This is a genomic window from Enterococcus malodoratus ATCC 43197, assembly GCF_000407185.1.
GTDB lineage: Bacteria > Bacillota > Bacilli > Lactobacillales > Enterococcaceae > Enterococcus_A > Enterococcus_A malodoratus.
Genome location: NZ_KE136482.1, coordinates 1 through 230,686, shown reverse-complemented (window position 1 = coordinate 230,686; position 230,686 = coordinate 1). Strand labels below are relative to the sequence as shown.

Genomic DNA, 230,686 nt, shown 5'->3' with positions numbered 1-230,686 from the left:
GATTTTTTTCGCGTCTTCTGGTGTAACTTCGCGCTTGTTGTTAACTAATAAACGAGTGACTTCCATACCGGCAGCTACTAAACCGTCTAAATCTTCTGCCGGAACATTGAATTCTTTTAAGCTTGTTGGAATTTCTAAAACTTTAACGATCTCTTCCAATTGATTAATCATATACTCTGATTTTTCATCAACGGATAACGCTTTATCGCCATCTTTTACTACGCGATCGTAAGCGATCGCCAATAATTCTTTGATTGCCGGCTGATTGAACGTCATCACTGGTGTTAGCAGCATCGCATTAGAAACACCATGAGCAATATGATATTTTCCGCCTAGCGGATACGAAAGCGCATGGACCGCAGTTGTTCCAGAGGAAGTGATGGCTACTCCGGCGTAAAATGAGCCTAGGAGCATGTTGCTTTTTGCTTCCAATGCGTCTGGATTCGTACACGCTTCAACCAGGTTGTTCATGATCAAATCAAGGGCTTCTAATGAAAAAGTATTACTGATCGGGTTCGCCTTAGCCGATGTAAAGCATTCAATCGCATGGCATAAAGCATCAACTCCAGTTGCGGCAGCGATTGGTTTTGGTAAGTTTTTGATCATGCGACTATCTAAAATCACGTAGTCCGCGATCATTTCAGGGTTTACGATCCCGATTTTCAATTCTTTTTCTGGTACGCCAACGATACTGTTCGGCGTTGCTTCAGAACCTGTACCCGCTGTAGTCGGAATCATTAAACTAGCGACTTGTTTTTTTGCTAACAATGGATCATCCAACAAATCTTTGACCTTATAGTCGTCCGTTGCTAGAATCGATGCAAGCTTGGCTACATCCATCACACTGCCGCCGCCGATAGCGATGATGAAATCAGCCTGCTCTTTTTTGAACTCGTCAACCATCGCTTGCGCTTCATGATAATTAGGTTCTGCGGGAATTTCCGAAATAATCGTATATTCCACACCGGCCTTTTCGATTACCGCTTCAGGTGCATCTACTAGTCCGGCACCTAAAATCCCTTTATCGGTAAAAATCACGATCTTTTGGATATCCTTCGAAATGATTTCTGCTAATTGTTCAATCGCATGTTCGCCAGCGATAATATTTTTCGGCATCTTTAAACTGTAATCTACAAGCATCTTTCTTCCTCCAGCTTTTTTCTATTTTGTCAGGCGGCTAATTTCTTCAAAAAGTTTTTCATTACCAAAGCCGCCTGATTTAGTAATGACTTGAATTTCCTGATTGTTCCATTCAATTGAAGATAGGACTACACCTGCGCTGATTTCAGCGATTGGTTTGATCTGATTGATTTCCAATACACTCATTGACTGAAACAAAGTATCTCCTCCAGTGAACAGGAACGTATTCTCCGTTTTTTTTGACCAAATCGCCTGGGTCAACTCACCTAATGATCGGCCGATCCTGAAACGGAAATCTGAAAGAGCGACTCCCTGTTCTTGACCGTGCTGTTCGATTCCCAGACTAGTCTCTTCACTCAATGTTTCAAAAATGACTAAAGGATGTTCTTTCATTAAAGATAGATACTGAGCGACATCCTTTTCCCCAGCGTCATCTGACCAATAATTAGAATGCAGCAACTGCTGCGGTCTCAATGAAACTCTAGGATAATTTTGCTGCTCAACGTAATCCACTTGTTTTCTTGTGATCGGATTAATACTTCCACAAATCACTACGAGTGGTTTCTTTAAAGCATATTTTTTTGTTTCTTTTTTAGGAAACAATTTTGCGGCCAATACTTGCGCAAATCCTGCACAGCCGATCGAGAGTGACAATAATTCCGCCTGCTCTAAAAGGGCTGCTTGCTGCTCTAAATCCTCATTCGTTTCAGCATCAAAGACTAAGACACCTTCAAGCTTTTCAGGCAATTTGTCTTTCAATAATTGACCATCGATATCCGCTTCTTTTTTCAATCGCCGCAGCACATTGCTTTCGATTACTGGTTCATAGGGATCTTTTGCAAAGATACTTTCGGAAACCAGTACTTGATCAATATATAAATCGCCATCGATCAACACGCGCTTCATTTCAGGATACGCCGGTAAAAATGGTATCGCTGATTTTTCGCTGGCGTCAAGAAGGCCTTTGATTTCGGCACTAATATTTCCCCGTAAAGCAGAGTCGACCTTTTTATAAATAAAAGGTACTCCTTCTTTTTTAGCGCTTACAATTATTGTATGAATCAATTGATAGGCTTCTTCAAAGCTTAAGTAACGACTTTCCGTATCGATGACTAAAACATCAATATCTTCATCTACTTCACCAAACGTTATATTTGTATCGGTTGAAACTACTGTAGATATCCCTTGTTTAGAGAATTGAACGCCCGTATCAAGGGCTCCCGTAAAATCATCTGCGATAACTAGCAGCTTTATCATCCGTTCACCACCTTAGATTTCATGGTTTCATTCTAGCTTGCTTGCCCTGTCTTGGATATTCATTAAAGAAAAAAATCGTTTAATTTTGAAACGTTTTCAAAAAATCGATATTTATATACAAAAATCCGAGGTATAATCGTTCCTATATGAAACGCAAGGAGGTACAACATGTCAGCGAAAATCAAAATTTTAGGCATTGCCCCTTATGAAGAGCTGAATAATTCAATGAGTATTGTCAGCAAACAATTCAAAGAAGTAGAGTCCGATATTTACACAGCCGACTTGGAAGAAGGCCAACAAATTGCGGCCGAGCTTTTCGGTAATAACTACGATGCGATTATCTCTCGCGGCGGAACAGCTGATTTGATTCGCCAAGTCGTCTCTATTCCTGTGATTGACGTATCGATTTCCATTTATGATATTCTCGGGACGATTCGGCTGGCCAGAAATTACACAGAGAACTTCGCGATTGTCGGCTATGCCAGTATCACCGAAACGGCGCACCTGCTTTGTGATATTTTGGGCTACAACATCAAGATCATCACCTTGGATGAGTTGACCGATGCGAGTATGACTCTGGATATTTTGGCTGATGAAAACTATGAAATGATTCTATGTGATGCGATCACGAATCGGTTGGCATTAACCAAATCAATCAATACGATTTTGATCACCTCTGGCTTTGAAAGTGTCAAACATGCCTATCAAGAAGCATTAACTATCGCCAGACAATTGAAAAGAGTGATTCATGAAAAATTAGTTTTGGAAGAAAGTCTCAAGCAGCAAAAGCAGGATTTTGTCATTTTTGACGAGTCCTTTGATGTTCATGCCGCAAATGTCTCGCATGATCTATCCAGCTCGATGGCCAAATTCTTAAGCACAAAAAAAGATATGACAGATGAAAATCAATACTATCATACCTTTAGAAACAGGGTCTACATGATTTTGGTCAAAAAAATAGTTGTGGACGATCGGATTTATTTTAGCTGCAACTTGAAGATTTCAACACCGCCGATCATCAACAATCGCTTTGGTATTTTTTATCAAAAACGATCAGAAGTCGAAGAGATTTTTACAACGAAACTTCTATTCACCCAATTTATCCAAGAGGAAACGAAACGCGAATTGCAGCGGGTCAATAATTTTTACAGCGCCCTCATTATCGTTGGCGAAACCGGAACAGCGAAGTCCAGTATCGCTTATCAAGCTTTTTTGAATCAGGAGATGCATAACAATCAATTGATCTCGATCGATGCCAAATTGATGAACGATAAAATGTGGAAATTTTTAGTTAATCCCACGAACGGACCGTTAGTTGACGAACACAACACTCTGCTGTTTCAAAATGTTGAACAGCTTTCTGTACGAGACGCTGAACAGCTGATTACGATCGTCAAAAATACGAAGCTGTTACAGCGAAACAACTTATTATTTACCTATAATACCAATAACGTCAGTGAAGAAAAAATCTATAATCGTCTTCTTTTCGAGTTAAACTGCGCCAGTATCTATGCACCGCCGCTCAAGGAACGCAAACACGAGCTCAGCGTTATCACAACACTTCTGTTAAATAAAATGAACATTGAATGCAACAAAGAGGTGATCGGTTTTGATCCCAACGCGCTGAAAGAATTTTTGGCCTTCGAATGGCCGGGAAATTTCAATCAATTGCAGGCGGCGATCAAAGAGTTGGTAATAAATTCACTACTCATTACATTTCCGAGCATCAGGTCATCCAGTTACTCAGGAAAGAACGCTTGATCCAAAATTTTTCGGACTCACATCTGGGAAGCTTCACCTTACAAACAAAGGTAGAGAAACCTACCCTTTTCGATTATTCAAAGGAAATCATTTTGAATGTGTTGGAGCAAAACAATGGCAATCAAACCAAAACCGCTGAACAGTTAGGAATCAGCCGGACAACGCTTTGGCGCTATCTAAAAGAAGATTAAAAAAATCAGCTATTTTTGCTGAGCTTTTCCCTAGATTTTTACAATGTGTTAAAAATTGGAATGGTCGATTCGTTTGAACGCGGCGCATGTTCCTTTGGATTGCTTATAATATAAAAGAAGCAGCAAGCTAAAGGAGTGAAGTGATCTTTGGAAAAATATATCTATCTTTTTTTGATCGCCCTTTGTGTTTTTCTAGAGCAAACGTCAATTATCTGTCTCCCTTTATTTCTATTTTTAGTCGGTATTATCTGTGCAATCGCCGCTATTCGAGTATTCATTTTCCGCAAATATAATTTATTTCTGCTCTTTTACAAGGGAAGTTCCGAGAATGGAAGCGTAGAAATCATTGTTCAATTTGCTAGCATGCTTGTCTATCTCATCGCTTTATCCTTCATCGCCATCGGTTCATGGTTATATTTGCACTAATCAACCTATTTTGAGAGACCAAAAAGAGGAGAACTATTCCAAAGTCCTCCTCTTTTTGACGGTCGTAGTTTACGTTTTTGACTTGATAAAACTGTCTGTCGCATCCACTACAATAATATTTTCTTCAGTTAAGCATAATTCCTTTTTCAGCAGTGCCTTCATTTCATCCTTTTTTAATACCGACTTTCCCCTAAAAACACCTTTACCATAAACTTCCCAAGTAGCCGCCTCTTTTATTTTTGCATGCTGAATAATATTGGGCGCGGGTTCCACTTTTATCGAGACAATCAAATCATACTCAACGATTTCAGCCTCTGTCTTTTTCGATTGCTTCACAATCAATAAAATCAACCCTATCACCAGAATTGGTCCAAGAATTCGAAATACATTCGCCACTTCGCCCACCCCCGTTTTTATAAATCCATTCGCTAAAAACTAAATCAGCTAAAATTAACGATTAACATTTTATTTCATTGAGACTCATAGGATGTCTCTCACCTTAATTATACCAAAGTATTAAATAAAGGAATAAAATTCGTTAAATTAATACTTCCATTTGTAAGGTTACTTTAAGGTTAAGACCAGTTCTATGCAAGTTTCCCTCCTTATACTGTATTTAACAGGAACAGGAGGAAAAAACATGCCAACAACAATTTTAGAAATTAACGATCTTGAAAAAAATTATGGGTCAAATGAAATTCTCAAAGGAATCGACCTGCAGCTACTACCAGGAAAAATCACTGGACTGCTCGGCCGTAATGGTGCTGGAAAGACAACTTTAATGAAATGTGTATTAGGTCTCACCGCTAACTATCGCGGACAAATGACATTTAAGGGGCGGAACTTAGATTCTGCGGACAAAAGAACCAAAATGAAGATCGGCTCATTGGTGGATGTGCAATTTTATGAAGATTTGAATGCTTACGATAATTTGATGCTCTCCGTTCGTTTAATTGACTCGATTCCTAAGAGAAACCGTAAGCAGGTCATTCAAGAAAGTTTGGAATTCGTTGAATTGAGCAATGCTGCACGTAAAAAGGTTAAAAACTTTTCTTTTGGAATGAAGCAGCGGCTTGCTTTAGCTCTGGCGCTGATCACTAAACCAGAATTATTGATTTTGGATGAGCCGTTTGTTGGTTTGGACCCGATTGGTGTAGAGGAAGTCAAAGATTTGCTGCGAAAACTTTGCCGCGAACGCAAGACGGCGATTCTCTTTTCCAGCCATCAGATGCAGGAAGTCTGTGACTTGACCGATAATATTTTAGTCTTGAGTAACGGAGTCATCAGCTACTCGGACCAGAATACGCACTACGAAAATCAGCAAGCCCAATTGATTGAATTGATGAAATAGGAGGAGAAAAAAATGGAAATATGGACAATTTATAAAATGGAGATTCTTAAAACGCTCAAAAGAAAAAATAGTTTGATTCTGCTGATCCCTTCGATTTTAGTAGTGATTATGTCGTTTGCCCTTTCAACTGGCGGCTTGACTTTGACTGGCGATGGCTTGACTGAAAATAGTCAGTTTGCCTGTCTCGACTTTATTAATACGCTTTGGGCCTTTTTCAGCATGCTTGGTATCTGGGGAATCCTGCTTATCTTAGTCGCTGCGTTTCAATTTTCAGGTGAAGTTTCCAGCGGGCAAATAAAAATGACGTTGCTGCGGGTCGGCAAAAGAGGCCGTGTCATTGTCGCTAAGTTTTTAGCTTTGATGACGGTTACTGCTTGTGCATTTATCCTGTTTACATTAGTTATTGCCGGAAGTTATTATCTGTTTATTGCCGAATCGAGTATCGGAAATGGGCATTTTCAATCGGGAATGATCGAACTGCCGGAAGTTTTGGCAAGTATTCTATTTATTTTTCTTCATCTATCATTATTTATGGCGGTTACTTTTTTGGCTGGATTATATTTGTCGCCGTTTACTACCTTTGTGACCGCACTGATCGGCATGTTTATAGTCAATTATTTGATCGGTGCCAATACTTTTTCCTTTTTAAAATACTCAGCTCTCTCCGTCAGCAACAATCTGATTGCTGGCAAGGCCGAGCATTTACTCCCTGCCCTGCTCTCCACACTCGCAATTATCAGTCTCTTTTTGGCACTAGCCTCGCTGCTTTTTAAAAGAGTGGATATAAAATAGCCCTTTGAAACGGTATAATAAAAGGAAATGATTGAACTAGCACGGAGGTGTAAAATGGGGTTCTCAATTTTAGTGGCGGATGATGAACAAGGGATCATCGATTTTGTCACCTTGTATTTAGAAAAAGACGGCTACCAAGTATTTACAGCGTCGGATGGCGCGCAAGCTTGGGCTTGTATCCAACAGGAAAAAATTGATCTGGCTATTTTAGACATTATGATGCCAAAAATGAATGGTTATCAATTAATCAAGCGAATTCGAGCAGAAAAAAATATGCCGATCATCTTTTTGACGGCCAAAGATGCCAGTGCTGATAAAGTATTGGGATTGGACATCGGCGCGGACGATTATGTGACTAAACCATTTGATCCTTTGGAACTAGTTGCGCGTGTCAGCGCACAGCTTCGCCGCTTCTACTCACTGGGAGCACAAGAAATCGTGGAGCCAGCGGAACTTGTCCTCCATGATTTGATCCTTGATCTTGATCAATGCTTGCTCCTTAAAGGAGAGCGACAGATTTCACTGACCTCGATTGAATTCAAAATCCTGCGTCTATTAATGAGCTCCCCTGGACGGGTTTTTACTAAGAAACAGATCTATGAAGCGGTTTGGGAGGATAGCTATATCGTCGATGATAATAATATCATGGTCTATATCAGCCGCCTCAGAGAAAAACTCGGAACCAGAGAGGAGGAATCTTATATCCAAACGATTCGCGGGTTAGGCTATAAGATGGTGCCATGAAAAAGAAACCCAAGACACTCGGACGATTTTTAACCAAAAAATACCTTACAACTTCTCTGTTGCTGTTGTTTTTGATTTCTTTATTCATAGCGATCGCTCAATTTTTTGTCTCTGGAACGAATGAAATGGTGGAAGAACTATGCGCCCAGACAATTGTTCGCCCGGATTATAAAAAAATTGATATTGCTACTTTGAAAGATGTTGGCGGCTGGGTTGAGATTCTTGATGAAAAAAATGACGTGATTTATACCAAAGGAAAAGTGGCAAAAAAGAGTGCACATTATACTCAAAATCAGTTACTAGAAATGGATGCTCTTCAATCAATGATCAGTCATAAAACCTATCTATTCGGCCCGATCACCTTTAAATTCAACGATCCAGAAGCACAATATATGGCAACCTTCGCGCCTTTTACGGGATCTGATGGACGAAATTATATTTGTCTTGCTAAAGTACCACGAAAAAGTATTCGCGGAAATTTCAATCTCGTTTTTGACAGTTTCAGCTCACCTACCTTCCTTTCAAATTTAAAAAAGATCGTGCTGTTGCTGATTCCTTTGTTTTTGATCTTCATTTTCTGTCTGAAACGCTATTCCAAATCCGTCAAGGAGCATATTGTTGCACCGAATACGGTGCTGATTGATGGCTTGCGAACGATCAAAAATGGTGATTACGCTAAAAAAATCCATCTGAATGCGGAATACGAGTATGTTGAGATTGAGGATTCTTTTAACCATATGGCGAACCAGCTAGACCAGGCGGAACAGCAACGTGCTTTTTATGAAAAGGAGCGTCAGCTATTATTTGCCAATATGGCTCATGACCTGCGCACGCCGATCACCACTATTCAAGGCACCGCCAAAGCAGTAGCTGATGGCTTAGTCAGTGATGATAAACTAACACAAACGATGGAAACCATCATTTCAAAATCTGAGCACATGAATGAACTGGTGAATCGCTTGCTGATCTTTTCGAAACTAGAAAGCCCCGATTATCAGCTTCACCGGCAAAATTTGGACCTGTCTGAGTTGATTCGCGAAGTCTTATTGGAGCACCTTGAATCCGCCGAAAAAAATGGGATTGATCTAACCTTTGAATTACCGGAGACTGCTTTAGAATTTGCTGGAGACCCGGTCGAGCTACGTCGTGTTTTTGATAATTTGATTGGCAATAGTATCCAGCACAATCCAGCGGGCACCGGCGTTCACATTCGTCTTTATTCCCATGATAATCAGATTCTTTTTGAGATTAAGGATAACGGCGATTCGATTCCTAAAGAATTGCAGGAGCAATTATTTGAGCCCTTCGTCAGCGGCGACAGCTCCCGCTCTTCCCAAAACGGCAGCGGACTTGGTTTAGCCATCAGTAAAAAAATCGTTGAAAAACATGGTGGAAAAATATCCTTTATCGTGTTGAATGAACACGATAAAATGTTTCAGGTACTTTTTTGGAACAGGACTGATTAATAAGATAATGCTGTCGAATAAGCCCTATATTTCGACTTCATTTCTGCACGTCATCTACTCACTAAGAAAATAAAGAGTGACTAACTAATTTATTAGAATATTTACTTAGAAAAGTATCTCTGATAATCTAAGTTTACCTTAGCGCGAAGGAAAAACTTTGATAGTAGGAGGAAAACATATGACGGTGAAGGCTTATTTAGAAATTACGCTATACATTGAGGAAGAAAAACGAGCGGCCGCAGTAACTGTTTTTACAGATTATTGAGAACCTTTTTTGACGCAGATTGAGGGCGCTCTTACCAAGGATTTACTTGTTAGAGACGAGGATGTTCAAGTATTACACGGTTTTGCTGATCTTGAGGCTGCTCAGGCCTATCTTGAAACAGAGTTGTTTACCAAGGATGTGGTCACTGGTCTGCAGCCATTGTGGTTCAAGGACCCAGAAATCAAAATTTACTCCGTTGCTTAACGGTCAATCAAAAAGCTAGAGTCCCTTTTCCAACATATGAAAAGGGCTCTAGCTTTTTTTTCGTCTAATTAAGAAACTCGATGGTAATCACATTTTTGGCATTGCATCAATGATTTTTCGCTATCTACTTTATGATACGCCCCCGACCATTCGCAAATATGCTGCAGAATCGGCACGACCGACTTCCCTTTTTCGGTAAGTGAATATTCCACTCTTGGAGGGATCTCGTTGTATTGTTTGCGGGCAATAATCTCATTTGAAAGCAGCTCTTTTAGTGCAGAAGCCAAAACAGCATCAGTAATATCTGTCATTTCCTTTTTCAATGAATTGTATCTTAGTACCTGTTTCTCTGCTAAAACACAGATAATGCGTGATTTCCATCTTCCGCCAAAAATATCCAGACCATATTCCAAAGGGCAGCGAATCTCTTTTTCCAACTTAGGTTCGTACATAGTAAAACCTCCCGTATCCTGCTTGAAATTAGCCACAGTATAACAACCATTACTCTCATTCGCAATGTTACTATGGAATTTATTAGTGGCTATTCTTTTTGTTAGCAAGGTAACTATCCCTGGCGGAAAGTACTCTTTTAACACGTCAACACAAAATCAAAAAAGAAGCCGATCATAGGGGCGACCGACTTCTTTAAATAGGGGGCTGATTGATTTTTTAAGCATTCACACTGATCGACTGCTTTTCAACATTCACGGATTCCTCTGGTTCTTCCAGTTCCTTTTCGTCCGCCAAATATTGCCGATCTAATGTGGTGATAAATGGATAATAGATACAGCCTGATAGGATCGAGACGATGATTTGCAGCATCCCGCCCTTCCAGCTGCTGGTCATCAGCCAGCCGCCGATAAATACTGGGGTTGTCCAAGAAATCGTGACACCGGTTGGATAAGGAACGAGGCCGCTGGACATCGCCAGCCACGAAACCAAGATCGAAATCAACGGTGCCAATACGAAAGGAATCAGCATCATTGGATTTAGTACGATCGGCAAACCGAAAATAACGGGCTCATTCACATTGAAAAATCCAGGCAGCATCGACAATTTCCCTAAATCCTTGAGCCGCTGCGAGCGGCATTTGAACGCCATGAGTAAAGTCAATGGAAATGTCAGACCTGTTCCACCCAGATAGATGAAGAAATTCGCATAATCCATCGTTCCGATGAAGGGTCTGATAAGACTTTCGCCTTGTTTAAAAATTTCTAGATTTTCAAATTGAGCCGCGTACCACAACGGGTCCATCACGGCTCCGACTACTGCTGTTCCATGAATACCGAAAAACCAAAAGAAGGTATTAAAGAACGAAGCAACAGTCGTTCCAACTAAGGTCGACCCAATTCCCACTAAAGGTTTCTGAACAATATCGATCAAGAAATTAGTAAAGGTGCCATAAGAAGTAGCCTCAAAGCCTAAACGAACGATCAAAAAGATTGGAATAATGATCGCCGCTGGTATGATCGCCGAGAATTGATTTGAAACAAAATCAGGTACACCCTTCGGCATTTTGATCCGAATATCATGCTTGATCAAAAAGGCATACAGCTCCGCACAAATCACCGCTGTAATGATCGCCATAAAAAGGCCGCGCGCTTCAAAATCTGAGGCACTGAACCCGCCATCTTTTGTCTGCACGAGTAAAACGAAGAAGGAGCAGATTGAAATCACGATCGCTGGTGTCGCATTCACATGATTCTGCTCGCAAAGCGAATTCGTCACCCCGACAATAGCTAGTAACGACATCAGTCCGATAGTTGAAGGAACGACGATTTCCCAGGCCCATTCAGTCCAAATGTTCCCCAGTGTTTTGAGCATAAACTCTTGAAAAATCGGTACCGGAAAATCGGCGATAATAATGCAGACTGAGCCAAAAATCAGAATCGGCAGTGTCGCCATTAGACCATGGCTCAAGGCGGTCAAGTACTTATTTCCGGCTAGTTTATTCGCGAAGGGTGTTAAGGATTTATCAATTAAATTCGTGAAAGCTTCCATCGTAATCCTCCTAACTGAATGTTGGGAAATACTGTCCGTTTGCCTCGATGTATTCGTCTAAGATCGTCTTTGCTAAGTCCGTATCAACGACTGTTCGATTCACAGCCAACGCTTGCAGGCATTTCTGATAAGAACCTTCCAAGGTCGCTTCAACGGTTAATTTTTCATACGCGTATTGAGATTCCAATAAGCCTTTTTCAAAGGTCCCGATTGGACCATAAGCCAATGGCTGCGCGCCGTAAGAACCTACTCGACAAGCCACTTCCAGCATCATGCCTTCTTCTACATTGGGAATAACTCCATCATTTTTGACCATCAATAAGAAAATGTCGTGTTTGTTGTACGCCAGACTTTCAGCTAGTTCAATGATGTAGGTAGCGTGGGCATCATTATTAGCGACCGAGGCTTTTTCCGTTTCATTGTCCGCATTTTCGCCGTAGCGCAAGTCCAAATCGTGCTTCGTCCCCTTCATTTTGCCTAATTTTACAATTTCGCGGCAGTAAGCAAAGACGTTCTTTTCACGATTATCCATTACGTAATTAGCACGGGTATAGTTGGGATCGCTGTGCTCCACCATTTCCTGCGGATATAAGTAATATTGCATATAGGTATTTGGCAATGAGTAAGGATAATCCTTGACCATTTTTTCTAAATGATTGAAGGTAAAATTCCAATAGTCGTCATTTTTCGCGGTAAAACCTAATTTATCGCTGGCATTTCCTGACAATAATTCCTGCAAAATCGTCGGCAGTACATCTTCTCCCGTTTCCTTATCATACAGTGCCGTAAACCAGCCGAAGTGGTTCAAACCAAAGTAGCGTGGTTCAACATCCTGGCGTTTTTTATCCGCCAACGGACAGAAAACATCCATAATATCGATGGCCACATCGCAAATGTTAATGATTCGATGATCGTCTGGGAACAATAATTTGCATGCTTCTGCCACGATCGCCGCCGGATTAGAATAATTTAAGATCCACGTATCCGGTGAATACCGGCGAATGTCTTCGATTAAATCCTTCATCGCCAGAACACTGCGAATTCCGTATGCAAACCCGCCAGGTCCGCAAGTTTCTTGTCCGATCACACCATATTTCAATGGAATCTTTTCGTCCTGTTCACGCATCGGCAAACCGCCAGCTCGAATCTGAACAAACGCAAAGTCCATGTCTTTAAAAGCTGTCGCTTTATCGGTTGTATATACGTATTCCTCTAACTCAGGATAATACTCGCGGAACAACACCTCACCATATTGCCCAATCGGTTCTTGCCGTTCTTCATCATTATCGTAAAGCACGATTTTCTTCACCGGAAAGGTTTCCTTTACCAAACACATCAATTCCATCATGTCGGGCGTATAGGTACTTCCGCCTCCCACAAATACTACGTTAAACTTTTTCATCTAGCCTCATCCTTCCTGTCTGTCTAAGTCGTTTCTTGTATCTGAACTCACTATACAACAGCCGGAAGGATTAAATTTTTTTAGACCAGTTACAATTGTAACTACTGATTAAGCTCCAATAAAATGTATTCGAAAAGTGCTAGACACTTGCTGTCAAAGAGATCTGGCGCATTTGGTTCGCGTTCTGTCTCTACAACCTGAGTGTGCGTAACATGTCGACCAATCGTGCTGTCTGATGCGGCCGTTAAAAGAATCGAGGCTGAAACAGTCGATTTTATTTTCTTGGCAATCTCTAAAACATCATCCGTCTCCCCGCTTTTGCTAATGAAGATCACCAAATATTCTTGATAAGGAATCGTCATGTCGATCGGCGAACTGCTATTCACAAATAGCCCTAACTTCGAGAGCTTCTTTTGCAGGTAATCTGCGATGATCGCCGAATAGCCGATCCCAAAAACAAAAATAATTTTATCCGAGAACTGCGAAATCAACGCGGCCAATTTATGGACATCCTCTTGATCAAAAAGCGCGATCTCCGAATTGCTGGCGGTATTTCCTAGGCGCTGTTTATATTTATTGACATAGATCATTTCACTGAAGCCCGAATACCCTAATTTTTTAGCGAACTTAACAATATAGGTCGTTGACACATAGTTCTCTTCAGCGACTTTGGTCAATTTAGGCAGTTCGCCTTTTGCGATCGCTTTCATTATTTTCTGATAAATCTTATGTTCTGTATGATTTAGTTGATAGACCATCGTGCCACCTCCAGCTCTTTTTAGTTTTATTATAGCATTGGATAATTTTGAAGATTATCTATCAGATAAAAAAAGCTGATGAGCTCTTCCTCACCAGCTAACTAACGGATGTTAATTTCAAAAGATAAGATGGATGTTCCAGACCTGTGGGTTCATAGTAAGTGTTTGCTTGAAATTGAAAGCCCAGCTTTTCCAATAATTTTTTTGATGCGCGATTGTCTGGATGATGTCCCGCGAATAGGAACACGAGATCGGTTTTGCTTTCCGCAAAATTTATTACGCCGCGAGCAGCTTCTTCAGCGAATCCTCTTCCCCAAGCAGAAGGCAATAAATGAAAGCCTAATTCGGCCGTTTGGTATTTAAGTCATACGCATGTAATCCGCAACAGCCAATAAACGTTTCGGTTTGCTTTAAAAATAGCGGCCAATATTGATAGCCAAAATCCTTTTGACTCTGAATTTCTGTATGCAAGCGCTGGAGTACTTGATCCTTTGAGAAGCGTCCATTTTTGGCAATAAACTGAGTGACGTGTTCATCGCCCCATAATTCATCCGCTAATGCACTGTCCGACTCCAACCAATAAGAAAAAAAGAGCCGTTCTGTCTCGAATTGTCGTTTTCGCATAGATTCTCCCTCGCTTTGCTAAAAATGATCTTTGTTAATTGTAGCGGCAATTAATTCCATAAAGCAACAAAAAATATCCAAAAAGACGAAATGTTCTTAAGTCTTCTTGGATATTTTTTTAAGTTACTTTTAGTATACGCGAACACCGAAGTCTGGTGTGTAGTATTGAGTTGAACCGTATTTCACGTTTTCGCCTGGTTGAGGTGCGTGAATATATTGGTCGCCCCCAGCGGAGATTGCTACGTGATAAGTTGATCCTTGGTCACCCCAGAATAATAGATCGCCTTGTTGCGCTTGATCTACGGCAATTTGCGTACCAGATGATTCTTGTGCAACTGTCCAAACGCCGATATCTTTACCGGTTACTTGCTTGTAAACGTATTGAGTAAGACCAGAACAGTCGAAACCGCTCGTATCTTTTCCGCCCCAAACATATGGTGTACCGATATATTTTTCAGCCTCATTAACAACTTGTTGTCCACGAGTAGCATCCGTTGATTGTTGTTGATCTTGCTGCTGATTTTGTTGTTGCTGTTGATCTTGCTGTTGTTGTTGTTGATTTTGTTGATTTTGTTGTTCTTGTTGTTGCTGTTGTTGATTTTGCTGCGTTTGATCTGGCGCAGTTTGTTGTTCTTGCTGTGTTTGTTCTGGTTGTTTTTCCGGCGTTTGCGTTTCAGCAGGCGCTGGTGTTTGTGTTGTTTGCTCTTGTTGAGCCGGAGCTTCTTCTTTTTGAACCGGTGCTGCTGGTTCTTGTTTCAAAGCATCCGTAGTTGATGTTGGTACTTCAGCAGGTGCTGCTGGCGTTACTTCCGGTGTTGGTGTAACATTAGCAACTGGCTGTTGTTCAACGACTGGAGTCGTATTTTCAACTGGCGCTGCTGTTTCTACCGGTGCAGTTTGAGCAACTGGTGCTGCTTCGCTAGCTGTACCGTTGCCAACAACGACTTTTTGTCCTTCATAAATATTCCCGCTGTCGTCGATATTGTTCCAATCAGTGAACTCTTGAACACCAATCCCGAATTGATTCGTGATAGAATTGACCGTGTCACCAGATTGAACAGTGTATTCTTTTGATTGTTCTGGTGCTGCAGCAGCTGGTTGCGCTACTGGCGGAGTCACTGGTTCTGTTGCATCATAGCTAGTCAAATCATGTTCTTGAATAGTAGAAACTAATTTTTGAACATATCCCTTGTCATCATTGAAGCGGCCTTCTAATGCTGCGGCAGCTGTTTTGTAATCATTCGCATTGCTGCGCCAAGAACCGCTGAAGTAATTTTCATTACCGTCACGAGAAGTTGTTTTTATGATTTCAATATAGTCTTGAATGGCTTCTTTATAAGAACCATATTGTTTCATTTCTTTCTTTTCAGTTTGACCAGTTTCTGCGTCTTTTTTATCCAGCATTGCCGATTTGCCTTGATATTGACCTTCTAAACCGAAGAGATTGTAATAAGGGGCTTGCGCATAATCCGTTTGTCCCCAGTCACTTTCAACGATGGCTTGAGCGATCATAATCGAAGCATAAAGGTCATGCTTTTCGGCTAACGGTTTGATCTCATTTGAAACTTCATTGATAAATGCTTTCTTATCAACATTTGAGGTGGTTGCTGTCGTTTTTCCTTCAACTGCTTCTACTTCATGTGTGTTTAGTAATGGTGCCGCTACTGAAACCGTCACTAACGCCGTACCTACTACAGCAGACCCTTTCTTAAGGTAGCGATAATTACTGGTCTTCTGTCGTTTCTGTTGACGCAGCTCGCGCCTGGTTAAAACTTTATTTGACATTTAACATCTCTCCATTCTCTCTCTCATTGCTTTCTTAACATAATTAATTATAACACAATAGAAATGGTTGGTCATTGGTTACGATCTGCATTTCTTGATATTTTAGATTATTTTTTCAGAGAATAGACCAAAAAGGCCTATTTTTCAATTATTTTCATTTTCCTTAAAAAATTGATTCCCAAACCGACCTTTTAAAAGATGTTTAAAAATCTTTTTTGTTAATTTGAACAAATGGGGTGCGCATATGCTAAAAGAAAAAATCAGAAATCTGCCAAAAACACCTGGTATTTACAAAATGAAAAACGCCAATGGGGATATTATTTACGTTGGAAAAGCCAAAAATTTGAAGCAGCGAGTCAGCTCCTATTTTGTCCAAAATAAGCAGCATTCTCGAAAAACTCAGGAGCTGGTCCGCTGGATTACCGACTTTGATTACGAAGAAGTAGACACAGAATTTGATGCGCTCTTATTAGAATGCCATTTGATTCATCAAATTCGGCCGCAATACAACCGCATGATGAATTATTATGAAGGATACGGCTACTTTCAGTTCATAGACAAGGCTCCTTACCTGAAGGTCCTGAGTGAATGGTCTGAGGAGGGGTTAGTCATCGGCCCCTTCTTCAAGCAAAGCAAGATCCAAGAATTAAAGCAGATCATTAACAGTACTTACCGCCTGGACGGCCCTTTGAAATATGTCGCCGGAATCGTTAAAAGCTACGAGGAGCTTTCACCTGAGGAAGAATTTGAGCTGCGGATTCAAGAAATCAAGGAGACTCTATTAGGCCAGTCAACTGCCCTGCTTACCCGAATTGACCAGCGTGTTCAAGCTGCTAACGCGCGGCATGATTATGAAGGCTCCGCGCAATGGTGGGATAATTACTTGACTGTTCAGCGCTTTTTACGACGCAATAAGCAGTTGATCCAGATCATGCAAAATCAGACGTTTGTCGGGATCTTACCCGGGGAAGGCGCCTATTATTGTTACCTTTACGCTAAAGGCGAACTGTTGGCTCGCATTGTTTATCAGCGTAAACCGACCTTTCAGCAGGCCAAAAAAAGATTGGAAAAAGGAATCTCTCCCGCCACTTGGCAGCGGCTCGCAGCGAAAGAACGTCTAGCAAAAGCTGACGTAGACTTATTTCCGATCTTCTTCAATTACTTGAATCAGCATGGACAAGTCCTAGGCTTCCCTTCACAGGAAGAATAGTTCCTATTTGTATTCGATTTCATTCCTTGTTACAATCACCGTAGGAGTTTTAGAAACGGGGGATGAGTATGCAAATTGAGAAGATTACTAAACCAGCACAGACAATCGTTTCGATGTCCACTCATATTTCACATGAGCACATACCTAATTACATCGGAACTTCATTTGTCGATCTGCTAGAATATATTCAAAAAAATGGAGCTGAACTTGTAGGAACACCCTTTATTTCCTACTTGAACCTGGATGAAACGGGCAATGCTAAGGATGAACTGTTAGCGGTCGAGATCGGCTTCCCGATCAATCAGGAAATCCCATCAACAGAAAAATTCCAAAGCTATGTGCTGCCAGGCTATCAAGCTGTACGAACACTTTATGTCGGCGATTACGAGGAACTGACAGATTCATATAAAGAATTGGTTGATGCCATCAAGCAAGAAAATGGGATCTTCACCTTCCGCAGTTACGAGTACTTTTTAACAGATGCTTCCGTTCCTTTAGACGATCAAGAGACAATGATTGAATTAACCTATCGTCCCAAAAGAAAAGATTTATTAACTACCTGATTTTTATTTTCACATTAAAATAGAATGAGGAGCCCTTCAAAATATAAATTTTGAAGGGCTCCTTTTTGTCTAACTATCTTTAGAAAGTCTTCTAGCAAATAAAAAGACCGTTTTTTTATCTCTTACGCGAGAATTCATTTGATCTATTAAAAAACACTTTAGCAAAAAACGCCAAAGAGTTTTTTAAAAGTTATTTGTAGTTCGTTTTTTAATTGATTGAGAAAATTGAGGAATTTAAACTCTTACTTATCTCATAATGAATCATTTGTAAGCAAAAATTAAGTGATTCACTCAAGTTTCGCCCTGTTCTCTTATGTTAATTTTTATTATTTTAAATCACATAAGAAAACCAACAAATAACCTAAACAATTACATAGTGGTTTTGTCGAGATCATTTCTTAAATTTGCAAAGTTCTTTTTGACCGTCTAAAAAATCTCTAATCGCTAGCTAAATTGACTATTCTAATATAATTTTCGTGACATTTTTTCATTAGTTTCCACTTGATTATTTTAGAAGGTTTGTCCCCATGTTTCAAATACCGTCTGCTCTTTTGAATGATTTAAAATCGTCAGGCTGGAATTGTCAACAATTCCGCTCTCACGAATTTTGGCCAATGGAATTCCTTTTAACGTATTTAGCAATGCCATCAAAAGGATGCCGTGACTGACGACTAAAACTTTCTCCTTCGGATGCGCGGCCGTGACTTCCTCAATTACTTTAGTACTCCGCGTGATCAGACTATTGTAAGATTCCGCGTGGATCTTTTCTGCATCGAACAAATCAGGTCGTGTGCGATAATTTTTTATTTCTTCAGGATAGGCTGCGGTGATTTGATCGATTTTTTTGCCATCCCAATCTCCTAAGCGCAATTCCCGTAATTCTTCAACGATCGTCAACTCTGGTGCTTTGATATTTTCTGCTAGAATGATTTTCGCTGTCGTTTGCGCGCGCATTTGCGGAGAGGTTAATACGCGATCGAAAGGAACATCCTTCAAATGTTGAGCCATTCGCTTGGTGGCTTCCACGCCTGATTCGATTAATGGAGAATCTACGGTCCCGCCATTGAAGCGCCCTTTTGCATTGATTTCTGTTTTCCCGTGTCGGACAAAATAAAACTGTGTCACACCCTCACTCCTTAGTCATTATTAAAGCGTCATCTTTCAACATACGAAAAATGATCGTTATCGTGTTCCCTTCCGCTTGTCCAGCTGAGCTGAAAAAGTCGGTTCGGCAACTTTCACCCACCAAGTATACACTACTAATCAGTGATTTATACCAAAAAGAGCGACCGAATTCCTTAAAAGCCCAAAAAATAACTATTTTATAAAATAGTAAGTTCTTAAAGACGTGACATTGCAACCGGATTCATTTATAATAAAAACAACAATGTACATGATATCGTTCTGATTTTACTTAATTTGCAGGAGAACCACCCTTATAACTCGGAATTATTAACGCAAAATTAACGAAGAAATTAGCTTGACGTATTCATAGAATGGAGGGCAACGCATGGAAAAGGAACGGAAACAGACCAGTACGGATTTGGCTCTGGCTACCGCGGGTATTTTTAGTTTGATCCTTTTTAGTATCCTGATGCTGGCACGTGTTGTCGAACATCGAGAAATTATGGATCTGTTTAGTCTTCTTACCGGAGCTGCGGCCGCCTTTTGTTACGGAAAATTCCTGTGGATCAAACAAAAAGCTTGGCTAACCATATCCGTTTTGCTTTTTGCCTCATGTATTTTCTTTTTTATCAAATACCTATTTTAACAAATTGCTGTCAGTAGATATTTACTGGCAGTTTTTTTCTGTCTGAATTTTTGCTACTATTATATAGGAGATTCTATTGACTAAATTTTTAAGGAGGCAGCCATGTCTGATTTTGCTACCCTCGTCGATTATCTGACGACGATTCCCGAAAACGAACATTTTCAATCCGATACATTAGTGATTGCCGGCAACAGCTTACCAAGCTTGATTGTTTCCGCCGCAGAATTTTGTGAAAGTGAAGCGAGCATTCAGCAGGTGCTTTTTGTTGGCGGGATCGGTCACGGCACCGCCCCGTTGATCGCGAATTGTAAAAAGATGTATCCTGAGTTGGTTCGCTCTGAGTGGTCAGACCTTTCAGAAGCGGAAATCACGCAGGAAGTCTTCTTGCATTACTGTTCTCGCGAGCTCACTTTACGCTTAGAAAAGAAATCAACGAATACTGGAGAAAACGCTCGCTTCTCTTATGAACTTTTTGACCAAGCTGCGCCGCAAAATTTTTGGCTCGTCCAAGATCCGTTAGTTCAAAAACGATCGCATGTTACCTTCAGTAAAGAATGGGGATTGCCTTTAGCCGCGATCCAACCACTCTTTTTCGAACAGCCGAAATTAATTGATTTTGATACTCGCCCCCATTTTGAAAATCCGCAAATGGATACTTGGTGGGCGCCGGAGTATTTCTTATCGTTAGTGATTGGCGAGATTCGCCGACTCAATGATGACAAAGAAGGCTATGGACCAAATGGCGCAAACTTTATCCCGCATGTCGATGTTCCAGAAAAAGTGTTGATGAGTTATCGCCGCTGCCAGAAATATTTGGCCGGAAATGTGCGGAAATAAAGCCAGAAATTTTAAAATGATCCTGATTTCTTCTATTAAAGAAGTGCAGGATCATTTTTCTATTGCTAATTGAAAAGTCCACTCGCTTTGACACCAAGTAAGGACTTCATTTTCAGTGTCACTACGCTCGCGACAAAGACCAGCAGAATATCACAGGAAAGATCGATCAGTGTCGTAACTGTCAAAATACTGGAAAGTGCGGCAAAATTTTGCGTTGCCAGTCGTAAAATCACCAGCTTATAGCCGATTCCGATTAGATGAATATAAAGCAGACTTGAATAATTGATTATCAGCATTCTTGTTAGCGGCGACCACTTTTGTTGTCGAACAAGTTGAGTCAGCAACGCCTGAATCAGTGGCAGCGTTGCGAAGGCCAGCAAAAAGCCAAAGGTCGGCTTAAAAACATAAGCGAAACCTCCGCCGCTGGCAAAAATTGGCAAACCGATAACACCCAAAACTAGATAGCTGATCATTATGATTGATCCGTCTTTTTTTCCTAGAAATGGATAGATCAGAAAAACGGTGATGATCTGTAACGATAAATAGTCTAACAAGGGCAATGAAATCACCAATTTTGCGGTTACGATCAATAAGGCGAAAAACAGCGCCATCCGTGTCATTTCATTAGTTCGCTTGCGATACATTTAATTGCCACTCCTTTACCAACTCGCTTTTTTTATCGGGTTCTGTTAGTTGACCCTCAATTTTTGTTAAATAGGGCACCCTTCCAATCACCGATAAACCGTTATAGCTCGCTATAATTTCAAGAGAAGTCTGATCATAAGCGTTCTCTTTCTTGGAGGTATTATTAATCAATCCAGCAATCGGAATCCCTCGATTTTTCAGAGCCTCGGTCGTCAACAGCGCGTGGTTGATCGCCCCAAGGTAATTATCAACCACCACAATCACCGGCAGTTGAAGTGCTTCGACAAAATCAATCATCAACGTAGTTTCATTGAGCGGCGACATTAATCCCCCGGCCATTTCAAGCAGTAGCGGCCGGTTTTTCGTTTGTAATAAGACCGTCTCATGTACCATTTGATCCACATCAATTGTTTTTTCAGCTAAGTGGCTGGCTGTGTGAATCGATGTCTCTGAGGTCATCGTGTAAAAATTGAAGATATTCTGCCGATTGATTTGACAGGCTTGATAAAAATCGGTGTCTAAAGCAGCGCCTGTTTGAACAGGTTTAACCAGTATTGGCTCTAGTTTTTTCCGCTTCTTCAAATAGTCATAGAGCAGAACGCTCACGACGGATTTTCCACAATCCGTACCAATCCCGCAAATGATGTACTGATTACTCATCGGCCGCTCCTTCAACAGCTAAACCCAGTAGATCCAGCATTTTTTGATCCGTTGAGATCGCCGCCCCTTTTTCCGTCAAATAATCCCCCAGAAAGATCGAATCAACGATTAAAACGGCTAGTTGCTGCAATTCGCTCAAATGGAATTCTCTTCCGGCACTCACCCTCAATTCGGTCTCCGGAAAAACCATTCTCAGCATGGTTAAAATTTTCAAACATTTTAGAGGCGTTAATGGCTGCTGCTTTTCAAGGGCTGTCCCCTCGATCGGCAATAAAAAATTGATTGGAACCGAGTATGGCTGCTGTTCCTTCAATTCAAAGGCCAAGTCTACCAATTGTTCATTCGATTCGCCCATGCCGCAAATAAAACCAGAACAGATATTTAACTCATGTTCGCGCAGTTTTTTCAGCGTATTCAACCGATCATCATAGCTGTGGGTCGTTGCGATCGAAGAATAGTTTTCTCGACTGGTGTTTAAATTGTGATTGAAGCGGTCGGTGCCGCAGCTTTTCAAATAAACGATCTGTTCATCCGTCACCAACCCGATCGACAAGCAAATTTCGATCGCCATCATTTTTTTGATTGCCTGGATCGTCTCGCCTAAAACCAGCACCTCTTGTCGTGACGGACGTTTCCCACTCAATGCAATACAAAAAACGCTGGAATGATTTTTCTTGGCGATCAAAGCCTTGCGCAAAATTTCCTCTTTTGGCAGCAAATCGTATTCGTCGATCGCCGCGGTACTTTTCTTTGATTGCGAGCAGTAGCCGCAATCCTCGCTGCATAATCCGCTTTTGGCGTTCAGCAGTGAATTCAAGCGAATCCGGTTCCCAGATTTAGTTGCCTTGATTTTCAGGGCGGCCGCATAATACTGCCACCAATTATTATCGGAATACAAAATTTCTAAACAATCTGCCTTAGAAATCGCCGCCTTCGTTTCAGCTGTTACTGTCAAAAAAAGCCCTCCTTATTTTCGTTAACCAATTATAATTCAAAGGTTAACGAAAATAAAGAGGATTCAGCAAAAAAGTTTACAGAAAAAGTCAGTTCATAAAAAAATAGTATTGAGAGAAACGCTGAAGGTTCCTCTCAATACTATAATTACGCCTAAAATGGATACTGGCCTTTGCCTGATTTGGTGGTTACCCATTGTGTTCGAGTGAATTCTTCTAATACCCATTCACCGTTGAAACGTCCGATACCGGAATTCTTTTCTCCGCCGAAAGGTGCGTTTGGTTGATCATCGACGGTCAAGCCGTTGATGTGGCACATTCCAGCCTCGATTTTATTCGCTAATGCTCGCCCTTTAGTTAAATCTTTTGTAAATAGTGCGCTGGACAAGCCATATTCGGTATCATTAGCTGCTTGGATAGCTGCTTCCGTATCCTTTACCTTCAAAATTGGCAGAACGGGTCCGAAAATTTCCTGATGGAAAATCTCCAACGCAGCATCTTCCGAAACCAATACCACTGGTTCCACTACTTGCCCTTTGATTGATCCTTCTACTAGGAACTGCGCGTTTGAATCTTTTGCCTGTTGGATGATTTCTTGGATTTGATCCGTTTGTTTTTGATTAATGATCGGACCAACAACGGTTCCCTCTTTTGCGGGATCTCCAACAGTTAGTTTTTTCACTCGTTCAACGACTTTAGCAACAAATTCGTCAAAGACTGATTCCACCACGATTGCACGATTAGCGGCCATGCAGATTTGTCCTGAGTGCATGAATTTGCTGACGATCAATGATTGCGCCGCTTCTTCAATATCTGCATCGTCCAATACGATAAAGGGTGAATTGCCGCCGAGTTCTAAAGCGACTTGTTTGATCTTCTTCCCGCTCATCGCATGACTGGCAATGTTTTTGCCAACAGCTGTAGAGCCCGTAAAGGAAATAAAGCTTGGGATCGGATGTCCAACAAAATAATCACCGATTTCACTCCCGCTGCCGACAGTCACATTGACTAAGCCCGCTGGGACACCTGCTTCTTCAAAAATTGCGGCTGGCAGAAGTCCACCAGTTACTGGACTATCACTCGCCGGCTTGATCACGACGCCATTCCCTGTCGCAAGCGCCGGAGCCAATGAACGCATCGTCAAATGGAACGGGAAATTCCAAGGACTGATGATCCCGATCACACCAACTGGACGATGGGTCGCAAAGCTCTCTTCACCCAGTGTATTGGTAGGAAGAATTTTCCCTTCCATCCGCATCGGGAAGCTCGCTGCTTCTTCGGTGATTCCTTTGGCCAGACTGACTTCAAGTCCAGCCTTGATTTGTGTCGCACCGCCTTCTTTGATCAGCCATTCGACGATCTCCGCCTTTTTTTCTTCCATCAATTCAGCCGCTTTGCTGATAACGGCACTGCGCTCTTGAGGCGTTTGCTTCATCCATTCTTTCTGTGCTTTTTGAGCGGCTTGATAGGCCTCATCGACATCTTCTGTATTCGCTCCTTGGATCTTCAGGAACGTCTCTTGCGTGTAGGGATTCTTATCCTCATTCACATGCTCTGAATCATTACCTTGCTTCCATTTTCCGCCAATAAATTGTTTGTCGAATTGTTTTTCCATATTCTCCACCTCTCCTATTATCTATCCATCATAGAATACGTTTTCAATAAAAAGCAAAAATCCGGCTCAAAAAGACAGATCGGATCGATCTGCCTTGATAAAACTTTTATACTTATTCATGAATCAATTTTTCGACTGGTTGAAGTGTTTGGTGGTTAGAAAGACTGATATTATAGTCTTTTTTTATTTTAATGTAAAAAAAAGGATAAAATCAATCACTGATTTTATCCTACTCAAGCTATTCAATTACCGCGCCGACAAAGCTGACGACTTTATCAAACAAATTTCCAAAGAAACTTGAAACACTCTGCCATAATCCGCCAAAGTCTGGATTGGCAATAAAGTTTTGGACCTGTGAAATGACCTGATCCTTATATACATAAATGATAAATAGCAAGAACAATACGCCGGCAATGCGCCATAAGACTGACCCGACCTTTACAACAAAGAAAACCAGCAACGCGATAAATGCAATAGCTATCAACTGATCCATCTTGAATTCCCCCTCTTTCGTGGATACCTCTTTATATACTGCAATGTCCATCCAATTGCACATCAATTAACTTATAGGAATAGTATGCCTCTTTTTTTACTCGCTGACATGGGTCGAAAGTCTGATATCTATTCGGGAAATTTATAAAAAATAAACGTTCAGGTTTATGTAAGCGCTGTTTATATCGGTGTAATCAGACTTTTAACAAACAATAAAAGAAAACAGACTTTATTTCTTTGTATTTTAACAGAAATTTTCTCACAAACTCTAAGCGTATTTACGCTGTATTAAAAATTATTCTCGTTACTATAGAATTAAAATAAAGCGTTGAAGGAGTCGTATTTGTGTCAACAATTACAGAACAAGCCTTAGAAGAACTAAGTCCCTTTGAATTGAGTCTCTTTTTGGAACAAAAGATCCATGAGAATAAGAATGTTACCAACCTTTTGAATGCCGGACGGGGAAATCCAAACTGGACCGCCCCTACGCCGCGGGAAGCCTATTTCTTACTAGGTCAATTCGCCACGCAAGAAACCTTATTCGGGCCGGGCGAACTAACCGCCGGAATGATCCAAGCCAATAGCGGCCGCAGTGAACGTTTCGTTGAATTTTTAGCTGCGCACCCTGGTAAAGGCGCCGACTTTTTAAAGAAAATCTGGTTTTCTGACAATAACTATTTAGGTATGCCCAAAGAAGCTTGGCTAACAGACATGCTGGATCATATTATTGGCGACAATTACCCAAATCCAGTGCGTTGTTTAACTGCCTGCGAAGGACCAATCAAAGCTTATTTGAATCAAGAACTTTTCTCTGACAGCAAAACGCCTTTTGACATTTTTGCCGTGGAAGGCGGAACAGCAGGTATCTGCTACATTTTTGACACGCTGTTGAATAATTTTCTATTGAATCGCGGAGATAAAATTGCTTTGATGCTGCCAACCTTTGCGCCTTATTTGGAAATTCCTGAATTGCCAAAATATGCCTTTGACATCGTCAAGGTTCAAGCAAAACAAACCATGGTCGACGGCAAAATGACCTATCAATACCCAGATTCAGAAATCAACAAACTGCGGGATTCTGAGATCAAAGCGGTCTTTGTGGTCAACCCAAGCAATCCGACAGCCAATGCGCTTGCCCAACCAACGATCGATCTGTTGAAGGACATCGTAGCGACGGACAATCCTGAATTGATGATTTTGACCGACGATGTGTACGGCACGTTCGTCCCTGTCTTCACTTCTCTGTTTTCAGAGATTCCATACAACACCGCCTGCATTTATTCGTACTCAAAATATTTTGGTGCTACCGGCTGGCGTGTAGGTACGATCGCTGTAGCCAAACACAATCTGTTTGACGAGTTGATCGCTAATCTGTCGCAAGAAAAAATCGAACAATTGAACGAACGTTACGCTTCGTTGACCGCTGATCCAACAACGATCACCTTCATTGATCGGATCGTTGCCGACAGCCGTGACGTTGCCTTGAACCACGCTGCTGGACTTTCAGCTCCGCAACAGGTGATGATGGTAATGTTCAGCTTGTACAGCCTGTTGGATGAAGGCCAAGCCTACAAAGCCGAAGTCATGGATATTTGCCGCCAACGGGAAAAATTATTATTTAGTACATTAGGCTTGCAAGAACCGTTGGAAGATTTAGATACCGCCTACTATTGCGAAATCAATTACGAAGACTGGACCCGTAAACGTTACGGCAACGCCTTTGCTGATTATTTGAAGAATAAATGGACCGTAACGAAAGTCCTAACTTCCCTAGCGGAAAAAGAACAATTGATGCTTTTGAAAGCTAACGCCTTTGGCAGCAGTGAATGGGCCGTTCGCGTTTCCTTAGCCAACCTTGCCACCAATCAATATCCGGAAGTTGGCAAACGCATCATTCGTTTGACCGATGATATCCGCGATCAATGGATGAAAACGAAATAGCGTAAAAGGCTTGAGATGCTTGGGTATCTCAAGCCTTTTCTTATGCCCGCTCATTGACTGAAACACCTTGTATTTTCCTACAATCCTTTTTTAACCAAGAAAAAAACCTTCCACAAACGTGAAAGGTCAGATATGAAAACGAGTATTTATTGTAAAACTTCTATCATAACATCGTAGTCTTCTTCCGTTACATTTCCAGCATAGTTTGGTGTGAGCAGTGATAGCGTACCTGCCTGATTGACGATCAAGTAAAGATTTCTGCCCACACCATAATCACGATCATCTGGATTCGTTAGACGTCCCGTCAAAGTGATCATGGTATTTGCGTTAACACTGCGAATGGGGTTGCCTCCTGCACCAAATACCCGAATCGTTTTTGTTTCGACATTGCTGACAGTCATACTATAGACCGTTTCAACAAGAAAATAATCATCTTCCGATTCAATAATAGTCTTGCCGCCAGATGATTGGTCGACAAAAGTTACTGTTCCTTCATTGAAATTCACGCGAGCCGAAACTGGCACATTTGCCCCAGTAAACGTAAATGTCAGCGGATTGCTTAAGGTATTAACCCTCACTGCATAGGGATACGCAGAAAGATCTTCCGTTTCAGGCGCAGCAGGCTGCTCTTTGACTTCTGGTAAAGCCGGTTGTTCTGCGACTGATTCGCCAACTGCTTTTGTATCATCAATTTTTTGTTCTGGTGTAATAACGGATTGAGAATAGATTGAACCATCTTTTTCTTTTATCGTCACTACGTTTCCATCGATACTGATAATCCGACCAACAGGCAAGCGATACTCCTCACCCGAGCTTAAGTCAATGCCGTTGATTTCAGCAAGACGTTCATAGCGAATATTGATCTTTTGACCAATCGCCCAAAGAGTGTCCCCTCGTTTTAACGTATATTCTTTTTGACCACTGGTGATTTCAATTTCACTGACTAAATTCGCCCGCCACTTCGCAGCATTAGCCACATTGGGGAGAACCATTCCGCCTAACAACATTCCAGTAAGAACAAGACCCTTAATCCTTTTTTTCACATTGATTCCTCCTACCCTTTTTAAAATAATTATTGAATAGTATTCTATTCGCATATTATTATTTATATTATTCAATAATAACAGATTGATTAACGTTTGTGTTCTTTTTTATCGATAAAGATAATATTAATGATCATTTTACAGACGTTTTTCAATAAATATTCTTACACACATCTTTGACAGTAACTAACTTTATCCGTGAAAATATCCCCAACAAACTAAACTTGGTCTTGGATTAGTAAATTTTCAGCCGATTCTTACACCACCTGATCAAAGTTCATTAATTGGATGAGGAAAACAAGAGCCAATTGGCTGTTTTAAAATGAAGAATGAATGTATTATAGTAAATAAATGATTAAGCGTGAATCGGAGGGATTTTTAATGAAAAAAGTAGCAACAATCGCCGGCTCAGATGCCACTGGCGGAGGCGGATTAGAAGCAGACTTGAAGACCTTTCAAGAATTTGGGACATTTGGCTTGGCGGCGATCACCTCGATCGTCACCCTTGATCCGGAAAACGGGGCCCATCATTTACGAAGTCTCCCATCTAACCTGATTCAAGAACAAATCGCTTCAGTCTTCGCGGGACCGATCGACGCGATCAAAACTGGACTGCTTCCCTCGCAGGAAATTATCGGGTTGGTCAGTGATCTGATTCCTAAAAATATCCCGCTGATCGTTGATCCGGTCATCGGCGGCAAAGGCACGCAAGACTTTATTAAAAACGAACAGGTGCAAGCTTTGCGGGAAAAACTACTGCCGATGGCATTGGTTACCACGCCAAATTTGCGTGAAGCCGGCATTTTATCGGAAATGGGCGAACTGACTTCCGAGAAGCAAATGGAACAGGCCGCAATAAAGATCGCCCTGCTTGGCGCGAAGCATATCGTAATCAAGGGCGGCGCTCGGCTCGATTCCAAACAAACTTTGGATCTGTATTACGATGGCTTGAATGTTCACCGTTATCCGCATCCCGTTATCGACACCCCCTACAATCATGGCGCGGGGTGTACTTTTGCGGCGGCGATTACCGCAGCGATTGCCAAAGGCTACCCAATTGAACGGGCTATCAAACTGGCGATTGATTTTGTTCAGGCCGCGATTGCGATGGGGGAACAAATCAATCCTTATGTAGGTCATGTTTGGCATGGTGCCTACACTCACGGAGAAAAACGATTGGAGTATTCAGATGAACAGTGATAAACGAATTCAAAACTTAGTATTGATTGCCTTATTTGCCGCATTGACTTTTATTGGCACGATGATCAAGATTCCTTTACCGACGGGAGCCTTTATTCATTTCGGGAACTCGGTGGTTCTTTTAGCAGTTTTATTGATTGGCTATTGGCAAGGATCGCTGGCTGGCGGGATCGGCTTTTTCATTTTTGATATCATGAACGGCTTTGCTAGCGAGGCCCCCTATTTTCTAATTGAGAGTTTTGTGGTCGGCGCGGCCGCTTATGCTGCCTTTGCTATTTTCAAACGCAAACCCAGCCGTGTTTACCAAATTATCGTGATCGGAATCTTTGCCGGCATCGCCAAATTTATCATGTCCGTGATCAAAGTGACCGTCATGGGAATGATCGCCGGTGCTCAACTGAAACCGGCCTTCTTCGCGGCGATCGCAACCATGCCTGCGACTGTGATCAATATCTTTTCGACCATTTTGATCGTCAGCCTCGTGTTCTTCCCATTAAGACGCGCGATGCAATTGATCTTTCACAATCAGCCCGTTTAATGCTATACTAAGCTTCCTTGGCAGGGGCGAAAGCTTATACGAAAGACCGCAGCAATCACGCTGCGGTCTTTTTGTATTTAGCTAAATTTTATACCGTTCATAGTAACTTTTGGCCTTTTCTTGATGAATCTGAAAAATAATCGTATAGAAATGAGTTTCCGAGGTCGGTGTCTCACTCAATTGCGCCAATAAAGCCTTCATTTTTGGCTGATATTCTGGAAAAGCTAGATACAATTGAACCAAATTTTCGATAAATTTCAGTTGGATCAGCAAATACAGATCGTCGGACGCTTGGACGATTTCTTTATAGGTAGTTAAGGCGGCTTGTGCCGCTTCAATGTCATTGATGATCAATAAACTTTGGACACGATTGAAATGCAGATCCCCTATTTCTTCATAATAAATTTTTAGATTTAAGTCCGCGTATTTTTCCAATTCATGCATGATTCGTTTGTAGATTTCCGCCGCTTTGTCTCGCTCCTTTTCAGAAAGTGACAACAGCACCAATTTGCTCAATTTGATTTCTTTTAAGGTCCACATTTTGGCATTTTCAAGTTCAGAGACGATTTCACTAAACGGTGCTCGTGAAAATTTATAAAAATTTGTGTTGGTAATCAGCACTAAAAGATAGGCCTGAATAGCTAAATATCGTAACTCTTTGTTTGAGTCACGGCAGTATTCTTCATAGAGATCGTACAGTTCCTCAAACTTCCCATTTTTATAAAGTTGATCGATTGTATTTTGCGAAAATGCCGCATCGTTCGTTTGGCTTTGATTTTTGAAATACTCAAACTCTTCATATGTGATTCCCAGATTAGTGAGAAACGCTTCAAATTTAGTGATTTCCACTGAATATTTTCCTGCTTCGAAATCACTGTAAAAGGTTTTTGATACAATCCCCGTATAGACCTCTTTTTGGGTAAAACCTTTGGCCTTTCGAATTTGTTTAATTATTTCGCTGTACATTGCATCCTCCGATTCGTAAATTCCTGTATACAGGAATTATAACGGTATTTTGCTGGCCTGCCCATGCTATATTTTAAAAAACGAACTCTTGGAGGAATAAACTATGTTTAAAACAGCACTTAAATTAATCGGTTTGGCAATCAGCCTAACCCTCATCATCAGTCTTTTTTCAGCAGCAAGCGTCATCCTTGGCGTAAGTGAAAATGGCACAATTCTGTTTCAAATCGCGGCCTTCCTGCTTTTTGCGCTTTTCCTGATTTTCTATATGAAGAAAAAAGATCCAACCTTAAAACAATTCGGCTTCACTAACGGAAACGCAACTAAAAAATTGATCGCCTTCATCGCTTTGATCGTTCTGATTCAACCGCTTTTTTGCGGTATTAATTTCTCATTGTCCGTTTCGACACTTTTACTGATTGTTCTGCAAATGATTTTAGTGGGCTTTGTTGAAGAAACTCTTTTTCGCAGCATCTTTTTCTACTATTTAAAGGGACGCGATCCGAAGGTTTACATCTGCTTTTCCAGTATCGTATTTGGTATTCTGCATATCGCCAGCGGTTTGAATCCTGAGGCTGCTCCAGCCCTAGTTGTTCTGCAAATCATTAACGCGTTATTGCTGGGCGGCGTCTTCTCGCTTTTGTATTATTCAACAAAATCCATTTATACCGTCATCACTTTTCACGCTTTGTTTAATATTTTCGCCTCACTATCAGCGCCCGGATCGTTGGCGCAAAATTTGTGGGCCGTTTCTCTTCTATCGATCAGCTATCTTGCTTTTTTGATCATCTATCCAAAGTTTCGAGTACCTGCGGCAACCTCTTTATAAAAAGAAATCAGGAACGAAGAGTGGATTCCTTTCGTTCCTGATTTTATTCACTTCATTGAATCCAATTGTTTTTTTGAGTCGCAAAAGACCTGCCAGATTTTTATTTGCTGATCTGCTGCAACTACTTTCCAAGCAGCGGGAAGTGCCCACTGTTTTTCTGCTTGTCCTAAATAAGAGCCGCTCGCCCTCCCAATCAGTACCGCACATGACTCATTAGCCAGGTATTCTTCAATCTCGATTTGATAATCCGGGAACCATTCAAAATAACCTGGCCACCCGCTCTTCATCGCTTCTTTATTTTCGCTCTTCCCATACGTATCAATAAATTGAAAATCCTCTGCCATCATTTCAATCAGCTGCGGAACATTCTGCTGATTGATCGCTTCAACGAATTGTTCAATTATTTTACGCCGCATGTATTTTACCTCCCCAAAAACACTTTTCTTCTATAGTATAGCAGGATTAAAATAGGTATATCCTCTAGTAAGTGGTTACCGTAAATGAATTTCGTCAAATCGCAAAAAAATAGTTCCTTAAAAAGAATATTTATGCCGTTTGAAGTAGTGTATCATTGTAAGTGTCACGTTTACCCGTTAAGAAAGCGAGCCGATTATGATACCTATTCACATCTGCGAAGATGATCAAGGGATGTTGGACTTTTTACGAAAAAAAATCACGGACATCTGTATGTTTGAAGAATACGATTTTGAAGTCACCCTAGCAGCCACTCAGCCGGAAAAATTGCTGAACAAGCTTTCGGCTAATCCGACACAAGGAATTTATTTTCTTGATGTGGAATTGCAGGATGAAAAATTGAATGGCTTTGAGTTGGGAAAACAGATCCGCCAGCTCGATACCCGAGGCTTTATCGTTTATATCACGACACATACCGAGCTATTAAGCGAAACCTTCAAGTACCGAGTAGAAGCGATGGACTATATCGCAAAGGACGACAGCCAGCACCTGCTGGAACGGATAGCTCTGAGTTTAGCGGAGATCAACAATCGCTGTAAACAGGATCGACGCGCGGAAAAAGAATTTTTCTCTGTCCAGCGCATGAACGATAGTTCCTATGTTCCGCTGGCGGAGATCATTTACTTTGAGACTTCTGCTAAGAAACATGTGTTGAACCTGGTTACTGAGGAAGCCTTTATTGAATTTTATGGTAAACTGGCGGATATTCAGGAACAGCTGGGGGAGAAATTTATTCGGACCCATCGTTCTTATCTCGTCAATTGCGACTATATTGCCGGTATTGTTAAAAAGGAAAAGCTGGTGCAATTGACCAATGGCAATACTGTTTTACTCTCTAGAAACAAGATAAATGATGTCAACATACGTCTGAGTGAACAAAAAGGAGGTGCCTGATGGTTGAACTGATTGATTATCTTAAATCGTTTCCTTTTCTCGCCCTGCCCTTGCTGTTAAACGATATCATTGCTCTATTTTTTATTTTTAAAGTACTCACCGGTCACGTGAAGATGAAACGTTTGCTGCCGGCCAGTTTCATCCTGTTGGGTCTGCTAATTGTTCTACAAGTCTTTATTCAATTTAAACTCAGAGAATCAAGCCTGTTGCTCACGCATCGCGTCCTTTTCTTTGCGGCCGAGGGTTTTCTTTTTATCGTTGTCCTGTCTCTAGTTATTCGATTGTACGTAAAAAATATTGCGCTCTATAAAACCATGGTGCTTGCGATGCTGATAATGCACATTAGTATTGTCGTTGAAGTGGTTGTTTCCTTAGTAATCGTCTTTATTATTCTAGCAATGGGGCACGGCGATCTGATCCCGTTCTCCAGTCTCTGGATTTCTTTATTGATTTATCTGACCAATAATGTCTTTCTTTTTGCCCTGCTTTTTTTCATGCTTCGGACCCGCTTTCTCGCTGGCTTGAATGATATCCTTGAAAACCGCTCACTCAGTCTAAAAATATTTTGGCTGGCTGCAATGATTGACTTATCTTTCTATTTCCTGCTTCATCATGAAAGAGGATCGAATAATTGGAATATGATGCTGCTGGTCATTGTTACTGCCGGTTTTTTATTGTGCCTGCTGCTTTTTGTGTTCTATTCAAGATACCTGAGTAAAACACTGGAACTAGAACAATCCCAACTGTTGCTTCTTCAGCAGCAATCCTATATGAAGCAGCTTGAAAAAATTCAGTTTGAGCTGCGAGGAGTTCAGCACGATTATAAAAATTTGATCACAGGTCTCTACCTGCATGCCAAAGATGGAGACAACGAAAAAATTCAGACATACATTGAAAAGTCCCTTTTGAATTTGGATGAAGGGATTCAAGAAGAAATGAAATGGAGCAGCCAATTGGCCAGCATTTCTTCCCCTGAGCTTAAAGGGCTCTTGCTTTCAAAAATGATCTTAGCCAAACAGCATGATATTCTCTTCAACTTGGAAGTCGCCGAATCGGTGGATGAAATAAAAATGTCGATTTCTGATTTTCTCCGCTGCATTGGTATTCTTTTAGATAATGCTGTCGAGGCGGTCGAAAAAGAAGCAGTGAACCGCCGAATCGATATTCTTTTAATAAAAGAAACGGACAAGCTTACCTTAGTTGTCAAAAATCCTTGTACCGAAAAGGTCAATCTCGCCAAAATCAGAAATCGCGGTTTTTCCACCAAAGGACCCTATCGCGGGCTAGGGTTATCGATCTATCAAGAAGTTGTTCAGAAATACAACAATATTTTAAGCGAAACCAAACAGCAAAATGGCGAATTTATTCAGGAGCTGGCCATTTTCGAATCCGTATAAGTTTCTTTAGGATGATAAACCGACCATTTAGGACGACCTGTCCCAATGGTCGGTTTTTTCTTGTAAACTTTTTTATACAAGACCGAAACTATTTTATTGAGGAGTGAAACAATGTATATGAAGGAACGAAATGAAAAAAAGCAGCTGGCAATCTTTTCTATGATCGCCTTTGGTCTGCCTGTTATTATGGGGTTGTTTATGTGGTATGGGTACAGCAATAATAAAAATCTGGATCTTTTTTCAATGGCTCACATGTACTATCCCGCTGCTGGTGCGATGATCGCCCTGCTGCTCAGCAACAGCAATCATAAGCTGATCCCTAAACCTTTTTTTATCTGCTATCTTCTGCAAACGGCCATGATGATCGGCATCAGTCTTTTCAGTCTATTTTCTAATAGCGAAGCCCTTCCGCAACTGTCAGGATTATTGATGATCGTTGGCGGACTGCTATTATGGCTCTGCCTGCTCATTGCCAAAAAAGATCGGCGCGCAGCCTATGGCCTGAGCCGTAAAAATTGGAAGGCCACGATTTGGATGGTCGCCCTTTACGTGATTTTGTATACCGCTCGGATGGTCGTCGCGTATGCTGCTGAGGGGAACTTTTCGGGGATGTTGGAGATATTCACTAAATCAGCGGTTTGGATCGCCCTATTGTCCACCTTAGTTTCCTACATTCCGCTCTTCGTCCCATACTTTGGGGAGGAATATGGCTGGCGCTACTTTTTCCAGCCAATTTTGCAAAAGCGCTACGGATCACTTAAAGGTGTTTTGATTCTCGGCGTATTGTGGGGCCTTTGGCACTTGCCGCTGAACTTTTTCTTTTATACTTCTCCGGCGGATGGCCTTATCTCAGTGACTAATCAAGTCGTTGTTTGTCTGACTTTAGGGATTTTTTATGCTTACGCCTATATGAAAACCGACAACATTTGGACAGTCGTCGCCATGCACTTTTTAAATAATAATCTCGTTCCGATTTTCTCTGGCGATTTAACGGGGGAATCAGCGAAGGGCTACAGCATCACGTGGAGTATGGTCGGCATGATGGCGATTCTTATGACCATTTGTTACGCTTGGCCGGCCTTAACCAAATTCTTCAAGGATCGCGGCAACCTTAACCCAACCCCTGAGCATCGCGCGGATACGGTAGCTTACAACTTAGAGAATGAAAATGAACAAAAAACAGCAACTCTGAATCAATCACCCGCGAAATAATAAGAAAGATTACAGCAAAATCTGCTGTAGTCTTTTTTTTCGGCATAATTGCATTACTTATTGTGGTCCAAATTTTAAATAATTAAAATATTTTATGAATGGAAATTTGTTTTATTATTTCATTTTAATGTGTTATAATTTTATTTGTAAGTCTGTTATTAAATGAAAGGAGGATTACTGATGACTTTTTTTGAACAAGAAAAACCATACCGCGTAACATTTGACTTAGAAGAAAACATCTTTATCGTTTACTCTACTGTTACCGGCCAACAAGGAACTGGAATCACCATTGAACAAGCGATCTATGATTTAAAAAAACCTGCCTAAGGAGCGCACATCTCAATGAATGAAGCCTATAATTAAAAGCCTCTGCTGACGAATCGAAAGCAGGGGCTTTTTTGTGTGCTCAACTTACATATTTGTTCGTTGCCTATAAGCTAAATCAATGTTTCTTCCCTCTCCTTTCAAGTTATACTAAAGCAACGAAAAATACGGAGGTTGAAAAATCATGAAAAAATTGTTATTTCCATTCTTCGCAGTAAGTTATTTGTTGGCTCACATAACATTACATATGTCACTTTATCCGATTGATTGGTTATCTAATCTATTCAATAAGTAAGTCTTCCAGTTTTGGCAAAACAAAAGAGAAAAAGGAGCGGGAAAAATGGTTGAAATGATGATGCAATTTTTTGGCGGTCTGATCCAGTGGGCAGTCGAATTCTTTGGGCAAATGATCGATGTTGTTTCTGATATCCTCATCTATTTATTTTCTGCCCAGCTATAAAATTCACGGAGTCCTTAAAAAGGGCTCTTTTTTGCTTGACTATCCCCTGCTTTTATTAGATGATGAGAAATTGAGTAAGAAAGTAGGAGAAACATGAGTATCTTAGATTTAACAGGTATCGCTCAACAATTTGGCGATAAGATTTTGTATGAAGATTTAGAATTGCATTTGAATAAAGGGGAACATCTAGGGCTGATTGGACAGAACGGGGCCGGAAAAAGTACCTTGATCAAAATCATTACGGGGGAACAATTACCTGATGAAGGCACCATCGCATGGCAAAAAAATATCCATGTCGGTTATTTGGATCAATATGTTGAAGTCGATCCAACCTTATCCATCAAGGATTTTTTGAAAACCGCTTATGCAGCGGATTTTGCCAAAGAGGCGCAAATCGGTGAACTTTACATGGAATACAGCGAATCTATGAACGATAAACTGCTGGAAAAAGCCGGTCGCTTGCAAACCGAGTTGGACCAAGGCGATTTTTATCAGATCGATACCTTGATTGCTGAAATGAGCAGCGGCTTAGGCTTAGATGTCTTAGGGATGGACACACCATTGGAAGATTTGAGCGGCGGACAACGCTCAAAACTGATTCTGGCAAAATTATTGCTGGAAAAACCAGACGTCTTGATTCTTGACGAACCGACCAACCACTTAGATGACGAGCATGTCGCTTGGTTAAGCCAGTTTTTACAAGATTTTAACGGCACCTTTGTAGTAATTTCCCATGATCGCGATTTTTTAAATCAGATCACGACCCATATTGCCGATATTGAATTTGGTAAATTAACCAAATACACTGGGAATTTAACAAAAGCCTTAAAACAAAAAGAACAATTCCAAGAAACGTACATGAAACAGTACGCGTCACAAAAAAAGCAGATCGAAAAAACCGAAGCATATATCCGCAAATACAAAGCTGGTTCTCGTTCAACCATGGCAAAAAGCCGGCAAAAACAATTAGACAAAGTCGAACGTTTGACGCCGCCTTCTTCTAACGCGATCGCACACTTTGAGTTTCCTTATGCACCGATCGTGACAACTTTGGCGCTTGAAACGACCGATCTCGAGATCGGCTATCAAAGACCCTTATTGCCGCCCATCAATATGACGCTGCGTTATGGCGAAAAAGTCGCGATTCGCGGATTCAACGGTATCGGTAAATCAACGCTGCTGAAAACATTGATCGAAGCAATTCCGAAAATTGACGGGGAATTTCATTTTCCGGCCAATACTAAGATCAATTATTTCGAGCAAGATCTGCAATGGGAAAATCCTTACCAAACCCCATTACAATATCTAAGCGAGCATTTTCCGAAAGAAACGGTCAAAGAATTGCGCAAGCATTTGGCGAAAGCTGGCCTGCCGAATCAGTTAGCTCAAGAACCCTTGAGTACCCTAAGCGGTGGCGAGCAAACCAAAGTCAAGCTTTGCCAATTGACGATGCAAAAAGGCAACTTCCTGATTCTCGATGAACCGACCAACCATATTGATCAAGCCACAAAAGATAGTTTGCGTGAAAGCCTAGCGAATTTCGCTGGTACGGTTATCGTGGTTTCCCATGAAGAGGGCTTCTATCAAGATTGGACCGATCGTGTTATTGAGATCAGCCAATAATCAAATAAATTAACTCGAATGAACCATGCCTAATCGCTCCAACAGTCGCCAGCGCCTTTTTTTCGGCGGCTCTGTTGGAGCTTTTATTTGATTTGGCGGAGATTCAAGCAATTGATTTCCAGCAAAAAACTGTTCACCGATCACAGCTCCTTCTGACGTTTGAACTGCGCTGTTAAAGATTTGTGCAGTCATTCCAGTGATTTTCGTTCCTAATTTGGCTAATTTTTCTGCCAACCAGTTCTTCGAAGAAAGCAAACGAGCAACCATCTTCCGCCATTCCTGAGCAGTAAAATAATCCTTGAAATAGTTAAAATAGCGGCGCAGCGTCCGTGTAGCCTTGGTCTTCAAAAATACATGGCGCGCCAAATCCTTCAGCATCCAGCGAAAGTCCTCCGTCCCTAACTCATCCCGAACTTGCAGCGCTATCAAATACTTGATGGCCATGTCCCCATTTTCTGTTTCCTGATAAAAATTGGTGATTCTTTTTTCCAACGTTTTTCTTTTCAAGTGAAATAATTGCTGTGGCGTGAATAATTGCTTTTTCATCTTGCTTCCTCCTCTCTAGCTTTACGCCTACACTGTAAATCATTTGCAAACATTTTACAAATCACCCGAAATAGCGCTTTCACAAATGAGCATGCTACGTATTATCCCATCGACAGGAAGAATTTATTTTTATTTAAATCTATAATTAAAAAATAAAAAAACTTTCGTTGTTTGATTAATAAAATTTTTTGAATAAAATGAAGGTTTTTTTACTCGCTCTATCACTAATAAATGGGCTTATGATAGTATTTAATTAGTCAATCACGGACTCAACTGTTGGTTGAGTGGCTTTTTCGCCCTTTCAATCAACAGTTTATTGCTTATCAAATGACTCGGAGGGTAAACTTATGGTAGAGATCGGAACCAGATTAAAAGAATTGAGACAAGCAAAGGAAATGTCGCAAAAGCAATTGGCGGACCACCTGCATGTCACTCCCCAAACTGTTTCTAAGTGGGAGCTTAATAAAAGTTATCCCGATTTGGATACGCTGCTGCAGCTAAGTGAATTTTTCCAGATCTCAACAGATAAGCTGCTGGGAAATTCCAAGCCGTCATTTCTTCACGCACTCTTTTCTAAAAAAGGAGAAAATACCATGAAAAAGAAAGAGACCGATTCTAAACCAAGTTATCCAGAAGGAGACGTTCCAAAAGCGGTGAAAGTCGAAAATGCCGCCAATATTCTGATCATCACCTTTGACAATGGCGATATACGTTACTTGAAATCACATTATCTGAATGATTACCTAGATGCCTATTCATTAACCAAAGGCCGAGGCAAACGCCGCTTATTAATTGGCGGTGGTCCGACAATAATGTGGCTAGGCACTGACATCGAGATTCTGGAGGATGGTACGGTTCTGCTATTCGGTAAAGACAGCTACTCACCACAAGAGCTTTGGTACGAAAGTCAGTCTAGAGCTACAGGCTTATAAGAACAAACGAAAAAGGCTTCTCATTCGAGAGGCCTTTTTGCTTTAGCTCCATTGAAGCTCGTTTCTTTCTTGTAAAGTCAGTCCAAAACTTTTGTAATGTTCCTGTATTCGCTGCTGTAAATTTGGGATCACCGCACCTTTTTTGACTAATACGTCCACTCCGGCCGGTGTCACCAACGATTTTTCAAAACGAATCACTAATACATCGCCCTTCACCGTCACGACCTTCCAGCGGCTGCTTAAAAGCTTCAAAATTCCTAAACCGCGCCAAACAAATTGCTCCGCAACTAAGCGATCGATGCCTTTGATTTGTTTTGTTTTGCCATTCGCTTCGTATTCAACTAAATCAAGTAATTCCACCGCATTTTTCTCGGTTCGTTTATACGTGATTCGGGGATTTTTTCTTTTATCGGTCAGCCACATTGGAAAGTTCGTCCCTTTTATTTCCCAGGTGCCATCTAATTGAGTATGCCAATCTGTCATATTCTCACCTCATATTCTTCTTTTAAGTGTAAATTAGAACTGATTTATGCCAAAGAAATATGCTTTTAATTAATTTTAGGCATACCGAATCTTTTTCTTTTCTTTTCCTGATTTTGGGTGTATTATTGCATCGTAGAAAAGTTTAGAGAAAGGTGGGAGCGTCTTGAGTACAAAAAATCATCCCCTTTTAGAACATACAAACGGACTTTCATTAGAGGAAGTCAACGGTACGATCAAAGTACCGAAAGGAAAAAGTTTCTGGCGAACACTCCTCGCCTATTCAGGACCGGGAGCGTTAGTCGCTGTCGGCTATATGGACCCAGGTAACTGGTCAACTTCTATCACTGGTGGTCAAAATTTCCAATATCTATTGATGTCGGTCATTTTGCTTTCTAGTTTGGTAGCGATGCTGCTGCAATACATGGCTGCTAAACTAGGAATCGTCACTCGAATGGACTTGGCCCAAGCAATCCGTGCGAGAACCAGCCGATCATTAGGAATCGTCCTTTGGATCTTGACCGAATTGGCTATCATGGCAACCGATATTGCGGAAGTTATCGGGGCAGCCATCGCGCTGTATTTATTGTTTAACATTCCACTAGTCATCGCCGTTTTCATCACGGTCTTTGACGTATTCTTACTGCTGCTGTTAACAAAAGTCGGGTTTCGAAAAATCGAAGCCATCGTGGTATGTTTGATTTTCGTGATTCTCTTCGTCTTTATTTATCAAGTAGCCCTGTCCAATCCCGATTGGGGCAATGTGTTGAAAGGTTTCGTTCCAACTCATGAAACCTTCGCCGACTCTCCTGCGATTGGCGGACAAACACCATTGACTGGAGCTCTTGGTATTATCGGAGCAACCGTAATGCCCCATAACCTTTACTTGCATTCAGCCGTTTCACAAACACGTGCCATCGATCATGACGATGAAGAAGAAGTCGCAAGTGCGGTTCGTTTCACAACTTGGGATTCAAACATCCAATTGTCATTAGCCTTTCTAGTCAATGCTTTGCTTTTGATCATGGGTGTGGCGGTCTTCAAAACAGGAACCGTCAAAGATCCGTCATTCTTCGGATTGTATGAAGCATTATCTAATCCTGATACTTTGAGTAACGGTATTTTAGGAAGTGTCGCTAAGACTGGCGCGTTATCAACCTTATTCGCAGTCGCACTTCTAGCTTCTGGTCAAAATTCAACAATCACTGGTACCTTGACTGGACAAGTTATTATGGAAGGCTTCGTTCATATGCGGATGCCAATCTGGTTGCGTCGTTTAGTCACTCGGCTGATCTCAGTCGTTCCCGTATTAATCTGTGTGCTGTTAACTCGCGGCAGTACCGTGGTTGAAGAACATGAAGCATTGAACAATTTAATGAACAATTCGCAAGTTTTCCTAGCTTTCGCCTTACCGTTCTCTATGCTGCCGCTATTGATGATGACGAACAGCTCGGCGGAAATGGGGGAACGCTTTAAGAACAAATGGTTCGTTCAACTCCTAGGTTGGGTATCCGTTATCGGATTGACTTATCTGAACTTGATCGGATTACCTAGTCAAGTCGAAGGATTCTTCGGTGACACCCCTTCCGCTGCGGAAATCATCACGGCAGATACGATTGCTTATGTATTAATCGCCGCTGTTCTTGCTTTGCTCGTTTGGACGATTGTCGAACTCTACAAAGGTAATAAACGCGTCGCACTTGCTACTAAGGAAATGGAAGAAGATTTATCGGAATAACTCTTCCTTCTGTAAATGATGCGTTTTAAATCACTAAAGAAAAAACCTTTTGATCAATTAAGCTCGTGATTCGCAGCCTATTCGATCGAAAGGTTTTTTTATTCGATTCTCTCGCAAACGGTTCGTTTTTCGCCTCACAAAGCGGCCATAAAATCATAGGCTTGTTGGGCGATAAGCTCAGGCTTTTCAGACATCAATAAATGACCGGCATCTATGTGAATCAATGGGACATTATGTTCAAGTGCGAATTGCTTTTTATGCTTTAGCCAAGATCCCGGCTTGCTTCCCATCATTTCGAATTTACCTGAATAGAATAAAATCATCGGTTTATTTAAAATACCTTGTTCCTCTATAAGCTGAGCAGCCTTGAGATATTCCGGTGTTTCTTTGTCGACATTTTTATACATTGTTGTGTTAAACAACAGCTTCATTTGTTCCTTGTCATGAACAGACAGATCTTTTTCAATGGCCGATAAGTCCACTATCCCATTCATCATGGCGACACCCGATAATCGGTGCACTCCAATAAATGCTAAAAGCTTTACCAGTTTAAGTACGAATGGATTGATTTTGCTAGCTGAAACGGCTTGGGGAACAGCCATATCTAATCCTAGAATACCGGCGATTTCATCGGGGTATCTGTGTGCCCAATAAAGAGCCTCCAATCCTGCTGCCGAATGAGGAAGCAGAATATATTGCCGATCACCTTCCCCGACAAGACTTAACGCTGTACGAGTTTCCGAAAGAATCCTATCAACATCTCGCGGTTGATCGGTTTCCTCAGAATAGCCAAACCCAGGCCTCTCTACTAACGCGATTCTGTGGGTTTTCGAAAGCTTTGAATACAATGGACGGAAAGTAAAAACCGGAAATGGATCGCTGCTTCCCACTAGAAAGACTAACAATGGCGCGTTTTCATTTGCGTGTTCGCCTTCTAAATAGACATGCATCTTGTGCCCAGCCACTTCCACAACTTCGCCAGGTGCTTCCAATCGCTCATACTCCGACGATGAGCGCGTTTGATGAACAACCGTCAATACAGCTAAAAATAAAACTACGACAGCAATGACTCCGGCAATTATTAATAGAATCAACATGATAGAATCCCTCCTTAAGATAATGGTTCAATGTATCTATTCTTCAAAAGCTGAGTAAAAAACTTAGTCAATTTCAGCTTTATTGAACCTGAATCAGTCTACTACATAGAGCCCTTTTGATAAAAACTTGCAACTGCTTCAATGATTTCATCTTCTACGATATCAACACCCAATTGTTTCATCATGTGCTGTAAAAAGCGAAAACGTTTTACAACTACCTCACTATCACCGGGAAATACGTCCGTATCACACCAGAAATTGAGCATCAGTAAAAATACATCCGCACATTCATCCGGAAACTCTGTGGTAATACTTCCATCTTCTATCCCTTCACGTATAACAGCTGCAATTATGGGTGCTAATTTTTCTAGGCTGTTTTGAATAGATCCTAGTATGACTTGGGGACTGCCTGCAACACTGGCAATCATCGTGCTGGACTCATTAACTGTTTCATCAGTTAAATTTAGTTTGAGTAAACGGCTAAGTTTTTCTTTAGCTGTTAGTCCCTGCATGTCCATCAGCCATCCGCTGACTGTTTCTGCCACACGCTCAAATTCCTTCTCCATCACTGCATTAAAAATCGCTTCTTTAGAATCAAAGTGATAAAAAATGGCCCCTTTTGACATCCCCAAAGCATTCACAATATCTTGCATACTGGTCTTATCGTATCCTTTTTCGATAAATAGTTTTGAAGAAACAGAAACAATATTTTCGATTGTTTGTTTCGGATTATTTTTTCTCGGCATTTCTATACCTCCTAAATAAAAAACCAACGGTCGGTTTTTTATAAGTTTAGCAATCGTTTTTGGTCTTGTCAATTGAGAAATTGACTTTCATCCGCCATATCTCAATAATTGGAATCATTTTTACCAGCCGAAACAAAAAAACAGAAATCCCTGATGATAGGATTTCTGCTTTTTATTTGTCCGGATACCAATTGATTCCCGCCTTTTTGGCTTGCGAAAACAATTGCCGATAGCTCAGTTGATATTCTTGGTCGTCCTTAATAAAATGGGTGCCGCATTGACGAAATTCAAAGGCCACACCTTTAGAAATTGCTTCTTCGCGTAATTTCAACATCCAATCGTAGTTTAATGGCCGAGCATTTTTATGATATTCCCCGCCGGCTACGACCACTTCAATATCCGTCAGATAATCACGGATCGTTATTTCTTCAAGCAAAGGCTGGCAAGCAATCGTTTTATGCTTAATCGGCAATTTTTGTAGTAAGGATAACCGCTGATCCGCTCTGGCTTGATTTTCTACCGAGACACCGATCGTGACATTCTCATAGCCATCGCCCCAATCCTCCGGCACACAATCCATCAATCGTTCGATTCGCTTAGTCAAAAACATAAAGTTCAAATCGCTGCGCTCTTTAATCATTTGCCAGCACTCATCCCGCCACGAGTCTGCCTCTTCGACTAAGAAATCACTAGAAAAGCAAACGAAAACTCTTTGGCCGCCCTTCATTTTATAGCCATTTTTCGTTTTTCTGATCGGTGCATCAAACTGGGCTGTTTTTTCGATCTTACTTGTATCGACAGCGCGCTTTTTATCCCCTTCATGAATAAAACAATATTTGCATCCTTCGCTGACGCGGCGGCAGCCCCGCCATGGATTCCAAGCTCCCATGCGCTCTCACCTGCTTTTTTCTTTTATCATATCAAATTTCGTGAGCGATTTCTTTATTCGCCCAAAAATACACCTCTTTTACTGCGTTTATCCTAAAGATATTTTGCTCTGGTATAATCAAGGAAAATCAAGAACAGGAGCATCAAACTATGGAATTTAGAAAAATTGAGGATCTAACTGATTGGAATCGCAAGCAAGCCTATGAGCATTTCACTCACAATGTCAAAAATACCATCACATTGACTGCGGATATTGATGTCACAAATGTCGTCGTCCAATGCAAAGAAAAACAGCTTCGTTTTTATGCGTCATTTATTCATTTAGTATCCGCTGCTGTAAATAAATTTGACGAATTTAAGATGGGCTATGACGAACAGGGAAATGCTGGAATCTGGCAAAATGTGTCACCGTCATACACGATGTTTCACGACGAAGATCATTCTTTTCACAATCTTTATACGGCCTATGATCCCTCTTTCGCCACATTTTATAAAAATGCCGTTGGTGACATTGAAGCAAACCGCGACACTGCCGGAATTGATTGGAGCAACACCCCCCGCAATTTATTTTATATTTCCTGCATTCCTTGGATGTACTATAAAGATTTTAGTCTGCAAATGTACAATGAGCGCCCCAATTTGGAGCCAATTATTACTTGGGGAAAATATCAGTCCATTAATGGACGACTCATGCTGCCATTTACCATTCAAATCAGTCATGCGGCAGCTGTCGGCTATCATATTTCACAACTTTATGCAGAGCTTCAGCAGCTTTCCAATGATTTTTGTCCAATGTAGAGCATGTCAAAAGCCATCAGACCGATTTCTGATGGCTTTTGACTCGCGTATTCTTAATAAACTGTACGTATTTCAGTTAAATAAGCCTTTAAACTAGCTATTCCGCCCTGATTAAAGCGTTTTATAAACTCAGATCCGATTATCGCGCCATCTGCCCCGTTCGCTAAAATGCTGGCGATATCTTCAGGATCTTTAACACCAAACCCGACAAATACTGGCAGGTCGGTATTCTTTTTGACATATGGCAGCAATTCAATATAGTCATTCGGCAGCTGATCAAACTCGCCGGTCTTCCCTTCACCAGAAACTAGATAAATGAATTGGGAGCTTTGCGATAATTGTGAGGCTACCGCCGTCTTATCCAACTGTTTACTAAACGTATGGACCAGTCCCGGATATTTCTCCGTATCTAATTTTTTATCTACACATAAAATTGCATCATAAGTACTTTGAGAAAGCTGCTCCAATTTGAAAGATTCCACCCCTTCGTTATAAGTCATCAAGATTATTTTGAATGAATAGTGTTCGCGTATTTCAGCTAACACCGATGTGATTTCTTCCATAGTTAAATCTGGAAAAACTTTCTCTTGCGATTCTCTAACGATAGCGCCATCTAAATAAGGATCAGCAACCGGAATTCCAATCTCAACATAGCCGATTTTAAATTCTTCAACGAGATCTAATATTTCAAAAAAAGTTTGGCGCGTCGGATAATTGATGGTTAAATATAAGACTAAATTTTTCATTACGCACCTCCAAGTAATTGCAGAATCCATCCTAGAATTGGCCCATAGACGGTGTAATCTGTCTCACTTAAGATTCGCATAATCGGTGCATAACTGCCGACCATCGGAAGCAAGAATGCTTGACCAAAAATCAAAATGAATCCATTTGCTAAAGAACCTAAAATTGCTCCTCTGCGTCCTCCATGAGCATTGCCGAAAATCGCTGTCGCAGCTCCTGTAAAGAAAGTAGGAATTAACGCCGGAAAGACAACCACTGGATAATTTATCGCTCCTAAAATCAACATTCCGGTTAAACCAGCGACTAAACTGCATAAAAAGCCGACGATCACTGAAGTAGGATAACTAGGAAACAGCAAGGGAATATCCAGCCCCGGCTTAGAGTTAGGAATAATCTTATTGGCGATTCCGTGGAAAGCTGGAATAATTTCAGAAAGCATCATACGTACACCTGTGATGATGACGGTAATCCACATCCCGAATTCAACACCTCGTAATAAAGAAAAGACAATAATATCTTGGCCACCCGTAATGTTTTCCATCGTCCAGCTAGGCGTTGCAAAGAGACTGACGATCAAGAATAGAACAGTCATAACTAAGGTCAAAGCAATCGTCATCTCTCTTAGAAAATTCAGCTTCTTAGGAATTTCCATTTCTTCCAGATCATTTTCTTTATTTCCGAATAGCTTAGCCAATAAAGTAGCTACTAATAAACCAGAAGAACTAGAATGCGCTAAGGTAAATCCTTCCCCGCCTTTGACCCCTTTCATGCAAACAGCCACATACGCACAACTAAAGGTCATGTACAGCCCTAACATAATCGCTCCGACAGCAACAATACCAGTAAACGGTAACGTCGTATTAAATTTTAATAAGGCCGCAATCAATCCCGCAAAGAAGAAAGAGACATGCGCAGATAAATGTACATACTTAAAGCGGGTAAACCGGGCCAGCAAAAGATTGATCAGAAAGCCGAAAGCAAAAATCAACGCCATTTCTGTTCCGATATCCGCAAAACTTTCAGCTTGAGCGACACCAATATTTGAAGAGAAAGCTTTCATATCAAAAATTTTCGAGATCATTTGTTGCAGCGGCAGCAAGGCCCCGCCCAATGTTTGCCCTCCGACATTGATCATAGTAAAGCCGATCATTGTTTTGAGTGTGCTAGGTAAAATTTGATCCCAGCTCTTCTTTTGAGCGACCATCCCGACGATCACTACCATCCCAATAATAAACACTGCTTGACTCAGTACATTATTTACAATATATAAAAAGACCGACATTTTTTAAGCCCCCCTATTCATTTATCGTCCTCAACAGTTGCTCCCTCAGATACTCTTTATCCATCATGTTATCGATTCGGATGATTTTAGCCGTTGAGTCCCGTAAAGTATCGGCAAAATCCGAAGTGGTAATCAAAATATCATAACTATTAGGATCCACCGAACCAATATCGGCTGCATCAACCGTGGCCTCGACACTCTCGGCATCCAAAATTTGCTGGGTAAACAAACGCATCATCATACTGCTGCCGACACCGGCGCCACAAACGGTTACAATTTTTATCATGATTCATTTCCTCCTTTAACCATCGCTAAGATTTCTTTTGCTTCTTTAGCCTTCAAGAAACGTTCGACATTTTCTTCATGGGATAATATCTCCACTAGTTCCGCTAAGGCCTTCAGATGGGTCTGATGATCCACCGCACATAAACCAATCACGATCTTCACCGGATCGTTCTTAGGGTGCCCGAATACTACAGGTTCTGCCAAAGTGACGACGCTAAAACCGATAGCCAAAGCGCCTTCTTCTGGACGCGCGTGCGGCATGGCGATCCCAGGCGCAATCACAATATAAGTGCCATTAACTTCAACATTCTTTATCATGCCCTCAATATAAGCGTCTGTTGCTAAATTATTTTTTACTAGCAATTCTCCGCTTCTTCTAACTGCTTCATCACGATTCTCAGCACGATAATGCAGGTCAATTAATTCCTCTGTCAATACTTCTTTAAGCATAGGCTGATACTCCCTTGTTATATTTTCACTTGATTTGAGATTAAGATAATTCGTAAATTCCTTCGAGAGACTTTGTACCTGCTGCGGACTCAGCACCGCATACTGCTTGACTATTTCCAACAATTTTCCAACCTCAACCTCATGGAAAACGGGTTTAATAAAACCGCTGATAATGCTGATGTCTTCCTCAGATAAATAAGGATTCACTTGAACAAACGGGACACTTTTGATCTCTAAAGAAATCGTAGTAATCACTAAATCAACTTTGTGATCCGTCAGCCATTTGACTCCTTCCTTAGCCCCAAAAGTTCCAATGACGTCAACGTTAAAAATATTTTTGATTTTGCTTTTTAATATTTCCGACGTGCTGATTCCGGCATGACAAATGATGACTATTTTGGTTTTATGAGGTACATAAAACTTTTTGCGTTCCAACGAAGCGGCGAAAAATAGCGTAAAGAAACTAATCTCATGATCCGAAAACGTGATCTCCAACATTTTTTCAATCGACGAAATCTGTTTACGAATAATCAAATGCAAGTCACAGTAATGATCTAACACATAATCGTACATTGGATTTTCTAACGATTCTTTCGCCAACGTTCGTTTATAAGCTGGCCGCAAATGATTGATCAGTCCCTCATACAATTTCTGATCCCCTTTGAAAACTAACTCAGGCAACTCACTATTCACTGCGGTAATAAACGTTTCAACTAGCAGATTGAAGGTTACCCACTTATCAGAAATCAACTCCTGGTATTTTGTGATCGAGGCTTCGGACAATTTATTGGCTAAATAAATCTGTTCTGTTGAACTGACAGGTTGGCCAAAAAGTTCAGCCAACTCCCTTCGATAGTCAAATAAAGTCTGTTCTTCTTTACTCAAAAAGTCCTTTTCACTAATTGTCGAAAGCGTCTCTCCCAATTCGATTCGTTTCTTCGTAATCCAGAAATGGATAAGTACCTTTTGAAAAGCTTCATCACTTAATTGAATACCCAATCGATCACAAATTTTTTCGATAAATGCTTCAATATCACGCAATAACTCTTTTTCATGCTCAAAGTGCTCCGTTTCAAATAGTAACGGATCTTGTTCAAGTGTTGCGGCCAGCAGATTGCGAATAAGGATTTCATCGCCAATCACTCGATACCCCCGGAATGGGAGTGTTTCAAGTTCGATTCCGTTTTCCTCAAGTTTCCTTTTAATCTTCTGCAAATCACTCAATAAGGTATTTTTAGAAACCAATGTCCGTTGCAGCAAATCTTCAGAACTAAAAATACCCGCTGAAAGTAAGATAGACTCTAAAACGCGAATCCGCCTGATTTGCTTATCACTGCTGACAAAATCACTATTATTGAGCAATAGTTTCTCGATATCTACCGGACTGTCAACGCTGTACTCAACACGCGCTTTATCAATGATGATTGTCTTCTCGGAAACAGAACTTAGCGTTTCATTTAATTTATTGATGTCGTTATAAATCGTTCGAGTACTCACGTGAAATCGTTTGGCCAACTGATTGATTTCAACGATTTTTCCTTGTTTTGCTAGCAAAGTATATAAATTTGATAATCGATTATCCATAAGCTTTCCTCCTGAATTTAGTATAAGTCATCACAATCGCCATGAAAAAGAACAGTTCCTTTCAAAAAATTTGAAAGGAACTGTTCCAGCTAGCAACCATTGATAATAATTAGTTTTTTGCATTTTTAAACCATAATTAAAAGTAACAGATTTAAGCGCGATTTCTTTATCAGAGCATTAATTGCTTAAAAATGCTAAAATTGACCTATAGATTTTTAAAAGGATGTGATTTTTTGGAAGAATATCGCGGCTTACTAGAAAAAACGATTTTACTGCAAGAAAAGCCGATCATGATGTCTTTACTGATTATGAGCGATGGCGAAACGAAGACCGAAGTTTTGATCAAAGATCGTTATCTTTCCGGTTATGTTTTTCGCTTACCGGAAAACAAATATATGATTCATATTGAAGGTCGCCGCAACAAGCGCAATCAATTAGTTGCGAAACATTTTGAAATTATGAATCCTGATGAATACATCAAGATCATCGGCGCGCCCGAATAACTTGAAAGAATAGGAGCAATTCCCCTTGTCAAAAAAAACTAAACTAGTTGCTGCAATCGTGATTGTGGCAGCTAGTTTCGCTGTCTACGGCGTAAAAGATCATCTTCAAGAACCAAAAACGACCACACCAGCAACGACGCAAACACAATCGCAAGTCGTTTCAGCACAGCAGGATTTGGCTCAGCTTAACTATGAAGGCACTCAGACGATCGAGATCAATCAAAATAACCCGACCTTCACTAAAGAGGATCTTTCTACTGCGAATGGTCCTTGGGAAAAATTCGGCGACTTGGATCATTTGAATCGAGCGACTGATGCGGAAGCTTTACTAAATAAAAAATTGATGCCCACTGAGAAACGCGGCGAGATTTCCAGCGTCACGCCGACAGGTTGGCACAATAAAAAAATCAACGGCCAATACCTTTTCAATCGTTCTCATCTGATTGGGTATCAATTAACCGGACAAAATGCCAATTGGAAAAACTTGATCACTGGAACTCGGCAATTGAACAGTCCGGAGATGCTGCGGTTTGAAATGGATATCAAATACTATTTAGAAAAAAGTAATAAAAATTACGTTCGCTATTCTGTCGTTCCTGTTTTTCGCGGCGATGAACTGTTAGCTCGTGGCGTCCACATGATGGCTCAATCTATCGGCAACGACGATATTCATTTCAATGTCTACATTTTTAATGTGCAAGAAGGCGTCAACTTAAATTATGCGGACGGCACTAGTACGATCGGCACTAAGTCGCAATCATCAACTTCATTAACGTCCTCGACTGCTTCTCCCGAGAAAGAATACGTTGATAGCTCCGGCAAAGGATTGATCAAGGGTTCAAAAAGCGGTGTCTACCACTTGCCCGGCAGCAAATATTACGACAATACTACGAATCCAAGAGCGTGGTTCAAGACAATTGATGAAGCAAAAAAAGCCGGATATCGCGCCGCAAAATAAATTTGAAAAAAAATTCACATTAATACTTTACAGATACATTTCTTATGTTACAATAATGTTACGAAAAGATTAAATTGCCTGTTTAACTCATTGCAGCTTGAAATAATTGGAGGTATAAAAAGTTCTTATCGACAAATTGTTTGAAAGATCTCGTTGGATGAGACACGGCATGAAGGACATTCACAACATTGACTAAGGAGTGAGATTTTTGAAAAAATTACTATTTGCTTTATCGCTATTCATTCTATTCCCCATCAGCGCGAATGCTGAAACTGAGAATTCGGCTCCAGCAGAGAATTCCCCTGTAGCCGCAACCGAACAGACGACTCCCGTTGAAGCAAGCAGTGACAACGGAACTGTTGACTCTAGTGTGACTACTGAATCAACCTCAGCCGCGCCTGCTGATAACAGCGAAGTTAAAGATATTCAGAAAGCCAAAGATAAAACGGTTGAGCAAATTGAAAAAGAGACTGGCGTGAAAAAGAGTAACGATCCTGTCGGCAACGAGCAAGATCCTGAAAAAATTCGCGAAATGTTGAAAGACGAATCAATGAAAAGTTTAATTTCATCAAGCGAAGTTGACGGTTATTCTGACCAGCAATTATTGAATGCAATGAATTTGTGCCAACGAATCAGCGCAGATACCTACGGCTTGGATGTCGGCGGTTATGCTCGAATCTTACAGGCACTTTATAAAGACAACACGCTATCTTGGAGTAAAATCGAAAATATTTTAAATTACAATCCAAATAATTACACCAATGCTCTTGAAATGATTGATCAACTTGACAGCTTGCAGGCATACTTAGCGGCACTGTACCCTAGCAATAGCTCCTTTATGCCGATTCGTCAAATGAGCAATCAGGAGTTAACAAATGTCCTAAAACACATTTCACCGCTTCAAGAACAAATGATTGGAACGCAAGGAAACTTTTTCCCTGGGATTATTGCTTGGATCGCGCGGTATGCGAAAGATGATGCTGTTCGGGCTGGAACGACAAGTTCAAGTACAACAGATACTTCGACAACCGAAGAATCAACAGCCTCAACGACAAAAAGCGCTGAGAACAACGCCCCGGCTAAAAACGATAAAAAAGACAACAGCGGTTCTAGCTTCCTACCAAAAACCGGTGAACAAAGAAGAACCTGGTTAACGGTGGCTGGCGTCATTATCTTAGCTCTAATTGCCTTTATCATGGTTCGTCGAAATCGTAAAAAATAAAAAAAATCAGTGAGCAAAAATCTGCTCACTGATTTTTTATTGTTTTGCTTGGTAGGCATGCCAATCGGCTTCGAATTGGGCGATCCCATTCGTCGTCAATGGATGGCTCCATAATTTCTCGAATAGATTTCCTGGGATCGTAGCGATATCTGAACCCGCTAATGCAGAGGCTTCGACATGCCCAAGATTGCGAACACTTGCCGCAATGATTTCAGTTTTAAAGTCATAGATATCAAAAATTTCTCTTAGATCACTCACCAATTGAATCCCGTCAGAGGCAATATCATCCAGCCGCCCTAAGAACGGACTGACATACGTCGCCCCAGCTTTTGCGGCCATCAACCCTTGAGCTACCGAAAAAATCAAGGTGACATTGGTTTTGATTCCTTCTTTAGAAATTGTGTGAACGGCTTTTAGTCCGGCCTCTGTCATCGGGATCTTCACCACGATATTGGCGGCCCATTGATTGATCTCCCGCGCTTCACGAATCATCCCATCACTATCTAACGAGGTGACTTCTGCACTGACCGGCCCATCTACCAACGCACAAATTTCTTTGATAACGGATTCAAAATCTTTGCCCTCTTTTGCGATAATCGTGGGATTTGTCGTTACACCATCCACTAAGCCAAGCTGATTGATTCGTTCGATTTCTTCAATATTCGCTGTGTCTAGAAAAAATTTCATAATTTCCTCCTATAATCACTTGTTCCATCGCCTGCAACACCGATTGCACCTGTCTGACTTGTCTGCCTATAAATGACTTTCCTACTATTGTATAAGTATACTCACTCCCGGCAGTTTCTTCAATCTCCGCCGCCGACTGTGTGACAGTTTTGTTAGTCGCAGATAGGTCCCTCGCCCGATTTTTGATACCTTCATCATTGGTAAGCTAAAGGTATCAAAGGTGAAAGGAAGAAAAAGAGTTATGATCAAAAAAATACTTGGTGTCCTTATCGGAGCCCTCATTTTATTATTCGGTACCATGCTTTATTCTAAACATTCAACCAGTGAGGTCGCCGGGGTTTTGGATCAACTTAATCCTTTAGTTCCGAAAAGCGAAATCTATGTGAAAACAACGAAGCCCCAATCGGTGGATATCCATGGGGCTGCCAGCTATCAGCAAATTGCGGCAAACAAGGACGGCAAAACACGAACCGTGCAATTTGACGGGATGTCCGAACTCCAGACTAATCGTTACTTGAAGCTCATTAATAAAGGGGCTCACATTGAAACCTATGAAGAAATCCGGCGTGACCAAGTCCCAGAGAAAGCATTAAAAGTAATTGATCCGCGTTAATAGAAACGAAAAAGATTCGCCCGTCAGCTCTGACAGGCGAATCTTTTTTAAAAATCAGCGGATAATAATCGTCGATATTTTGGCGTATCTCGCCATATAAGCAGCTTGGCTTCCGAAAAAATCTCTTATTCTGCTCGTCGATTTCGCTCCGATGACCAGCAGATCTGGCTGGTTTATCGGAATAAATTTATTGACAATCAATTCCCCCGGATTGCCTTCATTGACGATTGTGGTAACACGAACGACCCCAGAGGCGAGCGCTTCCTGTTTGTACTTCTCGCTTCGCTCTCTCAACTCATTCATTTCCTTTTCCCAATAATTCTTATCCAAGGATTGATACACATTGATATTTTTTTCCTCTAATATAGAAACAATAATCAATTCAGCCATCGCCTGACGCGCCTCTTGGATGGCATAACGAAATGCCTTTAGTGCATCTGGACTATCGTCTACACCAACCATAATTTTCTTAAAATTCATCTTCACTCTTCCCTTCTGCTCTAGTTGTTTTCAGTTGCTGGGCATAGCGTTTGTCTCCCTTGTACAGCTCAATAATGGTCCAAATTAGAACGAGCAGAACCAGGACAATGATTCCATACGACAGATTATCAGCGAATTGAAGCTGGCTCGTCGTCGCTGCATCGCCAAAGAATCCTTCAATTTGATTCGGCAAGCCCTTCATATTCAAAAAGATCAGGCCTAAAACTGAGAGCCAGCCCAAGAGTTTTATCAGCCAAGAGTTTTTGAAACGCTCGCCCATCTCAATCCGACTATCGGTAAACATCAGCAGCGGCAGCATCGAGAATGGCAAGGCAAAAGCCAGAAAGACTTGCGAGTTGTTCATCAAATTATTGATCGCGATATGCTCCTCTACGTCGCTTTTCCCACTGGTCATCAACACACAGATCAATACAGGGATAACTGACAGGAGTCGGGTGACCAACCGCCGCAACCAGATTGGCACCCGCATATGAACGAAGCCTTCCATAATGATTTGCCCCGTAAGTGTCCCGGTAATCGTTGAATTTTGTCCCGAAGCCAATAAAGCAATCGCGAAAAGAATCGACAAAATACCTGAACTTGCTACGTGGGCCAAGATGGAGTTGTTCATTACAGTAGGATCTGATAAAGCCTTGAACAGACCGAAAAATGACGGGTCTGCGACACTGCCTGTTTTGAAAACCGCCACTCCCATAATTAAGAGCAGAGAATTGACAAAAAAGGCCATTGTCAACTGAATATTCGAATCCCATTTTGAAAAGCGCAAGGTCCGCGCAATATCTTCCGGATCGTTGTGATTGATTTTTCGACTTTGTACTATCGAAGAATGCAAGTAAAGATTGTGCGGCATCACGGTTGCTCCGATAATTCCCAATGCGCCGGTCAAGGGTGTTTGTCCAGCGACGGGGTGACTCGTTGAAAATGCCTCAGCACTTGGCACCAGTCCTTTGATAACCTCGTTCCAAGCCGGTTTTGACAGTGCTACTTGATAGGCGAAAATAATAAAAATGACGACAATCAATGCTACGACGATTGCTTCGATTTTTCTAAATCCGATTTTAGTCAATAAAAGCAGCAGCAGGACATCAAAAACGGTAATGAACACCGCGATGAATAAGGGAATATGGAACAAAAGGTAAAGAGCGATGGCTCCCCCGATTACTTCAGCGATATCCGTTGCCATGATCGCCAGCTCCGTTAAAATCCACAGAACGACGCCCAATGATTTGCTGGTTCTCGCTCGAATCGCCTGAGCCAAATCCATTTGAGACACGATTCCTAATTTGGCTGACATATATTGCAGCAGCATGGCGATCAAACTAGACATGAGGATGATCGACATCAGCAGGTATTGAAAATTCTGTCCCCCGGTAATCGAGGTTGACCAATTTCCCGGGTCCATATAGCCAACGGCAACTAATGCCCCAGGGCCTGAATAAGCGAATAGAGTTTTCCAGAAGCCCATATTTTTGGGAACCTCGATAGTTCCGTTGATTTCTTCCAGTGACGGTCCGTTTGCATATTCTACTAAGTGATGCTTCGTGTGCGTCACCTTTCTTTTGTTTGGATGCGGATCATTCAATCAAATTCCTTCTTTCAAAAAAAGCTCTTATAATTATTTTAGGCAAACCTAAAATATCGCAGATAACCTTTTTTCGCAATAAGCAGTGGTGCCTAAAAGACCCCAGCTTTGACTTTTTTTGAACTGAAAGTGTTATGTCAGAATGTTCCTTTCTCAATCATAAAATTTTTCCCTAATGTCCCCTCGTTTCTTTTCTGGCCTTACTACTTATTGGGTCAGTAGCAGCTTCAATTACCTTAAAATAGTTATTTTTGAAAAACAAAAATATGAAAAGCGTTCTTTTAATACGCTCTTTTCGTTTTTTTCGTAAAGCCTTTTCGCCTATTCAACAATGTTTGTTTAGTAATTTCAATTTTAAATATATTGTTAAGAAAAAGTATCCAACTATTTTCTTTTATCCAATACCGTTATTATATACTCAGTTAACAGCAGCAAATACCTTGTTAGGTGAGGCTTCTATACAAACATATGCTATTGCGCAGAAACATCGAAAGATGCCAATGTGTAAAACAGGAACTGTCGAATTAAGGCTTTTCTAAATATAGCTAAGGATCTTCTTTACGTTGTATAGTGCTAAAACTCAGACGATGAGAGGACACGAAAGGATAGCCTTCTTATTGTATGTAAGAGGGCTATCCTTTTTGTTAATACAAATCCGTTTTATATCGAAAGGAAGTCTTATCATGAAACGAGCGCAAAAGATTATTTTACTTTGTCTCACAGCGATTTTAATGTGCACCATTTCTGTTTCCGCCTATTTTTTACTCGCCAACCAGCATTTAAGGAAAACGCTGGATAACGGCTATCATCCTATAAAAAATGAGTATCACACTAAGAACAAAAAGGATACTGAAGCCTTTTTGATCATGGGTTTGGACAATACGATCGAAAGAAAGCTGGGTACCACGCGGACTGACGCCATGATGGTCGTCACGCTCAATAATAAGACCAAAAAGATTACCTTCTGCAGTCTGCCTCGAGACAGCTTTGTGCCGATTGATTCAAAAAATTATCACGGCAACCAGCGGATTGAGGCGGCGTACACCTTTGACGGACCGACCGCTTCTATCAATACGGTAGAAAAATTATTGAACATTCCGATTGATCATTATTGCGTGTTCAATTTCTTATCCTTCATTAAGTTCATTGATGCGATCGGCGGAATCGATATTGATGTCCAGCATTCTTTTGACGGTGTGACGAAGGACGGCCCGGGCGCGATTCACTTTGACGAAGGAAAACAACATGTCGACGGGACAAAGGCCCTGTCTTATGCGCGGGAACGCCACAGCGATAACGATATCATGCGCGGATTCCGCCAGCAGGAAATCATCCAATCCGTCGGAAATAAATTAAAATCCAAAGAAGCCGTCAAAAATCTTACAGGTATCATTGATTCCTTTAATAACAATATCCAAACAGACATTACCACCGATCAGCTGCTGGCGCTGATGAAAAACGGCTTGGTTTACAGTGACTACGAAAAGCAGCGTCTCACTTTTGATTGGCGAACCTTCAGCAACCAAGGTCGCAGCATGGTGGAGCTGTATCCAGATAGCATCGATTATGTAAGCCACGAACTGAGAGTGAGTCTCGGGATTGACAAAAAAAATGAACAAGACAAAAAAGGTTTTGTCTTCCATACCGACGGCGACTATCTCTATCAAAGCGACTACTCTGTTCAAGATGAAGCGGCCGAAGACAAGGAATCTACCTCCCTCAACGGCAATACCTACATCGGCACACCAGATAATACAGAAACCGGTGCGCTGCCTACTGTTAAAACTAAAAATGGGTTTGTCCCTTGATAACGACGAAAACAGCGTATAAGTTCTCTGACGGAGACACTCATACGCTGTTTTTATTGTTTAAAATTATTGGCTGCTTAGGGCCGGTCGGCCATTCCCTTTAATTTCTATCTCTTTGAAAATCCGTTTTAGGTCATTTTCGACCGCCTCAATATCAAAAGCATGATGACTGGTTTTATTTTTATATAAATAGAATTCCAGGCTTAAGGCGCTAGGTAAAGCCAGAAAATGAATCGACTCGCTGGCTAACAGCTCCTTTTCAATCGCATGGATCACAAAAACCCCTTTTTTCTCCTTCAGCCATTTATGAATCCCTAAGCTGTCATGGCAATAAAGATAATCAGGTGCAATATTGAAAAAGTTCGCTGTTCGTTGAGTTAGCTGCCGATGCCCTAAATGATCTGTTAAGACAATAAAAGGCATTTTTTCTAAATCTTCGGCGGTTGCCTGCTTCAGTTCATTTTTCACTAGGGAGGCATTGGCGGCCAAGACCATTTTTGAACGGATCAAAGACGTTCGTTCAAATTGTGGGTCCTCCACCACACTGCTGGTGATTACCAGATCGACTTCCTTTTGCTTTAACTGATTAAACAGCTCTAGCGGAGCCGCATTAATATAGTTGATTGTGTAGGATTCATCCCTGCAAGCACACTCCCCCGCTTCGAATATCAAAACTGATTCGCTGATTCCTACTTTAAAGGAAGGCCGATCAATCATTTGATAGAGCGGAAAATGAATTTTCTTGGCCTCCTCAATAATCCGTTTAACAAACGGCAGGATTTTTTCTCCCTCTTCACTTAATACCAATTTCTTCCCATGGCGAAGAAATAAATCGTAGCCAAGTTCATTTTCAAGACTTTTCAGTGCCGAACTTAATGAGGAAATGCCTACATACAGCTCCTGAGAAGCTTTAGAAAGGCTGTTGTATTTAGCGATAAGGTAGAAATACTCTAATTTTTCAATTGACATTTTTTTCACTTCCAAGCACGCAATATTTTAGGTCAACCTAATTTTGCTCTTACTCACCCCAAATAATCAAGGAAAAACATTTGATAACAGAAGTTCTTTAACAGCGATTAACGATTGATTGATATTTTTTTAATAACTTTTTGAACGAAAAACAGGATCATTGATTGAACGCATCAATAGCTGCCCGTTCCAATAATCTGGAAAGCGATTATCCAAAAAGCGAAAAGTCGCAGAAAGCCTTTATTTATACTGACTCTCCCTTTCGAGAAATCAGCCGGCCGCTTTAAGGCAATTGCTTTCTCCCCCTTCACGAGTATGATGGGTGTGCACAATAAAATAAAAATCATATTAGGTGAGGTTACTCTGAAGAACATAGGTTATCGCTCGGAAATGTCGAGAGACAGTAACGAGTAAAGCAGGGATTGTCGAATTAAGGCTTTCCTAAGATAACTAGAAGATCTTTTCTTACGTCTCAGAAAGCCAAAGCTCAATTAACGTGATTTCCTGATAAAACTGTTTATTCGGCGACCTCCTTAATATGATTTTTTAGGAGGTTTTTCCATTGAACGTTTTACGCGCACCATCCAAAGAAAACAGCACACTAAAGAAAGGGATCGGAAATCTTACATTCTTAGTGATCGTAGTGTTGTTTGCATTCATCTTGATCTTCTCTTTGATAAAAATGAATCGACCGCTCCATTCACTGCCCTCAGAAGACTTTTTAGCAACAGCAAGTAAAACCCACGATTTTCTTGCTGCTTCGAACTTAGTTTACTTTTCCATTCGGACAATGTTTCGAATGATTGTCGGGATGTTTTGGTCCTTTCTCTTTTCATTTGTGTTCGGCGTACTGGCAGTGAGATACAAAACTGCTCGACGAATCATTTTGCCCATGGTCAACTTTTTAGAATCCGTGCCGCTGCTGGGCTTCTTGACCTTCACCACCGCTTGGCTGTTGGGGCTTTTCCCCGGAAACGTACTAGGCGCGGAATGTGTCGCGATCTTTGCGATTTTCACCGGACAAGCTTGGAATATTATGTTGACCCTCTACCAAATCATGGAGGTCATCCCCTCTGACTTGTCCAATGTCACGGATCAATTCAAATACAACCCTTGGGAAAAATTTTGGCGCTTAGAGTTTGTTTACGCGATTCCAGGACTGCTGTGGAACGTGATTATTTCTCAAACAGCGGCTTGGTTCGCCTTAGTCGCCAGTGAGCAGGCCTCCGTGGCTATTCCGAAAGACACGACACTTTTCTTACCTGGAATCGGCTCGTACATTCAGATTGCATTGGATCGTGCCGATTTTAAGGCCTGTCTATGGGCTGTCTTGGCACTGCTGCTGAATGTTGTGATTCTCAACTTCTTAGTCTTTCAGCCGTTAGTTCGCGCAACCTATTATTTTAAGTATGAGACCGATGTCGAAAGCTCTGTTCCGCCAAAATCTATTATTTATCGAGTGCTCAAAGAGGCGACATTAACCAAACGCTGCTCCCGTTTTTTCTCGGCCTTCAGTCACTTTTGGATCTATAAACTGCCGAAAATTTGGTATTTCTTAAAGCTGGATCGGCTCTATAAGCTAGTGGCGAGGTTTCGTAATTTCTTTAAAACTCTGTGGTACGTCGGTCTGGCCATCTTAGTGATCGTTTATGCCATCAAGCTCTATCATTTCTTGCCCCATCAAGATTTTGGGATGATCCCGAAATTGACGCTGTATACTACTTTACGGGTTACATTGGCGATGATTGTTGCCGGATTGATCTTTACGCCTTTAGCGATTTGGGTAGCGAGTGACAATCGCCGCTTAAACTTTGTTCAGCCAATCGGTCAAATCCTAGGATCGATTCCATCTAATGTCTACACGCCCTTTATCGTTATTTTTATCAGCATGGGCTTCAATAGATTGGAATGGTGGCTGTTGCCCTTGATTATGGTTGGCTGTCAATGGTACTACTTCTTCAATGTTATCGCTGGTTACTTAGCGATCCCGGACGATATTCGAGATGTCACGAAAATTTTTAAATTATCTAAATGGCAATGGTGGGTAAAATACCTTATTCCCTCCATTTTGCCCTACATCATCACTGCGATTATCAATGCTGCTGGAGCTGCTTGGAATGCCGACATTGCGGCTGAAAGTATTCAATGGGGAAAGAAATCGATCGATGTCACAGGATTGGGCCACTATATTTCCGTCAATGACGGCATCAAAGACAAGTCTGCTCTTGGAACATTGGCGATGTGCTTTATGGTAGGCCTCTGCATTGCCTTCATCTGGCAGCCCCTATATCGAGTGGCTAAAGAAAAATTTCATTATTAAAACGCATCAAAATTTAATAAGCGTTCAAACGAAAGGAGAAGTAGGTTGAAGCCGATTGCTTCAGCTATACAAAATAGAAGAATGGAAAATAACGAATTATTAAACGTCAAATCAGTCTGCAAAGAATTTGAAATTGAAGGACATAAGGAACATTTAAAGGTACTGGAAAATGTCGACTTGACCGTTAAAAACAACGAATTTCTGAGTATTATCGGACAATCAGGGACAGGAAAATCAACCCTGCTAAGAAGTATTGCCGGACTGCTTCAACCAACCAAAGGCGAAATTACATTTGAAAATAAAACCATTACCGAACCAGACGCCAACATCAGCATGGTATTCCAGCATTTCGCCTTATTTCCATGGTTAACTGTAGAAAAGAATATCAGCTTTGGACTGGAAAATCGCGACGATATCTCACGTGAGCAAATGGGAAAACGTGTAAGTAATCTGATCGACATGATTGGACTCACCGGCTTTGAGAAGGCTTATCCCCGCGAGCTCTCCGGCGGCATGAAGCAGCGAGTCGGCTTCGCCCGTGCCTTGGCCATTGAGCCTAGCCTGTTATTGCTGGATGAACCTTTCTCAGCACTGGACATCATTACCTCTAGTCAATTATCCAATGATCTATTGAAAATTTGGCTTGGCAATCAAATTGCCACGAAGTCGATTGTCATGATCACTCATGATGTCCAACAGGCTGTTCAGCTTTCCGATCGTGTCGTCTTAATGGACTCAAATCCTGGCCGTGTGGCGCAAATCTATCAAATCGATATTCCAAGAAGCCAACGATCACCCAAAACAACGATCAACATCGTAGAACAAATTACCACAGAAATGATCCGGCGAATGAAGATTAACAACCTGCGGCATAGATAATCCGAGTATATCTGGTTTGTTTTTAAAGCAAAAAAAATTCAAGTGCGGCTATCACACTTGATTTTTTTATTGCGTCTATCAGGTCAAATCATCCCGCAGCGCGTCAATAATATTTTCTTTTTTGATCTTGTTTACTGCATAAAGCATTGTGATTACTACAATTAAGAATACGCCTAGGATGCTGATCAAAATACTGCTCCAAGGAAATTGGAACGCGATTTCCGCACCACCCTTTGTCATCCCTTTATAAATCAGCCACGAAATAATGCCCGCGATTGGTACGCCCCACAACAATGAACGCGAACCGTAAAAGGCACATTCGATCATCATCATTTTATTAAACTCACGATCAGTCATTCCCACCGAGCGCAGCATCGCCAGTTCTCGCCGCCGCAACTGAATATTGGTCGAAATTGTGTTAAATACATTCGCGATCGCAATCAATGAGATCATCGCGACAAAAACATAGCTGAAAATATTCACCACAAAAATAGTATTGCGATTTTGTTCAAATATTTCATGGAGATTGTAGAGATCATAGGAGGCTGTAACTCCCTCCTGTTCAATGATTTTTCTTATAGTCGCCGTTGAACGCGCGGGCTGTTTTGACAGAAAAGTTAGTCCCATCGTTTGCTCAATCCCGGCAGGAGAAAACTTAGCCTTCATGGCATATGGCGCAATCAGCATAAACACGTAAGGCTGTTTTGCAGCAGGTTGCCGCGGCAGCGTATCTAATGGATAAGTATCGGCAAATTTGACCGAGACCGTTTTCTGCTGGCTTGGTGCAGGTTTGCCATCGATTTCTGGAATTATCGATAATTCCATGCTATCTTTCGCAAACAAATCAATCAGTTCGCTTTTGCCTTTTTCCTGCTCGATTCTTTTCTTAGCAACCGCGATTAGTTTGCTCCCGTCACCTGTGTATTCCTTGACGGGCAAAAAATTCTGCTCCTTGATAAATTTCAGGTATTCTTTGTCTTCGATAAATTGAACATCCACCGCCCGCGTAGTCTGTTCCATTGTTAAATCATTTTCCGATTGACGATAACGAGGCGAAAAATCACTCGTTTTTATTGGACTGGTATAGGAGGCAATGGCTTGGTAGGAGCTTTCCGTAATGCCCGTAACGTTTTGAAGCTTATCATAAAGGTGAAACATTTCGCTCTCCTTCATTTCGGAACTTGTCAAAATAATATCATAGTCCGAATCGACCACCATTTGTTTGGCCGATTGCTGCAAGTTGTTTCCAAACGCCCGTGCCGATACAAATAGAACGACACTCAAAGCTAAGGATAAGATAATTGTTCGGTAACGTTTCTTGTTGCGCTTGAAATTTTTTAAAGCCAGCATGCCCTCTAATCCAAGAAGCCCTTCAGAAAACTTTGTTAGCTTGATTTCATGCGCCGATACCTTCACTTCGTTGGATTGACGAATACTTTCCATCACTGGTGTATTGGCCGCTTTTCTAGCCGGAATATACGCTGAAATCATAATCGTAATCAGACTAATGACGGCCGCCACAATCAACACTGGAATGGACAGTGACAAAACCAGCGGAATATCTGCATATAAAATATTGTTGAAATTTTTCGCAACAAGGGCGATCACGATTTTTATACTTCCGATCCCCACAAATAATCCCACTGGAATCCCTACCGCTCCGATACAAAATCCTTCAAACAGGACAGAGTTTCGCAGCTGCTTGGGCGTTGCGCCAACCGATGCCAAAATTCCAAACTGCCGCATCCGTTCATTTAATGAGATCGTAAAAGAATTGTAAATCAGAAAAACTGAACCTAACATGATCAATGCAACTAAAATCGCCCCGATCGAATAGAGTAATAGGTTGAAAACCCGATCATCCGAAGCTCCCATAAAACGTAAAACATCATCATTAAGTGTGTATGAATGATTCTTGGCGATACTGTTAGCGTAGGAACGAGCTTTTCGCGGATTTTTAAGCGTGACAAAAACACTGAGTCGTCCTCGTTTCTCAGCTTGATCTGCGATCGTCAGCAAGGTATAGCCTGGTGCCATCTTTTCTTCAAAGCCCGGCCGTTCGCAAATACCCACGATTTTATACGATTTCTGTCTCGTCTCTCTCAACGTTTCTTGCTTTTTTCTCGGATTTTCGTAAGGATCATGTTGATTGAGTTGTTTATTGCCTGACACTCGTTCCCCAAGTGACAAAGAAAGTGTTTCTCCGATTGAATATTTCACTCCACCGTTAGCCGCAACGTGGGCTGGGATCACTACCTCATGACCGTTTTTCGGCAATCTGCCGGAAAGTAGTTTTATTGGTAATGTATCAAAGGTCGTTTGATCGAATCCCGCCACAAACAAATAGGGCTTATTCGGATTCTTACCGCCGTCCAACTTGCTATAACCAATATCGGCGAATGACGTTGTCTTTAAGACAGCCTTATTCCGTGCTTGTTGTTTCGCAAAATTCAAATCTGCTGCTAAAAACTCCACATGCCAATCTCCGTATTTTTGCGCCGAGCCCTTTATCATATACTGTTGAAGCGAGATAGCGAACGTCGCGACTGCCGTAATCATAGCAGTCGACAGGATAACACCGATGATCGTCACCAATGTCCGCGTGCGATTCTTCTTCAAATTTTGTAGTGTGACTTTATTGAAGATGTTCATGATTGCATCATCCTCTCGTCACGAGTCACTCGGCCATCGGATATTCCGATGATCCGATCCGCCTGCAGCGCGATCTCCTCATCATGGGTCACAACGATTAGCGTTTGACCATATTTTCGATTGCTCAATTTCAGCAAATTGATAATTTCGTGTCCATTTTTACTATCTAAACTGCCCGTTGGTTCATCCGCCAATAAAACTGCTGGTGCATTCATTAGTGCCCGACCAACTGAAACCCGCTGCTGCTGCCCGCCGGATAACTGATTCGGCAAATGCTCCTTTCGTTGACTCAAGCCTAAAAGCTCCAGTAATTCAGTTAGACGTCCTTGATTCACTTTACGCCTGTCCATCAAGACCGGCAGCATGATATTTTCCACCACATTTAGCGTCGGAATCAAATTGTGAAATTGATAGATCAGTCCGACTTGGCGCCGGCGAAAAATCGCTAGCTTTTCATTATTCTGCGCATACACATCTTGTCCATCCAGATATACTTTTCCACTGGTAGGTATATCCACTCCGCCGATCATATGCAGCAGCGTCGATTTTCCAGAACCCGATGCGCCGATGATTGCCGTAAATTCACCTTTTTCGATCGTCAACGACACATCATCCAGCGCGACGACTTGATTCTCCCCTTTGCCATAAACCTTGCTGAGGTGTTCGATTTTCAACAGCTCCATACTATGAGCCCCCTTCCCTATGGTTCACTTATAGAATAGAACATCCACCTTTCAGCTCGGTGACTTCTAAGTGAGAGATCCGTCACTTTGGAAAACGAATGACAAAAAGCGCACCGCCCTCTGGATGATTTTTGGCAACGAGCGTCCCGCTTTGGCGCCGAATAATCGACTGGCTAAGCGACATCCCGATGCCAAATCCTGTTGAACTGCCATTTTCCCCACGGTAAAAGCGCTCAAAGACATGATGTAAATCCGCCGTTTCGAATCCTTTGCCAGTATCATGAATGGTGATTTCAGTGAATAAGGGATTCTCAACTCCCTGAATGTCAATCTTTCCCTTTTCTCCGATACTCTCGATACAATTTTTAAAAATATTTTGCAGCGCTTCTGACAGCCAAATAAAATCGCCTTGAATCGTTATGTCTGAAGAAATGACCATTGTTGTCTGAATTTCATGTAAATCAAGAGAAGTGGAAAATGGCCGCAGTGCCCCGTCGACCAATGCTAAAAGATTGATCGGCTCATTTTGAAACTGCACGACATCCGCATCCAAACGAGATAACTTCAACAGAGCAGTAATTAAGCCATCCATGCGTAAAAGCAATGCTTCCACTTCGCGGAGACTCATCTTACGTTCTCTTTCATCCGTGCTCTCAGCCGCTAAAGACAAGATGAGATTGACCGAGGTTAGTGGTGTCCGCAGCTGGTGGGCAATATCCGCTAACGAATCCGCCAGATTTTCTTTTTCCTTCCGCAAGGCCGCATTCTGCTCGCGAATCCGCAGCGTCATTTTTGCGATTTCACTTTGTAAAATCGACAGCTCGCCCTCCTTCAATTCTTCAATAAATAAATGCTCTTCATTATGTAAAACCAAATCAATTTGATCAGAAATTTGAGCGATTCGTTCATAGCGTGCTTTCGTTGAAAGAAAAAAGATGCCGCCAAAAATCAGACTGGCACATAAAACGAGGATACCCGAAGGCACACTCAAACCAAATCCGATAATTGTCAAAATAAGCGAAACCGCAATAAAGACGCAGACTAGCCTGCGGATCTCTTGATTTCTAAACATTACTGCCTCCCAATCGATAGCCTATCCCGCGAACGGTCTGAATAATTTGCGGTTTTGCCGGCTCATCCTCAATTTTCTCCCGCAGTCGCTTGATATAGACCGTTAACGTATTGTCATTGACAAATTCGCCAGCCGCGTCCCATAATTCATCCAATAATCGTTCTCGAGTCAGTATACTTTTCGGATGATTCACAAAAACCAGCAATAAACGATATTCTAAAGCCGAAAGAAAAACGTCACTGCCATTTTTTCGCACACTCCCGCTTGTACTGTCCACATACAATCCCAAAACCTCAAAAGCGGTTTGTACCTGACCACTTTTTCGTAAGGAATTTTTGATCCGCGCGACCAATTCTCTAGGACGAAACGGTTTGGTAATATAATCATCCGCCCCCATCGTCAGCCCAGTGACCACGCTAGATTCATCAGCAGAAGCCGTTAAAAAGATGACCGGAATCTCCTGCAACGCTTTGATCTCTGTACAAACCGTGAAGCCATTGCCATCAGGTAAAGAAACGTCAACCAAGGCCAGGTCAAATTTATTTTCCCGCACCTTTGCGAACGCGTCACTCATATTGGCGGCATGCGTAACAACGAAGCCCTCCGCTTGAAGTAAGATGATCAAATTTTTGGCGATCACCTGATCGTCTTCTACTAAAAATATCTCTGTCATTGAATCGGCTCCCTCTTTCTTCCACTAAATAATCCGCATGATTAAATTCCTTCTATTATAGTTTACCATCAATTAAAAGGAGATTTTTTATTTCCTGCGACATTCTATTTTAACCCGTACACCCTTTTCAACATGCACCATGTCCTCTAAAATGAAAGGAGGCACACCATTAATAAAAAGGAGAAATCCATGAATATCTTTTTAACCCTGCTTTTCGCTATCGAATTGGCGCTATTACTGACTCATGAAATGGATGCCGTCCGTCATAAAGAATGGATGCTGTTCATTGGCTTAAGAAACTTGCCTGAACAAACGGCCTATTGGGTCTTCACTCTGCCTCATATTCTTCTGTATGCCCTTTTATTTTTCCTGCTTCTGTCCGCGAATACAGCCCTCTTCTATGTAATTGATATTTTTTTGATCGGTCATTTGGTTCTTCATTTCCTGTTTAGAAAACATCCGAATAATCAGCTTACCGGTTTTATTTCTTTGCTGATAATTTATTCTGCTGGGATAATCGCTGGGCTTCATTTGGTCTTGCTGATTTTATTTAATTAATTTGAAAATAGGCCTAAAGTCCTATAGTTCCTCTATACTATGTAATGTATAGTATAACGTATAAAGAGGTGTTGTTGATGGATAGTCAATTGAAAAAGGGTTTGATTGAGTATTGTGTATTGGCCTCGCTAGTAGATGTTGACTCCTATGGCTATCAAATCGTCAAAGAAATCCATCCACGTATCGCGATTACCGAATCAACGCTTTACCCGATCTTAAAACGGTTAGAGACAAATAAGAAGGTGGCTACCTATTCGAAAGTCCACAATGGTCGCTTGCGAAAATACTACCACTTAACAGATTTAGGATTTGCCAGTATTCAGAAATTTTTACAAGAATGGAACGATGTAGAAGCGGTTCACAATTATATCAGAAGGAGTGTTGAAGAATGAATCGAGTGGAGTTTATCAAGGAGTTAAGCAATTATTTAGCCTATGAAGTCAGACCTAGCGAAGTCCATCGCTTGATTGAATATTATGATGAAATGATTTTAGATTTGATGGAGGATGGCTATTCTGAAAGAGCGGCCGTCAAAAAATTAGGGGACCCTAAGCAGCTGGCTTATGAAGCTGCGGGCATCCCAACGGAAGTAAAGGTTCCTCGGCGCTTTAACTGGCTATGGATCAGCCTTTTAGTTCTTGGATTCCCGTTATGGGGTAGTTTGGCACTAGCCGCCTTCCTCGTTTTGTTGAGTATCGATATCGTAATCTGGTGTATTCCATTTACAGGAGCATGTTTGGCTGGCGGTACAATTATTGGCGGTGTCGCTGCGGCTTTCACCAGTCCATTTGTCCTATTCGATTCATTCTTTATGGGTGTAACACAACTTGGTGCGGGAATGTTTCTATTCGGTTTCGGTCTTTTGTGCATGTGGCTGACCTATAAATTCAGTGCAGTCTTCATGAACATGCATCGCAGCTTGATGCGTATCATTCGCCGAAACATTTTCCAAAGAAAGGTTGTCCAAGTATGAAATCCAAACTTTTATTACCAAAAGTCGCTACCTATCTGATTGGTTGTGGTGTTATCTTGATGATGTTAGGCTATGCCTTATCAGGCTTCTCTGCAGACCGCTATCGCACAAGTTACGATGACCGGCATTGGTACAACGTCGTCGGCTTTTATATTGATGACTAAAAAGATCGAATCCTCTTGTCTTAAACGAGAAGGATTCGATCTTTTTTATTCTTTTATCAATGCTTTTTCAACAGCTTTTTGAATCACCTTGCTCGAGTTTGTGGCCCCCGAAACGGCATCGACCGAAATCTTTTGCTGCTCCAGCATTTTTTCTGGTAGAGCATCTGCTTTTTTTCCACGATCATTATAATGCTCCAGCATTTTGATTGCTGTGAAACGTTGATCCTTTACACTGACCTTCACCTTAGCACGAATAAAATCCACATCGTGCTCACCAATATACTCGCCATCTTCCACCTCAGTCAAATCAGGTTCCGTGAAATGAATCGCCTGAACAGCCTGCTTATAATGCAGAACCCGTTGATAGTAAAACAGCCCGTACCCGCCTAATAAAACGAAGACTACCAACCCAATCAGCAGCATGATTCTCACCTTCTTCTTCATGCGATCGTCCCTTTTCCTGTCGAAATTTGATCAAAAATCTGATCAATACTTTGATTAAGTTCGCTCTGATTTAGCTTATACAATTCGTGATTTTCAAACAGCGGCATGATCCCTTCAACGACTTCGATAATCTGATTGAACAGCTTGATCCGCTCCTTCATCTCCTGCAAATTGCGCGTTAACACTTCATTTGCTTGATCGTTGCACGCCTGCCCTTCCGGCTCGTGATACAAAGAGGTCATCGTTTTGATGTCTTCTAATGAAAAACCCGCATATTTTAATACCACCAAATTTTTTACTATCAATAAATCCGTTTGATCATACGAACGATACCCATTCGCTAAACGTTTAGAGGGTAAAATCTTTTCTTTGTCATAATAGCGCAACGCCACTGGAGAAACGCCGGTCAATTGAGAAAACTCCTTAATCGTCCACATCTCATCGCCTCCTTTTCATCATCCTAACATTCAACTTCAGGTGAAGGTCAAGCTGTTTTTATGCTATTTCATTCAAGTCAATCATGCTACACTAGCAATAAGAGACTTAGTGATTAAAAAGGAGAAACTCATGGAAACAATTCAATTGGTCCATCCCGCCAAAAAACATGAAGCGGCTGTTCTTGACTACATAGAGGAACATTTTTCCAATGGCGAAAACTTTTTACACGGTTCTTCGCTGCTTACAGAAATGGAATCCTACGATGCCTGGTTAGAGCATTTAGCCAAACAATCTGACAAAACCTCAGTAAGTTCCGATTGGGTAGTCTCCACTACTCTGCTGGCTATCCGCAAAAATGATCAAAAAATTCTTGGTACGATCGATATTCGCCATGAGTTAAACGACTTTTTACAAGCGTTTGGCGGTCACATCGGCTGCGGCGTACGTCCATCCGAACGACGAAAAGGATACGCGACAGAAATCTTGCGTCTGGGATTAGCCTATTGTCAAACGCTTGGGTTAGAAAAAGTAATGGTCGCCTGCTACAAAGAAAATAGTCCTTCAGCCCAAATGATTCAGAAAAACGGCGGCGTTTTAGAAAGAGAATTTACCCATGTCGATGGAAAAATGGTACAAGTTTATTGGATCAATTTATAAGCGATAGTTTCTTCGACTTTAGAATGCTAAAATGATAATAGAAAAGACCTTTGAGAAAGGACGGGATTCCCGTGACTGCCACACTAAAAGAGCATGATTACTCATTTCGCAAGCTGCAACAGGCCAATTTTCATGACATGACCTTTGAACATGTAGATTTTTCCAATGCGGATCTGACCGGTGCGAACTTAAGCAACTGCCTATGTATTGATTGTGATTTTTCTGAGGCCATTTTGAGGGATGCGTCTTTACAAGGAACCGATTTTCAAGGATGCAGTTTGCGCGGGGCTGATATTTCTGGGGCGAATTTATTTTTTGCTATGCTGGAGCACGCCGATTTAACAGATATTATTCATGATGATCGGACAAAGTTTTTCGATCTTTATTGTCCTGCTGAAGGTCCTTTTATCGGGTATAAAAAGTGTTTTGATTTCCGGATCGTTCAGTTATTAATTCCGGCCGATGCTCGCAGAACTTCCGCGACCAATTCTTGCTGCCGCTGCGATAAAGCGAAGGTCCTGTCTATTAAGGATATGTATACGAACGAGCCTTACGATGAAGCGGTGTCTTATGTAGACAGTGATTTTATTTATCGGACGGGTGAATATGTGGTTGCTGAAAATTTTAATCCCAATCGCTGGGCCGATTCCACGGGCGGCATTCATTTCTGGCTAACTAGAAAAGAAGCTGAGGGATATATGTAGTTACACAAAAAGACAACTGCCTCTATTGCGCTAGACGGAGGCAGTTGTCTTTTATTTGTCCTTTTTATCTTGAAATAAATCAAGGGTCAAGCCTTTGATATCTGTTCAACGCAAGATTTCCTTCAACGAAATATAATCGTCATATTGCTTCTTTTTTTCCTCATTCAGCTCGTATGAGGTAACCAGACCTGACATTTCCGGAGCGTTAAACATCTTCGCCGCGATTGTTCGATGAAGCCCCTCTTGCTGAAGAATATAACAATCATCTGCTTTATAGTAATTAAAGTTAATTGGCGGATCAAACTCCCCAGAATAAAAGGCTTGTTGAAACGCCAAACCATTTTCTTCTAGTGATTTCAAACTTTGATTGATCTTTTCAGCATCTATTTCCTCATTCACTCTCCCCATAAAGAGATCATAAACGGATTTCCCTTCGATGGGCCAAGTTGTTTTTATCGCAAGAATTTTCTCTACAGGAATGTTTTCGCAGAGCTTCTCGCTGTCCTCTACTTTGTCATAATAATTCTCTACCGATGCAGCTTGAAAAACATTTTTCTTTTGCAGCTGGATGTGCGCCCTGCTGATTCCTGCCTGCACCATGATCTCAATTGCTCTCTGTTCAAAATCCGTCGTCATGTCATCCATAAGCCCCTTTCAGCACAAACACCAGAATTCCTCTCCCAATTTCCAGCGATGAAATGCTAGTGAAAAAAGACACCACCACTCGTAACGCATCGGTTACAGGTGGTGGTGCAGCCGACTATTCAATATTACTCATCCCTTTTGACTACGTTGCTCCAAGTGATATCCGCTTATTTTAAGCGAATCTTTGATTTTCCAAATCCATATAAAACAAAGTTTCTGTCATGCGCTTCGAATTTAACTTGCGGACTTCACGCGGAATAAATTGATGAATCTCATCTTCATTAAATCCGATTTGTAACTTAGTTTCATTCATTACGATCGGACGTTTTAACAAACTAGGGTTCTCTTGAATCACTTCTACCAACTCATTGAAAGACAAATCATTGAAATCAAAAGAAAATTTGTTATAAACTTTTGAACGTGTCGCGATGATTTCTTCCGTACCTGTTTCAGTCAAAGCAAGAATTTCTTTCAGTTCTCTTTTCGTTAACGGATCAGTAATAATATTTCTTTCTTCAAATGTCAGCCCTTGTTCTTCCAACCATGCTTTCGCTTTCCTGCACGAATTACAACTAGCCGAACCATATAATTTAATCATTTTAATAATCACCCTTCTACAAATTCATTTTTTTAAATACGTTCTGTTATCTACACATATTACGATACAGCACTTATCATCCCTTGTTAATCTAATTTTTAAAAAGTATTAAAAAATAGCATTTAAAATGTAGTGAAATACTTCATTTTTATAACGATGGAAGTTTTAAACAGAGCCTTAAAAACCTCCAAAACCCTTTGTTTAAGCCGAAAAACTATTCATATTGAGGGAACTTATAACAAGCAAATATATACAATCCATTATTGACTCAATTATTTCTCCGAGAAGTAAAAATATGATTATCTGATATTTTTTATCTTTTTCAGTAATAATTATGAACTGCTTTAGGCAGGATATTATTGAACACTTTCCGCTTCTCAACTTCAAAAAATCACCCTGATCAACCACTATCCCCTTCGCACAGGTTGCCATTGATTTTCTGATTAGAAATAGTACACTTAAATCAAGCACAAAAACACATGGCGGTTGGTAGTCCGCCGCATGAAAATGTCAGTAACCTGCCCTCCCGGGTTGTCCATTGCTTGAAATAAAATTCAAGGGAGGTGTCATCATGAAGTTGACGATTTACTTCGATGGCAGTTTTTGGTGTGGCTTGGTGGAAGCTGAATCCGACGGCCATTACCAAGTGATCCGTTATGTTTTTGGGGCTGAACCAAAAGATGCGGATGTTTTAGAATTCATTGCCAATTGTTTGCCGCGTTTATTGGAACAATCCGGTACTGTCGCTGCGGAGCGAAAATCTGAAAAGAAAATGAATCCGAAGCGTATCCAGCGATTGATCAATCGTGAAAAACGACAGCCGGTCGTTTCCACGAAAGCCCAGCTTGCGATCAGTGAATTACGTGAACAGGCAAAAATGGCGAACAAGGCGCAAAAGCGTCAAAAAAAAGCCGACTATGCCGAAGCTCGTTTTCAGCAGAAGCAAGCCAAGAAACGTGAAAAGCATAAAGGACATTAAAACTGTTTCGTGAATGAATTTCGTTCATGAAACCAAACAAAAAAAATACAGCCGCGGCTGTATTTTTTTGTCGACAATGAGTATTGCCATTATGCACTAGCTTCGTGTTTTAATAAATACTCATGCTCTTCTTTAATGAGTTTTTTTATCTCCTCTAAATCCTCCACGGCGATACTTGGTATCTCAAGTGAATAGGCGCCGCAATGCGTTTTCTTTTCCCCGTCAGAAAATGCGTATGTATAAATGTGTGTATCCGGCTCACCGGCACAATAGTCACAGTCTCCACTCATGCATTTGGAACCTCTGCTAGGGAATTTGATGATAGAGGATCTGACAACCTCCGCAAATCTTTGGGAATACCCTTTGCAGGCAGAAAACCTTAAAGCGAAAAAGGGGGCTGGTTCTTTCTTGCCTCTGACTCCCATTTTTACTATCTGCTTATTATGCAAGGCATGTTTAAATGAGAGTTGCGACCGCTCTTTTTTCGGATTATAACCAAGCTCGGATAAATAAAGAATGATCTCACGGTACAAGGACTGATCATCATCTCCTAGCATTACCAAAAATGACGCCACCAGCTCTTTTTGCTTTTTCGTTTTCATGAATTCCACCCTCCACTATTATAGTTTTGCTTTCAATTTATAAACTCAGTATACATGATTAGCGGGATCGATATTATCACTTATTTTATATCCTCTAAATCAACGGAATAGTTCACTGTAATCTTATCACTCACAAAATAATTATCGATTCCTTGAGGCAGCTTCCAATTGACGCTGACACATCCGGGTCTGCGATATGCTTGATCGCTTTCGTAATTTTCGTAAAGGACAAACCAGGGAACCAAGGACGTGCCTTTTCCGTTTTCATCCATATAGCGATCCTCAGTATCAAAACGAATGATATCTCCTGAATCATCAAAAGTAAAACGACCTTTGGCACTCACACCATTCCAAGTAATCGTTCCCTCAATCGTACGATCCTCCAATGTGCGCCATGCGACATAGTCTTGTAAAAACAAACTCGGCATAAAAACGGCATCGGCCAAAGCTGTGATCAATTGCCCCTGATCCATCTCAGGTCCAGTTGAGTGAAACAATTGGAAGTGTTTGGCAATTACACCGATCATCGCCCCGCGGCCATCCTGAACACTGTCTCTGACCTGAACAGGCAAGCCAAACATCCGGGCCTTCAAAAAAGCGTAGCGATCCGGTCGATCAACAAAATTCACTTGGCAAAAATCAATCGCGATCGGAGCTTTATCCGCCGCCATCCTAAATTTTGTATTACCAAATTGAACATACATATTACGCATCATCGGTTGATTGACATAACCGTTTTTCCTTAAATATTTTTTCAATAATTGCGGTATTTCTGTGATTGCTTCTTCCGTAATCGTTTGCGTTTTCTCAGCAGTCTGCTCGTGTTGAAAGGAATTTTCGACATCCGCGAGATAGTTTTTCCAAGCAGGACCGCCTGGCAGAAAAAGATAAATGATTAGCAATGCTAAAACAATAATCAGACACCATAAAAAAAGCATTTTTCATCCTTCCCTTCACGAATCGGTTTGTGGTTCAACCTTACTATACATGAAATCGTGAAGATAACCATCCGCCCAAGGGCTTAGTTCACCATCCCTCTGCGAACTAAAACCATTTTTATTGATAAGAACAACAGCCAAATTCGCATTCTAATAAATCCATTAATAGTCAACGTTGTTTTATTTTTAATACAACGTTGACTTAAAAGATACTATGTTGTATTATTTCTTTGGAAACGTTTCAATCTAACAAAGAAAGAGTGAATGCTATGAATAAAAAATCAGTAATTATTAGTACCGACCCAGGAATCGATGATGCCGTCGCCATTGCTTTGGCACTTTTTAGTGAACAGCTTGACGTCAAGCTGATCTGCCCGATCTTCGGCAACGTTAGTTTAGAAAATACAAAAGCAAATACGGAAAAATTGTTAACGCTTTATGGAAAAGCTCCTCGTGTTGTTCTAGGAAGCCGTCGCCCACTTCTAAGAAAATCGATCAACGCCAGCGAAGTTCATGGAAAGACTGGGATGGACGGCTATTCATTCCCAGAACCAACGATTTCCACCGAGCAATCGTTAACCGCTGTAGCCGCTATGCATGAAGTGGTCAATCAAACTGAAGGCAAAACAACTCTAATCGGGATTGGTCCATTGACGGATATCGCCTTGTTTATTCATTTATACCCGCAAGATTTGGAAAAAATTGAACAGATCGTTGTTATGGGCGGTAGTTTAGGCAGAGGCAATTATGGCGTTTTATCAGAATTCAACTTCGCCGCCGATCCTGAAGCTGCCAAGATGGTTTTTGATAGCGGTCTCGCTATTCAGGTCGCTCCTATGGAAGTCGGCCGACAAGCGAAAGTCATGCCTGAAGTCTCTGAAAAAATTAAAGAGCTTGGTAAAATCGGCGATATGTTCTACCAGCTATTCTCAAAATATCGCGGCGGCAGTTTCGCGACAGGCTTAAGTATGTATGATGCCCTAGCAATCGGTTTAGTTCTAAACCCAGAAATGTTCGAAATCGTAAATACCAGAGTTGAGATAGAAACAACCGGAGCTTTGACCGCCGGCGCGTCACTAATCGATCTTAAAGGATACTTGAAGCTGCCGGCGAACGCTGAGGTAGCTATCAGCGTAGATCCCAAGCAGTTTGAAAAATGGTTTGTAGAGTCAATTGCAAAAACTTTGTAAAGAAAGTGTGGATGAAAAAAGATGAACGTTGTATTGACCTGTGTTGTTGGTATATTGGCAGTTGGAATTTTGGTTTATATGCTGCTAAAGAAAAATGATATAAAGATGACTTTGCTGATTTTGGGTGTTATCTTGATGTATATCGCCCTATTAATGGGAAGAAAACTTGAAATAAGCGAAACAACTGGCGCGCTTTTACTTGATCCCTTCCAAGTAATCGTTGATCAATTTACGAATACTTTGGTTGGCCCCGGTTTTGTTATCCTGATCTTAGGCGGTTACAGTGCCTACATGAATCACATCGGTGCGAACAAAGTAACAGTACAAGCTTTGACGAAACCAATCGCCAAAATAAAATCGATTTACATTTTAATTCCGATCGTTTTCTTGATTGGGAATTTATTATCCTTAGTAATTCCAAGTGCTTCTAATTTAGCAATTATTTTGTTAGCAACACTTTATCCCGTTCTACGTACAGCGGGAATGTCGCGCCTAAGTGCGGCGGCGATTATCGGAACATCCGCTACGATCGTCCCTACACCTTTAGGATCTGATAATGTCGCCATTGCTTCATTATTAAATATCAACGTGACCGACTATGTTTTTAAAAGTCACGCGATCGTTTCGATCCCTACCTTGCTAGCTATCGCGCTCGTTCATTATTTCTGGCAAAAGCGTGAAGATACGAAACAAAAAGAAACCTTGAGCTATGCAGAAGAAATCGCAGCAAACGATCCTGCTGAAACAAAAGTGGATACGCAAACTTCTTATTCTGGTATTCAAGCTTTTGTCTATGGCATCTTGCCTTTATTACCGATCATTCTATTACTGATCGTCTTTGTCTTAAATATCGTTCTGGGCACTACGCTAAATATCAGTGTTCAAGTAGTCAGCCTAATCAGCTTTATCATCGCTGTACTCGTTGAATTCATGACTCGCCGTTCAGTAAATTCTGTACTCAAAGAAACTAGTTACTTCTTTGATGGCATGGGCGGTGTGATGAGTATTGTTGCTCTTTTAGTTTCTGCTCAGGTATTTGTTCAAGGTCTTACATCGATTGGAATTATCGAATTGGTTCAAAAGACAATGGAAAACATCAGCGGCGCGGGAATTCTTCTACCAGTTATTATGGTCGCCTTTACAGCCGTGATCGTCTTGCTTAGCGGAAGTGGAACAGCTTTATTATTTGCGATGATTCCATTAATGATTCCGCTTTCCAAAGCCGCGGGGATTGATCCGATCGCTTTATCGATTCCAATGCAGCTTTCTGGTAATTTACTGCGGGCCGTCTCTCCTGTCGCAGCGGTTATCTTAATTGTGGCTGGAACGACCAAGCTGTCTCCTATGCAAATTGTTCGCAGAACTTCGGTTCCAATGATTTTCGGTGTCGTGCTATCCTTAGTCTTATCACTGATTCTATTTCAATAGAAGAAATGTTTTATACTAAAAGGATCGCCGCTAGCAATGAAGCTGCAACTATTCTGGCTCTTATCAATGATGGAAAACAGCAAATGAATGCGCAGGGAATCAGCCAATGGGATGACACTTACCCTAATAAAAACGTCATTTTGCAAGACATTGAGAAAAAACAATTATGGGTTTATGGAAGTCATTACGAAGCCTGTGTAACTGTTCAAAAGACTGACCACACGGCATTTATTCAACGCTTAGTTGTCAGTTCGCGTTATCAGCGAAGCGGCATCGCCCGCTTCATTTTGACAGATATTATTCAGCAGGCCGAAAGCGAAAAACAAGTAGATCAATTAAAAATAAGTACAAATAATTCTAATAGCCCCATGCAGCATCTGCTGACCAGCTTGAATTTTATTCCAAGTAAAAAATATCGCATGCCCGGCCGTGAACAATTCGGGAATTTTCTGGAATTTACTTATCCGATAAGAATATGTAAATAAGGATTGTGTTACAATGCAACTATATTTATTTACGAGGAATGGTGAAAAAGATGCATCGTACGCCAAAATATGTGCAAGTTTATAATCAAATTTTACTGATGATCAAACGATCCCAGTTTGCGCCAGGTTCCAAATTGCCTTCAGAAGAAAAACTGACTAATGATTTTAACGTCAGCCGGGTGACACTTCGAACCGCTCTATCTTTGTTAAAAGAAGATGGCGTGATCAGCAGTGTTCACGGACAAGGGCATTTTGTTAATCTTTCAGAAACACAAAAAAGCGATCAAGGAATTCGTTCGTTAGGCTGTCCGATTCTAGATAGCTTGACGGTTCCAATCGAACAAATTTCGCAAAAAGATGCCTATTATTTTAAAAATCCCAGCAGCGTTTTTACCGATAAACTGTTTGAAGTGAAGGACATTTCCTACTTCACCTTGAATGTTTGGTATCAAATGGATGATGAATTAAACATCGCGAATATTTTCTCTATTTTACTGCCTGAAACAGTCGAAAAATTCAACTTGGATTTGGAGGACAAGCAGCAGATCATTCAGTTTTTAGAGAAGGATATTTATCATGAAGTTGCTAACTCAAAGCTGACGATCAGTATCTCTTCCAGAAAACCAGATAGTTTTAGACGAAACTTTGCTGAAGGAGAAAAGCTGGTTTTAATGACTGAGGACCTCTATTCAACTAATGGCAAAATCTTGGCGCAAAATAAGTATTATATTGCCGAGGGCTTTTTTAGAACCTCATTGGTTAGATATCAGACAAATCATTAATGTAACAAAAAACGGTAATCGGGTTTCTAACTAGAAATCCGATTACCGTTTTTACTATTTTCATTCATGAAGCTAAAACTACAGTCCCTTTTTCCCAATAAAGGGCACAAACTTCGGTGTTTGCTTCGCGTATGAGCGATAACCGGGCTTTTCTTTGTTCTTCTTTTCTAATAATGGTACGCCCGAAACAAATAGCAGCAATAATGTGATCACGATCGGACCGATGATGCCCCAAAAATTTCGCATTTCATTCAAGCTGATCAAAAAGATCCCCCACCAGCTCAATGCTTCACCGAAATAATTCGGATGTCTGGTCAACGACCATAACCCAGTTGTTAACAGCTCGCCTTTTTCAGCCTGTCGTTTAAAGACTGTCAGCTGATAATCGCCAATCGTTTCAAAACCAAAGCCGACCAGCCACACGATCACGCCTAGCCAGTTCCACCAGTGGAACGCTTTTTCCGACCCGGTGGTAACAAAGAAAATCGGCAACGCAACGATACTCAGAAGCACACCTTGTAAAACAAAGACATTCAGATAGGCCTTCAATTTCGCAAAATGGTTGCCCCAGCGTTTTCGCATATTGACGTAACGATAGTCCTCGGGCTTGCCGATATTTCGTTTCGCTAAATGGAAAAATAATCTAAGTCCCCAAATAGTCACGAGAAGCAAAACGAAGGTTGCCGCCATCGTTTTCTCCGGCATCAAGAGATAGCCGGTGACTGCAACGATCACAAAACCGAGCCCCCAAGCCATATCTACGATGGAATTATTATGAAGCTTTTGCGCGAGAAAGAATAGCGCTGTGAAATACACAAATAGTAGTAATAAAATTGTCCAAACGATCATTGCTACTCCTCTCCTTCCAATTCGTAAGCCACTGCAACACTGCCAGCGCCCGCACTCATCGCGATCACGGTCGAACTATCCGTGATATAGCTTGGTGACAGCGCTAATTGTTCGCGCAGTTTTCTGCCCCACAATTTGGCTTTTTCCTCATTATTGGCATGAATGATTACGTACCGTTTGATTGTATGCTGTTCGTTCACCTTCGATAGCTCGCGGAAGATTTTCTTTTCATTTCCGCTGCGGCTGAATGCGAAATTACTTAATTTTCCTTCACCAAAGTCATCCAGACTGACGATTGGTTTCAAATTAACCCGCTTAGCGACTTTGCCGACAAACTGCGGGATTCGTCCGGATTGAATCATCGGATCTAAATCATCGACACTGACCAAAATTTTCAGTTGCTCGCGTTTTTCGACAACGCGCGATGCGATTTCCGTAAAGGGTACCCCTGCTTGAATCCATTCATTCGCGTTCATGACCAATAAACCTTGCGCCGCTGAATTTTGTCTGGAATCAATAACCTCGATTGGGATCGTACGGTTGCGTTTCGCCGCTTCTTTGACCGTATAATAGGTCCCGCTCAGTTTTCCCGCTACTGTGATCACTAGGATCGCTTCGTAACGTGTCTCCAGAAATGAAAACAGATTTTCGACTGTTTTTAGCGTGGGCTGCGAGCTGGTCGCACGTCCATCCGTTTGCCGGTCTAAATCGAAAAATTGCTTGGTTTGCAAGGTGATTTTATCAATATAGCTGGTATCCCCCATTAAAATATTCATCGGTAATACGTGAATTTGATTTTCCAATAAATAGTCTGCTGGAATATCTGCGATCGAGTCAGTCACTAAAGCAATCGACGCTTTTCGCTGTTTATTCACTTGGTATTGCAGCAGCATATCATCCGCTTTTTGCTGGATCGGTTGTCCGACACCGCTCAAATACTTTAAAACTTCATCCGGTTGATTCGAATGGATATGAATACGGGCTTTTCCTCGATTGACAGCAACAATCAGCGAATCGCCAAATGGTCGTAATTTCTGCTGAAGCTCACTTTTTGACAGGGCTACTTGATCAAGCAAAATCTCCGTGCAATAACGGTAAGTTGGTTCTGTTGTATGGATATGCTCCTGTTCCGATCGTTCGATTTTGACAGACTCCGCAGAATCTTGGACTAAATGAAGCGCCGTTCGTTTGGTTACAAAGGCTTCGGTAAAGCCTTCAATAAATAAATAGAACCCTTTTGCTCCGGCATCAACGACCTGATTCTTTTTTAAAACTTTTAATTGATTGGTCGTATTTTCTAGAGCTAATTTGGCCTTGTCTAACGCATTAGGCAGCAAAAGTTCTAAACTAAATAATTGCTCACTATCATCCAACGCTTCCGCCCACGAACGAATCACTGTGATAATCGTTCCTTCGACGGGTTGTTCGATTGCTTGGTAGGCTTCATTGATGGCCGATTTAACACTTTCGATAAAACTTTGAACGGAGCCTTTTTCCTCCAGCTGCAGTAGATGATTGTAAATGCCATTGAAATATTGGGCAAAGATGATCCCGGAATTTCCTCGTGCACCCAATAAAGAAGCATCTGCTACTTTTTCAAAAACCTCCACGACAGAATGACTTTCTTCTGTTGTCTCTTCCAAAATCGTTTGCATCAGAGAAGCCAGATTACTGCCCGTGTCGCCATCCGATACGGGAAAGACATTGATCTGATTTAATAATTGCTTTTGATTGATTAATTGAATTGCTCCTTGCTGAAAAGCAAAAAGCAATTCTTTCGGATCAATTCGCTGCGTTTGCTGACTCATCTCCATAACGGCCTACCTCCAATTGAAATGCTGCGCGACGAATACCGTGATCCCGGATACTGCCGCAGTTACAAATGTTCCCCAAATTAGATCCACTACCGTCACAAAAACCGGCCATTTCCCAATAGTTGCCAAATTGGTCAGATCGTACGTTCCATAACACAACAGTCCTAAAAATCCGCCAGCCGCAATCGCATAAAACAAACTGCTTTTTTCCAAAGCTGGATTAATTACGAAAAAGAGCAGTCCAATCAAATAAAGTACATAAAAAATTGCTGCAGGTGCAAACTTAGTCTGCCCCATTAAATTTCCTAAATATTGCTGATACATTTTTCTAGCGATAATCAATAACCAAAAAGCATCCAATGCTAAAAATGAGACCGCCGCAACACCAAATATTTTTACCCATGAAATCATTCTTATTCCCCCAAACTAAACGCTCAATTGTATTTTTATCAATTGATAAAATCAGCTTACCATGAAGGAAATATATCCAGAAAAATCCGGATTGGAGAGCTCGCCGCCACTCCCCATATAGTGCTGAAAACCTATATAGACAAAGACTCAATCAATAAAGTCGTTTAAAAGAAAAAAATAGACGATAAAAGAACTCCTTCCAAATTAATGAAAGGAGTTTAGGCTGTATTATTTATTTTTTTGCTTGATCCACTCAGTCGATAAGGTCATCGCCGCGCGTGCCGCGTTGGTTTGATCCAGCGAATTGACCATTACGAAGTCATGAATCATCCCTTGAAAACGAACTTGAGCCACTTCTACGCCCGCTTCGCGTAATCTTCTAGCGTAGGCCTCACCTTCGTCTCTTAAGACATCTGCCTCGCCGTTTAAAATCATAGCTGGCGGCAATCCAGACAACTCCTCAAGTGATGCTCGGAGCGGTGAAGCGGTGATTTCTGCCCGTTCGCCTCTATCCTTCGTGTATTGATCCCAGAACCATTGCATCCCTTCTTTGGTCAAGAAGTAATCTTCCGCAAACTGATTGTAAGAATCGGTCTCAAAGTTTGCATCGGTCACTGGATAGTATAAAACCTGCTGTTTGATGGGAACGCCGCCGCGCTGTTTTGTCATGATCGTCATGACTGTCGCCATGTTTCCACCGACTGAATCACCGGACACAGTCAAACGGTCAATATCCATGTTTTTCTCCGCTGCTAAATTCGGCAGCTGCTGCAAAATCGCAAAATTCTGTTCAATGGCGGTAGGGTATTTCGCTTCCGGCGAACGGCTGTATTCTGGAAAAACAACGATCGAATTGGTTCGAACGGCTAACTCGCGAACCAGCTTGTCATGTGTTTTTGCGCTGCCGAAGACCCAGCCGGCCCCGTGAATATAGAAAATGACGGGTAAAGGTCCAACAGCTCCCTCAGGACGGATAAATCGAACATTGATCTCGCCCCATTGGCCCGTACTGATTGTTTGATCTTCTATCTGAACCGCCAGCTTTGCCACAGGCGATTCCTGTACCTGCTCCAGCAAAGCCCGGCCTTCTTCAGGCGGCAGTTCATATATTCTCGGGTGCGGGGCATTTGCCTCACTAAATTCAATCGCTGCTTGTTCTAATGAAATTCTTTCTGTCATTGTTTCTTCCTCCTCATAGTCCAATATTTTTAGCAAAAAATGTTTCTGAGAAATACGCAACGGAAAACGGTTACTGCGTTTCACGTTGGTCACATTGTATGAAGAGAAGGAACTTTCTGTCAAAAATTCGGCTTTCACTTTACACCTTAATTCGACTTTTCTTGCAAAAAAAGTCCTACCGGCAATCGATAGGACAAACTTTTTATTAACTATTTTGACAAAATGACTGAATTGCCTGCATCATGGGCTCGTAGCACCGTTTACTCTGTTCCTCATTGCCACCAAGAATAAGCTGACTCGTTTGATACGGTCCGCCAATTGAATGGCCGGCTTTTTCATAAATGATCACCTTTGTTCTTAACTGTCCTCTATGTTCAGCTATCTCCATCGCCATTTTATCTGAATGCCAAAGCTGATCTTCTTTCCCGGCAATCAATAAAACGTCTCCCTGAAAATTTTCTACCTTAATGCGAGCTTCCTCTCCGTGATCACTCAATTGTACACAGGCTTGGTAAAGCGTCCGAAAAGCGATCGGCTTTTTTCGTAACGTGCCATAAAAATAGCGCAAGAAAGGTTTGATTGTCGCCAAGTGAACACCTTTTCGAATGGCCGCTAATGAAATATACGGAATTTCCACACCTGCTTGCGTCCACGATGAGACCTCATTATCCATTTCTCCCAAACCGTAAAACACGAAACTGCTTGGGACAATACCAACAACTTTATCAATGGAATCACTATATTTACTCGCCAGCAGCAATGAGAATTCCGCCCCTTTTGACTCTCCTATAACCGTAATGGACGTCGAACAGCTAAATGACTCGCGAATAAAAGACAAAGCTGCTTCGAAAATTTCTAACGGGACTTTTTTCAATTCATCCGGCAGATACGGTTTGCCAAAAAGATAAAGCGCTAAGACCTCATAGCCTTGGTGAGCCAACCACTCGGCTTTTTGATAATTGCAGCCGCCTTCTGAACCGCCAAAAACAAGGATCGCTCCTGCCGAGTTCCTTATTCTATTTTTTAAATAGTATCCTTGCAATAAACCCTTACCCACTTTTTGCACCTGCACCTGTTTATCACTGGTCATCTTGCTTCCCACCTCATTTAAAAACGCTTTTTTATTATCATACCATCTATCCATTTTCAAAAGCGATGGCCCATAAAGGAAAATCTTTAATTTATTTCGGTAACCTGATAAAATGATGGGTGACATGCTAAACCATTTTTTCTATTAGATGAATAGGAGTTATAACTCAATGGATGAAAAAGAACTAAACTTGACTGTGACCCAAAAATATTTTGAATTAAGCAGTCTATTCATGCAATTTTTCCGGGAGAATTCTCGTGGTCCTTTCAAATTTGAAAATCGAAATCGTGGTCAGGGACAAATTTTATCTATTATTCGCGAACACGGAACCATTTCCCAAAAGGATCTAGTCAGCCGCTTAGATATGCGTCCGCAGTCTGCCTCTGAGATGATTCGTAAATTGGAGAAGAAAGAATACATTACTCGAGAGAAATCATTGGAAGACAAGCGGGTGATGAACATTCATTTGACTCCTCGCGGAAAGATCGCGGCCCAGCAGAGCGATGATTTCCAACCCGTGGTACTAGAAGCTTTGACTCATGAAGAAAAGGAGCAGTTTGACCATATTCTAACGAAATTGATCAATGAGCTTGAACCGCAAGTCAGACATCGCCCCAGAGATCGGTGGGGCCGTCCATAAAATTTTTCACACAAAAAAAGCCTTAAGGACACTGAATCCCTAAGGCTTTTGTGCTGCTTCAACTAGCAGCAGCTAAGTAATTATTTATTTTTTCGATTATTGATTTTCTTCGTGATAAAACCAATCACAAAGACTGATAGAATCTTGAACATCAGTGAGCGAACCGCACTGTTTTTTTGCGGCTCATTCTTTTTGTTCGTTTTGCGTTGCGGGTGGAAATGCCCTTTAGGTTGATCCCACTTGCTTTTTATCATAGATTTCATTGAATACACTCCTTAATTGGTTTTCTAAAAATCGATTAGCCTAACTTTTGGGTTGATGATAATTTTGCGGAGCCTTTTTCCTCATCATCATCGGTGAAGGCGGTCATCTCTTCATATTCTTCATAGTATTTTTTTATCGATGAGGTGAACTCGGGACTCCATGGTTTGATATGGCCTGAGTAGTGGATGATCTTAGGATCTCGGCGGGTTTCGAAATATTCTTTTTCACCTTCAGGATCTGGATGCTCCACTTCTCGCTTCATGATATAACTTTGCGCATTCCATTTAGGATGAAGCTGCAGCCATTGATCATGCAAAATCGCATTCAAGGCATCCTGATCGTGGAATTTTAGTTTTTCAGGATTATCATGGATAAAACGCAATACTCGATTGGTAACGTCCTCGTCCAGCCATTTTTTCATATTGATCAGCATAAAGCCAGAGTTGAAATACTTCGTTGACGCACATGCGATATCCATTTTCTCCAAGCGTTGATGGAAACCGGCATCTTCTACCGCCGCCAAAACATACTCGCTCAAATCAATTCGCCACAACTCAGAAATATCCGCCAAGGCGATCATGTCACAGTCTAAGTAAAGAATTCTTTCAAGATCCTGATCTCTGAATAATTCCGGGATCGCAATGCGATAATAGGCCGTTTCTGGGATGCGGTCGCTTTCTACCGCATCGGCAAAATATTTTTTATCGATCGTTAAAAAGTGCAGTGTTGCCGCATATTCATTGATCGTTTCTCTCATCAAGCGTTTGTTCGCAATACTGATTTCATCGTCAATCACATAAAAATCAAAGATTGCTGTTGAATGATCCGTATTTTCTAAAACCGAAACAAAAAGTGCGGATACATGTTCAGCAAATGCGTCGTTGCAACTTGATACTACCGTAATTTTTTCTTTTTTCATTTTACATTCACCGTCTTCATAAAAATACTGTCGTTTAGTAAATCCATATACAATTTTTGATAAGGATGCCCTTCTAACGTATTCCAAGGCTTATCATGTCCTGTAAAATGGACAACTGCCGGGTCTTTCCGCCCCGCTTTATACAGCTCCTCATATTGCTGTGTTGGTGCGGGATGCTTATCAAAGATCAGCGATGATTGCATGTTCCACCTAGGATGGAACGGGTGCCACTGTTCATAAAGTACTGCGTTCAAGGCATCTTGGTCGTGATAAATGATTTTATCGCCATTATTTTTCAAATAATCAATCGTCTTTTCAGTGATTTGCTGCTGATTCCAACGTTCGACATCGATTACCATGACCCCAGAATTGAAGTAATAGTCATCGGACTCGACGCCTAGCCTCTCTAAGGCTTCTGTTTGTCCAGGATCAATGATCGCTCCAATCGTTTTTCCAGCTAAATCCTGTTGATAAAGTTTTTGAATATCGTCGAGGATCAACGTGTCTGAATCAATATATAGAATCTTTCGATAATTCTTTTTAGCCAAGATCTTCGGCATTGAAATTCTGAAATATGCAGTCGTCGTAATATGGTCGCTTACAAGAAAGTCCTCATATACCTCCTCATCGACTTTTACGAATTGAATAACAGCGGAATCAGAATGCTTGTGCGCTGTTTGGATTAATTTCTCCTTACTTTGGACCGAAAGATCATCGTCAATAATAATGAAGCGTATCGGGGTTTTCCTTGAAGTTCTGTCCAGCAATGTTGAGATCATCACACTCAGATAAGGAGCATAATTTTCATCAGCTGCTGTGACCAAGGGAATTTCCTCAATTTTCGAGAACATATAACCTTCACTCCTATCTAATATTTTTTATTTTAATAACACATGTTTCAAAATATAGCTTAGTCCCCTCGCAGTGATTTAGCAAAATTAATGCTTTGTGAGCCTTATTATTTACTCAAAAAAATAGTAAAAACTCCCATCATTTGAAGGTTTTTCGCTATTTGTTAATTTTTTATAAAGTTTTCATATTGTTTATTGCTTTAAGTTTGAACTTGTAATCACATGAGCGTTTGATTGTTCATTTTCTGAAAATTGAACTACCCTTATAGTAGACGAATAAAAAAGGACGGATATAGATGAAATTGGTAGCAGTAGATCTTGATGGTACCTTGTTAAATAAAGAAGGTCGTGTTTCTGAAGAAAATGCTTGGGCATTAAAAGAATTTGATCGTCAAGGAGGCACGGTTGCTCTAGCGACTGGACGGTCTATCCAATCGGCGAAGGAAGTTTTCGAAACACTGAATCTTAGCGGTTATACCTTAGCTTCTAATGGCGCCTATGTTGCGAAAATCGAAAATGGCGAAATCAAAGAAGTCTTGAAAAGCTATACGATCCTGCCAGATACAGTGAAAACTGCACTTTCCCTTGCAATGAAAACAGAGGTCACGGTCGTAGCCAGCCGTGCGACCCAAGATGACCGAATTTCCTTCGCACAGGATAAAAACGAAGTCAACAGTCCCTACTATGCGCAATTCAATCTAAAAGAATCAAAAGCAGACGACCTGTGGGAAGAGCTTGAAAAAGAAGCGATCAGCTATTTCAAGCTGGCTTTTACAGACAAAGATACTAGTAAGTTAGTCAAATTGCGCGCACAGCTGGAAAGAAAGCAAATCAATAGCTCCTACTCTGATAAATATTGGCTGGAGGTCATGGCTGAAGGAGTCAATAAAGGCGCGGCACTAAACTTTTTAACTAGCCATTTATCGATAGAGCTATCAGACGTTTTAGCTTTTGGCGACCAGGAGAACGATTTAGAAATGCTTACACTCAGCGGAAACAGTATCGCAATGGAAAATGCCGCACCGGCTGTAAAGAAAATTGCCGATCAGCTGACAAAATCAAACGAAGAATCCGGCGTTGCCTTCATCCTTAAAGAATATCTCGCTTAATTTTTAACAAAAAAGTCGTTGCCAGAAGTCAATCCGGCAACGACTTTATTCTTTATAGCTTAATACCTTTCGGTCATTTATCAACTGACATTTCCGACTATTTCTCCCATGAATAGCAATAAAACGCAGAACCTGCTCTGCCGATACTTCCAAAACAGTTTGCATCACATACCATTCGACCCCTTCTGTCAGCGGAGGCGTCGTCAAAGAACCTATATAGTGATAATAGCTTTTGTCTTTTGGAATCAATCCCTCAACGGAGAAGTTTCCCTCTCCCTTTCCTTGATCATATTGATTCAGCACGTGTTCGAAATCGGGGTTAAACTCTCCCACCTGATAAAACACGCCGATCACTCCCAGCTGTCCGCTGGGTGATTGAAAAAGAAAATGTCCTTCTAACGGAAAAATCGCCCCATTTAAGCGGTGCTCTGAATCCGCGTGAAAATGCATTTGGACAAAATTAAACAAGCGGTTGTTAAAGCTAGCTTGTCCGGCAGCTAGTAGTTGCAGGTTTTGTCCATTATTAAAAAAAGTAGCCGTTGTTTCCGAAAAATTTACTTCTATATTTGCAAGAGTATCATTGGTTTCAGTTTGAGATGTTTGGATATCAATGGGTGATTGGCGTTGTCCGCCTTGCGGTTCCCAATCACCTTGGTGGCAATAATCAATCAAAAATTCTGCTTTCATATGATCCCTCAATTACCTAAAATTTTTACAATGATATCATTTTCCAGAAATATTTTCCATCCATTTGCAAATATCATGAAAAACTGTAAGTTTTTGGGTTTCATTCAGCAGCTCATGCCGCGCATTTTCGTAGAGTTGAATCGTCACTTTTTTTACTCCAGCAGCTTGATAAGATTTCGCCGCTTTCATCACCCCTTTACCAAATTCACCGACTGGATCTTCCTTGCCAGACAAAAATAGTAAAGGCAAATTTTTAGGTACCTTCTGTAGTAATTCCGGTTGCTGAGAGCGGATGATCAATGAAAAAAGCTCATGATAGCCGCTTAACGTAAAGAGAAATCCGCAGTTCGGATCTGCTAAATAAGCATCGACTTCTTCAGTTAAGCTGCTCAGCCAATCTTTATCGGTTCGTTTATTGCTGATCTTGCGATTCATATTGCCGAAAGCCAATTGGTCGATCAGCTTGCTGGGGTGCTTCTCTCCTTGAATTTTGCTTAGTATTTTTGCTGCTTGTTGACCGAAACGGGTCAGCCAAACAGGCTGCTGCCCGGTTCCAACTAAAATAGCGCCATCGATCGCCTCACCGTACTCGTATAAATAATTGCGCAAGACAAATGATCCCATGCTATGACCTAAAATGAAGAATGGCAGATCAGGATAAGCGGTCTTTCCCCATTTTGTTACTTGATACAAATCTTGAACCAGTCCATGTTTTGTTCTTTCATCATGAAAATAGCCCTGCGGATTTTCTTGGACAGAAGCACCATGGCCTAGATGATCATGGCCAATCACCGCAATTTTTTGCTTATTTAAATAATCGGCAAGTCCCTCGTATCGTAATAGGTGTTCTGCCATACCGTGAGTCACTTGCAGAACCGCCCACGGGTTCTCGCAAGGCCAATGATAGCCTCTCAATACTGTATTTTGATCAACAGAAAGAATTTCAAATTTCTTCAATCGAATAGACCCCTTTCTAAAAAAGTTTTTATGTAAATCGTTCTTCGCTATGTAAATCCATCCTAAGTTGGATGTGTATTTATAAAAAGATGGTACACTATTAGTAAATGGGAGGGATGAAATATGTCTTGCTTAGGTAATATCATCTGGTTCATCTTTGGCGGCCTGATTGGCGGATTGACTTGGTGTCTTGCGGGAATCTTATGGTGTATCACAATCATCGGCATCCCAATCGGTTTGCAGTGTTTCAAATTTGCCAGTCTAAGTTTTGCCCCGTTCGGCAAAGATGTCGTCTACCATACAACGGGTGTAAATTTCATTGTCAATATTATTTGGTTGATTGTCTCTGGTGTACCGTTAGCACTTGGTCATTTAGCAAGCGCCGTCTTACTCTGCATCACGATTGTCGGTATTCCGTTTGCCGCGCAATCCTTGAAGCTTGCTCGTCTGGCATTAATGCCGTTTGGTGCTCAGATTGTTTCAATTCGTTAAAAAAAGAGGAATGACTGCTGTCTTCCTCTTTTTTCTATCCAAAAATCAAGTAAAGCAAACCTGCGACAATCAGTACTAAATTCAACGTTACTTGGATATTCACCATTAGCGGCGTCACATTTTTCTTCTTGCGACGGGCAAGATTGATAAAAATATTATAGGCGCCCACCAAAATAATAAATACTACTAATGCCATTAGATACAAAAAGCCACTCTCCTTTTTGTATGTAGTGTAACGTGAAAAAAATTTGTCAGCAAGCAAAGTCAAACAACTCTAATCCAATTGTTTGAAAAATGAACGCAGCTCCGCTTTTCGCCGTTCCGTCAATTCACGTTTAGGGATGTCTTGAATCGCTCCTTCTAAACCATATAACAAATGCAAGCATGCCCCGTCATCCACCAAATGGCGGATTTTCAAAAAAGCTGCCTCTGTCCCAAGTTCTCGCAGCTCCTCTGGCGTAACGACCCCTACTTGTGCCAATTTTTCTTCATTTACCACACCAATATTTTTCATTTCTGAGATTCTCATTGCCGTCTCCTTTTAGATATATTATACCTTAGAATGAAAGAGGAAACGACCGCTTTCATTAAAATTTGCGGAGAATTCCTTTTTTGTTGAATAAAAAGAGCAGGAAGATCAACAATCAAGTGATATAAATCACTAAATAAACCATTTTTTTCAATTTATTTAAGAAAGCTTTTTATGTAGCTCATTCTTTCACCTATTTCAATCTTTTTCATTCATTTGATCCATCCTTTAACGCCTTCCACCCTATTTAACTATTATCACAATGAATAGCTGAAAAATTAGCTTTTTCTCATTAATCTCATTTCGAACAGATTTCGTCATATATAAAAAAAAGTATCATTTTTATCGGAAATTTCTTTTCAAAATCTTTATCTAGATTTGAAAAGTAAAATATAACATAGGTAATTTTTAAAAAGAGGCGCTTTTTATGCTTTTTTTAGGTAAAAGCTTTATTTTTTACCATTTATTAGGTTATTATTTGTATTAAATGATATTCTAATCTATTATATAAGTCAGTGTGGTTATTTTTTATTAAATAAGAATGGGAGGAATTATTCATGTTAGGAATGGATAGAAACACGGTGCTAAAGATTCAAATCATTGAGATTTTAGATGGCTTACAAATGCCCATTTCTTTGAAGGAATTACAGGAACAAATTGGTTACGCCAGTCTTGGTACGATTCGTGTGAATTGCAAGGAATTACAAGCAATTATTGACGATCTTTATACAGGAAAAGACTATTCGTTGAAACTTCGTATGAATAATGGTCGCGGCATCCAATTGGACCGTTTCTCGACAAATCTCCAATCCTTGACAAGCTATTTGTACCAGCATGACCTCGCCTGTGAAATAATCCGCTCGATTTTAGCAAAACGGAAAATTTCTGCGATTCAGTTTTGCATGGACAATAATATCAGCGAATCAAAATTACGACGTAAAATCAAAGAAATCAATCAAGAGCTTTCAGATTATGATCTGTATATTTCCTGTTCGGCCAAAATTAGTTTAAAGGGACGCGAAGTTGATATTCGCCGTTTCTACTATATATTTGTTCGCGGCCTGTACCATCAATTCGCGCAAATAGATTGGATCAATACGGACAATTATTTTCTGCTGGCTCAACAAATAGAAGACTACTTAAAACTTATGAACAATCCAACTAATTTGGAAATGCTCAGTTTTTGGCTATTGATCACGAATCAATCACTTAGTAAAAAAGGCGTACTAGCGTTTAATAGCGCTGAAAAGGAATTGCTTGGCCGTTTCAAATATCCGAAAAAACCGGAATTCTTGAAAACCTGGGATGTGAAGGAATGGAGGTTCTTTCTTTATGCCATCTACAGTTCGCTCTTGAATGATTTTGAACTGCAGCCGAAAAACGGCTCTAGGGAACTTTTTTTTAATCAAGCTGTTTCTCGCTGGATAGATTATTTCTCCATTCATTTCAGGCCGCTGAATGGCCCCGAGCAAAAGTTTGTAACTCGAAAAGTAAAACAACATTACGCAGCATTGGCTTTCTTCCGCTTGAACGATCCCATGGTCGAACAGCTTAGCCGCAGCATCGCTTTACATAAGGTACGAACTCAATTTCCTTACTATTTCCGCCGCTTTGAGGCGTTTTGGCAGGACTTCACACAAGCCGTTCCTGAATACAATCGCAGACAATTACGACTGTATTCATTTTTAACTTGCGTCACCCTCTTCTCCTTAGAAAATTGTCTGCCCGAAATTTCTGTCTATGCTTTCTCTGAAAGCAGCGAGCTTTTCAGTATTTTTATTAAAGAGAAAATCAATTTGAATTTTAAGAATCGCTACCATTTAACTTTTGTTGAAAATCCGCGAGATGCCCAGCTGATCATTGGAACCTCTCCAACCTGCAAGAATTTTTTACATGATAGTCAAGAGGTCGTTATTATTCGCTCGAACATCACGAATACCGACTACAACGATATCGAAGCAATTCTTGAAAAGCTTGTAAAAAAAGATTTGGCACAATCGTCAAAATAAACAAAATACAGTTGAGATGTTGCGCAAAAACGGGTATCGTAGTATTTATTACAAGCAAAGAGGAGGCCGCTATGGTTTACGTTAGTGAAATGCATACTACCCCGCCAGCTGAATTTGGTTCTGAGTTAGAGGAAAAGACTTATGAGACGTTAGCAAAGTTGGAGATCCCTTTTTATCAAGTTGCTACCGGTGAAGCGTTAACGATGGAAGACTGTATCGACATCGATAACCGTTTAGGAATTGAAGTAGTAAAAACGATTTTCTTGTGTAATCAAAAGAAGACCAAGTTCTATCTGTACATTACACCGGCTGATTTCAAATTTGTCACAAAAGAGTTTGGTAAAAAAATGGAAATCCCTCGTGTATCGTTTGCCTCAGCCGACTTACTAAAGGAACGGCTTGGCGTCATCCCGGGAGCCGCAACAATCTTTGGGCTGTTAAAGGACCCTGAACATGAGATTCAATTAGTCTTTGATAAATCCGTCGCTGAACGCGAATGGTATGGCTGCAGTTCGGGTTCTGTAACGAACTATATGAAATTAAAGACGGCCGATTTATTTGAGAAATTTTTGCCCTATACTGGACACGAAGCAGTATTTATCGATTAAGCAAAAGACATGAAAAAAGTGTTAGGGGCCCCCTCCCCTAACACTTTTTTTGGACGTTTCTTGCTATTTGGAAAGTTCACCAAAAACGGATTTCTTTCCTACTTAAAACACTTTTTAACCCCCGACCCTAAATTGATACACGTTTTATCTATTTACCATCTCACAGTAACACAGCCGATTTCTTTCATTGGTCCGGTGATTTCTTTTCCGCAATCTGAACCAACTGCTTGAATCGCGAAGTAATAGGTTCCTCTTGATAGGCAAACTTGACTTAACGAGTAATCAAGATAATATCCTTTTCCAAAAGCGCCGTTCATATATCTCGCATAACGAACATCAATAGTCTTGTAGGCAGAGCCGTAACCACCACTGCTAGTTCTGCGGTAAACACGCACTTTCGTGTAGTCTAATGAATTTGGATTTTGAGTACCTAAGAAAATTTGTGCTCCATAGTAACGAGTTGGAATACAGCCGCATTTAAGAACATTTTTAATACAGCCATTCAATCCTTTACCAATTTCCTTTTTCTTAAGTGTTGTGGCACAGCTTGGTCCCCATTGAGGACTAACCCAGCTACTCCATTGACCATAATTTGCCTTCACCCAGTAATAATAAGTTGTACATTGGTTCAAGCAATCGTCAGTGTATGACATTTCTGAACCGTCTTGTTTACCGTTCACATTGATCGCAGTCGCGTTGTTAATGTTGTTCGTTGTGCTGCGGTACAATGTGTAGCTAGTTGCGTAGCGTGTTGACGCATTATCACTCTTCGTATTTGTCCATGTTACTTTGATGGCTCTTTCAGAAACAGCCGCTGCTTTAATACTTGGGTTCAATGTTGTTCCGCAAGTAGTAAATTTGCCGATGTTTGAACTGCCAACTGTTTCAATCGTATATGGACAAACTTTTGGACGTTTCACCATCACTTTGTAGCAATACGTGGTGTTGTGGTTCAACTTGATATCGTTATACGTTGTTTTTCCAGTTACTGTAGCGATTTCTTTGAAGTTTCCAGAATTGTAATCGTTACATTTGTTGGTTGCACGGAAAATCTTATATTCAGCATTGCTGCCTTTTGATTCCCAGCTAAGTTTTAACCAATGGTGTTGTGTTTCAGTCACACAAACATTCTTCACTGCATCCCATTTTTCTTTGTAGTTGTTTTGGTTGCAATGTTTGCCGCTATGTTTTTTGTCGCAGTCTTCATGGTGTTTCCAGTTATGGTTACAACCATGACCACTATGTTTTTCATCACAATCTGAACCATGCTGCCATTTGTTTTCGTTACAGTTTTTGCCGCTGTGGTTTTTATCACAGTTGTCGCCATGTTTCCAGTTGTTCGAGTTGCATCTTCTGCCGTTCTTATGGTTCTTGTCGCAATGTTCATCATGTTTGCCAGAATTATTGTTACAAGTACGGCCGCTATGTTTGCCATCGCATCCTGTTTTATGTTTCGATGACCCATAAGTTTGCACGGCCGCCGCTTCTTCGGCTGCTTCTTCAGCTGCTTCTTCCGTTGTTTCCTCAGTAGCCGCTTCGCTTGCTGCTGTTGGAACTGTTGGCGCTTCACTTGTTTTTGTAACAACATCTTGATTGGCTATTGGTCCAGCTGCATCTTGTTCCTTACCCTCGACAACAGCTGAGACTTTATAGTAGTAAAGAAAATCAGCCTTGATTGTGCCGTCTGTTTTGAGTTCTGTGTACGGATCAAGTGAATATGTTTCGTCGCCCTTCAACGTTTGAATATGTTCAAACTTTCCATCTTCCGTTTCCGACCGATAAACTTTGTAACTTTCAGCATTTTCTACTTTATCAAACCGAAGCTCTGTTGTTTGATGATTTTCATCATGCTTAACCGTCAGATTTCCTGGTACATTGTCATTTGCCGCAAATACTTCAGCTGGCACCCCTAACGAAGAAACAGTCATGATCAATAACGTTACCAACGACATGATCCCTTTTAACTTTTTCATTAAACTCTTTCTTTTCATTTCTTTCTCCTTTTCTGCTCTCACCCAAGTGCAAAAAATGCACAACAAATAAACCTACCCTAATTATTGAGACTACTACCTCGAAAGATAGTAGTCGTTTATTTTTGGAGATTGTTTTTGGCCAAAAACAGAAGTAGCGTCCCATATACCACCCCCCATCACGTACATACACATCGGTATGTCTGATTACAGGAATTGCTCTCTCAATCTTTCCCCGCCTCTAAGAAATGTGATCTTACAGGTATTTTCCTGTTACATCGAATATAACAATTATTGTGATATATATCCATATTTCATCAAAAAACAAAAAATATATTTGGATTATGACAAAAAGAATTTGCTAAATACCATATATTTTATAATTTTTTTAATAAATTAATTGGCAGTATCTTCTGCGAAAATCCACGATACATTAGAAACCAAGCGGCCTTTTTTTAATACCCGATCAATTTTTGAACAAAAAAAAGATCATCAAAAAGTTGATGATCCTTTTCTTATATAATTATTATTTTTACTAATCCTTTATTGTCGATTGATTGATACAATCTTTTGCTGCAGACGGTCATAAACAACGACAAACTCCGCAACAGCCTTTTCTGACGTTGGCACACGGAAATAATAATCCGACTGTCCATCATTCGGTGTATTTGTATGATAAAAACCAGATAGATACGCGTGTGCTATATCTCCCCGAGTATCCTTGAATAGTTCAAAGAACCCGCTTGGATCTGTCATATTGATACTTTTTTCCAACGCCTTGAACTCCGTTTGGTTACTATCCATCCCGGCCTTCTTCATTTGGCGATACAATTGGGTATCCGTGCCTCGACGAACTAATTCTGTCCAAGCCGTCTCGAAATCGGCTGATTTATCAAGGTACGTATCATCCTTTGTAATTACAGATTTCACGTCGCTGCCATCTTCAGCCTTCAATTCATTCAACTCTTTGTCATTGAACCGCAAGCTTATAGTGTAATCATGTCTTGTCCCACCCGTATCCGTGAAGCTCCAGACTTGCCGTTGAGTCATCATCGGCTGGTCATTCACTAGCCGTTGGCCAAAACCAATCAGATTCACACTGACAAAACCACTCTCATCTGAACTGATCATCGGATAGATTTTTCGATAGAGATTAAAAATATTTTTACTGTCTTTAGCAGAGCCGTATATTTTTTCGATCGCCTCTGCCATCGCTTGGGAACTGGAAAAGCTGTTATTGTCCGCAAATGCCTTGTTTAAGGCCTCTGTTTTTTCAGTTTGTTCTTCCAATAATGTTTGATCATTGACATCTCTTAAAGCTAGTGTCTTTAATTTTGGCAATTCTTCTTTTTTCTTGCCTTTATCATCACTAGCGAAAACGCTGAAGGGAATCGTGAATTGGGGAAAATTCCCGCTTAAAACGATGCCGAAAGTCCCGACAAATAAAGCCGCCAGCACGCCCCAAAAGATCAACCATTTTTTTGATGTGTTCATAGGTCACCTCGTCTCCTCCTTATTGTGGCGACTAATTAAGCGAGCGTCAAGTATTTCTAGTGAATATCTGCCTATTTTTATGAAATAATCTAAATTTTTTCTTGGAAAAATATGAATATGATAGTTATTCTGATGATTTTCTATTACACTAGAAGAAATGATTTTATAAGGACAGGCGATAATGGCAAAGAGACAAGAACGACATCAAAGAAAAAAAGAAAATAAGGAAAAAGTTTCGCGAGTCAAAACACCCAGAGGAAAATTGGCGAAGTCTACCAAAATCTCTCTAAGTATTCTTGCGGCTATCCTTTTACTTGTAATTGCAGGTTCTATTTTCTTCTTCCAAAAATATGGCAAAGAAGTGACAGCAGCGATTGATGCGGGTGAAGAACATGCCGCAAAAATACAAGAGAGCGACTTCAAGCAATACCATCCAACGACGATTTTAGATAAAAATGGTCAAGTCATCAAGGAGCTTAAAACGCAGGAACGCGACTATCTGACTTATGACAAGATGGACCCGTTGGTTTCGCAGGCGTTAACTTCAATAGAAGATAAGCGATTTTATGAGCATCATGGTGTGGATACCCAGGGATTACTGACTGTGGCGCTGAATGCTGCTACCGGACGCGGCGTCCGCGGAGCGTCTACTATCACTCAGCAGTTAGTTAAAAATATTTACCTGACACCAGAAGTTTCGATCTCTCGTAAAATCGAAGAAATGGTTATGGCACAATCTTTAGAAAAGAAATTCACTAAACATCAAATCTTAGAATACTATTTGAACAATGTTTATTTCGGTCACGGAGCTTACGGAATCAATGCCGCGGCCAAAGTGTATTTTGGTAAATCGATCAACGATACGAGTCTTCTAGAAAAGGCTACCCTTGTTGGTATTACCAATAATCCCGGGATTTTCGATCCAACGACCAACAAAAAAAATGCGTTAAAACGTGCCAAATTGATCCTAAAAGAAATGAACGCGCAGGGATATATTACGAAAGAACAATATGACAAAGCTGTGAAGGATGATTTTAATGCCGAGGTTCATAGCAACGCTCTCAATAATCAATTAGACAACAACGAAGTGGCCTTAGCGGTCGATTCAACAACCAAAATTTTGATGGGGCAACAGGATTTCCGTTTCCAATATCAGTTTGATACGAAAGAAGAAGAAGATCGTTATAACGAAGAATACACCACCGCTTATAACAAAGTGTATCAACGAATCCTTTCTGGGGGGTATCAGATCAGCACGAACATCGATCCTGGATTGCATGATCAATTGCAGGGAATTCTCAGCAACGTAATGAATTCTTGGCAAGACCGCGGAGGCGAAAATAATTTCTATACTAAACAGGCAGCCTTAACAGTCATCGATAATCAAACCGGCGATGTTGTCGCAAGTGTCGGCGGTCGCGGCGAAGAAGGCAATCACTATAATCGGGCCTTTCTTTCCTATCGACAACCCGGTTCGGCGATCAAACCGCTGGTATCCTATGCTCCCGCTTATGAACGCGGCTTATTAGAATCCAGTGCCGTCTCAGATGATCGGCCAAACAATACGTATCCGAATAATGTCTATAATGGATCAAAAGGCAATTTGACCTTACGCAATGCTTTGGCGATTTCATCTAACGTCGTGGCGTACAAATTGGCTAGCGAGAATCGGGATGAATTGAAAGAACCGATTTATCAGCCCTTGGCCCAAATGCAATTTACCGGACTAGATGTTGCGGATGATAATCCAATCATCGCGGTCGGCGGGATGACTTATGGGGCAACTACGCAGGAAATGGCCAGCGGGATCGCTACCTTAGTGAATCAAGGGAACTATCGAACACCTTTGAACATTCAAACCATCAAGCGTAAAGATAATGGCCAGGAAATTTTCACTCAAAACGATCTGGCTCAGCAAAAGGTTTACAGCGATGATGCTGCTTATTTAACAATTGATACCATGAAGGCTGTTCATCAAAATGCGGACGGAACCGCCGCGGGCTTAAGTTTGGCTCACAATCAATATTGGGCAGTCAAAACTGGGACGACTGATGAAGCGAAAGATTTGTGGACAGTCGGTGCCACACCGTATTATACGGTGGCAGTTTGGGCCGGTGATGACACGCCGCAACCGCAGGATAATGCCAGTGTCGGGCAAGCAACCAAAGAAATATTCAAACAAACAATGGATCTGTTAAACAACGGCAAAGAAGATGTCGATTTCCAAATGCCGTCTTCCGTACAAAAAGCCGGCGGACAATTAGTCACCCGCTCCAGCCAAACAAAACAAGTTTTGGCAACGCGAAAAAATGCTTTGCAAACAGCTACGGCAAGCATTGACACATTAGCTAAGCAAAAAGCCAATGAGCTGACTGCGGCGAAATTAAACACGCCGATGGTGGAAGAAGCTTCTACCTTCAGCAATCAATTGATCTCTGAACGAATCGATACGCTGAGTCAATTCGAACTCATCGTGACCGATACGCAAGACAATTGGCAGACATTCGACCAATATGCACAGCAAGTCTTCGCCTTAGTTCAGCAGGTCGAACCTTCTGGCGGTACACTTTCCGATCAATATACCAATGTTTATCGGAATAAAGAAGCCGAGTACGCTCACGAAAAGGCCGCTCGCGATTCTGCAATAAACACGGTCAAAGATCAAATCGACGATACGAAAAATCAAAGCAAAGATTTAGATAAACGAATCAATGATCTGAAGAAGCAGCTTGAAGAAAAAGATTAAAAAACAGTCGTCAATTGACGACTGTTTTGCTATAGAAAATGGGACAAAACAACTAAGTATTGAGGAGTGAAAATATGGAAGATTTATTCGAATTATTGACTGCAAAAGATACCAAAGAAGCGATGACCGCTTTCAAGCAATTGGAAGTCGAAGCCAGCACCGCACCTATTTATGCCGATGATTTAGCGTCATTCTTGCCTGCACTCAACACAAGCCGTTCTTGCGGACGCGGACGCACTTTCAAATTTTTTATGATCAATGCTCGCTGGGATTCACAGAAATTTATTGAGACCCATCTTGAAGAAATTCTGGCAGTCCTAGATGACTCAAAAGCACCCGTCGTTCGCCAATGTATCCCCTACTTGGCTCATTTAGCCCAAGCGAAGCCGGAATTAGTTCCAACGATCAAAACGAAGTTGGCCAACCTGGATTTGAGCCAATACAAAGAAAGTATGCGGAGTTTGATTGAACGTGATAGTGCAAAGCTTTTGGCAGAAATTGACTAATTCATCATTCATATCCCTTCATTGCGCTAACCTCTCGACGCAATGAAGGGATATATTTTTACTCACTCTAGATATAGCTCGAGAAAAGATTGGTAAAAAAATGAATCGCAAACGGTATGAAAAGTTGATTCGTTTTTCCATAGGACAATCCTAGGATCAAACCAGCACCTATATAAAGAATCCATTCAAAAAGATTTTGCGGCAAGTGAAACGATGCAAAGATCAAACTCGAAACAATGATTCCTATAATGAGCCGATTCTTAAAGACCACGCTCATAATACCTCCGCGAAAAACAACTTCCTCCATGATTGGCGTGCACACGCAAAAAATAAAAATCGATACTGCAAAGGGCAGGCCTTGCATCATTTGACTGAGCGTTTGTTCACTAGAAGCCATAGATTCACTATTTTTTGTTATAAGTGTAGCCATGCCTAAAATAAATAATAGTTTCACTAGACACCCCAAAACAATGACGCTGATCGTTTTCTTCACAGAAAAAGCTGGATTATATAATAGCACCTCCGATTTTTTTAATTGCCGTAATAATACAATGGAACTACCCGCTCCGAAAAGACAGATCAATAAACTTGATGAGCCTGAAAAATCTTTTGTTGCTGGATTATAAGAACTCTGAATCAGAAAAATCAACACCGTATACAGCAGCAAATAGGTTCCCGCCAAAACCAACATAGTCAAAATATTCGATAAACCTTCACTTGTTTTCTCTCTCATACCTTCTCCTTCTACAACTTAAATAGATAGTGCGATAAATAAAACAGCAATCATTTTAATAATAATCGGTACCTCTAGTCGTTTTGTTTTTGCATAGGAAATCCCCAAAACAGCATTCGTGGCAAAACATAGCAGCCAATCAAAAATATTTTCCGGCCGCACGAGCAAACAATAAATCAGACTGGACATGCAGACACCTAACAGCAAATGATCATTGAAAACCAAACCAATGATTCCACCGCGAAAAACGACCTCTTCCATAATTGGGGCAAAAACAAAGGAGAAGAGCACCATGATCAGCGGCGGTACATTCGTAAAAACTTGAGCTGCAAGTGGATTCATGGTCTTATCACTGATCAGGTGTTGATTCATGAGAACTATTTCGGCAAATAAAAGTGTCAACATTAAAAGCGTACAGAGAAACAGTATTCGTCCATTTTTCTTTGAAAAAAACTTCAAATCAAAAGAGAATAACTTTAAACTTTCGGAAAGCCGCAGCATCACAAATGAAGCAAACAGACTGAAAAAACACATCGCAAAGATTTCGATGACTGAGCAATTATGACTATTGTTTCCTTGAGCCGCCCACAAAAACATTGAAAAAAGTACAGAGAACAAGAGAACTAAGCCGCCCAATCCTAAACAAATCATGACATTCCAGAGCTTTTCAACTGTTTGATTTTTCATGACTCCTTTCACTTCCCTTTTTACTTTTATTGTACTCCTTTAAACAACACAAAAATCCCCAGATATTTGGTTTTTTGCCAAATATCTGGGGATACGCAATTACATTTGTACGATTGTTCCGCTAGTGCCTTTAACTGCTTCTGACGCTTGTTCCAATGAGGCAATGATGGCTTGTCGGCCTGCCTTTGATTCAGCGAAATCCATTGCGGCCTCGACTTTCGGCAGCATGCTGCCGGGTGCGAATTGTTTCTCTTCGATATATTTTTGCATATCCGCTACCGTTGTTGTTTCCAAGGCTTTTTGCTCTGGCGTGCCAAAGTTAACAAAGACATGATCAACCGCCGTTAAGATAATGAAGACATCCGCATCGATCAGTGCCGCCATTTTTGCTGCGGCAAAATCCTTATCGATTACAGCATCGACCCCTTTATAATGGGTCCCTTCATAAATTACCGGGATACCTCCTCCACCACAGGCGATTACGACTTGCCCCGCATCGACTAAGGTTTTTAAACTGATTTTTTCGTAGATATCGACCGGTTTTGGTGATGGCACTACCCGTCGCCAGCCGCGTCCTGCATCTTCTACGTATACATCATCACTTTCGGCCATCAATTTTTTCGCTTCTTCTTCGCTGTAATACCCGCCGATTGGTTTCGTTGGGTTGGCAAATGCCGGATCAGCAGGATCAACCACGACTTGTGTCAACATCGAGACAACTGGGATATCCCCCAAGCCGCGGGCTACCAATTCTTCATCAATGGCTTGCTGCAAGTGATACCCAATATAGCCTTGACTCATTGCCGTACACTCTGGAAACGGCATGGTATCTTCTGGTGTTTGGCTAGTTTCTTCAAACGCTAAACGAATCTTCCCAACTTGCGGTCCATTTCCGTGAGCGATCACAACATGATGCCCCGCAGTAATTAAATCCGCAATTGATTTCGCCGCTAATTCGGCTTTAGTTAACTGTTCATTCGCGGAATTGCCCAAAGCATTTCCGCCTAATGCGATAACGATTTTTGACATGAGCGTCTCCTATCTTTGTGGTTGTTGTTGTGTGATACAGTGAATATTTCCGCCACCGTAGACGATTTCTACAGTATTAACACCCACAATTTCTCTATCTGGGAAAATCATTTCTAATTGTTCAAGCGCTAATGCATCATTCTTATCGCCATATTGCGGAACGATCACACCGTTATTCGTAATCAAGAAGTTCATGTATGAAGCGATACAAATATCGCCATCTTCCCGCGGCATCGTTCCTTCCACGTAGTCGATCTTGAAGTTGCCGTCGATCGTTACATTTTCGATCGGGCAGCAAATTTTATGAACTTTTAGTTTACGGCCTTTCGCATCCGTCATTTCATTTAAACGTTTGTACGCATCTTGAGCCGCTTCATAGAATGGGCTGTCTTTATCTTCTGTATAGATACATGCAACCTCACCAGGTCGAACGAAACATGCCACATCATCCACGTGTCCATTCGTTTCTTCTGGATCAATCCCATCGCCTAACCAAAGGACTTTTTCACAATTCAAGTAATCGCATAATTTTTGTTCGATTTCTTCTTTTGTCATGTGAGGATTGCGCCCTTCACTTAACAAGCACATTTCTGTTACTAAAACAGTGCCTTCTCCATCAACGTGGAAAGATCCGCCTTCTAAAATAAAATCATCCGTGCGATAAGAATCTACATGTTCAATCTCACAAATTTTCTGTGCGACTAAATCGTCTTGATCCCATGGGAAATACAATCCGTCAACAAGACCGCCCCAAGCGTTGAAGCCCCAGTCATTTCCGCGTAATTCGCCTTTATCATTGATCACAAAACTTGGGCCGCAATCGCGAATCCAAGCATCGTCATTCGACATTTCATAAACAGTGATATCTTCTGGTAATTGACGACGACAGTTTTGGAATTGTTGTTGTGAAACTACCACATTCATTGGTGTAAATTTGCTGATCGCTTTAGCAACCTCAGTGAAAGCTTCTTGTGCTGGTTTCCCGCCATCGCGCCAGTTATCTGGACGTTCAGGCCAAATCATCCAAACTTTCTCTTGTGGTTCGTACTCGCCGGGCATTCTAAATCCGTCTTGTTTCGGTGTTGTCTTTTCAATTCTTTTCGCCATGATAAATTACTCCCTCTTTTTTGATTTTTTTCACCCATATAATCCCTTCACCAAATACGGTGAAGACGACAGCTCCGATCGTGATCGGCAGTTGTTCACTTAGTGTCGCAGGGTCAAACTGCAACGGTAATGCTGTAAAGATCAATGAAATGACGATCATAATCATTGGCAGCGCAACCAAAACTTTCAAGAAAGCATCGCTTCCGCCAACTTTGAATGGTCGTGGTGTATCTGGATCGATTTTTCTTAATTTGTAGAAAGCTGGGAATACTGGTACATAAGACATTAAGAACATTACTAGGTTCAATGAGAAGAACGCCCAGAATAAATCCTGATTTGGTAAAATCGGCGCAATCACTACGACGACAGTCGCAACGATCCCATTCATAATCGCGGCCCCAATCGGCATTTCGTCTTTCCCGCCGCGTTTTGCGAAAAATTTCGGCATATCGCCATTTTCAGCCGCATAGCAGGCCGTATTGTTCACACCAAGCGACCAAGAAATCATGTTGCCGAATAATGTCAGCAAGAACAAGAACGCCATCAAGATAATAAACCAGCCGCCAGTTGAACCAGTCAATAGTTTAAAGCTGTCCATCAGTCCGCTTCCGGTACTGATTTGATCCGTTGGAATCGCTACACCGATCCCGAATGCTGAGAAGATGTAGATTGCCGCGATTACGATACCGCCGACAATGATCGATTGTGGAATTTGTTTCTTAGGATTTTCCATATCATCCGCGAAAGTACAAATAACTTCGAAACCTAATAAGTTAAAAATGATAACCGAAATAAAGGATAAACTATTTAAATCTAAACTTGGCAGCATCGATGACAAGGTAAACTCATTAGCTACACCTTTCGTAACAGCGGTGTAAACACCTAATCCGCCGATCAAAATGGCCAAGATCATTTTAATGACAGCCGCACCATTTAGAATCCATACACTGTCACTGACTGGATAAAAACTGATCCAAACAATTACCCAAATAAACACTAATTCAATCAAAATAGCTGGTAATGTTGAGAATTCAACCCCTGTGATCGTTGTTAACAGATCGGGACAAACAACTGCCAGCGAAGCCAACCATAACGGATAATTGATCCAGTAGTACCACGAAACACGTGACCCCCAGCGATGTCCAAAGGCCTGTGTCACCCAGTCATAGATCCCGCCATCGCCAATATATGTTGTGCCTAATTCTGAAGACATTAAGCCGTATGGCAAAAGGAACGCGATCAGCAGGAAGATCCACCAAAAAAATTGTGAATTTCCAATCGCCGCAACCGGCGCCGCTGCCTCTGCCACGAACACGACACAGATAACGGATAATATTGCACTCATCAAACTAAACTTCTTCTTTTTTTCTCCCATTGTTTTCTTCCTTTCCGGTACAAGGGAAACAGGGATTGAGGATTGCCTCAACCCCCGAATGGAAATAATCCTGATTGGTTTTATTGCAGCAGATCATTTCCGTCCTCACCTCTGGGGTCTATAGCGCTTTGCCTAAAAAGACTTCCAAATCTGCTTTTGCTTCTGCTTTTTTCTTTTCATCGATTGGATTCTTCTCTGCATAATCGTGCATCAAGTAAACTAATAGGCCGCGAATCGATGTCAAACGATTTTCTGCTTCATCGAAACAAATCGAGTTTGGTCCATCCATTACTTCATCTGTTACTTCTTCACCACGGCTTGCAGGCAGGCAGTGCATGAATTTCGCATTGGCTCCGGCACGTTTCATCAATTCGTCATTTACTTGGTATTTCGGATAGAAAGTGCTCATGCGTTCTTCCTCTGATAATTCGGCTTCATACAATCCGTACCAAACATCAGTGTAAACAAAGTCTGAGCCTTCGATTGATTCGATTTGATCAGAAACCGTATATGAACCGCCTGAATCTTTACAGATCGCATCTAATCTTGCACGATGATCATCGTTTAATTGGAACCCTTCAGGACCGAATTGTACAAATTCCATACCCATTTTTGTTGCGACTAAACCTAATGAGAAACATACTTGTGTCGCATCACCAATGAAGGAAACTTTACAGTCTTCGATTTTCTTGCCTTCCGGCAGATGTTCGATCATTGTACAAAGATCGCCTAATTCTTGCGTTGGATGGTTAAAATCTGACATGCCGTTGATAACTGGAATGGTTGCGTTGTTGGATAAGTCATACACACTGTGGTGACGTTCAACCCGTGCCATCAAGATATCGACTAAACGAGATAGTACACGACTTGTATCTTCAATTGTTTCGTGTCCGCCTAATTGGATTTGACCAGGTGCCAAATATTCTGCGTGTCCGCCTAATTGCGTCATCGCTGTTTCAAATGAAACCCGTGTTCTAGTAGAAGATTGCTGGAAGATCATGCCTAACACTTTATCTTTTAATAATGGCGGATAAAAACCGTTCTTAATAGAAGCTTTGATTTTCAATGATAAATCGACGATGTATTGAATCTCCTCCCGTGTGTAATTTTCTGTTGTAATGAAATCTCTTTTTGTCATGTTGACGCCTCCTAAGTAATTTGTTTGCTTTTGCATCTTTACCTTAGGATAAAAAGCTCTAGTTTACGATAAGCTAAAGGATGTAAACGCTATCATTTGCGTAATTCACCATTACATAGATGGTTTATTTTTAGATGTAAACCTTTTATTTTTCAAGGGTTTAGAAAAGTTTAGGGAAAAGTTTAGCGTATTTTGGAACGAAGAGGGAATAAATGGTGTTATACTTAGAGTGAAAAACAGGAATCTTGATTCTAAAATGAAAGGGGATTCAATATGATAGCTATCTTCGTTTACAATATTCTTTTGATCATTCTTTATTCCATCACCATGGCGTTTGCTATAAATTCCTATCTAAAAGAAAAAAACAAAGTGTTTCTGCTGATCAGTTTCTATCTAGCCTTCTTCATTTTTGACAACATCATTATTTATATGACCGAATTCATCAATTCCTTTGCCCAAAGTTATGACCAAGCATTTATGAGTGCCCCTGCGGTTAAGACCATCATCTTTATGGGAAATGCCTTCTTCTCCGCTTCCATCATTGCCGAACTGCGTAAAGAAAAACTCAAACCGTTCCACTATGGCCTGCTCATTGCTTTAGCCGTTTGGATGGTCTCTATTCCATTATTAGAAAATTCAGCCTTCAAAGTTTGGCTCTATTATTTAGGAAATCAAATTTTTCTCCTTTATTTGGGCTTTTATTGTTGGCGAGGAACTAAAAAAGAGTTGCCCGATTTAAATAAAGGCTATCTAAAAAAATTAGCGATCATCAATTTTCTGTTTAGTATTCTGATCGTCCTAGAGGATAGCTTTGTAATCTTCAATGTTGACCAATACAGCTCTTTAACGACCAAAATATATAATCGGAGCATCTCTGAAGACATTTTTTCTATTACCGTTTGCCTGCTGCTCTTCCACTTCTTTTTAAAAGAGCGGCAAATTTCTGAAGAGGAAAGCCCTGAAGAGCAAGAAGAATCAATCATGATTCAAAGATTTTGTCATGCTCACCAATTCACGCAAAGGGAAACTGAAGTTTTTGAACTGCTGATGTTCCATCGAACCAATCAAGAAATCGCCGATCAGCTCTTCCTTTCTCTTGGAACAGTCAAGACCCACGTACACAATATTTTTATTAAACTTGATATCAAGAAGCGCACACAGATTTTTCCGCTTTTTGAAGACTATCAAGCCTCCTCCAGTGAAAAAATGACATTAAAAAAGAGCAACGATTTTTCATAAAAAATCGTTGCTCTTTTTTTAATTGTCATCTGGGTGATGTTCATCGGATGAAGATGAACTAGAGCTTGATGAACTAGATGATCGTGAAGAATCCGATTCACGTGAACGAGAATCAGACTCCGCTTTTTTACGGGAAGATTCGTCCTTCTCACTATTATCAATAGAATCCAATATCTCTTTATAGGAGTCATATGTCTCCTGTTTTTCAGCTAAATCTTTTTTCAACTCTGTTAGTTCTTTGTTACGTTCTGATAATGCTTTGGCTTGGCGCTCCTGATAACTCTTTTCTGCCGCTGCCATTGAAGCATCACTCTGCTGAATCTGTGAAGCAAAACTATCATTTTCGTTTGCTAGCTGGTTTTTGACCGGAGCCAATTTATCCAACAACTGTCCTTTAAATTTACCATCTGGCAAGACCGCCAATGTTTTAACCCCTGCCAAATAGTCGGTTAAGGTCAAACTAGTTCCTTTATTTACTAAATTCGTCACATCACTCTCAGCATTAGCGAAATCTTTTGATTGTGTCTCTGCTATGCCCAAAAGCATGCTGATATCTTGGCCCCAGTCCTTATCCTTCGCAGGACTTTCACCCAACTCTTCCTTCAACGCCTTAATCTTGTTCTCCTCAGGATCTTTTAAAATAGGGCGAGCAGACAAGTCTAACCCGTTTAATACGTCGCTTTCAAACAGATCATTCAGCCCAACTTGAATTTCAAAATTCTTTTTGGCTTGATCAATGTCTTCTAATGTTTGGCTTTCTCCCCGTTGATTCTTCACCTCAGAGGCTAAGTCATCAAAAGCCTCCGCCGAGATATCCGCTTTAAAATAGCCCGACTTTTGATCCTCATAAAGATCCGTAAGACGATCATTCAGGACTTTCTTGTTCTCTTTCTCTGACTGGATCACTTTTTCTTGATAGATGTGGTAGCTGGCAAAACTTACTGCGCCAAACACAACCAGTCCTAATAACACCCAACCGATTGTTTTTTTGTTCAAACCGGCTCCTCCTTATTCGTTTTTAAGTATCTATTTTTCAAAAAACAAAAAATAGATTTTATTCTCATGCCGTATACCATTCTACTAGTATCGGTCACTTTTATTTACTTCAACCTTTTTTTTGAGCTTATCACTGAACGAACTGCCAAAAGTTGAACTGGCATCCTTATTCGTTTTTAAGTATCTATTTTTCAAAAAACAAAAAATAGATTTTATTCTCATGCCGTATACCATTCTACTAGTATCGGTCACTTTTATTTACTTCAACCTTTTTTTGAGCTTATCACTGAACGAACTGCCAAAAGTTGAACTGGCATCCTTATTCGTTTTTAAGTATCTATTTTTCAAAAAACAAAAAATAGATTTTATTCTCATGCCGTATACCATTCTACTAGTATCGGTCACTTTTATTTACTTCAACCATTTTTTTGAGCTTATTTCTGATCAAACTGCCAAAAGTTGAACTGGCATCCTTATTCGTTTTAATGTATCTATTTTTCAGAAACCGAAAAATAGGGTTTATTCTCATGCCGTATACCATTCTACTAGTATCGGTCACTTTTATTTACTTCAACCTTTTTTTGAGCTTATCACTGAACGAACTGCCAAAAGTTGAACTGGCATCCTTATTCGTTTTTAAGTATCTATTTTTCAAAAATCGAAAAATAGGGTTTATTCTCATGCCGTATACCATTCTACTAGTATCGGTCACTTTTATTTACTTCAACCTTTTTTTGAGCTTATCACTGAACGAACTGCCAAAAGTTGAACTGGCATCCTTATTCGTTTTAATCTATCTATTTTCCTTGTCCTTTGTCATTCACCTATGAACCAATAAAATTGAACATGCACATGGACTTCTGAACACAATTTGTCAATATTATAGCATTTTAATCATTACAAAGCATAAGTTATAGGGAAATCTTTAGCAACTCTTTCTATTTTTTTGTTATTTTAAATTTATTATAAAAATCTAATCGTTTTATTATCTTGATGGCTAACTTTTAGTTTCCGCCAATTTTTTTGATAAACTCTTTCTTATATTAAAAAAAGGACTGATTTTATTGGAAAGTCATGAAGAATTAGAAAGAGGATTAAAAAATCGGCATGTGCAATTAATTTCGATTGGAGGAGCAATCGGCACTGGGCTGTTTCTTGGCGCCGGAAAAACGATCCAACTTACCGGTCCTTCGATTCTTTTATCTTATATGATCACAGGCATCATTATTTTTTTGATTATGCGTGCATTAGGTGAATTAATGCTGTCAAATTTAAATTATCATTCATTTTTAGATTTCATTGCAGATTACTTAGGAAATAAAGCCGCCTTCGTTACTGGTTGGACCTATTGGTTTTGCTGGATCGCGATCGCGATGGCCGACTTGACGGCAACTGGAATGTACGTCAACTACTGGCTGCCGGGTATTCCTCAATGGCTGCCAGAGATTATCGCACTCGTTCTACTATTAGGCTTGAATCTAGTAGCCGTAGGTCTTTTTGGGGAAATGGAATTCTGGTTTGCTCTGATCAAAGTCGTTGCAATCATCGTTTTGATTGTTGTCGGTGCTTTTATGATCTTCACCAGCTTCAAAACAAGCGCAGGCACAGTAAATGTCAGCAATTTATGGAGCCACGGCGGCTTCTTCCCGAAAGGCATGAACGGTTTCGTTCTATCGTTTCAAATGGCGACCTTTGCCTTTTGCGGGGTGGAATTGGTCGGCTTAATCGGCGGTGAAACTTCTGATCCAAAATCTGTTTTACCAAAAGCGATCAATACCATTCCATTGCGGATTATTTTGTTTTATCTAGGCTCCTTATTCATGATCATGTCAATCTATCCTTGGTCGAGTCTATCCGCAGATCAAAGCCCGTTCGTCCAAGTTTTTTCAGAGATTGGAATTGCAGCGGCGGCTTCGATCGTTAATTTAGTCGTTTTAAGTTCTGCTATGTCGGCCTGCAACAGCGCGATCTACAGTACTAGTCGGATGGTTCGATCGCTGGCTCAAGAAGGCAGTGCGCCAAGCCGCTTTACCAAACTGACTCGTAATCGCGTTCCGGGGAATGCACTGGTATTCTCAACACTCGTCATTTTTATTGCGGTGATTCTGAACTTCTTCGTGCCTAGTCGGATTTTTACGATGATCAGCTCGATCGCGACGATCTGCTTTATCTTTATTTGGGGGATGATCGTCCTCACTCATATGCGTTATCGCAAAACAAAACCGGAACTAGCAGCTAAGGGTTCTTTCAAACTGCCGCTCTTTCCTTACACCAGCTATTTGATATTCGCTTTTCTGGCGTTTGTCTTGTTCGTTCTAGCACTAGCAGATGATACTCGAGAGGCTTTGTTTTTCTCGCCAATCTGGTTTATCACCCTTCTAGGGATTTACTACTTCAAATTCGAGCAAAATATACCGATATTCAACAAAATTTTTCGAAATTCTGATGACTAGAATTAAAATCAGTTATTTATTTCGTTTCATTACTTATGTAAACTATTCACAAAAAGGCTCTGAACAATCGAACTGCCCCGTACATAGGACAGCTCTGATAGTTCAGAGCCTCTTCAATTAATCAGAAAATCCGCTGGCTTAGCTGCCTTCGCTATTGTCCTTAAACAACTGACTTTCGCGACGAATTTGATAGATTTTATGGATATTGATAATCAACGTTTTAATCACGGCATACACTGGAATACAGATCAGCATCCCAACAATTCCCGCAACACTGCCTGCTCCAATCAAAACCAAGATGATCGTCAACGGATGGATATTCAACGACTTGCCAAACAGCAGCGGTTTGATCAGATTGCCGTCTAATTGTTGAATGACCAGCACTGAAAGCCCCATATAAAGCGCCTGCAGCGGTGAAATGAACAGTCCTACGATGATTGCCGGCACGGCTCCAATAAAGGGACCGACATACGGAATAATATTAGTGATTCCGCAGAAAAGAGCCAGCAGCAAGCTATACGGCTGTTTAAAGATCGTCATCGCAATAAAACTCAAGATCCCAATGATAAAGGCATCTAAAACCGTACTGCTGATATACGCGGATAATGTTTCATTTAATTCGCGAACCGTTTGACGCAATTCCTTACGAATCGATATTGGAAAGAACTGAGAAACAGCGTCTAAGAATTTATGTCCATCCTTGAACATGAAAATCAAGATAAAAGGAACCGTAAATAATAGAACAAAAAATTTCATCGCAAACCCAACAATTCGTGACAAACTAGAGGTTACACTAACGATCCCGACTTTAAGCAGATTATTGATTGTTAAATTCGCAGATGCCAGCTGTTGTTCAAGATTGAAATTCTTAAATTCCTCTCGATTAGCCAGATCATTTATCCAGCGGCCGGATTCCTCTGCATATACAGGCAGATTTTGCGTCAGCTGAACCGTTTGTTCGATCATCTTCGGAACAGCATTCATCATGATCAACACAATAATAAAGGCGATCACAACAAAGGATAAGAGAAAACCAACGACGCGCGGCAATCCCCCGCGTTCTTCCAAAATGACAACGATTGGATCGAACATATAATAAAGAAAACCAGCAATTAACAACGGCATTACGATCGCGGAGATCATCCCCAGCACTGGTTCGAAAATATTAGGCATTTGCAGCAGAAAATAAATACCTATAATAGTTAAGACAATCTCGGCTGTCCAAAAAAACAGTTTTGATTGTTTGAAACGTGTCAGCATAAAAGCCTCCTTAAAAAAATTCTTATCCCCCAGGATATGGCTTCATCTTATCATTTCTAGAATCAAGTAAGAATGCTTTTATTAAAAATAAAGTAAAAGTTTTATATAAACTAAACAAATCAATTAAATTGAAATTGCTCCTTCATTTTTCAAATTATTGCTTAAAACGGACGGTTTAAGCCTATTTTTTGTGTCGGAATTCGTTCTTCGCTACAATAAAAAGAAAAAGGATTTGATAAAAATGGAACGACCTTCGACAAAAGCGACCCGTTGGATCAAGTTTATCGGCGGCCGGAACCTACTCTTTACCTTGATTGCCGGTGTCTTATTAGGAGCTTTGATTTTTATTTTTTACCATGTGCGGTTTATCTTTAATCCATTGCTGATTATTTTTAAAACGATCTTTGCCCCTGTCCTGCTGGCACTGATCCTGTATTATTTATTGGACCCGATCGTCAATTATTTCGAGAAAAAAGGGATCAAGCGAATCTATTCAATTTTAGGGATCGTTGTTGTCCTCTTACTTCTTTTAAGCGCCTTTAGTGTTTGGGCTGTTCCTAAAATTTATAGTCAAACGGCGAATTTGGTGAATGACTTCCCGCAGCACGTTGATTCTTTCAACCAAACGTTACAGGAACTTGTCTCTGGAACGGTCTTAGAAAGTCCGACAGCTGATATTTTTGATTCTTTAGAAGATATTGTTTACCAAGTAATTAACACTCTGTCCAATTCTTTAGGCGATATCCAGAGTTTTATCGGCGGATTATTTTCAACCGTTGGCGGCTTTTTCATCATTCTATTTACTGCACCGATCATTACCTTCTTCTTACTGAAGGATGCGCGTCACTTTTATCAGTACTTTTTAAAATTGCTGCCGCCTAAATTCCGCGACGATTCAAATGAACTAGGCGGGATCTTAAACAGCCAGGTTGGGGATTATTTGAAAGGCCAATTTATTGTCGCCCTAGCCAATGGCTTGATTGTCTTTGTCGGCTTTTTGATCATCGGTATGCCCTATGGCTTGCCATTGGCCATTTTAGTTACAGTCACTTCATTTATTCCTTATATCGGCCCTTTTATTGCCTTTGTCCCGTGTGCGGTGATTGCTTTGCTGCATTCCTTCCAAATGTTGTTGGGTTTGGTTGCTGTCTGGATCGTCGAACAAATTTTGAATGGCAATGTGATCGAGCCGAAAGTTTTAGGTGATCAATTAAAGGTCCATCCTGTAACCATCGTTTTGGTCTTATTAGTGATGGGAAATCTATTCGGTCTCTTCGGTTTAGTTTTCGGTATTCCAACCTATACGGTATTCAAGGCCTTTGGCGTCTTTCTTTTCCGAAAATTCAAGCAACGCTACAATCGCTATTATGGCACTGATGAAGGTGAATATGAAAAAACTGAGTTTTCGCAAGAAGAATATCCCAGCAATTAGAAAACTGTTCATTTTTGAGCAGTTTTTTTTCGCAAAAAAAAGGAGCGGATCTCTCCGCTCCTTGCTGCTATTTCAGTCGTGTCACAAAACGCTCCAAGCGCTGAATCGCTTCTTTTAATTCATAAATCGAATACGCATAGGAAAGACGGATGAAACCTTCGCCGCTTTTTCCAAACGCCGAGCCAGGAACGACCGCCAGCTTTTCTTCATCCAGCAAGCGCAAAGCAAATTCTTCACTGCTTAAGCCGAATTGACTGATCTGCGGGAAGAGATAAAAGGCTCCCTTCGCCTTATAACAGGTCAATCCCATTTTCTCTAGCGCATGATGCAGATAGTTCCGCCGTTCTTCATAGGACAACCGCATCGGTTCCACGGTTTCCTGCCAATTATTTTTCAATCCTGCTAACGCCGCATATTGACTCGCTGTAGGTGCCGCCATAATCGTATACTGATGCAGCTTCAACAACTGCTCCATAAACATCTCTGGACCAGCCATAAAACCTAAGCGCCAGCCAGTCATCGCAAACCCTTTTGAAAAACCGTTGATAACGATTGTTCGTTCCCGCATCCCAGGCAATTCCGCGATGCTGGTAAACGGTTCATCGTAAACCAGTTCCGCATAAATTTCGTCCGTAATAACCAGCAGATCATGTTTTTTCACGACATCCGCGATCTTAATCAGCGCTTCGCGATCCATTGTCCCGCCTGTCGGGTTATTTGGATAAGACAAAATCAAGATTTTGCTTTTCTCAGTCAATACGCCTTCCAGCTCTTCCGGCGTCAACATAAATTGATTTTCTGCTTTCAAATCAATCGTTACCGGCGTGCCGCCGACTATTTGAGTGATCGGTTCGTAACATACAAAACTAGGTTGAGGAATGATTACCTCATCGCCAGGATCGACAAATGTTCGTAAGGCGATGTCGATGGCTTCGCTGCCGCCAACTGTAACAACGATCTCCGTTTTCGGATCATAGTTAACCTTATTGCGAAAAAGTAAATAATCGCTGATTTTTTCACGTAATTCAATCAGACCGGCATTAGCCGTATAAAATGTCCGCCCTTCTTGAATCGAACGAACCCCTTCTTGCGTCATGTGAGAAGGCGTATCAAAATCTGGTTCCCCAACACCTAGCGAGATCGCGTCAGGCTGTTCAGAAACGATGTCAAAGAATTTCCGAATGCCTGATGGCTGGATATCTGTAATTTTTTTCGTTAAAAAATCTCTCATGGGCTCACCTGAATTCTAGGGTCGGAGTCATCTTGATACATATCAATGCCCCACTCCTTGTATTTGTCCAGCAAGAAATGCGTCTGCGTTCCCGAAACATCCGGGATTGACGCTAAATTCGTCGAAATAAATTTCGAGATTTCTTTAATGTTGCGCCCCTGCAGCAGCAAAATGAAATCGAACCCGCCGCTGACAAAAAAGAACGATTTGACTTCGGGAAATTTCCGTACCCGTTCCGCGATTTCACGATACCCTTCTTCGCCTTTCGGAATCGTTTGAACCTCAACCAAAGCCTCGATCCAATCATCCTCCACTTTATCCCAATCAATCAGGGCCCGATAGCCGCAAATAATTTTTTCTTCTTCCAGTCGTTTGATTTCCGCAGAAACGATCACTTCATCCTCGCCCAGCATCACCGCGTATTCTTCCATACTTAACCGACAGTCGGATTCAATCAGCTTCAATAATTGCTTGCGTTTACTTTGTTCCATATGAACGTCTCCTTCAGTTTAACAAGTTGTTAGGATTTTTTAATCTTTTACTTATTATTCCCAAAAAAGGAAAAACTGTCAAATTATTTTGAAAATTCAGCCAACAGCGTTAAAATTACTGCAAATTTTCCTTTTGCTCGAAATTTTTCACTTTTTTTATAACACAAACACTAAATTTCATAGTACAATAAACAGGATGAGCAACAAGAAAAATGCGTAGAGGCAGGAGGATTGTGAATGGAACAAGTAATCGAAATGTTTATTGAAAAACAGCGTCAACGCTTAGCGGATGGCAAGATCCGTCAAGAAGAGTACGAGGCATTTTTAGACGGAATTAATGATGCTCTTTCATTTTTAGGGATGCATTATGTGAATGGCTCCGAAACCGTCGAAAAGGATGACCGCAAACCAGCAACCTTTAACGAGATCGAAGAGAAATACAAAAAGTTCCGCGAAGTCGCTATGTACAAAAACAGCTTCTTGCGAGTATCAGATATCATTAAACATTCCGGTCAAATGACGGATGATCTTAAAAAAATTACCAAGACAGTTCAAGAAGAACTTTAAAGAAGCGGATAACCGCTTCTTTTTTTGCTTTCTAAACAAAAATAGACCTGGTTTCCCAGATCTATCCCTTCATTAATAACTCGTTGTAAAAAGCCTGTCCGATTTCCTTCAGTTCGCTTTTATTAAAGGACTTGGCGATCCAAGTCGGCATAGGAGCCTCTACTGTTCCGTAAATCTCGATCATCACTTGAATAAAGAGCTGTGCGTTCAATTGATCGATGGCTTTTCTTAGACGTCTAGCTGGTTCCAGCAGTTGGCTTTCCATCTGACGTGTTCGATAAATCCGATAAATCGTCCGGCCTTCTTCAGCTGCTAACGAAAATAGCGGCTGCTCTTCAGCGATCGTTTGCAGACTCTCTTGTTTGTAGCGATCATAACGCTGCTGCCACTCCAGTAATTCTCCGTATACGGTTTCAATTTTTTGTTTGCGAACTGTAGCCAATGCGCTATAAAAATCAATCGGCAGCTTTTCCACTCGACGTTCTCTTTTGATCCAGGTTGCCAAGGTCGATTGCGGGATTCCTGCGAGCTTACCGAACTGCTCGACAGTCATTCCGAGATCACGACGGATGTACATCTTTATTGGGTGCTCAATCATTGTTAATGACATTTTACCACCTAGCTCTCCTGCGATATTTATACTTCATTATATAAAAGAATGAAAAAAATACCAAGACGAAAAGCTCTTTTACCCTTCGTCTCGGTATTTATTTTCGCTCTTTCTGCTGCTCCAAGCGTTGATTTGGCATGTCCTTTTGCTGGTTCAGACGTCGTTCCGTCATCGCCTTTTGCATCGCCATTCGTTGCTTTTGTTTTTCTAAACGGTCGATCTCATTTTCTACTCGCCGTTTATCGTTCCCATCTAAAGATGTAAGTCGCTCTTTCCGCTCATTGATCTCGTTATTGATATGCCCTTCCCAATCGGCCATGACTTGTTTCCACCGTTCAGGGTCATGATCGCCGTTTGCCTTCATTGAATCACGCAGCAAGGTTGAATATCGTCTTACTGAATTGCCCCAAACCTGATTTCGATCTTGAAAGTAATCCGCCTGCTGCTGATCATCCAATGTCGCAAGCAAGTTGTCTTCTTCGCGATCAATAATATTTTGCAAAAAGGCCATGATCGGCAAAATCAAATAAATGATTAAAGCAGGACGTACATAAAATAGTCCAAAGATCAGCACGATCACTCGAAATCCAATCGATACCATGTCCTGCTTGTTCAGCTCGTTTACTCGCCGTTTTCGTTGTTCCTCGTCCTTCAACGATTGACTTGTCAAAGCCACGATCAAACGCCGCATCACTAGCGTCACAATCAGAGTCAGCACCCCATAGATCAAAAGTGTTTGTTTGGTTGTATCTTCAATTAGTAACCGTGTCGCTGATGGAACCAATGATAAGAAGAATAATAATAGCAGATAAACCACGAGATCCTTATTCTTCACTTGTTCGATCTTATTAAACGCGTACCCGGTCTGAAACCACAGATTCGCCACAAAACAAAAACTAATAAAATAAATTCCCACCGCTCTTAACAGTGAGTACATATCGACAGCGCCATTTGCGGCCGTCTGAATCGGTAATTCTAAAACGATGATGGTCAAAATAATCGCAATGATCGCATCGCCAAAAACGACAACACGTTCCTTCATATTCTCCACTCCTTTTCATACTTCTGGTCTATCATATACCAAATCGTCAAAAAAGAATAAAGATAAGGGAAGCCGTTGAAACGGTCTTTTAGCTGATCCGCTCCTCTTCCGGCAGTACATTTTTATCGGATAAACGCGTCAAAAGAATCACTGAAACGATTACAATCAAGAATCCCAGCAGCTGAACTCTGGCAAAATGACTGTTGAACAGCACCACACTTAAAATCGTCGCCAAAATCGGCTCGACCACCGTTAAAACGCTGGCCAGCGACGCCTCAATAAATCGCAAACTAGATAATTGAAATAAAAAAGGCAGCGCCGTTCCAAAAACGATGATGCTGATAACTAACCCCAGCGAGTAGCTGTCCATTTGAAATTCCGGCCGCCAGATCGGTCGAATTGGCTGAAACGCAAGACCGCCAATAAGCATTCCGAGCCCTGCAATACGCATTTCACCATACTTCACTAATAATTTCCGAGGCTGCAGCGTATAAAAAGCCAGTGTAACCGCCGACGCGATCCCCATAATAAAGCCCATCGTCGAAATATTCAGCGTTCGAATGCTGCCTTCTGCCACAATCAAAAAAACACCGACAAAGGTCGCAAGCATCAATAAAACTTCGAGCCATTTGATCTTCTTTTCCTTATTCAAAACCAAAAAAATAAAGATGAAGATAGGTCCAGTAAACTGCAGGATCGTCGCGATAGCCGCCCCGCTGTACTGGATCGCTTTGAAATAGGTATACTGTACACCCAGCATACCGATTAAAGAAAACAATACTAAACTAAATAAATCCTTTGAAGAAAATTTTCTTCGCGGGACATTTCGCTGAAAAAAACTGAGACCTGTCAGCAGCAGGCCCGCAATCAAAAGACGTACACTCGCTAACCATTCAGGCGAAACGAAATATTTTTCAAAAAGAATTTGGCACATGATCCCTGATAGTGCCCATAACGCACCTGCCGAACAGGCTAACAACACTCCTCTAACTTTCATTGCTTACTCCGATCTCTTTTTTTATGAAGGGCTGAACGAATACCCCTGTTTACTTTTTCCATCATTATAGCATTCATCAAAAAACGCGCTAGTCGGAAAAAGCCGTAACAGCAAAAAAAGCGCAAGAAAGTGAGTGTGGAACTCAATCTTTCTGCGCTTCATTCATTTTTTATTTTATTCGCCGATTGGTAAAATCAATTGCGATTCTGCCAAATCTAAGGTGTACTGAATATCTTGATTTCCGCGAACAGTCATGCCGAAGTCCGTACCATAAACCGCTAAACCGATTTGACGGCCTGCTGGTAAATGATACATCGTTGGATGCAAGATCACTTCGATCTCGACGAATTCATTCGCCTTCAGATCATCGTTTTTCCATGCATTTTCACGGTTTTGCAAATTGATATGCCCGCGAGTGATTAATTTATAGTCATTTTCTGCGCCTAATTTGAATTCCACGAGATTGTCCTCGCGCCAATTGCGGCCCAGCGGCAAGCCATGCAGCGCCACCACATCCGGCACAGGTTTCAAGCGTTTGGCTGTCCCAAAATCGATCAACTCAAAACTCAGCATTCCTAAATCAACACTGGAAGCCACTTTAATTTTGACTTTTGGACGACCGTTTAAGAAGAGCTCTTCATCCAATGCTTCTGATTTCACCAAGTAGCGGTGACCATCCATTGGCCCGTTTTCCTTCAGTTCCTTTTCCCACAGCTCAATATTTTTCGTGTAGCCTTCGTATTGATCTTTTGGCAACTGATCATTGAAGCTTACTTGACCAGCTTCGACGGTTGTTGACAACGCCTTTTCACCTAAATGATAAACTTTTTCAGCCGCTGGTGCCCAATCCTTGACGGTATCCCACGTTTCAGCCGCGGTATTTTTTTGGTAAACGATATCTGGTAAAATTTCTTTGGCATTATTTTCAACGCCGTACAATTTATGGCTTAACCACAAATTCATCATGTCTTGGAAATCCACTGACGGCATATTATTGATGTAAACGTGCTGTCCTTGATGCAAAATCAATTTCTTCGCTACCGGCACATCTTTCAATGCGTCCCATAAATCCGCAACTTGACGAGGCTTCACATTCCAGTCATTTAACCCATGAACCATTACCACGTCACACTTGATATCCTTAATAAATGGCAAGTAATTCCGTTCATCCCAGAAAGTATTATAATTTCCAGTCTTGCGGTCCTGTAATTCGGCCATTTCTTTTAGATAATCCAAGAAAAATTTCTTACTGTGCAGGTAATCACCGGCATTGCGCATTTTGCTGAAGGTTTCGATTGCTAAAACATCCGCATCTTCTCCTGGAAATCCGCCTGGCGCGATGACTAAGCCATTGTCACGATAGTATTGATACCAATCAGAGATCGCCGCTTCGGAAATAATTGTTTCTAAGCCTTCCACTTGACGCGTCGCACAGGCCGTTGCTAAGGTTCCTAGATAAGATTTCCCGGTCATCGCTACTTTTCCGTTGCTCCACCAAGCTTTGATTTCAATATTATCTGTACGATTAGTGAAAGCCCGGCGATTACCGGCCAGCCATTCGATATAAGCAACCATCGAAGTTGTTTGCTCCACCGAACCGCACGTTTGAATCCCATCAGAGTCACGTGTCCCGATTCCTGCACCATACACGACCGCAAAACCGCGAGCCAAGAAGAAATCGTTCAAGCTATGATTGTTTTCTCGTGCGAAGGTTTCAGTCGCATGGGTGGCTTTGCCTTTTACTTCTCGTTCAGCCGGCAATTCCACCAGTGCTGGTTTATATTGAATATCCTCATAAGTAGTCTCTGTCGGTTCTTTCCGTTTCAATGGGACGTTTACATCATAAGTCAGTTCTTCGCCAGCAGGCCCATTGACCCCTTGGCTATACGGACTTGCCGTGAATAGAGTTGCGACTTGCAAGCCATCCTCTGTTTCGACAGGGCGCAAGATTTCTAATTTTAGCAGATCTCTTTTGCCGTCTTTATCCGTATCTAGCGGCGCTTCTACATAGACGACCTCACGGATCAATTGAGCCGTGTCAAAAACTGCTTGCGCTTTGCCGTTGAAGAAGAAGGGTTTGCTGACTTCTTTGTCTACATAGAACCCTTCTGAAGCAAGTTTGTCTAAATAATTCAGACCATTCTTTGTGTGACTCGTTAATAGTAAATACCAGGCTTCAATGATTGTTTCGCTGGTAGAAAAGTCGCCATCCTTCATGGGGACACCGATTTTTTCAGCCTCTGCCAAAACGTTTTTTGGATCGAAATCAATTGTCGGTTCAAAATCCAGTAATTGCAGGCCCATAGTATAGAAGACTTCTTTTGTTAACGGAGAGCCGGCTTGATAAAATTCGGCCAAATCTGTGTGCTCATCTGCCAAAAAGTTGCTAAGTTTATTCGTAAAGCCACTTTCATCGCGGACAGTTAAAAAACTTTTTCGTAAAAATTCAAACCATAATGTCTTCGCATCTTTTGCTGAATCAATGGCTAAAAAGCCACTCTTCATCAATTCTTTTTTCGCTTCTTCAAGTGAGACACGTTTTAAACCAAATTGATGTAATTTCATTTACTTCTCTCCTTTTTTTTCTGATAAAATAAGTATAACAAATACTACCAGCAAGTTCGGTTAAAGTTCAATGAAAACGATTACTGTGACTTGTTTAAGGAGGATAACATGGAAAAAATGACCTATTGCCAAAGCTGCGGGATGCCCTTAACCAAAGGAACGCACGGCACCGAGCATGATGGCTCTCAAAATAATGACTACTGTCTCTATTGTTACAAACACGGAACTTTCGTAGATGACTGCACGATGGATGATATGATCGCCATCAGCCTGCAGCATATGAAAGAAGCCGGTATTTTAGCAGAACAAGGAAAAACCGAAGAAGAAACCAAAGAATTCTTGGACAGCTTCTTCCCTGAATTGAAACGGTGGAAAAAATAGGAATAATCCCCTTCATATATTATGGAGGGGATTATTTACGATATAGGATCTGCTAATTACGAAGTTCTTTCACTCGTTTCTCTAAAATAATCGTTGATCCCAACAAAATGCAGCCGAAAACAAACAGCAGGTAAGGGAAAATCACTAAGGTAAATCGTTCTGCCAAGAAGCCTAATAACGGCGGCAAAAAAGTTGTTCCAGTATACGCTAGCGCTAACTGCAAGCTCATGATTCGCGCGGAGTTTTTTACGCCAAAGCGACCTGGAGTCTCATGCAGCATCGTCGGAAAGATCGCAGCAGAACCTAAGCCGGTGAAAATAAACCCAATCGCGGCGAAATTTCCGTTGCCGAATAATAATACGACCACACCGGCTATCAGCAGTGTTTCACTCAGATACAATAATTTTCGACTCGATAGGAAAAAGGTAATGAAACCAGCGGCTAAACGACCAACCGTCAAACTCGCGTAATAAGTCGACGTCATAAACGCGGCTGTGGATATCGGAATATCTTTCACTCTGACTAAAAAGCTGCTTCCCCACAACCCCATACAGGCTTCTATTCCGACATAAAAAATAAAACAGATCAAAGAAAAAATGACTCCCGGCCGTTTGATCAAAGTGATCATCGAGTCTTGCTTCTCACTGGCATGTGCAATTTTTCGTGGTTGCTGCCACTGCTTCCGAGAGAAAAAGACGATCACCACTAAGATAAATTGCAGACTAGCTAAAACAAGGTATCCGCCGCGCCAATTTTGATTCTTCAAGTAGAAGCCCATAATGATCGGTCCCGCAGTTGCACCTATCCCCCAAAATCCATGCAGCCAATTCATATGATGCGCCTTATAATGCAAAGCAACATAGTCGTTGACGGCTGTGTCGATCGCTCCGGCACCTAACCCAAGCGGAATCGCGCTGACGATCAAAAAGAAAAAATTTTGCGAAATCGAAAAACCGCAAAGTCCGATCACCGTGCAGAAAATACTGCATACGATCAAATTTCCAACACCGATTTTTTGAATCATCCGATTGGTTTGAAAACTGGATAAAATCGTACCGATTGAAATCACCATAGCCACGATTCCCGCGGAACTGGCAGCAACTCGGAAATCGCCGTTCATACTCGGCCACGCCACACCCAAAATTGAATCCGGCAGTCCTAAACTAATAAATATCAGATAAATCAAACCCAAAAACAAAACACTTTTCTTCATTATTCCCTCTTTCTTTTCTCTTCCACACATCAGAAGAGCGGTTGTTTAATTTGATGTTTCTATGATTCTCAAATTACTTAAAATAATCCGCAATCGAAATGTTGCGAACATCCGAATCTTCCTTACTATCAATTGGTCCTTTTGTAAAAAGATATTTGTGCGTGGTGTATTTGTCAAAGTACGCGGCTCTTTCACTCAATACTTCTATCGTCTTATTCACCTTAAAGGAGTTGCGCCACTTACACTCACCAACCAGCAGTTCTTTTCCCGATACAGCTTCAACCACTATATCTAACTCTTGAACGTTGCCTTTTCGGTCTTTGCCCCACCACTTGCCAAATGATTCGGCAATAAAAGGAAGCCTTCCTTGTGCATTAAGTCTTCTCAAATACTGACGCGTTACCTCTTCAAATAGTGATCCAATAAAATCGGATAAATGATCAAGCGCTACTGAAAAGTAAATATCGCCATTTCCTCGTTCAATTTCAGCTCTTACGGAAAAGACATACCGATACCAAAAAGCAATGAAGTTCTCAGTGATCTGATATTGGCTGATTTTTCCTTTTAATGGATTTGAACCAAATGGAATGACGCGCTCGATATAGTTCAATTCTTGCAGAGTTAGCAGGTATTTCGAGATAAAACTGCTCTCAAGCTTTGTAAACCCTGCAATCTCGCGAAGCGTATTTGCGCCGCTGGCAATGGCCTGTAAAACGGCATTATAGTTTGCCGGCTCTCTAAACTCTTGCTTCATCAGAAGAATTCCTTCATTAAGTAAATAGCCGCTGATTTCAAAATAAAGTTCACGCAGATTTTCCTCAAAACTCAGCTTCGGATCGATTAATGAGAGATAGTACGGCGTCCCGCCAATACAAGCATAGTATTTAATTTTGTCCTCATCGCTGGCATTCGGGTAAAAACGTGCCGAATCATAATAATCTAAGGGATTGATTTTGAGCTGTCCAGTTCTTCGGCCGAATAGTGGGCTTTTTTCTCCCAGTACTTGGTTCTCCATAAAACTCATGGATGAGCCGCATAAAACCAAGAAGATATTTGTCTCCTTAAAATCATAATCGATAACATGCTGCAAAATGGAATTCAACGATTTATTTGCGGAAGCTGCATAAGGGTACTCATCAATCACAACCACCATGTGCTTATCTCCAAGCTGCTCTTTGATAATAGAAAAAAAGGCGTTCCAATTATCAACTGTTGGAAAATCTTTGATGCCTAGTTTTTCACCTAATAGTTTAGAAAAATTTTGCAAGTTTAACGAATCATTGACTTCTTCTGCCGGTAAATAAAGTGAATTCTTGTCTTTGATAAATTCATTCAGCAACGCTGTTTTACCAATTCGCCGTCTGCCATAAACTATCGCCATTTGGAAATTTTCCTTTTGATACATCCGCTCAAGAGACGCTAACTCTTTTTCTCTTCCTAGAAACATGATACACCTCCGTTTTTACTACTTTAGATTATTATAATCTAAAGTAGTAAAAGTGTGAAGTCCAAAAAACAGACCACTCATGATTCGAATCATCATAAGTAGTCTGTTCACGAAAAATTAGCTGCATTTCAAATAACCGAAAAAGAAAAATGTCCTCCAAGTGTAAACACTTGAAGGACACTCTTTTAAACTAACTCAATATACTTTTCATTCTTCTCTAAATGATGCAGATAGATCAATAGACGATCGTATAGTTGATCATTGGCTTCTTCAATGGCTGCGCCAAGATTTTCACCAATTTCTTTAACGGTTCGTTTACCATCCACCTGTTGAAAAATGAAGCTACCGTATTTGTCGAGCTCCATCTCAGAAGTTTCTGGGATCTTGTAATGAATCTTGCGTAAGACTCGTTGGATCCAAGCATTTTGTTCCGTAATGACAAAGACGATGCCGTCACGAACTTCATAATGCAAGCCTTCTCTAAGACGATACACTCGTTTTAGCAGCTCTTCTGTTTCAGGATTTACAGCATTTGGCTGTTGATTAGTCATTGTGTTTCACTTTCTTCACACTTAACAATGGCGCAATGATCGCAACGATCAAGACGATAAGCAGCAAGAATGCTGAACCGTTAGATCCTAAGAAGCCTGTTGGTGTACCAGGAGTTACGACCCCTGTTACTTGTAAAATGATTCCGATCAAACCGATGATTGAACCACCAGCGATCAAACCAGAAGACAAGCTGACACCTAAAGTGATGCGTTCTTCTGCAACTTCTTCTGTTTCTTTTTTGTTCAATTCGTCAATCAAACGACGGATCAACGCACCAACTAAGATGATTGAAGTTGTTGAGATTGGTAAGTAGAAACCGATCGCAAATGTCATGATTGGAACCTTCATGAAGTGTAAAACAACACCCATTGCAATACCAGCGATGATCATGTGCCAAGGCAGAGAGCCAGACGTGATCCCTGAAGTTAATGTTGCCATTAAGTTCGCTTGTGGTAAACCGAATGGAGGGTTAGAACCAGTGATTGCTAATTGTGGTGATAAGATAACCATCATACCTGTAACGATTACGACACCAACGATATTAGAAATCAAGAAATATTTACGGCCTTCGTTGAAGTTTCCGCCCATTACAAACGTCACTTTTTGTGATTGTGCATAACCGCCGGCTACTGAAATTGCCAATACGATAAATGTACCAAACAATAGTAATTGTTGAGTATTTTCAGCTGAAGTCCAGCCCATCATTACAAATACTAGCGTCAAGATAACCATTGAAGCGATTGTCATACCAGATACAGGTAAGTTTGATGTACCGATCGTACCAGTCAAACGACCTGCAACAATAACGAATAGGAAGCTTAAGATGATTGATAGGATACCCGCTACAAGTGCCATTGCAACACTTCCAGTGATCACAAATCCCATAATAATACCGATCACAGCACCTACGATCAATGGCAGCATACCGCCGCCTTCTTTTTCAGAACCGTCTTTACGACCTTTCAAAGTTGCAGAGATAGATGAAATGATTGTTGGGATCAATTTGATCGCACCGATCAATCCACCAGAGATCATCATACCAGCACCGATGTATTTAACATAAGAACCAGAGATCACTGCGAAGTTTGAAGCACTCAATAATTGAGACGCATTATCCCAAACATGAGCGTTGCTGTTGGCCATTTCCATGAAGTAACCTAATAATGGCGCGATCGCGAAGTTCGCTAAGATCGAACCAGCAAACATCAAGACAGATACGTCCATTCCGACGATAAATCCGATACCTGCTAATAATGGGTTTACTTCTGTTTCAAATTTCCATTTATAGAAACTTTCATTTACATAGCTGATAACATTGTTCATGATTCCGAAAACAGAACCAGTCAACGCAGTTAAAACACCACCGATACCGAAGCCGATACCCATGTATTTAAGTGAATCGCCACCAGTATCTGAAGCGACTAATGTTTCAGAAATAGCCATTGCTTCTGGATAAACCAGTTTACCATGTTCACTAACTAACATATATTCTTCAACCAATGAGAACACACCAACACCAAGTAAGACAGCGCCGACTCCGATTCCTACACCTTCGATGAAGTTCACTTTACCACCGACTAAAATTACGGCTGGTAATACGAAAATCATACCTGATGCTACAGATTCCCCACCACTTGACATTAATTGCAATAAGTTCTTACCTAAAATTGTTTTAGGTTTTACAAATAGGGCAACTAGCCCTGATCCAATAATTGCACCTGGAATACCTGCTGCTACGGTCAAACCAGCTTTCATACCTGAATAAGCGGTCGATGCAGCAAATAATGCAGCTAGTAAAATACCTAGAATCATGATGATTGGTGAACCTGATTTTTTAGGCTTATCAGCTACATACGGGACATAATCTTTCCCTGCAACTCCACCAAAAGCGTCTTTTGAGAGTTTTTTCATTATCTTTGAAATTCCTTCCTTACTTTCATTTCCTCAATGAGATGAGGAATCCTGTAAAGACAGGATTCCTGTCTCTCATTACCGACTATTTAACTAAACGATAGATAGCATCAGCATAAATTGCTGTTGCTTTGAACAAGCTGTCAATCGGCATAAATTCATTTGGTTGGTGCATTACGTTTTCTTCACCTGGGAACATTGCGCCGTATGCGACACCACGTTCTAGGATTCGACCGTAAGTACCTCCGCCGATTGATTCTTCATGGCCTTCAAGACCAGTATGTTCTTCGTAAACATCCAATAATGTTTTCACTAATGGATCTGTTGCTGGAACATAATGAGGAGTTTTCACGTCACCGATGATCGCGATTGAAACGCCTGCATCTTTAAGGACTTCTTCCATGTTGGCTAAAATCGTATCTTTGTCGATGCCTTCTGGATGGCGAACGTTGATAGTGATTTTTTTATCGCCTTCAGCAGTATAATCGAACAAGTTCGCTGATGAAGTCGTTTCACCCATTACATCGTGTTTTGTATAAGCATTTAATTTCTTGCCGTTGTAATCTAAATGCATATATTCGGCAACTGTTTGAATGTAGTTAGCACCATTGCCGTCTAAGTTATAGTCAGCTAAGAATGCCGCTAAGAATGTTGCAGAGTTAACGCCGAATTTAGGTTCTTGTGCGTGAGCACCTTTACCGATGACAGTTAATGTGATTTCACCATTGCTTTCAGCGAATTCGCCTTTAACGTCAGATTTTTCGATAAATGCGTCAAATGCAGCCTTCATGTCCGCAACTTTTGCTTCATTGTTCACTTTAAGAACAGCTGTAGCGTCCCCTGGTACCATGTTTGTACGTAAGCCAGATTTCATGCTTACAAGATCAAAGTCACCAGCTTCAGCGCCATCTTTAGCCGCGAAAGTTACTTCATAAGATAAGATTCCTTTTTCACCATTGATGATTGGGAATTGTGCATCTGGAGAAAAACCAACTTTAGGCATTTCTTCCACTTCCATATAACGGTGGATCCCAACCCATTCGCTTTCTTCGTCTGTACCGAAGATAAAGCGGATTTTTTTAGTGATTGGTAATTTTAGATCCTTAATGATGCGCATTGCATAATACGCAGCGATTGAAGGGCCTTTGTCGTCGGCTGAGCCGCGAGCATATAATTTTCCATCTTTAATAACGGGTTCAAATGGATCTGTATCCCAATTATCATCAACAGGAACCACGTCAACGTGTCCTAATAGTCCGAACATTTCTTCGCCGTCGCCGTATTCGATATGGCCAGCTACGTTTTCGATATTTTTTGTAACGAAACCGTCGCGGTCACCGAATGCCAAAACTTTGCGTAATGCTTCAGCTGGTCCAGGTCCAAGAGGTTCTTCTTTTGTTCCATGTTCCACGTCGCGGATACTGTTGATGCGAATAAGTTCGCCTAAATCCTTAAGTAAATCATCTTTGCGTGCTTCTACTTCTTTTTGCCAATCAATTGTCATTGTTTAATCCCTGCTTTCTTTTTTTTGTAACAAGTCTGTAAAACCTGTTAGATTCATTAGAAAGATCATGTCTAAATATAGTATTCAAATTTTGACAGCTTAGAATAACTTTTTTTCAAAAAGACGAATTCACGGCCCCTTTTGAGGTTGTAATACGTCAAAACAATCAACGGAAAAGACCGCTCATGAAAATCAAAAATGTTATTCTATGATTCCTAATTCCGCAGTTTGTTTCACCTCCCAAGTTAGCATTATACCGTATTTTTATTCATAAGTCATTGTGAAAAAACCATCATTTAATATAAAAAAGCTGATTTTCATTAAAAATAAAGTTTTCACTTAAATTCTCTTGTTATTCAAGCTGATCAAAAAAGACGCTATCTTTTAGTGACATGACATATTTAAAGCCTATAAGAAGTATAACGAAGGTTGAATCCGTTTACAAATTATATTTCATTCATTTAAGCGTGTTCTTTCTCATTTATTTGTTATCTATCATTAATTTAAAATTTTTGAATTGTCCTGTTAATAACAAAAAAAAGATAGTCTCATAAAAGACTATCTCTTTCCAAATTCATGCTGTTTTTTAATTAAATACTCATATACTTGTTTTTTTATCCGTGTTTCCTCTTATATTTTCAACGCATCCTGAGCCAAAGTCATTTTTGCCTGTGGGATTCTAAACGGCGAGCAAGAGATATAGTCGATCGCTAAGTTATTTAGGAAGGCAATCGACTTCGGATGAGCCGCTGCTTCACCGCAAATTCCAATCTTCAGCTTCGGATTGACTTGTCTTCCCCGTTCAATTGCCAGCTTCATTAAAGCTCCAACACCCGATTCATCCAAGACTTGGAATGGATCGTCCGCAAAAATTCCGGCTTCCATGTATTGATTGATAATGCGCGGCGAGTCATCACGAGACAGACCTAACGCCATCTGAGTCAAATCGTTGGTTCCAAAGCTGAAGAAGTCCGCATGCTGAGCAATTTCATCCGCAACGAAGCAGGCTCTAGGAATCTCAATCATTGTTCCGATTTGATAGCTAAGGTCCTGTTTGTATTCCTTAAGACTTCTTTGAATCGCTTCTTCGATCGATGAACGGACACGAGCGAATTCCTGTGCATCGATGGTAAATGGAATCATGATCTCCGGCTGAATGGCCAATCCTGTTTCCTTCGTTACTTCGCAGGCCGCCTCAATGATCGCCTCCGCTTGCATTTGATAGATTTCTGGATAAGCAACCCCTAGGCGCAAACCGCGGAATCCCAACATTGGGTTAACTTCTGCTAAATTGTCTGTTTTACGCTTCACTTCATTGTAGGTCTTGCCTAATTCCTTAGCAACTTCGCGATATTCATCGGCTCCTTTTGGCAAGAATTCATGTAACGGTGGGTCCAACAAGCGAATCGTTGTTGGCTTGCCTTCAGCGGCTTCATACATGAATTTGAAGTCTTGCTTTTGCACTTGTTTCAAGTCTTTCAAAACTTCCAGCCGTTCGTCTAAACTGTCAGCCAAAATTAATTGACGGAATTGCAGCAGACGGCTCTTTTCAAAGAACATATGCTCTGTCCGGGCCAACCCGATACCAACGGCTCCTAAAGCCATCCCTGTAGCAATATCTTTTGGTGTTTCAGCATTCGCTCTTACTTTGATTTTGGCATGACGATCCCAAATAACGTGCAGTTCATCCAAAGCGACTGTATTGGTCACTTCTTCCATTGGAATTTCGCCAAAGTAGATTTTGCCGCTCGTTCCATCAACGGAAAGAATCGTTCCTTCTTCGATTACTTCTTCCCCGACTGTTGCTTTATTTTCTTCCAGCACGGTCAATCGTTCACAGCCAACAACCGAACAGATTCCCATTCCGCGGGCGACTACCGCCGCGTGTGAAGTCATACCGCCGCGGCTAGTAATGACCGCTTCACTGACTGCGATTCCCTCGATATCTTCTGGTGATGTTTCTTCACGAACCAAGACCACTCTTTCGCCGCGAGCTTTTGCCTCGGTCGCTGCTTCGGCTGTAAAGTAAGCCGCTCCTGTAGCAGCGCCCGGGCTAGCCGCCAAGCCAGATAAGAAGGATACGCGATTTTTCAGCGCGTCTTCGTCAAAGTTTGGATGCAATGCTGCTTCTAAATCTTTTGCCTCGATTCGGCTGACCAATTCTGCTTCATTGATGATTCCTTCCTTATAGAAATCTAACAGGATTGTCAATGCCGCTTTCGATGTCCGCTTGCCGCTGCGGGTTTGCAAGATGAACAATTTTTCTCGTTCGATCGTAAACTCAACATCCTGCATATCTTGATAATGTTTCTCTAGATCTTCACAGATGCTTTTTAATTGTTGGAACTGTTCAGGCAGTTCGTCCGCCAAAACTTGGATCGGTTTTGGTGTTCGAACACCCGCCACCACATCTTCTCCTTGTGCGTTGATTAAATATTCACCGAATAATCCTGGATCGCCTAGTGATGGATTGCGTGAAAATACCACCCCAGTCCCGGAACTATCACCAAAGTTTCCAAAGACCATCTCTTGAATATTGACTGCGGTCCCTAAATCATCGCTGATATCATGTAGGCGGCGATACGTTTTCGCCCGTTGGTTATTCCAGCTGCCAAAGACGGCTTCGATCGCTAAATATAATTGTTCGATCGGATCTTGCGGAAATTCACGCTGCAATTTTTTGCGATAAATCTCTTTGTACTCGCTTACAATTTGATTCCAATGATCCGCGGTCAATTCGTTGTCGAAAGACAGACCATTTACTTTTTTTAGTGCCGTGATGCGATTTTCAAAATCACTGTTGTCCATCCCCATCACAACATTTCCGAACATCTGCAGCAAACGACGGTAGCAATCATAGGCAAACCGTTCATTTTGACTGTTACTTGCCAAGGCTGCAACTGTTTGATCATTCAATCCTAAATTTAAAACCGTATCCATCATCCCCGGCATTGAGAATTTGGAGCCGCTTCGTACGGAAACCAATAATGGATTTTCCATATCACCAAATTTCTTTCCCGTTTTAGCGGATAATTTTTCAACAGCATCCATCACTTGATCCTTCATATCCGAGATCAATTGATTGCCATGATTTAAATAATATAAACATGCTTCCGTTGTTACCGTGAACCCGGTCGGTACTGGCAGACCCAATTTTGTCATTTCAGCAAGATTGGCACCTTTCCCGCCTAGTAAATCTTTTTGTTCTTTTGAACCTTCTGAAAATAAATAAACCCAACGATTCATGCGCTTCTCCTCTTAAAAAAGTTTTATTTGACCTGACTACAGTTTAATACGATGATTATACAAAGTCAATAAGATGTTTATATAAAAATATAACGCACATATATGCAAAAGAATCGACCAGGATGATTATCCTAGTCGATTCTTTTTAGACTAATTGAGTGAAAATCAAAAGTGACGTGATTATTGCCGGTAATGCTTGAATCAGATAGATTGATTTAGTGACGGTCTTCCCGCCGTACAATCCAACGATCACAACGAAAAGGTTAAACAGCAGCAAAACCTTCAATCTCACGTCTCCTTGAAATAAAAACAAGCTGGTCAGAAGCGTTAAACCTAAGCTGCCATTATATATCCCCATATTTTTCAACGCGATTTGCGCATTCGGCTGAGTCACAAAATCATGAGGCATATCAAATGTTTTCGCTTGCTTTTCCGGCGATGCGAACATTTCTAATCCCATGATCACTAAATGCAGCAGACCGATAATTCCTGATAATAGTAAAATGAATCCTGTCATAGATAATTCTCCTTATTTATACGGTTGATTTATCTACTATATTCATTTTTCTATTTTTTTCCAATCAAAGCGACTTGCTGCTACCGTTCTTCAATCACAAATCCATGGGACAGCAGCTGATATGCATCCCCCTCATGATAATTATGACCAAACAGACGGCGCCCTGCTTTTTCGACCTCAAACGATTCCCCTTCATTAAAGGTAGCAATTAATGTCTTCTCTTTGTAGGTTCGTGTTAGCGAAAACGTCTTTTTATCGTCATCGTAATGCCAGATCATCGTTCCATAGCTGAAGACTTCAGAAAACTGCTTCCGCAGAGCGATCAATTGCTTGAAGAAGAGCTTGAGCTCCTCATCTTGATCTTCCCAAATCATGCAGCGGCGGCAATCTGGGTCCATTTCCCCTTCCATGCCGACCTCTGTTCCATAATAAATACAAGGGGTTCCTTTTTGGATAAACATAAAGGTCAGCACTGCCTTCATCAAGTCTTTGTTTCCTGAACACAACGTTAATATGCGTGGCGTATCGTGAGAGTCTAGCAAATTAAAGCTGACTTCATTCGTTTGATCGCGGTAAAGCAGTTGTTGACGATTCATTCCGAAAATCATTTGCGAGATTGAGATCGACTGCTCCACGAAAAAGGCTTTAATACTATCGGTAAAGGCATAGTTCATTACCGCATGAAATTCATCGCCCTGCAGCCAGCGCTGTGACGAATGCCAAATTTCGCCTAAGATATAGAGGTCGTCTTTTTGCTGTAAGACCGCTTCGTGAAACTCTTTCCAGAAATGATGATCGACTTCATTGGCTACATCTAAGCGCCAGCCGTCAATATCAAATTCACGGATCCAATAGGTTGCGATCTCAAGTAAATATTTTTGTACCTCTGGATTAGCAGTATTCAGCTTCGGCATATGCGGATTGAAGTTAAAGGTATCGTAATTCAAATTCTTCGCGTTTTCCGAATCCGGAATTGCCGTATATCGCGGTGGAAAAGAGTCTATATGGAACCAATTGGCATACGCCGATTCTTCCCCCTGCAAAATCACATCCTGCCATTGATGGGAACTCGCCCCTAAATGATTAAAGACCGCATCCAGCATCACACGAATTCCGCGTTCATGAGCCTTTTCGACCAGCTCACGGAAGGTCTGCTTATCCCCGAAGTGCGGATCGATTTCATAATAATCCACCGTGTCGTACTTGTGATTCGATGGCGACGTAAAAATCGGACACAGATAAAGACCGTTTATGCCCAAATCTTCCAGATAATCTAACTTATCAATAACGCCTTGCAGATCGCCGCCAAAAAAATTCTCGCGGGTCGGTTTCTCACTCCCCCATGCCAATACGCCATCCGGATCGTTAGAGGGATCGCCATTGTTAAAGCGTTCTGGAAAAACTTGATACCAGACTGTTTTTGCGACCCAATCCGGCACTTTGAAACGATCGATTTCTTGAAAGTAAGGCATCCGGAAGTACAAAAAATCACGTTCCAAACGACTTTCTTCATAGTCAAAAATCCCTTGATCGGTATAAAAGACTTGTTTCCCCGAATAATCCGTAATACAAAAAGCGTACGCCAAGCGATGATGCGGCGCGGTCACTTCGATTTCCCAATAGTCGAGGTTATCGGTCGTGTAGGTTTTGCTCATTGGCTGCTGCTCTTGATACCATTTTTCCTCAGCAAACAAATAGAAATCTCCGCTGATCAACCCAACGGACTTTATTTCATTGCGTGCTGTCTGCAAGCGAATCCGCATCAAATCTTTTGTATAAAGAAACGCAAATTCACTCTCGGGACGATGATAAATTCCTGCATAATTCATCCCTCCACCTCCATTTCTGCTTCCATTGTACCAAATATCTTCTTCCTCTCTCCACTTAGACCTTAGCCAAGTGTTCAAACACAAATTTTTCTTCAAAATATGCTACTATAATAATAGAAGAAAAAAATTTTCTTCGCCTCGTTTATCGAGGATCACTCCAGGGCGTAGCATGTTTGGGGAAGCGGCTGCGTCCGTATTTTTTTGACAAAGCCAGAATAATCTGTTTTAATAAATGCATCTATTAGAGAAACGAGGGATCATGCCATTGAAAAACTAAGCGAATGTTGGAAGTTGCAAACTAGTCTTAAATTAACTTGCGTTGATGGGATTAGTGGGCAGATTTTCAGGATTGGCTTAGGTTTTCAAGGGATGGTCTTTTTTTGTCGTTTATGCTTTTCGCAATTTGTCGAGCATGAATTGCAAAACTAGTGAACAAGCAGTTTGATTGAGCTGCCTGCTTGTCACTGTTTAGAAAAAAGCTATCGCTTCCTGATCCCATCCTGAAAATTGGTTGGGATTTTTTTGTTTCCATTGTGAAACAAAGGGGGAATTTTTATGTCTACAATTAAAATTACACATTTGACCTTCGGGTTTGATAAACAAGTCGAATTATTATTTGAGGATGCTAATTTGACCATCGACAGCAGCTGGAAGCTGGGGTTGGTCGGTCGGAACGGCCGCGGCAAAACAACGCTGCTGCAACTATTGTTAGGAAAATACGCCTATCAAGGAGAAATTCAATTTCCTTTACGGCCAGTTTATTTTCCAGCAACAATCAGCGAGCAGGATCAACTCACCTATTATGCGTTGCTGGAAGTCGCTGATTTCGAATTATGGGAACTAGAACGAGAAATGAATTTGATCCAGCTGGATCCGCAAGTGCTATGGCAACCCTACCAGACACTTTCTGGCGGCGAACAAACAAAAGTTCTATTAGCATTGCTTTTTACGCAGGAAAACTTTTTCCCGTTGATCGATGAACCGACCAATCATTTAGACTTACAAGGTCGGCAGCACGTGGCAAATTATTTGCAGCACAAAGACGGCTTCATCGTCGTTAGCCACGATCGGCAATTTTTGAATCAAGTCACCGATCATACACTGGCCATCGAAAAAAGTCAGCTAGTTTTGTACCAAGGAAATTTTGCTACGTATGAGGAACAAAAAGAATTGCGGGATGAATTTGAATTAGCCCAAAATCGAAAAATTAAAAAAGAAGTTAGCCGACTGAAAAGAACTGCCGCCGAAAAAGCAGAGTGGTCCCGTTCTCGCGAGACTGAAAAATACGGCAAGCCGTCAGAAAAAGGCAGCGGCGGAATCTTTGATACTGGCTTCATCGGTGCGCGGGCTGCACGCACGATGAAACGTTCGAAAAATATAGAGCAGCGGATGTATGATCAAATCGAAGTAAAAGAAGGACTTTTGAAAGATTTGGAGGATGTCGATCGATTAACGATGAGCTATCATCCCAGCCGTCACGCGCAACTGTTAAAAATGGAAAATTTGTCCTTGCACTACAAAGAACAAGAGGCTCTTTTCGCCCCGCTATCCTTTGAAGTACAGCGAGGAACGATCGTAGCGCTCACAGGACCAAACGGGATTGGGAAATCCAGCGTCTTGCATTATTTATTAGGAACTTTTGCGGGCCAAGCCAGCGGTGAACTTCTTCGACCGAATGTCAAAATTAGTTACGTAAGACAAAACTACGAAAACAATCGCGGGACGCTGCAGGATTTCGCTGAAGCCAATCAATTAGACTATTCTGCTTTTCTGAACAACCTCCGAAAACTGGGAATGGAACGCAACGTGTTTCAAAACCAAATCGAGGAAATGAGTATGGGGCAGCGGAAAAAGGTTGAGCTGGCGAAATCATTGGCGCAGGAAGCGGAACTTTATATTTGGGATGAACCGTTAAATTATCTGGATGTCTTCAATCAAAAGCAATTGGAGGATCTTTTATTGCAAAAGCAACCTACGATGTTGATCGTCGAACACGATCAAACCTTTTTGAAAAATATCGGCGCGCAGCAAATTGCCTTGAAAAAATAGAAATGCACCGTCCAAAAAAATTGGACGGTGCATTTTATTTTTCGACTCACTGCTCAATTCCCCAATCCGTAAATGACTCGACCCAGCTGTTTCGAATTTCCCAAATTCCCCCTTGAATATCGTCAAAAGGCAAATTTTTGGTCTCTTTGATCATGTGATCATATTGAAAAAGTTTTTGCCAGCTTCGAACCAGCTCTGTTTTCAAATGCGGATAAAACCCAGTTGTATAAACATCGCCTTCATAAGCAACATTGAATTTTTTTAGTCGTTCATAATACTCTGCTTCCTCTTCAGGCGTTCCCAGCAAACGTAAATTCAAAATTTTATTCCAATCAGACATTCGAAAGAACACAATCTGCTCGATTGGAACATGCAGTTTGATAATTTTCGAATCTGCTGAGTAATCGAGATAGTTTACATTTAGAAATGACCAAATTGCTGAGTCTCCATCCGCGGGCCGTTCAACGATTTGCGAGGCGTTTTGACGATACCAGCCATAGGCCTGCAAAAAAACTTGCGAAGTTTCACCATATTTCTTGCTGATGAATTCGTTCTTGACCGTGTATCTTCCTGTCTCAACAATTTTATCAACAACCACTTGGCTCTGAGAAGTAAACAGCGTTACCTGGTGATCTCTGTAATCCATTCTTTGCGAATCTCCCATATCGTCCCAACTTTCATTTCTCCCAATACACTGGAATCATCAAAAAGACGTTCACGGCTTTTTTCGATTTTTCGTTTGATATTAGGATAAAACGGTGTCATAAAAGCCGTGCAATCATCGATGCCATATTGCTCTAAGAGTTCACTATGAGCCTTTTGATCCTCCAGATCCTTAGGAATGTACAAATAATTAACAATATTGCCCCATTTCAGCAGATCCACGATAATCAATTGGTCCTGCTCAAGTTCAATTTCCAAGATCGCATTGCCTTCGCTATTTTGAATACTCTCTTCTTGAGAGAGCGAGACCCAAATCGGATACTTCACGTCCGCCGGCGGTTGAACCAGCTTTGAGGCCGCATGAAAATACCAATCATAGACACCCAAATAAAGGCTTGTATGATCCTCCATTTTTTGCTCAATATACTCTTTTTTTGCAATATACCGCCCTGTCTGATTCAATACGTTCAAAATATCTGCATGCTGCTTCGTCCAAACCTTTATTTTATTTGTCATATTTCCTCCAAATCAGAAATAAGCAAAAGAGTTCTTCCTCTTAACAATCCAAACAAAAAGACTTTTCTTCTTCCGGCAAGGTGGCTCTGACATAATTTTGAATATGCCCATGAAACGCGCGAACAACCGAAGGAAGTTCATTTTTCCGTAAAACGTCAACAAAAGCCAAATGCTCATCTGATTTCTTTTCCAGAATTCCCAACGATGACAAATCTTCGTTCATGGCAATAAGCAATTGATAAAACAAGCTCTCTAGTATTTGGGCCCGTCGCACACTGCCTGATAATTGCCAAAGATATTTATGAAAAGAAATATCTAATGTGTTTAGCAAAAAGACCTTGTCCTCTTCATTTCGACAACGCTGTTTCCCGTCTTTCATTTCTAACGCAATTTTCGTCAGCTGATCGAAATCTTCCTCTTTGAGCAATTGATTCCGCAAAATTTTTCGCAAAATTTGTGTTTCAAGTGACGTTCGTATTTCAAAGACTTCCATTATTTCAGCAGGTTCCATTTCAATCACATGGTTTCCTTTACGAGGAGAAAATGTAATCAATCCTTGTTCGTTCAAAATACGCATCGCTTCCCTGACAGGTGCTCGGCTAATATTAAAATTATTTGAGATATCTGTTTCAATTAATCGGTCGCCGCCCTTTAGCGTTCCTGACAAGATTCTATTTTTAACATACGACACAACCATATCGCTTAAACTTTGTTTTTCGTATCTAGGCATAATATCCATAAATAAATCAGCATCCCTTCCGATATATCCCATTAATTATATCAGAAAGCCTTTACTAAGTCTCATGGCGTTCGGTGTCTGATCCTTTTGACCATTATAAATACGCGCACTTCCTTCGACTTTATCTACTGATACTCCCTATCTAAATTGTGTTTTCATTCACATGATTATTCACTGTCTGATTACTTTTCCAGTTCAGCGGACTTCGATAACTCCTCTGGTTTGGGTTTCTCCTGCAGCAATGCTTTGAATAAACACACCGCGCACAGCAGCATAATCACCGTCAATGGCAGGGCTGCAACAATCGAACAAGTTTGCAACGCATCCAAACCGCCCGTCATCAATAAAACTAATGCCAGCAGCGCTTGAATAACTCCCCATAGAATTTTTTTATCGTTGCCGGGATTCAAGTCGCCTTCCGATGAAAACATCGACAGAACAAAAATACCCGAATTGGCGGAAGTGATAAAAAAAGTACACAGGAGACAAATAGCGATGATCGAAAAGAACATTCCCAGCGGATATTCGGCTAAAACAACAAAAAGTGCCGTCTCTGTTACTGCCTTCGCTTTGTTAATAATCTCAATATCCAAATTAAGTCCTAAGCTGCCAAAGATTGAGAACCAGATAAACGAGACCATCGAAGGAGCAATGATCACTCCCAAAACAAATTCCTTAATCGTCCTTCCTTTGGATATTCTAGCAATAAAGGTTCCAACAAACGGTCCCCAAGCGATCCACCATGACCAATAAAAAATTGTCCACGAACCTAACCACGCATTGTCTCCAAATGGATTAATCGAAAAGCTTTCTGATACCAAGTTATTGATGTATCCGCCAAAAGAATTAGTAAAAATATTCAAGGACATGATTTTAGGTCCGATTAGAAAAGCTCCTAAAAGAATCGCTACCGCCAAGAATAAATTGATATCTGACAAAAGTTTAATTCCTTTATCAATTCCGCTAACCGCGGTCCACGTATACACGACCGTCAAGGAAACAATAATCACTATCTGAACGAGTCGGGTTGTTGGAATGTCGAACAGGTAGTTCAATCCCGAGTTGATTTGCAGCGTTCCTTGACCAAGTGACGTCGCGATTCCAGCAACTGTCGCAAAGACCGCGCAAATATCTATAATTTTACCGATCGGACCGCGAACACCCTCTTCACCTAGGATCGGTAAAAAAATACTGCTGATCAACCCCGGTGTCTTCTTCCTAAACTGAAAATAAGCCAGCGCCATTCCGATAATCGAATAGGCCGCCCACGGATGAAAGCCCCAATGTAAAAAGGATTTTTGCATCGCTAGATCGGCTGCTTTTTCCGTTCCGCCAAACGTAGCAAAGTGGTTCAACGGTTCAGCGACACCCCAAAAAACCAAGCCAATCCCCATACCGGCACCAAACAGCATCGCGAACCAAGAACGATTGCTGTATTCAGGAACAGAATCATCAGGACCAAGTTTTATTTTTCCAAAGCGGCTAAAAGCAATCAGCAACGAGAAAATGACAAAAACAAACATAGCAATTAAATAAAACCAACCAAAAGTATCTACCAAGAAGGCCTTTGTTCCATTCATCGCCTGCGCAAATGGCTTAGGTGCGACTAAACCGACAAGTACAATTACGGCGGTGATCAAAAGAGATACATAAAATACTATATTTTTTTTCATTTTAACGCCTCCTCCTCAAAGTTTTTTAATCGGACGAGCCGCATTTCTACGACTCGTCATTCACTTACTAAACTTTCACTTCAAAGAGTCGAGGTTCTTCAATTTCAGTCGATAACGCGTCTAGAGCAACACCCACACGATGGTAGCGCAGCTTGTGCTGAACTTCTTTCGGTGTTGCTGGGTCTCCTAGCGGATATGGAATCGAGATCGTGGGTACGATCCGATTGACACCGACTGTCCGAGCAACTGGAATCAAGTTGGCCATTTGAACAATTGTAATTCCCGCTTTTTCGATTTCTCTGGTCATCGTTGCACCGCAACGAGTACAGGTTCCTCAGGTGGAGGTGAGAATAACGGCCTTAACGCCATCACCAATTAATTCCTGTGCAATTTCTTGCCCCATCCGGCTTGCTTCCGCCTGCGTTGTTCCAGTCCCAACCGTCGCATAGAAATAAGGATAAACACCGCCGATTTTTCCTTCTTTAGCGAACTCTTTCATCACATCTAATGGTAATACGACATTGGGATCGTCATTCGCTGCGGCCGGGTCAAACCCGGCATGGATCGTCATAAACTCACCCTTTTTCAACTCGTCCATTGAGTCTACATTGTATTTTCCCCATTTGGTTGCCGAAGCCGATTGAATTCGATCAGGATTGCCGACTGGTACGATCCCACCAGAAGTGACTAGCGCTACTTTGATTTTCGCTAATTCTTCCGCCGGGATAGCTGGCGCGATCGGTGCTCGCTCTGATTTAGGAATAATCAATTCGGATTGGTATTCTTCGCCATTTACTTTCTTCAGCAGCATGTCGATCACACGATCGGTCGCAGGAATTGGCGGGTTCAACCAAACTTGATCACGAACACCGCGGCCAAAATACCCTTCTTCCGCCGCTGAATTTAGTTTTTCATCATACAATAAACGCAAAGCAAAAGCCGACATTTTCGCCACATCTTTACGCATCGCCGCTGCGCTGGCTCCGCCTTCAAAAATGTACATTTCCTTGCGATACATTTCTACACCGGGATTTTCTTCATTCATTGAGGTGATTGCTGGTACGCCAAATTTCTTTTGAACCGCCGAACAAATATGACCGCAGGCAACCCCATAGCGGCCTGCTCGAAACGCTGGACCTGCAAAGAAAATATCAAACTCTTTGTCATCTAAAAATCCTAAGATACGCTCGATTGCCTCTTCCGTTTCTGAACCCATGAAATTGTCTCCGCAAATAACGGTATGAGTGATTTCAATTTCATCCTTCAGGGCTTTGGCATAGGCCATACCCGGGCCAACAATTCCTTCTCTGATTTCCGGTTCATGACCAGCGAATTCTTCTCCGCCTATCTGACCGAAAAACTGATTAATGTATAAAATCGCTTTCATAATTTCCCTCCTAATTCATACTACTGAGATCTATTTTGGAAAAAGATCGTGTCTGCTGTTAAACAGTTCTTGAAATAATAAGCCGCAAGTCGAATTAGAACTCAACCATCGTTTTCGTTGACCAGCCGACTACTTGATCTCCGCAGAACATCGCGTTGTTTTCCATAATGATTGACCCATCTGATTTGACCGAGGAGCCTAGAATTTCGTCATTTGACCAGCCGCCTGAAAGTCCGTCACGGGCTAAAGCTTCCAATTCTCCTAAGACTGTTTTCATCGGCGGTAATTCGATCAAAGTAGAAACATTCCCTGCTGAAACGATCGCGTCGCATTTTTCGTCCATTGATACTAACGGCTGGCTGGCGCCATCCCGCCCTGTACATTCATTGGTAAGTCCAACCGTCTTAACACCCGCGTCTTCTAACGCCACATAACAAGCAGTAAAATCAGCATCTGGATTCCCATAGCCTTCTTCGGCTACCACCGCGCTATCAGCCCCTAGGCTTTTCGCCATTTGAGCGACAAATATGGCTGCCCGTTCTTTTTGTTCCAAAGCCACGTTCAGATTCGACATGATTATGCCTAAGAAATTGATTGTTTTCCCGTGTTCTTCATATAATCGTTTAATCATTGGGAAGTTTTGAAAATCATAGGTCGACCATTTTGAGGAACAAGGCATGAAGGAACCAGAAATCATCGCACCGTCCAACACCTCATTTGGATGCATAAAGGTCGGCAGCATCGAATTGCAATTCCAGCCATAATTCAAATCATTGTAGCCATCTTCCTCCATTTGTGATTGCGGCTGCAGCACAAAGACTACACTTGGTAATTGATTCACGGCTTCATCCCGTTTAGTAACTGGTGCCAGCTCATAGGTCTCCACCTCATCTGATTTCAATCCTTTTGTGCAAGCGCCGATATATTCTGCTAAACGCATGCCTGCCCAACGCAAGGCATGATTTTTCTTTTGCTGCTCGTGGTATTCGAATGCTTCATCGGTATGAGCAACCAAAACAACATTTTTAAGCTGCGAGTAATACGTATACTTCGCACCTTCTCCGCTCATATCGATCAATCCGTCTTGGAACCCACCGTAATGCTGACCGACAACTAAAACACTCATATCTTTTAAAGCATGAGTCACTCCGTCGCCCGCTTGCATTAATTTTCCAGTTACACCAGGAAATACCGGGCCGCCCCCAACCCGATAACGCGGTTCAACGGCTTCTTTGACTGGAACCATTCGGACTTCATCCCCAGGTTTGACAATATGCAGTTCTGCTTCGGTAATGTGTTCATCTTCAAAAACAACAGCTAGCGCTTCTTTTTTATTTATCGTTAAGATACCCTCGGCATACTCTGTTTTCTCACCGAACTGAATATCTTTAACATGAAAATTTGCGATGTCTAATTTCATTTGCTTACTCCTTTCTCATTTTGGGACTAATTTTTAACTGAACTATCTTTGCCGCAGCTGATTAATCAGCCGCCAATATAGCCGGCGTCAGCCAAAACAGCCTTTGCCTCCGATACTCTCTTTTCTGCAATCATCACCACTGGACCGGTGCATCCCATACCGCTTTCAGCGTAAATATTTTTCTGCCATAAATGCTGCACGGCATCTTCTAAATCCAAAATTTCAACGCCATGTATTTCTTCAGTAACAATTTCTTTATCTGGTGCAGCTACTTCCTCTTGAACGGCCTCTTTCTTTGGCTGCGCTTCTTTTAGTAAGGTTTCTAAAGATGCCTGCTTCAATTTTGCAAATTCGGTTTTTTGAACTTGCTTGAAGTCGCCACGAACCAGCTCATCCGCGAATTCGATGGCTCCACAGACAACGGGAGCTCCCGAGGCGCGAGAAACGATCATGATTAATTTGTCCATCTCTTCGCCGACACCTGGACCATAACCAAAACCTAAAGATTCATAATTTCCTCCAGTACTATAGGAAGAAAAGACTTTCTGCAAAATATTCCCCGTTAAGGAATCCATCACCATGACGTCGCACGTCCCTGCCAGAACATCATTGCCTCGCATGACTGCTCCGCCGTCGCTGCGGTTGGATTTTGCAAAGTGGATCGGATACCCTTTATCCATCAATTTTTTTAGAATAATCTCCGCTTGGCGGGCACCGTCAATATTCAATAAGCCGATGGTTGGCTCCGCAATACCGCAGGTTTTCGCTGTGATAATGCCATACAAGGCATTCAACACTAAAGCTTCAACGCGTGTTAACGCAGAAGTACCTGTCGTTGTCGCAAGATACATATGCTTGCCTTTTGCTGGCGTGATGACTCGACCAACAGTAGAAATACCGATGGGAAACGGATAATGCATTGTCACACCGGCATCCGCCGTTCCTTCAGACAAAACCTTCTCCAGCTCTTTTTGTGCTTCATCTGTATCTGAAACTAAGATACTTTCGATGCCTGAATAATCAATTTCCTTAGTCCCGATGACCTTCACAGAAATTCCTTTATCCGCCGCCATTTTCGCCGCATCAATCAGCTCTGCTTCGTCATGCTCACTCCCCAAAGCAGTCAATGCTACTGTTGACGAAACACCCCGTCCGGTTTCCAATGTATCCGCAAGTTCCTGAAATACCTCAGCAATTATTTGTTTCGTATCTTTTCCAGCCATAAGTTTATTCCTCAAGCTTTCCAACAAGATGGCTCGCGAAGTCGCGTAAAGATTCCGCAATCAACTGCTTAATTTGCTCTTCAGAAACAGCCGTTTCTGGTTCTCCGCTATTTTTTTGCATCATAAAGGAAATCCCATCAAATAAGTTCGTCATCCGCCCTAAGAAAAGGCTGCCTTTTCCGACAAACATCGTCCGATTGAGTTCACCAGCCAAAATATTCTCGCGAGCAAAGCCTAGATAAGGAATCCCAGAAGGAATATGACCTTGAGTCGGTGCCCAGCCCACCATGCCGTGCTGCTTCACGAAATCGGCCAATTCGGCTTTTTGGATTTGACCTTTCATCACTGCCAATGCGCCGATCATTTTATAATTTGCTTCCGGCACATTGCCTGCTCCCGCCGGTTTTGTAATATCTGGATTTTGCATCTCAACAGAGTATTTATCGACATCGGTCAACTTGAGACCGGCTTTTTCTAACGGAATACTCGTTAAAGAAGAAATCACTTTTTGCGGCGAGGCCCCTGTGCCAACGGTATGACGTCCGACAATATCGGTATTTAATTCTGGACTAATCCCATCATTTTCAGAAATCAATACCGCGAAACTTGCGACGCAGTCTTCTAGAATCGGCAGTCCTTTGTTCAAATGGTCCTTGCCATTCATGCCTAATTTTGCAGTCGATCCGCCAGCCGCAACGATCACATTTTTGAAAACACCAGATTTTACTAATGAAGCTGCTTGAATCAGAGCATGCGTTGGTCCAGCACAAAAACCGCGAACATCGCTGCCTGTCGCGTTTTCCAATCCAGCCATTTCTGCTGCCGCCTTTGCAAAGTTCCCACCGCCGCGTTGATTCATATCGCCACAGGCTTCCTCTGAACATTCCAAGACATATTCAATTTCGTTTTTATCGATGCCTGTTTGTTGAAGCAAGTGTAAAATCGCAATCGTACAAGAGGCCTTTGAAACAAGATTTTCAAAAATGACATGCGCAAATAAGGTATCATCCAAATTGTGAGCGGCTTTTACACAACCAACGATCTCGTCATTAAAGCGGATCGGTTCTGCCTTCTCATTTTCGATAAAACCTAAGATCTCATCAGAAGAAACTTCCTCTGCGAGCTTTGCTAAAATTTTCTCATCCAGTAATGGATGTTTATCTAATTTATTTTTTACCTGTTTACTAAATTCATCATTCAATTTGACCAAATCAAAAACATCAACGTATTTCAACATGCCGATAAACTCATCCTCTGGCATGATTTCTCCAAATTTCCCTTGTCGTTTGTCCTCAGCTTTTTTGTCATACCAAGGAGTTTCGATTTTTTCGAGCTCTTCTGGAGTCATGTTCCCGATATAAACTTGATTCGGCGGATAGGACACGCAGGTTTCGTAATCGCGCAAGTGGTTGCTTATTTCTTTTAAGTATTCTGAATCAGGATCAATTTTTCTTTGAAGTGTTTGAGTAGTGCCATTATGAACGACCATATCTGGAGTATGTGCCAGATAATAGCTCGACCCTTTCAATACGCTATACATAGGAACATCCTTTCTGATCAAAATTTTGGAATGATACTGAACAAGTCCTCGTCCAGTATCATAAAAGAACTGCACGCAAAACTTATTCACTTATTTGACTTCGAATTGAAGCCATTTCGTCGACAATATCGTCAACATCTAAGACCATTTCCATCATTCCAACTTGTTCCTCGTACAGTTCAGAGTCAATCGCTTCTTTCATTTCTGGTTCAACGATATGATATACGTCAAGTCCTAACTGGACTCCCGCTAATGGACCGGCATACGTAGGATCACCCAAAGTTACAGTTTCGGCTGCTAACCCAGCAGCTTCACCTTCCGCCGCGCCAAGAACAACAACAATATTCTCAGCACCGAATTCCTCTGTAAACTCTTTGACCCTCTTTTGATTTTCCAGATCCATTGCGCCCGCGGCCGTTCAGACAAAGCATTCTGTGGATGAGAATACTACATCTGCGCCTAGTGGTTTCACACATTCTTCAATGGCTTGCCCGGGAACGCCGTCTCTGTCGCCGAGGATGATAACTTTTTTGTCTTTCAGCAACATAATGATTCCTCCTTGTTTTTTTATTATTTAAACGGTTTGACCCGTTAAATATACTTTTGAATCATTGCTTCTACACTCTCAGGTGTAGCATCGTCTTTCACCAGCTCTTCGATTTTTTCACCGTCTTTATAGATAGCGATTACTGGTATGCCAAGAATTTTTTGGCCGATCGCCACTCTTCTGGCTTTCGCTGTATCTAACTTAGCGAATGGTATTTTCTCACTGTATTTATCCGCAAATTCTTCGATACTGGGCATCAAAGCTTGGCAGGGTTCACAAGTTTCTGAGAAAAAATCAACCAGCATCGTTCCCTGACTTTGCAATACTTCCGCTTCAAAATTCTTTTTATCTAAAACTTTCATAGTCAAACTACTCCTTAATCAATTTTCTAATCCACACTTCATCTGCCAATCCGCTTACTTATGCAAAGGTACGGAGCTGACATTTCAAGAAAAATTTTAATGATGCAGATACTTTTCAATCGCAACAGCCGCTGTACAGCCATCGCCACTTGCTGTGACAACTTGACGAACATTTTTGACCCGAACATCGCCAGCAGCATATACGCCCGGAACATTCGTCGCCATCTTTTCATCGGTTTTAATGTAGCCTCTCTCCATTTCAACGATATTTTCAAAAATTTTCGACTGCGGCAAATAACCGATAAAACTGAAAATACCAATCAGCCCGTCTTCTTCGTCAGCATCGAAGCGGGTCGTTTCATTTGTCTCAGTGTTGCGAATCGTGATCGCTTCAACAATGCCGTCACCTTCGAGACTCTCCACGACCGAATTATAGACATAGTGGATCTTCTCGTTGGCCTTAACTTGTTCGATCGCGATCGCATCTGCGGTCAGTTCTGCGAGATTTTGAATGATCGTCACTTTACGAGCAAAGGTTGATAGGAAGATCGCCTCTTCCACCGCTGAATTCCCGCCGCCGATCACAAAAACTTCCATATCTTCGAAAAAGGCCGCATCACAGGTCGCACAATAAGAGAGCCCTTTACCCATGAACTCCTTTTCATTCGCACAACCGATCGGCCGAGGGTAAGCTCCCGAGGCGATAATGATTGAACGCCCTTGATATTCCCCTTTTTTGCCCTTGATTACTTTCACATCATTCGAAAAATCGACTTCAACAATCGTATCCGCTGCGCGCTCAACACCGAATGATGCTGCTTGCTCGGTCATCCGTTTAATCAGAGAACGACCGGATTCCTTCTCCAGACTGCCGGGATAATTCTCAATCTCGGAAGTCAGTATGATTTGTCCACCATCCTTACCCTTTTCGATTAGCAATGTTTTTAACCTTGCCCGCCCGGCATAAATAGCTGCTGACAATCCCGCGGGACCTGCACCGATGATAATTACGTCATACACTTGCATATCTATCCTCCATTCCGTTCTATATAAAATACGATGAAAACTCACCGTGATTTTCTAAAAAACCAAAATGATATCGCTTTCTTTTTTGGAGCTTGTTGATTACAGTTTCAATTGTGATTATATGAGCATTACAAAACACTCAAATAGATTAGCTTCTAATAAAATCTATTCATCCAATTATAGTCGATTGTCGACAAACGACTAATATAGACAAACCCATTTTATCAGCATTCATTTCGACTTTCAATCTTTTTTCTATTCATTTTTGTTGTTATTTATTTTATTTTTTAATCGTCCTTCGTCTTTTAGAAATAATTTACAACCGTTTTATCTGTTGCCTAATATAATCAGATACATGATATAGTTACTATTTTCACTTAATCCACAATTCCTTTGAATTATAATCCCAAACTTGAAATTCAAAATATTGTAACTATTAAGCTGACCTCCTCCTTTAAACCAAAAACAGTCAAATAAATAATTTACTTTTTTTCAAATAGTTTTTTTGGCTGATGATGCTTTTTTCTGCTTGAAGCGTTATCTATTTTTATATCGGTAAAAAAATAAAAAGCCAGAGCGTCTTTCCTCTGACTTAACGCAAAAAATCCTCGACAACTGTCGAGGATTTTAGGCTTATCCGAATGCTTGCTCTGTCCGAGAAATGATCTCATCTTGCAGAGCTTTTTCTAAATTATTGAAGTAATCGCTGTAGCCCGCTACCCGAACAATCAAGTTTTCGTATTCCTTCGGATGTTTTTGCGCCTTCAGCAAGGTTTCTCGATCAATCACGTTGAATTGGATGTGGTGCCCGTCCAAAGCAAAGTAGCTGCGAACTAGTGAGGCCATGTTCGTGATTCCCGCTTCACCTGCTACCACACTAGGAGTAAATTTCTGATTTAGTAATGCACCGCCGGTTTTGGTTTGATCGATTTTCGAAGCAGATTTGATTACTGCTGTCGGACCGTTGCGATCGGCCCCTTTTTCTGGTGAAATGCCATCTGGTAATGGGATTCCTTTATGACGGCCGTTTGGTGAAGCCTCCATGACTTGACCAAAGTAAACATGGCACGTTGTCGGTAAGAACTCTACTACTGTTTTCGAACCTTTCGGTGTTGGTCGTCCCGCGATTACATCTTGCAATGAAGCCGCGACATCTCGCAATAACATATCCGCATATTCATCGTCATTTCCGTATTTAGGTGTTTCATTATAAACTCTGTCGTAAATCTCGTCATAGTTTTCAAAGTCCGCTTCACAGGCAGCCAGCAGCTCTTGCATCGTCATCGTTTTTTCTTCGAAGACGTTGTGTTTGATTGCCGCCAATGAATCAGTAATCGTCGCGATCCCAACACATTGAATATAGCTGGTATTGTAACGAGCGCCGCCGGCATTGTAGTCTTTTCCGACCTTGATACAATCATCGGACATCACAGAAAGCAATGGTACCGGCATGAATTCCATGTACATCCGTTCAATCAAGTTATTCCCCGCAACCTTCACATCCACCACGTATTGCAATTCTTCATAAAAAGCGTTGAAGACTTCTTCATAGGTTTTCATCTCAGTGAAATCGCCCACGTCGATCCCGACTTGTTTATCAGAATAATGATCGTAGCCGCGATTCATTGCCAATTCAAAGATTTTCGGAATATTAAGATACCCGGTCAATACATAGGCTTCTTTTCCGGCCACACCAACTTCGACACAGCCTGAACAAATTCCGCTCTCTCTGGCATCATCAACGGATTTTCCTAAGTAGCTTAGTTCCGCCAAAATCGCTTCAGAGTTATACATCGCCGGTTGTCCCCAGCCTTTACGCGAGACTTTTAATGCTTCACGCAGGAATTTCTCTGGTGATTTACGCGAAATCTGTACATTGGAACTTGGCTGCAATAATTTCATTTCGTCCATAACTTCTAAGATTAGGTAGCTGACATCACTTACGCCGCTGGTTCCATCAGGACGCAAGGCACCCGTATTTAAGTTACAGAAGTCGGTATAAGTACCACTTTCTTTTAAGGTGATTCCGACTTTTGGCGGCGCTGGCTGATTATTAAATTGAATCCAGAGATTTTCTAACAACTCGCGCGCTTCTTCACGGGTCAAACGACCCTCTTCAATATCTTTTTCATAGAAAGGTTCTAAATGCTGATCCAATTTCCCTGGAGAATAAGCATCCCAGTTGTTCATTTCGACAGTCACGCCAATATGAGTGAACCAATACATTTGGATCGCTTGACGGAAGGTTTGCGGCGCATGCTCTGGAACCACATCGCAGACTTCAGCCAGCTCCAACAGTTCCTGTTTCCACTGCGGGTCTGTTTCTGATTCAGCCATATCGCGACATTGCTGCGCGTAGCGTTTGCCGTAAATGATCATCCCTTCGCAGACTAACTTCATGCCTTCTAATTCTTCGCGTTTATTCAATGCTTCCATATCATTGTTATAGTCCAAACTGTCGATTTCCTGTTGGATATCTGCTATGAAATCAGCGAAGCCTTTTTGGTACATTTTTCCGTCTGCTACCGTATGTCCCGGTCCGCGCTGCATCAAGAATTCTGTATATAGGCCGCCATCAAATAATAAGTGCCATTCTTCTGGTAATAGACGATTCATCCGTGTCATCATCGCACGATCATGCCAATAAGGAATAATAACCTCTTCTTGTACCCGTCGATCTTCTTCACTCACTCGGAAAAATACTTTTTCGCGATTATGCATATTGTCGAAATCTTCCAAGGTGTGGCAGCATAATTCAGGGAAAGTTGGTGCCGCCCAAGGCTTGTCACCCTTTTCTCCAAGAACTAACGAGCCTTTTTCAATGTAGTTCGTTCGATTTTCCATGATGTACTTGAAAGAAAGACCGCGTAGAACAGGGGCAGAAACTTTACCTTCCCATTTCTTGTAAGCCTCGGTCAATAGGACCGCTCGTTCCATCGAAATACTCGGTGTACATTCCTTATCACTGATCTCCCGCAACCGTTTGATTCGTTCTGTGCTCCCTCTTCTTGTTGGTTCCAGTGTTAATTCTGTCATTACTATTCCTCCTGTTTTATGTTTTGATCCAATGCTTCCTTATATTTCTTTATCCGCCGATCGTCACTTGATAACCAGCATCTTGATAAACCTTTTGAAGCCGTTCAACTTTTTCGTCTGCCGGTTTGATAAAGTTTTGCGTACACACACGTTTCAAACGTTCATATTTGTCACGGCCAAAATCGTGATAGGGTAGCAGTGAAATTTCATTCACATGAATTTTTTCTTTTGCCAACCAGTCAATAATCGCCTCCGCATCTACTTCATCGGCATTAATTTCATCTAATAAGATCAAACGTAAATTGATCTCCGCTTGGTTCTCCGATAAGAAACGTAAATTTTCCAGGACCAGCTGATTCCCTGCACCGGTATAAAGCTGGTGATTATGTGAATCGATGAACTTTAAATCGTACAAAAACAAATCCGCGTAAGGTAAAATTCGCTGATAATTCTCCGTTGGTGCTACTCCGCAAGTATCAATCGCGACCGTTATCCCCAATCGTTGACACTCTTGCGCCAGTTCCACTACATAATCCATATTTTGCGCCATCACTTCACCGCCAGAAAAGGTCACCCCGCCCCCTGACTGATCATAAAAGATTTGGTCTGATTGAATTTTTTTGACCAACTCACGAATCGAATAGTCCTTGCCAATCAGTTCTTCTTTGCCGTATTTGTTTAACATGATTTCCGGCCCAAATACTTGGCTTTCAGGATTGTGACACCATTCACATCTGATGGGACACCCTTTGAAAAAAATCGTTGTCCGAATCCCCGGCCCATCGTGGGTCGAAAACTTCTGAATATTAAAAATCGTAGGCTTTTTCACGTTCTTCCCTCCCGCCTCAATTATAAAGCGCCGCTCGTTTAGTTGCAAGCGCTTTATTCATAATAGTGAATATTTTAACTTATTTTTTCTAAAGTTTTTCATTTAAATGATGGTTAGGCGTTTTACGGTTTTTCGGGTATACTAAAAATAACTAATTGATGTCAGGATACGCGCAATAGGCATCCTGCTCAGTTCTTTCTTAATCAGAAATTACTTTAATATGAAATAGAGGTATGGAGATGAATATTGGCGAAAAAGTAAAAAACCTGCGCAATGAACGCGGCATGACCCTTAAACAGCTTTCCGAGGCAACAGGCCTGTCTACAGGCTTTTTGTCTCAATTTGAACGAGGAATCACGACTATTGCGGTAGAGCATTTGTCGAATATCGCGGACTTATTCAAAGTAAAAATCAATTACTTCTTTGAAGAGGAGCCCGAAATCGAACCGATCGTTCGCGGATATGATCAACCAGTCATCCATAAATTGAACAATATGATCTACAAGCAGTTGAGCCGGACACCTCAAGATAAACAGATCGCACCGAAGATGATTGAGATCATGCCCCACGAAAAACGCGAGCTGCCTACTACTTATCCGCATCAAGGTGAAGAATTTGTTTATGTATTAGAAGGAATTTTGACCTTGGTGATCGAAAAAGAGACCTACCAGCTTTATCCTGGCGACTCGGCGCATTATTTTTCGACGATTGATCACAACTGGGACAACCAGACGAGCAATGTTGTAAAATTCATCGTCGTTCATTCCCCAAATGATTATTAAAAAGCGCTCGATCAAAAATTTGATCGAACGCTTTTTTATTTCTCCCCACAAATGCCAAAGTTTATATCTCTGAGGAAGACCGCTTGTGCCTGATGCATTTCCTTGAGTAACGCTTCTTCATTGATGCTTTCTAAATCTGTTTTTGTTGCGGCGCCTGTTTGAATGATTCGCCCCGCCATCATCTGAAGTAGCCAAGCAAGATCGCTGCCTGTTTCAGCCGTCTGTAAAACGGCTTCTGCACGAACATCCTTCACCGTAAGCCCCGCTTTGGTAAACAAAGAATACATTTCAGAACCAATGTGAATATTCCCTTGTTCATGAGCGACGGTTTCCCAGACCCACTGTTGCGCTTGGGTGTGCAGCGGAAATTTTTCAGCCAACGTCCCCGCTCCTGCTGCATCGCTTTCTTGAAAAATCATACGTCCGTTGGGCTTTAAACAATTTGCTAGATCCTTGATTGCCTGAAAGGGATCAGGCAGATACATCAGTATTCGCCTGCCGACAATTGCGTCAAACGTTCCTAATTTTTCCGCCGCAGCGTCCATCGGCAGCGTCATGAATCGTACATTAGTCAGCTGTTTTTCATCGGCCGTTTTTTGGGCACCTGCAATCGCTGCTTCATTGATGTCAATTCCAACAATTTCACCAGTGCCAGCCATCAGCTCCTGAATTAAAAAACTGACTTCGCCAGTGCCGCAGCCGACATCTAAAATTCGCAGGTTTTCTTTGATACCAGAGTCGATCAATAATTTTTGGGTAAACGTATTCCGCTCGTTCATTTTTTACTTCCTCTCGCATGCAAGTTTAGCTAGTAATTCAGCAAAAATCTTTTTTAACTGTTTTTGCGTTGATAAGAACAATTCCGGATCATACTTGCTCAATTCTTCTTCGCCAAACGATCGCTTCTCAATGTATTGAATATAACGAATCTCCAGCTGCAGCGCTTCGATCGCGGCCTGCTGCCCATAATGGTGCGTAATAAATCCGCCGCGAAACGGATGATTATTCGAAACACTATACCCTTGCGCCTCTAGTAACTCCGTCAATGCCTCACGCAAATCCGCGCTGGCAGTTTGATCTGCTTGATTTCCAATCACAAAATCAGCGGGTTTCTGCTGATCAACATTCGGATATTCCGCAAAACTATGCAGATCAAACAGGTAGATTTTTGAAAAATACTTTCGTTTTTCCTCGATCAATTCTTGCAGCGCCTGATGATACGGCCAATAATATTTGTTCAACCGTTCATCGATCGTTTGTGGCGAGAGCGTCTCATTATATAACTGCTTGCCAAAGGTATTCCGCTGATAAACCGCGGTAGCTTGATAATCCTCGCCAGACATACGACTCTCGCGATTAGGATCAGCCGCATACCGATTCACCTGATTTTCGATCACTGTATAGCCGCTGGCTGCCAAAAAACTGTACAATTCCGGTAAAAACCAGTCAGTATTTGCTAGAACAGCCTCATTTCGTAAACTTTTCCGCATCTCTTCTGGTATCCAGGTTCCGCTATGAGGCAGGCTGATAATGACAGGCGCTTCATTTTTTCCTTCATTATAAATAGTGAATGGGTTCATTTATTCCCTGCTTTCTTTTTCCTTGATTATAGGCCTTTTGAAATAATTAATGAATACAAAAAAACTGACAAGGCTATTATACCTTGTCAGTTCATTGTCTGTTTAGTTTTCTAAAGCTGTCAAACGTTTACACATATCGATCAATTCTTGCGTCAAGCCGATATAGGAAATGGCATTCATTAAATGGTCTTGACTGTGTACCATCAATAGCGTCACTTCTGAGTTGTTTCCGCTTGCCTCCGCAGTCAATAGCCCTGTCTGCGTATTGTGTGCTTCAACCAATGCCTCGTTTGCCGCCTTCATTCGCTCCTCAGCTTCGGAAAAATTATTTTCCTTTGCCGCGGCCAAAGCAGCAACGGCTTCGCTTTTCGCATTGCCGGCATTCATGATCAAGCCCATGACTACTTGTAATTGTTCATCGTTCATCTGCAAAAATTCCTTCCATCACTTTATCTATTTTAGATTTCATCAAAATCGAATGTATCAAAATCAATTTCTTCTGTTTCTAATTCTTCGGCCTCTTTTTCCTCGCGCAAGTATTGATCATCCAATACCTTGATAAATGGATAGTAAATCACCATTCCCAAGACGATCAGCAGGGCCTGCAGCACCGAGGCCTGCCAGCCGCTGACTAAGAATCCAGAGATAATCGGCGGTACTGTCCATGGCAACTGAATCCCGTTTGTATAAGGAACGATGCCCCAATCCATCGCAAAATAAGAAATAATAATATTAATAGTAGGAACTAGTGCAAATGGGATCAAAATAATCGGATTCAATACGATCGGCAAGCCGAAAATAATCGGCTCATTAATCCCGAAAATACTTGGTACTAATGATAATTGTGATAGTTTTTTCACTCGCTGGCTCTTACAGAAGATCACCATCACGATAATCAATGATAAGGTCGATCCGCCGCCGCCGAAAGTGGCAAACATATCTTGGAATTGGCCGGTAATGATATTAGGAATTTCATGACCATCTTTAAACGCTTGCATATTTTCAACTGACAACGCGCGTAGAACTGGATTGAATACCGCTCCAACAACACTAGAACCGTTGATTCCGAAGAACCAGAAGAAGTGCAAGAACAAGTAGGCAACGATCATTGCCCCTAAAGTATTTCCTAAGCTTAATAATGGCGTTTGCAGGAATTTAAAGATGACATCTTGCAGGTTCCCCATTGATGTTAATGAAACTAGCCAATTGATAACGAACATGATCGTTACCACAACAAAACTTGGAATCAATGCTTCAAAAGATTTCACAACGGTCGGCGGAACGCCTTCTGGCATTTTGATCGTCCAGCCGCGGTGAATCACTGCCGCGAAAATTCGAGTTGAAACTAAAGCGATGATCATCCCTAAGAATAGACCGCTTGAACCCATCCATTTTAACGGCAAGCTGGTTACTTCATAAACTTGAGTACTATTTTCAGGAGTAAACATCGTCGTATACGGTGTCAAAATGAAGAATGAAACCAAAGCCAGTGCACCTGACTGGATCGCATCTATCTCTAATTGACGCCCTAAACTGTAGGCAATCCCGACAACAGCCAAAATGGCCATTACATCAAAACTCGCCGAAGCGGGTACTGACATCAGCGACTCCCAGTTCTTTCCTAGAATCGGAGAGATCATATTGCTCCAATTAGGAATCGGGAAATTCGCAAGTAATAGGAAAAAGGAACCAACGATTAATAATGGCGTTGAAATCAAAAATCCGTCACGGATCGCAATCAAATACTTATTTTCTCCGATTACTTTGGCCAGCGGTGTTAAAATTTTCTCCAACCAGTTTAAAAACTTCTGCATCTTTTTTTCCTCCAATCGATCATGGATTATTTTTTATTTTGTTTGATTAATTTTAAAACTTCTTTCATCGCTTTTTCGCCATCCATCATGCCGTAGATTTCTGGTGCGATCACAGCAACTGGAATCCCTTGCGGTGCGAATTGTTCTTTGGTTTTTTCCAGCAAGAATTTCACTTGCGGGCCTAAAAGAATCGCCACTGGTTTTTCTTTTTCAACAACTTCTTGCGAACGCGCCACTGGAAAAGCCGTGATTTGAAGCGGCATATTGTGCTTATCGACGATTTCCATCATTTTGTTCACCATAATACTCGTTGACATTCCTGCATCACAAAATAAATAAATTTGTTTTTTACTCATGTTCTCCACTCTCCTATTGTTTATTCGATTGGTGCTTTGATTCGTTTTTCATATGCTTCTAACCACTCTTGGGTGATTGGCTGGATATTGGTAGTATGGTTCGCTCCCATATCGGCGATAAAAATTTGCGGTTCCTGCTGATCGTTACCAACACTAAAGGTAAATTCGACATTGGTAGCAACGCCCCACTCCCCTTTGGTGTTCATGGCGATCAAGGAGAAGGCGCCGGCCTTTCCATAGCGGGCGGTTAATTTATCGTGAAATTCATAAACGGCTTTATCGCAAGCAGCTTGCGGTGTGAAGCCTTCGCCCATCAAACGGACGATTTCATAGGATAAACATCCCTTCATTAGATCTTCACCTAAACCCGTCGCAGTTGCTCCGCCGATTTCGCTATCGACGTAAAAGCCTGAACCAGATAACGGAGAATCCCCTACGCGACCCGGTTTTTTCATAAATAGACCCGAGCTGGAGGTTCCCGCTGTCAGCGTTCCCATTTGATCCAAGGTGATCGCGCCGACCGTATCATGGCCGTCATAAGGATTTAAATTATTTTCGTGAATCTCTATTAGCCGTTTCTCCCAAATCTTGTGGGCCCGTTCCGTCAGCATGCTTTTTCTTTCAAAGCCTTCTAACATTGAATATTTTGTGGCACCTTCACCCACTCGAAAACTGTTGAATTTATCTTGACTAAGTTTTCGTGCGACAGAGATTGGATTTTTTACATCCGTGATGCCGGCGACTGCGCCGATTTCAAAGGTATCTCCATGCATGAAGGCCGCATCCATTTCCAAGATGCCCTCCGCGTTTGGCAATCCGCCAAACCCGACCGATTTATAGTAAGGATAATCCTCTACTGTTTTGATCAAGGTCTCTACGGCATCCCCCGCTTCACCTTTTTCTGCTAATAAACGCATCGCTTCTACTACGCCATCGTGCGCCATACGCCATGTGGCAATTGCTCCCCACGCCATTGTCGTGCTCCTTCCGTTACCGTTTACATTTAGAAATCTGACCTCATTATAAATAGTATATACTGTTTTGTATATACTAAATTTGAAATTTATTTATCTTTTTTTAGCGTTTTCTAAGCTAAAAAAAATAAATCCTGCAAAAAAAGGCCTGACATTGATCGTCAGACCTTTTAAATTCTGCTATTCGATTAGTTTTAACATTCCCCGCATGTAAATTTCCATGTTTAGTAACAAGTCTTCTTCATCCATATATTCGTCGCGATTATGAGCGATACCCTTTTGCCCAGGAAATGACGGGCCGAACGCGACAATATTCGGAACAAAACGCGCATAGGTCGCTCCCGTAGTTGTTACCGGTGTCCCATCTAATCCCGTTACCTCTTCATAAACACTGGCTAGTGTTTGAACATTTGGGTCCTCTTTCGGAAAATGACTGCTTTTGATTCGGCGGCTGACTTCTAACTGACTTTCAGCAGGCAGATGAGCTTCCAGAGCCTTTGTTACATCAGATTCTTCAATTGAAACCGGATAGCGAATGGCAACAGAAAGGGCTAATTGATTGCCTTTTTTGATTAACTGATAGGGGGTGATCATTAATTTTCCGCTGTCAGCATCGGAAAAATCAATTCCCAACCCTTCGCCATAATGCTGATTCGCCAAACTTTTGACGATCCATGAGAAATAATCCGCCAGCTTACCAGAAGTTCGGTTCTCTTGGATAATTTTTTCTGCTAACAAGGTAATCGCGTTTTCTCCAAGCTCAGGCGCGTTCGATGGAGCTCTTTTCCCGATTACATGAATTTCTGTGCCATTGATCGCTACGGACAAGTCATCCGGCACGTGATCCCGCGCCTGATCACCGATAAATTCACCTAAAATAGTCAATTCAGCTTCAGAGAACGTTGTCAAAATTTCATAATTGACGATTCCTCGTTCACCATAGACCACCGGATATTTGCAATCGGGAGTAAAACCGAATTGCGGTGCTTTTTCTTCACTTAAATACAGCGGAATATCCGAACTGCCGCTTTCCTCATCCGTTCCAAAAACGATCCGAATCGTCTTTTTGATTGGTAAATTCAGTTCTTTCAGCAGCTTCAACCCGAACAGGCAAGCGAGGATCGGTCCTTTATTGTCCAAAATTCCTCGGCCGTAGAAACGTTGATCCTGCTTGCTCAATTTGAAAGGTGGAAACGACCAGCCGTCACCGGCAGGCACGACATCCAAATGGCCCACTACACCAATATATTCTTCAGCTTCACCCCACTGAGCATAGCCGACCGCGTCGTTTACGATCGCTGTTTCAAAACCATATTTTCGAGCCAATGCCAGTGCTGTCTCTAGTGCTTTTTTGGGTCCCTTTCCGAAAGGTGCCTGTTCTGCAGGCGTTCCTTTGACACTTTCTACCTGCATCACTTGATCCAGATCCTGATAAAACTGCTCTTTGTTTTCCTCAATTACTTTTCTAAAATCAATGGACATGAGAAGCCTCCTGATTCCTATTAAATTTTCTATTTTATTTCGTACTCTCTAATGACTATAACGGGTCAACGTTGTTTTGAAGACATAGCGGTCAGATCGATAATAGGAGATATCGTAAAAGATCGGCGTCGCATCTAATGCGAATGTCACCGAATAAACCTGCAGCAACGGTTCCCCCATCGGCACATCCAATAGTTTTGAAAGATCGGGAGTGACTAAGATAGCTTCTACCTCTTGGTGCGAATAGGCGATCTCAGTTTTTTCTTCCAACAACTTGAATAACGATCCGTCAAAATCCGCTTTGGTCAAGCCTTTGACATAATCTTCAGACAAGTAGATCTTTTCGACCGTCATCGGCTCATCATCTAAAATCCGCCGACGAACGAGTTCATAGATTGGATGATCCTCTTCTAATTGCAGCGCGCTCAGTATTTCTTCTGAGGGCTCGTCTACCTTTTGAAACGAGATTACTTCCGTACTGCTGGTTTTCCCGTAGGCCTTCGCCGCTTCAGTAAAGCCTTGCAGCCCAGAACGTCCACTTTGAATTTTTGGCTGCGACATGACATAACTGCCCTTCCCACGGCGCTTGACCAAAATATTTTTATTGATTAAATCATCGATGGCTTTGCGAACCGTTAAGCGGCTGCAGTCGAATTCTTTAGCCAAATCGTACTCTGAAGGCAGTTTTTGCGAACTCACATAGACACCTTCATGGATTCGCTTTTCGATCTCAGCAGATACTTGGTCAAATTTCGCCTTTGTCGTTTTCTTCTCTTCCATAATCGCTCCTTATTCCTATCAATGTATTTATTTTTCTTTTGAGAAAAATAAGTCTGATGGTCATGCCGTATACCATTCCTCTAACCCATTAAAAATGCAAGTGGAACTGGCATCCTTATTCCTATTAATGTATTTATTTTTCTTTTAAGAAAAATAAGTCTGATGATCATACCGTATACCATTCCTCTAACCCATTAAAAATGCGAGTGGAACTGGCACCCTTATTCCTATTAATCTATTTATTTCTATTTTTAAAGCCAAAGGTCTTCTCAATTTCACTATACTGATTCTTTGGCGTATTGGCTAGACCAACATTTACTAGTAAATATTCATTCGGTATATACCTAACAGTATATACTATATTCGTAATTTAGAAAAATTCAATCATTCTCAGATTTTTTTTACTTTTGAAACAGCGGGTTTTAATAAAATTATCTTCTCGCTCCGCTTTCTTTCTGAAGTCATTTCGCTTATAATACCGACAGGTGATTTTATGAATACAATAGATGCAACGGAAATCGTTGATAAAATGAGCAACCAAAAAATAAATTATGATCGTGTGTTGCACAAGATGATTCAATCATGGGAAAAAGAGGAAGTACGTCCGAGAATTCTGATTCATTCTTGCTGCGCGCCATGTAGTACATATACATTGGAATTTTTGACTCAGCACGCGGATGTGACAATTTTCTTTTCCAATTCAAACATCCATCCCGAAAGTGAGTATCAACGGCGGGTTCTGGTTCAAGAAAAATTTATCAATGACTTTAATGAAGCGACTGGCAATCAGGTGGACTTGATCATTGATGACTACAAACCGAATGAATTCATTCAATTGATGCAGCAAAAGAATTTGACTGAAGAACCTGAGGGCGGCGAACGCTGTACCGCCTGCTTTAATATGCGCTTGGATTTAGCGGCTAAAGAAGCGCTGGAACGTGGATATGACTATTTCGGCAGTGCCTTGACGATCTCCCCGAAAAAAAATAGTCAATTGATCAATCAAATCGGCATGGATATCCAAAAGATTTACAATACCCACTATCTGCCAAGTGATTTCAAAAAAAATTCCGGTTATCAACGCTCAATTGAAATGTGCAAAGAATATGATGTTTACCGTCAATGCTACTGCGGCTGTGTTTTTACCGCGAAACAGCAGGGCTGTGATTTGAAAACGATCAATAAAGAAGCCAAAGCATTTGTGCAGGAACATCAGAAACAACCAGCGGAATCATAAGATTTTTTAGAACGGATAGATTTTCTCTATCGGTTCTTTTTTTGACCAAAGAAAATGATTCAAAATATGGATAAATTCTATTTTTTATTCATTTATCATTGCTTTTTTTATAAATAATGCGGATAAATCTCATGTAACCTTTACACGCTGGTGTCAGATTGGGTACAATTAACTAATTACAAAGCTGATTAAGAGAGGTTCTATTATGATCAAACGCAAACTTAATTCACGCTTCGGCTTCTTTTTATTACTGACGCTTTTATTGTGGGTTAAAAATTTATTTGCCTATTTTGTTGATTTCGATTTGAGATTGGATAATGCGCTGCAAGTATTCATCCTCTTGATTAACCCAATAGCGACAACGATGCTCTTTTTGTCGATCTTTTTATTTATCAGAAGAACTAAAGCCGCCTATATCACCGGCTATCTCATCTATTTGTTATTGAGCTTGCTGCTGTTTGCGAACGTCGTTTATTATCAGGAATTTACGGATTTTCTTACGATTGATACGATCTTGGGGGCCGGGAAAGTCGCCAGCGGTCTTGGCGAGAGTGCGATTCGTTTATTTAAGCCCCATGATGTGTTGTATTTTCTAGATTGTATCGTTGTATTAGCCGTCTTACTCCTCAAAAAAATACCCTTAGATATCCGTCCTGTTCGAGCGAAGTTTGCTTTTTCGGTCACGATCGCTTCTTTATTGTTCCTATCTGGAAATATTATTTTGGCGGAAACGAGTCGGCCGGGACTATTAACGAGGACCTTCTCCAGAGATTATCTGGTGAAATATTTAGGGATCAATGCTTACACGGTTTATGATGGTGTCAAGACTTACCAAGTCTCGCAAATCCGCGCACAGGCAAGTCCCAATGATATGGAAGTACTGGCAGAAAAGCTGAAGCAGCATCCAAAAGAAAAGAATCCTGAAACCTTTGGCATTGCTAAGGATAAGAACATTATTTACGTTCATTTGGAAAGTGCCCATCAATTCTTGATCGATTACAAACTGAAGGATGAAAATGGCGTAGAACATGAAGTAATGCCTTTCGTAAATAGTCTGTATCACAGCAACAGTTCCTTCAGCTTCGATAATTTTTACCATCAAGTGAGCGCTGGAAAAACCAGTGACGCAGAAACGTTGTTGGAAAATTCACTGTTTGGACTGAATCAAGGCTCACTTTTCTCCCAACTAGGTGGGAAAAATACTTTTAACGCCGCACCTTCGATCCTTGATCAAAAATTGGGCTATACAACGGCCGCCTTCCACGGAAATGCCGGCAACTTTTGGAATCGAAACGAGACCTATAAAAAATTCGGCTACCAGCATTTCTTTGATGCCAGCTATTACAAATTAAATGATGCTAACTCGTTCCAATATGGCTTGCACGACAAACCCTTTTTCCAACAATCGGTGAAGTATTTGGAGCATTTGCAGCAGCCTTTTTATGCGAAGTTTCTGGCTGTTTCTAACCACTACCCGTTTTCTGAATTGCCCGAAGCGGAGAATGGTTTTCCTAAGGTAAATACCGGAGATTCTACGATCGACGGCTATTTCGCAACCGCAAACTATACGGATACCGCGATTAAGGAATTTTTCGATTATCTCAAAGCCAGCGGCCTCTACGAAAACTCGATGATTGTCTTATATGGGGATCACTATGGGATTTCTGATTCTCGAATCGAGGACACAAAGGAATTGTTTGGTAAGGAGGATTGGACGACTTTCGATACGATGCAGGCGCAAAAAGTTCCAATGATCATTCATATTCCCGGTCAAGAAAAGGGTGGGATCAATCATACTTATGGTGGACAGGTTGATGTACTGCCGACATTGTTAAACATGATCGGGTACGATTCGGACAATTTGATGCTGTTGGGACATGATATGCTGTCGCCGAATAAAGAGGAGTTGGTCGCCTTCCGCAACGGAAATTTCGTCACGAAAGATTATTCTTACCATAAAGGAGACATTTACGACAATCAAACAGGTGAACTGCTAAACTTTAGCCGCCCTGAAGTGCTTGAAGAAGCGAAAGAGCTTAAAAAGAAAGTCGATGAACAGCTTGCCGCTTCTGATCAAATCAATAATGGCGACTTGCTGCGATTCTATTATGACAGCGACCTGAGCCCAGTTAAAACCGAGCAGTTCAACTACAAAAATTCAGTGAAAACCTTGAATGGTATCGAGAAGCAACTGGGTGATCAATCAACTAGCGTCTTTTCCAAGAACGGTCAACGCTCGACGGAAGAGCTATACAAAACAAAATCGTATAAAGAATACGCGAATGAAACAGACAAATAAAAAAAGCGAAAACAGTGAGTGACAAACTGTTTTCGCTTTTTTTTTACGCTAATAATGTTTCTACAACCTGTAAGACTCCAGATTCATTATTGGATGGCGCCTGTTTTTTCGCTGTTGCTAAAACATCAGGACTGCACTCTTTCATGGCATAGCTGTGTTCCGTTAATGCCAGCATCTCCAAATCATTATTGGCATCGCCAAATGCGGCCAGCTCATTCGGCTCGATACCCCATTCTTCTAGTAAGCTCTTGATTGCTCGCCCCTTTGTTACTCCCGGAATAATGATATCGATACTGCCATGTCCGCTAGTAACTGCCGTAATTTCACCGGCAAATGCTTCGTTTAAATGTTCAGCGATCTCATAAGTCTTCTCCACTTCGACATCCAAAGCAAATTTCACGATTGGATCATCTGGCAGCTCCGCATAATCTGCTAATTCTTCAAGACGATAGCTATAAATCCGCGCAAATCTTTTGAAGTCTTCGCTGGCGCTTTCCAACATATAAGAGGATTTGATACCGCAAGTCACAAATTCCAAATCGTGAGCGCCCTCTACTAAGAACGTAATGATCTTTTCAGTGAGTTCTTTGGTAAAATGCCGCTCCTGCTGCAATCCTTGGTCGTTAAAAACCAAAGCCCCATTTTCCGAAATATAAGTGATTCCTTGATAGGAACTAAAGAATGAGCGCAGCTGGTAATACTGATTTCCACTAGCTACAATGAAACGAACCCCTTTTTCTTGCATCCGGCTAAAAAGTTGCTCGAATCGAGGACGGTCATAGTCATTTTGTTTATTTAGAAATGTTCCATCCATATCTACTGCCACTGCTTTGATCATGCGTTGCCTCCTTTGATAAGTTGGTGTAAAACATTTAATTGCAGCTCAAAATTTTGACGCGCTTTTTTATTTTCTGTATCCAATATGAACCCGCAGGATAAATTTAGTAATGCAGCCAGCATCAGAAAGCCGGCGGTGATCAACGTAGGCATCCGTTCCACCAAACCAGTTCGGAAATAGTCTAAGAAAACGGGAATTCCCAAAATGACTGCCAAGACGGTCAAAAATGCTGCCAAGGCACTGAAAAATAATAAGGGACGATAATCTTTGAACAATTGGAAAATCGTCTTGATTACACGCAGCCCGTCGGACACCGTATTCAATTTCGAATCGCTGCCTTCAGGTCGATCGCGATAATCGACCTCCACGTTTTTGATCACAAAGTTTTTATCCAACGCGTGAATGTTCATTTCCGTTTCGATCTCGAAGCCTTTACTTAAAACTGGCATGCTCTTGGCAAACAACGGGCTTAACGCACGATAGCCAGTCAAAATATCCTTGATATTGCCCTTGAAGAAATAATTGATCAGATTGCGTACGATGACATTGCCCGAATTATGGAAGGGACGTTTATTCTCCGAAAAATAAGTCGAAGACAAGCGATCGCCCGTCACCATATCCGCTCCGTTTTCCAAAACTTCACGACACAAATTACGCGCATCTTTAGCAGGATACGTATCATCGCCATCGACCAGCAGATAACATTCGGCATCGATCTCGCGAAACATCGTTCGTACCACGTTTCCCTTTCCTTGGCGGCTTTCCTTTTTAACCTTCACCCCCGCCGCTTTGGCGATCGCATAGGTGTCGTCAGTAGAATTATTGTCGTACACGTAAATCGTGCCTTCTGGTAATTCCTTCTTGAAATCATCGATCACTGCTTGAATGGTTTGCGCTTCGTTATAGCAAGGGATCAGTACTGCAATTTTATCCAATCGCTCTTTCCTCTTTTCTTTGATTTATTCGATACTTTTTAGGCGTTTGATTAAAGCGCTCTTTAAACAGCTTTCCGAAATAGCTGGCATTTTTAAAGCCGCATTCTTGCGCGATTCGGTCCACAGTCCAACTCGTGTTCAGCATCAGCGCGACAGCCATTGACATGCGGTAATCATTGATATACTCCATCGGTTTCTTTTGCGTAAAGCGGGCGAAAATGCGAAAGCACTCCGAGCGGCTGATTCCAGTATGCTGGCAAATCGTTTGAATCGTGACACGTTCCATGTAGTTCTGCTGAACATAATTCATCACGTCTTTGATTTCTTTTTCATATTTTTCCGAGCGCTTGCTTACCGGTTTTTTTTGCTGTTCCATCAGGTGAATGAACAGCTTTTCCCAAATCCGACTAAGCTTGGAAAGCACCCTTAGCTCATAGCCGATGCCTTCTTCAGTAGCTGCTAAATCTGTTAGCAGGCCATACATCTCTCGTCCCATCTCACTATTATGTTCGAATTTTTTCCCAAGGAAACCTTCTGCGCTTAACGCTTGAAAGTATTTTTGATAAATCGTTCCTGCACCGCCGGTTAATAAATCAGCCGAAAAAACGATCGTCAGCATCTCCGCCGAGTCCGCTTTTTCCCGCAGCGCCGCACCATGCAGACTATTGGAATAAACGATCATGGTATCTCCTTCATTTAAGACAAATCGCTGATCGGCCAAACGATAATCCAAGGTCCCATTCAACAGCACATTCATTTCGATCGTCTCATGCCAATGATAATTCAAAATCTGACCGACGGTTTTGTTAAAATCATCCTGCCAAATACCGAAGGGGAAGGCATTATCCGGGTATTCCATCAATTCCTTCAAGTTACTGTCTAAGTAAAGCTCTTTCGCTAACACCGAATCACATCCGAAACTATTTTTATAGTATTTATAAATATTATAGCCTACTATCATAAGAACTGAAACTATTTTTTTATAAATAGAAATTTCATTTACAAAAAAACACTTCCACGACTGTGAAAGTGATTATCTCTATTTGTCCGCGATGTTAAATCCGTTGAACAGATAAACTCCTAATACGGCGTTGAAAAGTGTGGCTGCGAACACACTAAAGCGTTCAGGAATGCCAAAGTATTCGATCGGCACAACATTGATACCAACCGCTCCAGCGATCATTAATACCAGCGCCAATCCGGCCCAAATCGCCAATGAAAAGAAGCTTTTTTCACGAATACCGCCAATTATGATCAAGACTAAAGAAATGATCGATAATAGAATGACTAGAACCGTCACTACCACATGCATCTGATCTTGAAATTCGCCCGCGTAACCACTATCCGTTAGCGGAAACATCTGGTATCCGACACCGCTGACCCAGTTCATCGCGGTAAAAAAGTAGATTCCGCTTCGCAGCAGTTTCGTTAATTTGCCTTGAACAAAAATGAAAACCAAAGTTATCGATACCAAGCCGCACCCATTATATAGCGCAGAAAGCTGTCCCCATAATACGCGCGAAGGGGCATTCGATGCACTCAAATCACTGACGGCCTGTGCCATCCAATCATATCCCGGATAGGCCAGCGGACTAAAAACAACTGCCGCCGTATACGAAAGAAAACTGACTACCCCTAACAATCCTAACCATTGAATCCTTGATCTTCCCATCGTTTCTCCCTTTTTAGCTAGCTTTTAGTTTTATTATACCGTTAATGAAACAAAAAAATCACTCCCGCTTTTGCGAAAGTGATTCGTTTTTAATAGACTTGGTATTCTTGCCCGGTTTGTTTGCCTTCCACGCTCTTAACGTAGGCCATCGCCACTCGCTCAGCGGGTACAGGTACAAACCCTTTAAAAGAATCTTGGTATTTGTCATAGGTCTCGACCAAAACATTGGGGCTGACGCAGTTGATGCGGATTCCGTGAGTGAAATCGATCGCCGCTGATTTTACGAAGGCTCTAACACCGCCATTTGCCATCGCCGCAGAAGCCCCGCCAGGAATCGGATCGTCCTTCATGATCCCTGTGGTCAAGGTGATGCTCCCATCACGTAATAAATAGTTTTGCCCGATCAGCGCCAAATTGATTTGGCCTAACAATTTGCTTTGTACCGCCACCATATTATCCTCTGGTGTCATTTCTTCTACTAATTGAAATTTTGCGGCTCCCGATGCATTAACGATCGCATCCACATGACCAACCTTTTTGAACATCGTTTCGATACTGTCCGTCGAAGTCAAATCTACTTGGACATCGCCGCTGGTTCTGCCCGCTAGAATAAGCTCATGATTCTCTTTTAATTTCTCAACGATCGCTTGACCGATCGTCCCTTTGCCGCCGACTACTAAAATACGCACAATCATTCACTCCTCGTTTTTTATAAACTAATTTTTTAATTCGTTTGTCATCCCAACGTTTTCCGCTAATAAAATTGAAATATGAAAACTTTGAGGCTGATATTTTACTGTTCTAAATATTCTTTGGTAGTTTTTGTCGTTACACCAAGATCACTCAATTTTTTATTCCAAATAGTTCGCATCGGCTTAATCACCGAATCATGAGCATCTTCGATCAATGTTACCGAGTAATTTTCTGCCAACGCCCCTTTACAAGTACTTTGCACACAAGCATTACTCATCAAACCGACGACGACAAAATCATCCAGCTTATGATCGGCAACCAACAGCTGAAAATCTGATGATTTGAATGTATTCATTTGAACCTTTGAAACCACCAAATCATTTGCTCCTCGCTGCAATTTAGAAGAAAGTTCCCCATATCCGACTTTCTTTATGAAGATGACCGGCAGTTTTTTCTGATGAAAATGTCCGATTAATTCATTCACATTTTCCAGCAGTTTTTCCTTCCCAATTAACGGTGCCAATGTTCCAGTTTGAATATCCACAACCAATAATGCTGTCTGTTTCACCTAACCCCAACCTTTCACTTTCCTTCTATCCCATTATAATGCAATCGCGAAAGGCTTTCAGCCAAAATTGAGATTAACTTATAAGGAAAGAGAAAAATTTGACTCTCGGAAAATCTGCGAAAAGTTGGACTGACAGCTAGCTCATACGATTGAATGCATTTTTCCAAAAAAACAGAAAAATGCTTTTGTTTTCGTACGCATACCATTTTGCTAAACCGCTTGCTCATTTTCTTACTAAAATCCTTATTTGTCACTCAAGATTAATATACTGCTAAAAGCAAAACTGGCAGCTAACTCATACGGTTGAATGCATTTTTCTAAAAAACAGAAAAATGCTTTTGTTTTCGTACGCATACCATTTTGCTAAACCGCTTGCTCATTTTCTTACTAAAATCCTTATTTGTCACTCAAGATTAATATACTGCTAAAAGCAAAACTGGCAAAAGAAAAGACCCGCCGGGGCGGGTCAAAAAAATTAATCTTCTTTTTCTTTGTCGATTTTTTTGTTGATTTTACCAGCAACATCGTCTGCTGTTTCTTTTGCTTTGTCTTTCGCTTTACCGAAGCCTTGTTGAATCTTCCCTTTTAATTCGGTTGATTCGTCATCTGTAACTTTTCCTTTTGCTTCGTTCACTTTACCTTTTAGTTCATCGTTGTTTGCCATAATAAACCCTCCTGTTTGATAAAATAATCGAAATTTGTTCCTAAAATTATTCTACCATCGGGAAAATTAGAAGGCGAAGAATTTGCTTATGAATTCAACAGTTGTTCCGCCTGTTGGATTTCGCGTTGGATTGTTTTGATTCGTTCCTCTTTTAAATCACTAGAAAACGTCAACTGTTCCAATCGTTCCAGTTCGATTTTAGCTGCCGCCAATTCAGCCTTTATCTCCAAAAGAACGCTTTCATTTATTTCCATTGTCTATTTCCTCCCAAGCATCACGTGCCGACCATCAACTGATTCTATGCTACACTGCTTTTGAGGTGAAGTAAATGCGAAATACTTGGTTGCAAGAACAATTAGCCACGATTTCAGATGAAAAGTATCAATTCGTTATAGGCGAAGCGGTAAAATACATTGAACAATTAGAAGATGACAACGAAAGTCTGCAAATCGCGCTGGAAGGCAATATTTGGAGCCCGAAGAAATGGAACGAAAAAGCAGAGAAGTAAGCCGAGGTTGACTGGCTGCTTCTCTGTTTTTTGTACTATAAGCTGTAATGAATGACCTTTTCATATTTTTTAAACAGCTCTTGATTCAATTGGTCGCCGCCATCAAGATTAGCTGAGTAGAAAATAGGCGGGTATTCAACCCCACGTTCAATTAATTTACGTGTGACTTCTACGACAATCGTGTTTAAAATCGTCGCTCCAACTACTGTAGAACTAGGTCCAACCTTCTGCTCAATCCCTTCGATAGAACAACAGGCATCTCCCGTGTCTCCGTGATTATCCAAAACAACATCCGCTAATTCAAATAACCGTTTTCCTGAAGAGTGCCGACTCGAAACCTGTTTTGAATAATGGACATTCGTTAATGCCACGATCTTTACACCCTTTTTGATAGCCGATAATGCCAGATCAATCGTTACGGGATTTCGCCCAGAAACAGAATGGAGAATCAGCACATCACCTTCCTTGAAGGGAATCGTTGAGGCTAATGTAGTCCCATAACCCTCCAAACGCTCCATTTTACTGGTAACCGTGATCGGTGATTGATCTAGCATCAGCTCACGACCAAAAATTGCATTGATCGTCATCATTCCGCCAGCACGATAGTACAGCTCTTCCGCCAAAATCCCCGCATGACTCGCTCCAAAAATATAAATTCCTTTTTCATTCAAATTAGCATCCGTCAGCAGCTCAATCGTCTGATTTATTGCCTCTGCTTCTTTTAACTCAACCTCTTTTAGTATTTCCTGAATACGATCAAAGTATTGAAACATTTAAAACCCTCCAAACAAACTGCCCACTAGTTTTCCGACCATTCCCCACAAGGAAAGATCATTTCCGCCAAAGATCAGTATCCAATTCTGAATTGTCGTACTAAACATTACCGCTGAAACACCGACTAGCAGAACCATCACTATCGATGCAGTAATTGTTCCAATAATCGCTCCGCGAAGTCCACCTTGTCCTTCTCCGATTACAGCAGCACCGCCACATTCGAAAAAGCTCGTGATGACCAATGGAACAATCAAAATACCGAAAAGATCAAAACTATTAACGATAATAACCATGATTGTTGACGTAACCATCGCGACGATAAAACCAATGATTACGGCATTTGGACGGTAATTAAATAGAATCGGCACATCGAATGCCGGTTTTGCCCCGGGCACGACTTTTTCAGCAATCCCTTGGAAGGCAGGAATAATTTGATTGATCAGCAGGCGAACCCCGTAAAGCATGATTAGTAAGCCGGCACCAAAGTTTAAACCTGCTTCAATCCCAAACATAACTAGGTTGCCGCCTTTGGGAATCAAGACAGGAGCAATAATCCCTACAACAAGATTCATCAAAAACATCACCAGTCCGCCAGTAATCGAAATTTCTCTGAAGAAGGATAGACTTTCCGGAACATTCAAGTCCTCTGTAGATTTTTCCTTATTACCCACTCTTTTAGCAACGAATCCGGAAATCAAAGACAATATTCCTGTCGGATGACCAATCAAGAAGGAATCGTCCCCGGTGGCATCCCAGACATATTTCCGCATAATCCACGGCATCACTGACCAATAAACGGCTGACAAGACCGCACTTACTACAATTAGCATGGTCCCCTTCATGCCTGCCTCTACTCCGCCAGCAACCAATACAAACGGGAACCACCAAAGCATATGACCGGTTAAGAAAATCGTCTTGATCGGTGTGAAACGCGCGATCAATAAATGCAGGATCAAGCCCAAGAACATCGCCAATCCTACTGTCCCGCCGTATTCAGCAGTAAAGGTCACGTCTGAAAGCCCTTCCGCTACTTTTACCCCTAACTGTGTTTGGACGGCCACATTAATTGGTGCGATCGTACCTACCAGCATGTTGACACCAGCAGTTAAAATAACCATCCCAAAAGCCGCAGTCATAGAACCTTTAATAATTTCAGAAATCGATTTTCGTTGGATGACTAGTCCAATCATAGCAATTAATCCTAATAGCACCGGCGGATTTTTTAGAATGTGATCTGTAATAAACCCCATTATCTTACCCCTCTCTTTCGTTTAAGTATTTTTCCATTTGCGCACGTACTTCAGCAACATCCATATATTTTTTAATCGGATAAACAGGTGATTTAACCGATGATTTTAGTTCCGTCAACAATTCATTGCTGGTGAAATATACATCGGCCGGTGTCGCCTTCGCCGTTGAGAGATCCGTATTTTCAACGGTGGCTTTCAAGCCTAATTCCTTCACCACTTTATCAATTGACATCTTCAATACCATCGAACTGCCTACACCAAATCCACAGACTGCTAAAATTTTCATCTTCCATTTCCTCCTTCAATAAACAACTCGGTTATTTCTGCTTTATTTCCGCTTAGAATTACCTGATATTTCTGGGTATCCATAAAGATTGTCATGATCTTCTGCAAGCTTTCTAAATGGCTTTGATTGTCTTTGGCCGCTAGAATTAAAAATATCTTCACGGGCTTGTTCATCATATCGACAGGCTCTTTCACTACCAGCAGACTCATACTTTGCTGAATAACCCCCTCCCCAGGCCGAGCGTGCATCAAAGCAAAATAATCGGCTATTACCATATACGGTCCGTGTTCCTTCACACTGTTAATCATGGATTGGATATATTCTTGAGTGATAAATCCCTGTTTTAGCAAAGGTTCACTGGCAAGTTTGACTGCTTGCTGCCAATTCTCAATTGTTTCCGCAACCTGAATTTGATCTTTTGGCAATATCGTATTTGTTAAAGTCATGTTTTAACCTCCATCATTTTTGATATGAATCCGTTTTTATCCTCAATCCCTTGCATGACCAATTCCATCACAGGTTCAACTTTTCGAACTTCCTCTTCCTTGATTATCAATAAGACGATAATGTCGACTTTTTGATTTCCCCAGTTGATGGGTTTGTCTAAAATCAAAATTGAAATCGTTGTTTTCTCAACAAATTCAGGTGAACCATGAGGAATCGCAAAGCCGTTATCTAAATAGGTCGATTGCAATCTTTCGCGTTCCCAAACAGATAATTTGAACTTTTCTTTTAGTTCCTCGTCAGAAAAGGCTTGCTGATCAATTAAGAAATTTAAGGCTTCCTGCTTCGTCGAAAAATTTTGAAATAAAATATTTTGTGCGATCAGATCTTTAGTCTCGCTGGCTATTTCCAATTTAGGCGGAGCATTTTGCTCTCGGGCAATGATCAAATCAATATAATGATTCATAATTCGTTTCATGTCTTTCGCTGTCACCATCGGACTGATTCGGACAACTGGTTTTTCAGTGATCGGTACAGGAACAGTGGAAATAATAAAATCAACATCCGAAAGGTCCATTTTCGTAAGTGTCGAGGTCGATACGGTTTCAATGCTATTCACATCAGGCAATATCCGGCGGATTTTCGCCGAAACAAACGAACTTGTTCCGATTCCATTTGGACAAACAAACAAAATTTTATGCATCTTTTTAATACGCTCCAAAGCAGCTTGAAAATGAATACTTACGAAACCCACCTCATCATCAGATAAAGCAATTTGGTACGGCTTACAAAAATCCGCTAGCGCAAACCAAACAACACCATATAGCGACGGATACGTTTGCTTAATTTCCTCAATCAGTGGATTGACTACTGATGATTGAGCCTCGAGCCGTAAAATCAATTGATACAGATGCACGACTAAATCTTCTTCCAAACGTCCGTCCTGCGTTAAATCCGTCTGCAGGCCCTCACTAACTTTTTGGATCAAAAAACGGACTTTCCCTCTAAAACTGAGGGGAATCGCATCATCCTTCATAAAGAAACGCAAGCCGCTTCCGACAATCAGATAGGTTAAATGCTGGATTTCTTCTTGGGAAAAATGATAAATGTTTTGTTCCTGCAGTTCGTTTAAAAGTCCATAAACTAAGGGATACTTGTCAAATTCTAAGAAGAACTTGCCGTATTGGTTGGTTCCTTCTAAGTGAATGTGATGATTTTCCTTAGCGCGTTGAATGATTAGTACAATAGAAACAATAATATTCTGAGTATAGCTTTCAGGTATCTCGATCTTTTTCTCATTCAGTGCTCGCGAGAATCCTTGGGCGACTTTTTTCATTAACGCCGCATCAATGAAATGTTCCGTCGATAATTCATTATTCAGCAGATTAAGTACAATTCGTTTTAATATTTTCTGGATTTGTGCTTCTGATCCTTTGAAATAGGTGCCCGAGTTGTCAAACGTTAACGCTAAATCCTCCTTCGAAAACACATCCTTAATATAGGAAATATCATTGGCGATGCTGCTTCGAGAAACATAATAATCTTCTGATAATTGCTGATAACTTAGATGCTCCTGATTAAGCAAACGTTTGATAATCAAATACTTCCGTTGTTTACTATCTACATATTCGTTATTCATTATCATCCTCACCTTCATCCTTAATGTAGCACGCCTCCAAAATGGCAAGTAGACCAAAAAATAGTCCCGTAAAATAAAAAAACACTGAACACTACTTTTCGTTCATTGCCCGAGGTTTGTGTAACTTAAAATATAACATGTCCTGCCATACAAAAAAGACCCTCTAGCAAGAGGATCTTTCATCTAAATATCGAACAGTGCGCATTAAGCGTTCCGCACCATCAATGATTTTTTCTTTTGGTGCTCCGAGATTGAAGCGCAGATAATCGGCGCCTTCTGGTCCATAGGTCGCGCCTTTCATGATGGCGACTTTTTCTTGTTTGACCAAAACCGTCTGCAATTCTTCCATGCTATAAGGCAATTCTTTGACGTTGATCCAGCCGAGATAGGTCGCTTCTGGAATGGCAAAGTGAATGCGCGGATCATCAGCCAAAATCTTTTTCAATAGCTCAAAATTTTCGTCAATAGTCCGATTCAGCTCTTCCAGCCAATTTTTTTGATTGTTGTAGCAATCCATCGTTGCCAAGAGTGCCGGATATGGAATCGAGGATAGGCCGTCTCTTCCCTTCAAAATACTCAAAAATTGCTCGCGGAGTGCTGCTTCTGGAAACAGCGCGTAGGAACCGCCAAGTCCTGGTGAATTGAAGGTTTTCGATGCGGAGGATAATAAAACGACCGGCACCTCAATTTGATCAATAAAACGTAAAATCGGTAAATGCTGCTTTCCGGGACGGCGAACATCCATATGAATTTCATCGCTGATGAGCGCGACATGATAGGCGTTGCATAATGAAATCAGGCGCGTCAATTCCTCTTCGGTGAATACTCGGCCTGTTGGATTATGCGGGTTGCACAATAGGAAGATCGCTGGTTTTTCAGCAATGAATACTTTTTCCAGTGCTGGAAAATCGATCGTAAATTGTTCGTTCTGATTCGTTAGTGAAAAGCCTATCAGTTCTCGTTCATTTCCGCCGATGCAATTGAAAAAGGCATCGTAACAAGGTGTGAAGGTCACGATTTTATCGTTTTTTTGGCTTAGCAATTGAATGCAAACCGATAAGCTGTAAATTACACTCGATGAATAGACACACCACTCGGGATCAAGCTCACTGTCGAATTCCTGCTGGAACCAGCGGGTGATGCTGCGTTTGTAATCCAAATGATTCCAGCGAGTATAGCCGAAAAAGCCTCGTGCAACGGCTTCATCCAGTACCTCGATCGTGCCATCTGGAATCATAAAATCCGTATCTGAAATAGAAAACGGCAGCAGGTCCTTTTCGCCAAAACGATCCTGTACATAGTCCCATTGGGTCGAATAAGTTCCGTAACGAGACCGTTGTTCGTTAAAATTGCTCAAGATCGCAGCCTCCTTCATCTAATGAACGGATGACTGCCGACAGCAGCTTGATCGTCGCTTCGACATCGGAGATCGCCACAATCGAATTCCATGAATGACAGTAACGAACCGGCACGCAAAATACTAAGGTTGGTTTCCCCGCGTATAGCTGGACTGATCCAGCGTCCGTGCCGCCCCCGCCTAATAGATCATATTGCCAAGCGATTTGATTCTTTTCGGCGATTTCCTTGCAATAATCTAGTAATTTTAAATTGCCGAGAGCTGTTTTATCCGCCAAGACCAAACCGGGGCCGTTTCCTTGAATGCGGTTGGTAAATTCTGCCGCTTTTGGCGTATCTTTCCCATTGGCAACATCGATCACGATATTGATGTCCGCTTCGACTTGCGCCGCAGCGACTTTTGAGCCGCGGGTTCCGGCTTCTTCTTGGACCGTCCCAACACCGATAACTTCAATATTTTGGGTTTCGACTTGATTTTTGATTTGCGCCATGACGGTACAAGCCACCCGATCATCCAACGCTTTGCCGATGATTTTCTTTTGATTGAAGCTTTTCTTTGCCGCTGTATTCGGCAAAATCATATCGCCAACTTGCAAACCGGCCGCTTCTAATTCTGCTTTTGACTGAACACCAAAATCAATGTACATCTCACTGAGGGGTACGACTTCGGACATTTTATGGCTTGTTTTGGGCAGTGTCCCCACGAGTCCTTCCAAAACGGCGCCGTTTTTACGACAGGTCGCCCGTACTTGCTGACCTAAAACCACATGGCCCCACCAGCCGCCAATCGGATAAAAATAGACAAAGCCGTCCTCGGTTATCCGATGAACGAAAAAGCCGACCTCATCCATATGGGCGTACAGAGCGATTTTTTTCTTAGTAGTTTGCAGATCACCGAAATAAAGATTGCCAAATGCATCCTTCGTGACCGATCCTTGAATCGTTTCTTGCAGCGCCGCTTGAACCTGGGCCTCTTGTCCCGGTAATGCGTCTAGGTTAGATAATTCCATCAATAATTTAGCCGTTGCAGTCAATTGTCATCCACTCCTTATTAAACTGAGTCAAAATTTCGGCGTGCCCGGCGTCATTCACGACCACATCATCTTCGATTCGAATCCCAAAACCGGATGCTGGTAAATATACTCCCGGTTCAATCGTGAAGGTCATATTCCTTTCGATTGGCAACGCCTCATTTGGTGCCAATGCCGGATATTCGTGACAAGAAAGTCCGATACCGTGACCTAGATTGTGGCTGAAGAACTGCGCCAGATTGTCCTGCGCCAAAATTTGCCGTGCCGTTTGGTCGATCTCCCCGAGCGTTTTCCCTAAAGCCACTGTTTGAATCGCTGTTTTTTGGGCAGTCAAAACCTGCTGATAGGTTTGTTCGATTTCAGCGGATACTTCACCAAAACCGAAAGTCCGTGTGATATCTGAATAATAGCCTTGATAGATCGAACCAAAATCGATCATGATCAGCTCATTGGCTTCAATTTTTTTCTGACTAGCATGGGCATGAGGCAAGGCCGTGCGTGTTCCTGAAGCTACGATCGTTTCAAAAGCGGGGCCTTCACTACCCAGCTTTTTGCTGCGGTAATCAATTTCATTGGCCAATTCCAGCTCGCTCATTCCGCTGCGGATCATCGGCAAGATAATTTCCAACGTTTGATCTGCGATAGCGGCCGCTTGTTTAATTGCTTGAATTTCTTCTGATGTTTTGATCATCCGCAGGCTTTCGATTAAATTGGCCGTTTTGATTAATCGGCCGCCGACTTCTTCCAGCAATGATTGGAAGCCGGTAAATGTTTGATAGGAAATCGTGCCTGCTTCAAATCCTAGGGTCAATCCCTTCACGAAGGGCTGTAAAGTCGACAGCAGATTGCCGTCAACAGGAATCTCACAAATCTCAACTCCAGCAGTCTGCTGCTGCGCTTGTTGTGTATAGCGCCCATCTACAAAGAGACGCAAGTCGTTTTCTGTGACCAATAATAGTCCGTTAGAACCGGTAAATCCGCATAAGTAGCGACGATTGATTTTGTCCGTCACTAACAGTCCAGATAGCTGCTTTTCGCCTAATAGTTGTCGTAATTTTTCTATTCTCATCTGATTGCTCCTTATTTCTATGTCATTCGGGATCGACCAAAAAAGGACAGTCGCAACTGTCCTTTTTCTCGGCTAGAAATCAATATCTGTTAAATATTGTTCGTCGTCATCTGAAATGACAGAGTTCGCTTTTTCTGCTTCTAATAATGCTTCGCGTTCTAATTCTTGTTTTTCTAAAACTTTGAAGAATGGCAGATACAAGCCAAATGACAGGGCTACTTGTACTACTTGAACAATGATCGAGCGCCAGTCAAAGCCAGTCAAAAAGCCTTCCATGAAGACCGGAACATACGGCGGATCAAAGATTGGGAAGTTCAATAGACCTAGTTTCATGCAAATCATCGGCAGCATACCTACAAATGCCCCGCCGAAAATGAATGGGATCATCAACACCGGATTCAGAATGATCGGCACACCGAAGAGTACCGGCTCATTGATCCCAAATAGTGATGGCAGCAAGGCCACCGCCCCAACCTTTTTATAGCGCAAAGATTTACTGATCAGCATCGCCAAGACTAAACCGATCGTGACCCCTGATCCTGAGAAATTCGCAAAAGCAGATAACGTACCATTTGTAATTACGTGCTGCAACGGTTGACCAGCTTCGTGAGCCGCAATGTTCTCTGATAAATATTGCACCGCGATCGGTGAAAGAATCGGAGACAAGACCGCTGAGTGAATCCCGAAGAACCAGAAGACCAAACGTAATACTAAGACAAAATAGATCATCCATAGTGAATCAAGACTGCCGATCGCTGGTGCTAAGATGTTCATAATAACCTGCGGTAATAAGATCCCGCCAGATAAGCTGTCTGTCACTGCACGAATCACGATGAACAAGATCCCGATCGCCGCAGTCGGTGTAATCAATTCGAAGGAGCTGGAAACAAAATCTGGTACCCCTTCAGGCATTTTAATTACCAATTTGTGCTTCGTAAAGAACTGATAAATTTTTACCGAAATAATAGCTACGAAAATGGCGGTGAACAACCCTTTTGAATCCAGGTAAGAAGCAACGATATTGCCGTTTTTATCGACATCCATCGCCACGATTAAAAAAGCGATGGCAGAAAGCATCATGGAGCCGACGGTATAGAGCTTGTAATGCTCACTCAAGAAATACGAGATGGCTAAGACCGCGTACAAACCAACCAAACCTAACGAAACTTTAGAGATGATGCCAAAAATATAGCCATAATTCTCAAACCAGTTCGCCACAGCCTGCGTTTTGATGAACTCGGGAATCGATGGGAAGATCGCCGCGATCGAACCCAACAATAGCACCGGTGTCATCACGACCATCCCTTTTTTAATGGCCGTTAAGTAAGGATTGCTGTCAACTTTGTTGGCAATTGGAACCAATGTTTTACGAATGAATGCTTCGACTTTATCAAAGGCACTCTGTTTCTTTGGATTTTCCATTTTTTTCTCTCCTGACTATTGATTTTTGATTGCTTGATTTTTACGATAAGCGACTAAGGCTTGTTTCATCACGGTAGCGCCATCCATTGATCCATAAATATCAGAAGTCAATAAAACTGTTGGCTTGTCGGCCTTTTCTGCTTCGCCTTTGATGAAATCATATTTGTGGCTCAATTGCGGTCCGACTAAGATCACATCATAATCATCAATGTAGCGTTCCAATTTATCGACACCGATCGCTTCCATTGGATAATCCTTTTCATCCAAATTTTTTGATTCTTTCACGACTTTCTTCATTGACTCCATCATCATAGTCGTTGAAAAACCTCCGGCACAAACTAGCAGTGTTTTCATGTGTATATCCCCCTAAATATTTTTTATTTTAGTGCAAAGCCTTTGCTTCGCTTTGTTCCCTTAACATACCGATCATTTCTTCAATCAAATCACGCGCCAAGATGCTGGTCATCAAATGATCCTGCGCATGGACCATCAACAGGCTGGTTTCAGTTTTCTCCCCGTTGATTTCGCCAGTGATCAATTTAGATTGCACGTCGTGTGCGTCGATGCTTTTTTCTTTGGCTTCTTGCATTTTTGCATCCGCCTCTTCGAATTTTCCTTTACGCGCCAGTCGCAAAGCCTCAAAAGCAGAGCCTCGTGAATCTCCTGCCGCGGAAATAATTTTAAAAATATCCATCTCTTGATCGTTCATTCTTTTTATCCTTCTTTCATTAAACTTTTCATATAAGACGTAAAGTCTTGGAAATTCTTGATTTTCGTTAATTGCAGCTCCAGCATCGGATCATCCATCATTTTGATCATCAGCCGGCTGATTTCTTTGTGGAGATTTAAATGGTCTTTTTTAATGTTGATCAGAAAGACGATTTTTACTTGCTTGTCGCGATACATCAGCGGTTTTTTCAGCAAGATCACATCAATGACTTCCTTGACCGCCATTTGTTCCATCGGGTGAGGTCCTGCGACCCCCTGCTGATAGATCGTATCGATCATCCGCTCTCTATTTAAAACACTTTGCTTAAAGCCCTGTTCGACCCAGCCTTGCTTTTCTAAGCGAGCGCCTTCATTTTCTAAGACCTGCAAATAATTATCTGCCTGTTCCTCGATCTGGAACCACTCCGGCTCAAACAGACTGAGAATAAACTGATTCACATCATGAACTTTGTTTTGCGATTCTCGCAGCAAATTCAAGTCTTTCTCGATTTTGCTGATTTCCGCTTGGCTCAAAATCGTTTTCGTAAAAATAATCGGAAGCTCGAAATTGGCCTGCTCCAATGGAACCGTTGAGATCAATAAATCAAAGCTTGAATCAATCTGATCCATCTCATTTAAAGCGAAGGTTTCGACCTCGGCATTGCTGAAAAGACGTTCCAAGTTAACCTTCAGCAAGTACGCCGCACCGCCGCCGGTTGAACAGATCACCGCTATTTTCTGATAATCATCAATCACTTGATTGGATTGCTTTTCCAAACTGGCCGCGAAGTAAATCGCCACATAACCGATCTCGTCTTTGCTGATATCCGCATCCAAATCCTTATTCAGTTCATTGATGAATACCATTGCCACATTGAAAACATTGGCGTATTGTGTATAAATATCTTCAATGATCGGATTTTCCAGCTGATGTCCGGTATAGAGCCGTTGAAGTAATGGCGCGACATGCATCAATAGCGCGTTCGCCAAATCCTGATCTTGCCGGAAGCTCGTATGGTAACGTCGATCAACCAGTTCCAGCGCTTTTTGAATCGCCGAAGCCAATTGTCTGTTACTCGCGGCATCATCGAGAACCGTGAATTTCCCCCGCAGCTGCTCTTCTAAATAATTTTTCTCCGCGTGAGAAAAGGTTAACTGATAGGTCGCTTCTAAATAGCCAACCAACGCCTCCGTCAAACGGTCATAGCCGTCAACGATGTTGGTCTCTTCAACCTCTTCCTTGCTCAATGTATTGTTCTGCAAGATTCGAAAACTTAGTAATCGAATATGCTGGACGATATTCTCAAAGACGATGTCGCTGATTTTTAATTGGTTCATTTTCAGCTGTTCCTGTAAGAATTGCCGTAAAGCCTGTTCATCAAAAACAAAATTGAATTCTTTATACTTTTCCGTCAGTACCGGTGTATGAATCGTGTTGCGAACCAAATATAAAATCGCCCGCCGCTTTTTACTTTCTGTGCCGAGAATTTTCAAGCCGTAATGAGCTTTACTGAAAAGCGAAAGCTCGTAATTCTCGCAAAACTGTTCGACTTGTTTGATATCCGCTTTGACTGTCGACAAACTGACATCCAGCCATTCCGCGATTTGCTGCATGGTGATGTACTCATCATTGAACAGCAGCAGCAGTTCGATATTTTTGACGCGTTCTTGCGGACTTGAATTGTCTACCTGTTCTTGCTGCTTTGACTGTGACAAGTAGTTTCGGAACTTGGCCTTATCCAGAATCTTCAACTGATAGCCCGCCGAACGTACGCGTTCGATCGTGAAGCCTTCTGTCGAACCGATTTCCTTCAGCCATTTGATGTCATTGGCAAGTGTCCGCTCCGAAATTTGAACGGCAGCGGCTAATGCCTTGGGAGCAATCGCTTGCTTCTTCGCATATAAGTATTCAACAATTTTTTCTTGTCTCATAACTACCTCCCGCTTACAAATAAACTATACAATGTAAGCCCTTTACTTAAAATGGCAACTTTTTCAAATTAAAAATGCAAAAAACGCCTGAATCAATGGTGCACTCACTATTAAAGCACAGCCGGCGGTCATTTCAGCATTTATTTTTCTAAAGTGTTCAAAATATTTTGGAGCGACAGTCATTCAACTGCTAAAGCAAAAAAAATAAGCCCTTCTTATGAAGAAGGACTCAAACTTTTAACACTTAATATACGAATATCCCCGCTCTTGCAGCGCAACTAAGCCAATCACGCCAGATTCGATGATTTCGACTTGCTCATGCATTTGCTTCGAACGAACGTGAAAATTGCGCATTGATTGGTGACAAGCTTGATATGTGATGTTGCGGTATTCCTTCATGAACTTGATCACTCGCGGCAGCAGGTACCCTTGGATCGCTTCGCCATTCATCAATAGCACAATGTCTGCCTCCGGCTCCGTCAATAACACGTATTCAATGTTATGACGAGCCTCTCTAATCATTCCCAACTCATCGACATGGAAAACTACTTTCATTAAAAACGCCTCCTTTGATTCAATTAATGGGTAAAGCCATAATTTTTTATTTCCGTCTCCTTATGAAAAACTAAGTGACTATTTTCCAACTCTTTGATTGCCGCCTTCAAATCCTCAATAAAGTCATGGGCCATATTCATGCCAAAATCACTTCGTACTACGATCCGCTGAATGATCTGATGGTCCAAATTTTTGGGCAGCGGATAGGAAGGAACTTGCCAGCCCTTCATTAACAAGCGATCCGACAGGTCATAAAGCGTCCATTTGCGCTCACTGTCAGCGGCTAATTTATAGCAGACCAACGGCAGCTGGCTGCCATCATTGATCAGTTCAAAATGACGAGACTGCTCAATTTCTTTGGCTAAATAAACCGCCGCATCGTGTGTCCGCTGATGAATACTCTGATACCCGTCAAAGCCAAAACGCACAAAATTATAATACTGACCGATCATCTGGGAAGCACTGTGGGAAAAATTGATTGCCATCGTCGGCATTTCACCGCCGAGATAGCTGACTTTAAAGACGAGCTCTTCCGGCAAATATTTTTCATCACGCCAAACGATCCAGCCGACACCGGGATACACTAAGCCATATTTATGACCGGATGTATTGATCGAGATGACATTTTTCAATTGAAAGTCCCACTCTAATTCTGGTTCGACAAACGGCGCATACAGCCCGCCAGAGGCCGCGTCCACGTGAATATAGACTTTGTGCTCGGTTTGCTGATTGTGTGCTTCGACTAATTGATCCAATTTTTTGATGTCATCGTATTGTCCGGTATACGTAATCCCCAAGATTCCAACGATTCCGATCGTATAGTCATCCACCGCTTCCATGGCCTTTTCCACATCTAACGACAAGTGATCCTCCGTCATCGGAATTTCCCGCAGCTCAATATCCCAATATACGCAAAATTTCTCCCAACAAACTTGATAGCCCGAAGAAATAATCAAATTCGGCTTCTTCGCTTGGGTATTCATACCTGAGGCCTCTGCCCGTTTGCGCCAAGCAAATTTCATCGCCATTCCGCCCAGCATACAGGCTTCGGAGGAACCGATCGTTGACGTTCCGATATATTTTTCTGGTCCGCGCGCATGCCAGAGATCTGCAATGATATTCACGCAGCGATTCTCCATTTCGGCTGTGCGAGGATACTCAGATTTATCGATCATATTTTTGTCCAGCGTCTCACTCATCAGCTTGACCGCTTCCGGCTCCATAAATGTCTGACAGAACGTCGCTAGATTCAAACGCGAATTTCCCTCATCTAATAGATCGTCCTTGATCATCTGATAGGCGATTCGCGGTTCGATCGATTTTTCACCTAAATGGTACGAAGGTAATGTTTCATCTTCATTCTTTGATCCAAAAATTGGTTCCAAATAACTTGCCTCACGCCGATTTTTCTTTCCATAAAGCATCCGACACATCTCCTCTGTTTTTGAAAATGCCCTTGTTTATCCAATTGAACAAAAAAATTCCTTCTACTTTAAGAGTAGCTGAAAGCGCTAAAAAACACAAAAGAATTCCTTCCGTTTATCCCTTAGATGAAGCAGTTTTTTCGAATTAACTCAAAATAATTCAGTTATTTCGAAAAAAACAACGCTTTTTTTAATAAAAGACTTTCTTTTTACTTGTGAATCTATTATTTTGGTAGTAGCATGCAAAAAAATTTAGCGGAGGACGCGCATTATGTCTTATCAAGAAATGATCTTTTCTTTCTTAGGCGGATTAGGAATTTTCCTTTTTGGGATCAAATATTTAGGCGACGGCTTGCAAAAAGCTGCCGGAAATCGATTAAGAGAAATTCTAAATCGTTTCACCTCAACGCCATTTCGTGCCGTTTTAGCCGGGATTATCGTTACCGGTTTAATCCAAAGCAGTTCAGGCACAACCGTTTTAGCTGTCGGACTTGTGAGTGCCGGCTTTATGACTTTGAAGCAAGCGATCGGAGTCATCATGGGAGCCAACGTGGGGACGACTGTCACCGCTTTCATTATCGGCTTCAGTTTGAGTGAATACTCCCTGCCGATCATCGGTGCGGGTGCGATCCTGCTCTTCTTTTCCAAACGAACTACTCTGCAATCAATTGGGCAGATCCTTTTCGGATTCGGAGCCCTTTTCTATGGTTTGACATTGATGGGAACGGCGATGGACCCATTAAAAGACCTGCCACAATTCAATCAATTAATGATCAGTGTTTCTCATCACCCGATCCTAGGTGTTGGAATCGGTACATTATTGACGATGGTCTTGCAAAGCTCTAGTGCGACGATCGGGATTCTGCAACAGCTTTATATGCAGGGCAGTGTCACCTTAACCGCTGCTTTACCCATTCTATTTGGGGATAATATCGGTACGACAATCACTGCCATTATCGCTTGTCTAGGCGCAAGTGTTGCCGCTAAGCGTACCGCCGCCTCTCACGTGATCTTTAACTTAGTTGGTGCCATTATTTTCACGTTATTATTAGTACCATTTACAAGGCTCGTCACCTTCTTTGCAAGTTCTCTGGGCTTGAATCCAGCCATGCAGATCGCCTTTGCCCATGGGCTCTTCAATCTTTCCAACTTGGCGATCCAGTTCTGGTTCATTCCGCAGATCGAGATGCTCGTGAAGAAGATCGTTCCTGGCAGCGAGAAGAATCTGAACATCCGCTCAGTCACTTTAAGCGAGCCTATCATCCATACATCTTCTGTTATGGCGATCGAGCAAGCAAAAGGTGAAGTGGTTCAAATGGGAAATTACGTCCTTTCTTCATTGAAGGCCGCACGTAAATACTACAACGACACCAAAGAAGAGTGGCGCGATGACGTTTTACAATATGAGGATGCCATCAATCAATGCGACATTGAATTGACGGAGTATCTCGTAAAAATTTCTGCGACCGAGTTAACACCTTTGGAGAGTCAGGAACAAGCGATGCTGCTAGAGTTCACCAAAGACTTCGAACGCATGGGCGACCATTCGATGAACATCATTCGGTATGTCGAAGAATCCATTGCCCTAGAAGAAAAGCAGCGGGCAAAAGACAAACGGAATAAGACCAAATCAACCAATAATCGGCAAACATTCCTGCTTCATGACGAAGACCTTGAGCTGCTTTTCGATAAAGTCCTAAAAAATATCCGAGATGCGATGCAGGTTTTAGATAATGACGATGTTGAACTCGCTCAGAAAATGTTGGATCGTGAAGAAGAGATCAATCAGCTGGTTGAACTATTGCGGAAGAAATATATCCGCTTAATGACTAAAGGTGAAGGTCGGGCAGCGGATGGCGTGCTGTTGATCGATATCAGTTCTAACCTTGAACGTTCCAGTGATCGTACGCTGCATATCGCGAAATATTTCTTAGGAAATAAATACAACTTTAAATACGATACCTCAAACTTCCATTACAAAGAACCCGCCGCATCACTTGACGACGCAATTGGTGATGCTAGCGAAGCATTAGACTAATAGAAAAGCTGCCTGATCTCTTAATGAGATACAGGCAGCTTTTTTTGCATTAAAAATTTGGGTTTTTCATCAAAAAATCCGCTATCTGCTTAAAAAAAGCACCATTCCCTATAGAGATCCACGGCCTTTACCAGACTGATTATAATCATCTCGCTTACTTTAGAATAAACCAGATGCGAAAAAATCAAATAGAACCGCTCACGACCGATCTCCTCTTGAGCAAAATCACTAATTAGTTATTTTAATCTTTACTAATCCGTGAGTTTTTTTCAAAAAAGAGACTCATAAACCTTATTATTCAAATATTTTACGAAAGATTATTAAAAAAAGTATATCGAAAAACTATTTACAACCTCGTTATTAAAGGTTACTCTTTTAGATATAAATTACAGAAAACGTTTACAACAAATGTTTTTTACTAGTCTGGAGGAAATTGAAGATGGAAGTAGCGAAATTGGGGCAAAGACAATTATTTGGTATGAAAAAGGAGACGCTCTTGAAAAGAGTTCGTCAGTATTTCGAACAAACGCAGCAAGCAGCCGAAGTCGTGGAGTACCTTGTAGCGATCCTATTTCGCCACTCGATCTGTGTGGGCGACTTTTCGCTTCAGCCACTAAGTGCGTTGATTCATCAAATTTTCATGACTGAAACACCAAATGATACTTTGCGCAGACACTGCGTCTACTTTGAAGACTTCTTTTCCAGCGTTGAATGGCAAACTGTCATCCAGCGTTTATTCAGTAATAAAGAAGACTATCAGCAATTAACCAAAGAAGCTCAGCTTTACAACCAGCTGTTAAAGAAAAAGAACCTTGAAACAGCAAATAAATCCGACTTTCAATTCGATCTTGTGTCGATTTTTAAAGACGCTAACGGAAAACGCCACACATGGACGCTGCGTGATACGAAGCAAGTGTGCTCCGTAGAGGAAACCGCTGAAGTATTGGGGATTTTGACAACGCTGACCATTTTCCAAGCCGCCGGTGTCCGCCGCTTTGCTGAATACGTAAAATTCAAAAGCAAAAAAGGCTGTATTGATGCGGAGCATGAAGCGATTCAAGCAGAACTAGAAGCCCCTGCTCAGAACCTGACTATTGAAGAAAAACAGCCTCGCAAAGTAAAAAAGCCGCAAGAACTAGTTCCTACAGCTTCCAACCCTGCTAAAAAGAAAACGACGCAAAAAAATCAGCCTACGAAGTCAGCCAACAGTCCCCGCCTGAGCTATGAAGAAGCCGCTGCGAGGGCAGATGCGCTGTACCCGCTCCCTGGCGAAGAGCCTGTGACGTCTAAAGCAGGAAAAACGCCGTCTAAAAACAGTGCCGCGACACCAGATTACTCGGATACTAACTTTCTGCTCTATGGCAAGACCAAAGAACAAATCGCACAAGATCGAGCAGAGAAAAGCCGGCAGAATAGAATCAATAAATTCTTAAAGGGAAAGAAAAAATAGCAGGTTTCTTGTTTCATCACAAGAAACCTATTCATCGACCCCTTTTGTAAGGCCGTCTAGTACTTCTCGTCAAAGTAACGGTACACTTCATCCCAGCCGTTCAATTTGAGCTCGTAGGTTTCATGGGCATTATGGGGGGCAGCGAAAAGGATGCCTTGGCCACGGAAGGTTTCCAAATGACGCAAATGATCATCGATCAAATAATCAGCAGAAATGATCGATTTATCGCCGCAAAAAACATAATGGCTTTCCGGAATAAAGGCAAAATGCTCCTTGAGCCAAGCATATTTTGCGTTGAACGATGTCGGAAATTCCATTGCGGCAGTCGTAATAAAGATCTCGTGTTTCTCCGCCAATTTTTCTAGCGCTTCTTTTGCGCCGTCAATCAAGGGCAAATCAGAAAAATAGGTGGGATCACTGACCCGTTTGCGAATATTTTCAGTTTCTTCTGGATGCAGCTCACGCAATTTCTTGCCAGCTATCCCTTCTTTGGTGTACGCGGTTCCATTTGACTCATTAAACAGTCGAATCTCTTTAGACATAAAATCCGCGATCACTTCGTCCATATCGACAGCTATTCGTACCATGCCAACACTCCTTCACTATTTTGTCAGAGGACCGACTGCTTCAGCAGACCGCTCTTCTGGAAAAACTCTCTTTGCGAACATTTTCTCCTAATCCGAGTGCTTCGTCAATAAGCGCCGACCGGGATTTTATTCTCAACCTTCATTTATCGCTTATAACCAAATAACATTGAACCTTTCACAATCGTAAGTTTACCACTGCTTTCGTAAGTTTTTTCTCTCTTGTTTCCTTGATATGATGAATACATCAAAGAAAGGGAGTTGGAAAAAAATGGATACATTAACGATTGTTTTGTTGGGTTGGGGACTTTATTCAGTGATTACTTATTTTGAGAAACGCGGGGAACGGATGAAAGCCATTATTGCTACGGTATTAGTCAGTTTGGTTATTATTTTATCGAATGTTTTTGGCAATTTTGCCGGGGCTTCTCAGTTAGGTCTGGCAAAATTATTGCTGACTGTTGGGGCTAGTGTGATCATTCTTTCATTCTTCATTTTTCTGCCAGCCATTTTTAAACCAAAAAAATAAGTTAGGCAAAAGATTCTTTCGAGGATCTTTTACCTAACTTTTTCTTATTCTTCCACCGATACTGGAACGACTTCAAATTTCGTTACGTCTACCAGACCGATATCCGTGATTTTCAAATTGGGAATGACCGCTAACGACATAAAGCCTAACGTCATGATCGGATCAACTTTTTCCGAGACACCTAATGTTTCATGGGCCAAACGATTGATCTCCGCCTCTTGTTCCGCTACGGCTTCGCCTGAAAGGTCGCTCATCAAGCCCGCGATCGGCAAGGCCATACTGCCGATGACTTCTCCTGCCTCAACCAAAACCACGCCGCCTTCTTGTTCCTTTAACGCTTGAACAGCTGCGGCCATGTCCTCATCGTTCGTTCCTGTTACGATCAGATTATGTGAATCATGGGCAATCGATAGGCCGATCGCGCCTTTCTTCAAGCCGTAATCCTTCAATAACCCAACAAACACATTTCCAGTATTGTGATGGCGTTCAACGACGGCGATTTTAGTCACGTCCTGCTGCGAATCAAAGACAAACTGATCGTTGATATCTCGCTGAACAGAAACGATCGCTTCATTGGTCAACGCTTCTTGCGGAATCACTTCGATCGCACGGGCTCTGCTGCTGTTTAAGGTCAGCGTTAATTGCTCTTTACGGAAATTATCGATATGCACGCTGGATTGAACGTTTTCCGTTGAAATTCGTTTGATTGCTGGCAGATAGTTTCCAGCTTCTGCGATTAGTTTTCCGGCGATATAAGTCGCTTCGACTTCTGGCTGTGCCAAATCAGAGAAGATGACTAAATCTGCTCTTAAACCTGGAGCAATCGCGCCACGATCAGTCAATTGACAGCATTGCGCAGCGTTGATCGTCGCCAGTTGGATCGCTCGAATCGGCGAAACGCCCTCCTCGATACAAATTCGAATGCTGTTATCCAAGTGTCCTTTTTCCAGCATCGTTTTTGCCTGCAAGTCATCCGCTGATAACACGCATCGCTGATAGTTATTATCGGTCACACCTTTTAGGAGGGTCCGCAAGTTTTGCGTAACTGAGCCTTCACGTAAAAAGACATACATGCCGCGAGCAATCCGATCCTTTAACTCTTGGACCGTCGAACATTCATGATCATTCGCAATGCCCGCTGCTGCGTACGCGTTCAAGTCTTTTTCAAAGACCATTGGCGAATGCCCATCAATTCGTAGATTCCGCTCTTTGGCGGCTACTAGTTTATCCAGCACCTCATCCTGAGCATTGATCACGCCGGGAAAATTCATAAATTCGGCTAATCCGTCGACCTGATTTTTTTCAAACGATGGAATCATATCTGCTGCTTCTACGACTGCTCCAGCATTCTCCATGTTGGTCGCGGGCACACAAGAAGGCATCATGTAGCGAATGTCCAAGGCTGTTTCCTTGGCCGCCTCCACCATATAATCCAAGCCCTGCAAGCCAAGTACGTTCACGATCTCATGAGGATCAGCCAGCACGGTGGTCGTTCCATGAGGAACTAGCAATCGGCCAAACTCTTCTGGGGTCACATAAGACGATTCCACGTGGATATGGGGATCGATAAATCCTGGAGCAACAAATTTTCCTTTTAGATCGATCGTTTCTTTTCCTTGATAATCTTTACCAACACCAGCAATCTTTCCATCAATGATCGCCACATCGCCTTGCATGATCTCTGCTTGATAAACGTCGACCACCTGCGCATTTTTTAGAACTAAATCAGCCGGAACACGTCCTGCCGCCGCATCGATCAATCGCTTTAATGTCTCTTTTGTCACTTCCTTCGCCCCTTTTTAAATATTTTTTCTATTATAGCAGGGTTGCACCCGCGATTCACTCATAAATTACTCATAATCACTAAAATGATTCTAAAAAGAAAGTTTGTACAAAAAAATAAAGCCGATCTCCAAACATTAGCTTTTTGCTCTAACATTTGAAGACCCGCTCACAGATTTATTTCATATAAAAACAGAATCAGTCTTAACGCTGGTTATCCTTCTGGATGCAGCACCTCATAGCTCTTCTTCAATACTTCATCGGTATAATTCGTCAAGGTTTGATAAACTTCTTCATTCAAGCGTTTGTAGATCGCAACGTTTTCCGGTTTAGGTGTGAAGACATCCTTCACCTTGACCATTTTTTCAACAGCTTCTTCATAACTCTCATAAATGCCCAAGCCAACTGCCGCGTTAATCGCCGCACCAACACTGGCGCTGCCGTTGACTACATTTCGTTTGATCGGCAAATTGAAAATATCCGCAAAAATCTGCATCAATAGATCACTATTTGAGCCGCCGCCAGTCACGATTACTTCATCGATCGGATGACCCATTTCGTCCGTCATGTTTGTGACATTGTTTTTCATTGTATAGGCGATACCTTCTAAAATTGAACGGTATAGATAGCGATAATCGTGATGGGCATTAAAGCCGATCATCACGCCGCGTTTGAAGGGTTCCCATGGATTCGCTAACCAGTCTAATTTTGTCATTAAACCATCGCTTCCGGCGGGAATATTCGCTGCTTGTTCATTCAAATATTCCTCTTCGCTGATGCCTTGATAGTTCGAACGAATACTGATTTTTTCGCCTAAAAGATCCTTGAACCAAGACACTGTCCACATCCCGCGGCGAATGCCATAGCCTTCATAGATATAGCGGTTCGGCATTGATGATAGAATTCCCCAGTAATTAACCGCGTCGCTTGGCGGCATCTCCTTGCCCATCATCATGCTGCAAATATAGGTTCCTAAAGAAACGACTGCACTCGTATTTTGGATCAATCCGGCACCTAACGCTTCCACTGCTTTATCGCTTGTTGTCGCAAAAACTGGCAACCCTGCTGGCAAGCCTGTTTTCTCGCTGGCTTCTTTAGTCACCTCACCTAATTTGTCGCCGGGTTTCACGGCTTCAAACAGCATATCCTCTGGTAGGTTGTATTGCTTCAGCACTTCATCATTGGTTGACCAGTCCCATGTTTCATAATCAACCGGCCATTGACCAAAGTTATTACCAATATTATCTTTGAACTCGCCAGTCAAGCGATGCGTAATATACCCGCTTGTTGATGTTACATATTGAACATCGGGATTATCATGGACATAGGGCGTAGAGGTCCGTTTATCCATCCAGCTGATTACCGGCTGCGCCAATGTGCCGTCTTTTTTCAATAGTACGCGGCAGCAGCGAATAAATCCTAATCCGATGCCGACAATATTTTCTTTTCGTACGCCGAATTCATCCATCGCTTTATTCGCTGCGACACATAACGCATCCCACAGGTCATCGCCCGGATGTTCAACAACGACATCTTCGCCTAAGTGCATCGGACGCAACGCTTCTTTGCCCTCACCTACGATATTTCCTTCCAAATCGAAAATGACGATCTTCGTGCTTTGACTCCCGCCATCAATCCCAACAATATATTTTTTCTCCATACGGCTCTCCTTCAATTGAAATTTTTCTTCTATTATAATAGATCCTTACATCGGTCCTTTTCGCGAACCCTAAAAAGTACAAAAAGACTGAGAAGAAAGGTTCTCAGTCTTTTGGATAGACTATCGTACTAAGAATCCGCCATCGACTGCTAGAATGTGGCCATTAACGAAATGTGAAGCCTCAGAAGCTAAGAATGCAGTCGCACCCATCAAGTCAGCAACGTCACCCCAACGTCCTTCTGGTGTGTGGTCCACGATCCATTTGCTGCGTTCAGGATCTTCAATCGAAGCCTTCGCCGCATGGGTTTGGAAATAGCCCGGTGCGATACCGTTTACTTGGATATTGTATTGCGCTAATTCGTCACAATACGCTTTGGTTAAGCCAGCTAAACCATGTTTAGAGGCTGCATAAGCGGGTGCCCATTGTCCGCCTAAGAAAGAGAACATTGAACAGATGTTGATGATTTTTCCGCTCTTTTGTGGAATCATAACTTTTGCTGCTTCATGACTCATATCAAAGGCTGCCGTTAAATTGATATTGATCGTTGGGTCCCATTTATCGCGGCCGTAGCTTACTACGTCGTCACATGGGCAAATCCCAGCACAGTTTACTAAAATATCAACGGAGCCAAATTCAGCGACACATTTTTCAATTACTTCTTGGCAGACACCGTCTTTCGTAATATCGGCTTCCATATATGCTGTTTTCGCGCCGCGTTCTGCTAGAACCGCGTTAAATTCTGGATCATCCGGCATGATTGATGGCATAAAGATATTTGCGCCAGCTTCAGCTAATGCCAATGAGAATGCTTGTCCTAATCCAGTGTTTCCGCCTGTTACGATCGCGTTTTTTCCTTTGATGTGAAACATGTCCATCTTAAAGTCTTTGATTTCCATTTTTTTACCTTCTTTTCCTTTTATTTTGTTTTTTCACCCGCTTGGGGTTATCCCTTAAGTTTGGTACTCAGTTTCCTTGCAAATTCGGCCGCATCGCCATGAACGACGAGACTGGCTAAATAATTCATCGGTGCCCCAAGATCGGTATTCACCGAAATAATTTCCTTCACATTTTTTAACCCTTCGATATGCTGCGTCGAGCCGTAAATACCTAACGCTATATAGAGATCCGGACTGACTGTTTTACCCGATTGCCCCACCTGAATTTCTCGTGGCGCCTTTTTCCGATCCACGAGCTGCTTTGATGCCGCTACGACACCCGTCAGCTCATCTGCCAAATCCTGCAATTGATCGATCGGTTGCGTAAATCCGCCGCCTGCCGAAACAATCACATCCGCCTCGCGAATATCCACAGTGCTTTCTGCGCTCTCAACCACCTCTAACACCTCGATTGATGACGCTTTCAAATCGGTCGGGATAAAATCAATCACTTCTGGTTCTTTGGTCAAGTCCGCCGTCTGAAAAACATTCGGATGCACACTTGCCATGATCGGTGTCGATTCACACACGATACTTGCCATGATATTGCCTGAAAAAGCCGGTCGAATCATTTTTTTTCCGCGCTTATCAACTTGGATATCCGTAATATCAGCCACTAATCCTACCTCAAGCCGCATTGCCAAGCGAGGAGCCACCATTCGCCCAAATTCCGTCGCTAGAATGATGATGCTGTCAAACTGATACTTCCTATGAACCTGTTCAATGATATCGGTCGTTAGTCGACTGTCCTTTGGCTGGATCGTCGGTGCATTGACCTGGATCACTGCATCCAGTCCCTTTACTTTTTCAGGCAAATTGATTCCTAATCCATAAACACACGTTTCTTCTTCACCAGCTAGGCGATTCACTACATCAACCAAAGCCAATGAATAGTCGACCTGATCGTTATCTATCAGAATGAGTCCTTTAAACATTATAAGTACCCCTTTTCCTTTAGAAAATGAACGACTTCTTCAATACCCTCGTCGTCGACTTTTACCACTTTATGCGCCACTTGCTCTCTTTTAACAACCACATTTTTTCTCACCTTAGTTGGTGAACCCTTGCCGCCAATTTTTTCTGCCGGCAACTTCAACGTTTCGTTGCTCACCAGTGAAAATTGGTCATCCACATTTCTCCCGATATTTTCATATCTTACAAATCCTAAACGCAAATTCATTTGATGCGTCACACTCAACACACTCGGATTTTGAATTTTCAAGCGATACGTTTTTTCCTCCTGCAAGGCTTCCACGATCGAAAATTCTTCCGTTGCTTCTTTGATGGCCACGATATTAGAAAATTGGTTGATCCCCATGATTTCTGCAATCTGCGGACCAACATGCCCCGTTCCGCCATCTAACGTATGTGTGCCGGTGAGCAATAGATCATAGTCCTTTGAAGCCAAATAACTAGAGATGATCCGGCTCGTTACCAGTGAATCACTGCCGGCGAACTGACGATCACTGATCAAAACCGCCTGATCGGCACCTAATCGTACAAAGTCCTTCATCGGTTCTTCCAGCTTCATGGGTCCCATAGTAACGACCTCTACGTAAATAGCAGGGTCCTTTTTTTTCTGCATCATCGCAAAAGCCAAGGCATTCTTATCATCTGGATTTAGAATAAGCCGGGACATATCTCGGTCGATTTTATCCGTCTCGTAATCGTAGACAAACTTTTCCGTATCCGGTACAAATTTGACTAAACAAATGATTTTCATGATTCCCCTCCTATCTCGCAAATTCCATTCTCATTCAAGGGCGAAGACTCGCCCTCGAATGAATCCTGTTTTATTTTTGATACTTCAAGCCTTCTTGAACGGGATAAATATTTCCGAAACTCATGACACCCTTCGGATCGAAAACTTCTTTCAGGCTTTCTAACATATAGTACGCAGATTGATGCTCTTCTTTTGTCCATTCGTTACGATACTTGCCGATACCGTGATGGTGACACATTGAGCCGCCTAATTTCAGCGTTTCTTCTACGATGATCGCTTGGATCGGATGGTGATAGATCTTCATTTCATCTTCTGGTTCACAGTTGATGTCATAGTTATAAACGAAGTACATGTTTGTACCGTTTAGATAGCTGTGTGAAGAATGTCCGCCCAGCATCGTCAAATCATCAGCACGCGGGAACTCGTTGCGAATTCTGTCGATTACGTTGTTGTAAATCTTAGTGATTGTTTCCCAATCCGCTGATACTTCGGTAGTGTAGCCATCATGTTTGTCGTTATCGATCATGCCCTGAACTTCATCATCAATCGTTTGTTGTGTCCAGTTCAATTGGTTGAACCAGTTTTCGATCAATTGAGAATCCACTTGCTTCACGATACCGTCTTTGAATTTCTCAACCGCTTCTTCGATTCCCTTACCAGTCGCTTCAACAATACCTTCTGGGCCTTCAGCCATGAAAATCAAGACGCATTTGTCTTCGTAGAAATGATAGAAGTGCTGACGCGCATCTTCCGGCGAGTACGTCCGAGCAACAGATGGACGATATCCGTTGACCATCACTTCGCGAAGGACCTTCACTCCATCTTCTACATCGTTCACTAGGTAGCCGTAGAATTTATTGTTGTCTGGATAATGTTTAAAGATTTTCACTGTTACTTCCGTGATATAGCACAACGTTCCTTCATTTCCGATAACGATGTGGCGAATGTCTGGGCCGCCAGCACGACGAGAAATATTTTTGATACGCGAGATATGCCCATTCGGGAAGACACATTCAAGCCCTACGACCATATCTTCGATTCCGCCGTATAAGGTAGAAAATTGTCCGATTGAGCGTGTTGCCACTAATCCGCCGTATTGCGCGATTGGTTTTGATTGCGGCGAATGTCCGGTAGTGTAGCCGATTTTTCTTAATTCATCTTCTAATGCTTGCAACGGCACACCTGCTTGAACAGTCGCTTGCATGTTATAAGGATCGATCTTCAAAATTTTGTTCATATGCGATCCATCGATCACTAATGCTAGATCTTTCCAGTTTTCCAAGCCGCCTTCTGTTGCAGTTTGTCCACTGCGGGGAATGACGTTGATATCATTTTCGTTGCAATACATCAAAAGCTCTTTCACTTCTTCTGGATTATTAGGATAAACGACTGCAGTCGGCAGCGGATTGTCTAATACTCCTTTTGCTTTCATGTATTTACGATAGCGGTCAGAGGACGCATCATACAATGTTTCGCGATCCGTAACGACCTGCTCTTCAGAAACGATGTTCTTTACGTCTTTAATGATTGCTTCTTTCACCAATGTTTCAGAATTCATTCAATTAGCTCCATTCATCTTTTTTTCGAAAGCGCTTTTCCTGAGTTCAGTATAAAGTGCTGAAATTCATTTTACATTAAAATTTAATTAGATTTTCTACTTTTTTTCAACTTTATTGAACTGTTTGGAAAATTTTCCACTTTTTATTTGCTTTTTTGTCTTTTGCTATGCTATTCTTGATGTATCATAAAGGAGGCACCGCAATGAAGATTCAATTGGATCGGTTAAATGATCTGGAAATAGAGATTCATCGCTGTTTGATGACGGCCAGCCAAGACCAGCCGCAGATGACAATCACCGAAGCCGCGAAACTAGCAGACGTTTCTCCTTCAAAGATCTCTAAGCTGGTTAAAAAAATGGGCTTCTCAGGCTATAAGGAATATTCGCGCTTCTTAGCCGGGAAGGAATTAGTCAAACAAAAAAAATTAAATAGTGAATTTGCCCGTATTCAAGACTTCATGGAAAACTTCGATGCATCCTCCGTTGATTATCTGGCCGATTTGATCCAGCAATCAGAAAAAATCTTATTGTTTGGGTACGGCCCAACAAACTTCTGTATGGAATATTTTGAATATAAGCTGAACTTCACCTTGAACAAAAATGTCATTCGTGTAAGTCAGCCTTCCTTGATTCCTGATTTGTTGACGGATGACTCGCTGCTGCTGATTTTTTCCGTCGCGGGAAAATTCGCGAATTTCGATCCTTTATTCGAAGAAGCCAAAAAACACCATGCCAAATCATTATTGGTCATGGAGGAAATGAATACCGACTTGTCCCTCGATGCCAGTGAGATCATCTTCTTAACCAAGTCTCACCAAGAGGAACACTTGAAATCCCACGAAAAGACCCGAACGATCTTGTTGATGTACATCGAAGAAGTCATCCGCAAGCTGACAAAAAATGACCCTCGCGAATAATTCGCGAAGGTCATTTTTTTGTGATTCATTTGCTGGTCGCTGCTTGTTCTCAGCAAGCGACTTTCACGTTGAACAGACCCGCTTATTTCATGATCCAATCAAACAGCCAGTCCATCATCATAGCGATAAAGGCGCACAAAACGGCCCCTACGATAATGATTGGTCCGCCATCCGTGATCGCGATCCCGCGTAAGATCACATCCCCGACCCCGCCGGCTCCCACAAATGAGCCGATCGTTGTGATCCCGACAGAAATCACCAAAGCATTTCGAACGCCGGCTAAAATCACCGGCATCGCCAACGGAATCTTGATCATATATAAAATTTGATAACGATTCATGCCGATTCCTTTGGCACTATCCACGTACATCGGGTCCACATTGACTAAGCCAACATAGGTGTTTTTCACGATCGGCAGCAGCGAATACAAGACAACGGTAGCCACGACCGTATTCTGCCCTAGCCCCATCAAAATCAAAAGAACGGTCAACATCGCAATCGAGGGAATGGTTTGGATCACATTGATGATCCCGATCACGATATCCGAAAGCTTTGGCCGCTCCGATAAAAGAATCCCTAAAGGAAAACCGATCAAGAAGGTCAACACGACACCAATCACCGAGATATACACATGAACTCCGAATTGTGTGATCAGGTAAGAAGAGTTTTCACTTAGGTATTGAACAAGATTATCAAACATCAGCTTCCCTCCTCAAAAAAGTTATGCTTCTCTAAAAAACGGCGCGCAATAATCTTTGGCTCCAGCAGCTCATTATCTGATTCGTAATTCAAACGCTGCATGGTTTCCGTATCAATCGTATTTTGCAGTTTCAATAAGATCGGCTTTAGCTCGGGGTATTTTTTCAGCGTCTCTCCCGAAACAACGACACTGGCAGTATACGGCGGGAAGAATTTTAAATCGTCTTCCAGCATGACCAAATCATAACTGCCGACCCGGCCATCGGTTGAATAGCCTAGGATCACATCCAGCTCCTCAGCGACCAAGGCATCATACAGCAGCCCGACCTGCATTGGATAGACTCGCTGAAACTTGGTTTTATACGCTTCAGTGTAGCCCTTATAGCCGTCGCCTTCCCGCTTGTACCACGTTTGATCCGAACCCAAACGCATTTTTCCCGCACATTTCTGCAGATCGCTAACCTTTTTCAAATCATATTTTTTGGCCGTTTCCTGTGTCACCATAAAGGTAAATTGGTTCGAAAAACCATAGCTAGGGAACCAATCAAAACCAAACCGTTTATCAAACTCCCGCTGAACGATTTTTAAGGCCTTATCCGGATCTTTTTCCGTCGGCAGTCCTAGCGTACCGATCAAATCGGTTCCGGTATAACGAGTCGGAGCAATATCCAAATCGCCGCGAACCATCGCTTCATGCATCAAATTCGCCGAACCTAAATTATTCAGATAGACAATGTTTTTATCCGTCGAATGCTGGAGCAGTTCGACTACGAGATTTCCCAAGATCTGCGATTCCGAAGTGACTCCTCCGGCTACCGTGATCGTATCGTCTTTGGCGGTAAAATTCCGCACAATAAAGCTGCCGAACAACAGGATCATCGCCGCTAAAAGTACATTTCGCTTTTTCATCGACTCACCCTCGATCCATCGTTAATTTTTGTTCAGAGCGTTTCAAAAGCGCGTCAGAAATCAACGCCAGCAGCGTAATTGGGATCGTCCCCATCAGCACCAGGTCCATCCGATAAAGGTTCAATCCATTGAAAATATAGTCGCCCAAACCGCCGGCACCGATATAAGCGGCCAAAGTCGTCCAAGAGATAACATAGACCGTCGATACCCGAATGCCCGCCATGATAACGCCCATTGCTAAAGGCAATTCGATTTGCAATAAACGCTGCATTTGCGACATTCCCATACCCTTTGCGGCATCCAAATAGGTCGCATCCACCGATTTGATACCGACATAAGTGTTGCGCAAAATTGGCAATAATGAGTATAAGAACAAGGCGATGACCGCTGGAATCTTACCGATCCCGAAAAAAGGAATCATGATGGAAAGCAGCGCCAGCGAAGGAATCGTTTGAAACACACCGACCACTTTGATGACTGTCTCAGACCCTTTTTTCACACGGGTCAGCCACGCGCCTAAAGGAACCGCCACTAGAATTCCTAAAAAAATCGCTAAAAAGGATAAATAAAAATGTTCCCAAAATTTTAATACTATTTCACTTCCGTATTCGGACCAAAAACTCATGTCATCACCTCCTATTGCAACTGTTCCTGTACAAGCGACACCAAGGACGATCGGGTCACGATCCCGACAAGATGGTCCTCATCATCCACTACCGGCAAATATTTAAAGGTATGGTTGATTAGCGGCTCGATCACATCGGCCACACGGTCATTTTGATTAACGCTGGCCGTATCTTTTCCCATGACCTCGAAAACCGACGAAGCCGGCTTTAGTTTAGAAATATTTCGTTCAATAAAGTTGATATCGACAAAGCCTTTTAAGCAGCGCTGATCGTCCACCACTAGCAGCGTGTCCACCTTCTTTTCGGACATTTGACGAATCGCATCGGTGATCGACTTGCTGATCGAAATAGCCTCGACCCGCTTCACCATCAAATCGGCCACGGTCATTTCATTGTTGTAATAACTGTTGCGCTTGCGCTTCCCAATCAATTCTTCCACGAAATCATTCGCCGGATGTTCAAGGATCGTTTCAACCTCGTCATATTGAACGAGTTCACCATGATCCATGATGATGATTTTATCAGCCAGCTTGATCGCCTCATCCATATCATGAGTCACAAAAACAATCGTCTTTTTCATTTCCTGCTGCAGACCTTTGATCATCTCCTGCAAGGCATCCCGCGTAATTGGATCTAAGGCGCCAAAGGGTTCATCCATTAAAATAATATCTTGGCTGGCGGCTAATGCGCGGATTACTCCGATCCGCTGCTGCTGTCCGCCGGAAAGATTTTTCGGTTTGCGTTCCAAAAATTCTAACGGCAAATCTACCCGTTGAATCAAGCGCTCCGCAATTCCCGCCTTCTTTTCTTCGCTCCATTTCAAAAGCTTCGGAACGATCATAATATTATCCCGAATGGTCATATGAGGAAATAAGCCGATGTTCTGAATCACATAGCCGATTTTTCGCCGCAGCTCGTCTTCGTTCAATTTGGTGACATCTTGCCCATTGATCTTAATAATCCCCTTTGAGGGTTCGATCATTCGATTGATCATCCGCACCAGCGTGGTTTTCCCGCTCCCGCTGGTACCGATGACACAAATAAATTGATTATCTTCAATCGTCAAATCAAATGGGTGGACTGCGATTGCCTCTTCGCCATACCTTTTCTCTACCTGTTCAAACTCGATCATAAAATGATTCCTCCATCCATTATGTAATACGTCGCGGCAAAAAAGCTTGCCGCAACAAACAGTCGCTAGCGGACTAAATAGCCGCCGTCCACTGGTAAAATATGTCCGTTAACAAAATTTGAAGCGGGACTCGCTAAATAAATAATCGCCCCCATCAAATCCGCTGGCTCTCCCCAATAATTGGCGGGGACGTGTGCCAAGACTTGCTGGTTGATCTCAGGGTCTTCGCGATCCTTCTTAGTCATATCCGTAGCTAAATACCCTGGCGCGATTCCATTCACTTGAATATTGTATTGGGCTAATTCGTCGCAATATGCCTTGGTCAACCCGACCAATCCATGCTTCGCTGCGGCATTTGCCGGAGATTGCTGGCCGCCTAAGTATGAAAACAAGGAGCAGATATTGATAATCTTGCCGCTCTTTTGCAGAATCATTACTTTGGCTGCCTCATGAGCCATCTCAAAAGCCGCGGTCAGATTCAGCTGGATCATCGGGTCCCATTTTGAGCGGTCGAACTGGCGCACATCGGCTGCAAGATACAGCCCGGCACAATTAATCAGCACGTCAACGGTGCCGAAAACCTCCACACAATGCTCCACCACCTGTTGGGGAACGCCCTCTTCGGTCAAATCCACTTCCATGAAGACATAGCATGAGCCAGTCTCCTCAATAATTTTTTGCGTGGTACCGTCATCATCGATCAAGCTGGGAACAAGGATATTTGCTCCGCTTTTTGCCAATGCCAATGAAAAGGCCCGCCCAATACCGGTATTCCCCCCAGTCACGATGGCGACTTTTCCCTCCAATGAAAAAAAATCCATACCGAATTCTGTGATTTCCATTTATCTTCCCCCTGTTAGTGTGTGATAAAGGCTGCGCAAACTCGTTCAATCCGTTACTGATGCAACGTGTTCGTTAGGCCATACATAGATAAATCCAAAACAAAAAAGCGAACACCAAATAAGCTGGTGTCCGCTTTTCTCTGTCCTCTTAGCAACAACGACCGTTTTAATTTTTTATATTTCCCAAACATCCATGTTGGTTGTTGAAATGGCTACTGCTCCTGCCTGCAATGCCGTCATTACCAGCTCCTTGTCACAAACGAGTCCGCTGGCGATGATTGGTACATCCACGACATCTTGTACCCATGATAAAACCTTTGGCATCGCACCAGGTAAGACCTCCACGACATCCGCCTTTGACGTCCCTAATTGCTTCGGTAAATTATGATACGATTTTGAGTCAATTAGGAAGAAGCGATGAACCGTAAACAATCCTCTGGCATTTGCGGCCCTTAATAAGATTGATTTCGAGCTGATGATCCCATCTGCTCGCGTGGCTCGCTTCAAATAATCGACCGCCGTCTCTTTGGTAGCCAAGCCATCGATCAAGTCCACATCCACCATCACGATCTTGCCGGCTTCCTTTAGCCGATCGACAATGTCTACGATGCTGCAAACATCGCCATACAAGACAAAGATGATATCACTTTCGCAGGTCAAGGCCTTTTCAAAACTGCGCTTACTATTGATGGCAGCAATCAATGGGTTGTCTTCCATCATTTGAATAATTTTCTTTTTCATTTTTATCCTTATCCCTACCAAGTAATTTAATACGCTTTCATTCTAGCATATCTCACAAGCCCTTTCATGAAAATTTGTGCGATCCGAAATCTATTTCCTGAATTGATTTCGCCAATCTCTCAAAAGAATCATTTCCGCGGCTGCTGTATTTCCACAGTCTAAGGGAAAACAGACGTTACGTCAATCTCTCGAAAAAAGGCTGAGTCAAAATTATTCGTTGATTTATCAAGGTTTTCCCTACTTTTTTACCGCTAAATATTCATTGAGATTATTTTTCTGAAAAATTTAGGTTTAAAAAGATGTTGACATCGCTTTCATTAAATTCTATACTTTGGGTGTTGCTGGAGACCAGAGAGAAGTAACGCTTACTTAAGCGTTGCTTCTTTTTTGTTTTTTGTAAAACAATTCACAAGCAGGAGGGTGTTATATGAACAAACAAGCAGTTAAAAAATGGGGAACATTATTGCTATTATCGGCCGGCGCTGGGATTATCTTTCAGCTTCCTTACATTCGGGAGACGTTTTATGTTCCGATCCAAAAGGCGATGGATCTGACCAACGCACAAATGGGGATGCTTTCATCGGGTTATGCCACTATGGCGACATTTTCTTACTTTGTCGGCGGGATCGTTGCCGATAAATTCTCAGCTCGCAAGTTGCTGACCTTTTCATTCTTGATTACGGGTGTCTTGGGCTTTTGGTTTTCAACTTTCCCGGGCTTCCAAATCAGCCGATTGATTTTCGTTTTAATGGGGGTTTCGACCATCATCACCTACTGGTCTGCCGCGATTAAAGCTACTCGGATGTTGGGCGACAGCTCAGAACAAGGACGTTTATTCGGTTGGCAAGAAGGATTGCGCGGACTTTTGAACGCGTTGCTGGTATTCGGGATGACATTCGTTTACAGTCGTTTCTCAAATGAAGTTTTAGGTACAACTTGGGCTATTCGCGTATGTGCGATCGCTGTTATCATTATTGGTATTTTAAATTGGTTTGTTATTGAAGACACTGCAGCAGAAACTCATACAGAGCCTCTATCAAAAGTTGCTATCGGAATGTTTAAGACCTTGAAAATGCCGCGTACTTGGGTATTGGTCGCAATCGTATTCTTCGCTTATAGTATTTACGGTATTTTAGGATACATCAACACTTACGCCATCAATGTTTATGGATTATCTGTCGCAGGCGGAACCACACTTGGCGGGATGCGTTATTTAGTTCAGGCGGCCGGCGGAATCATCGGCGGGATTATTGCTGATAAATTAGGTTCGCGACTTCGCGTAATTATCGGCGGTGCTGCTTTACTGACACTTTGTTTTGCCGGCTTCTTAGTTTTACCGGTTGGCGCTGGCTTATTGACCGCTGTAATAGCGAACTTTATCTTCGGATTGTTCTTTATCTACGTAGTACGCAGTCAATACTTCGCGATTATTGATGACGCTGGCTTCCCAGTTGAAATGACCGGTCGTGTATCTGGGATCGTTTCATGTTTAGGCTACTTGCCAGATGTTTTCATGTATACAATGATCGGCGGCTGGTTAGACGCAAATCCTGGTAAAGCCGGCTTCAACATGATGTTCATGTATGCCATTGCAATGGGGATTGGCTGTATCGTCTTCTCATTGGTTCTTACTATGATCATCAAAAAAGCCAAAGCTTCAGGTACCGCTACAGCTGAAATAGATTAAGCAAAAAGAAAGTTTCATCCCTTTAAATTCGAGGGACGAAACTTTCTTTTTATTTTTCCGGTACATCTAAAAATTCGCCGTGCATATTCTCGTAATGTTTAACGCTTAAGGTCTCAAAAATCGCGATAACCGGGTGTTCGTAATTCAAGCCTTTTTGAAACTCATTCAGTTGAGCAGCTAATTTCTTATACTCAACTAATTCTTCAACAAATAGATAGCCTTTCAACGAAACACTCTCATGTTTTTCTTTGTCGAAACAAAAAAGACTGCCGATTCGATTATGACGAATGTTTTCTGCCGTACGTCCCTCACCATTGATATAGAATTTGAAATAGTAGAAGCCATTTCGTTCCAGCGGCGGGGAAACTGCGATCGCATGAGGAAACTCGCGATTGTCCATTGTGATCAACATAAATGTATCGGCATTAGCCAACAATGTTTCCATGTTTTTATCCATTTTTAAACTCCTCCGATCCTTAGTTTTTTTCATCTTCTTCTGGTACATAAAGCGGCACAAAATCGGCCAGAAATTCCACGGTTAACGGTAATGCCGGACCCTTATCCCCATCAATTCGGGAATAGATCTTTTTGTCTGTCAGCGGTTTTAACTCCAACTTGCTCGTCTCTAAATAAGTCATTGCATCTGAATCTTTTAGCCGACCAGTAAAAACAAAGCGGAGAAGCTGAAGTAATTTCCGAAAGCGCATATTATGCAAAATGCTGACATGCAGGTCGTCAAGATCTGAATCTACATACTCTCTTCCGCCAATCGAATGCGTGGTCGTAGATAAGGCAAACCAAACTTTCAGTTTCTCATGATAATCGTCTGCCGTAATTTCTACAGGATAAGAAGTATCTTTCCCAATTTGTTTGAGCGCCTTCAAAGGATAAACGATCAAACCAAATTTCCGTTTTTCACTTTGACGAACCTCATTTGAAATATCCGCAAATGAGCCAAAAGTAAAGGAGCTAATGACCGCCTTTTGTCGATCTTGGCAGGCCGCGATTCCCACCTTGCGCTGATGACCAGCAATGATCACATCCATTGCGGCCTCCTCATCCATTGGCAAATGCCACCGTTTTGCGAAATTATTTATGGTCCCTCCTGGGATAATTCCAAGCGGCAATGACTTTCCTGCTTGAACAAATGCCGTCCCTACGATATTCAGCGAACCATCGCCGCCAATCGCTACGATACCGTCGTGATCATCCAAAGCACTCTTGACTTCTTCGATTGCCTGATCAGGATCAGGTGCGGTCAAAAAATCGGCCGAATGTCCGGCTTGTTCAAATTTTTCACGCATTTTCTTGGCTAATTCTTCTGCATCGCCATCTCCAGCATTAGGATTAAAAAAAATTCCATAACGCATCTGTTTCACCCTCATTCATTTGTCGTTCAAAATTGATTTCAAGTGCGAAATCTCTTGTTCTTTTCCCCTTCACCTTATCATTTTTAATCTAAAAAAACAGTTTTAACGAACTAAATTCCTAGAAATTAATTGCTTTTGCTTTTTTTCTAAAAAAAACCTGCTATGATAAAGCAAAGAAAGGGCTGAGAAAATGTTTGAACCAACCAAAACACGCCGCAGCGATGTCCCTTTTGACGTCGTTCCTGAGCATATGCAGCAAGAAATTTGGCATATGATTTTTATCCGTCCCATGAAGGGCTTGCCGCTTACTTCACCACAACGTTTTCACTTTTTCAAAAACAAAATGGCTCGAACACTGAGTGTCGTGTATTCACAAAATGATCCTTATTTTTCCGATGGAATCACAGCACCATATGTCGAAGCCTACGATGAGGTGGAATTTCCTAAAGTCATGTATGTCTATGATGACGGGAACGAATTACTCATGACTTTAGACGAAAAAATCGTCTGACTTTACCGGTCAGACGATTTTTGTGTATTTATTTTACTACCATGACATTACATGGCGCCTGATTTACCACATAGGCGGTTGTCGAACCAACGAGCAGCAAGGATAATGCCCCTAAACCGGTGGCTCCCATAACGATCAAATCTATCTCAAGTTTTTCGGCCAGCTCTACGATTTCCCGCTTAGGATTTCCCGCGATGATCTGCGAAGTCAAATGAACTTCCTGTTCCTCGGCGATTCGATGATGCTCCAGCTCTGTGATGATTTTCTGGGCTTTTTCGTGGACTTCCTGCATCAATGGAATCGAATTTCCTCCGGTCGTTCCGCTAAAACTAGCCGTGTCGATCACTGTTGCCAAGGTCAGCTTGCCGTTATTTCTCTTCGCGATATTGATCGCTTCATCAAACGCTTTTTTGGATTGTTCAGAACCATCTACTGCTACTAAAATATTTTTATATTCATCAACCATTTTTGCCGCCCCTTTCACCCCTAGTTTATCATTCCAGCAATCACAGGAAAAATGAAAACAAACGTTTCTCCTCGTTTTTTTAATTTTGGAATCATTAAAACTGCTTTAAGGAAGGTTGGATAAATTGTCCTTTTCTGATTAAGATGCTAAACTTTCTTCAACAAACGGGTAAGGAGATTCCGAGATGAACAAAATACAACGAAGAAAAGCCCATCTCATCATTCACAGTGCTGCGTCGGCTGCCGCAGGAGTCGGTGCCGGGATGGCTCAACTGCCATTTCCAGATGCGACCGTCTTGCTGCCGATCCAAACCGCCATGGTGATCGCTTTGGGCAAAGTTTTTCATATCAAACTTGAAGAAGGCGCCGCAAAAGCCTTAGCGACACAATTTTTAGCACAAAAAGCAGGTCAAATGACTGCACGCTTCTTAGCTGGAAAGCTTCCAGTTGCCGGCAACATCGTCAACGGCTCTACCGCTGCGGCTATTACTGAAAGCTATGGCTGGATGATCGCCAGAGAATTCGGCGAAGAGTACGAGAAAAAGGTCAAAGTATAATAATTTTTTAATAAAACATACGTATTCTTTCAAATTCCCAGCCGCTTCGCTATACTTATAGTCGTGGATGAACTTGGTGTTTTACTCGTTCAGTGATGTAGTCCGCATTTAAGATAGAGGTGCTGGTTCGATTCCAGCCGTCCACACTTGGATAGTAAAACACGGCTGTGAAATTCGCAGCCGTGTTTTTTTGATCTTCCCTGCTTTACTTCTCTCCTCCATTGCGGTAGCATTCCAGTTGGTGACAGATTTTCCTGTCAGAATCACTGAATAAAAAGGATTTTTACTATGAAAAAAATTTACGAATGGCTTTACCGCCAGCCAAGACACATCATCTATCGACTTATTTTTGCTTTTTGCATCCTATTCTGGATTATTGTCTATTTCATTTTAAAGATATTGCTGTAAAGGAACTGTCCAATTACTTGGAGGTTTCTTTTTTTGTTTTTTGCGTACTTTAATTCGAAAAGTTTTTTAGCTTGCCGCTTTACTTTTCGAACAAATGTTCGTATAATGATTTTGAGGTGATGACCATGTCTATGATTAGTCCAGATTCTGTTGAAATTTTCTATCGAACCTATGATTCCCTAGTGAAGGATTCACTGCCGCTAGCTTTATTTTTGAACCAAATTACCGCAAAAATGGATGCTGAAGATCGTGATTATTTTGTTATCCCTGCCAAAAAGACCGGTCGCAAAAAGGATATTTATTTTCAGTTTGAACGCAAAAACAATGAACTCGTTTTCAAAGGCATCCACACGAGGAGGAAGTCCGATGGAATCACTTAAAGGAACCGTTACAAAACTAAAAATTGTTCAATTTTCACAGCAGCCCTTAGTCTATTTCCAACTTGCCGATACCAATTGCTTGATTGCCGCTCACTCGCTGAACTTTCTAGCGGATGTAGAAAATGGCATGAAGATCGTTGTTTTAGGCAAACGAAATACCCGCGGACAATTGATCGTAGCCAAGTACGCGGTATTGGGCAAAACCAAACTCATGAACGATTTTCAAACCTATCAGACGGCAAGCTAAAAGCCAGCACACGTGTGCTGGCTAATTTTTTTATCGAACAACCATCACGTTACAAGGCGCATTATTGACAACATAAGCTGTCGTCGATCCTAATAGTAATCGTGAAAAGGTCCCCGTTCCAGTGGCACCCATCAAAATCAAATCAATCTTTTCCTCTTCGGCATAAGCAACAATTTGGGCTTTCGGATTGCCATCGTCAATAATGGATGTAAAGGAAATATCGTCTGGAAGTAATTCCTCCAAGGAACCAACAACCGCGCTAGCAGCTTTATAGGCTTGCTTGACGATGTGATCCACGGCGTAAGGTTCGGCCCCCAAATGATTGGTGTCGGATACGATCAAAATATACAAATGTGCATCGTTTCTGCGGGTGACTTCGACTGCTTCTTGAAATGCTCGGCGTGCCTGCTCGGATGAATCTACTGCAACAAGTATCTTTTTGTATGACTCTTTCATAATAAGACCTCCTTTTTTCCATTGTAACTAACTATCAATACCTTTGTACAGCAGATATAAAAAACGCTTTCTTTTTTCAAAAATAAAAAAGCACCTTGATCACCAAGGTGCTTAAAGGGGATGCTAGTCAAATAAAACTAGCTAAGAAAGATTGAGAGAGGTCTTCCTCATATTCATATTTTAACAGATTTCTTCTTCTTTTTGGCGATTTTACGAATTGTTTTTTTAACATTTTCAAATTTATTCTGAATGTTACTAAACATTTACCTTCTATCAAAGTGTTCGTTTTTCATAATTATGGTGAATTAAAATTATTAAAATGATTATTTTCCTGTATATACAACCATCTATGGCCTAAAAAAATATCCCTGCAGCATTTTGCTACAAGGAAATGATCATTTCAGTTTGATATACTTTTCACAAACAGATATAAAAAAATTAGATCTTCACGTATTCTAATTCAAATCCTTTGGTTCCATTCTTCATGGCCACTTGGTACGCAGTAGATAAAGTTTTCATCGTTGTCGGATCTAGCGCTAATTTTACGAAATTTGGCAGATCCAGCGTTTCGATCGGCAAATCAGCATTCGCTTCTTGCTGTGTGGCTAATGGTTGCAGCATTTCAGCAAAACCGCCTGTGATTGAAATATTTTGTTTCTCGCACCGAATAGCATCTCTTAATTCCATTGGATTCGCAACTACTTTTTTCATTCCCATCACCTCTTCTTTTTTTGATCATAGCACAGCATTTAATAGAAATCAACGATTTTGTGAACTGAAACACAAATTTTATTTTACCTCATTTCTGTTATACTTTGTAAAAAGGAGCGAAACTCATGGATAAGTATCAGCAACGAAAACAACGCGGATGGGTTGAAACCAGCGATTTATTGGCCTATAAAGATAAATTCCTAAGTGAATTGAACTTCATGCTCACTGCTGAAGACGCACGTGAACGGACCATTGCTGTCCAACTATTGCCGCTCGATTGTGAGTTAACGAACATCCTGTTGAACTCACTGGCTAATGAATCAGCCCTTTATACCCGGTTAGCCATTATGGAAAAGTTGGAGCACGGGGATCAAGCGACGGCTCAGAAAATGATTCCCTTCCTCGCATCCATCGGTAACAATCAGCACCATTCACCGACTAGCCCGTCCAAGAAAAAAAGCTTTCCGCTGCCGCGGGATTTGATTGCCCGTTCCTTGGGACGGATGAATCCGAAGATTTTTTCAATACTACTTGAAAGTGCGCAGCGGCTGCCGCTCTCACAATTAAGTGAGCTAATTGATGCAATCGGTTATATGGCCTTCTATCATCCAGAAGTATCCACGACAGAGAATTTTCATCAGCTTCTTGAAATTCAGAAGCTTTACCGTGATAAGCCATTGATTCAATGGAAGCTTTTGATTTGTTTTTCTGCGTTTCCTCAGAGCGTGGACTTTTTATTACAAGAAAAACAATTTGTGTCCGAAGCCCAGCGCTCATTGAAATTACTAGCGGCAAAAGAGGATTGAGTCAGGGCTCAATCCTCGGTTACTAAGCATAATGTTGAATAATTTGATACAACGCTTCGGCTGCGCCTACTCCGCTTTTTTCATCGTAGTACTGAGTGAAGCGTTCATCGTTCAGATACATCTCACTCAACCCTTTATGGGCTTCACCAGAATACTTTTCCCAACTAAACTGCAACCATAATTTATGTAGAGAAAATATCTCTTCTGCTAACGAACTAGGAAGTTCTCCTTCTTGCAGATATCGTGTTAATCGATTAAGCAACTCTTTTTCAATTTCTTCCATTTTTTGATAATCGAATTCGGTCATCTCTTGCCATTTTTGATTGGAGGATTCAACTGCCTCTTCCCCGTACTGCTCTCGAATTTCTTTTCCATATTTGGCTTCATTTTCAGCTAATTTTTCCTTTTTGAATGCCGCAAACTTCTCTTTATTTGTCATCTCAATCTCTCCTTTGTAATAAAGTAATGTATCATCGAGGACTTGCAGCAGGCGATCCAACTCTTGACGTTTCTGTTCTAGTTGGAGTCTTTGCTGTACCAGCGTCTCTTGAATTTTATCCTCCGGACGATCTATTAACTCCTTGATCGTTTTTAAGGGCAGCCCCATTGAACGATATAATAAAATTTGCTGCAGGCGGTCCACTTCCTTTTCAGTATACATCCGATATCCCACATCACTTAAAAAGGCCGGCTTCAACAGCGATTGCTCATCGTAAAATCGCAGCGTTCGCGTCGTAACACCTGAAATTTCAGCAATTTGTTTAATTGTGTACTCCATTTTGATCCCCTCTATTTCGTACTATAGGATTCTCTTAAAAATCCGAGAATTCTTTTGTTTTTATCCTTCTACTAATTCATTAAAGAAGTAAAACTGGCATCCTGACAAAATTATCTTACACCTTAACGCAACGTTAAGGTCAAGGAAAAGCCAGCAATTCGCTGCTGGCGTCTGCTTCCCCTCTTTACTTGACAACCATCACGTTGCACGGCGCATTATTGACTACATAAGCTGTGGTAGAACCCACTAGCATACGTTCAACGGCACCTTTTCCCGTGGCTCCCATATAAATCAGATCGATTTTATATGTTTCCGGTAAATCAAAGCAAAGCACTTTTTTAGGACTTCCTACACACGTTACCATCTGCTTGTTGTAGTAGTCGATCCCAGCAAATTCTTCCTCTAATAATTTGATCGCAGCCTCCTTTTCCTCCTCAATAATCTGGGACACAGGTGTCGCACTATTGATCAAAAATCCACTACTGTTAACGACTTGCGCAATGTACAGCCGAGCATTATTTCTGCGTGCGGCTTCAACTGCCTCCATCAACGCTTGATGTGCTTGCGGCGACCCATCAACTGCGGCTAGAATATTGTAATAACGTTCATTCATTGAGTCCTGCCCCCTTTTTTATTCCAGTATAACAAGTAGGAGCTATTTTTCAGTAAAAACCCTTTTAAATAAACGAATATAACGATTTTGGATTTTATCTTAAGACAATAAAAAACCACAGCAAAATAAATCTCTGTGGTTAAAACGATCTAATTCTTTTCCAAATATAATGACTGTTGATCCGACTCCTGATAGATTTCCTTTAAATCAGACCAATCGACTTCGCGGTTTTGATAACCATAGGGATCATTGACATAAGCGATATTATTCGCACGATCAAACCCTGTAATAACCGCGGAATGAATCAATGGTGTAACATACGTGCTGCCTTGATCCGTCTCCCAAAGCAAATAATCCTCATCTTTCGGTACTTGAAAATCTACCGTCGCAACAATCCAGACGGGTTTCCCGCTAGCCACGACATCCATAATTTTTTCGAAGGATGTTTTTTTACTCGCAACAACGCGGTAATCCTCCCCGACATATTCTTCCGCCAGCTTCGCGATTGGTTCAACACCAACACCCATCGCTTCATCACCGCCAGTAATATCCCCAACAAAACCTAATTGAGGGTCTCCGTGGTTGCCGGATTCCGTATACAGCGGCTGATAATCTAATTCGTCAGCCAGTTCATTTTTATTCGTATCATAGCCATAATAACGCAACAGCATTGACAGAGCCGTCACTTCGCAGCCATTCTCTAATGCATCATCCTCAAACTGATCCTCTAAAGGAACATCTAAGATCACTTTATTTTCTTGTGGCGGCTGACCGATTAATTCCGTCAGCTCCTTCTTACCTTGAGTAAAATAAATGATCCCGCCGATCGCCACAACGAGCACTAGCAGCAAAACAATTCTTTTTTTCTTCATTCCATCACCTAACATTTATTAGCACATGGGGAATTATACAATCTATTAGAAAATGCATCAAAGAAAATCCTGAAATCCACTAGATATTTAAGCTATTTTAACGTTTTTTTCGGCTTAGCGGGAAAACATTAATTATTCGCTAAAGTTCAGTATTTTTTACAGCGTTTACAAACTTTTTGTTAGTAAACACTCATGATTTATGTTATATTAATACATGGAATTTCGTTATCAACGTAATAGTTGCCTTTCGTCACACTAAGAAAGGAGAATGATTATGACATTCGATAACACAAACATGCAATACCGTGTCACATTGAACACTGATTTAAATCTTTTTATCGTTTTCGACAAAAAGGACAAAAATCATGTAGCAACTGGCGTAACGATTGAAAAAGCGGTACAAGAATTGCAAAAAACGAAATAAGGATCAGAAATGCTGACCTTAAAACGAAAATAGGAGTGACTCCTCAATGAAAGACGCGAAGTTGCGTTAAGAGCACCTGCTGTGAATCCACGGTAGGTGCCTTTTTTTGACTTTAAGCAGATCCGCTGTTATGATCGATAAAATAATTTTTTGGAGGTGCTGCTGATGAATACGTTTACTTATAAAATTGATGACCACTTGTCTCTTGCCTTCCCTCACCTTGAAGCGGCAGAAAAACTTTTTTCTCTGCTGGAGTCGGATCGGCCGCATCTTGAAGCTTTTATTGATGTCCTCGCGGAAACAAGAACTTCGGATGATGAAAAAAATTTTATTAAGACCAAGCTTCACGGCTACGCTGAAGGAACCGATTATCTCTTCTTCATCCTTCTCGATCAAACGCTTTGCGGATGTATCGACATTCATACTATCGATAAAAAAGTTGGCAAAGGGGAAATCGGTTATTGGCTGCATTCTTCTTATACAAGTCGTGGAATTATCTCAAAAAGTGTTCAAGCAATCTGCAATCTCGCATTCAACGAATTCGGCTTGAATAAATTATCAATTTTTGCGAATGTCGAAAATCTCCCGAGTAACCGGGTGGCACAAAAATGCGGCTTCAGCTTAACCAGTATCGAACAGCAAGATGCGCTTCTTTATGGCAAATTACGGGACATGAATCATTACACCTTATTGAAAGAACAATACGAAAAAGGTTTTGACGAATAAGTTCACTCGTCAAAACCTTTTTTATCTCACTACCATGACATTGCATGGAGCATGATTGACTATATAACCACTCGTAGAACCAACCAGCAACCGTTGGAAACGGCCCTTCCCAGTCGCACCTACATAAATCAAATCGATGTCATATTGCTGCGGCAATTCTTCCGTCAATGCTTTTTTAGGGTTCCCGATATATTGAATGACCTCCATATTAGGATAACGGCCGCGTTCACTTAACTTTTCTAAATATTGCTTTGCCCGCTGAGATTCTTCGGCCAAAATCGTGTCCATTGGTTGCGCACTATTTAATAGAATACTCGAATCATCAATCACTTGAACAACATACAGCTTAGCATCATTTCGTCTTGCTGCGCCAATCGCTTCGAAAAAAGCCCCTTCCGATTGATCGGATCCATCAACGGCCACCATAATATTTTTATATCTGCTGATCATAGTATCTACTCCTCATTCCAAGTTTTAATAACGTACACAGTAACAGCGTCACTCCAATTAACGAATAACGGTCACACTGCAAGGCGCGTGATTCACAACATAGGCTGCGGTCGAGCCGATTCTGGATAGGCGAATCTCGCCTTTTCCTGTAGCACCAAGAAAGATCATGTCTATTTCATTGTCTTTTGCAAATTCCACAATTTTTTCTTTTGGACTGCCCAACTCCACAAAAGGTTCAACATTGTCTAATTCTTTGCGAGATGCGTCATGAACTTTTTTCAACATCTCTTTTTCAATTTGTTCTTTTTCTGCTGCATAAATTTTACTGAAAGAAAAGGCACTCGTGGATAGTTCACTGTCATTAATGATTGAAATAACATTCAGTTTGGCATCATAACGTTTGGCTGCTTCAACGGCTTCATCAAAAGCATGCTCTGAATGTTCAGACCCGTCGATTGCTACTAAAATATTTTGGTATTTACGAATCATTGTAACCGCCTCCTTAATTAAATTATAAAGGAAAATAAGCGTTCTGTGAAACGAAATCAACTTTTCTTTTAATAACGAACATACTCAAAAAAATCGTGACTTCGTCCAACCGTGTGTAAATGAAGCCATTCCGTTGGAAAATTTCCATTAAATTGTTTCGTTCTCACACTATTATTCCTCTAACAAAAGCGATCTTATGATAAAATTCAACATTCAGATTTCACGAATCATTTACTTTTCTCTGAGCATTTTTCTTGTATCTCTTTTAGCTATCCGTTATGGTAACAGTAGTTCATTTGTTTATCCGAGTTCCTTCCCAGGACTCCAGCCGTCGTTGCCCTGCGACGGCTTTTTTTGAGCATAAAATTTGCAAAGAAAGCCTTTTCCTATTATATTAAAAACGGGTATTACCCATCCTTTATAGAATTTGTTTTTTCACTTGCGGACCGTTGCCTTTTTTGGACGGTCTTTTTTTCTTTCGTTTCTGTGTTAAACTGAATATGTTTACACACAAGTGCAATTGGAGGAACAAAAATGTATAAAGCCAGCTTAAAAAATATCCTTACCCGCAAGGAAGAATGTACAATGAATCTTTCTTTGATCCCTCAAGTAGGCGATACTTTACAATTGAGAGAGCCAAACAAATTTTTATTGGTACATGGGATTACACATATTATTGAAAACGAGTCCATCGAATTTGAGATCTTTGTCGAACCGATCGACCGTACGTATTGGATGAATGAAATTTAACGAAAGTGGGGAATAAAAATGATCGCACACAAAAGAGATGCACTCCATGTAGTTTAGGCAAAAAAAAATTACATGGAGGAATCACAATGAAAAATATTTATGATAACGAGAAATTTTTTGAAAGCTACAGTCAAATGGACCGCAGTCAAAAAGGACTAGATGGCGCCGGAGAATGGCAAACACTGGAAAAATTGTTGCCGGATTTCAAAGAAAAACGGGTATTGGATCTAGGATGCGGCTACGGTTGGCACTGTTTATATGCAGCAGAACACGGTGCAGCTTCAGTTGTAGGCGTAGATCTGTCCGAAAAGATGCTGGAAGTCGCGCGCCAAAAAAATACCTTTGACACAATCAGTTATCTTCAAGCCAGTATCGATGACGTAACTTTTGAACCAAACAGCTTTGATATCGTCATCAGTTCCTTAGCAATCCATTATATTGCCGACTTTGAAAAATTAGCGAAAAAAATCGCCCACTGGTTAACAGCAGGCGGTCAACTAATCTTCTCAGTCGAACATCCGATCTTTACCGCGGAGGGCTCCCAAGATTGGTTTTATAATGAAGAAGGAAAAATCGCTCACTTTCCCGTTGATAACTATTTTTACGAAGGACAGCGAACCGCCCACTTTCTCGGCAGCAACGTCACAAAATATCATCGGACCCTAACTACTTATTTAGATTCCCTGCTAACCAACGGTTTTCAGATCACGCGCATCGTCGAACCGATGCCACCGGAAAACATGCTGGATATCCCGGGAATGAAAGATGAGATGCGCCGACCAATGATGCTGATCGTTGCGGCGGAGAAGAAGTAATCGTCTAATTTCAATAAGAAAAGCCACTTCAAATTGAAGTGGCTTTTCTTATTAAGAACCTGCATTAATCGCTTGATCCAAACGAACTAACCAAGCTTCTGAACTACCTGATAAATCAATATTCGGCATATACTTCCCAGTGTTTTCATGATAAATACGATTCAAAATCGTAGCGCAGTCTGCGTCAGGCAAATTATGACGCTTTTGTCCGTCAAACCAACTGATTCCTTTTTTACTACCTTGTCCAATCGTAATAAGTGCTTGCATTTCAATTCCTCCTTGACTTGTTGTATTTGCTTCATTTTTAAATTGGTCATACCAATATTGCGCCTGTGTTGCTCGAGCTGGTTGATTGGGGTTTGCCGGATGTTCATAAAACGCAATGAAATATTCAGCCGCTCTTCTTACATCCGTCAGCTTTGTGAAATCTCGAAATGATATATAACTTAGATCTGGTCTTTGTGGATTACTAAACCATTGAATGCCATTTTCCATCTCATATTGAATACGCTGGCACTGAGCATCTACCGTTTTATAATTCATACCTAACCCATTACACCAATTTATTAATTTTGACCCCGGCGTCCATTGAACTAATCCATAACCGCCATCACCAGACCAGATATCAGGATTTAGACTACTTTCACTTTGAATATTTCCTAATATTCCAGCCACAGATTGTTTGGTCCATCCTCGAGATACTAAAAAATCCCAAACTTGTTTCGCTACTTCTCTTTGTCCCAATATATTCCTCTCCTTTCTTTTCTATGCTTTAGCATTAATGGCTTGATCTAATCGTACTAACCATGCCTCATCAGCACCCTTCAACTTGATTGCTGGCATATCCTTGCCATTGTTTTCTCTATAAATTCGATTCAAAATTTCCTGACAATCCTTATTAGGAAGATTGTGTCTTCGCTTTCCATCAAACCTGGAGATTCCATTATTCATTTCAATGAAACATTGCGGCTGAACATCCCCTTTAGCAGCTCCGCCTCCAGAAGCATTCCCACCTTTTAATCGATAATAATAAACGGGAGGACCGCCTAACCAACCGGCCGCCGCAGTCGTAACAATTCCATTAACACCATAAGGTAAATACTTGGTAGCATGAATAATCGTTTGATTATCAAGAAAAATCCCTGTATGTCCGTTGTTTCCTGTTGAAGATCCCTTAGGTCCTGATACAAAAATATCTCCTCTGCCCACTTGCTCTTGCGAAATCGGCTGCAAAAGACTACCTTCCAGTCCATAGAGCGTCTCAGTATTGCCATAATTTCCACCGCTATTATCCAAAAAACCACCGGCCCTTAACGCAGAAATAACCGCTGCTGAACAATCATAACGCGGTGGATTGCCTGTTCCCCATGGTCTGACTTGTTCATAAATAACCTTGCCTTCATGATCCTTCATCCATTGAATCATTTTATTAATGTCGCCCATTAATAAATCCCTCCTTCTTCATATATTTATCTTTATTTCGTACCGCTTTTTAAACCGTATTCGTTGGTAGCATATCCTGTCGCCAACAACAAACCCACAGAGCACTGACTCCCCTATTTGTTTGAAATAGCTGCTCCTAAAACCGGCCTCAAGGAAGCGATATAAATAGTACATTTCTTTATTCAATAATCGTGTTAGTTTTTACGTCTTCGTTAATCAGAATCAACGTACAACTTGCCTTGTCGCCAAAATATTCCTCAAATCCTCATTCATGTTCTCCTACTCGTTCATTTATACGATTGACCGTTGTCTCAATTCTCTCTACCTGCTTGAGTGATTCTGTCAAATCATCGATCGTGTTTAAATAGCGTTCTTCTCGCGCATTATTTTGTTTCATCACCCACACTAAGAGAAATACAAAAAGCACTGGAAATCCGATGCTTTCAGGATTATTGAGAAAGGTTGAGATAAAGTTATCCATGCTTCACCAGCTTTCCTGAATTTATTCGTTTATTTTATTACTGACCTTCTAACACATTCAGAAGAACAATTTGAACCAATAAATGATTTCGTAATTCTCTATCAACGCTGAAAAACACTCCATTAAACATTCAAAAATAGAAAAACCACCTGCCAAAAATCCTTCTGAACTATCAAAGACACTACTTTCACTCCACCACAAACATAATTTTTATGTTTTCCCGCCCAAACTCAAAACAAGCACTCGTTTACTCATCCGTTTCATTCCTTTCTGTTTGATCTATCTACACTATATACGAACGTATGTTTGTTTTGTTGCCAAAAAAAAGACATCAAATTCCTAGATGTTCCGCTAATTCTTCAAAAAAGGCATCGCGCAGGCGAATCACTTGGCGTTTGCTTAAATAGATTTGATCAGCCACCAAGTCTAGATTGACCTTCTGTTTGTTGTTCATGTAAAGCAGTTCAATGATCTCTCTGGTTTCCGCAGTCGCGTTGTCTAAGCACAGTGAAATGATCTTGCGGTTTCGTTCCAAATTAATCAGCTGACGATCTAAAGAAATAGAAATCAATAGTTTTTTATTTTTCGTATTCGCATACGCATGCTGCTGGGTTTCTTTCGTATGAAAGAGCAATTTTTCTTTTCTTTCTAAATAGTAATCCTCCATCTTAGGGTAATCTTTCAGAATTCCTTTTAAATAGTCTTTCTTCCATTTTTCCATAAGCTCTCCTCCTTAAAATAACAGCTGCTTGAATTAGCAAGAAATAGTGAAATTATTTTTAATACTAAATTCCCTATTATAGGTATTCGAAATCTTTTTTATGAATTAATGGTAATACATTTCGCGTACTCTGTAAATTGTTTTGTCGACATATTGTCTGTTTTTTATGGAAATTAGTATACTATTCGTGTTACTATGAAACTGAAGGGAGTGTTCCTATGTTTGCACAACAATTAAAAAAGCTTAGAAAAAAAACACCTCACCTTACCCAGTTGGACATGGCAAAAAATTTAGGGATTGCCAAAACCACGTATGCCTCCTATGAACAAGGCAAACGAACACCTGATATAGAAACGCAAAATAAAATTGCCGATTTCTTTCATGTCTCTTTAGATTATTTACATGGTCGCACGCAAAAGAATGCTTTTTCGACCAAACAGATGACCGTGGCCGCGCATATTGATGATGAAGTGACTGAAGAACAAATGGAAGATATTCTGAATTATATTGACTTTATTAAGCAGAAACACGCAAAGAAGGATTGAGTGAATGGATAAAGCAGAAAAATTAATGGCTGATTTTCAAGGAATCAACTATGTTTTCGATCCTTCTATGCCAGATGGCCAAAAAGGATTGTATATTGATAACCATGTCTATTTGAATCCTCGTCAAACCTCTGAAGAGTTGACCGATACCGTTGCTGAGGAAATCGCACATTACTTAACGAGTTCAGGTGATATCATCAGTCAAGATACAAAGGAAAAACGAAAACAAGAACAAAAAGCCCGTGATTTAGGATCGACTTTGATCGTCACTCCTCAAGACATTATCCACTGCTACAAAGAACGCTTCACAAATGTCTGGGAATGCGCCGATTATTTAGGAATCACAAAGCATTCCTTTGAGCATGCGGTTAAGGTCTATGCAAAAATGTATGAAGACGGTCTTTCCTATAAAAATTACCGAATCATTTTTCGGGCTGACGGAACGATTGGGGTTTACGATTTTTTTGAATAATTGAATGCAAAAACGACTTTGGCTTACTACGCCAAAGTCGTTTTATTTTTTCTAAATTTATTCTACCTTCTCAAAAGTGATCTTTTTAATCTTCACTGGATCTGAAACAGGTGCGTCATCGTCGTCTGTTTCTTGATCTGTTATTTTCTTCACGACATCCATGCCTTCATAAACCTGTCCTAGCACCGTATATCGGCCGTCTAATTCCGGTAATCCACCGATTTCTTTATATTTTTCTTCTACATTCCCTGGTAAAGCCAGAATCGGTAATTGTTCTTCATCGATCTTCGTATTTTGCACGATATAGAACTGGTTGCCATTCGTATGGGGACCATTATTTCCAAGGCATAGCGCTCCGTCAAAATTGTACAGACCTTTATTTACTTCATCCTCATAGAAGCCGTCATAGATTGATTTTGATTCATCGCCAGATCCATCGAGTGCACCGCCTTGAATTACAAAATCTTTGATAACACGGGCAAACGGTGTTCCATCATAGAAGCCTTCCTTAGAAAGCTGAATCCAATTCTTCACCGCTTTGGGTGCTTCATCTGGGAATAGACGCATCTTAATAGTTCCCGCATCCGTGTCCATGACACAGACCTCTTCACCTTTACTCGGTTTTTCCAGCTGCTTCAAATCGATATCCGAAACATCAATTCCCGTGTCTTTCCAAAGGATATCGTAGATCTGCCACTTCACACCGTCTTTGTCGCCCAGACGTGCCATATTCAATAGAACACTGTATTCTGTTACCTTTTTCTTGTCAGTAACCTTAAACTTATACTCCAGAATTGCCCGCAAATCATTGTAATCATCATCCGCTTTTACTTTGTAAAATTGATCAAATTTGGTGTACACATACTCTACTTTCTTCCCAGCAAACTTGTCAAAATAATCAGTGATTTTCTTCTGATCCTTTTTCGAGATATCGCTGACGATCTCACTTTTGATGCTTTTTTTGTCTGTCAGCTTTTTCGAAAATTTCTCAAATTGCTCTTTAATTTCAGTCTCATCCCAATGACGGCCAATCAATTCGTCTACCGTCTCTTCTTTTGAATAATCATGAACTTTGCTCTTCGCCTCTGCCACACTTGCCAACCCCAGCATGCTGCTCCCTAAAACAAGCACCACACCTAAACGAACAAACCCTTTTCTCAGCTTCATAACAGTCCTCCTTGATTATATTTGTAACCGATTACATTTTACCTTTAAAACATCTCTTTTTAAGTTATTTTTTATCATTCTCACACAATTCTCATTTAAACAATAAATTCGATTCAATTCATCAAAATAGACTAAAACGATTGCTTATTGACAATTATTTCAGAGTATTTTTTTTCATTCGAAAATAGCCAGCACAAAAAATGCCCTGATCCGTTTGGATTTGGGCATTCATAAGCCATATATAACTTTAAAAAAACAAATCTACTGCGCCTAATCGCATCATTTTAACAATCAACGTTAAGGAGAACTTCTTCTTTCACCGTTGATCCGCTAAACTATTTCAAGCTTGCTGCATAAAATCCAATTCCCTCTGAACGCCAGCCCACTCGAACAAGTTGATCACGTTCATACGCATGCGGTGTGTAATGATGAGCACCAGCTTTCGCATTCGGGTTATATAGACGATACAAATTAACTTTTGGCCAATCTACAAAGCAAGAATAAAAAGCCTCTCCTTCATCCCACCAGCCTAAACTCTTCAAATGTGCGACTTCGTGGGTATTCACAGTGTAATGGTGATCGCCGGCATTCGGATTATACACACGAAATACACGCATCCCTGTTTCAGGCGCTTTCCATCCGACACCTTCATCATGCCAGCCGGATCTTACACAATTAACCTTCTCATGCAGTTGCGTAGTGTAAAAATGCTCACCAGAATTAGGGTTATACAGACGATAGACAGTGACATCTGCGGAAACTTTGGTCGAGAAACCGAATAAAGCCAGGCAACCAAACAACAAAAAGATCAGTACGGAACTTTTTTTCATTGTAAACGCCTCCTTTCCTCCTATTATACAGGAGGAAAGGATTCCGTTGTATGATCGATTAGTCATTAAAGTAAAAAAAATCTTCAAAAAATCAACGAGTTATTCCGCACCCCATTTGTTTTACTGTGGAAACGAATTTTTCTTTAACGTCAATCATTCAATCGGCCGTACCACCATAGATACCCGATCACCAATATCTTTATTGATCTTTTTGCGGATATCTTTCCGAATTCCTAAAATGTAGCAAATACTGCCATCCTGATTTTTTACACCCATATTAACAATACTCCCTTGATAGTCAATGCCGTCAAAGGTTGCCTGCACTTTTACGCGACCTTTATTAAACTCTGTTCGAAGATCATAAGGAAAAATAATATACGCACCGCCTTTTCCAATATCCGAAGCGTAAATTTCCGATTCAAATTTATATTCCTGCATTGTCTAGAATCCCTCCTATTTCGTAATTTCATTCTATATAAGAAAACAACCCGCCGTTTACAGATAATAAAACACTCTTTTATGAAGACAATAGATTTAATTGAAACAAAAAGCCAACTCGCCGACTTAGAAAAATCCAAATCAAAGCTCGTTGGCTATTAACGTCATATTGGCGGGAATGTGTAGGAATCGAACCTACCCAAGAAGCTCCTAACTCCTCATACTGGTTTTGAAGACCAGAGGGAACACCAGAACCCATCCACTCCCGAAACAAAACAATCATACCATTCCTTTAAGTGGGAATCAATAACAAATCGCAAAGAAAAAAGAAAGAAACATCCATCTTTTGAATACTTCCTTCCTTTTTTAAAATGACTAAACTATTAGGGTAAACACGGGCTTGGTTTTCATCTGATAATTTATTGATCTTCAGAAAACTCGCTGATTTCTTTATTTAAAAAATAAGAAATCATGGTTCGAATAAGCACGATCAGCGCTAACCGGATAATGTCCTGAAAGGTAGGATTGATAATAGATTCAATAATATCCGCCACGATCAAAAACTCTAAACTCAATAAAATGTAGCTGCCAAGATACGCTTTGATATATCTGTTTTTATGCAAAACGGACGAAAAATCCTTCTTGTCTTCTCGATGAATTAATTTTATAAACGCAAAAATCGCTCCAAGTACAATAATGGAAATCGATACAACATCCAATAATAGAACGATTGGATGAAAAACATGTTGAATAATATTCTCGAAATTAGTCACAGCTATCCTACCTTTTCCTTTTCATTCTCTCTATCCATATTAAGCCGAAAGCATTTTTGAATCAAATAGATTTTGACTCTCCTTCTGCCAAATCTACGTTTACATTTTCTTAGGATCTTTTAAGTCGGTCATAAGCTTCACTATTTATGGTGAAGCCATGACTAGTTTGAAAGGATGATTATTATGTTAAAAACCTTAAAAGAAAATACACCTAGCTTTTTAAAAGACGCCTTCTACGATTTAACAATATTGCTTCTCTCTCATCTATTTTACCAAATAATCAGCCAGCTATTGGATCATTGACCTGATAAAAACTTGTGGGGCGGGAATATGTAGGGATCCAACCTGCTCAACAGGTTCCTCGAACCGATTTTAACCTAAAAAAAGAAGCATCCTTTGAGTGGATACTTCTTACATAAAACTATTGGATTGGCGGGTAAAGTCCAGCCGTTGTCTTATTACCGTTTTTCGAGTAAATACTCGTTGACTGATTGCCCTTTTCTTTTTCAATCGCCGTATTTTTCTTATCAAGATTATGATAATCATAATTTTTCGGATCGACCGGTGTGAAACCTTCTGGCGTGTAGAAACGCAAAAGATTTTCTTGGTTCAGCTTATCAGACAAACTCAATGCTTGCTTGACTTGTTTTTGATCCTTATCAATCTCTGGCGCAACGCCTAAAGCTTTCGGATCAATTTTCTCACCTGTTTTATTGTCATAGGTCTCGCCGCCTAATTCCGTATAATTTGGTGAAACAAAGTCGCCATTGCGGAACGCGACGGTTTGATCATGCTGTGGTGAAAACAGATCTGTACCAAATTGAATATATTTTTTATTATCAATGCCCATCAAGTGCAGCAAAGTTGGCAAGACATCGATCTCACCGCCGTATTGATGTTGGATTCCGCCATTTGTATAGCCAGGAATATGGAACATCAATGGAACACGCTGCATTTGCGCATCGTTAAATTTACTCCAAGTCGTTGGATCTTTTCCTAACGCTTTGGCCAAATCCTTGTTGTTGCTATCGGAAATTCCGAAATGGTCGCCATAGATCATGAAGATCGAGTTTTGGTAAACGCCGGAAGCTTTTAAATAATCAAAGAATTGGCGCAATGATTCATCCAAGTAATGTGCTGTCCGCACATAATCATCAACAGTACTGTTGCCCGTTTTTAACGATGGGAAATTAAAATTCTTTTCATCCGTCAAATAAGGCGTGTGGTTCGTTACCGTTAAGAATTTTGAATAGAACGGTTGTTGCAAATGCTCTAAATGACCAACTGTTTCCTTCAGCATATCCTTGTCTAAGATCCCGTAGCCCAAGTTTTCATCTGATTGGTTGAAATAAGACCGATCGAAGAAATCCTGATAACCTAAATTTTTGTAGACATGGTCACGATTCCAGAAGCTGCCGACATTCCCATGGAAAACAGCACTGCTGTAGCCGGCTTCTTGGTTTAAAATAGCTGGTGCTGCCTGGAATGTATTATCAGACCCTAATTGAGTAAACAATGACCCTTGAGGCAAACCAAAGGTACTGGTTTCCAGCATATTTTCCGCATCGCTCGTCTTTCCTTGACCGACTTCATGGAAGAAATTATCGAAGGCTAAGGTTTGTTTATTGTCATTTTCCAGACTATTTAAAAACGGTGTAACTTCTTGTCCATCGACCTTCATATTGATCAAGAATTGTTGGAAGCTTTCCAAATGAATGACGATGATGTTTTTGCCTTTGGCGATACCATATTTACTTGGATCAGCAGCGGCGTAATGATCTTTGGTGTACTTCATTATATCTGTTAGCCCGTTACTTGAAGCATGGGCCCGGACACTATTTGTCTGCTCAGTTTTTATCCCATCATAAACGGTAAAGGCATCCAGCCCTAAATATTTTACAATATAAGAACGGTCAAACGTCCGTTGCAATAGTTGAGGTCGGTTAGCCTCGCTCAATGATAAGTTGACAGAAAAAGTCATAGCTGCCAAACAGCTGACCGCAACCGCAAAGGTCTTTTTGACTGGCTTGCTGGTGATTTCTTTACGTTTAGCAATGATGTAGATCAAAATTCCTAAAAATACGAGCAAGTCCGCCCAATAAAAAATGTCATGAACTTTCATCAAGGCAAAAGAGCTGCCTGAAATTCCTTGTGACACTTTAGAAAAACCTAAAATCGATTTGATCGTCACAAAATCGGTAAATTCCCGATAAAAAATCACGTTCAGATATAGAATCAAGGTATTCAGCAGATCCATTAAAAACAACACGATCAAGGCCGGCTTAAATTTTTTGACGTAGAGGAAAACACCAAAAAGCAGTAAAGTCGTAGCGATCGGATTAATCCATAAGATCAAATACTGAATGGACCCTTCTACACCTAGTGAAAAATCAACATAATAGGCTAAGATGGTCTTTGCCCAAAACAGTACGCTGGCCGTCAATAAAATGAGCCAACGATTGGTAAACGCTTTTTTTACCCGGTTCATCCGGAACACTTCTTTCTCTATTAAATTGTCCGTTCTTACTATAGAGCAGATTTAAAAAATATGCCTTTTTATTTGCAGTTGCTTACGTAATTTTATCTTTTTTAAATAGAATGTGAGATTTCTTTCAAAATTTAAGGAATGAACCGCAAGTTTGTCCGTTTTTTCCTGCTAAATGAAAATTTCCTAAGACACAAAAAATTCATATTCTTAATAATTATCCATAAAATAACAACATCTCCTCAATTCGTTTTTTATTTTCTTCATATAACTCCCTAAATAGTTAAATATCGATTAACAGACAACATAGCATTCTATTCGATATATTTTTATCGTTTTTCGATAAATTTTTATTGACTTTGTTTAAATCGTGCTTTATAGTTAACTCAACAAGTAATTCAAACAAAAAAGGAGAGTAAATTATTATGAATTCAGAAAAAAGTGTTTTTAAAGGGTTGAAATGGTTGTTTAGTTTTTTTGTCGGTATCATGGGAATCGCCGCTGCAGGTTTGGTCATTATCGTAATCGTCTTCAATATTCCTGCTGTTGCACAAGAACTGTCGGTCATTAACGTCAGCGAGCTGCCTTTTGGCGCATACACGTATGAAATTGTTGCCTCACCTGTTTTTATTTTGACATTGATGGCGAATATTCTTTTATACGGTCTGCTGTTCTACTTTGTACGCAGCTTTTTCAAAAACCTGGAAATGGATCAGATCTTTGTAAATACAAATGTTTTAACGGCTAAAAAAATTACGGTTGTGCTGTTGCTTCTATCGGTCGTTTCTTGTTTACCAGATGTTTATGCTTCAATGCAAGGACTTGCTGTCGATGGCGCCGCTCTTGACTTAACCTATATCGTTGGTGCGTCAATCGTCTGGGCATTAGCTAAGATTTTAGAAAAGGCCAATGCCATTGCCGAAGAAAACGAATTAACGATTTAAGCCCGACGAACGAAAGGAGCCCAGCAAAATGATTCAAGTAAATTTAGATGTAATGTTAGCCAAAAGAAAGATGTCCTCCGGTGAACTGGCCAAAAAAGTTGGCATGACCAATGCCAATATTTCTGTACTAAAAACCGGAAAGGCCAAAGCCGTACGTTTTTCCACACTAAATGAAATATGCAAAGTGTTGGAATGCCAGCCGGGAGATATTCTCGCTTATCTTGAAGAGGAATCGTTTTAAACACTTTCTTATAAAAGAAACTTCCAGCTGCTAACTGGAAGTTTTTTTATGCCTCACGTTTCATGACGATCCCTGTATAGATCCATACAGTCAATAGATAATAGACAAAATACAGAACAAAGAAAATCAGGAACGGCAGCCAGATACTGTTATAGGGTTCACTCAAAAGTGTCTTAAACATCTGCAGTCCGAACAACACATGAATGACTCCTAACAGACCTGGAACTAAGAACAGAACACCAATTTCTTTCCGAATGGATTTTAGTAATAGCTGGCGGCGTGTACCGATTTTTTCCAGCATGCTGTAACGTTGGATATCACTTTTAGCACCAGACAAGATCTTGAACATCAAACAGCTGGCCAGCATCGTCAAGAAGGCGATCCCTAAGAAGAAGCCCATGAATTCAAAACCTGAGAATAAGGCATTATACAGCTCGTACATCAATACTTTTTGCGTCATACTGCCTTCTTCTTTATTCAACGTTGGATTCAGCCGGAAATTTTCTTCTGCTAAATCTTTCAACGCGGATTTATCTTTTGCGAAATCTGCTACCATAATTAGCCGCAGCTCGGTTGTTTTACTTGGTAAAGCCGCAAATTCCTCCCTAGATAAAAATTGATGCTTTTTCGCGCTTTGTTCCGGCAATTCCAAAGACCGTAATTTATCGGATGCAGTCAAGTTATTCGCCAATTGCTCGCCAGTATAGTGAACTTTTTTCGTTTGACGGCTCCCTGTAAATTCCTTAACCAATAACGGTGCCTGATCAAATTGTGTGCGATCATAATAAACCGTATCGTTATCTTCTTTTTGCTGATAACTGTTGTCAGAAGCTAAATGGATCTTTTTAAGATCCTTTTGACTGACGTTTTGTCCATTGTTCAACACTAGATCATAGGTTGATGTGGCTTCGGTCATTTTCGTGATTTCATTGTGAAACCCTAGTCCCACCGTAATTGCACCTAAGGCCAAAGCAAAGAGCATCGCCACCATAGACAAAATTCTCGTGTAATCTTGGATTCGGAAGCTTAATTGAGACAGCGTAAAATTATTCAAGCCTTTTAACGCAATTCCATCACGCCGCTTCAATACATCCAAAACGAAAATCAAGATCGAATGAAAAACAAAATACGTGCCAAGAATAATCGTAATCAAAGCCACGATCAACGCTAGAAAAGCGAATTTCATTACTTGAGCCATCATGAAATAGCCGATCCCTAAGAAAACAATTCCTGCCAACACTTCAAATACCAATGTCACCCGTTTACGATTAGCCGGCAACGGTGTTTCGCTTGCTCTCAGCAAGGTCAAGATCGGTTTTTTCACGATCGTCATGGCATTTACTAATGCCGCTAACAAGAAAATGATCGTAAAAAAGACTAAGGTCAACAAGGCCGCCGATGAATTGACTGCCGTAAAATGCGTAATCTTAATTGCCAATTGTTGAACCAATAATTGTTGGACTACGCTGCTCAAACCAATTCCCAATACAGTTCCTACCACCGTTGCACCGACACCCACGACAAATGTTTCGATAAAGATCAACTGGGCGATTTTACGGCCTTTGGCTCCTAACATCATAAACATCGCGTAATCTTTTTGCCGCATCGTCATCAAGAACGAGTTGGCGTACAGTATATATACAAACGTGATAATCGAAAGTAGTACGGTTCCTAAATGAAAGATCAATACGACAGAAGAAATCATCGAATTGCTTTTTAAAAACGTTTCATTCGTGGCCAAGGCTTCGAACATATAAAAGATCCCCGAAGCCATCACAAGTCCTGAAAAGAGCACGATATAGTCTCGCAGGCGGCCTTTTATTCCAGTAAGCGATAATTTTAAAAGCATCGAATCCCTCCTACTGTTCCAAATTACCGAGAATACTTAAAATCTGACGATAAAAAGCTTCTCGCGTTTGATTTTCGCGTTTGACCTCTTGATAGATCACGCCGTCTTTAATGAATAAAATACGTTGGCAATAGCTTGCTGAAAAAGGATCGTGGGTTACTAAAAGAATCGATACTTGATCCTTTTGATTCAATTCTTCCATTGTATCCAATAAATCTCGCGCACTATTTGAATCCAAAGCTCCCGTTGGTTCATCGCCCAAAAGAATGGTCGGTTGGGTAATCAAAGCCCGTGCCGCGGCGACCCGTTGTTTTTGTCCCCCGGAAATTTGAGCCGGATAACTGCTCAGAATGCTTTCGATCGATAAACGCTGTGCAACTGCGGCGACTCGTCGATGAATCTCTTTTCCCTTGACGCCTTGAAGGGACAGTGGAACAGCGATATTTTCGGCGGCGGTTAAATTTTCCAGCAAGTTAAAATCTTGGAAAATAAATCCAATCTCACGACTGCGAAAATCCGCTAATTGATTTCCCGATAGTTTGGTAACGTCGGCTTGATTAATAGTGATTTTGCCACCAGTCGGCTTGTCCAATGTCGCTAATAAATTCAACAAGGTCGATTTACCTGAGCCTGAAGCGCCCATGATTCCGACAAATTCGCCTTTTTCTACTTCAAATGAAATTCCTTTTAAGGCTTCGGTCTTTTTCTGATTGCCTTTTCCATATGTTTTCTTTACTTCATTTATGGATACGATTTTTTCCATATCTTCACTCCTCATTCCTTTTATTCCATGCCTGAATGTAAACCAGACTTATAGCCCTAATTTACTCGCGGCCTTTTTCGGTATTTGTTTTTGTTGAACCTCTTCATAAGAGGTGACGCCCTTACTTTTCTTCCAAGTTACTTTAAGGAAAGCTTCCCGACGAAGGGGACGATCTTTTGCTGCGCTAAATTCTAACTGCTTTTTCTGGCCTTCTTTGTCATAACCCGGAAGCGAATACTTATAATCAATATAAGGACGTCCGCTGTCATCTTTACCATCAACACGCTGCCCGTCAGTGGTGATCTGGACATAATAACCATCTCCGCTTGCTACAACTTTTTCTGCTATCTTTAAGCCCACAAAGGAGATGATGATCAAACTAACTAAACCAATCAAAATTTTTTTCATAACTAATTGCTCCTTCTTTATTTCTAGAGCAACTATACAAAATTCCCGAATTTTCAACCATTGATACAACCTAAAATCAGCTAACAGTTTTGTCATTTTGAACTTTTTACGCAAAAAAACGGCTAATGCCAACGATTACTTCGTTGATACTAGCCGTTTTCGAACGATTGATTTATTTTTATGCGTTTTGCTAAAGAACTACTTTTTTTCTACTTTGCGAATCGCCTCGTCTTTAATGATTAGTTGCCCTTCGGTGATTTTTCGCAAAAAGTACCGATCATGAGAAACTACCAGCAAAGTCTCGTCGAAAGCAGTCAAAATCTCCTCCAGCTCTTCTTTGCCATCAATATCCAAGTGGTTCGTCGGTTCATCTAATACGAGGAAATTAATTTCACTTTGTAACAGCAGCAATAAATACAGCCGCATTTGTTCCCCGCCAGATAGATCCTGAATTCGTTTGGAAACATCTTCAGCGAAAAATCCAAAACGCGCGAGCATGCGGCGAGCCTTTTGCTCATCCGTAACAACTTCTCGCACATACGTTAAAATTTGCTGCGTTGGTTTCTTAAAACGCAGCTTCTGCGGCAGATAACCAATTTTGACACTGGCACCTAGCTTAATATTTCCTTCGTCTGGTGAGTCTTCTCCCAGCAAGCACCGCAGCAAGGTCGTCTTTCCGCTTCCATTAGCCCCAATTAGTGCCAAACGTTCCTGCCGATAAATAATAAAATCCGACTCCGTAAATAAAAGACGATCCCCAACTAATTTACCGATACCCTCTGCTATCAGAACTTCTTTTCCCGATCGATTGGCTTGAGTAACCTGCTGCAATCGTTTCTTGCCTGATTGCGGCGGCTTTACTAAAGCTTGCTTCAATTTTTCCGTTCGTCGTTCGATTTCTTTGGCCTTGCGGAAAAAATCCTCATTATCCGATTCCTGACCCCATTGACGGTAACGCCGGCTCATTCGTTGAAGGCGCTGAATTTCTTTTTGCTGCAATGCATAATTCTTTTGTAATAACGCGATTCTTTCTCGCTTGAGCTGCGCAAACTTGCTGTAATTTCCTGGATAACTGATGGCCTGCTCGCCTTCGATCTCCACGATTCGGTCAACGACATTGTCTAAAAATTCCCGGTCATGAGAAATCACTAAGTATGCCTGTTTGGTGTGGCTCAAATAACTCTCTAACCAATTAATCCCCGCAATGTCCAAATGATTGGTCGGTTCATCCAATAACAATACGTCCGCCGATTCTGTCAGCGCTCGCGCCAATTCGACCCGAACTCGCTGACCACCGCTCAGCGAAGATAGCGGAACCTCAAGTTTATCCGCAACACCCAGCCCCTTCAACGTACTGCTAATTCGATCTTCCAAGGTGTAGCCGCCAGACTCCTCATATATTTCTTGCAGTCGGCCATATTTAATCAACAACCGCTCAATATCTTCCTTCGGATCGGCCATTTCCTCTTCCAATAATCCTAACTTCTCCCGTAATTTCCCTACTTCCTCAAAGCTGTCGAACAAATAATCTTTGACAATTTTCTCACTAGAAGATAATTTTTGTGGAACATAGCCGATTGTTAAGCCCTTTTGACGGGCAATAGTACCGCCGTTGATTCCTTCTTCCCCGGTCAAAATTCGTAATAAGGTACTCTTGCCGCACCCATTCATTCCAACTAAACCAATCTTATCGCCAGAATTAATTGCGATCGTCAACTCTCTAAAGACTGGAGTAGTACTAAAATTCTTTGTTATATTGTTTGCTTGAATCAGCATCGTCTTCGTCTCCTTAGATCAAGACCAAGCGAAAAATAGAAAAAGCCGTGCAGGGTTGACCCATACACGACCTTGTTATTCATTAAAATTCCATTTATGAAGGATTTTATCGCATGGTCATGTATTTTCTTTAAAATCATGTAATTTTGGGCAGACTGCTCCCTTGACCACAGTTTTAAAGGTAAGCGTATGACAAAAGCTGATATGGAATCGTAAATTATCTTGATTCATCGTTATTTTTGACATACAGACCATGTGTAAATTCCTCCCCTCGTTTAATAATTACCTATAGAATAGCATAATCGAATCCGATAGAAAAGAAAACCTTTCCACAAACCGCTTAGCTGAATGAAAGACAAAAAAATAAGCTAGTCTCAACTTTTTTACTGTTGATACTAGCTCACTCTAAATTTTCTAGACTAAGAACCTCAGCCTTAGAAGATACTCATGCTCATTTAACTGCGAAACGTTTCATTTGCGGCAATTTGATAAACCAAGCGACTAATAAACACGAGACGATTTTATCAACGAAATTGCCGGTTACAGCGCCCCAATATGTTGCACTGATCATTTCTTTCCCTGAAGCTCTAAGCGCCATAATAACGATATCCGTACCCGATCCGGTAAATCCGCCAAATAGGGCCAAACGAATCGGTGCACCAATCATTGGACAAATAAATGCTAATAATACGCCGGCGATCAGTGCTTGTTTATAACCAAAGCCTTTTTTCGCCAGCAATGCTACGATGACCGCTACTGCCACATTCACTAAAGCAAATGGAATTGATAACGGACCGCTGATCATTCCCATCAATAGGTTCGTTGACACCCCTGTTAAAATCCCATAACTCATGCCGAAATTTGCTGCGATAAAAATCGTTCCCATCGTATCTAAGAACAATAACGGAATACTCAACATCGATACCGCTTCTCCCAACACAACATTCAACGCTACCGCGATGGCACACATTGCGATCACTTTTGCTTTACTATTCATTCCTTACCCCTCTTTCTAAAAACATTTGCAACTGTTCATTAAAATCACCCCGAGCTTCCTCGGTGTACCACGTGGGCACTTCTAAAAAATTGGTTCCAATTTGAGCCTTTTGACATTCCGCAAAAAACTCTTCCATTAAAACGCCGCGTTGTCCGCTAATCGAACAATTCGGGCTTTCATTGATTCCGATTACGCCGAGATACTGATACCCCTCCATTTGATAAGCTTGGATCTGCTGGATCATCGGTTGCAGCATTGCTTGACACTGCTGACGAAAAGCGGGTAAATCTCGATACTCTTCGTAGGTCATCGGCGGACGTCCGCCACCTAATACAATAAATTCTGGACACGGCAATTGAATCAGAGCAACTCCGCGACTCAACAAATCGATCGCAAATGGAAATGCTCCGCGTGCCCGCTCCCAGCCATGAATCACTGCATTTTGATTCAAAACACAATGAGATACGGCAACTAATTGCTTCTGTGGTTGAATACTCCTTCCTCCTTTGATTTATTTAAAAATTTCTTGCAAGCTCTCTAAGATCGTTGGAAATTCTTCCAATGAAATCGTCCGTAGATCAAGATAATTGCAATCATTTTTTATCCGCGTGATAATTGGTGTCGCCGAAAAACGCAGCTTTTCTTGTAAAATATCGGCTGTAAAGCGCTCACTGCTTAAAACTACAGCATAGGTCGGCAGCAAATGCTCCGGATAAGAACCGCCGCCAATTTTACTCGTGTCTTTTTCGATCTTCACACTTAGTTCAGCAAGGGGTTGCAGCATTGCCGCTAGTTCAGCAGCCTTTCCTAAACAATCCTCTTCGCTTAACCCAATCATTTGTAACGTTGGCACTGATTGTAAGGCTTCTTTTTCATCAAGATACAAAGCCAGTGTTGCTTCTAAGGCACTCAGCGTCATCTTATCGATCCGCAATGCCCGCAGCAATTGATTTTTCTTCATCTTTTCGATGTACTCTCGTTTGCCGACAATGATTCCCGCCTGTGGTCCGCCTAATAATTTATCACCGCTGAAAGTCACAACATCACAGCCTTGGTCCAAAACCTCTTTTACTGTTGGTTCGTAAGGTAACCCGAATGGGCGCATATCTAATAATAAGCCGCTTCCCAAATCGTTGATTAACGGCAAATTATTCGCGTGAGCCAGTTCGGCTAAATCAGTTAATGCTGGTGTTTCAGTGAATCCGACGATTCGATAATTACTGGTGTGTACTTTTAAAATAGCCCCGGTTTCTTCAGTCAGCGCCTTTTCGTAGTCAGTTAGATGTGTTTTGTTAGTAGTCCCTACTTCTGCGATTGTCCCGCCGCTTGAAGTAATCACATCCGGGATTCGAAATGCTCCGCCAATTTCCACTAACTCACCCCGCGAAACCAGTACCTCTGTTTCTTTCGTCAAGCTGCTCAGAACCAACAGCACCGCTGCTGCGTTGTTGTTTACGACTAAGACATCCTCTGCCCCTGTGAGTTTCTTCACGATTGAGACTAAATGGCTGTAACGTGAACCGCGTTTTCCATTTTCTAAATCAAGTTCTAAATTTGAGTAATGAAAACTGGTCGCCAGCAATTGTTCTTGCGTCTTGGCACTCAATAAAGAACGCCCTAAATTCGTATGGATTACCGTTCCCGTTCCATTAATCACGCGACGCAATGAAAATTCCTTTTCTTCTAACTGTTTTTGAACCAGCGATAAGATTTCTGCTTGATCAAACGCTGTTTGCCGTGTCCCCTCAACCACTTCTTTCCGAAGGTTCGCTAAAACTTGTTGTGTTGCCTCTTTCGCTTTTCCATGAGGATAGTTCGAATCGATTTGCTTCAATAAAATATCCACTGAAGGCAAGCTTGCTAAAA

At 41.4% G+C, this 230,686-nt stretch carries 237 protein-coding genes, 1 tRNA gene and 2 riboswitches (1 of these 240 cut by a window edge); of the genes, 77 read left to right on the top strand and 161 right to left on the bottom strand.

What is annotated here, in order from left to right; translation table 11 throughout:
* Nucleotides 1-1,140, bottom strand: partial view of an iron-containing alcohol dehydrogenase gene (locus I585_RS10965; RefSeq protein WP_010741842.1) — the 5' portion only. It extends 18 nt beyond the left edge of the window; 1,140 of the gene's 1,158 nt are visible here — the first part of the coding sequence; its start codon is at nt 1,138-1,140; its stop codon lies beyond the left edge, outside the window.
* Nucleotides 1,141-1,161: 21 nt separating this feature from the next.
* On the bottom strand, nt 1,162-2,397 hold the full coding sequence (locus tag I585_RS10960; protein WP_010741841.1) for a four-carbon acid sugar kinase family protein: 1,236 nt from the start codon (nt 2,395-2,397) through the stop codon (nt 1,162-1,164).
* Nucleotides 2,398-2,565: 168 nt separating this feature from the next.
* On the opposite strand from I585_RS10960, the gene I585_RS10955 reads away from it, so the two are divergent.
* The 3 genes from I585_RS10955 (at nt 2,566) to I585_RS10950 (ending at nt 4,775) form a co-directional block, all read left to right on the top strand.
* Nucleotides 2,566-4,158, top strand: a complete 1,593-nt coding sequence (locus tag I585_RS10955; RefSeq protein WP_010741840.1) for a PrpR N-terminal domain-containing protein — start codon at nt 2,566-2,568, stop codon at nt 4,156-4,158.
* Complete coding sequence (locus I585_RS23655; protein WP_244265991.1) at nt 4,155-4,349, top strand: helix-turn-helix domain-containing protein; 195 nt, start codon at nt 4,155-4,157, stop codon at nt 4,347-4,349. Before I585_RS10955 ends, I585_RS23655 begins: the two co-directional genes overlap by 4 nt.
* A 147-nt stretch (nt 4,350-4,496) precedes the next feature.
* Nucleotides 4,497-4,775, top strand: a complete 279-nt coding sequence (locus tag I585_RS10950) for a hypothetical protein (RefSeq protein WP_010741839.1) — start codon at nt 4,497-4,499, stop codon at nt 4,773-4,775.
* A gap of 69 nt (nt 4,776-4,844) precedes the next feature.
* Here the strand turns inward: I585_RS10950 and I585_RS10945 are convergent, their stop codons facing one another.
* Complete coding sequence (locus tag I585_RS10945; RefSeq protein ID WP_010741838.1) at nt 4,845-5,171, bottom strand: hypothetical protein; 327 nt, start codon at nt 5,169-5,171, stop codon at nt 4,845-4,847.
* 244 nt (nt 5,172-5,415) lie between these two features.
* Here I585_RS10945 and I585_RS10940 point away from each other — a divergent pair, with 244 nt between their 5' ends.
* From I585_RS10940 to I585_RS10920, 5 genes are all read left to right on the top strand, one after another.
* Nucleotides 5,416-6,126, top strand: coding sequence for an ABC transporter ATP-binding protein (locus I585_RS10940; protein WP_010741837.1), 711 nt, complete (start codon nt 5,416-5,418; stop codon nt 6,124-6,126).
* Nucleotides 6,127-6,138: 12 nt separating this feature from the next.
* Nucleotides 6,139-6,918, top strand: coding sequence for an ABC transporter permease (locus tag I585_RS10935; protein WP_010741836.1), 780 nt, complete (start codon nt 6,139-6,141; stop codon nt 6,916-6,918).
* A gap of 54 nt (nt 6,919-6,972) precedes the next feature.
* Nucleotides 6,973-7,662 (top strand): response regulator transcription factor, encoded by a 690-nt coding sequence (locus tag I585_RS10930; protein ID WP_010741835.1) that lies wholly within the window; start codon nt 6,973-6,975, stop codon nt 7,660-7,662.
* On the top strand, nt 7,659-9,128 hold the full coding sequence (locus tag I585_RS10925) for a sensor histidine kinase (RefSeq protein WP_010741834.1): 1,470 nt from the start codon (nt 7,659-7,661) through the stop codon (nt 9,126-9,128). Before I585_RS10930 ends, I585_RS10925 begins: the two co-directional genes overlap by 4 nt.
* A gap of 274 nt (nt 9,129-9,402) precedes the next feature.
* On the top strand, nt 9,403-9,597 hold the full coding sequence (locus I585_RS10920) for a hypothetical protein (protein WP_010741833.1): 195 nt from the start codon (nt 9,403-9,405) through the stop codon (nt 9,595-9,597).
* A 68-nt stretch (nt 9,598-9,665) separates the two neighbouring features.
* On the opposite strand, the gene I585_RS10915 is transcribed toward I585_RS10920, so the two are convergent.
* From I585_RS10915 to I585_RS10890, 7 genes are all read right to left on the bottom strand, one after another.
* Nucleotides 9,666-10,049: a winged helix-turn-helix transcriptional regulator gene (locus I585_RS10915; RefSeq protein ID WP_010741832.1), complete on the bottom strand. Its 384-nt coding sequence runs from the start codon at nt 10,047-10,049 to the stop codon at nt 9,666-9,668.
* Nucleotides 10,050-10,266: 217 nt separating this feature from the next.
* Nucleotides 10,267-11,598, bottom strand: a complete 1,332-nt coding sequence (locus tag I585_RS10910; RefSeq protein ID WP_010741831.1) for a PTS sugar transporter subunit IIC — start codon at nt 11,596-11,598, stop codon at nt 10,267-10,269.
* Between the two features lie 10 nt (nt 11,599-11,608).
* Entirely contained in the window at nt 11,609-13,000 is a 1,392-nt protein-coding gene (locus I585_RS10905) for a family 4 glycosyl hydrolase (protein ID WP_010741830.1), read from the bottom strand.
* A 101-nt stretch (nt 13,001-13,101) separates the two neighbouring features.
* Nucleotides 13,102-13,758 (bottom strand): MurR/RpiR family transcriptional regulator, encoded by a 657-nt coding sequence (locus tag I585_RS10900; RefSeq protein WP_010741829.1) that lies wholly within the window; start codon nt 13,756-13,758, stop codon nt 13,102-13,104.
* Nucleotides 13,759-13,855: 97 nt separating this feature from the next.
* Entirely contained in the window at nt 13,856-14,086 is a 231-nt protein-coding gene (locus I585_RS23995; RefSeq protein ID WP_244265990.1) for a GNAT family N-acetyltransferase, read from the bottom strand.
* An 11-nt stretch (nt 14,087-14,097) separates the two neighbouring features.
* Nucleotides 14,098-14,382 (bottom strand): GNAT family N-acetyltransferase, encoded by a 285-nt coding sequence (locus I585_RS23990; protein WP_010741828.1) that lies wholly within the window; start codon nt 14,380-14,382, stop codon nt 14,098-14,100.
* A gap of 129 nt (nt 14,383-14,511) precedes the next feature.
* Nucleotides 14,512-16,167: a C40 family peptidase gene (locus I585_RS10890; RefSeq protein ID WP_010741827.1), complete on the bottom strand. Its 1,656-nt coding sequence runs from the start codon at nt 16,165-16,167 to the stop codon at nt 14,512-14,514.
* A 244-nt stretch (nt 16,168-16,411) separates the two neighbouring features.
* Here I585_RS10890 and I585_RS10885 point away from each other — a divergent pair, with 244 nt between their 5' ends.
* Together I585_RS10885 and I585_RS10880 are read left to right on the top strand one after the other, a co-directional pair.
* The gene (locus tag I585_RS10885; RefSeq protein WP_010741826.1) at nt 16,412-17,377 is read left to right on the top strand and encodes a GIY-YIG nuclease family protein; all 966 of its coding nucleotides are present in this window, start codon (nt 16,412-16,414) and stop codon (nt 17,375-17,377) included.
* Between the two features lie 68 nt (nt 17,378-17,445).
* The gene (locus I585_RS10880; protein ID WP_010741825.1) at nt 17,446-17,940 is read left to right on the top strand and encodes a GyrI-like domain-containing protein; all 495 of its coding nucleotides are present in this window, start codon (nt 17,446-17,448) and stop codon (nt 17,938-17,940) included.
* Nucleotides 17,941-18,450: 510 nt separating this feature from the next.
* On the opposite strand, the gene I585_RS10875 is transcribed toward I585_RS10880, so the two are convergent.
* Nucleotides 18,451-19,065 (bottom strand): histidine phosphatase family protein, encoded by a 615-nt coding sequence (locus tag I585_RS10875; RefSeq protein ID WP_010741824.1) that lies wholly within the window; start codon nt 19,063-19,065, stop codon nt 18,451-18,453.
* Nucleotides 19,066-19,450: 385 nt separating this feature from the next.
* Here I585_RS10875 and I585_RS10870 point away from each other — a divergent pair, with 385 nt between their 5' ends.
* Both I585_RS10870 and I585_RS10865 read left to right on the top strand, forming a co-directional pair.
* Entirely contained in the window at nt 19,451-19,711 is a 261-nt protein-coding gene (locus tag I585_RS10870; RefSeq protein WP_010741823.1) for a DUF6442 family protein, read from the top strand.
* Nucleotides 19,712-19,813: 102 nt separating this feature from the next.
* Nucleotides 19,814-20,548, top strand: a complete 735-nt coding sequence (locus I585_RS10865; RefSeq protein ID WP_010741822.1) for a YdcF family protein — start codon at nt 19,814-19,816, stop codon at nt 20,546-20,548.
* Nucleotides 20,549-20,613: 65 nt separating this feature from the next.
* Here I585_RS10865 and I585_RS10860 read toward each other — a convergent pair whose 3' ends face one another.
* The 5 genes from I585_RS10860 to I585_RS10840 form a co-directional block, all read right to left on the bottom strand.
* Nucleotides 20,614-21,192 carry a biotin transporter BioY gene (locus tag I585_RS10860; protein WP_010741821.1) on the bottom strand — a complete coding sequence of 193 codons (579 nt, stop codon included), beginning with the start codon at nt 21,190-21,192 and terminating at the stop codon, nt 20,614-20,616.
* Nucleotides 21,173-21,853 carry a dethiobiotin synthase gene (gene bioD, locus I585_RS10855; protein ID WP_010741820.1) on the bottom strand — a complete coding sequence of 227 codons (681 nt, stop codon included), beginning with the start codon at nt 21,851-21,853 and terminating at the stop codon, nt 21,173-21,175. The genes I585_RS10860 and bioD overlap by 20 nt, the downstream gene beginning before the upstream one ends.
* A complete protein-coding gene (bioB, locus tag I585_RS10850; protein WP_010741819.1) occupies nt 21,846-22,808 on the bottom strand; it encodes a biotin synthase BioB in 963 nt (320 codons plus the stop codon). Before bioB ends, bioD begins: the two co-directional genes overlap by 8 nt.
* Before the next feature lie 152 nt (nt 22,809-22,960).
* Nucleotides 22,961-24,421, bottom strand: a complete 1,461-nt coding sequence (locus I585_RS10845; protein ID WP_010741818.1) for an aldehyde dehydrogenase family protein — start codon at nt 24,419-24,421, stop codon at nt 22,961-22,963.
* Nucleotides 24,422-24,659: 238 nt separating this feature from the next.
* The gene (locus I585_RS10840) at nt 24,660-24,914 is read right to left on the bottom strand and encodes a hypothetical protein (RefSeq protein ID WP_010741817.1); all 255 of its coding nucleotides are present in this window, start codon (nt 24,912-24,914) and stop codon (nt 24,660-24,662) included.
* 344 nt (nt 24,915-25,258) lie between these two features.
* Here I585_RS10840 and aspD point away from each other — a divergent pair, with 344 nt between their 5' ends.
* Complete coding sequence (aspD, locus tag I585_RS10835; RefSeq protein WP_010741816.1) at nt 25,259-26,854, top strand: aspartate 4-decarboxylase; 1,596 nt, start codon at nt 25,259-25,261, stop codon at nt 26,852-26,854.
* A gap of 146 nt (nt 26,855-27,000) precedes the next feature.
* On the opposite strand, the gene I585_RS22620 is transcribed toward aspD, so the two are convergent.
* Entirely contained in the window at nt 27,001-27,897 is an 897-nt protein-coding gene (locus I585_RS22620; protein WP_010741815.1) for a LysM peptidoglycan-binding domain-containing protein, read from the bottom strand.
* A 381-nt stretch (nt 27,898-28,278) separates the two neighbouring features.
* On the opposite strand from I585_RS22620, the gene thiD reads away from it, so the two are divergent.
* Nucleotides 28,279-29,097, top strand: a complete 819-nt coding sequence (thiD, locus tag I585_RS10820; protein ID WP_010741814.1) for a bifunctional hydroxymethylpyrimidine kinase/phosphomethylpyrimidine kinase — start codon at nt 28,279-28,281, stop codon at nt 29,095-29,097.
* On the top strand, nt 29,087-29,635 hold the full coding sequence (locus I585_RS10815) for an ECF transporter S component (protein WP_010741813.1): 549 nt from the start codon (nt 29,087-29,089) through the stop codon (nt 29,633-29,635). Before thiD ends, I585_RS10815 begins: the two co-directional genes overlap by 11 nt.
* Before the next feature lie 81 nt (nt 29,636-29,716).
* Here I585_RS10815 and I585_RS22895 read toward each other — a convergent pair whose 3' ends face one another.
* Nucleotides 29,717-30,601: a helix-turn-helix domain-containing protein gene (locus I585_RS22895; protein ID WP_010741812.1), complete on the bottom strand. Its 885-nt coding sequence runs from the start codon at nt 30,599-30,601 to the stop codon at nt 29,717-29,719.
* A gap of 103 nt (nt 30,602-30,704) precedes the next feature.
* On the opposite strand from I585_RS22895, the gene I585_RS10805 reads away from it, so the two are divergent.
* Entirely contained in the window at nt 30,705-31,427 is a 723-nt protein-coding gene (locus tag I585_RS10805) for a CPBP family intramembrane glutamic endopeptidase (RefSeq protein WP_010741811.1), read from the top strand.
* A 47-nt stretch (nt 31,428-31,474) separates the two neighbouring features.
* On the opposite strand, the gene I585_RS10800 is transcribed toward I585_RS10805, so the two are convergent.
* Nucleotides 31,475-31,843 carry a nuclear transport factor 2 family protein gene (locus tag I585_RS10800; RefSeq protein WP_010741810.1) on the bottom strand — a complete coding sequence of 123 codons (369 nt, stop codon included), beginning with the start codon at nt 31,841-31,843 and terminating at the stop codon, nt 31,475-31,477.
* A gap of 196 nt (nt 31,844-32,039) precedes the next feature.
* Between I585_RS10800 and I585_RS10795 the strand changes: the two genes are divergently transcribed.
* The 5 genes from I585_RS10795 to I585_RS10780 all read left to right on the top strand — a co-directional run bounded on the left by I585_RS10795 (nt 32,040) and on the right by I585_RS10780 (nt 37,811).
* Nucleotides 32,040-32,795, top strand: a complete 756-nt coding sequence (locus I585_RS10795) for a LytR/AlgR family response regulator transcription factor (RefSeq protein ID WP_010741809.1) — start codon at nt 32,040-32,042, stop codon at nt 32,793-32,795.
* Complete coding sequence (locus I585_RS10790; RefSeq protein ID WP_010741808.1) at nt 32,795-34,192, top strand: sensor histidine kinase; 1,398 nt, start codon at nt 32,795-32,797, stop codon at nt 34,190-34,192. Before I585_RS10795 ends, I585_RS10790 begins: the two co-directional genes overlap by 1 nt.
* Nucleotides 34,193-34,303: 111 nt before the next feature.
* Nucleotides 34,304-35,404, top strand: coding sequence for a CPBP family intramembrane glutamic endopeptidase (locus I585_RS10785; protein WP_010741807.1), 1,101 nt, complete (start codon nt 34,304-34,306; stop codon nt 35,402-35,404).
* A gap of 180 nt (nt 35,405-35,584) precedes the next feature.
* Nucleotides 35,585-35,731, top strand: a complete 147-nt coding sequence (locus tag I585_RS23385; protein WP_010741806.1) for a hypothetical protein — start codon at nt 35,585-35,587, stop codon at nt 35,729-35,731.
* 550 nt (nt 35,732-36,281) lie between these two features.
* Entirely contained in the window at nt 36,282-37,811 is a 1,530-nt protein-coding gene (locus I585_RS10780; protein WP_010741803.1) for an ABC-F family ATP-binding cassette domain-containing protein, read from the top strand.
* A 9-nt stretch (nt 37,812-37,820) separates the two neighbouring features.
* Here I585_RS10780 and I585_RS23940 read toward each other — a convergent pair whose 3' ends face one another.
* Nucleotides 37,821-38,357, bottom strand: a complete 537-nt coding sequence (locus I585_RS23940) for a hypothetical protein (protein WP_010741802.1) — start codon at nt 38,355-38,357, stop codon at nt 37,821-37,823.
* A gap of 347 nt (nt 38,358-38,704) precedes the next feature.
* Between I585_RS23940 and I585_RS22890 the strand changes: the two genes are divergently transcribed.
* On the top strand, nt 38,705-39,289 hold the full coding sequence (locus I585_RS22890; protein WP_010741801.1) for a helix-turn-helix domain-containing protein: 585 nt from the start codon (nt 38,705-38,707) through the stop codon (nt 39,287-39,289).
* A 42-nt stretch (nt 39,290-39,331) separates the two neighbouring features.
* On the opposite strand, the gene I585_RS10760 is transcribed toward I585_RS22890, so the two are convergent.
* On the bottom strand, nt 39,332-39,772 hold the full coding sequence (locus I585_RS10760) for a hypothetical protein (protein ID WP_010741800.1): 441 nt from the start codon (nt 39,770-39,772) through the stop codon (nt 39,332-39,334).
* A gap of 163 nt (nt 39,773-39,935) precedes the next feature.
* On the opposite strand from I585_RS10760, the gene I585_RS10755 reads away from it, so the two are divergent.
* Complete coding sequence (locus tag I585_RS10755; RefSeq protein WP_010741799.1) at nt 39,936-41,507, top strand: Nramp family divalent metal transporter; 1,572 nt, start codon at nt 39,936-39,938, stop codon at nt 41,505-41,507.
* Between the two features lie 134 nt (nt 41,508-41,641).
* Here I585_RS10755 and I585_RS10750 read toward each other — a convergent pair whose 3' ends face one another.
* From I585_RS10750 to I585_RS10740, 3 genes are all read right to left on the bottom strand, one after another.
* On the bottom strand, nt 41,642-42,604 hold the full coding sequence (locus I585_RS10750; protein WP_010741798.1) for an alpha/beta hydrolase: 963 nt from the start codon (nt 42,602-42,604) through the stop codon (nt 41,642-41,644).
* 101 nt (nt 42,605-42,705) lie between these two features.
* Nucleotides 42,706-43,350: a TetR/AcrR family transcriptional regulator gene (locus tag I585_RS10745; protein ID WP_010741797.1), complete on the bottom strand. Its 645-nt coding sequence runs from the start codon at nt 43,348-43,350 to the stop codon at nt 42,706-42,708.
* Nucleotides 43,351-43,522: 172 nt separating this feature from the next.
* Nucleotides 43,523-44,239 (bottom strand): DUF5131 family protein, encoded by a 717-nt coding sequence (locus I585_RS10740; RefSeq protein ID WP_010741796.1) that lies wholly within the window; start codon nt 44,237-44,239, stop codon nt 43,523-43,525.
* A gap of 149 nt (nt 44,240-44,388) precedes the next feature.
* Between I585_RS10740 and I585_RS10735 the strand changes: the two genes are divergently transcribed.
* Nucleotides 44,389-45,036, top strand: a complete 648-nt coding sequence (locus tag I585_RS10735) for a CatA-like O-acetyltransferase (protein ID WP_010741795.1) — start codon at nt 44,389-44,391, stop codon at nt 45,034-45,036.
* Nucleotides 45,037-45,089: 53 nt separating this feature from the next.
* On the opposite strand, the gene I585_RS10730 is transcribed toward I585_RS10735, so the two are convergent.
* Genes I585_RS10730 through I585_RS10715 form a run of 4 tightly spaced genes read right to left on the bottom strand, consistent with a single transcriptional unit; the run spans nt 45,090 to nt 49,381 of the window.
* Nucleotides 45,090-45,782, bottom strand: a complete 693-nt coding sequence (locus I585_RS10730; RefSeq protein WP_010741794.1) for a tryptophan synthase subunit alpha — start codon at nt 45,780-45,782, stop codon at nt 45,090-45,092.
* A complete protein-coding gene (locus I585_RS10725; RefSeq protein ID WP_010741793.1) occupies nt 45,782-47,062 on the bottom strand; it encodes a PTS ascorbate transporter subunit IIC in 1,281 nt (426 codons plus the stop codon). The genes I585_RS10730 and I585_RS10725 overlap by 1 nt, the downstream gene beginning before the upstream one ends.
* A gap of 13 nt (nt 47,063-47,075) precedes the next feature.
* Entirely contained in the window at nt 47,076-47,348 is a 273-nt protein-coding gene (locus I585_RS10720) for a PTS sugar transporter subunit IIB (protein ID WP_010741792.1), read from the bottom strand.
* Entirely contained in the window at nt 47,345-49,381 is a 2,037-nt protein-coding gene (locus tag I585_RS10715) for a BglG family transcription antiterminator (protein WP_010741791.1), read from the bottom strand. The genes I585_RS10720 and I585_RS10715 overlap by 4 nt, the downstream gene beginning before the upstream one ends.
* Nucleotides 49,382-49,614: 233 nt before the next feature.
* Between I585_RS10715 and I585_RS10710 the strand changes: the two genes are divergently transcribed.
* The 3 genes from I585_RS10710 to I585_RS10700 all read left to right on the top strand — a co-directional run bounded on the left by I585_RS10710 (nt 49,615) and on the right by I585_RS10700 (nt 52,064).
* On the top strand, nt 49,615-49,884 hold the full coding sequence (locus tag I585_RS10710) for a hypothetical protein (protein WP_010741790.1): 270 nt from the start codon (nt 49,615-49,617) through the stop codon (nt 49,882-49,884).
* A gap of 25 nt (nt 49,885-49,909) precedes the next feature.
* Nucleotides 49,910-50,842, top strand: a complete 933-nt coding sequence (locus I585_RS10705; protein WP_010741789.1) for a DNA/RNA non-specific endonuclease — start codon at nt 49,910-49,912, stop codon at nt 50,840-50,842.
* A gap of 208 nt (nt 50,843-51,050) precedes the next feature.
* The gene (locus I585_RS10700) at nt 51,051-52,064 is read left to right on the top strand and encodes an LPXTG cell wall anchor domain-containing protein (protein ID WP_010741788.1); all 1,014 of its coding nucleotides are present in this window, start codon (nt 51,051-51,053) and stop codon (nt 52,062-52,064) included.
* Between the two features lie 36 nt (nt 52,065-52,100).
* Here the strand turns inward: I585_RS10700 and fsa are convergent, their stop codons facing one another.
* Nucleotides 52,101-52,751: a fructose-6-phosphate aldolase gene (gene fsa, locus I585_RS10695; protein WP_010741787.1), complete on the bottom strand. Its 651-nt coding sequence runs from the start codon at nt 52,749-52,751 to the stop codon at nt 52,101-52,103.
* 241 nt (nt 52,752-52,992) lie between these two features.
* Here fsa and I585_RS10690 point away from each other — a divergent pair, with 241 nt between their 5' ends.
* Complete coding sequence (locus I585_RS10690) at nt 52,993-53,364, top strand: YxeA family protein (protein WP_010741786.1); 372 nt, start codon at nt 52,993-52,995, stop codon at nt 53,362-53,364.
* A 54-nt stretch (nt 53,365-53,418) separates the two neighbouring features.
* On the opposite strand, the gene I585_RS10685 is transcribed toward I585_RS10690, so the two are convergent.
* Both I585_RS10685 and I585_RS10680 read right to left on the bottom strand, forming a co-directional pair.
* Entirely contained in the window at nt 53,419-53,844 is a 426-nt protein-coding gene (locus I585_RS10685) for a universal stress protein (RefSeq protein ID WP_010741785.1), read from the bottom strand.
* Nucleotides 53,834-55,417, bottom strand: coding sequence for an Nramp family divalent metal transporter (locus tag I585_RS10680; RefSeq protein ID WP_034709095.1), 1,584 nt, complete (start codon nt 55,415-55,417; stop codon nt 53,834-53,836). The genes I585_RS10685 and I585_RS10680 overlap by 11 nt, the downstream gene beginning before the upstream one ends.
* Before the next feature lie 462 nt (nt 55,418-55,879).
* A riboswitch (M-box (ykoK) riboswitch) is annotated at nt 55,880-56,047 on the top strand.
* 83 nt (nt 56,048-56,130) lie between these two features.
* Here I585_RS10680 and I585_RS10675 point away from each other — a divergent pair.
* Nucleotides 56,131-57,255 (top strand): LCP family protein, encoded by a 1,125-nt coding sequence (locus tag I585_RS10675; protein ID WP_010741783.1) that lies wholly within the window; start codon nt 56,131-56,133, stop codon nt 57,253-57,255.
* A 66-nt stretch (nt 57,256-57,321) separates the two neighbouring features.
* Here I585_RS10675 and I585_RS10670 read toward each other — a convergent pair whose 3' ends face one another.
* Entirely contained in the window at nt 57,322-58,224 is a 903-nt protein-coding gene (locus I585_RS10670; protein ID WP_010741782.1) for a LysR family transcriptional regulator, read from the bottom strand.
* Nucleotides 58,225-58,561: 337 nt separating this feature from the next.
* A riboswitch (M-box (ykoK) riboswitch) is annotated at nt 58,562-58,730 on the top strand.
* A gap of 56 nt (nt 58,731-58,786) precedes the next feature.
* On the opposite strand from I585_RS10670, the gene I585_RS10665 reads away from it, so the two are divergent.
* Together I585_RS10665 and I585_RS10660 are read left to right on the top strand one after the other, a co-directional pair.
* The gene (locus I585_RS10665) at nt 58,787-60,544 is read left to right on the top strand and encodes an ABC transporter permease subunit (protein WP_010741781.1); all 1,758 of its coding nucleotides are present in this window, start codon (nt 58,787-58,789) and stop codon (nt 60,542-60,544) included.
* 81 nt (nt 60,545-60,625) lie between these two features.
* Nucleotides 60,626-61,423, top strand: coding sequence for an ABC transporter ATP-binding protein (locus I585_RS10660; protein ID WP_034709093.1), 798 nt, complete (start codon nt 60,626-60,628; stop codon nt 61,421-61,423).
* A gap of 78 nt (nt 61,424-61,501) precedes the next feature.
* Here the strand turns inward: I585_RS10660 and I585_RS10655 are convergent, their stop codons facing one another.
* The 4 genes from I585_RS10655 to I585_RS10640 form a co-directional block, all read right to left on the bottom strand.
* Nucleotides 61,502-64,075 (bottom strand): FtsX-like permease family protein, encoded by a 2,574-nt coding sequence (locus I585_RS10655; protein WP_010741779.1) that lies wholly within the window; start codon nt 64,073-64,075, stop codon nt 61,502-61,504.
* Complete coding sequence (locus I585_RS10650) at nt 64,072-64,758, bottom strand: ABC transporter ATP-binding protein (protein ID WP_010741778.1); 687 nt, start codon at nt 64,756-64,758, stop codon at nt 64,072-64,074. The genes I585_RS10655 and I585_RS10650 overlap by 4 nt, the downstream gene beginning before the upstream one ends.
* Before the next feature lie 82 nt (nt 64,759-64,840).
* On the bottom strand, nt 64,841-65,830 hold the full coding sequence (locus I585_RS10645; protein ID WP_010741777.1) for a sensor histidine kinase: 990 nt from the start codon (nt 65,828-65,830) through the stop codon (nt 64,841-64,843).
* Nucleotides 65,823-66,503, bottom strand: coding sequence for a response regulator transcription factor (locus I585_RS10640; protein WP_010741776.1), 681 nt, complete (start codon nt 66,501-66,503; stop codon nt 65,823-65,825). Before I585_RS10640 ends, I585_RS10645 begins: the two co-directional genes overlap by 8 nt.
* 189 nt (nt 66,504-66,692) lie before the next feature.
* On the opposite strand from I585_RS10640, the gene I585_RS10635 reads away from it, so the two are divergent.
* The 4 genes from I585_RS10635 to I585_RS23380 all read left to right on the top strand — a co-directional run bounded on the left by I585_RS10635 (nt 66,693) and on the right by I585_RS23380 (nt 68,198).
* Nucleotides 66,693-67,061 (top strand): DUF6713 family protein, encoded by a 369-nt coding sequence (locus I585_RS10635; RefSeq protein ID WP_010741775.1) that lies wholly within the window; start codon nt 66,693-66,695, stop codon nt 67,059-67,061.
* Between the two features lie 77 nt (nt 67,062-67,138).
* Entirely contained in the window at nt 67,139-67,453 is a 315-nt protein-coding gene (locus tag I585_RS10630) for a PadR family transcriptional regulator (protein WP_010741774.1), read from the top strand.
* Complete coding sequence (locus I585_RS10625; protein ID WP_010741773.1) at nt 67,450-68,034, top strand: DUF1700 domain-containing protein; 585 nt, start codon at nt 67,450-67,452, stop codon at nt 68,032-68,034. The genes I585_RS10630 and I585_RS10625 overlap by 4 nt, the downstream gene beginning before the upstream one ends.
* Nucleotides 68,031-68,198, top strand: coding sequence for a hypothetical protein (locus I585_RS23380; RefSeq protein ID WP_010741772.1), 168 nt, complete (start codon nt 68,031-68,033; stop codon nt 68,196-68,198). The genes I585_RS10625 and I585_RS23380 overlap by 4 nt, the downstream gene beginning before the upstream one ends.
* Nucleotides 68,199-68,243: 45 nt before the next feature.
* Here the strand turns inward: I585_RS23380 and I585_RS10620 are convergent, their stop codons facing one another.
* On the bottom strand, nt 68,244-68,642 hold the full coding sequence (locus I585_RS10620) for an FMN-binding protein (RefSeq protein WP_034708920.1): 399 nt from the start codon (nt 68,640-68,642) through the stop codon (nt 68,244-68,246).
* Entirely contained in the window at nt 68,639-69,079 is a 441-nt protein-coding gene (locus tag I585_RS10615) for a MerR family transcriptional regulator (protein ID WP_010741770.1), read from the bottom strand. The genes I585_RS10620 and I585_RS10615 overlap by 4 nt, the downstream gene beginning before the upstream one ends.
* Nucleotides 69,080-69,209: 130 nt before the next feature.
* Here I585_RS10615 and I585_RS10610 point away from each other — a divergent pair, with 130 nt between their 5' ends.
* Together I585_RS10610 and I585_RS10605 are read left to right on the top strand one after the other, a co-directional pair.
* Complete coding sequence (locus I585_RS10610; RefSeq protein WP_010741769.1) at nt 69,210-69,737, top strand: GNAT family N-acetyltransferase; 528 nt, start codon at nt 69,210-69,212, stop codon at nt 69,735-69,737.
* A gap of 71 nt (nt 69,738-69,808) precedes the next feature.
* On the top strand, nt 69,809-70,441 hold the full coding sequence (locus I585_RS10605; protein WP_010741768.1) for a pentapeptide repeat-containing protein: 633 nt from the start codon (nt 69,809-69,811) through the stop codon (nt 70,439-70,441).
* Between the two features lie 105 nt (nt 70,442-70,546).
* On the opposite strand, the gene I585_RS10600 is transcribed toward I585_RS10605, so the two are convergent.
* Both I585_RS10600 and spx read right to left on the bottom strand, forming a co-directional pair.
* Nucleotides 70,547-71,086: a hypothetical protein gene (locus I585_RS10600; protein ID WP_010741767.1), complete on the bottom strand. Its 540-nt coding sequence runs from the start codon at nt 71,084-71,086 to the stop codon at nt 70,547-70,549.
* 172 nt (nt 71,087-71,258) lie between these two features.
* Complete coding sequence (gene spx / locus I585_RS10595; protein WP_010741766.1) at nt 71,259-71,684, bottom strand: transcriptional regulator Spx; 426 nt, start codon at nt 71,682-71,684, stop codon at nt 71,259-71,261.
* A 571-nt stretch (nt 71,685-72,255) separates the two neighbouring features.
* On the opposite strand from spx, the gene I585_RS10590 reads away from it, so the two are divergent.
* Nucleotides 72,256-72,663 carry a YjdF family protein gene (locus I585_RS10590; protein ID WP_010741765.1) on the top strand — a complete coding sequence of 136 codons (408 nt, stop codon included), beginning with the start codon at nt 72,256-72,258 and terminating at the stop codon, nt 72,661-72,663.
* A gap of 89 nt (nt 72,664-72,752) precedes the next feature.
* Here I585_RS10590 and I585_RS10585 read toward each other — a convergent pair whose 3' ends face one another.
* Both I585_RS10585 and I585_RS10580 read right to left on the bottom strand, forming a co-directional pair.
* The gene (locus I585_RS10585; RefSeq protein ID WP_010741764.1) at nt 72,753-73,265 is read right to left on the bottom strand and encodes a hypothetical protein; all 513 of its coding nucleotides are present in this window, start codon (nt 73,263-73,265) and stop codon (nt 72,753-72,755) included.
* Between the two features lie 80 nt (nt 73,266-73,345).
* The gene (locus I585_RS10580; RefSeq protein WP_010741763.1) at nt 73,346-74,203 is read right to left on the bottom strand and encodes a DUF6544 family protein; all 858 of its coding nucleotides are present in this window, start codon (nt 74,201-74,203) and stop codon (nt 73,346-73,348) included.
* 269 nt (nt 74,204-74,472) lie between these two features.
* Here I585_RS10580 and I585_RS10575 point away from each other — a divergent pair, with 269 nt between their 5' ends.
* From I585_RS10575 to I585_RS10560, 4 genes are read left to right on the top strand one after another with little or no spacing between them, the layout of a single operon-like run.
* Nucleotides 74,473-75,393 carry a nucleoside hydrolase gene (locus tag I585_RS10575; protein ID WP_010741762.1) on the top strand — a complete coding sequence of 307 codons (921 nt, stop codon included), beginning with the start codon at nt 74,473-74,475 and terminating at the stop codon, nt 75,391-75,393.
* 21 nt (nt 75,394-75,414) lie between these two features.
* Nucleotides 75,415-76,821 carry a C4-dicarboxylate transporter DcuC gene (dcuC, locus tag I585_RS10570; protein WP_010741761.1) on the top strand — a complete coding sequence of 469 codons (1,407 nt, stop codon included), beginning with the start codon at nt 75,415-75,417 and terminating at the stop codon, nt 76,819-76,821.
* 5 nt (nt 76,822-76,826) lie between these two features.
* Nucleotides 76,827-77,306 carry a GNAT family N-acetyltransferase gene (locus tag I585_RS10565; RefSeq protein ID WP_034708915.1) on the top strand — a complete coding sequence of 160 codons (480 nt, stop codon included), beginning with the start codon at nt 76,827-76,829 and terminating at the stop codon, nt 77,304-77,306.
* Nucleotides 77,307-77,356: 50 nt separating this feature from the next.
* Entirely contained in the window at nt 77,357-78,088 is a 732-nt protein-coding gene (locus tag I585_RS10560; protein ID WP_010741759.1) for a GntR family transcriptional regulator, read from the top strand.
* 78 nt (nt 78,089-78,166) lie between these two features.
* Here I585_RS10560 and I585_RS10555 read toward each other — a convergent pair whose 3' ends face one another.
* From I585_RS10555 to I585_RS10535, 5 genes are all read right to left on the bottom strand, one after another.
* Entirely contained in the window at nt 78,167-78,937 is a 771-nt protein-coding gene (locus I585_RS10555) for a DUF1295 domain-containing protein (RefSeq protein WP_010741758.1), read from the bottom strand.
* Nucleotides 78,938-78,939: 2 nt separating this feature from the next.
* Nucleotides 78,940-80,751: a DegV family EDD domain-containing protein gene (locus I585_RS10550; RefSeq protein ID WP_010741757.1), complete on the bottom strand. Its 1,812-nt coding sequence runs from the start codon at nt 80,749-80,751 to the stop codon at nt 78,940-78,942.
* 6 nt (nt 80,752-80,757) lie between these two features.
* On the bottom strand, nt 80,758-81,162 hold the full coding sequence (locus tag I585_RS10545) for a DUF2177 family protein (RefSeq protein ID WP_010741756.1): 405 nt from the start codon (nt 81,160-81,162) through the stop codon (nt 80,758-80,760).
* A gap of 228 nt (nt 81,163-81,390) precedes the next feature.
* Entirely contained in the window at nt 81,391-82,341 is a 951-nt protein-coding gene (locus I585_RS10540) for an alpha/beta hydrolase (RefSeq protein WP_010741755.1), read from the bottom strand.
* A 205-nt stretch (nt 82,342-82,546) separates the two neighbouring features.
* Nucleotides 82,547-83,431, bottom strand: coding sequence for an acyl-CoA thioester hydrolase/BAAT C-terminal domain-containing protein (locus tag I585_RS10535; protein ID WP_010741754.1), 885 nt, complete (start codon nt 83,429-83,431; stop codon nt 82,547-82,549).
* 169 nt (nt 83,432-83,600) lie between these two features.
* On the opposite strand from I585_RS10535, the gene I585_RS10530 reads away from it, so the two are divergent.
* Entirely contained in the window at nt 83,601-84,071 is a 471-nt protein-coding gene (locus I585_RS10530; protein ID WP_010741753.1) for a MarR family winged helix-turn-helix transcriptional regulator, read from the top strand.
* Between the two features lie 80 nt (nt 84,072-84,151).
* On the opposite strand, the gene I585_RS10525 is transcribed toward I585_RS10530, so the two are convergent.
* Genes I585_RS10525 through I585_RS10515 form a run of 3 tightly spaced genes read right to left on the bottom strand, consistent with a single transcriptional unit; the run spans nt 84,152 to nt 86,105 of the window.
* Nucleotides 84,152-84,334, bottom strand: a complete 183-nt coding sequence (locus tag I585_RS10525) for a hypothetical protein (RefSeq protein ID WP_010741752.1) — start codon at nt 84,332-84,334, stop codon at nt 84,152-84,154.
* A gap of 35 nt (nt 84,335-84,369) precedes the next feature.
* Nucleotides 84,370-85,254: a glycosyltransferase family 8 protein gene (locus I585_RS10520; protein ID WP_010741751.1), complete on the bottom strand. Its 885-nt coding sequence runs from the start codon at nt 85,252-85,254 to the stop codon at nt 84,370-84,372.
* Nucleotides 85,251-86,105, bottom strand: coding sequence for a glycosyltransferase family 8 protein (locus I585_RS10515; protein WP_010741750.1), 855 nt, complete (start codon nt 86,103-86,105; stop codon nt 85,251-85,253). Before I585_RS10515 ends, I585_RS10520 begins: the two co-directional genes overlap by 4 nt.
* Nucleotides 86,106-86,401: 296 nt before the next feature.
* Between I585_RS10515 and I585_RS10510 the strand changes: the two genes are divergently transcribed.
* Nucleotides 86,402-87,214, top strand: coding sequence for a Cof-type HAD-IIB family hydrolase (locus tag I585_RS10510; RefSeq protein ID WP_010741749.1), 813 nt, complete (start codon nt 86,402-86,404; stop codon nt 87,212-87,214).
* 45 nt (nt 87,215-87,259) lie between these two features.
* On the opposite strand, the gene I585_RS10505 is transcribed toward I585_RS10510, so the two are convergent.
* Both I585_RS10505 and I585_RS10500 read right to left on the bottom strand, forming a co-directional pair.
* A complete protein-coding gene (locus tag I585_RS10505) occupies nt 87,260-87,901 on the bottom strand; it encodes a carbonic anhydrase family protein (protein ID WP_010741748.1) in 642 nt (213 codons plus the stop codon).
* A gap of 36 nt (nt 87,902-87,937) precedes the next feature.
* Complete coding sequence (locus I585_RS10500) at nt 87,938-88,858, bottom strand: alpha/beta fold hydrolase (protein ID WP_010741747.1); 921 nt, start codon at nt 88,856-88,858, stop codon at nt 87,938-87,940.
* A gap of 123 nt (nt 88,859-88,981) precedes the next feature.
* Here I585_RS10500 and I585_RS10495 point away from each other — a divergent pair, with 123 nt between their 5' ends.
* A complete protein-coding gene (locus I585_RS10495; RefSeq protein WP_010741746.1) occupies nt 88,982-89,350 on the top strand; it encodes a YccF domain-containing protein in 369 nt (122 codons plus the stop codon).
* A gap of 34 nt (nt 89,351-89,384) precedes the next feature.
* Here the strand turns inward: I585_RS10495 and I585_RS23205 are convergent, their stop codons facing one another.
* Complete coding sequence (locus I585_RS23205; protein WP_010741745.1) at nt 89,385-89,555, bottom strand: hypothetical protein; 171 nt, start codon at nt 89,553-89,555, stop codon at nt 89,385-89,387.
* 69 nt (nt 89,556-89,624) lie between these two features.
* The gene (locus tag I585_RS10490; RefSeq protein ID WP_010741744.1) at nt 89,625-89,879 is read right to left on the bottom strand and encodes a TfoX/Sxy family DNA transformation protein; all 255 of its coding nucleotides are present in this window, start codon (nt 89,877-89,879) and stop codon (nt 89,625-89,627) included.
* 557 nt (nt 89,880-90,436) lie between these two features.
* On the opposite strand from I585_RS10490, the gene I585_RS10485 reads away from it, so the two are divergent.
* Both I585_RS10485 and I585_RS10480 read left to right on the top strand, forming a co-directional pair.
* Nucleotides 90,437-91,888 (top strand): helix-turn-helix domain-containing protein, encoded by a 1,452-nt coding sequence (locus I585_RS10485; RefSeq protein ID WP_010741743.1) that lies wholly within the window; start codon nt 90,437-90,439, stop codon nt 91,886-91,888.
* 71 nt (nt 91,889-91,959) lie between these two features.
* Complete coding sequence (locus tag I585_RS10480) at nt 91,960-92,496, top strand: prolyl-tRNA synthetase associated domain-containing protein (protein WP_010741742.1); 537 nt, start codon at nt 91,960-91,962, stop codon at nt 92,494-92,496.
* A gap of 152 nt (nt 92,497-92,648) precedes the next feature.
* Here I585_RS10480 and I585_RS10475 read toward each other — a convergent pair whose 3' ends face one another.
* Together I585_RS10475 and I585_RS10470 are read right to left on the bottom strand one after the other, a co-directional pair.
* Complete coding sequence (locus I585_RS10475) at nt 92,649-94,487, bottom strand: fibronectin type III domain-containing protein (protein WP_010741741.1); 1,839 nt, start codon at nt 94,485-94,487, stop codon at nt 92,649-92,651.
* 522 nt (nt 94,488-95,009) lie between these two features.
* Complete coding sequence (locus tag I585_RS10470; protein ID WP_010741740.1) at nt 95,010-95,960, bottom strand: hypothetical protein; 951 nt, start codon at nt 95,958-95,960, stop codon at nt 95,010-95,012.
* Between the two features lie 181 nt (nt 95,961-96,141).
* On the opposite strand from I585_RS10470, the gene I585_RS10465 reads away from it, so the two are divergent.
* Complete coding sequence (locus tag I585_RS10465) at nt 96,142-98,706, top strand: transglycosylase domain-containing protein (protein ID WP_010741739.1); 2,565 nt, start codon at nt 96,142-96,144, stop codon at nt 98,704-98,706.
* Nucleotides 98,707-98,780: 74 nt separating this feature from the next.
* The gene (locus I585_RS10460) at nt 98,781-99,212 is read left to right on the top strand and encodes a hypothetical protein (RefSeq protein WP_010741738.1); all 432 of its coding nucleotides are present in this window, start codon (nt 98,781-98,783) and stop codon (nt 99,210-99,212) included.
* 67 nt (nt 99,213-99,279) lie between these two features.
* On the opposite strand, the gene I585_RS10455 is transcribed toward I585_RS10460, so the two are convergent.
* The 6 genes from I585_RS10455 to ptcA all read right to left on the bottom strand — a co-directional run bounded on the left by I585_RS10455 (nt 99,280) and on the right by ptcA (nt 105,281).
* Nucleotides 99,280-99,945, bottom strand: coding sequence for a CPBP family intramembrane glutamic endopeptidase (locus I585_RS10455; protein ID WP_010741737.1), 666 nt, complete (start codon nt 99,943-99,945; stop codon nt 99,280-99,282).
* Nucleotides 99,946-99,963: 18 nt separating this feature from the next.
* Entirely contained in the window at nt 99,964-100,632 is a 669-nt protein-coding gene (locus I585_RS10450) for a CPBP family intramembrane glutamic endopeptidase (protein WP_010741736.1), read from the bottom strand.
* 99 nt (nt 100,633-100,731) lie between these two features.
* Nucleotides 100,732-101,661 carry a carbamate kinase gene (gene arcC / locus I585_RS10445; RefSeq protein WP_010741735.1) on the bottom strand — a complete coding sequence of 310 codons (930 nt, stop codon included), beginning with the start codon at nt 101,659-101,661 and terminating at the stop codon, nt 100,732-100,734.
* Nucleotides 101,662-101,670: 9 nt separating this feature from the next.
* Entirely contained in the window at nt 101,671-102,768 is a 1,098-nt protein-coding gene (gene aguA, locus I585_RS10440; RefSeq protein ID WP_010741734.1) for an agmatine deiminase, read from the bottom strand.
* Entirely contained in the window at nt 102,752-104,143 is a 1,392-nt protein-coding gene (locus I585_RS10435; protein WP_010741733.1) for an APC family permease, read from the bottom strand. The genes aguA and I585_RS10435 overlap by 17 nt, the downstream gene beginning before the upstream one ends.
* Before the next feature lie 118 nt (nt 104,144-104,261).
* Nucleotides 104,262-105,281, bottom strand: a complete 1,020-nt coding sequence (gene ptcA / locus I585_RS10430) for a putrescine carbamoyltransferase (RefSeq protein WP_010741732.1) — start codon at nt 105,279-105,281, stop codon at nt 104,262-104,264.
* A 273-nt stretch (nt 105,282-105,554) separates the two neighbouring features.
* On the opposite strand from ptcA, the gene I585_RS23840 reads away from it, so the two are divergent.
* Nucleotides 105,555-106,520 carry a response regulator transcription factor gene (locus I585_RS23840; RefSeq protein ID WP_010741731.1) on the top strand — a complete coding sequence of 322 codons (966 nt, stop codon included), beginning with the start codon at nt 105,555-105,557 and terminating at the stop codon, nt 106,518-106,520.
* A gap of 18 nt (nt 106,521-106,538) precedes the next feature.
* Here the strand turns inward: I585_RS23840 and I585_RS10420 are convergent, their stop codons facing one another.
* Entirely contained in the window at nt 106,539-107,516 is a 978-nt protein-coding gene (locus I585_RS10420) for a hypothetical protein (protein ID WP_010741730.1), read from the bottom strand.
* Nucleotides 107,517-108,580: 1,064 nt separating this feature from the next.
* Here I585_RS10420 and I585_RS10415 point away from each other — a divergent pair.
* Nucleotides 108,581-109,969 carry an amino acid permease gene (locus I585_RS10415; protein WP_010741729.1) on the top strand — a complete coding sequence of 463 codons (1,389 nt, stop codon included), beginning with the start codon at nt 108,581-108,583 and terminating at the stop codon, nt 109,967-109,969.
* A 138-nt stretch (nt 109,970-110,107) separates the two neighbouring features.
* Here the strand turns inward: I585_RS10415 and I585_RS10410 are convergent, their stop codons facing one another.
* Nucleotides 110,108-111,229, bottom strand: a complete 1,122-nt coding sequence (locus tag I585_RS10410) for an AI-2E family transporter (RefSeq protein ID WP_010741728.1) — start codon at nt 111,227-111,229, stop codon at nt 110,108-110,110.
* 241 nt (nt 111,230-111,470) lie between these two features.
* On the opposite strand from I585_RS10410, the gene I585_RS10405 reads away from it, so the two are divergent.
* Nucleotides 111,471-112,661, top strand: coding sequence for an AI-2E family transporter (locus I585_RS10405; protein ID WP_010741727.1), 1,191 nt, complete (start codon nt 111,471-111,473; stop codon nt 112,659-112,661).
* Nucleotides 112,662-112,728: 67 nt separating this feature from the next.
* On the opposite strand, the gene I585_RS10400 is transcribed toward I585_RS10405, so the two are convergent.
* Together I585_RS10400 and I585_RS10395 are read right to left on the bottom strand one after the other, a co-directional pair.
* Nucleotides 112,729-113,892 (bottom strand): aminotransferase class I/II-fold pyridoxal phosphate-dependent enzyme, encoded by a 1,164-nt coding sequence (locus tag I585_RS10400; protein WP_010741726.1) that lies wholly within the window; start codon nt 113,890-113,892, stop codon nt 112,729-112,731.
* Complete coding sequence (locus I585_RS10395; RefSeq protein ID WP_010741725.1) at nt 113,889-114,383, bottom strand: Lrp/AsnC family transcriptional regulator; 495 nt, start codon at nt 114,381-114,383, stop codon at nt 113,889-113,891. Before I585_RS10395 ends, I585_RS10400 begins: the two co-directional genes overlap by 4 nt.
* Nucleotides 114,384-114,620: 237 nt before the next feature.
* Here I585_RS10395 and I585_RS10390 point away from each other — a divergent pair, with 237 nt between their 5' ends.
* Nucleotides 114,621-114,950: a hypothetical protein gene (locus I585_RS10390; protein WP_010741724.1), complete on the top strand. Its 330-nt coding sequence runs from the start codon at nt 114,621-114,623 to the stop codon at nt 114,948-114,950.
* Between the two features lie 61 nt (nt 114,951-115,011).
* On the opposite strand, the gene I585_RS10385 is transcribed toward I585_RS10390, so the two are convergent.
* The 4 genes from I585_RS10385 to I585_RS10370 form a co-directional block, all read right to left on the bottom strand.
* Entirely contained in the window at nt 115,012-115,560 is a 549-nt protein-coding gene (locus I585_RS10385; RefSeq protein WP_010741723.1) for a hypothetical protein, read from the bottom strand.
* 97 nt (nt 115,561-115,657) lie between these two features.
* Nucleotides 115,658-116,602 (bottom strand): TMEM175 family protein, encoded by a 945-nt coding sequence (locus tag I585_RS10380; RefSeq protein ID WP_010741722.1) that lies wholly within the window; start codon nt 116,600-116,602, stop codon nt 115,658-115,660.
* Between the two features lie 88 nt (nt 116,603-116,690).
* Entirely contained in the window at nt 116,691-117,599 is a 909-nt protein-coding gene (locus I585_RS10375) for a DMT family transporter (protein ID WP_010741721.1), read from the bottom strand.
* Between the two features lie 174 nt (nt 117,600-117,773).
* Entirely contained in the window at nt 117,774-120,164 is a 2,391-nt protein-coding gene (locus tag I585_RS10370; protein WP_010741720.1) for a Xaa-Pro dipeptidyl-peptidase, read from the bottom strand.
* Nucleotides 120,165-120,272: 108 nt separating this feature from the next.
* On the opposite strand from I585_RS10370, the gene I585_RS10365 reads away from it, so the two are divergent.
* Complete coding sequence (locus I585_RS10365; RefSeq protein WP_010741719.1) at nt 120,273-120,545, top strand: zinc ribbon domain-containing protein; 273 nt, start codon at nt 120,273-120,275, stop codon at nt 120,543-120,545.
* 52 nt (nt 120,546-120,597) lie between these two features.
* Here I585_RS10365 and I585_RS10360 read toward each other — a convergent pair whose 3' ends face one another.
* From I585_RS10360 to I585_RS10325, 8 genes are all read right to left on the bottom strand, one after another.
* On the bottom strand, nt 120,598-121,758 hold the full coding sequence (locus I585_RS10360) for an MFS transporter (protein ID WP_010741718.1): 1,161 nt from the start codon (nt 121,756-121,758) through the stop codon (nt 120,598-120,600).
* 73 nt (nt 121,759-121,831) lie between these two features.
* Complete coding sequence (locus I585_RS10355; protein ID WP_010741717.1) at nt 121,832-123,205, bottom strand: ATP-binding protein; 1,374 nt, start codon at nt 123,203-123,205, stop codon at nt 121,832-121,834.
* 185 nt (nt 123,206-123,390) lie between these two features.
* Nucleotides 123,391-123,756, bottom strand: coding sequence for a PqqD family protein (locus tag I585_RS10350; protein ID WP_010741716.1), 366 nt, complete (start codon nt 123,754-123,756; stop codon nt 123,391-123,393).
* On the bottom strand, nt 123,749-125,668 hold the full coding sequence (locus tag I585_RS10345; RefSeq protein ID WP_010741715.1) for an OPT/YSL family transporter: 1,920 nt from the start codon (nt 125,666-125,668) through the stop codon (nt 123,749-123,751). Before I585_RS10345 ends, I585_RS10350 begins: the two co-directional genes overlap by 8 nt.
* 85 nt (nt 125,669-125,753) lie before the next feature.
* Nucleotides 125,754-127,172, bottom strand: a complete 1,419-nt coding sequence (pepV, locus tag I585_RS10340) for a dipeptidase PepV (RefSeq protein WP_010741714.1) — start codon at nt 127,170-127,172, stop codon at nt 125,754-125,756.
* 630 nt (nt 127,173-127,802) lie between these two features.
* Nucleotides 127,803-130,418 carry a pyruvate, phosphate dikinase gene (gene ppdK / locus I585_RS10335; RefSeq protein ID WP_010741713.1) on the bottom strand — a complete coding sequence of 872 codons (2,616 nt, stop codon included), beginning with the start codon at nt 130,416-130,418 and terminating at the stop codon, nt 127,803-127,805.
* Between the two features lie 145 nt (nt 130,419-130,563).
* Nucleotides 130,564-130,935, bottom strand: a complete 372-nt coding sequence (locus I585_RS10330; protein ID WP_010741712.1) for a DUF1304 domain-containing protein — start codon at nt 130,933-130,935, stop codon at nt 130,564-130,566.
* Nucleotides 130,936-131,015: 80 nt separating this feature from the next.
* A complete protein-coding gene (locus I585_RS10325) occupies nt 131,016-132,764 on the bottom strand; it encodes a glycoside hydrolase family 13 protein (RefSeq protein WP_010741711.1) in 1,749 nt (582 codons plus the stop codon).
* A gap of 555 nt (nt 132,765-133,319) precedes the next feature.
* Between I585_RS10325 and abc-f (I585_RS10320) the strand changes: the two genes are divergently transcribed.
* Entirely contained in the window at nt 133,320-134,813 is a 1,494-nt protein-coding gene (gene abc-f, locus I585_RS10320) for a ribosomal protection-like ABC-F family protein (RefSeq protein WP_010741710.1), read from the top strand.
* A gap of 46 nt (nt 134,814-134,859) precedes the next feature.
* Here abc-f (I585_RS10320) and I585_RS10315 read toward each other — a convergent pair whose 3' ends face one another.
* From I585_RS10315 to I585_RS10245, 13 genes are all read right to left on the bottom strand, one after another.
* The gene (locus I585_RS10315) at nt 134,860-135,459 is read right to left on the bottom strand and encodes a DUF3841 domain-containing protein (RefSeq protein WP_010741709.1); all 600 of its coding nucleotides are present in this window, start codon (nt 135,457-135,459) and stop codon (nt 134,860-134,862) included.
* Complete coding sequence (locus tag I585_RS10310) at nt 135,435-135,992, bottom strand: DUF3841 domain-containing protein (protein WP_010741708.1); 558 nt, start codon at nt 135,990-135,992, stop codon at nt 135,435-135,437. Before I585_RS10310 ends, I585_RS10315 begins: the two co-directional genes overlap by 25 nt.
* Nucleotides 135,993-136,032: 40 nt before the next feature.
* Nucleotides 136,033-136,764, bottom strand: a complete 732-nt coding sequence (locus I585_RS10305; RefSeq protein WP_244265989.1) for a GntR family transcriptional regulator — start codon at nt 136,762-136,764, stop codon at nt 136,033-136,035.
* Nucleotides 136,765-136,913: 149 nt separating this feature from the next.
* The gene (locus I585_RS10300; RefSeq protein WP_010741706.1) at nt 136,914-138,404 is read right to left on the bottom strand and encodes a BCCT family transporter; all 1,491 of its coding nucleotides are present in this window, start codon (nt 138,402-138,404) and stop codon (nt 136,914-136,916) included.
* A 67-nt stretch (nt 138,405-138,471) separates the two neighbouring features.
* Nucleotides 138,472-139,791 (bottom strand): betaine reductase selenoprotein B, encoded by a 1,320-nt coding sequence (gene grdH / locus I585_RS10290; protein ID WP_081631777.1) that lies wholly within the window; start codon nt 139,789-139,791, stop codon nt 138,472-138,474.
* Nucleotides 139,792-139,885: 94 nt separating this feature from the next.
* Nucleotides 139,886-141,211, bottom strand: coding sequence for a glycine/sarcosine/betaine reductase component B subunit (locus I585_RS10285; protein WP_010741703.1), 1,326 nt, complete (start codon nt 141,209-141,211; stop codon nt 139,886-139,888).
* A 65-nt stretch (nt 141,212-141,276) separates the two neighbouring features.
* A complete protein-coding gene (grdD, locus tag I585_RS10280) occupies nt 141,277-142,434 on the bottom strand; it encodes a glycine/sarcosine/betaine reductase complex component C subunit alpha (RefSeq protein ID WP_010741702.1) in 1,158 nt (385 codons plus the stop codon).
* A 4-nt stretch (nt 142,435-142,438) separates the two neighbouring features.
* A complete protein-coding gene (gene grdC, locus I585_RS10275; RefSeq protein ID WP_010741701.1) occupies nt 142,439-143,974 on the bottom strand; it encodes a glycine/sarcosine/betaine reductase complex component C subunit beta in 1,536 nt (511 codons plus the stop codon).
* Nucleotides 143,975-144,056: 82 nt separating this feature from the next.
* A complete protein-coding gene (gene grdA / locus I585_RS10270) occupies nt 144,057-144,521 on the bottom strand; it encodes a glycine/sarcosine/betaine reductase complex selenoprotein A (protein ID WP_099050637.1) in 465 nt (154 codons plus the stop codon).
* A 44-nt stretch (nt 144,522-144,565) separates the two neighbouring features.
* Nucleotides 144,566-144,883 (bottom strand): thioredoxin TrxA, encoded by a 318-nt coding sequence (gene trxA / locus I585_RS10260; protein ID WP_010741698.1) that lies wholly within the window; start codon nt 144,881-144,883, stop codon nt 144,566-144,568.
* 96 nt (nt 144,884-144,979) lie between these two features.
* A complete protein-coding gene (gene trxB, locus I585_RS10255) occupies nt 144,980-145,909 on the bottom strand; it encodes a thioredoxin-disulfide reductase (protein ID WP_010741697.1) in 930 nt (309 codons plus the stop codon).
* A gap of 633 nt (nt 145,910-146,542) precedes the next feature.
* The gene (gene hypD, locus I585_RS10250) at nt 146,543-148,945 is read right to left on the bottom strand and encodes a trans-4-hydroxy-L-proline dehydratase (protein ID WP_010741696.1); all 2,403 of its coding nucleotides are present in this window, start codon (nt 148,943-148,945) and stop codon (nt 146,543-146,545) included.
* A 49-nt stretch (nt 148,946-148,994) separates the two neighbouring features.
* Nucleotides 148,995-149,774, bottom strand: coding sequence for a glycyl-radical enzyme activating protein (locus I585_RS10245; RefSeq protein ID WP_010741695.1), 780 nt, complete (start codon nt 149,772-149,774; stop codon nt 148,995-148,997).
* A gap of 239 nt (nt 149,775-150,013) precedes the next feature.
* Between I585_RS10245 and I585_RS10240 the strand changes: the two genes are divergently transcribed.
* On the top strand, nt 150,014-150,556 hold the full coding sequence (locus tag I585_RS10240) for a helix-turn-helix domain-containing protein (protein ID WP_010741694.1): 543 nt from the start codon (nt 150,014-150,016) through the stop codon (nt 150,554-150,556).
* 35 nt (nt 150,557-150,591) lie between these two features.
* On the opposite strand, the gene I585_RS10235 is transcribed toward I585_RS10240, so the two are convergent.
* The 8 genes from I585_RS10235 to I585_RS10200 form a co-directional block, all read right to left on the bottom strand.
* Nucleotides 150,592-151,335 carry a class I SAM-dependent methyltransferase gene (locus I585_RS10235; protein WP_010741693.1) on the bottom strand — a complete coding sequence of 248 codons (744 nt, stop codon included), beginning with the start codon at nt 151,333-151,335 and terminating at the stop codon, nt 150,592-150,594.
* 3 nt (nt 151,336-151,338) lie between these two features.
* Nucleotides 151,339-152,136, bottom strand: coding sequence for an N-formylglutamate amidohydrolase (locus I585_RS10230; protein WP_010741692.1), 798 nt, complete (start codon nt 152,134-152,136; stop codon nt 151,339-151,341).
* Between the two features lie 102 nt (nt 152,137-152,238).
* Complete coding sequence (locus I585_RS10225; protein ID WP_010741691.1) at nt 152,239-152,562, bottom strand: PTS lactose/cellobiose transporter subunit IIA; 324 nt, start codon at nt 152,560-152,562, stop codon at nt 152,239-152,241.
* Nucleotides 152,563-152,594: 32 nt separating this feature from the next.
* Entirely contained in the window at nt 152,595-153,950 is a 1,356-nt protein-coding gene (gene celB, locus I585_RS10220) for a PTS cellobiose transporter subunit IIC (RefSeq protein ID WP_010741690.1), read from the bottom strand.
* A 26-nt stretch (nt 153,951-153,976) separates the two neighbouring features.
* Nucleotides 153,977-154,306, bottom strand: a complete 330-nt coding sequence (locus I585_RS10215) for a PTS sugar transporter subunit IIB (protein ID WP_010741689.1) — start codon at nt 154,304-154,306, stop codon at nt 153,977-153,979.
* Nucleotides 154,307-154,326: 20 nt separating this feature from the next.
* Nucleotides 154,327-155,280, bottom strand: coding sequence for a glycosylasparaginase (locus tag I585_RS10210; protein WP_010741688.1), 954 nt, complete (start codon nt 155,278-155,280; stop codon nt 154,327-154,329).
* Between the two features lie 180 nt (nt 155,281-155,460).
* Nucleotides 155,461-156,762 (bottom strand): M20 family metallopeptidase, encoded by a 1,302-nt coding sequence (locus I585_RS10205; protein ID WP_010741687.1) that lies wholly within the window; start codon nt 156,760-156,762, stop codon nt 155,461-155,463.
* Nucleotides 156,763-156,810: 48 nt separating this feature from the next.
* On the bottom strand, nt 156,811-157,542 hold the full coding sequence (locus I585_RS10200) for a GntR family transcriptional regulator, LSA1692 subfamily (protein ID WP_010741686.1): 732 nt from the start codon (nt 157,540-157,542) through the stop codon (nt 156,811-156,813).
* A 493-nt stretch (nt 157,543-158,035) separates the two neighbouring features.
* Between I585_RS10200 and I585_RS10195 the strand changes: the two genes are divergently transcribed.
* Together I585_RS10195 and I585_RS10190 are read left to right on the top strand one after the other, a co-directional pair.
* On the top strand, nt 158,036-158,779 hold the full coding sequence (locus I585_RS10195) for an epoxyqueuosine reductase QueH (protein WP_010741685.1): 744 nt from the start codon (nt 158,036-158,038) through the stop codon (nt 158,777-158,779).
* A gap of 205 nt (nt 158,780-158,984) precedes the next feature.
* The gene (locus I585_RS10190) at nt 158,985-161,078 is read left to right on the top strand and encodes an LTA synthase family protein (protein ID WP_010741684.1); all 2,094 of its coding nucleotides are present in this window, start codon (nt 158,985-158,987) and stop codon (nt 161,076-161,078) included.
* Between the two features lie 43 nt (nt 161,079-161,121).
* Here I585_RS10190 and I585_RS10185 read toward each other — a convergent pair whose 3' ends face one another.
* From I585_RS10185 to I585_RS23375, 8 genes are all read right to left on the bottom strand, one after another.
* Nucleotides 161,122-161,916 (bottom strand): Cof-type HAD-IIB family hydrolase, encoded by a 795-nt coding sequence (locus tag I585_RS10185; protein ID WP_010741683.1) that lies wholly within the window; start codon nt 161,914-161,916, stop codon nt 161,122-161,124.
* A complete protein-coding gene (locus I585_RS10180; RefSeq protein WP_010741682.1) occupies nt 161,913-162,851 on the bottom strand; it encodes a glycosyltransferase family 2 protein in 939 nt (312 codons plus the stop codon). Before I585_RS10180 ends, I585_RS10185 begins: the two co-directional genes overlap by 4 nt.
* Nucleotides 162,844-163,755: an AraC family transcriptional regulator gene (locus tag I585_RS10175; protein WP_034708897.1), complete on the bottom strand. Its 912-nt coding sequence runs from the start codon at nt 163,753-163,755 to the stop codon at nt 162,844-162,846. Before I585_RS10175 ends, I585_RS10180 begins: the two co-directional genes overlap by 8 nt.
* A gap of 135 nt (nt 163,756-163,890) precedes the next feature.
* The gene (locus I585_RS22885; protein WP_010741680.1) at nt 163,891-164,523 is read right to left on the bottom strand and encodes a DUF998 domain-containing protein; all 633 of its coding nucleotides are present in this window, start codon (nt 164,521-164,523) and stop codon (nt 163,891-163,893) included.
* Between the two features lie 89 nt (nt 164,524-164,612).
* Nucleotides 164,613-165,212, bottom strand: a complete 600-nt coding sequence (locus tag I585_RS10160) for a short chain dehydrogenase (protein WP_034708893.1) — start codon at nt 165,210-165,212, stop codon at nt 164,613-164,615.
* Between the two features lie 104 nt (nt 165,213-165,316).
* The gene (locus I585_RS10155) at nt 165,317-165,784 is read right to left on the bottom strand and encodes a cysteine hydrolase family protein (protein ID WP_010741678.1); all 468 of its coding nucleotides are present in this window, start codon (nt 165,782-165,784) and stop codon (nt 165,317-165,319) included.
* Between the two features lie 475 nt (nt 165,785-166,259).
* A complete protein-coding gene (locus I585_RS10150) occupies nt 166,260-166,448 on the bottom strand; it encodes a CsbD family protein (protein WP_010741677.1) in 189 nt (62 codons plus the stop codon).
* Between the two features lie 86 nt (nt 166,449-166,534).
* Nucleotides 166,535-166,702 (bottom strand): hypothetical protein, encoded by a 168-nt coding sequence (locus I585_RS23375; RefSeq protein ID WP_010741676.1) that lies wholly within the window; start codon nt 166,700-166,702, stop codon nt 166,535-166,537.
* Between the two features lie 74 nt (nt 166,703-166,776).
* Between I585_RS23375 and I585_RS10145 the strand changes: the two genes are divergently transcribed.
* Nucleotides 166,777-166,956: a hypothetical protein gene (locus I585_RS10145; RefSeq protein WP_010741675.1), complete on the top strand. Its 180-nt coding sequence runs from the start codon at nt 166,777-166,779 to the stop codon at nt 166,954-166,956.
* A 35-nt stretch (nt 166,957-166,991) separates the two neighbouring features.
* Here I585_RS10145 and I585_RS10140 read toward each other — a convergent pair whose 3' ends face one another.
* The 14 genes from I585_RS10140 to gad all read right to left on the bottom strand — a co-directional run bounded on the left by I585_RS10140 (nt 166,992) and on the right by gad (nt 180,846).
* Nucleotides 166,992-167,729 (bottom strand): sugar isomerase domain-containing protein, encoded by a 738-nt coding sequence (locus I585_RS10140; RefSeq protein WP_010741674.1) that lies wholly within the window; start codon nt 167,727-167,729, stop codon nt 166,992-166,994.
* A complete protein-coding gene (locus tag I585_RS10135; protein ID WP_010741673.1) occupies nt 167,730-168,980 on the bottom strand; it encodes a PTS ascorbate transporter subunit IIC in 1,251 nt (416 codons plus the stop codon).
* Nucleotides 168,981-168,984: 4 nt separating this feature from the next.
* Nucleotides 168,985-169,266, bottom strand: a complete 282-nt coding sequence (locus tag I585_RS10130) for a PTS sugar transporter subunit IIB (RefSeq protein WP_010741672.1) — start codon at nt 169,264-169,266, stop codon at nt 168,985-168,987.
* The gene (locus tag I585_RS10125; RefSeq protein WP_010741671.1) at nt 169,263-169,712 is read right to left on the bottom strand and encodes a PTS sugar transporter subunit IIA; all 450 of its coding nucleotides are present in this window, start codon (nt 169,710-169,712) and stop codon (nt 169,263-169,265) included. The genes I585_RS10130 and I585_RS10125 overlap by 4 nt, the downstream gene beginning before the upstream one ends.
* Nucleotides 169,709-171,349: a BglG family transcription antiterminator gene (locus I585_RS10120; protein ID WP_010741670.1), complete on the bottom strand. Its 1,641-nt coding sequence runs from the start codon at nt 171,347-171,349 to the stop codon at nt 169,709-169,711. The genes I585_RS10125 and I585_RS10120 overlap by 4 nt, the downstream gene beginning before the upstream one ends.
* A 163-nt stretch (nt 171,350-171,512) precedes the next feature.
* Nucleotides 171,513-172,706, bottom strand: a complete 1,194-nt coding sequence (locus tag I585_RS10115) for a MalY/PatB family protein (RefSeq protein ID WP_010741669.1) — start codon at nt 172,704-172,706, stop codon at nt 171,513-171,515.
* Nucleotides 172,693-173,739 (bottom strand): M42 family metallopeptidase, encoded by a 1,047-nt coding sequence (locus I585_RS10110; protein ID WP_010741668.1) that lies wholly within the window; start codon nt 173,737-173,739, stop codon nt 172,693-172,695. The genes I585_RS10115 and I585_RS10110 overlap by 14 nt, the downstream gene beginning before the upstream one ends.
* Nucleotides 173,723-174,805, bottom strand: a complete 1,083-nt coding sequence (locus tag I585_RS10105) for a M24 family metallopeptidase (protein ID WP_010741667.1) — start codon at nt 174,803-174,805, stop codon at nt 173,723-173,725. Before I585_RS10105 ends, I585_RS10110 begins: the two co-directional genes overlap by 17 nt.
* 72 nt (nt 174,806-174,877) lie before the next feature.
* A complete protein-coding gene (locus I585_RS10100; RefSeq protein WP_010741666.1) occupies nt 174,878-176,227 on the bottom strand; it encodes a PTS sugar transporter subunit IIC in 1,350 nt (449 codons plus the stop codon).
* A 15-nt stretch (nt 176,228-176,242) separates the two neighbouring features.
* Nucleotides 176,243-176,581 carry a PTS sugar transporter subunit IIB gene (locus I585_RS10095; RefSeq protein WP_010741665.1) on the bottom strand — a complete coding sequence of 113 codons (339 nt, stop codon included), beginning with the start codon at nt 176,579-176,581 and terminating at the stop codon, nt 176,243-176,245.
* A gap of 28 nt (nt 176,582-176,609) precedes the next feature.
* The gene (locus tag I585_RS10090) at nt 176,610-176,936 is read right to left on the bottom strand and encodes a PTS lactose/cellobiose transporter subunit IIA (protein ID WP_010741664.1); all 327 of its coding nucleotides are present in this window, start codon (nt 176,934-176,936) and stop codon (nt 176,610-176,612) included.
* A 5-nt stretch (nt 176,937-176,941) separates the two neighbouring features.
* Entirely contained in the window at nt 176,942-178,867 is a 1,926-nt protein-coding gene (locus tag I585_RS10085) for a BglG family transcription antiterminator (protein WP_010741663.1), read from the bottom strand.
* 237 nt (nt 178,868-179,104) lie between these two features.
* A complete protein-coding gene (locus tag I585_RS10080) occupies nt 179,105-179,422 on the bottom strand; it encodes a DsrE family protein (RefSeq protein ID WP_010741662.1) in 318 nt (105 codons plus the stop codon).
* A 23-nt stretch (nt 179,423-179,445) separates the two neighbouring features.
* Nucleotides 179,446-180,846 carry a glutamate decarboxylase gene (gene gad / locus I585_RS10075; RefSeq protein WP_010741661.1) on the bottom strand — a complete coding sequence of 467 codons (1,401 nt, stop codon included), beginning with the start codon at nt 180,844-180,846 and terminating at the stop codon, nt 179,446-179,448.
* A gap of 271 nt (nt 180,847-181,117) precedes the next feature.
* On the opposite strand from gad, the gene I585_RS10070 reads away from it, so the two are divergent.
* Both I585_RS10070 and I585_RS10065 read left to right on the top strand, forming a co-directional pair.
* Entirely contained in the window at nt 181,118-182,884 is a 1,767-nt protein-coding gene (locus I585_RS10070) for a Na/Pi cotransporter family protein (RefSeq protein ID WP_010741660.1), read from the top strand.
* A 439-nt stretch (nt 182,885-183,323) separates the two neighbouring features.
* Nucleotides 183,324-184,334, top strand: a complete 1,011-nt coding sequence (locus tag I585_RS10065; protein WP_010741659.1) for a hypothetical protein — start codon at nt 183,324-183,326, stop codon at nt 184,332-184,334.
* A gap of 56 nt (nt 184,335-184,390) precedes the next feature.
* Here I585_RS10065 and I585_RS10060 read toward each other — a convergent pair whose 3' ends face one another.
* On the bottom strand, nt 184,391-184,921 hold the full coding sequence (locus I585_RS10060; RefSeq protein WP_010741658.1) for a 5' nucleotidase, NT5C type: 531 nt from the start codon (nt 184,919-184,921) through the stop codon (nt 184,391-184,393).
* A gap of 268 nt (nt 184,922-185,189) precedes the next feature.
* Between I585_RS10060 and I585_RS10055 the strand changes: the two genes are divergently transcribed.
* A complete protein-coding gene (locus tag I585_RS10055; RefSeq protein ID WP_010741657.1) occupies nt 185,190-185,447 on the top strand; it encodes a hypothetical protein in 258 nt (85 codons plus the stop codon).
* A gap of 44 nt (nt 185,448-185,491) precedes the next feature.
* Here the strand turns inward: I585_RS10055 and ade are convergent, their stop codons facing one another.
* The 6 genes from ade to I585_RS10025 all read right to left on the bottom strand — a co-directional run bounded on the left by ade (nt 185,492) and on the right by I585_RS10025 (nt 193,106).
* The gene (ade, locus tag I585_RS10050) at nt 185,492-187,231 is read right to left on the bottom strand and encodes an adenine deaminase (RefSeq protein WP_010741656.1); all 1,740 of its coding nucleotides are present in this window, start codon (nt 187,229-187,231) and stop codon (nt 185,492-185,494) included.
* Nucleotides 187,232-187,443: 212 nt separating this feature from the next.
* Complete coding sequence (locus tag I585_RS10045; protein WP_010741655.1) at nt 187,444-188,889, bottom strand: FGGY-family carbohydrate kinase; 1,446 nt, start codon at nt 188,887-188,889, stop codon at nt 187,444-187,446.
* A gap of 120 nt (nt 188,890-189,009) precedes the next feature.
* Nucleotides 189,010-189,786, bottom strand: a complete 777-nt coding sequence (locus tag I585_RS10040) for an SDR family oxidoreductase (protein ID WP_010741654.1) — start codon at nt 189,784-189,786, stop codon at nt 189,010-189,012.
* Between the two features lie 47 nt (nt 189,787-189,833).
* Nucleotides 189,834-190,760, bottom strand: a complete 927-nt coding sequence (locus tag I585_RS10035) for an electron transfer flavoprotein subunit alpha/FixB family protein (RefSeq protein WP_010741653.1) — start codon at nt 190,758-190,760, stop codon at nt 189,834-189,836.
* On the bottom strand, nt 190,760-191,548 hold the full coding sequence (locus I585_RS10030; RefSeq protein ID WP_010741652.1) for an electron transfer flavoprotein subunit beta/FixA family protein: 789 nt from the start codon (nt 191,546-191,548) through the stop codon (nt 190,760-190,762). Before I585_RS10030 ends, I585_RS10035 begins: the two co-directional genes overlap by 1 nt.
* A gap of 70 nt (nt 191,549-191,618) precedes the next feature.
* A complete protein-coding gene (locus tag I585_RS10025; RefSeq protein WP_010741651.1) occupies nt 191,619-193,106 on the bottom strand; it encodes an FAD-binding oxidoreductase in 1,488 nt (495 codons plus the stop codon).
* Between the two features lie 203 nt (nt 193,107-193,309).
* Between I585_RS10025 and I585_RS10020 the strand changes: the two genes are divergently transcribed.
* On the top strand, nt 193,310-194,023 hold the full coding sequence (locus I585_RS10020) for a MurR/RpiR family transcriptional regulator (protein ID WP_010741650.1): 714 nt from the start codon (nt 193,310-193,312) through the stop codon (nt 194,021-194,023).
* Nucleotides 194,024-194,105: 82 nt separating this feature from the next.
* On the opposite strand, the gene I585_RS10015 is transcribed toward I585_RS10020, so the two are convergent.
* The 6 genes from I585_RS10015 to I585_RS09990 form a co-directional block, all read right to left on the bottom strand.
* Nucleotides 194,106-194,723, bottom strand: coding sequence for an ABC transporter permease (locus I585_RS10015; protein ID WP_010741649.1), 618 nt, complete (start codon nt 194,721-194,723; stop codon nt 194,106-194,108).
* A complete protein-coding gene (locus I585_RS10010; protein WP_010741648.1) occupies nt 194,723-195,631 on the bottom strand; it encodes an osmoprotectant ABC transporter substrate-binding protein in 909 nt (302 codons plus the stop codon). Before I585_RS10010 ends, I585_RS10015 begins: the two co-directional genes overlap by 1 nt.
* 4 nt (nt 195,632-195,635) lie before the next feature.
* On the bottom strand, nt 195,636-196,256 hold the full coding sequence (locus tag I585_RS10005) for an ABC transporter permease (RefSeq protein WP_010741647.1): 621 nt from the start codon (nt 196,254-196,256) through the stop codon (nt 195,636-195,638).
* An 11-nt stretch (nt 196,257-196,267) separates the two neighbouring features.
* Nucleotides 196,268-197,389 (bottom strand): ABC transporter ATP-binding protein, encoded by a 1,122-nt coding sequence (locus I585_RS10000; RefSeq protein WP_010741646.1) that lies wholly within the window; start codon nt 197,387-197,389, stop codon nt 196,268-196,270.
* Between the two features lie 65 nt (nt 197,390-197,454).
* Nucleotides 197,455-198,231 (bottom strand): SDR family oxidoreductase, encoded by a 777-nt coding sequence (locus tag I585_RS09995; RefSeq protein WP_010741645.1) that lies wholly within the window; start codon nt 198,229-198,231, stop codon nt 197,455-197,457.
* A 174-nt stretch (nt 198,232-198,405) separates the two neighbouring features.
* Nucleotides 198,406-198,972, bottom strand: a complete 567-nt coding sequence (locus I585_RS09990) for a glycerol-3-phosphate responsive antiterminator (protein WP_010741644.1) — start codon at nt 198,970-198,972, stop codon at nt 198,406-198,408.
* Nucleotides 198,973-199,399: 427 nt separating this feature from the next.
* On the opposite strand from I585_RS09990, the gene I585_RS09985 reads away from it, so the two are divergent.
* A complete protein-coding gene (locus I585_RS09985) occupies nt 199,400-200,659 on the top strand; it encodes an MFS transporter (protein ID WP_010741643.1) in 1,260 nt (419 codons plus the stop codon).
* Nucleotides 200,660-200,708: 49 nt separating this feature from the next.
* Here I585_RS09985 and I585_RS09980 read toward each other — a convergent pair whose 3' ends face one another.
* Complete coding sequence (locus I585_RS09980) at nt 200,709-201,116, bottom strand: pyridoxamine 5'-phosphate oxidase family protein (RefSeq protein WP_010741642.1); 408 nt, start codon at nt 201,114-201,116, stop codon at nt 200,709-200,711.
* Between the two features lie 19 nt (nt 201,117-201,135).
* Nucleotides 201,136-202,029 (bottom strand): diacylglycerol/lipid kinase family protein, encoded by an 894-nt coding sequence (locus I585_RS09975; RefSeq protein WP_010741641.1) that lies wholly within the window; start codon nt 202,027-202,029, stop codon nt 201,136-201,138.
* Between the two features lie 190 nt (nt 202,030-202,219).
* Between I585_RS09975 and I585_RS09970 the strand changes: the two genes are divergently transcribed.
* A complete protein-coding gene (locus I585_RS09970) occupies nt 202,220-202,540 on the top strand; it encodes a DUF960 domain-containing protein (RefSeq protein ID WP_010741640.1) in 321 nt (106 codons plus the stop codon).
* 28 nt (nt 202,541-202,568) lie between these two features.
* On the opposite strand, the gene I585_RS09965 is transcribed toward I585_RS09970, so the two are convergent.
* Nucleotides 202,569-203,006, bottom strand: a complete 438-nt coding sequence (locus I585_RS09965; RefSeq protein WP_010741639.1) for a universal stress protein — start codon at nt 203,004-203,006, stop codon at nt 202,569-202,571.
* Between the two features lie 184 nt (nt 203,007-203,190).
* Here I585_RS09965 and I585_RS09960 point away from each other — a divergent pair, with 184 nt between their 5' ends.
* From I585_RS09960 to I585_RS09945, 3 genes are all read left to right on the top strand, one after another.
* Complete coding sequence (locus I585_RS09960) at nt 203,191-203,562, top strand: hypothetical protein (protein WP_010741638.1); 372 nt, start codon at nt 203,191-203,193, stop codon at nt 203,560-203,562.
* A gap of 533 nt (nt 203,563-204,095) precedes the next feature.
* Nucleotides 204,096-204,350 (top strand): DUF5960 family protein, encoded by a 255-nt coding sequence (locus I585_RS09950; protein ID WP_010741637.1) that lies wholly within the window; start codon nt 204,096-204,098, stop codon nt 204,348-204,350.
* Nucleotides 204,337-204,597, top strand: coding sequence for a hypothetical protein (locus tag I585_RS09945; RefSeq protein ID WP_010741636.1), 261 nt, complete (start codon nt 204,337-204,339; stop codon nt 204,595-204,597). The genes I585_RS09950 and I585_RS09945 overlap by 14 nt, the downstream gene beginning before the upstream one ends.
* 30 nt (nt 204,598-204,627) lie before the next feature.
* Here the strand turns inward: I585_RS09945 and I585_RS09940 are convergent, their stop codons facing one another.
* Both I585_RS09940 and I585_RS09935 read right to left on the bottom strand, forming a co-directional pair.
* Complete coding sequence (locus I585_RS09940; protein ID WP_010741635.1) at nt 204,628-205,053, bottom strand: universal stress protein; 426 nt, start codon at nt 205,051-205,053, stop codon at nt 204,628-204,630.
* A 438-nt stretch (nt 205,054-205,491) separates the two neighbouring features.
* Nucleotides 205,492-205,764: a hypothetical protein gene (locus I585_RS09935; protein ID WP_010741634.1), complete on the bottom strand. Its 273-nt coding sequence runs from the start codon at nt 205,762-205,764 to the stop codon at nt 205,492-205,494.
* 125 nt (nt 205,765-205,889) lie between these two features.
* Between I585_RS09935 and I585_RS09930 the strand changes: the two genes are divergently transcribed.
* Entirely contained in the window at nt 205,890-206,570 is a 681-nt protein-coding gene (locus I585_RS09930; protein ID WP_010741633.1) for a hypothetical protein, read from the top strand.
* A gap of 22 nt (nt 206,571-206,592) precedes the next feature.
* Here the strand turns inward: I585_RS09930 and I585_RS09925 are convergent, their stop codons facing one another.
* The 3 genes from I585_RS09925 to I585_RS09915 form a co-directional block, all read right to left on the bottom strand.
* On the bottom strand, nt 206,593-207,348 hold the full coding sequence (locus I585_RS09925; RefSeq protein WP_010741632.1) for a MerR family transcriptional regulator: 756 nt from the start codon (nt 207,346-207,348) through the stop codon (nt 206,593-206,595).
* Nucleotides 207,349-207,532: 184 nt separating this feature from the next.
* Nucleotides 207,533-207,961, bottom strand: coding sequence for a universal stress protein (locus tag I585_RS09920; RefSeq protein ID WP_010741631.1), 429 nt, complete (start codon nt 207,959-207,961; stop codon nt 207,533-207,535).
* A 149-nt stretch (nt 207,962-208,110) separates the two neighbouring features.
* Nucleotides 208,111-208,833, bottom strand: a complete 723-nt coding sequence (locus I585_RS09915) for a C39 family peptidase (RefSeq protein WP_010741630.1) — start codon at nt 208,831-208,833, stop codon at nt 208,111-208,113.
* Between the two features lie 274 nt (nt 208,834-209,107).
* Here I585_RS09915 and I585_RS23370 point away from each other — a divergent pair, with 274 nt between their 5' ends.
* Both I585_RS23370 and I585_RS09910 read left to right on the top strand, forming a co-directional pair.
* Nucleotides 209,108-209,257, top strand: a complete 150-nt coding sequence (locus tag I585_RS23370; protein ID WP_010741629.1) for a hypothetical protein — start codon at nt 209,108-209,110, stop codon at nt 209,255-209,257.
* A 165-nt stretch (nt 209,258-209,422) separates the two neighbouring features.
* Complete coding sequence (locus I585_RS09910) at nt 209,423-209,983, top strand: GNAT family N-acetyltransferase (RefSeq protein WP_010741628.1); 561 nt, start codon at nt 209,423-209,425, stop codon at nt 209,981-209,983.
* A gap of 21 nt (nt 209,984-210,004) precedes the next feature.
* On the opposite strand, the gene I585_RS09905 is transcribed toward I585_RS09910, so the two are convergent.
* Nucleotides 210,005-210,433 carry a universal stress protein gene (locus I585_RS09905; protein WP_010741627.1) on the bottom strand — a complete coding sequence of 143 codons (429 nt, stop codon included), beginning with the start codon at nt 210,431-210,433 and terminating at the stop codon, nt 210,005-210,007.
* Nucleotides 210,434-210,490: 57 nt separating this feature from the next.
* Complete coding sequence (locus I585_RS09900) at nt 210,491-210,922, bottom strand: universal stress protein (protein WP_010741626.1); 432 nt, start codon at nt 210,920-210,922, stop codon at nt 210,491-210,493.
* 534 nt (nt 210,923-211,456) lie between these two features.
* Between I585_RS09900 and I585_RS09895 the strand changes: the two genes are divergently transcribed.
* Nucleotides 211,457-211,672, top strand: coding sequence for a hypothetical protein (locus I585_RS09895; protein ID WP_010741625.1), 216 nt, complete (start codon nt 211,457-211,459; stop codon nt 211,670-211,672).
* A gap of 86 nt (nt 211,673-211,758) precedes the next feature.
* A complete protein-coding gene (locus tag I585_RS09890) occupies nt 211,759-212,487 on the top strand; it encodes a class I SAM-dependent methyltransferase (RefSeq protein ID WP_010741624.1) in 729 nt (242 codons plus the stop codon).
* 51 nt (nt 212,488-212,538) lie between these two features.
* On the opposite strand, the gene I585_RS09885 is transcribed toward I585_RS09890, so the two are convergent.
* The 4 genes from I585_RS09885 to I585_RS09870 all read right to left on the bottom strand — a co-directional run bounded on the left by I585_RS09885 (nt 212,539) and on the right by I585_RS09870 (nt 215,132).
* The gene (locus I585_RS09885) at nt 212,539-213,231 is read right to left on the bottom strand and encodes a phage tail tip lysozyme (RefSeq protein WP_010741623.1); all 693 of its coding nucleotides are present in this window, start codon (nt 213,229-213,231) and stop codon (nt 212,539-212,541) included.
* A gap of 21 nt (nt 213,232-213,252) precedes the next feature.
* Entirely contained in the window at nt 213,253-213,930 is a 678-nt protein-coding gene (locus tag I585_RS22615; RefSeq protein ID WP_010741622.1) for a peptidoglycan amidohydrolase family protein, read from the bottom strand.
* A 265-nt stretch (nt 213,931-214,195) separates the two neighbouring features.
* Nucleotides 214,196-214,411, bottom strand: a complete 216-nt coding sequence (locus I585_RS09875) for a BhlA/UviB family holin-like peptide (RefSeq protein WP_010741621.1) — start codon at nt 214,409-214,411, stop codon at nt 214,196-214,198.
* Nucleotides 214,412-214,742: 331 nt separating this feature from the next.
* Nucleotides 214,743-215,132 carry a RinA family phage transcriptional regulator gene (locus I585_RS09870; protein ID WP_010741620.1) on the bottom strand — a complete coding sequence of 130 codons (390 nt, stop codon included), beginning with the start codon at nt 215,130-215,132 and terminating at the stop codon, nt 214,743-214,745.
* A gap of 218 nt (nt 215,133-215,350) precedes the next feature.
* On the opposite strand from I585_RS09870, the gene I585_RS09865 reads away from it, so the two are divergent.
* Both I585_RS09865 and I585_RS09860 read left to right on the top strand, forming a co-directional pair.
* The gene (locus tag I585_RS09865) at nt 215,351-215,677 is read left to right on the top strand and encodes a helix-turn-helix domain-containing protein (RefSeq protein WP_010741619.1); all 327 of its coding nucleotides are present in this window, start codon (nt 215,351-215,353) and stop codon (nt 215,675-215,677) included.
* 4 nt (nt 215,678-215,681) lie between these two features.
* Nucleotides 215,682-216,149: an ImmA/IrrE family metallo-endopeptidase gene (locus I585_RS09860; RefSeq protein WP_010741618.1), complete on the top strand. Its 468-nt coding sequence runs from the start codon at nt 215,682-215,684 to the stop codon at nt 216,147-216,149.
* Between the two features lie 57 nt (nt 216,150-216,206).
* On the opposite strand, the gene I585_RS09855 is transcribed toward I585_RS09860, so the two are convergent.
* The 6 genes from I585_RS09855 to I585_RS09835 form a co-directional block, all read right to left on the bottom strand.
* Nucleotides 216,207-217,316 carry a peptidylprolyl isomerase gene (locus tag I585_RS09855; RefSeq protein ID WP_010741617.1) on the bottom strand — a complete coding sequence of 370 codons (1,110 nt, stop codon included), beginning with the start codon at nt 217,314-217,316 and terminating at the stop codon, nt 216,207-216,209.
* Between the two features lie 335 nt (nt 217,317-217,651).
* Nucleotides 217,652-218,146, bottom strand: a complete 495-nt coding sequence (locus tag I585_RS09850; protein WP_010741616.1) for a hypothetical protein — start codon at nt 218,144-218,146, stop codon at nt 217,652-217,654.
* A 153-nt stretch (nt 218,147-218,299) separates the two neighbouring features.
* Nucleotides 218,300-218,584, bottom strand: coding sequence for a DUF1905 domain-containing protein (locus I585_RS09845; protein WP_010741615.1), 285 nt, complete (start codon nt 218,582-218,584; stop codon nt 218,300-218,302).
* 170 nt (nt 218,585-218,754) lie between these two features.
* Nucleotides 218,755-218,851 (bottom strand) — tRNA-Sec (locus I585_RS23200).
* Between the two features lie 152 nt (nt 218,852-219,003).
* Nucleotides 219,004-219,357, bottom strand: a complete 354-nt coding sequence (locus I585_RS09840) for a DUF1622 domain-containing protein (protein ID WP_010741614.1) — start codon at nt 219,355-219,357, stop codon at nt 219,004-219,006.
* 421 nt (nt 219,358-219,778) lie between these two features.
* Nucleotides 219,779-221,845: an LTA synthase family protein gene (locus I585_RS09835; RefSeq protein WP_010741613.1), complete on the bottom strand. Its 2,067-nt coding sequence runs from the start codon at nt 221,843-221,845 to the stop codon at nt 219,779-219,781.
* A 422-nt stretch (nt 221,846-222,267) separates the two neighbouring features.
* Here I585_RS09835 and I585_RS09830 point away from each other — a divergent pair, with 422 nt between their 5' ends.
* The gene (locus I585_RS09830; RefSeq protein WP_010741612.1) at nt 222,268-222,786 is read left to right on the top strand and encodes a DUF2975 domain-containing protein; all 519 of its coding nucleotides are present in this window, start codon (nt 222,268-222,270) and stop codon (nt 222,784-222,786) included.
* A gap of 28 nt (nt 222,787-222,814) precedes the next feature.
* The gene (locus I585_RS09825; RefSeq protein ID WP_010741611.1) at nt 222,815-223,027 is read left to right on the top strand and encodes a helix-turn-helix domain-containing protein; all 213 of its coding nucleotides are present in this window, start codon (nt 222,815-222,817) and stop codon (nt 223,025-223,027) included.
* Nucleotides 223,028-223,073: 46 nt separating this feature from the next.
* Here the strand turns inward: I585_RS09825 and I585_RS09820 are convergent, their stop codons facing one another.
* The 7 genes from I585_RS09820 to selA all read right to left on the bottom strand — a co-directional run.
* Nucleotides 223,074-224,876, bottom strand: a complete 1,803-nt coding sequence (locus I585_RS09820; protein ID WP_010741610.1) for an FtsX-like permease family protein — start codon at nt 224,874-224,876, stop codon at nt 223,074-223,076.
* Between the two features lie 10 nt (nt 224,877-224,886).
* Complete coding sequence (locus tag I585_RS09815) at nt 224,887-225,639, bottom strand: ABC transporter ATP-binding protein (RefSeq protein ID WP_010741609.1); 753 nt, start codon at nt 225,637-225,639, stop codon at nt 224,887-224,889.
* 48 nt (nt 225,640-225,687) lie between these two features.
* Nucleotides 225,688-226,047 (bottom strand): YxeA family protein, encoded by a 360-nt coding sequence (locus I585_RS09810; protein WP_010741608.1) that lies wholly within the window; start codon nt 226,045-226,047, stop codon nt 225,688-225,690.
* A 198-nt stretch (nt 226,048-226,245) separates the two neighbouring features.
* Nucleotides 226,246-227,823: a ribosomal protection-like ABC-F family protein gene (gene abc-f, locus I585_RS09805; protein WP_010741607.1), complete on the bottom strand. Its 1,578-nt coding sequence runs from the start codon at nt 227,821-227,823 to the stop codon at nt 226,246-226,248.
* 451 nt (nt 227,824-228,274) lie between these two features.
* On the bottom strand, nt 228,275-228,820 hold the full coding sequence (locus I585_RS09800) for a CD3073 family putative ECF transporter S component (RefSeq protein WP_010741605.1): 546 nt from the start codon (nt 228,818-228,820) through the stop codon (nt 228,275-228,277).
* Nucleotides 228,813-229,313, bottom strand: a complete 501-nt coding sequence (locus I585_RS09795; protein ID WP_034708878.1) for a CD3072 family TudS-related putative desulfidase — start codon at nt 229,311-229,313, stop codon at nt 228,813-228,815. The genes I585_RS09800 and I585_RS09795 overlap by 8 nt, the downstream gene beginning before the upstream one ends.
* A gap of 18 nt (nt 229,314-229,331) precedes the next feature.
* Nucleotides 229,332-230,686, bottom strand: a 1,355-nt coding sequence (gene selA / locus I585_RS09790) for an L-seryl-tRNA(Sec) selenium transferase (protein WP_016249943.1), incomplete at its 5' end; no start/stop codon positions are given.

What these genes read in the sequence shown, in the direction of transcription:
- I585_RS10960 (WP_010741841.1), bottom strand. Translation starts at nt 2,397, where the DNA reads ATGATAAAGCTGCTAGTTATCGCAGATGATTTTACGGGAGCCCTTGAT.
- I585_RS10955 (WP_010741840.1), top strand. Translation starts at nt 2,566, where the DNA reads ATGTCAGCGAAAATCAAAATTTTAGGCATTGCCCCTTATGAAGAGCTG.
- I585_RS10940 (WP_010741837.1), top strand. Translation starts at nt 5,416, where the DNA reads ATGCCAACAACAATTTTAGAAATTAACGATCTTGAAAAAAATTATGGG.
- I585_RS10935 (WP_010741836.1), top strand. Translation starts at nt 6,139, where the DNA reads ATGGAAATATGGACAATTTATAAAATGGAGATTCTTAAAACGCTCAAA.
- I585_RS10930 (WP_010741835.1), top strand. Translation starts at nt 6,973, where the DNA reads ATGGGGTTCTCAATTTTAGTGGCGGATGATGAACAAGGGATCATCGAT.
- I585_RS10925 (WP_010741834.1), top strand. Translation starts at nt 7,659, where the DNA reads ATGAAAAAGAAACCCAAGACACTCGGACGATTTTTAACCAAAAAATAC.
- I585_RS10915 (WP_010741832.1), bottom strand. Translation starts at nt 10,049, where the DNA reads ATGTACGAACCTAAGTTGGAAAAAGAGATTCGCTGCCCTTTGGAATAT.
- I585_RS10910 (WP_010741831.1), bottom strand. Translation starts at nt 11,598, where the DNA reads ATGGAAGCTTTCACGAATTTAATTGATAAATCCTTAACACCCTTCGCG.
- I585_RS10905 (WP_010741830.1), bottom strand. Translation starts at nt 13,000, where the DNA reads ATGAAAAAGTTTAACGTAGTATTTGTGGGAGGCGGAAGTACCTATACG.
- I585_RS10900 (WP_010741829.1), bottom strand. Translation starts at nt 13,758, where the DNA reads ATGGTCTATCAACTAAATCATACAGAACATAAGATTTATCAGAAAATA.
- I585_RS23990 (WP_010741828.1), bottom strand. Translation starts at nt 14,382, where the DNA reads ATGCGAAAACGACAATTCGAGACAGAACGGCTCTTTTTTTCTTATTGG.
- I585_RS10890 (WP_010741827.1), bottom strand. Translation starts at nt 16,167, where the DNA reads ATGTCAAATAAAGTTTTAACCAGGCGCGAGCTGCGTCAACAGAAACGA.
- I585_RS10885 (WP_010741826.1), top strand. Translation starts at nt 16,412, where the DNA reads ATGCTAAAAGAAAAAATCAGAAATCTGCCAAAAACACCTGGTATTTAC.
- I585_RS10880 (WP_010741825.1), top strand. Translation starts at nt 17,446, where the DNA reads ATGCAAATTGAGAAGATTACTAAACCAGCACAGACAATCGTTTCGATG.
- I585_RS10870 (WP_010741823.1), top strand. Translation starts at nt 19,451, where the DNA reads ATGGAAAAGGAACGGAAACAGACCAGTACGGATTTGGCTCTGGCTACC.
- I585_RS10865 (WP_010741822.1), top strand. Translation starts at nt 19,814, where the DNA reads ATGTCTGATTTTGCTACCCTCGTCGATTATCTGACGACGATTCCCGAA.
- I585_RS10860 (WP_010741821.1), bottom strand. Translation starts at nt 21,192, where the DNA reads ATGTATCGCAAGCGAACTAATGAAATGACACGGATGGCGCTGTTTTTC.
- bioD (WP_010741820.1), bottom strand. Translation starts at nt 21,853, where the DNA reads ATGAGTAATCAGTACATCATTTGCGGGATTGGTACGGATTGTGGAAAA.
- I585_RS10845 (WP_010741818.1), bottom strand. Translation starts at nt 24,421, where the DNA reads ATGGAAAAACAATTCGACAAACAATTTATTGGCGGAAAATGGAAGCAA.
- I585_RS10840 (WP_010741817.1), bottom strand. Translation starts at nt 24,914, where the DNA reads ATGGATCAGTTGATAGCTATTGCATTTATCGCGTTGCTGGTTTTCTTT.
- thiD (WP_010741814.1), top strand. Translation starts at nt 28,279, where the DNA reads ATGAAAAAAGTAGCAACAATCGCCGGCTCAGATGCCACTGGCGGAGGC.
- I585_RS10815 (WP_010741813.1), top strand. Translation starts at nt 29,087, where the DNA reads ATGAACAGTGATAAACGAATTCAAAACTTAGTATTGATTGCCTTATTT.
- I585_RS22895 (WP_010741812.1), bottom strand. Translation starts at nt 30,601, where the DNA reads ATGTACAGCGAAATAATTAAACAAATTCGAAAGGCCAAAGGTTTTACC.
- I585_RS10805 (WP_010741811.1), top strand. Translation starts at nt 30,705, where the DNA reads ATGTTTAAAACAGCACTTAAATTAATCGGTTTGGCAATCAGCCTAACC.
- I585_RS10800 (WP_010741810.1), bottom strand. Translation starts at nt 31,843, where the DNA reads ATGCGGCGTAAAATAATTGAACAATTCGTTGAAGCGATCAATCAGCAG.
- I585_RS10795 (WP_010741809.1), top strand. Translation starts at nt 32,040, where the DNA reads ATGATACCTATTCACATCTGCGAAGATGATCAAGGGATGTTGGACTTT.
- I585_RS10790 (WP_010741808.1), top strand. Translation starts at nt 32,795, where the DNA reads ATGGTTGAACTGATTGATTATCTTAAATCGTTTCCTTTTCTCGCCCTG.
- I585_RS10785 (WP_010741807.1), top strand. Translation starts at nt 34,304, where the DNA reads ATGTATATGAAGGAACGAAATGAAAAAAAGCAGCTGGCAATCTTTTCT.
- I585_RS23385 (WP_010741806.1), top strand. Translation starts at nt 35,585, where the DNA reads ATGACTTTTTTTGAACAAGAAAAACCATACCGCGTAACATTTGACTTA.
- I585_RS10780 (WP_010741803.1), top strand. Translation starts at nt 36,282, where the DNA reads ATGAGTATCTTAGATTTAACAGGTATCGCTCAACAATTTGGCGATAAG.
- I585_RS23940 (WP_010741802.1), bottom strand. Translation starts at nt 38,357, where the DNA reads ATGAAAAAGCAATTATTCACGCCACAGCAATTATTTCACTTGAAAAGA.
- I585_RS22890 (WP_010741801.1), top strand. Translation starts at nt 38,705, where the DNA reads ATGGTAGAGATCGGAACCAGATTAAAAGAATTGAGACAAGCAAAGGAA.
- I585_RS10760 (WP_010741800.1), bottom strand. Translation starts at nt 39,772, where the DNA reads ATGACAGATTGGCATACTCAATTAGATGGCACCTGGGAAATAAAAGGG.
- I585_RS10750 (WP_010741798.1), bottom strand. Translation starts at nt 42,604, where the DNA reads ATGTTGATTCTATTAATAATTGCCGGAGTCATTGCTGTCGTAGTTTTA.
- I585_RS10745 (WP_010741797.1), bottom strand. Translation starts at nt 43,350, where the DNA reads ATGCCGAGAAAAAATAATCCGAAACAAACAATCGAAAATATTGTTTCT.
- I585_RS10740 (WP_010741796.1), bottom strand. Translation starts at nt 44,239, where the DNA reads ATGGGAGCTTGGAATCCATGGCGGGGCTGCCGCCGCGTCAGCGAAGGA.
- I585_RS10735 (WP_010741795.1), top strand. Translation starts at nt 44,389, where the DNA reads ATGGAATTTAGAAAAATTGAGGATCTAACTGATTGGAATCGCAAGCAA.
- I585_RS10730 (WP_010741794.1), bottom strand. Translation starts at nt 45,782, where the DNA reads ATGAAAAATTTAGTCTTATATTTAACCATCAATTATCCGACGCGCCAA.
- I585_RS10725 (WP_010741793.1), bottom strand. Translation starts at nt 47,062, where the DNA reads ATGTCGGTCTTTTTATATATTGTAAATAATGTACTGAGTCAAGCAGTG.
- I585_RS10720 (WP_010741792.1), bottom strand. Translation starts at nt 47,348, where the DNA reads ATGATAAAAATTGTAACCGTTTGTGGCGCCGGTGTCGGCAGCAGTATG.
- I585_RS10715 (WP_010741791.1), bottom strand. Translation starts at nt 49,381, where the DNA reads ATGGATAATCGATTATCAAATTTATATACTTTGCTAGCAAAACAAGGA.
- fsa (WP_010741787.1), bottom strand. Translation starts at nt 52,751, where the DNA reads ATGAAATTTTTTCTAGACACAGCGAATATTGAAGAAATCGAACGAATC.
- I585_RS10690 (WP_010741786.1), top strand. Translation starts at nt 52,993, where the DNA reads ATGATCAAAAAAATACTTGGTGTCCTTATCGGAGCCCTCATTTTATTA.
- I585_RS10685 (WP_010741785.1), bottom strand. Translation starts at nt 53,844, where the DNA reads ATGAATTTTAAGAAAATTATGGTTGGTGTAGACGATAGTCCAGATGCA.
- I585_RS10675 (WP_010741783.1), top strand. Translation starts at nt 56,131, where the DNA reads ATGAAACGAGCGCAAAAGATTATTTTACTTTGTCTCACAGCGATTTTA.
- I585_RS10670 (WP_010741782.1), bottom strand. Translation starts at nt 58,224, where the DNA reads ATGTCAATTGAAAAATTAGAGTATTTCTACCTTATCGCTAAATACAAC.
- I585_RS10660 (WP_034709093.1), top strand. Translation starts at nt 60,626, where the DNA reads ATGGAAAATAACGAATTATTAAACGTCAAATCAGTCTGCAAAGAATTT.
- I585_RS10655 (WP_010741779.1), bottom strand. Translation starts at nt 64,075, where the DNA reads ATGAACATCTTCAATAAAGTCACACTACAAAATTTGAAGAAGAATCGC.
- I585_RS10650 (WP_010741778.1), bottom strand. Translation starts at nt 64,758, where the DNA reads ATGGAGCTGTTGAAAATCGAACACCTCAGCAAGGTTTATGGCAAAGGG.
- I585_RS10645 (WP_010741777.1), bottom strand. Translation starts at nt 65,830, where the DNA reads ATGTTTAGAAATCAAGAGATCCGCAGGCTAGTCTGCGTCTTTATTGCG.
- I585_RS10640 (WP_010741776.1), bottom strand. Translation starts at nt 66,503, where the DNA reads ATGACAGAGATATTTTTAGTAGAAGACGATCAGGTGATCGCCAAAAAT.
- I585_RS10635 (WP_010741775.1), top strand. Translation starts at nt 66,693, where the DNA reads ATGAATATCTTTTTAACCCTGCTTTTCGCTATCGAATTGGCGCTATTA.
- I585_RS10630 (WP_010741774.1), top strand. Translation starts at nt 67,139, where the DNA reads ATGGATAGTCAATTGAAAAAGGGTTTGATTGAGTATTGTGTATTGGCC.
- I585_RS10625 (WP_010741773.1), top strand. Translation starts at nt 67,450, where the DNA reads ATGAATCGAGTGGAGTTTATCAAGGAGTTAAGCAATTATTTAGCCTAT.
- I585_RS23380 (WP_010741772.1), top strand. Translation starts at nt 68,031, where the DNA reads ATGAAATCCAAACTTTTATTACCAAAAGTCGCTACCTATCTGATTGGT.
- I585_RS10620 (WP_034708920.1), bottom strand. Translation starts at nt 68,642, where the DNA reads ATGAAGAAGAAGGTGAGAATCATGCTGCTGATTGGGTTGGTAGTCTTC.
- I585_RS10615 (WP_010741770.1), bottom strand. Translation starts at nt 69,079, where the DNA reads ATGTGGACGATTAAGGAGTTTTCTCAATTGACCGGCGTTTCTCCAGTG.
- I585_RS10610 (WP_010741769.1), top strand. Translation starts at nt 69,210, where the DNA reads ATGGAAACAATTCAATTGGTCCATCCCGCCAAAAAACATGAAGCGGCT.
- I585_RS10600 (WP_010741767.1), bottom strand. Translation starts at nt 71,086, where the DNA reads ATGGATGACATGACGACGGATTTTGAACAGAGAGCAATTGAGATCATG.
- spx (WP_010741766.1), bottom strand. Translation starts at nt 71,684, where the DNA reads ATGATTAAATTATATGGTTCGGCTAGTTGTAATTCGTGCAGGAAAGCG.
- I585_RS10590 (WP_010741765.1), top strand. Translation starts at nt 72,256, where the DNA reads ATGAAGTTGACGATTTACTTCGATGGCAGTTTTTGGTGTGGCTTGGTG.
- I585_RS10585 (WP_010741764.1), bottom strand. Translation starts at nt 73,265, where the DNA reads ATGAAAACGAAAAAGCAAAAAGAGCTGGTGGCGTCATTTTTGGTAATG.
- I585_RS10580 (WP_010741763.1), bottom strand. Translation starts at nt 74,203, where the DNA reads ATGCTTTTTTTATGGTGTCTGATTATTGTTTTAGCATTGCTAATCATT.
- I585_RS10575 (WP_010741762.1), top strand. Translation starts at nt 74,473, where the DNA reads ATGAATAAAAAATCAGTAATTATTAGTACCGACCCAGGAATCGATGAT.
- dcuC (WP_010741761.1), top strand. Translation starts at nt 75,415, where the DNA reads ATGAACGTTGTATTGACCTGTGTTGTTGGTATATTGGCAGTTGGAATT.
- I585_RS10565 (WP_034708915.1), top strand. Translation starts at nt 76,827, where the DNA reads ATGTTTTATACTAAAAGGATCGCCGCTAGCAATGAAGCTGCAACTATT.
- I585_RS10560 (WP_010741759.1), top strand. Translation starts at nt 77,357, where the DNA reads ATGCATCGTACGCCAAAATATGTGCAAGTTTATAATCAAATTTTACTG.
- I585_RS10555 (WP_010741758.1), bottom strand. Translation starts at nt 78,937, where the DNA reads ATGATCGTTTGGACAATTTTATTACTACTATTTGTGTATTTCACAGCG.
- I585_RS10550 (WP_010741757.1), bottom strand. Translation starts at nt 80,751, where the DNA reads ATGGAGATGAGTCAGCAAACGCAGCGAATTGATCCGAAAGAATTGCTT.
- I585_RS10545 (WP_010741756.1), bottom strand. Translation starts at nt 81,162, where the DNA reads ATGATTTCATGGGTAAAAATATTTGGTGTTGCGGCGGTCTCATTTTTA.
- I585_RS10540 (WP_010741755.1), bottom strand. Translation starts at nt 82,341, where the DNA reads ATGACAGAAAGAATTTCATTAGAACAAGCAGCGATTGAATTTAGTGAG.
- I585_RS10535 (WP_010741754.1), bottom strand. Translation starts at nt 83,431, where the DNA reads ATGACCAGTGATAAACAGGTGCAGGTGCAAAAAGTGGGTAAGGGTTTA.
- I585_RS10530 (WP_010741753.1), top strand. Translation starts at nt 83,601, where the DNA reads ATGGATGAAAAAGAACTAAACTTGACTGTGACCCAAAAATATTTTGAA.
- I585_RS10525 (WP_010741752.1), bottom strand. Translation starts at nt 84,334, where the DNA reads ATGAAATCTATGATAAAAAGCAAGTGGGATCAACCTAAAGGGCATTTC.
- I585_RS10520 (WP_010741751.1), bottom strand. Translation starts at nt 85,254, where the DNA reads ATGAAAAAAGAAAAAATTACGGTAGTATCAAGTTGCAACGACGCATTT.
- I585_RS10515 (WP_010741750.1), bottom strand. Translation starts at nt 86,105, where the DNA reads ATGTTCTCGAAAATTGAGGAAATTCCCTTGGTCACAGCAGCTGATGAA.
- I585_RS10510 (WP_010741749.1), top strand. Translation starts at nt 86,402, where the DNA reads ATGAAATTGGTAGCAGTAGATCTTGATGGTACCTTGTTAAATAAAGAA.
- I585_RS10505 (WP_010741748.1), bottom strand. Translation starts at nt 87,901, where the DNA reads ATGAAAGCAGAATTTTTGATTGATTATTGCCACCAAGGTGATTGGGAA.
- I585_RS10495 (WP_010741746.1), top strand. Translation starts at nt 88,982, where the DNA reads ATGTCTTGCTTAGGTAATATCATCTGGTTCATCTTTGGCGGCCTGATT.
- I585_RS10490 (WP_010741744.1), bottom strand. Translation starts at nt 89,879, where the DNA reads ATGAGAATCTCAGAAATGAAAAATATTGGTGTGGTAAATGAAGAAAAA.
- I585_RS10485 (WP_010741743.1), top strand. Translation starts at nt 90,437, where the DNA reads ATGTTAGGAATGGATAGAAACACGGTGCTAAAGATTCAAATCATTGAG.
- I585_RS10480 (WP_010741742.1), top strand. Translation starts at nt 91,960, where the DNA reads ATGGTTTACGTTAGTGAAATGCATACTACCCCGCCAGCTGAATTTGGT.
- I585_RS10475 (WP_010741741.1), bottom strand. Translation starts at nt 94,487, where the DNA reads ATGAAAAGAAAGAGTTTAATGAAAAAGTTAAAAGGGATCATGTCGTTG.
- I585_RS10470 (WP_010741740.1), bottom strand. Translation starts at nt 95,960, where the DNA reads ATGAACACATCAAAAAAATGGTTGATCTTTTGGGGCGTGCTGGCGGCT.
- I585_RS10465 (WP_010741739.1), top strand. Translation starts at nt 96,142, where the DNA reads ATGGCAAAGAGACAAGAACGACATCAAAGAAAAAAAGAAAATAAGGAA.
- I585_RS10460 (WP_010741738.1), top strand. Translation starts at nt 98,781, where the DNA reads ATGGAAGATTTATTCGAATTATTGACTGCAAAAGATACCAAAGAAGCG.
- I585_RS10455 (WP_010741737.1), bottom strand. Translation starts at nt 99,945, where the DNA reads ATGAGAGAGAAAACAAGTGAAGGTTTATCGAATATTTTGACTATGTTG.
- I585_RS10450 (WP_010741736.1), bottom strand. Translation starts at nt 100,632, where the DNA reads ATGAAAAATCAAACAGTTGAAAAGCTCTGGAATGTCATGATTTGTTTA.
- arcC (WP_010741735.1), bottom strand. Translation starts at nt 101,661, where the DNA reads ATGTCAAAAATCGTTATCGCATTAGGCGGAAATGCTTTGGGCAATTCC.
- aguA (WP_010741734.1), bottom strand. Translation starts at nt 102,768, where the DNA reads ATGGCGAAAAGAATTGAAAAGACAACACCGAAACAAGACGGATTTAGA.
- I585_RS10435 (WP_010741733.1), bottom strand. Translation starts at nt 104,143, where the DNA reads ATGGGAGAAAAAAAGAAGAAGTTTAGTTTGATGAGTGCAATATTATCC.
- ptcA (WP_010741732.1), bottom strand. Translation starts at nt 105,281, where the DNA reads ATGACAAAAAGAGATTTCATTACAACAGAAAATTACACACGGGAGGAG.
- I585_RS23840 (WP_010741731.1), top strand. Translation starts at nt 105,555, where the DNA reads ATGATAGCTATCTTCGTTTACAATATTCTTTTGATCATTCTTTATTCC.
- I585_RS10410 (WP_010741728.1), bottom strand. Translation starts at nt 111,229, where the DNA reads ATGCTGACACGTTTCAAACAATCAAAACTGTTTTTTTGGACAGCCGAG.
- I585_RS10405 (WP_010741727.1), top strand. Translation starts at nt 111,471, where the DNA reads ATGGAACGACCTTCGACAAAAGCGACCCGTTGGATCAAGTTTATCGGC.
- I585_RS10400 (WP_010741726.1), bottom strand. Translation starts at nt 113,892, where the DNA reads ATGAGAGATTTTTTAACGAAAAAAATTACAGATATCCAGCCATCAGGC.
- I585_RS10395 (WP_010741725.1), bottom strand. Translation starts at nt 114,383, where the DNA reads ATGGAACAAAGTAAACGCAAGCAATTATTGAAGCTGATTGAATCCGAC.
- I585_RS10390 (WP_010741724.1), top strand. Translation starts at nt 114,621, where the DNA reads ATGGAACAAGTAATCGAAATGTTTATTGAAAAACAGCGTCAACGCTTA.
- I585_RS10385 (WP_010741723.1), bottom strand. Translation starts at nt 115,560, where the DNA reads ATGTCATTAACAATGATTGAGCACCCAATAAAGATGTACATCCGTCGT.
- I585_RS10380 (WP_010741722.1), bottom strand. Translation starts at nt 116,602, where the DNA reads ATGAAGGAACGTGTTGTCGTTTTTGGCGATGCGATCATTGCGATTATT.
- I585_RS10375 (WP_010741721.1), bottom strand. Translation starts at nt 117,599, where the DNA reads ATGAAAGTTAGAGGAGTGTTGTTAGCCTGTTCGGCAGGTGCGTTATGG.
- I585_RS10370 (WP_010741720.1), bottom strand. Translation starts at nt 120,164, where the DNA reads ATGAAATTACATCAATTTGGTTTAAAACGTGTCTCACTTGAAGAAGCG.
- I585_RS10365 (WP_010741719.1), top strand. Translation starts at nt 120,273, where the DNA reads ATGGAAAAAATGACCTATTGCCAAAGCTGCGGGATGCCCTTAACCAAA.
- I585_RS10360 (WP_010741718.1), bottom strand. Translation starts at nt 121,758, where the DNA reads ATGAAGAAAAGTGTTTTGTTTTTGGGTTTGATTTATCTGATATTTATT.
- I585_RS10355 (WP_010741717.1), bottom strand. Translation starts at nt 123,205, where the DNA reads ATGTTTCTAGGAAGAGAAAAAGAGTTAGCGTCTCTTGAGCGGATGTAT.
- I585_RS10350 (WP_010741716.1), bottom strand. Translation starts at nt 123,756, where the DNA reads ATGACTAATCAACAGCCAAATGCTGTAAATCCTGAAACAGAAGAGCTG.
- I585_RS10345 (WP_010741715.1), bottom strand. Translation starts at nt 125,668, where the DNA reads ATGAAAAAACTCTCAAAAGACGCTTTTGGTGGAGTTGCAGGGAAAGAT.
- pepV (WP_010741714.1), bottom strand. Translation starts at nt 127,172, where the DNA reads ATGACAATTGATTGGCAAAAAGAAGTAGAAGCACGCAAAGATGATTTA.
- ppdK (WP_010741713.1), bottom strand. Translation starts at nt 130,418, where the DNA reads ATGAATCGTTGGGTTTATTTATTTTCAGAAGGTTCAAAAGAACAAAAA.
- I585_RS10330 (WP_010741712.1), bottom strand. Translation starts at nt 130,935, where the DNA reads ATGACAGGATTCATTTTACTATTATCAGGAATTATCGGTCTGCTGCAT.
- I585_RS10325 (WP_010741711.1), bottom strand. Translation starts at nt 132,764, where the DNA reads ATGAATTATGCAGGAATTTATCATCGTCCCGAGAGTGAATTTGCGTTT.
- abc-f (WP_010741710.1), top strand. Translation starts at nt 133,320, where the DNA reads ATGTCTACAATTAAAATTACACATTTGACCTTCGGGTTTGATAAACAA.
- I585_RS10315 (WP_010741709.1), bottom strand. Translation starts at nt 135,459, where the DNA reads ATGGATTACAGAGATCACCAGGTAACGCTGTTTACTTCTCAGAGCCAA.
- I585_RS10310 (WP_010741708.1), bottom strand. Translation starts at nt 135,992, where the DNA reads ATGACAAATAAAATAAAGGTTTGGACGAAGCAGCATGCAGATATTTTG.
- I585_RS10305 (WP_244265989.1), bottom strand. Translation starts at nt 136,764, where the DNA reads ATGGGATATATCGGAAGGGATGCTGATTTATTTATGGATATTATGCCT.
- I585_RS10300 (WP_010741706.1), bottom strand. Translation starts at nt 138,404, where the DNA reads ATGAAAAAAAATATAGTATTTTATGTATCTCTTTTGATCACCGCCGTA.
- I585_RS10285 (WP_010741703.1), bottom strand. Translation starts at nt 141,211, where the DNA reads ATGAAATTAGACATCGCAAATTTTCATGTTAAAGATATTCAGTTCGGT.
- grdD (WP_010741702.1), bottom strand. Translation starts at nt 142,434, where the DNA reads ATGGCTGGAAAAGATACGAAACAAATAATTGCTGAGGTATTTCAGGAA.
- grdC (WP_010741701.1), bottom strand. Translation starts at nt 143,974, where the DNA reads ATGTATAGCGTATTGAAAGGGTCGAGCTATTATCTGGCACATACTCCA.
- trxA (WP_010741698.1), bottom strand. Translation starts at nt 144,883, where the DNA reads ATGAAAGTTTTAGATAAAAAGAATTTTGAAGCGGAAGTATTGCAAAGT.
- trxB (WP_010741697.1), bottom strand. Translation starts at nt 145,909, where the DNA reads ATGCAAGTGTATGACGTAATTATCATCGGTGCAGGTCCCGCGGGATTG.
- hypD (WP_010741696.1), bottom strand. Translation starts at nt 148,945, where the DNA reads ATGACAGAATTAACACTGGAACCAACAAGAAGAGGGAGCACAGAACGA.
- I585_RS10240 (WP_010741694.1), top strand. Translation starts at nt 150,014, where the DNA reads ATGAATATTGGCGAAAAAGTAAAAAACCTGCGCAATGAACGCGGCATG.
- I585_RS10235 (WP_010741693.1), bottom strand. Translation starts at nt 151,335, where the DNA reads ATGAACGAGCGGAATACGTTTACCCAAAAATTATTGATCGACTCTGGT.
- I585_RS10230 (WP_010741692.1), bottom strand. Translation starts at nt 152,136, where the DNA reads ATGAACCCATTCACTATTTATAATGAAGGAAAAAATGAAGCGCCTGTC.
- I585_RS10225 (WP_010741691.1), bottom strand. Translation starts at nt 152,562, where the DNA reads ATGAACGATGAACAATTACAAGTAGTCATGGGCTTGATCATGAATGCC.
- celB (WP_010741690.1), bottom strand. Translation starts at nt 153,950, where the DNA reads ATGCAGAAGTTTTTAAACTGGTTGGAGAAAATTTTAACACCGCTGGCC.
- I585_RS10215 (WP_010741689.1), bottom strand. Translation starts at nt 154,306, where the DNA reads ATGAGTAAAAAACAAATTTATTTATTTTGTGATGCAGGAATGTCAACG.
- I585_RS10210 (WP_010741688.1), bottom strand. Translation starts at nt 155,280, where the DNA reads ATGGCGTGGGGAGCAATTGCCACATGGCGTATGGCGCACGATGGCGTA.
- I585_RS10205 (WP_010741687.1), bottom strand. Translation starts at nt 156,762, where the DNA reads ATGTCCATTGATTTTAGAAAAGTAATTGAGGAAAACAAAGAGCAGTTT.
- I585_RS10200 (WP_010741686.1), bottom strand. Translation starts at nt 157,542, where the DNA reads ATGGAAGAGAAGAAAACGACAAAGGCGAAATTTGACCAAGTATCTGCT.
- I585_RS10195 (WP_010741685.1), top strand. Translation starts at nt 158,036, where the DNA reads ATGAATACAATAGATGCAACGGAAATCGTTGATAAAATGAGCAACCAA.
- I585_RS10190 (WP_010741684.1), top strand. Translation starts at nt 158,985, where the DNA reads ATGATCAAACGCAAACTTAATTCACGCTTCGGCTTCTTTTTATTACTG.
- I585_RS10185 (WP_010741683.1), bottom strand. Translation starts at nt 161,916, where the DNA reads ATGATCAAAGCAGTGGCAGTAGATATGGATGGAACATTTCTAAATAAA.
- I585_RS22885 (WP_010741680.1), bottom strand. Translation starts at nt 164,523, where the DNA reads ATGGGAAGATCAAGGATTCAATGGTTAGGATTGTTAGGGGTAGTCAGT.
- I585_RS10150 (WP_010741677.1), bottom strand. Translation starts at nt 166,448, where the DNA reads ATGGCAAACAACGATGAACTAAAAGGTAAAGTGAACGAAGCAAAAGGA.
- I585_RS23375 (WP_010741676.1), bottom strand. Translation starts at nt 166,702, where the DNA reads ATGGAAATAAATGAAAGCGTTCTTTTGGAGATAAAGGCTGAATTGGCG.
- I585_RS10145 (WP_010741675.1), top strand. Translation starts at nt 166,777, where the DNA reads ATGCGAAATACTTGGTTGCAAGAACAATTAGCCACGATTTCAGATGAA.
- I585_RS10140 (WP_010741674.1), bottom strand. Translation starts at nt 167,729, where the DNA reads ATGTTTCAATACTTTGATCGTATTCAGGAAATACTAAAAGAGGTTGAG.
- I585_RS10135 (WP_010741673.1), bottom strand. Translation starts at nt 168,980, where the DNA reads ATGGGGTTTATTACAGATCACATTCTAAAAAATCCGCCGGTGCTATTA.
- I585_RS10130 (WP_010741672.1), bottom strand. Translation starts at nt 169,266, where the DNA reads ATGAAAATTTTAGCAGTCTGTGGATTTGGTGTAGGCAGTTCGATGGTA.
- I585_RS10125 (WP_010741671.1), bottom strand. Translation starts at nt 169,712, where the DNA reads ATGACTTTAACAAATACGATATTGCCAAAAGATCAAATTCAGGTTGCG.
- I585_RS10120 (WP_010741670.1), bottom strand. Translation starts at nt 171,349, where the DNA reads ATGAATAACGAATATGTAGATAGTAAACAACGGAAGTATTTGATTATC.
- I585_RS10105 (WP_010741667.1), bottom strand. Translation starts at nt 174,805, where the DNA reads ATGAGAATAGAAAAATTACGACAACTATTAGGCGAAAAGCAGCTATCT.
- I585_RS10100 (WP_010741666.1), bottom strand. Translation starts at nt 176,227, where the DNA reads ATGGAAAATCCAAAGAAACAGAGTGCCTTTGATAAAGTCGAAGCATTC.
- I585_RS10095 (WP_010741665.1), bottom strand. Translation starts at nt 176,581, where the DNA reads ATGAAAACACTGCTAGTTTGTGCCGGAGGTTTTTCAACGACTATGATG.
- I585_RS10090 (WP_010741664.1), bottom strand. Translation starts at nt 176,936, where the DNA reads ATGAACGATCAAGAGATGGATATTTTTAAAATTATTTCCGCGGCAGGA.
- I585_RS10085 (WP_010741663.1), bottom strand. Translation starts at nt 178,867, where the DNA reads ATGAGACAAGAAAAAATTGTTGAATACTTATATGCGAAGAAGCAAGCG.
- I585_RS10080 (WP_010741662.1), bottom strand. Translation starts at nt 179,422, where the DNA reads ATGAAAGTAGTTTTCCATGTCGATGAGTTGGGAATGATTAGAGAGGCT.
- gad (WP_010741661.1), bottom strand. Translation starts at nt 180,846, where the DNA reads ATGCTTTATGGAAAGAAAAATCGGCGTGAGGCAAGTTATTTGGAACCA.
- I585_RS10070 (WP_010741660.1), top strand. Translation starts at nt 181,118, where the DNA reads ATGTCTTATCAAGAAATGATCTTTTCTTTCTTAGGCGGATTAGGAATT.
- I585_RS10065 (WP_010741659.1), top strand. Translation starts at nt 183,324, where the DNA reads ATGGAAGTAGCGAAATTGGGGCAAAGACAATTATTTGGTATGAAAAAG.
- I585_RS10060 (WP_010741658.1), bottom strand. Translation starts at nt 184,921, where the DNA reads ATGGTACGAATAGCTGTCGATATGGACGAAGTGATCGCGGATTTTATG.
- I585_RS10055 (WP_010741657.1), top strand. Translation starts at nt 185,190, where the DNA reads ATGGATACATTAACGATTGTTTTGTTGGGTTGGGGACTTTATTCAGTG.
- I585_RS10045 (WP_010741655.1), bottom strand. Translation starts at nt 188,889, where the DNA reads ATGGAGAAAAAATATATTGTTGGGATTGATGGCGGGAGTCAAAGCACG.
- I585_RS10040 (WP_010741654.1), bottom strand. Translation starts at nt 189,786, where the DNA reads ATGGAAATCAAAGACTTTAAGATGGACATGTTTCACATCAAAGGAAAA.
- I585_RS10035 (WP_010741653.1), bottom strand. Translation starts at nt 190,760, where the DNA reads ATGTTTAAAGGACTCATTCTGATAGATAACGATCAGGTCGACTATTCA.
- I585_RS10030 (WP_010741652.1), bottom strand. Translation starts at nt 191,548, where the DNA reads ATGAAAATCATTTGTTTAGTCAAATTTGTACCGGATACGGAAAAGTTT.
- I585_RS10025 (WP_010741651.1), bottom strand. Translation starts at nt 193,106, where the DNA reads ATGAATTCTGAAACATTGGTGAAAGAAGCAATCATTAAAGACGTAAAG.
- I585_RS10020 (WP_010741650.1), top strand. Translation starts at nt 193,310, where the DNA reads ATGAAGATTCAATTGGATCGGTTAAATGATCTGGAAATAGAGATTCAT.
- I585_RS10015 (WP_010741649.1), bottom strand. Translation starts at nt 194,723, where the DNA reads ATGTTTGATAATCTTGTTCAATACCTAAGTGAAAACTCTTCTTACCTG.
- I585_RS10010 (WP_010741648.1), bottom strand. Translation starts at nt 195,631, where the DNA reads ATGAAAAAGCGAAATGTACTTTTAGCGGCGATGATCCTGTTGTTCGGC.
- I585_RS10005 (WP_010741647.1), bottom strand. Translation starts at nt 196,256, where the DNA reads ATGAGTTTTTGGTCCGAATACGGAAGTGAAATAGTATTAAAATTTTGG.
- I585_RS10000 (WP_010741646.1), bottom strand. Translation starts at nt 197,389, where the DNA reads ATGATCGAGTTTGAACAGGTAGAGAAAAGGTATGGCGAAGAGGCAATC.
- I585_RS09995 (WP_010741645.1), bottom strand. Translation starts at nt 198,231, where the DNA reads ATGGAAATCACAGAATTCGGTATGGATTTTTTTTCATTGGAGGGAAAA.
- I585_RS09990 (WP_010741644.1), bottom strand. Translation starts at nt 198,972, where the DNA reads ATGAAAAAGAAAATTATTCAAATGATGGAAGACAACCCATTGATTGCT.
- I585_RS09985 (WP_010741643.1), top strand. Translation starts at nt 199,400, where the DNA reads ATGAACAAACAAGCAGTTAAAAAATGGGGAACATTATTGCTATTATCG.
- I585_RS09980 (WP_010741642.1), bottom strand. Translation starts at nt 201,116, where the DNA reads ATGGATAAAAACATGGAAACATTGTTGGCTAATGCCGATACATTTATG.
- I585_RS09975 (WP_010741641.1), bottom strand. Translation starts at nt 202,029, where the DNA reads ATGCGTTATGGAATTTTTTTTAATCCTAATGCTGGAGATGGCGATGCA.
- I585_RS09970 (WP_010741640.1), top strand. Translation starts at nt 202,220, where the DNA reads ATGTTTGAACCAACCAAAACACGCCGCAGCGATGTCCCTTTTGACGTC.
- I585_RS09965 (WP_010741639.1), bottom strand. Translation starts at nt 203,006, where the DNA reads ATGGTTGATGAATATAAAAATATTTTAGTAGCAGTAGATGGTTCTGAA.
- I585_RS09960 (WP_010741638.1), top strand. Translation starts at nt 203,191, where the DNA reads ATGAACAAAATACAACGAAGAAAAGCCCATCTCATCATTCACAGTGCT.
- I585_RS09950 (WP_010741637.1), top strand. Translation starts at nt 204,096, where the DNA reads ATGTCTATGATTAGTCCAGATTCTGTTGAAATTTTCTATCGAACCTAT.
- I585_RS09945 (WP_010741636.1), top strand. Translation starts at nt 204,337, where the DNA reads ATGGAATCACTTAAAGGAACCGTTACAAAACTAAAAATTGTTCAATTT.
- I585_RS09940 (WP_010741635.1), bottom strand. Translation starts at nt 205,053, where the DNA reads ATGAAAGAGTCATACAAAAAGATACTTGTTGCAGTAGATTCATCCGAG.
- I585_RS09935 (WP_010741634.1), bottom strand. Translation starts at nt 205,764, where the DNA reads ATGAAAAAAGTAGTTGCGAATCCAATGGAATTAAGAGATGCTATTCGG.
- I585_RS09930 (WP_010741633.1), top strand. Translation starts at nt 205,890, where the DNA reads ATGGATAAGTATCAGCAACGAAAACAACGCGGATGGGTTGAAACCAGC.
- I585_RS09925 (WP_010741632.1), bottom strand. Translation starts at nt 207,348, where the DNA reads ATGGAGTACACAATTAAACAAATTGCTGAAATTTCAGGTGTTACGACG.
- I585_RS09920 (WP_010741631.1), bottom strand. Translation starts at nt 207,961, where the DNA reads ATGAATGAACGTTATTACAATATTCTAGCCGCAGTTGATGGGTCGCCG.
- I585_RS09915 (WP_010741630.1), bottom strand. Translation starts at nt 208,833, where the DNA reads ATGAAGAAAAAAAGAATTGTTTTGCTGCTAGTGCTCGTTGTGGCGATC.
- I585_RS23370 (WP_010741629.1), top strand. Translation starts at nt 209,108, where the DNA reads ATGACATTCGATAACACAAACATGCAATACCGTGTCACATTGAACACT.
- I585_RS09910 (WP_010741628.1), top strand. Translation starts at nt 209,423, where the DNA reads ATGAATACGTTTACTTATAAAATTGATGACCACTTGTCTCTTGCCTTC.
- I585_RS09905 (WP_010741627.1), bottom strand. Translation starts at nt 210,433, where the DNA reads ATGATCAGCAGATATAAAAATATTATGGTGGCCGTTGATGGATCCGAT.
- I585_RS09900 (WP_010741626.1), bottom strand. Translation starts at nt 210,922, where the DNA reads ATGATTCGTAAATACCAAAATATTTTAGTAGCAATCGACGGGTCTGAA.
- I585_RS09895 (WP_010741625.1), top strand. Translation starts at nt 211,457, where the DNA reads ATGTATAAAGCCAGCTTAAAAAATATCCTTACCCGCAAGGAAGAATGT.
- I585_RS09890 (WP_010741624.1), top strand. Translation starts at nt 211,759, where the DNA reads ATGAAAAATATTTATGATAACGAGAAATTTTTTGAAAGCTACAGTCAA.
- I585_RS22615 (WP_010741622.1), bottom strand. Translation starts at nt 213,930, where the DNA reads ATGGGCGACATTAATAAAATGATTCAATGGATGAAGGATCATGAAGGC.
- I585_RS09875 (WP_010741621.1), bottom strand. Translation starts at nt 214,411, where the DNA reads ATGGATAACTTTATCTCAACCTTTCTCAATAATCCTGAAAGCATCGGA.
- I585_RS09870 (WP_010741620.1), bottom strand. Translation starts at nt 215,132, where the DNA reads ATGGAAAAATGGAAGAAAGACTATTTAAAAGGAATTCTGAAAGATTAC.
- I585_RS09865 (WP_010741619.1), top strand. Translation starts at nt 215,351, where the DNA reads ATGTTTGCACAACAATTAAAAAAGCTTAGAAAAAAAACACCTCACCTT.
- I585_RS09860 (WP_010741618.1), top strand. Translation starts at nt 215,682, where the DNA reads ATGGATAAAGCAGAAAAATTAATGGCTGATTTTCAAGGAATCAACTAT.
- I585_RS09855 (WP_010741617.1), bottom strand. Translation starts at nt 217,316, where the DNA reads ATGAAGCTGAGAAAAGGGTTTGTTCGTTTAGGTGTGGTGCTTGTTTTA.
- I585_RS09850 (WP_010741616.1), bottom strand. Translation starts at nt 218,146, where the DNA reads ATGAAAAAAAGTTCCGTACTGATCTTTTTGTTGTTTGGTTGCCTGGCT.
- I585_RS09845 (WP_010741615.1), bottom strand. Translation starts at nt 218,584, where the DNA reads ATGCAGGAATATAAATTTGAATCGGAAATTTACGCTTCGGATATTGGA.
- I585_RS09835 (WP_010741613.1), bottom strand. Translation starts at nt 221,845, where the DNA reads ATGAACCGGGTAAAAAAAGCGTTTACCAATCGTTGGCTCATTTTATTG.
- I585_RS09830 (WP_010741612.1), top strand. Translation starts at nt 222,268, where the DNA reads ATGAATTCAGAAAAAAGTGTTTTTAAAGGGTTGAAATGGTTGTTTAGT.
- I585_RS09825 (WP_010741611.1), top strand. Translation starts at nt 222,815, where the DNA reads ATGATTCAAGTAAATTTAGATGTAATGTTAGCCAAAAGAAAGATGTCC.
- I585_RS09820 (WP_010741610.1), bottom strand. Translation starts at nt 224,876, where the DNA reads ATGCTTTTAAAATTATCGCTTACTGGAATAAAAGGCCGCCTGCGAGAC.
- I585_RS09815 (WP_010741609.1), bottom strand. Translation starts at nt 225,639, where the DNA reads ATGGAAAAAATCGTATCCATAAATGAAGTAAAGAAAACATATGGAAAA.
- I585_RS09810 (WP_010741608.1), bottom strand. Translation starts at nt 226,047, where the DNA reads ATGAAAAAAATTTTGATTGGTTTAGTTAGTTTGATCATCATCTCCTTT.
- abc-f (WP_010741607.1), bottom strand. Translation starts at nt 227,823, where the DNA reads ATGCTGATTCAAGCAAACAATATAACAAAGAATTTTAGTACTACTCCA.
- I585_RS09800 (WP_010741605.1), bottom strand. Translation starts at nt 228,820, where the DNA reads ATGAATAGTAAAGCAAAAGTGATCGCAATGTGTGCCATCGCGGTAGCG.